This window comes from Sinorhizobium sp. RAC02, assembly GCF_001713395.1.
Taxonomy (GTDB): domain Bacteria; phylum Pseudomonadota; class Alphaproteobacteria; order Rhizobiales; family Rhizobiaceae; genus Shinella.
In genome coordinates this window covers 1140244-1370929 of sequence record NZ_CP016452.1, presented here as the reverse complement: position 1 = coordinate 1370929, position 230686 = coordinate 1140244, and the positions used below count along the sequence as shown (strand labels likewise).

The following is a 230686-nucleotide window of genomic DNA, read 5'->3' as shown; positions in this document are numbered from 1 at the left end:
CATGGCCGAAATCGAGGAACTGCGCGAACGCTACGGCTTCGACAAGCCGGCGCCGCTGAGGTACCTGCACTGGGTCGGCGGCATGCTGATCGGCGATTTCGGATATTCGTTCGAATACCGCCTGCCGGTTTCGGAAGTGGTCGGGGACCGATTGTGGCTAACGGTTCTCGTCTCCTTCGTCACAATCCTCTTCACTTGGCTTCTCGCCTTCCCGATCGGCATCTACTCGGCCACGCACCAATATAGCTGGGGTGACTACGGCCTGACGCTCGCCGGTTTGATCGGCATCGCCGTGCCGAACTTCATGCTGGCGCTCATCGTCATGTATTTCGCCAATATCTGGTTCGGGGTGTCGATCGGCGGGCTGATGGACCGCCAGTTCCTGGGTGCGCCGATGAGCTGGGAGAAGTTCCGCTCCATCCTTTCGCATATCTGGATTCCGGTCATCATCATCGGCACGGCAGGCACGGCCGGCATGGTACGGCGCCTGCGCGCCAACCTGCTCGATGAACTCAACAAACAATATGTCGTGACCGCGCGCTCCAAGGGCCTGCATCCGATGCGGGTTCTGACGAAGTACCCGCTCCGCATGTCCCTGAACTTCTTCATATCCGACATCGGCTCGATCCTGCCCTCCATCATTTCCGGCGCGGAGGTCACCGCCATCGTGCTGTCGTTGGAAACGACCGGCCCGATGCTGATCAAGGCACTCCAGACGCAGGACATGTATCTCGCCGGCTCCTTCCTGATGTTCCTGGCCTTCCTGACGGTCATCGGCGTGCTGGTCTCCGACATCGCACTCGCGATCCTCGATCCGCGCATCCGGCTCGGCGGAGGAAGCCGCAAGTGAAGACCTCGCTCCCTGAACCCGGCGCGCCCCTCGCCCATTTCGTCTCCGACGCGCCGTTCGATCCCTATGCCGCCGAGCGCAAGACGGAAGAGCTGCAGGCAGTCGCCCAGGCCTCGCAGTTCCAATTGATGTGGTGGCATTTCCGCCGGCACAAGATGGCGCTTGCCTCCGGCATCTTCCTGATCGTGGTCTACCTGATGATCACGATCAGCGAGTTCCTGGCGCCCTACAACCTGCACACCCGCAACATCGACTTCATCTATTCCCCGCCGCAGACGTTGCGCTTCATGCACGAGGGCGCGTTCGTCGGCCCCTTCGTCTACGGCCAGCGCATGACGCTGAACATGGACAATCTGAAGCGGGTCTATACGGACGATACGTCGGACGTGCAGAAACTGCGTTTCTTCTGCCGCGGCGATGCTTACAAATTCTGGGGCCTCTTCAAGTCGGATGTCCATCTCGTCTGCCCGGCGGAAGGCGGACAGTTCTTCTTCCTCGGCACCGATCGGCTGGGCCGGGACATGCTCTCGCGCATCCTTTATGGCGCCCGCATTTCGCTGACCATCGGCGCGCTCGGCGTGATGATGAGCTTCGTTCTCGGGATCGTGATCGGCGGGCTTGCCGGCTATCACGGCGGCTGGTTCGACCTCGTCGTGCAGCGCGTGATCGAGGTTCTGCAGTCCATTCCCAGCATTCCGCTGTGGATGGCGCTTGCCGCCATCATACCCGTCACCTGGAGCCCTATTTTCGTCTATATCGGCATTACGATCATCCTCGGCATGCTCGACTGGACCGGGCTGGCGCGCGCCGTACGCTCGAAACTTCTTGCCTTACGCGAGGAAGATTATGTATTGGCGGCGCAAGTCATGGGTGCTGGCAGCGCCCGCATCATTCGCCGCCATCTCATTCCCGGCTTCATGTCCCACCTGATCGCCAGCGCAACGCTGACCATTCCGGGCATGATCCTCGGGGAGACGGCATTGAGTTTCCTCGGGCTCGGCCTTCGCCCGCCCATCACCAGCTGGGGCATTCTTCTGACAGAGGCCCGCAGCATCAACATTATCGCCCTATACCCATGGCTGCTGTACCCGGTGGTACCTGTCGTATTAGTAATTCTTGCTTTCAACTTCCTTGGCGATGGACTACGCGATGCGGCTGACCCCTATAAGTGAAATTGGGATAACGAATGCAGAACAATCGCCGTTGCTTGAAGGCGAACTGGGTAGGAGTCTGGAGGCTTGCACCATGAGCCGCAGCTTCGAACACGCCCGCATCCTCATGTACAGCCACGACACGTTCGGCCTCGGCCATCTGCGCCGGTGTCGCACGATCGCCCATGCGCTGGTCGAGGAGTATCGCGGCCTCAATGTGCTGATCATCTCCGGCGCGACGATCGCCGGCGCCTTCGATTATCGCGCCCGCGTCGACTTCGTGAAGATCCCGAGCGTCATCAAGCTGCGCAATGGCGAGTACACCTCGCTGGAGCGCCACATCGACCTTGAAGATACTCTCAACATGCGCCGGTCGATCATTCGCCACACGGCGGAGACCTTCAATCCGGACATCTTCATCATCGACAAGGAGCCGATGGGGCTCAGCGGCGAAGTGGAAGAGACGCTCGCCTACCTCAAGAGCCGCGGCAAGCGTCTCATTCTCGGCCTGCGCGAAGTGATGGACGCACCGCACCTGCTCGAAGCCGAGTGGAAGCGCAAGGACGTCATGCACAAGATCGACAGGTTCTATGACGACATCTGGGTCTATGGTCCGCCGGACTTTTACGACCCCCTCGTCGGCCTCGACGTGCCCCAGGGAGTGCGCGACAAGCTGAACTTCGTCGGATTCCTGCAAAGGAACGCGCTTCAGATGGACCGCGCCCAGTATCAGCCGTCCGGTGATTACCTGCTGGTGACCACGGGTGGTGGCGGTGATGGGGCGGAGCTCGTGCAGGACGTCCTTCGGGCCTACCAGCAGGATGCCGAGCTGACCCATAAGGCCCTCATCGTCCTCGGCCCCTACATGCCACAGGAACAGCGCACCAAGCTCACGCAGGAAGCCTCGAAAATCCCCTATGTCGAGGTGATCGAGTTCGACACGCGCATGGAGGATCTGGTCGCCGGTGCCCGGGCCGTCGTGGCAATGGGGGGCTACAACACCTATTGCGAAATCCTCTCCTTCGACAAGCCGGCGCTGATCGTGCCCCGCGTACAGCCGCGCGAGGAGCAGCTGATACGCGCATCGCGCGCCGCCGAGCTTGGGCTGGTCGATATGCTGCTGCCGGATGAATCGAGCGACCCGGTGCGGCTTGCCGCTGCCCTGAAGGCCTTGCCGCAACGTCCGCCGCCGTCGAGCGGCAGCCCGGAACTGCGGCTCGAAGGCCTTCGCAACATCGCCCGTATCGTCGGCGACGAGCTTGCGGCGCGTGAACTCACGCCACCCGCCGCCTGATGAGAGGCGAAGCCGCGTTGTTGCAGCCGCGAAAAATCGTCGTGCTCCTGAAGGGTTATCCGCGCCTGTCGGAAACCTTCATAGCGCAGGAACTGCTTGGCCTTGAACGGGCCGGGCTCGACCTCGTCCTCGTTTCGCTCCGCCATCCGACCGATCGCAAGCGTCACCCCGTGCATGACGAGATCAAGGCGCCGGTGCACTATTTGCCGGAATACCTGCATGAGGAGCCGATCCGGGTTCTGCGCGGCCTTATCGCAAGTTTTCGTGCCCCCGGCTTCGGCGTGGCGTTTCGCCAGCTCCTGAAGGACCTGCGACGGGATTTCAGCCGGAACCGTTTTCGCCGCTTTGGCCAGGCCGCCGTACTCGTGCGAGAATGGCCACAGGATGCCGGCTGGCTACATGCGCACTTCATCCACACGCCGGCTTCCGTCGCCAGCTATGCGAGCCAGATGCTCAATATCCCCTGGACGGTCTCCGCCCATGCAAAAGATATCTGGACCTCCGAGGACTGGGAGCTTGCCGGCAAGCTTTCGACCGCCCACTGGGCCGTAACCTGCACGAAGAGCGGCCACGCGCATCTGCAAAACCTTGCGGCGCAGAACCGCGACCGGGTGCATCTCAGTTACCATGGCCTTGATCTCGACCGTTTTCCTCGCTTTGAGCACGCTCGGCCGCCGCGTGACGGTTCCGACGCTTCCGACTCCGTCACCATCATCAGCGTGGGGCGTGCCGTGCCGAAAAAAGGCTATGACGTACTGCTGCGGGCATTCGCCAAGCTCCCCGCAGATCTCCACTGGCGTTTCGTCCATGCCGGTGACGGTGGCGAGCGGCCGAAGCTGCAAAAGCTGGCGGCCGAACTTGGCATAGCGGACAGGATCACCTGGCTCGGGGCGGTCGACCAGAAGGATGTGCTTGAGGCTTACCGCAAGGCCGACATCTTTGCCCTCGCCTGCCGCATTACGGCCGACGGTGACCGGGACGGTCTGCCGAACGTACTGGTGGAAGCGGCAAGCCAGCGGCTGACCTGCGTCGCGTCGGATATTTCCGGCATCCCGGAACTGTTCGAGGATGAGGTCAACGGACTGCTGGTGCCCACTGAAGACGCCGCCGCCCTCGCCGGCGCACTCGAACGCGCTATTCGCGACCCGGCTCTGCGTGAACGGCTCGGCCAGGCGGCAGAAGCCAAGGTGCGCGGCAGCTTCGATCATCATGCCAGCATCTCGCAATTGAAGGCGCTTTTTGACGCCGGAGCACGGGAGGCCGCATGACCGCCCATGCCGCGGCGAACGACGCTGGCAGGGCGCCGCGTGTCTTCTTCTATGTCCAGCACCTACTCGGCATCGGGCATCTGGCACGCGCCAGCCGTATCGCGCGTGCGCTCGGGGAAAACGGTTTCGAGGTCACACTCGTCACCGGCGGCATGCCCGTCGATGGCTTTCCCGGTCCCGGCATCAACCACGTCGCCTTGCCCTCCATCGCGGTTGGTGACGGCGGCTTTGCAGCGCTTGTGGATGCGAATGGAAACGTCGTCGATGAAGCCTTCAAGGCCGATCGGCGCGACAGGCTTCTCACCGCCTACCATGCGTGCCAGCCGGACGTCGTCATTCTGGAGGCCTTTCCCTTCGGCCGCCGGCAGGTGCGTTTCGAGCTTCTGCCGCTGATCGACGCGATCGAAAAGAGCGAGCCGCGGCCGCTGCTCATGACATCGTTGCGCGACATTCTCCAGGAGCGCGCCAAGCCGGGGCGCGACGAGGAAACCATCGACCTCGTCGTCCGCCATTTCGACCGTGTCCTTGTTCACGGCGATCCCGCCTTCGTGCGGCTTGAAGATACCTTTCCGCTGGCAAACCAGATTGCCGATCGCGTCCTCTATACCGGCCTTGTCGGTGCCGCACCGGCCGACCCGCCGGCTAAACGCTACGATATCGTCGTCTCCGCCGGTGGTGGTGCAGTCGGCGCAGGGCTGGTCGAGGCAGCACTCCAGGCGTCCCGGCGCCTTGGCGATATCGGGCGCTGGCTGATCATTACCGGTCCCAACATGCCGCAGGCCGATTTCGAACGCTTCGCGGCGCAATCGGCTGAAAATGTCGAGCTTGTGCGCTTCAGGACCGATTTCCGCAGCCTGCTGACGACCGCCCGGTTGTCGATATCGCAGGCCGGCTACAATACCGTCTGCGATATTCTACAAGCCGGCTGCGCCTCGGTGCTCGTGCCCTTCGCATCGGGCGGCGAGACGGAGCAGACGGCCCGCGCGCAGCGGCTGGAACGACTCGGCCAGGCGGTCGTCGTGATGGAGGAGGCGCTTTCTGCGGAAACGATGGCCAGCGCAATTTCCCGCGCACTATCGGCTGAAGCAGAGAAAAATGTGCCTGTTTTGCAACTAGATGGCGCCAATCGCACGGCCGAGATGCTGAGGGACCTACTAAAGTAGCCCGCGGCTTCCTAGTTCTTGCGGTATTGCCCCTGTCTTATAATCTTCACATAGGACAGCGACCTTTCTCGCGCATAGAAGTCGTCGATGGAAAAAAGTCTCGCCCGGTATATTTGGGACCATACAAGGCCGCAGCAGCTCTGGATTCTGCTGATCGTCGGCCTGTCCATGATTCCCTATTACCTCGCGTTCGACCTGCCCAAACAGATCGTCAACGGGCCGATCCAGGGAAGCGGCTTCGAAAAGCCGGGCGATACGCAGATCTTCATGCCGATCAGCTTCGACCTGCCGTTCTGGGGGCATGTCGAGCTTTATTCTGGCCTGCCGCTGGAGCGCATGCCGTCGCTCCTCGCGCTCAGCCTGATGTTCCTCGTGCTGGTAATCATCAACGGGCTGTTCAAGTATTTTATCAACACCTACAAAGGTCGCCTCGGTGAGCGGCTCCTGCGGCGCATCCGGTATCAACTCGTTGACCGCATCCTCCGGTTCCCGCCAAAATACTTCAAGCACGTCAAGGCCGGCGAAGTCTCCTCGATGATCAAGGACGAGGTGGAGCCGCTCGGCGGCTTCACGGCGGACGCCTTCGTGCAGCCCGCCCTGCTCGGCGGCCAGGCACTGACCGCGTTGATCTTCATTTTCATCCAGCATTTCTGGCTGGGTTTCATCGCGTTTGCCATGGCGATGGTCCAGGTCGGCATCATCCCGCGCATGCGCCGGCGCCTGATCGAGCTTGGTCGCGAGCGGCAGATCACCGCCCGCCAGCTCGCCGGTCGTGTCGCCGAGATCGTCGATGGCATCGACACGATCCACGCCTACGACACCTCGAACTATGAACGCGCCGATATCGCCGAGCGCCTCGGGCGCATCTTCCGCATTCGCTACGACATCTACCAGTGGAAGTTCCTGGTCAAATTCCTGAACAATTTCCTCGCCCAGCTCACACCGTTCCTCTTCTATTGTATCGGTGGCTACCTCACGATCGTCGGCAAGCTCGACGTCGGCCAGCTCGTGGCCGTCATTAATGCCTACAAGGAGCTGCCAGGCCCGTTGAAGGAGCTGATCGACTGGGAACTCGTGCGCCAGGACGTGCAGGTGAAATATGAGCAGGTCGTCGAACAGTTTGAATCCGACCAACTGATCGATCCGGAAATCCAGGCCATAAACAGCGCGAGCGCGGCGGCGTTGCTCGGCCCGCTCTGCACCACCAACCTGCTGATCGACGATGATATTGGCGGCCGGGTGCTCGAGCATGTGACGGTAAAGATTCAACCCGGTGAAACGGTCGCCATCATCGGCGCCGCCGCCAGCGGCGGCGACCGGCTTGCCGAGGCGCTTGCCCGCGTCACCTGGCCTGCCGGCGGCAAGGTGACGGCCGGCGACGACGACCTCTTCGCCCTACCGGAATCCATAACCGGTCGACGGATTTCCTATGCCTCGCCCGAGGCCTACTTCTTCCACGGGAGCCTCAAGGACAACCTGCTCTACGGCCTCAAGCACGCCCCCATCGAACCGGTGAGCTACAAGGGCCCTGCCGCCGACAAGCGCAAATGGGACATCACCGAAGCACGCCGTTCCGGCAACCCGGATTTCGACCTCAACAGCAACTGGATCGATGTGAGCACACTCCACGCCCACGGCGAGGACGGGCTCTTCGGCGCCATGGTGGCGGTGCTGGACGTGGTCGAGCTTTCCGACGACGTGTTGCAGCTTGCGCTTCATTCCTCGCTCGGGGACGATCACGATCCGGAGCTCGCCGCCCAGATCGTCGAGATGCGCCGTGACCTGCGTGAGGAGTTGAACCGCCGCGATCTCAACAATCTCGTCGTGCCCTTCGAAGACAATGAATACAACACCGAGGCGCCGGTCGCTGAAAACCTGTTCTTCGGCATGATGCCTGATCCGAAGGCCTCCACCAAGGCAATCGTCAAGACGGCCTACTTCCGCAACATCATGCGCGAAAGCGGCCTTGGTCAGGCGCTCTTCGAGATGGGCAAGGGAATCGCCGAAAGCACGGTGGAACTCTTCAAGGACCTGCCGCCCGACCACCCGTTCTTCGAACAGCTCACTTTCATGCGGCCGGAAGAGATTCCGACTTATCAACATCTTCTGCAAAAACTGCGGCATCATGCCGCACCGAGTGAAGAAGAAAGGATCGCGCTCATCCGCCTCAGCTTCTTCTATATCGAGCCGCGACACCGCTTCGGTGTGCTCGACGAAAAGCTGATGCGCAAGATCGTCGAGGTGCGCCACCAGTTCCACGCGAACCTGCCGTCGGAACTTCTCGGGTATATTGAACGTTACAATCCGAATGCCTATCTGACATCAGGAACGCTGGTGGACAATATAGTGTTCGGCAAGCTCAATCATCGCTTCAGCGATGCCATTTCGAAGCTCAGGGAGATTGGTGGCGAGTTGCTGGCCAATCGACCGGAGCTATACCGGGCGTTGATGGCGTTGGGGCTTGAGTCGAATATCGGTGCCGGCGGGCGAAGAATGAACAACCTGCAACGCCTGAAGCTCGGCCTTGCCCGCGCCCTTATCCGCCGGTCGGACTATTACATCTTCAACCGCGCGTTTTCAGGCGTGGACCACCACCTCCAGGAGCATATCGTGGAGGCGGCCCTTGCGTTCCTGGCCAAGAGCGGTGATAATCCGGCTGTAGTCTGGGTTTTATCAAATACCCCGCTTGCAAGACACTTTAAAAGGGTGCTTGCTTTTGATGGCGGAAGTTTGGTGGAAGACGGCACCTACGAGACGATCGTCGAAAGCGGTACGGTATATAAGCAGTTGATAGCATGACTGGTGTGACGTGATCAGATAGCCGAAATCGAGGCGGTTGACTGTTATGATCTTGAACGACGAAGTACAGATGTTACGACGTGTTCCGCTCTTCTCAGGGATCGATGCGGGCAAGCTGAAATTGCTTGCCTTCGCCTCGAACCGGGTCAGCTACCGTGAAGGCCAAGAACTCTTCCACGAAGGCGATGAGGGCGATGCAGCCTATGTCGTGCTTTCCGGCGTCGTGGACATATACAGGGCTAGCCCTGCTGGCGAACAGAAGATCGCCTCCGAAGGCTGTTGCTCGGTCGTCGGCGAAATCGCCATTCTCTGCGGTACGCCACGCAATGCCACCGTCAAGGCATCCACTGCGGTCGAAGCCCTTCGTATCAGCAAGGATTGCTTCCTGAAGGTTCTGTCGACTTGCCCGCACAGCATGGCCGAAACCATGCGCGTGGTTGGTCAACGTCTTGCAATGGCCCATTAAGGCCATTCCTTCAGCTTTTCCGACGGACTTTCCGTCATCCTGCCAGCCTCGGGTGTGCGCGCACTCGAGGCTTTTTGCATTTGTTTCCTGCGCTCCAATCGGCGAAGCACCGTGCAGCGACGCAGAATCATTTGCTGGCAAAATGCGGCAAAAACAAGGGAATAAGGCCGTCCTTCCGTTCAACCAGAATCAGGAATTCATCACAGGCCTGTGATGACCGTCGCAAACGACGGGAGACGCGGGGTGAGCTGCGGCCATGCCAACGCATTTAAATGTGCGGCGCCAACGGTCTCGAGCTAGCGCTCCGTCGCCTCGCGCAGCGGGGGCGCAAGAGGATGGTTTTCGGCTGAATCGCCTGATTCTGCGCTGAGCGCAGCCCGTTTCGTCCCCGCTCCGCCGGCCCGCCTCATACTGGGCATCCATCCGCACAGGAGCCCGACCGTGAGCGAACAGACCGACCTCCTCAAACTCCCCTACATCATGCCGGCGCAGGCGCAGAAACACGTCACCCACAACGAGGCCCTGAGCATCCTCGATGCGGTGCTCCACATTCGCGTGAGCGGCGTCGGCAGCAATACGCCGCCCGGTGCGCCGGTGGAGGGTGAACGTCACGTGGTCGGCAGCGCGCCGACGGGCGCCTTCATCTCTCATACGAACAAGATCGCCGCCTTTCAGGATGGCGTCTGGGTGTTTTTTCCACCGCAGCCGGGCTGGACGCTGTGGGATGCCACCGGCGAGGCGATCCATGTTTTTCACGACAGCACATGGATCAAGGCAGCGCCGACACCGGAGCGACTCACTCTGCTTGGCATCGAGACGGATGCCGATACCGTCAATCGCCTCGCCGTTGCCGCGGCCGCAAGCCTGTTTACCCATGCCGGTGCGGGTCACCAGATCAAGGTCAACAAGGCGGCAGCCGCAAACACGGCCTCCATGCTGTTTCAGACCAACTGGTCCGGCCGGGCGGAAATGGGCCTCGCCGGCAATGACGATTTCTCGGTAAAGGTCTCCGCCGACGGCAGCACCTGGAAAACTCCGCTCTATCTGAAGGCATCCGATGGCTTTGCCGGCATCAATACCACGGACATTCGCTACCTCTTGACCGTCGGCCAGCCCGGCGCGACGGACAGCCTTCTCAACTACGACAAGACGATCGGTGTGGCCGGTGCGGGAGCTGCCTACTTCCGAGGGCAAGACACGACGAACAATGTCCGCTTCGTAATGGGCACCTTTACGAACAATGTGATGCTGGCGTCGAAGAGCAACCATCCGCTGGTCTTCAAGGTCAATGACACGGTCGAATCCTTCCGCATCGCGACGACCGGCCAGATCGGCATCGGCATCACCGCACCAAACGCATCCGCATTGGTCGACATGGCCAGCACGACCCGCGGCTTCCTGCCGCCCCGCATGACGACGACGCAACGCAACGCGATTGCCTCGCCGGCAGAAGGACTGGTCGTCTACAACATGACCCTGCACCAGCTCCAGTTCTGGAATGGCACGGCCTGGATGAGCATCGCAGGGGTCTGACGTTCGGCACGCTTGCGGGCACCGATTTCTTACGAAGCAAAGGACTTTAAGATCGGACACGGCCCGGTCTTGCCGACCGCGCATTCCGAAACCAGCGTTTGAAGCGAAGCCCGGGCCCTCTCAAGCTCTTTCATCCGGGCATCCAGTTCGGTAAGGCGCTTGTTCGCCATGTCGCGCACGGCGGCGCGGTTTTCGCCGGAATCGAGGGTCAGTAGCTGGCGGATTTCTTCCAGCGTGAAACCGGCCGTCTGGGCTTGCCGGATGAAGCGGAGGCGGCTGACATCCGACTCACCATAGTGACGGATGCCGTCCAGGCGCTTCGGCGTCGAAAGCAGGCCGCGACGCTGGTAAAACCGCACCGTCTCGACGCCGACATTGGCGGCCGCCGCAAGTTTTCCGATCGTGAGGTCTTGAGGGTGTTGACTCCGTACCATGGTACGGAACTTATAGTCCTGCCAATGATTTCACAAGACAGGAGACGTGAGATGTTGGACAGGATCAATCCGGATGCAGACCGCAAGGCCATCCTCTACCGCATGGTGATGCCAGGCCACACCTGCCCCTATGGCCTCAAGGCGAAGGATCTTCTGCGCCGCTCGGGCTATGTGGTCGACGACCGTCACCTGACGACGCGCGAGGAGACCGACGCCTTCAAGGCCAAGCATGAGGTGGCGACCACGCCGCAGGTCTTTATCAACGGCGAACGTATCGGCGGCTATGACGACCTGCGCCGCTTTCTCGGGAAACCCGTCGCCGACCCGAAGGCGACCAGCTATCGGCCGGTGATCGTGCTCTTCACGCTGACGGCGTTGATGGCCATGGCGGTGAGTTTCGCGGTGAGCGGCACGCCCTTCACGCTGAAGGCGGCGGAGTGGTTCATCGCCTTCTCGATGGTCGTGCTTGCCATGCTGAAGCTACAGAATGTCGAGAGCTTCGCGACCATGTTCCTGAACTACGACCTGCTCGCGAAACGCTGGGTGCCCTACAGCTACATCTACCCCTATGCCGAGGGCCTGGCCGGGGTACTGATGGTGGCCGGCGCCCTCAATTGGCTGTCGATCCCGACCGCCCTCTTTATCGGCACCATCGGGGCCGTCTCGGTGTTCAAAGCGGTCTATATCGACCGGCGCGAGTTGAAATGCGCCTGCGTGGGCGGATCCAGTAACGTCCCCCTCGGCTTCATCTCGCTGACCGAAAACCTGATGATGATCGCCATGGCGATCTGGATGGCTGCGGCAGCGCTGGGATACACGGCACCCCACGCAATGTAGCCTACCAGGCCGCGCGCGGCCCCAAAATGCCGCGCGCCGCCTGCTGCATTGCGGTTTTCCATCAAAACGCGAAACGCGCTCCACCCGGCAAACCCATTTCTTGACCTTTTTTTCATGGTCGTCGCGTAAGCAAGTCTGGGCGGCTGTGGCTCGCCGGAGAACCGCAATGGGGACAGGGTCCGAGTAGGTCGCGATGCCGAGCGTACGTTCATTTGAGGTCGGGGATGTCGATGCGGTCGCGGATCTCTTCCAGCGGCTTCTGCGCAAGAGCGCGCAGCCGGCGGGCGACGACCTGAAAACCTATCTGCGCGCGCTGTTCCTGGATTTTACCGATCGCGACCCCGACATACGCTCACGCGTCCATATGCGCGATGACGGCAGCGTTTCCGGCTTTCTCGGTGTCCTGCCGGTGCGCATGGAATTCGAGGGCCGCGCCGTGCGGGCTGCGAACTGCGGCACCTTCGCTTGCGACGATCGCGAGAGCGACCCCTTTGCCGGTGCGCGCCTGCTGCGCGACGTACTCTCCGGGCCGCAGGATTTTTCCTTTACCGAAACGTCGAACGATGTTTCGACCGACATGTGGCGCAGCATGCGCGCCACCGTGCTCGGCCCCTACAGCCTCGAATGGCTGCGTGTCCTGCGACCGGCCGCCTTCGCGCTGGAAGCCGCGGCCGGCCGGATGTCCGCTCTCAGGCTGCTCTCGCCAGTGGCGAAAGCGGCTGACGCGCTGGTCAGGCGTCGCGGAAAATCCGCATGGATCTCCTATACGCCACTTGCCGGCAAGGCTGACGCATTCGCAGACGTTCCGGTCGACGACGAGGAGTTTGCGGCCCTCTGCCAGAGCTTCGTGACGCAATTTCCCCTCCATCCTGCCTGGGATCAGCCGACGCTGACGGCGATGCTGCAACACGCCAAGCGTAAGGCCCTGCATGGCGAGCGCGTCCAGCATGCCGTCAAATCCCGGTCCGGCAAGGCGATCGGCCTCTATCTCTATTACGGCAATCCCGGCGGCATCGGCCGCACGGTACAGATCCTGGCCGCACCCGGACAAGAATCGGTCGTCATCGACTGCCTGTTGCGCAATGCCCATGAACGTGGACTCGTCGCCATGCGCGGCCGCACGCAGCCGGTCCTGCTCAATGCCATGATCGGCAAGAAATGCAGCTTCCTGCACGCGTCCTCGACTGTCGTGCATTCCCGAAACCCTGATCTCCTCGCCGCCATGACGAACGGGCATGCCTTCCTCAACGGCCTTGCCGGCGAAGGCTGGACCCGCCTCATCGGCGACCGGTTCGGATAGGCTCATCATGTGCGGGATAGCGGGCTATCATGGGGGAAACATCGCGCCGGACCGGGCGGCTGAGTACCTTCGTCTTATGGTCGCGGCGCTGCGGCATCGCGGCCCGGACGGCGAAGGCATTCTGATCCGCGGCGATACCGGCCTTGCCCATACCCGCCTTTCTATCGTCGGCCTTGCCGACGGCGCCCAGCCGATGGCGACTGAGGACGATGCTCTCGCGGTCTCCTTCAACGGCGAAATCTTCAACTATGTCGAACTGCGCGACGACCTGAAGAGCCGTGGCCACCGGTTCCGCACGACCTCGGATACCGAGGTGCTGCTCGCCGCCTATCAGCGGAGGGGCCTCGATTGCCTTGAGGATTTCAACGGCGATTTCGCCTTTGCCATCCACGATGCGCAACAGCGGACTCTTGTGCTCGCCCGCGACCGCATGGGGGTGCGTCCGCTCTTCTACACCGAGCATGAGGGCGCGCTGTTTTTCGCCTCTGAGATCAAGGCGCTGCTGGCCCTGCCCGGCTTCGCCGCCGAAATCGACCCGCTGGCGCTCGACCAGGTCTTTACGCTCTGGTGCCCGATCCCGCCGAGAACGGCCTTCCGCGGCATCCACGAACTTCCGCCCGGCCATGTGATGACCCTGCGAGAGGGCCAGAGGACGATCCGCCCCTGGTGGCAGCTCTCTTTCCCGGATCGCGGCGACGCAGCACCGTCCGGCCCGCCGGAGGCGCAGGCAGAAGAGCTGCGAGCGCTCCTGACGGACGCAACCCGCATCCGCCTGCGCGCCGACGTCCCCGTTGGCGCCTATCTCTCCGGTGGCCTCGACTCTTCGCTGATCTCGGCGCTTGCAGCCCGCACCGTCACCCAGGGGCTCAGGACATTTTCACTGACGTTCCGCAGCGAAGAACACGATGAAAGCGCCTGGCAGCGCCAAATGGCCGCGACACTCGGCACCGCTTCAGACAGCGTCGAATGCTCCACCGCGGCAATCGCGGAGCACCTGCCAGATGTGATGCGCCATATCGAGCGCCCGATCCTGCGCACCGCGCCTGTCCCGCTTCACCTGCTCGCCGGGCGCGTGCGCGATCAGGGCATGAAGGTCGTCCTGACCGGTGAAGGCGCAGACGAGATTTTCGCCGGGTATGACCTGTTTCGCGAGGCTCGGGTCCGGCGCTTCTGCGGCCGGCAGCCGGACTCCAACCGGCGCCCGCGCCTCTTCCAGCGGCTTTACCCCTATCTGCCCGGCCTCAAGCAGCAGTCACCGGATTATCTCGCGCGTTTCTTTTCCTTCGGGTCCGAGGCGCTGGACGATCCGCTCTATTCGCACCGCCCGCGCTTCCGCTCGACATCGGCCGCCAAACTCTTCTTTTCCGCCGACCTCAAGCAGGCGATCGGCGACTACGATGCGGCGGCGGACCTGGCAGCCCAGTTGCCGGCCGATTTTGGCCGCTGGCATCCGCTGCATCAGGCGCAATATCTCGAAACGGCCTTTCTGCTGCCCGGCTACATCCTCTCCAGCCAGGGCGACAGGGTGATGATGGCGAATGCCGTGGAAGGGCGTTTTCCTTTCCTCGATCACCGCGTGGTTGGCTTTGCCGCGAGCCTCTCCCCGGAGACCAAGCTGCTCGGCCTGAAGGAAAAGCACATCCTCAAGCAAGCCGCCCGCGGTCTCGTGCCGGCCGAGATCATCGATCGGCCGAAACAGCCCTACCGCGCGCCTGATAGCGAGAGTTTTGCCGCGCCCAACGCGCCGGCCTATCTCGACGCCGTGCTGTCGCCGGCACGGCTCGCGCAAAGCGGATTGTTCAATGCTCCGGCAGTGGGCAAGTTGAAGGAAAAGGTCCTCAAGGGACACGTCACCGGATTTCGCGACAACGCGGCCTTCATCGGCGTGCTGTCGACCGAACTGCTGCGCGGTCTGGACGCTGCGCAATCATCACAAACCGCACCGAGGATCGGGATACACCAAGAATGACCGACGAAACCAGAACCGCCATCCGCGCCTTCGTGGTGGAGAATTTTCTTTTCGGAGACGACAGCCATCCGCTGCCGGCAGACCTGTCGCTGATCGACAATGACCTGATCGATTCGACGGGCATTCTCGAACTCGTCGGCTTCCTCGAAGAGCGTTTTGCCATTCGGGTGGCCGACGCCGATATCGTTCCGGCCAACCTCGATACGATCGACCGGATTGCCGGCTTCATCGCCCGCAAGCAGGCGGCCTGACGGCGGAAACGATCATGCGGATCGAGCGGTATCTTCAAGACAGCGCAGCCCGCGATGGCGCCAGGACGGCGATCGTCGCGGGGGAGACGCGGCTGAGCTACGCACGTTTTCTCGATCTCTCCACCCGCATGGCTGCGACACTCCGCGCGAACGGCATCGGTCCCGGCGACCGCGTCCTCATCCTGCTCGACAATGGCTGGCGGGCGGCTGTCGCGATTTTTGCCACGTGGATCGCTGGCGCAGCGATCTGCCCCGTCAATCCTGCCAGCAAAACTGCCCGCCTCGAGCAGATTGCACGGGATTGCCGTCCTGCAATGCTGATTGTCGAAGGACGGTTGGAGCCCATTGTTCAGGGAGTGCCGGAACTCACAGATATACCGCGCCTCGTCACAGGCGATGGGGGCAGTTTCGATACCGGGCTTGAAGCGGATCCGCTCGGCCCCGAAACACACCCGGACACGGACCTCGCCGCGCTGATATACACGTCGGGATCGACAGGCGAGCCCAAGGGCGTGATGCTTGCCCATGAGAACATGGACGCGGCCGCCCGGTCGATCACCAGCTATCTTGAAAACACCGCCTCCGACGTCATCCTCGTCGTGCTTCCCCTGTCCTTCGGCTACGGGCTCACCCAACTCGTGACCGCGATGCGCGTCGGCGCGACGCTGGTCATCGAAAAGTCGTTCGCCTTCCCGCAAGCAATCTTCGAGAAGATCCGCGACGAGCGCGTAACCGGCTTCCCGCTGGTGCCGACCATGGCGGCCATGATGCTGCAGGCCCGGGAACTCGACCCGTCTTATTTTGCCAACCTGCGCTACGTGACGAGCGCGGCCGCGCCGCTGCCGCTTGCCCATGTCGACGGACTGCGCGCCTTCCTGCCGCAGGCCCGCCTCTACATCATGTACGGCCAGACCGAATGCACCCGCGTCAGTTGGCTGCCGCCGGAAGAGCTCGACACCCGGCGCGGCTCCGTCGGCATCGCCATTCCGGGAACCCATGCCGAAGTCATCGACGAAGCGGGCGACCCGTTGCCCCCCGGGGCGGTTGGCGAACTCGTGATCAGCGGACCGCATGTCATGCGCGGTTACTGGCAAAACGAGGCGGCGACGCGCCAATCGTTGCGGTCGGATCCGCGCACCGGCGCCCTGCGGCTATACACCGGCGATCTTTTCACAGCGGATGCGGATGGCTATCTCACCTTCGTCGCCCGTCTGGACGACATCATCAAATCGCGCGGCGAGAAGGTCGCGCCGAAGGCCGTCGAGGACGTGCTCTGCCGCATGCCGGGCATAGCGGAAGCGCTCGTCGTCGGTGTGCCGCATGATGTGCTCGGGCAGGTCGTGAAAGCCGTCGTCGTCGCCACCGACCCCGCGCTGACCGAGCGGGATGTCATGCGCTTCTGTGCCCGAAACCTCGAAGACCACATGGTCCCGAAGCTCGTCGAGTTCCGGGACACTTTGCCCAAGACCGATTCCGGCAAGGCCATCCGTCGCCTCGCCGCCGCACCCGCCAACACCATAGGATCAACCGCATGACCACGCCGAAGACCCACACGCCAGCCTTCGCTCCGCTCGTGCTCGACGCTGCCGCGGAAGTAGAGCGTATCACTCGCTGGATGCGCGAGGAGCTGCGCACCGGCCTGCGCAAGCGTGGTCTGGTCCTCGGCATTTCCGGCGGCATCGATTCCAGCCTTTGCGCGGCGCTCGCCGTGGGGGCGCTCGGTGCGAAAAACGTGTTTGCCCTGTTCATGCCGGAGAATGATTCCGACCCGGAAAGCCTGCGTCTCGGGCGCAGCGTCGCGGAAACCTTTGGCATCGAGAGCGTCGTCGAGGATATCGGCCCGTCGCTCGCCGCCATGGGCTGCTATGAGCGCCGCGATGCCTTCATCCGCGAGGCCGTGCCGGAGTTCGGCACCGGCTGGGGGTCCAAAATCGTCTTCGATAATCCGATGACGACCGGTGGCTACAATATTTCCTCGCTCGTCGTGCGTGCGCCGGACGGTGCGATGCGCAAGGTGCGGCTGTCCGCGAACGCCTATCTTGGCATCGTCGCGGCGACGAACATGAAGCAGCGCACCCGCAAGCAGCTTGAATATTACCACGCCGACCGCCTGAACTTTGCCGTCATCGGCACCCCGAACCTACTGGAATACGACCAGGGTTTCTTCGTGAAGAACGGCGATGGCGCTGCCGACATCAAGCCGATCGCCCATCTCTACAAGTCGCAGGTTTACCAGCTCGCCGCCCATCTCGGCGTGCCGGCCGAAATCCTCTCCCGCCCGCCGACCACCGATACCTATTCGCTGCCGCAGACGCAGGAAGAATTCTATTTCGCACTGCCCTACGCCAAGATGGACATCTGCCTCTACGGACTGGAGCACGGGCTGCCAGCGGCAACGATTGCGGCCGCGACCGGGCTCAAGGATGGCGATGTCGAACTGGTCTGGGCCGATATCACGGCCAAGCGCAAGGTCGCCCGTTACCTGCATTGCCCGCCGCTCGTCATGGCTGGGAGGTCATAGTCGACCGGAGAGGTAAACCGTTTCACGGCTTACGGAAAAGCTCCATGAGGTCCACGGAATCCGTGGACTTCACGCCGAGTTCGAGGTGGTCCTGAATGTGCCGCAGGTGCAGCGTCATCATCCAGGCCGCCTTTTCTGCGTCGCGCGTGTGAAAGGCCCCGACGATCGCCGCATGGTCGTCGTCGCGACAGTTGCTGACGCCAGCACCGAAAAGGCCGATGATCAGCGAGGTGCGCGTCACCAGCTCCTTCATCGTGCGGATAAGGATGGCATTGCCGGCGACCTGCGCGAGCAGGGTGTGGAACTGGCCGGAAAGGCGGATCGCATCGTGCCTGTGGCGCTCCTTGTGCGCCACATATTCCATTTCCAGATGACGGGTCAGCGCCGTTATGTCCTCGTCCGAGGCGCGCTGGACGGCAAGGCGCGCGATGTTCGGCTCGAGCGCCAGGCGCGCCTCGAAGACCTCGCGGGCCTGCTCGGGCGTCGGTGACGCGACGAAAGCGCCACGGTTGGCGTGGAGTTCCACAACTTCGCGGCTGGCAAGCAACAGCAGGCTGCGGCGGATGCGCATGCGCCCCACCCCGAAGGCGTCGCACAGGGCCGACTCGGAAAGCTTCGTGCCCGGCGGCAATCTCTGCTCGATGACGGCATCGAAAATGCGCTCGACGATGTCGCTCTCGTCGACTTCGTCCGCCTCCACCACGTTACCTCGGCTCAAATCAACCACCGCATCTCCTCACATGCGCATTCTATTGCACTGCCTCTAAATATGTCTGATTTGGTTGACCAACAAGCGCATATTTCGTCGACGAAAATAACAATGCCTTGTTCACGAGCTATTGACAAGATTGTTAACAATGCATTCAATGCCCTGGCCAAGGCCGAACGTGCCGCCCTCGCGACCCGCTCGCCCATAGAAAATAGATCAATGGCCCAGAGGAAGAACATCATGCACAAGCGCACATTCCTGAAATTTTCCGCCCTCGCCGCAGCCACCGTGCTGTCCATGCCGCTTATGGCGTACGCACAGAACCCGACTCTTAAAGTCGGCTTCGTCGGCGTCACCTCCGGTCCGGCTGCGTCCTGGGGCGTCTCGAACCAGCGTTCGATGGAAGCCCGTGCGGCCTGGCTGAACGAGCTGGGCGGCGTCAAGATCGGCGACAAGACCTACACGATCGAGATCGTACCCTTCGACGACCAGAAGGACCCCAAGCGGGCCATCGCCGGCATGGAGAAGATGTCGCAGGACGGCGTGCACTACGTCGTCGGCCCGAACGTCGATGACGGTGCTGCCGCCGTGCGCCCGGTCGCCGAGCAGAACGGCATCATGTATTTCCCCTATGCTTTCCCGAAGGAACTCTTCACCGCGCCGGCATCGAACGCGATCCTCGGCATGGTTGCGAACTATCAGTCGGGTCCTGCCATCTACAAGTACCTGAAGGAAACCAAGGGCGTGAAGAAGGTGGCCTTCGTTGCGGCCAACGAATCCGACCCGCTGAGCCAGCGTGAATCCGGCATTGCCGCCGCCGAGGCGCTGGGACTGGAAGTCGTCTCCGGAAACGTGACCTACCAGGTGGACACGACCGACTTCACCCCGGTTCTGCTGCCCGTCATCCAGGCTTCGCCCGACCTGCTCGTGCTCTCCGGCGTCTCGCCGGCCAGTGCTCCGCAGCTCATCCGCTCGGCGCGTGAACTCGGCTATACCGGCCTCATCTCGACGGAAACCGGGCAGGATGCGAGCGTTCTGCAGGAAGGTGCCGGCGAACTCGCGGATGGCTTCATCTCCGTCGGTGGCGCGTCCACGCCGGAGCTTGCCAGCGACACGATGACGGAATTCGTCACGCGCTACACGAAGATGTTCGGCGAATACAATGACGAGTCGAACACCAAGGTCTATGCGCTCGAATACATCCTCGAAACACTGAAGGCGAACCCCGCCGCCATCGACAATGTCGATGAATTCAAGAAGACGATGGACACGTTCGAGGCCGCCAACCCCTTCATGAAGGGCGATGCCAAGCTGAAATATGTCGGCATGACCTCTTTCGGCCAGAAGCGTCAGATCTCCGTCCCGCTCGTCGTGAACGAGTACAAGGGGGGTAAGTTCGAGACGCTGTTCGTCGGCCAGGTCGACTGATCCGAGCCTAGGCACCCTGGGGCAATTCCAGGAAAAGTGTGAAGCGGTTTTCCGTCTGGGATTGCGCGGCCACTTAAGAAAACGGGATCCGGACCGCACGCGCAGTCCGGCCGGATTCCTCTTTGCCTGAACCTTCCATTGGAGGCTCACGATGGAACAGATAATCGCCAACGGTCTCTACCTCGGCGCGCAATATGCGTTGATCGCCCTCGGGCTGACGCTGATTTTCTCGCTGATGAACGTGCTGAACTTCGCCCATGGGCAGATGTATGTCTTCGGCGGCTTCGTCACCTATACGGTCGTCGTCCAGCTCGGCCTGCCCTTCATCGTCGGCCTCTTCGCCTCGGCGGTGGTCCTCGCGATCATGGGCGCGGCCATCGAAAAATTCCTCTTCGCGCCGGTCGTGCGCCGCTCGAAACGCGATGAATCGACCATGCTGCTTGCTGCGGGCGTCGCCTTCTTCCTCGATGCCGTCATCCTGCTGTTCTTCGGTGAAAAGCAGCGCGGCGTGCCGAAGATCGTCAACGGCGTGTTCAACTGGGACATGCGGATCATCATGCCCTATGACCGCATTCTGATCGGCGTTCTCGCCATCCTGTTGATCGTCGCCTTCATCGGCTTTATGAACTACTCCCGGACCGGCCGTGCCATGCGTGCGCTCGCCCAGGACAAGATGGCCGCCCAGCTGATGGGCGTGAACGTCTCCCGCTACTCGATGATCGGCTTCGCGCTCGGCGCGATGCTTGCCGGACTCGTCGGCGGCCTCCTCGTCACCATTACCGGCGTCAATCTCGGCATGGGTGGCCCGACCTCGGTCAAGGCCTTCCTGATGATCATGATCGGTGGTGCTGGCGTGATTTCCGGGGCGATTGCCGGCGGGTTCATCCTCGGCATGATGGAGAGTGTCGGCCTGACCGTGCTCTCGGCCTATGGCGACATCACCTACCTCGTCATCTTCGCCACGTTGATGGTGTTCCTCGCCGTCCGCCCGCAGGGGCTGATGGGCAAGCCGTGGGGTTGAGATCATGACCACTTCAAGAATCCTCGGCTTTGCGGCCTTCCTCCTCACCGTCTTCGTGCTCGTACCGATCTTCATCAGTCTGACCGGGCGCTGGGATTTCTTCTACACGCTGACCTCGGTCGCACTGCTCTCCGTTGGAGCAGCCGGCGTCTGGCTCACCTTCTATATCGGCCGCATCAATATCGGCCAGGGCGCCTATGCGCTGATCGGCGGCTATGTCTCGGCCATCCTCGTCACCCAGGCGAACGTCTCGTTCTGGCTGACGCTGCCGCTGGCAGGCCTGTTCTGCGCCTTCATCTCCGTCCTGATCGGCTTTCCGATCCTTCGTCTCCGTGGCGTCTATTTCGCCATGGTGACGCTGGTATTGACTGAGGTGGCACGCCTCACTGCCCTTGCCTTACCGATCACCAACGGGGCGAAGGGCATTACCTCCATCCCGCTGCCGGGTGAATTGTCGATCTTCGGCCTGACCATCATCCCGGCCCTGGGATCGCTCAGCAATCCGCGCTTCGGCTTCTACATCATGGCCGCGCTGCTGATGGTGATCACCTACCTGGTGCTCTGGCGCATCGTGAATTCGCGGCTCGGGCATCTCTGCCGCAGCCTCCAGCAGAACGAGGAGCTTTCGGCCTCGATCGGTGTCAATACCGTCTACCTCCGGCTGCTCGCCTATGCGATTTCCTCGTTCTTCGGCGGCATCGCGGGCGCCATGTTCGCCTCCATCGCGCAGTCAATCTATCCGTCCTCCTTCGTGGTCGCAGACAGCGTGAACTTCATGCTCTACTGCTTCCTTGGCGGGCTCGGCTACGTCTTCGGCCCGATGCTCGGCACGCTCCTGCTCTATTTCGGCTGGGATCTGCTGTCGATCGCCCGGGAATATCAGCTCCTCATCTACTCCGGCATCATGATCCTGCTCATGCTGGTCCTGCCGAACGGTGTCCTGAGCCTTCTCGACAAGAAGGAGAGTCGCGCATGACCCCTATCCTGCAAATCAAGAACATCACCAAACGCTACGGCGGCCTGACGGCGGTGAACGACGTCTCCTTCGATGTCAAACAGGGCGAGATCCTTTCGGTGATCGGCCCGAACGGCGCCGGCAAGTCGACGCTGTTCAAGCTGATCTCCTCCTTCGTTCCGGCAACGAGCGGGGAAGTGCTCTTCAACGGCGAGCGCATCTCCAGCCTCGCTCCGCACAAGGTGGCCCGCATGGGCGTCGTGCGGACCTTTCAGGAAACGACGATCTTCCGCTCCATGACGGTGCGTGAAAACATCATCGTCTCCCATCACCTGCGCTCCAAGGCGAGCCTCTTCGGCTTCTTCCTCGGCAGCAAGCAGGCTAAGGAGGACGAGGCGGCATTCGCGGCCTCTGCCGACGACATCGTCGATTTCCTCGGGCTGCAGGCGATCCGCAACGAACTCGCCTCCAACCTGCCGCAGGGGCATCTGCGCGCGCTGGGCATGGCCATCGGCCTTGCCACCGATCCCAAGGTCATCCTGCTCGACGAGCCCTTCGCCGGCATGAACCACGACGAGACGATGAAGATGGTGGGCCTTGTCCGCCGCCTTCGCGACGAGCGCGGCGTCACCGTGCTGCTCGTGGAACACGACATGCCCGCGGTGATGAAGATCAGCGACCGCATCGTGTGCATCAACTTCGGCCAAAAACTCGCCGAAGGCACACCCCAGGAAATCCGCGAGAACGAGAAGGTCATCGAAGCCTATCTCGGCTCCGAAGATGCTGCGATCGGGATGTAAGCCATGACAAAAATATTGAGCGTCGAAAATGTCGAGCTGTACTACGATCACATCTATGCGCTGAAAGGTGTCTCGATCGATGTGGCGGAAGGCGAAACCGTCGCGCTGATCGGCGCGAACGGCGCGGGCAAGTCCTCCATCCTCAGGGCGATCACCGGGCTTCGGCCCATCAAGTCCGGCCAGATCCACTATGAGGGCCAGCGGCTCGACGGCACATCCGCCGCCGACGTCGTGCGCAAGGGCATCTCCATGGTGCCGGAGGGACGGCGCGCCTTCCCGCTGATGTCGGTGAAGGACAATCTCCTGATGGGGGCCTTCACCCGAACCGACAAGGCGGAGATCGAAAAGACGCTGGAAAGCGTGCTGACACGCTTTCCACGCCTGCGCGAGCGCTATCACCAGCAGGCAAACACCATGTCCGGCGGCGAACAGCAGATGATGGTGATCGGCCGTGCCCTCATGGCCCGCCCGAAGCTTCTGTTGCTGGACGAGCCTTCCCTCGGCATCGCGCCAAAGCTGGTGCAGGACATCGCACGTGCCATCGTCGCCATCAGCCGCGACGAGAAGGTTTCCATCCTCCTCGTCGAGCAGAACAGCCGCATGGCGCTCTCCATCTCCAACCGCGCTTATGCGCTTTCCACCGGGTCGATCGCGCTCTCAGGCAACTCGAAAGAGTTGATGAACGACGACCGCATCAAAGCTGCCTACCTCGGAGGCGAACTCTGACATGAAAATCCTCGTCATCAACCCCAACACCACCGCATCGATGACGGAACACATCGGCAAGGCGGCGCGCGCCGCCGCCTCTCCCGGAACCGAAATCACGGCCATCAACCCCGTGCATGGGCCGGTCTCCATCGAGGGCTTTTTCGACGAGGCGATGAGCCTCGCCGGACTGCTCGACACCATCCGCCGCAACCCGGATTGCGACGCCGTCGTCATCGCCTGTTTCGACGACACCGGCCTCGACGCCGCCCGCTGCCTCACCGACAAGCCGGTGATCGGCATCGGCGAGGCCGCCTATCACTTCGCTTCGATGATCTCGAACAAGTTCTCGGTGGTTACCACGCTTGCGCGCTCGGTTCCGGCACTGGAACACAATCTTGCTCGCTACGGTCTCGATACCCGCTGCGCCCGCGTGCGTTCCTCGGAAGTAGCCGTGCTGGAACTGGAACAGCCGGGCTCCAACGCCCGCCAGAAGATCAGCGGCGAAATCGGCCTTGCCATCAGCGAGGACCGCGCCGAGGCAATCGTGCTCGGCTGCGCCGGAATGGCAAGCCTCGCCGCAGACCTTTCCGCAGAACACGGCCTGCCCGTGCTCGACGGCGTCTCCTGTGCGGTAAAACTTGCGGAAGCCATGGCCGGCCTCAGCATCCGCACCTCCCGTCTCGGCGGCTACGCCCCGCCACCGGCGAGCAAAATCGACGGCGCCTTCCGCTCCGCGAGTTAAGGTTCCGCACAGAAGCGCCAAGGAAAGCGGCCAGTGCCGGCGGGCATCTGGTCGCGTCGCTTCGGCTATCGCGTCAGAATAGCCGCCGTATCTGGCTTCCATGGTCAGCAAAACGGGCCGGACGATCACCAGCGCCGGCGCGCGTTTCGAATCTGGATTTATCGATTCGGCGTATCTCACCGATTCTGTTGCGAACAGCTTTCGGATCGTGATGCCCCACTCGGGCGGAGATCGGGTGCCCTGTAGCCCGCGGCACAGAAAACTCTGGAAAACCAGGGTTTCAAGGCCGCCCACTATACTCTCCGCACCCGAAACTTCAGCTTCAGGCAAGCCCCCTTTCGTATCGATGTATTGCCGGATTGTGGAGACATCCGGCCTGTGCGCTGCGCGCGGCTGCCAAATGGAGCCGGATTTTGCGGGAGGCACTGCGATCTTTCATTAGGGATTTGCCATATGACGTCTGTCGTTTCCTCCTTGAGCATCAGCCAGATCAAGCAGCTTTCCACGGCGGCGATTGCAGACTGGACGACGAAAGATGTCGCCGCGCTTTCCACCGGCCAGCTCGCTGCCTTCTCCTCCAAGCAGGTCGCCGCACTCGAAGTCGAGGATATCGAGACCCTCAGTACGAAGCAGTTGAGCGCCATTTCGCAGCACGCCGTCATCGGCCTGTCGCTCGACCAGCTCGGCGCCCTCGACAAGTTCGCCATCGAAAGCCTCACCCAGAACCAGATCGGTGGCCTCACGGCCGGGCAGATCGGTGCTCTGAATGAGGAGCAGGTCGAGGCGCTCACCTCGTCCCAGGTCATGGTTTTGAGCGCCGCCCAGCTTGCCGCCATCTCTCCCGACGAACTGGCGACGTTTTCGACCGCGGATATGGCCGCGATCAGCTACAAGGCCGTACAGACCCTGAGCACGGCGGCCATCAGGGCGCTGTCACCCGACCAGATCGGGGCGCTGAACAGCCTCGCCATTGCCGGTTTCACGCTGCCGCAAGCCACCTCGCTGACGCCCGAGCAGATTGTCGGCATGACGACGGCGCAGGTCGCAATGCTCAAGCCGGCCCAGATCGCCGCGCTCAGCACGGACGCCATCGCCGCCTTCACCACGACGCAAATTCCCGCACTCAGCACCAGCGCGATCACCGGCCTGACGGCGACCCAGATCAGCGCGATGAGCAGCGACCAGATCGAGGCGCTGTCGCCCAACCAGATCAAGGTTGTCACGGCGCAGCAGCTCGCGGCTATGGGAGCCGACGATATCGCCACCTTCTCGACGGGCGACATGGCCGCGATCAGTGGCAAGGCCTTGCCGGGTCTCGGGACCGCGGCAATCGCCGCACTTTCGGCCGACCAGATCACCGCCCTCAGCCCGAAGACCATCGCCGCACTGACGACCGCCCAGATCACGGCCTTCGGTCCGGGACAGATCGAGGGGCTGACGACCGCGCAGATCCGCGCGATGACCGCAGCACAGTTCGCCGTCATGGATTCGCGCGACATTGCAGCATTTTCCGAGGAAAATATCGCCGCCATCACCGCCAAGGCGCTCAAGGGCTTTGGCACCGGCGCGATGGCAGCGCTTTTGCCCGATCAGATCGAGGCGCTGAACACCAGCCAGATCAATGCGCTCGAACCATGGCAGATCGCCGCCCTCGGTACGGCCGGCATCAGCGCCCTGTCGACCCAGCAGGTCACCGCCCTGAGCAGCGCCGCTGTTGCAGGCCTGACAACGGCCCAGATCGGCGCCATGAGCATGGATCAGGTCGAGGCGTTCTCGCCTTCGCAGGTCAAGGTGCTGAGTGGCGCGCAACTCGCCGTCCTCGACGGCGACACCATCTCGACATTCTCCACGCTGGATATCGCCGCGCTCAGCGCCAGCGCTGTCGCCGGCCTCAGCACCAGCGCTATTGCCGGGCTCACGCCCGCCCAGATCACGGCACTCAATGCCAGGGCAATTCCAGGCCTGACGGCCAGCCAGGTCAGCGTTCTCAATGCCGATCAGGTCGAGGCCTTCACGATCACGCAGATCAAGGCGTTCAGCGAAACCCAGGTTGCAGCCTTCGATCGCTATGCATTCGAAGCCTTTTCCGGCGACGAGATTGCCGCAATTCCGGTCAACGCCATTTCGGGCCTGAACTCCGCGGCCATTGCCGCTTTCACCACCGAGCAGATCGCGGCCCTGACACCCAGCCAGATCGGCGTGCTCAAGCCCTGGCATATCGCCGCCCTCAGCGTCGAGCAGGTCGAGGCGCTGACGCCGGCGCAGATCCGCTACATGACCATCTCCCAGCTTTCGGCCATCGAACCGGACAGCCTTGCCACCTTCTCCACCGCGGATATTGCAGCACTCAGCAACCGGGCGGTAGCAGGCCTTAGCACGAGCGCCATCGCAGCGCTGTCCGCCGACCAGGTCGCCGCATTCAGCACCGCCGCCATTGCCAGCCTCACCATCACGCAGATGGCCGTTTTCGATGCCGACCAGATCGAAGCGTTCACGCCGTTGCAGATTCGCGTCATGAGCGCAGCCCAGATTTCGTCGCTGGACGAGCAGGGCCTCGCCGCACTGACGCCGACACAGATCGCCGCGATCGACGGCAAGGCCCTAGGGGCTCTCGGCACCGCAGCTATCGCCGCACTGTCCACCGACCAGATCGCGGCCCTCAGCACCGGCGCCATTGCGAGCCTCACGACCAAGCAGTTCGCCGCGCTCGACGCAGACCAGATCGAAGCGCTGACGCCTGCGCAGGTGAAGGTCTTGAGTTCCGCTCAGCTCGGCGCGATCGGCGTGGCGGGCCTTGCCACCTTCTCCACCGCAGATATCGCAGCCATCAGCCACAAGGCCATTCCCGGCCTGAGCAGCGATGCCTTCGCATCCCTGAAGAGCGGGCAGATCGCCGCACTCTCGGCGCTGCAGATCGGCGCCCTCCAGTCCAAGCAGCTGGCCAGCATGGACCCGGACTTCTTCGCCTCGCTCACCACCGACCAGATCGCCGCCCTCAGCAGCAGTGCGATCGCCGGGCTGACGATCGACCAGATCGATGCGTTGAGCACGGCGCAGATCAAGGCGCTGACACCGGCTCAGGTCAAGGCTCTCAGCTCGACGCAACTTGCGACGCTCGACGCAAACGACATCGCCACCTTCTCGACCGAGGATATCGCCGCCATCACCAACAAGGCCATTGCCGGCCTCGACGAGGCGGCTGTGTCGCGGCTGTCCACTGCGCAAGCGGCTGCGCTCAGCCGTAATGCACTCGCCGGCATGACCGCCGCCCAGATCGAAGCCCTGTCGACCGCGCAGATAGCCGCCTTGACGACCAGTCAGGTCGGGGCGCTCACGGCCACTCAGGTTGCAGCACTCGAGCCGGGCGACATTGCAGCGCTCTCCTCGGCCCAGATCGCCGCCCTCACCAACAAGGCCATCGTCGGGCTTGGCCTCGAAACCGTGACGTCGCTGTCATCGGCGCAGCTCGCCGCAATCAGCAGCACCGCGCTTTCCGGCTTCACGACCGCACAGATCGAGGCGTTGAGCTCCGCGCAGGTCAGCCAGCTTTCCACCGCCCAGCTGAAGGCCCTCACGCCGACGCAGATCGCGGCGCTGGAAGACGATATCCAGGCCCTTTCCACCGCTCAGATTGCCAGCCTCAGTTCTACCACCATTTCAGGTCTCACTACCAGCCAGGTCCGGGCCCTCTCCGCCGACCAGATTTCCGCCTTCACGACGGCCCAGCTCGGGGCGCTGGGTTCCAGTCAGGTCGCGGCTCTCAGCGAAAGTGACCTCGCGTCGTTCTCGACCACGCAGATCGCCGCCCTCAGCGCATCCGGCATTTCCGGCTTGACCGACGACCAGATCGAAGCGCTTGGCCTCAACCAGATCGGTGCCCTCACCAGCCGGCAGATGTCGGCCCTCACCTCGGCGCAGATCGAAGCCTTCGGAACGGACAAGATCGCCGCGCTTTCCATTGCGCAGATCGCGGCACTCAACGCAGCCAGCATCGCCGGCCTTACGTCGCAGCAGTTGGCAGTGCTCAGCACCAGCCAGGTGGAAGCGCTCACCAGCACCCAGGTCGGCTCTCTCACCTCCGAGCAGCTGCATGAACTGGGCACGGACGACATAGCGACCTTCTCCACGAAGGATATCGCGATGATTAGCGCAAGCGCGATCGCCGGCCTTTCGACGGCGACCATCGCCTCGCTCTCGACCGCCCAGATCGGGGCCCTCAGCGGATCCGCGATCGCCGCCATGACAGCCCGGCAATTGCAGGCCTTGAGCACCGCGCAGGCCGAAGCCCTGACCTCCAACCAGGTCGCCGCCCTCGACTCGGCGCAGCTTGCAGCGCTCAGCCCGGAGGACATCGCGACCTTCTCCACAAAGGACCTCGCGGCTATTACTTCCGACGCGATCGGCGGCCTGTCCACCGGCTCTGTCGCCGCGCTCTCGGCAGCGCAGATCGCCGCCCTCAGCACCGGCGGCATCAGCGGGCTCACCACCAGGCAAATCGCAGCCCTCGGCACCGCACAGGCCGAAGCGCTCACCAGCAGCCAGATCGCCGCCCTCAACTCCGAACAGCTGGCAGCCTTCGGCGCTGATGACATCGCGACATTCTCGACCAGGGAAATCGCCTCCATCAATGCCGGCGCGATTACAGGCCTCTCCACAGCGGCCATCGCCTCGCTCTCCAGCACACAGGTGGCAGCGCTGAGCACATCCGCGATCGGCGCGCTCGAGACGAAGCAGATCAAGGCCCTCAGCAGCGACCAGCTCGACGCGCTGACGCCGGCGCAGGTCCGTGCGCTCGATGCCCGGCAGATTGCCATCCTCGGACCGTCCTACATCGCCTCGCTTACGACCGCGCAGATTGCTGCCCTTAGCACGGCCGCTATTTCCGGCCTGACGACGGACCAGATCATAGCCCTCAGCACCGCGCAGGCCGAAGCCCTCACCAGCAGCCAGGTCGCCGCTCTCAGCTCCCGGCAGGTCGCGGCGCTCAATTCGGACCAGCTCGACACCTTCTCGGTTTCGGACATGGGCGCGATCAGCGCCAGCGCCATGGCCGGCCTGTCCACCGCCACGCTCGCCTCGCTTACCACGAGCCAGATCGCAGCGATTGGCCCGGCCGGTCTTTCCGGCATGACGAGCAGCCAGATCGCGGCGCTCACCACGGATCAGGTCTCAGCCCTGACGACGGCGCAGATCGCAGCGCTCGGATCGCGGCAGATCGCGGCGCTCGGGACGGAGGACATTGCAGCGCTCTCGCCGAACCAGATCGCCGCGATGAGCGCGACTGGCGTCGCCGGCCTCTCATCCAGTCAGATCGCCGCCCTCTCGCTGTCGCAGGCCGAAGCGCTGACCAGCACGCAGGTCGCGGCCCTGAATTCGTCGCAGATTTCCGCCTTCAGCGTCGCCAATCTGGAAACCTTCACCGCCCGTGAAATGGGCGCCATCACGTCGGGCGCCGTCGCCGGTCTTTCGACGGCGACCATCGCCTCGCTCACCACGGCGCAGATTGCCGCGATCAATGTCGCCGGCCTGACGAGCGCGCAGGTGAATGCCCTGAGCACCACACAGCTGGAAGCACTGACGACGGCCCAGCTTGCCGCCTTCGGCTCCACACAGGTCGGCGCGCTCAGCACGGCCGACATCGCAGCCCTCTCGCTCGCTCAGATTGCGGCCCTGGGTTCGGGGGCCATTGCGTCCCTCAGCACCGACCAGATCGCGGCACTCAGCCCCGACCAGGCGGAAGCCCTGACCAGCACACAGGTCGGTGCCCTGGGTTCACGGCAGATCGCAGCCTTTGGCGTGGATGATCTCGAACGGTTCTCGATCGCCGACCTCGCTGCGATCAGTTCCCGCGGCATCGCGGGCCTGTCGGCAGCGACGATCGCCACGTTGACGACGGCGCAGATTGCGGCGCTCAGTGCCGAAGGCGTATCGGGGCTTTCCAGCGATCAGATCGCGGCGCTCAATGCCGATCAGGTCGAGGCGCTGACCAGTACCCAGATCGGATCAATGAGTGCCAAGCAGTTGGCGGCGCTGACGGCGGAAGATTTCGCACGCTTCTCGCTGCCCGAACTCTCGGCAATCAGTTCACTTGCGATCTCCGGCCTTTCCGTCTCGGTTATTGCCGGACTTTCGGCCGACCAGATCGCGGCACTCAGCAGCAGCGGCGTCGCAGGCCTCACGACAGCGCAGGTTTCGGCCCTGAGCTCGCAGCAGGTCGCGGCACTCTCCACCGCCCAGATCAGTGCGCTTAGCTCGCGACAGGTTTCGGCCCTGGATGCGCAGGACGTCGCCGCCCTCACGCCCCAGCAGATCGCGGCCCTGAGCGCGAGCGCCGTCGCCGGCCTCACCAGCAGCCAGGTCTCGGGCCTCAATCTCGAGCAGGTCGAGGCTCTCTCGGCCGCACAGATCGGCGCCCTGAGCTCCTCCGCGCTTGCCGGTTTGTCGACGCAGGCTCTCGATACGTTCACGTTCGAAAAACTGGCAGCGATCAGCTCCAGCGCCATCCGCGGCCTGCCGGCAAGCTATCTTGCGACCCTGTCGGAAGCCGAAATCGGCGCGCTCGGCACCGGCGGCATCGCAGGCCTGAGCAGCAACCAGGTTGCAGCCCTCACCGTCGAGCAGCTGGAAGCCTTCAGCACCGAGCAGATCGCCGCGCTCAGCCCGTCCGGCATCTCGGGATTGACGGCCGCGCATATGGCGACCATTTCGATCGAGGAACTCGGCGCCATCAGCTCCTCGGCCATCAAGGGGCTTTCATCGACGGCCATCGGCACGCTCTCGTCCGACGCGATCGCCGCGCTGTCGACGGGCCAGGTCGCATCTCTCACCTACGGCCAGATGGCAGCCCTTGGCTCATCGCAAATCGCAGCGCTCTCGCCAACGCAGGTTGGCGCGCTCACGGCAACCCAGGCTGCGGCGCTCGGCCCCGACGACCTCGCAAGCTTCTCGGTGGAGGATCTCATCTCGCTGACATCGAGCGCGATCTCCGGCCTCAGCACGGCAGCTCTTGCAGGCCTCAGCCCCGAGCAGGCGCAGGCCTTTACGCCCGGCCAGCTCGCCTCCATGACATCGTCGCAGGTCAATGCATTGCCCGGCGCGGGCGGCGCATCCGCCATGGCCTATATGGGAGATGATGACCTTTCGGATCTCCTCTCCTCGCTGACGGTGTAATCCGAACAGATAATCCCGCCGGAGCAATACCGGCGGGGCTTTACCGTTAAATTTATGCCTTAGCGATTGCCGACAAGCATCCGATAACGCAGCTGATCTATGACGACGGCGAGCACGAGCAGGCTGCCGAGCAGGACCATCTGCATGTAGGAGCCGATCTGCATGATGTTCATGCCGTTCTGCACCAGCACGATGAAGAAGGCGCCGAGCACCACACTTTCCACCCGCCCGATACCGCCACGCAGGGACACGCCGGCGATGACGCAGGCGGCGATCGATTCCAGCGCGATGGTGCCGCCAAGGTTGGTCTCGCCGCTTTCGACGCGGGCCGTCAGCAGGATGCCGGCGAGCGAAGCGAGCAGCGCGCAGACGACATAGGCGGTGAACAGCGTGCGACGCGTGTTGATGCCGGAGAGATGTGCGGCCTTGATATTGCCGCCGACGGCATAGATTTGCGCGCCGGTGCGGGTGCCGTTCATCAGGATCCACATGGCGGCGATCGCCAACAGTGCCACGAGCACCGGCACGGGCACGCCGACGATGCGGCCGAAGCCGAAGAACTCGCCGAACTCGTAGGGCAGGCCCGAGACCGGTACGCCGCCGGTGATGAACAGCGCGATGCCGGCGCCGACCGACTGCACGCCGAGCGTCATGATGAAGGGCGAGACGCTGAAGCCGGCAATACCGATGCTGTTCAGCGTGCCGATCAGCAGCGCCGAGCCGAAACCCGCAGCAAGGCCGAGCGCGATGACCAGCCAGACCGCATCCGGGAACATGCCGGAAGCCGCGACCATCGCCGTCGCGGAAACTACGGAGGTCAGCGCGATCGCCGTGCCGACGGACAGGTCGAAACCGCCGGTGATCAGCACCAGCATCTGCCCGAGCGAAACCAAGATCAGGTAGACCGACTGGCGCGCGACATTCGTCAGGTTCTGCACCGACAGAAACTGCGTCGAGGCGAGCGTGAAGATGATGAGGGCCGCGACGAGGAAGAACGGCAGGACGCCGGCGCGCACGAAGACGGTGCGCAGGAAGGCGAGGATCGGCGAGCCGGCCGAAGCCTGTGTCTCCGTCACCGGTTGGGCGCTGGTGTTCATGCGTCTGGCCTTTCATGGGAGAAGAAGGAGGCGAGGATGGTCTCCTCGTTGATGGCGTCGCCTTCGAGCTCCGCCGAGATGCGGCCGGCCGAAAAGACGACGAGGCGATGGGCGAGGTTCATGGCTTCGGGCAGATCGGACGAAATGACCACGACGGCTTTGCCGGCTTCCGCCAGTTCCTTGATCAGCCGGTAGAGCGCCGCACGCGTGCCCATGTCGACGCCGACGGTGGGCTCATCGAAGATGTAGAGGTCGTAGTCGCGGCCGAAACCCTTGCCGAACAGCGCCTTCTGCTGGTTGCCGCCAGATAGCGTCGAGATGGCGCGGCCCATATAGTTTTCGGGAATGTCGACGCGCCGGGCGATGCCGTTGGTGATGCTGCGCAATTTTGCCGGCGACAGCGCGCCGAGGAAACCGGACGCCTCGTCACGCTCAAGCGCGCCGAGGTCGATGTTGCGGCGCGTCGTTGCCGAGAGCATCAGCCCTTCGGATTTGCGGTCCGGCGGCAGGTAGAAGACGCCGTCGCCGACGAAGCGACGGGTCGGCGCGTGCGTCACGTCCCTGCCCTTCAGCGTCACGGACCCGGCCTTGATCGGCAGCAGCCCGAGGGCGGCCCGCCAGGTGCGCGACTTGCCGCTGCCGACCAGGCCGGCAACGCCGAGCACCTCGCCTGCCCTGACATCGATGTCCACGCCACCAACGCCCCAGGCCTTCAGGCCGCGGATCGACAGCAGCACATCGCCATCCGGCTTACGGGCGATCGTCGGATAGATTTCGTCGATGGCGCGACCCGTCATCATCTCGACCAAAGCCTTGGGAGAGAGCGCATCGACGCCGACCGTGCCGATCAGCTTGCCGTCGCGCAGCACCGTGATGCGGTCGGCGATCTGCGAGAATTCCTGGATGCGGTGGGAGATATAGACGATGCCGACACCACGGGCCTTGGCCTCGCGCACGATGCGGAACAGCGTGTCCGTCTCGCGTTCGGTCAAGGAGGCGGTCGGCTCGTCGAGAATGAGAATGCGGGCCTCGGAATGGATCGCCTTGGCGATCTCCGTCATCTGCTGCTCGGCGCGCGAGAGGCTGACGACGGAGCGGCGCACGTCGATCGGGAAGCCGAGATCGGTAAAGAGCTTTTCGGCACCGCGGCGCATGGCGCCCTTGTCGGTGAAGGGGCCGCGCTTGGGCTCGCTGCCGAGATAGATGTTTTCCGCCACGCTCATCGTCGGCACGAGCGAGAATTCCTGGAAGACGGCGGCAACGCCGCTCTTCTTGGCGTCGCCCACCGAGGCAAAGGACACCGTGTCGCCATTGAGCACCAGCGTGCCCGCAGTCTGCGGATAGACGCCGGACAGGATGGAGATCAGCGTCGACTTGCCTGCACCGTTCTCGCCGAACAGCACATGCACCTCGCCTGGCATCAGCGTGAAGGACACGCCGTCCAGCGCCTTCACTCCCGGAAATGTCTTGGTAATGCCCGTCATCTCGACGAGCGGCATCGCGGAACCGGTCACCCTCGTCCCTCCTCAATGGCGGCCCCGGCGCGTGCCGGGACCGCATGCGGTCGTCTTGGGTTCTTTAGTTCACGCTGAAGACCGGCTTGTAGCCGTCCGGCGGCAGGATATTGGTCTGCGGCACGCTCTCGACATTCGACGGATCGACGACGAAGATTTTCGGGCCGACATGCTTGGTGAGTTCCTTGCCTTCCAGCGCACGCACCGCCTGGTCGATGGCGATACGGCCCTGGATGACCATGGAATCGGCAGGGGCCGCGAGGATGAAGCCGCGCTTGATGCCCTCGTAGACGCCGGGCGTCATGTAGAAGGCGAGAAGCTCGACCTGGCCCTTGAGGCCGCGTTCGCGGATAAGACCCTGAGCCGCTTCCGCCGTCACCGCCGTGCCGGCGATGTAGCGCACGTCGGGCTCGGCCTGCAGCACGTCTTCGACGAGCTTCAGCTGGGCTTCCTTGCCGGTATCGCCGAATTTCGGCTCCAGCACCGTCACGGCGGAGCCGGCAACGGCTTCCATGAAGCCCTTGTGCGCGGCCTCCACCCAGCCCGCACCGGCCGGGCCCGGGAACCAGCCGACCTTGACCGGATCGCTGCCCGCCGGATGCTTCTTGGCGAGGTAGGCGCCGGTCTCGTGGCCCATCGTGTAGAAGGAGACGAGCGACTTGGCTGTCAGGTCCGGCGAGGAAATGCCGTTGATCACGTCGATGACCGGAATGCCCTTCTTGGTGACTTCCGAGACGAGGTTGTTGAGGCCATCAAACGAAATGGCGCCGATCACCACGGCCTGCGCACCGCCAGCGACGCAATCCTCGATCTGGCTGATCTGCTTGGCGAGTTCAGTGTAGCCGCCGGCATCGACGAGGTTCATCTTGACGCCGAGGTCCTTCGCCTGTTCGGCGACGCCGTAGTCGACGCCGAGCCAATAGGCATCCTTCATGTGCGGGAAGGAAACGCAGATGTTCCAGGGCTTTTCCGCCTTGGCGAGCGGTTCGTATTTCACGTCGACCGGCTTGCCATCCGCGGCAAAGGGCGGTTCGATCGCCTGGGCGTCATAGGGGTACCAGGTCTCGGCCGTCGCCGCGCCGTTGAGCGCGAAGGCGAGCGCCGTCGTGGCGAGTGCAGTTCTGACGAGCGTGTTCATTATCGTTCCCTCTCTTGTTTTGATGCAATCGTTTGGCTGTCAGTTGAAGGTCCCGCGCAGCCTCCCGAGCAGTGCGGCGCGGTCCTTGCGGGCGGCGAGTGCTTCTTCCATCGTCACCTTGACGAAGCGGGTGGGCGTATGCGGCTGGAGCTGGCCGATCAGGTCCATGTCGGCGGAGATGACCGTGCCGACCATGAAGTAGCCGCCGCCGGAGACGGCATCCCGGTGCAGGATGATCGGTTCAGTGCCGCCCGGAACCTGTATCGAGCCATAGGGGTAGCAGCTGTCGACGATGTTTGACGGATCGGAGCCGGCACCGAAGGGCTGTTCGCGCTCGACGAAATCGAGCTTGCGGCCGCCCTTGAAGCGGTAGCCCATGCGGTCCGCCTCGTTCGCCACCTTCCATTCGTCTGCGAAGAAGTTTTCCTGCGATTCCTCGGTGACGCGGTGCCAGTAGAGGCCGGGCAGCACGCGCAGTTCCGCCGGCATGCCGGGCTTGCGGCGCAGCTCCTCGACAACCGTCTTGCCCTCGTTGGCTAGGCTTCCCTTGCCGACCGGCAGTTCATCACCGGCCGCGATCGGCCGGCCCTTGAAGCCGCCGAGTGCGCCGATCGGATAGGTCGAGCGGCTGCCGAGCGCTTCCGGCACATCGATGCCGCCGGAAACGGCGATGCAGATGCGGGCGCCGGACTTCAGGAAATCGAAGGTCAGCGTCTGGCCGGCCTTGACCTTGAAGGCGGTCCAGCCGGGTTGGCCGACGCCATCGACCTTCGCCGGCATCTCGGCGCCGGTAACGGCGACGAGGGCGTCCTCGGTGAATTCCAGCTTCGGGCCGATGAAGACAGCTTCGAGGCCGGCGGCACCCTCGTCATTGCCGACGAGCAGGTTTGCCGCGCGCATCGCATAGCGGTCCATCGCGCCGCCGACAGGGATGCCGAGGTGGAAATAGCCGGGGCGACCGAGATCCTGGACGGTGGTCGCGAGACCGTGGTGGAGAACCTTAATGGCCATAGAGCATGCCCTCCAGCTTGGCGTTTGTGCCGTCGATATCCTTCTGGAATTCCCGGAGGTCAAAGCTCACCTCGCGGATCGGGGGCGCGAAGCGGCCCTTGTCGACATCCTCGACCGCCTGGTCATAGGCATCGCGGTCGATCGGCTTGAACTTCACGATGTCGCCGGGGCGGAAGAACACCATGAAATCGCGCAGATAGCTGGTCGTCTGGGTTGGGTCGAAGATCGGCATCGGCGTGATGCCGAACATCTGGTAGCCGCCGGCACCGCGCACCGAATAGATGCAGCCGAAGCAGCCGCCGTGGCCGACCGTGAGCTTGGGCGTGTCCGTGCGTGGGCGCAGGTATTTCGGAACCTGGATCTGCCGCTGGCGCTCGACCATCTGGTACATGAAGGGCAGGCCGGCGACGAAGCCGACCATCGAGACGAACCAGGGCGAGCCGGAATGGGCGCCGACGAAATCGTCGACCGAGCCGTAATCGTTGATGCGGGCGGCATAATCGAGATCGGTGCCCGTCGGGTCCTGATGGCGCTCGCGAAACCGCATCAGCGTCTCGTGCGTCCAGGGGTCGTTGTAGAAGACGGGGATCTCGACGATGCGGGTCTTCAGCACCGGCTCGGCCTTGGCGGCCGCGCCCTCGATCGACTTCACTTCCTTCAGGATGTCGTCGGGATGGATGATATCCGGGTTGAACTTGATCTGGAACGAGGCATTGGCCGGGCAGATTTCCGTGACACCCTTGATGCCGCTTTCACGCACGCCCTTTGCCATGGAGAGGCTCTTGAAGAAGGCTTCGAGCGACATGTCCTCGCTGCATTCGACGAAGAGGTGCTCGTCGCCCCCGAATGTGTATCTGATGCTCATCAGGCAACCTCCGCAGTCGCGCCGGCTTTCGCGGCGAATTCGGTTTCAAGCCATGTTTCGAGGAAGCGCGTGTCGAAGGCACCGCGCCGCACGCTGTCGTCTTGAGCGAGTGCCAGGTGCAGCGGCACCGTCGTCTTGATACCCTCGATCGTCAGGCCTTCCAGCGCACCTCTCAGTCGTTCGAGGCACGCATCGCGGGTCCGACCCCAGACGATCAGCTTGCCGACGAGCGAGTCATAGAACGGCGGGATCGTGTAGCCTTCGTAGAGCATCGTATCGAAACGGATGCCCTCGCCCTCCGGCACGACGAGCCGGGTGATGGTGCCCGGCGCCGGCAGAAAGCCCTTGGCCGGGTCTTCGGCGTTGATACGGCACTCGATGGCGTGGCCTTCGGCCTGCACATCCTCCTGGCGGATCGACAGCGGCGCGCCGCCGGCAACGCGGATCATTTCCTCGACGAGGTCGATGCCGGTGATCATCTCGGTGACGGGATGCTCAACCTGGATGCGGGTGTTCACCTCGATGAAGTAGAACTCCTTCGTCACCTCGTCGTAGAGATATTCCACCGTGCCGGCGCCGCGGTAGCCGACCTCGCGGGCAAGCGCCACGGCGCTGTCGCAAAGCCGGGTGCGCACATCGGTGGGCAGCAGGAAGGACGGCGCCTCTTCCCAGACCTTCTGGCGGCGGCGCTGCAACGAGCATTCCCGCTCGAAACAATGGATGAAGTTCTGGCCGTCGCCGAGGATCTGCACCTCGACATGGCGCGCCTTGGTGATGACTTTTTCTAGATAGAGGCCGCCATCGCCGAACGAAGCCAATGCTTCGGCAGAAGCCTGCGGGAAATGGCGCTCCAGATCGGCGAGGTCGGCGGCGATGCGGATACCGCGACCGCCGCCGCCTGCTGCCGCCTTGATCATGATCGGAAAGCCGGTCTTCGCCGCCACGGCCCGGGCTTCCTCGATCGTTGCAAGGCGTCCTGCGCTGCCCGGCACGGTCGGAACACCGGCCTTGGCAGCAACCTCGCGCGCCGCGACCTTGTCGCCGAGCAGGCGGATCGCGTCACCCTTCGGACCGATGAAGATCAGGCCGGCCGCTTCCACCGCATCGGCGAAATCTGCGTTTTCCGACAGGAAGCCGTAGCCCGGATGCACGGCATCGACGCCGGCCGCCTTGGCGGCATTCACAACCGCTTCGATGTTGAGATAGGATTTCTTCGGTGCGGGCGAGCCGATATCGACGGCTTCATCGGCGAGCTTCACCGCCAGCATGTCGGCATCCGCGGCGCTATGGACCTGCACGGTGCGGATGCCCAGCGCCTTCGCCGCCTTGATGATGCGCACCGCGATCTCGCCGCGGTTAGCAACGAGGAGCGAGCGGATCGTCATGCCTCCACCTCGGCAATGACCTGGCCGGCCATGACCGGCTCTTCGTTCTCGACGAGGAAGGTGATGTTCTTGCCTTCGACGCCGGCCGGCACTTCCTGAAACGTCTTCATGACCTCGATGAGCCCGATCGCATCGCCGCTCGCCACACTGTCGCCATCCGCCTTGAAGGGCGGCACATCCGGCGAGGATGACCGGTAGAAGGTGCCCGGCAGGGGCGATCTGATCTCGATCTTGCTCATGTCTCTCTCCGCTTGAATGGTCGAGCCTTCCGCTTTTCTCCAAGCGGCGGAAGGGCCCTGTCTGTCTATTTTCGGGTCACTCGCCCTAGGGGCCGACGGCGCCGGAAACCGGCGTTATGCGAATCCCTTCGGCAACCAGTGCCTCGCGCATCTGGCGCACGATATCGAGCGCGCCGAGCGTGTCGGAATGGAAGCAGATGGATTCGAAGTCGATTTCGATGTCGTTGCCCTTGACGGTGCGGACCTTGCCTTCCTTGCAGGCGCGCACGACCTTGCGGGCAATGGCGGCCGGATCCGGCCGGCCAGCGTCGCGGGTAAACACGATAGAGCCGCTGTCGTCGTAGTCACGGTCGGCGTAGAATTCACGCACGGTCGGCTGCCCGGCTTCGATTGCCGCGCGCCACGTCGCGGAGCCGCCCATGCAGAAGATGTACGCATTCGGCTCGACGGTGCGCATGTACTGCACGAACATCTGCGACAATTCCGGATTGACCGCCATTTCCATGTAGAGCGCGCCGTGCGGCTTCACATGCTGGAGGCGTGCGCTGTGCCTGTGGGCGAATTCGCGGATCGCACCGACCTGGTAGACGATGTCGTTGACTAGTTCCTTCGCGGTGCCGGCGATCTTGCGACGGCCAAAACCCTGAAGATCGTTGTAGCCGGGATGTGCACCGATGCCGACACCGTGCTGGGCGGCAAGACGCACCGTCTGGTCCACCAGGTTCGGATCGCCGGCATGGAAGCCCGCGGCGATATTGGCCGAGCTGATCAGCGGCATGAGGGATGCATCTTCGGTATCGCCGACGTGCCAACGACCGAACGCCTCACCCATATCGCAGTTGATGTCGACTACCTCGCGCAATGTCTCTTCCTCACATGCATTTTCTCGACAAGAGAACGCTAGGATGTTTATCCTCTTTTGAAAAATTCTATTTTCTCATATATGAATTCTGAAAATCAGAACGCCTTGCCCGTTTTTGTTGCGCCGCAAAAATCAGGAAAAACAGATGGATAAGTGGAATCTGCACGGAATTGGACGGCTTGATGCCCAATTCGATATTGGCCATTCTGATTTTTTGATACCTCTTCGCGGGAAACCAGATAGAGGACGACAGCCATGACGATCAGTCTGCGGCAGATCCGCTACTTTATCGCGACCGCCGAACTCGGGCAGATATCGCAGGCCGCCGTCGATCTTTCCATTTCGCAGTCAGCGGTAACGACCGCGATCAAGGAGTTGGAACGCACGGTGGGCGTCAGCCTCTTCCTGCGCACGCCGCACGGCATGGACCTGACGTCTGCCGGACGGCAGTTCCTGTCACATGCCTACGAGATCCTGAAGAAGGTCGACGAGGCGACGCATCTCAACGTCGTCAGCAGCGAGATCGAGGGCACGCTGACCGTCGCCGCCACCTATACCGTCATCGGCTACTTCCTGCCGCTCCACATCGAGCGGCTGCGCCGGCATTTCCCGCAACTCGAGATCCAGCTTTTCGAACTGAACCGCGAGTCTATCGAGGAAGGGCTCCTGAGCAACCGCTACGACATGTCCGTGCTGCTCACCTCCAACATCCTCAACCCGGCCCTCATCACGGAAAAGGTGCTGAGTTCGACGCGCCGCCTCTGGCTGCCGGCGCAGCATCATCTTCTGCAGGCGGAAACGGTCGGCCTCAAGGAAATCGCCGAGGAACCCTACATCATGCTGACGGTGGACGAAGCAGCGCATTCGGCGCTCAAATACTGGAGCGCCTCGCCCTACCAGCCACGCGTCATTTTGCGGACCTCGTCGGTCGAGGCGACCCGCTCGCTCGTCGCAAACGGCCAGGGCGTGGCGATCCTCTCCGACATGGTGCATCGGCCCTGGTCGCTCGAAGGCCGGCGCATCGAGACCATGAACATCAGCGATCCCGTCCCGGCCATGGATGTCGGCCTCGCCTGGCGACGTAACATGGAACTAACGCCACCCATGCTCGCCTTCCGCTCCTACTTCCAGCAGGCCTTCCACCTGCCGGGCCGATGAGCGGCATCACTAATTTTTTAGTCATACTAAAATTCGTTTGACATCGGCGATCGCCCGCGCACTATTGAAGTAATACTAAAAATTCGGGTGGCGATGGTGGTGAGTGTAGAAGGGTCTGACGCGGGCTCTGCTGTTGGAGAGCGCCTGCGCGAGCGCCGACGCGAGCTCAAGATGACATTGCAGCAGGTCGCGGATGCGGCCGGGTTTTCAGTCGGCTTCATCTCGCAGATCGAGCGCGGCATCACCGTGCCGTCGCTGACCTCGCTCGTTGCGGTCAGCCGCGCCCTCAAGGCCGATGTCGGCTCCTTCTTCCAGTTGCCCAAGGTCGACGCACCGATCACACGACACGAGGGGCGCCTCGTCTATGCGCTCGGCGGTACTCCCGATAGCGCCGTCAGTTACGAGCGCCTTTCCGCATCCTTCCCGGGCAACATCCTGCGCTCGACCCTCATCCACGAGCCACCGGGCTTCCGCAGCGAACCGATGTCGCACGAGGGCGAGGAGATCTACTTCGTGGTGAAAGGTGCGCTGACAATCGAGATCGATGGCGAACGCACCATTCTGGAGGCGGGCGATTCCGCGCATTTTCCCTCGACGCTGACGCACGTCACCTGGAACCATACGAGCGAACTGGCAACGGTCTTCCACACCTGCACGATGGACGTTTTCGGCGACGGCGAACCATCCGCCGAGACCTCGCCAAGCCTCGTCGTCAAGCGCACCGCCGTCGAGCGCAGCGCGTCGAAGCCAAGCAAGACCCGTAAGCCCACAGGCTAGCACACGGTGCCGCCGGTCCGTTCGCCCAGGCGCTGTCGGACCGGCCTGCAGCGACCATCCCCTTACCGCCATCTCAATGAGGACATGATCATGAACGAACAGACCGCCACGCGCCTAAAGGCGTTACGTCAAAGCATGACCGACACCGGCACCGGCCTCGTCGCCGTCGCGCCGGGCTCGCACATGGATTGGGTGCTGGGTTTCCACCCGCACCCCGATGAGCGTCCCTGCCTACTGCTGATCGGCCCGGAAAAGGAAGCCTTCCTGATGCCGGGACTGAATGCTGAGGGCAGCCGCGAATTCACCGACATCGCCTTCCACACCTGGGCGGACGATGCAGGCCCGGTTGAAGCCTTGCATACAGCACTCGCCGCGATCGGCGCGGAAGCCCCGGGCCTTGTCGCCCTCGACGAGACGATGCGTGCCGACTTTGCCCTGCTGCTTCTCGACGCCCTGCCCGCAGACACGCGCCGCGACTTCACGCCCGCCACGCTGGGCGGCCTGCGCATGCGCAAGGACGGCGCGGAATATGCCAAGCTGAAAATGAATGCCGGCATTGCCGACCGGGCCATGCAGGCGGCATTTTCCGCCGTCAAACCGGGCATGACCGAGAAGGACCTCGCTGCCGAGATCCGTGCGCACTTTTCTTCGGAAGGCGCCTCACCGCAGTTTTGGATCGTCGGCGCCGGCGGCAACGGCGCCTTCCCGCACCATTCGGCAAGCGACCGGGTGATCCAAGAGGGTGACGCCGTGGTCATCGACATCGGCGGTCGCAAGCAGGGCTTTCCCTCCGACATTACCCGCATGGCGGTGATCGGCCTGCCGCCGGAAGGTTATGGCGAAATCCACACCATCGTCGAGAAGGCCGTGCAGGCAGCGCTGAAGGCCGCGCGGCCCGGTGTCCCGGCGCGTGACGTCGATGCCGCCGCCCGCAAGGTGATCACGGACGCCGGCTACGGCGAATACTTCGTGCACCGCACCGGCCACGGCATGGGCATCGACGGTCATGAGCCGCCCTACATCACCGCGACCTCCGACACCGTGCTCGAGGAAGGTATGGTCTTCTCGATCGAGCCCGGCATCTACCTGCCCGGCCGCTTCGGCATTCGCCTGGAAGACATCGTGATCCTGCGCGAGAGCGGTCCGGAAATTCTCTCTTCGCTGCCGCGCTCGGTGCATGTCGTTCAGGTCTGAACGATTGGATGAAACGGGGCGGCACCATGCGTGCCGCCCTCTCATTTTCCGTGCAGAACGGACAGCGCTTTTGCGTGCAGCTCCGAATTCGCCGCTGCGATGATGCCGCCGCCACCTTCCGCCGCGCCGCCATCCCAATCCGTCACCATGCCGCCTGCCTGCTCGATGATCGGGATGAGGGCGACGATGTCATACGGTTGCAGACCAGCTTCCACCACGAGGTCGATCTGGCCGGCGGCGAGCATGCAATAGGCATAACAATCCGTGCCATAGCGCGAAAGACGGACCTGCCGCTCCAAGTGGTCGAAAGCGGCTCGCCGTTCCGGCTCGAAGATCGCCGGCGTCGTGGTGCAGAGCGTCGCCTCGGACAGGTCTGTTGTCGCGCGCGTTGAAAGCTGCGCTTTGCCGTGCGGACCTTCGTAGTGCGTGCCCTCGCCCGTCGCATAAAACAATTCGCCGATGAAGGGCTGTGCCATCATGCCGGCAATGGCATCGCCGTCCTGCGTCAAGCCGACAAGCGTGCCCCAGAGCGGAATGCCCGAAATAAAGGAACGCGTGCCGTCGATCGGATCGACGACCCAGACATGGCGCGCATCGACGCCTTCAGCACCGAACTCTTCGCCGAGAATGCCATGATCGGGAAAATCTGTCCGGATCAGCGCCCGGATCGCCTTTTCGGTCTCGCGGTCCGCCTCGGTGACGGGATCGAAGCCGCTGGCGAGCTTGTTGGTGACAAGGCCCGGCAAGCGGAAACGTGGAAGCGCTTCACGCGTGGCAACGGTTGCAATCCGGCGCATGAAATCGGGTGAAATCAGCACGGCATCTCCTCCCAATCCCCTAAACCGCCTTCAGCCATTCAGGCCAGCGCGGATCGTTCATCACGAACCGAGCCCGCATGTGCTTCCAGAAACCGTATTTGAAGAAATCGAAATCGAGGCGGGAAACCTCATTCTGCACCATGGCCCAGGTCGACCATTTCAGATCGACGAGTGCCTTGAACAGCGAAACCCGCGCGAGCACGGCCCGGTCGGCGCGGCCGTAATATTCCTCGATCAACTCCGCCTCGACCTCCGGCGAAAAGCACATCTCGCTGAACCAGAGGGCAAGTTCGGCGGCGCGGTCGTTGGTCGAAGCATATTCGAAATCGACCAGCATGACCCGGCGGTCGGCATGGAGCAGGAAATTGCCGGCCAGCGTATCGTTCATGCAAGGCGCCAGGTCGAGGCCGGAGGCTTCCAGAGCAGCCCGCGCTTCGCGGTAACGGGCGTTAAGCCAGCCGAAATCCATCGGGAACTCGCCGCCCAGCGTCAACACCTGCTGGAAATGCTCGTCGATCATGTCGAAGGTGGTCTTGCGCTGGGAGAGCGGCGCGCTGTCGTTGAACGCCTTCAGGGCGCGCAGACCATTGAAGCGGACGACAGGGTCGAGAAAGTCGGCATTGGTGGAGGTTCGCAGCCCGTCGACGAATTCGCTGACCTCGATTCCGGTTTCCGGAAAGAAGTCGACGATGCGGGCGCCGACACCCGCGGCATGCGCCTTGCGACCTGCCTCGTTGGCGGTCCGGCGATCGATAAACATCTCCGTACCCTCGCCGGGGATCTTCACGAAGAAGCTGTGCGACGCGCCGCTGACATGGACACGCCAGTTCGGATTGCTGATGCCGCCGGGCACGGGTTCGTAGAAAATCTCCCGTCCTTGCCAGTCCGTCACGACAGCGATGGCCCGCTCGATCGCCTCCTCTCCCAGAGATGCGCCTTCACCCAACCTGCGCCTCATCGCCCCCTCCATCAAACTTTCCTCAGCCACGTCTCGAAGTGCGGCCCCTCGACGACGGTCCGCGCCCGCAAGAGCCGCCACTCGGCATATTTGAAGAACTCGACATGCTTGCGCGGCGAGCGGGCGGCGCTGATGAAGCCCCAGAGCGCCCACATCAGATCGTCTGCCGCACCATAGAGGCGCGCCCGCGCAAGCATCTGCGCATCCGGCCTGCCTGTTGCGATCTCGATCGCCAGTAAAGCCTCGCCATCGAAGGGCAGCAGTTCGGCGAGCACCGTACCGAGATCGTGGGCTGGGTCCGCCTGGCGCGCCCACTCGAAATCGACGAGCCGGACCGTATTGCCGGGTCCCACCATGACATTGGACGATGCGCCGTCGGCATGGCAGGCGACTGTATCGACACCCGCAGCGGTAATGGCCGCAGCAATTTGCGCGGCAGCCGCCGTGACGGTGAGAACCGGTGCGGGCAGGATCACGTCCGGTGCATCGGCCAGCTGGCGATAGTCTGCGACAAGGTTGAAAACGCTGCGTGTTTCGGAAAGCGGCACGGCTTTATGGAAGGCCCGCTTCGCCAAAAGCAGGTTTTCCAAAACCGACGGGCGGCGCAGGACATCGGCATGACCCCATGCCCATTCTTCGCCAAGCGCTTCGAATACCAGGATTCCATTGGCAGGGTCGGCATGGAGAAGGCGTGGCGCGATGCCGAGTTCGCCCGCCTTGCTGCTTGCCTCCACCGCATGTTCCGGCGTGATGAACACAGCCATGTCGTCGTGCCGGCGTTTCACGAAGACCGGGTCTGACCCTTTTCCGGTGGCAAAGCAGCACTGGTTCTCGACGGCCCGGTGAATGGGCGACACGACGCCGCCGATTGCGGGCGAGAGCACCGCATCAGGCAAACCGACCGCCGCGAGTGCAGCGCGCATTGCGTCGTCAACCTGCATGGAAACCTCCTTGCACGAGGCGCCGGAGCACCGCCGTCAGCACCGTGTGGCCGGCCTGCACATCCTCCGGATGCGTGAACTCGTCCGGGTGGTGCGCGACGCCGTCGACGCTTGGAATGAAGATCAGCGCCGAGGGAATGCCGCTGTTTTGCAGCGCGACGGCATCGTGCCCGGCAACAGAGCGCATGGCCAACGGCTCGAAACCACAGGACCGCGCCGTCTCGTCGACGATGGCCATGAGTTGGTTGTCCATGTCCGCGGGGGGCCTCAGCGCGTCGGCCGCGATCTCCAGCCGTGTGCCTGTACCGGAGGCAGCGGCTCTGAAGGCTACAAGTGCCGCCTCTCCCGCCCTGTCCAGTTCCGCCACGTCAAGGCCGCGCAACTCGAACCAGACGGTCGCCCGTTCGACCACGACATTGGGCGAGTTCGGCTCGACGACGAGGCGCGCGGCGGAGCGATGAAGATGCGGGTGGTTTGCCGCAATGACGGCCTCAAAGGCGGCGATCCCCTGCGCGGCGGCCAGAAGCGCATCGCGTCGGTCGGCCATCGGCGTCGGGCCGGTATGGGCGGCACGGCCGATCCAGGTGACCGTCATCTTGCGGGCGGCCCAGGTGCCCTCGATCACGCCAATCCGGCGGCCAGCTTCCGCAAGCGTGCGCCCTTGCTCGACATGCAGTTCGACATAGGCTTCGGGGCGTGGCGGAATGCGTCCCGTCCCCTCATACACGCCGATCGCGGCGAGCGCGTCGCGAAGCGAAATCCCGGCGCCATCCGTGAGTGCGAGAGCATCACCAAGCGGCAAGGCGCCTGAGAAGACGCTGCTGCCCGTCAGGCTCGGCTGGTAGCGCGCGCCCTCTTCGTTCGTCCAGTTGACGACCGCAAGATTGCGGGTCGGTCGGGCGCGGCCGGCCCGCACTTCGGCATTGAGATCGAGCGCGGCACAGCCAGCGGCGAGCACGCCGAGCGTGCCGTCGAAGCGGCCACCGCGCGGCTGGGTGTCAAGATGCGAGCCGCCGAAGATCCAGGGGGAACCTTCACCGGCCCAGTCGAAACAGGCAAACTGGTTGCCGATGGCGTCCTGCGCCATGCGGGCACCGCCTTGCGCCATCCATTCGGAGAAAAGGGCACGCGCCGCGCCATCCTCTGCGCTGGCCACAAGCCGCGTCACACCCTCGCCGGGCCGTGCGCCGATGGCGGATATCCGGTCGAAAATCGCCGTCAGGTCGGCACCGTGCACCATCACCGCGCTATCCATGGATAATCTCCAGCTCTTCCGCGCGTAAAGCACCGGCGATATCTTCCGGCGGAGGGCGCTCGGTCACGAGCGTGTGCACGCGGCCGAAAGGTGCGGTGATGACATTGCCGACCTTGCCGCTCTTGGAATGATCCGCGAGCATCACGCTTCGCGACGTCTGCTTCAGCAGCACCTGGCGGATGCGGGCCTCGTCCTCTTCGAAATCCATGAAGCCGTAGTCGGCATTGACCGCCGCTGCCCCCATGAAAACCATGTCGAAGTGGAACTGCTGGATGTAGGCGATGGTGTCGTAGCCGACGAGATCCTGCTCCACCGGGCGAAGGTGCCCCGGCGTCATCAGCACCTGCACGCCAAAATGCTCGCAGGCGGCCTGCGCGATACGCAGCGAATTGGTGTAGAGCCGGAGCTTCTTGAAGCCGATGAGTCGGCGGGCGAGTGCCAGTGTCGTCGTGCCCGTATCCAGGAAGATGACGCAATCGTCGCTGATGATATCGCGCGCGAGGCCGGCGACTGCGTCCTTTTCCAGCGCATGCAGCTTGATGCGTTCGGTGATCGGTGTATCGGCCGTACGGCCCGCCGGGATGGCGCCGCCATGCACGCGCCGGACGGCGCCTTCGGCTTCCAGATCCTTCAGGTCGCGCCGGATCGTTTCGCCCGACACGCCGAACTCCGCTGAAAGCTCGAGCACGCTGACACGCTGGTCGCGGTCGAGCCGTTCCAGGATGACCTCCTTGCGGACTTCACTCGACATCGGCGGTCTCCTCCTCATGCAGCGCCGTGTGCCGGTGCAGGCAGGCGGCGTAGTTGCCACCGGCAAGTGCGACCAGCGGCGGATCGGTCTTCTGGCAGTCGTTCTCCGCGCGCGGGCAGCGCGAGCGGAACGAACAGCCGAGCGGCAGGTCGATCGGGCTCGGCGGCTCGCCATCGAGGAGATAGCGCGGACGCGGGAAACGGTTGTCCTCCAGCGTCGGCATGGCACTCAAAAGCGCCCGCGTATAGGGGTGGTGCGGGTGTTCGAACAGGGTGGTGTTGTCGGCAAGTTCCACGATACGTCCGAGATACATGACCGCGATACGGTGGCACATCCGGCGCACGAGCGCGAGATCGTGCGAGATGAACACATAGGAAAATCCGTGCGTCGCCTGAAGCCGCGTGAAGAGGTCCAGCAATTCGGCCTGCTCCACCTGGTCGAGTGCCGACAGGGTCTCGTCGAGGATGAGGAGACGCGGTTTCAGGACCAGTGCCCGGGCAATGTTGATGCGCTGGCGCTGGCCGGCACTGAGGCCGACCGGCAGCCGTTCGGCAAGGTCTGCGTCGAGCCCCACTTCCGCCATCGCCTCCAGCGCCAACCGTCCGGCTTCGACCCGGTCGATCCCGTGGATTAGCAGCGGTTCCTCGATCATGCGCCGGAGCGGCATGCCGGCCGGCAGCGAGCCGTAGGGATCCTGCAGGAGGAGCTGGAACGACTTGCGCATCTCCGTCAGCGATCGGGCGGAGAGATGCGACAGGTCCTTGCCGAGGAAGGCGATGCGGCCGCCATCGGGTTGCTCCAGCCAGGCCAGAAGCCGTGTCAGCGTGGACTTGCCGCACCCGCTTTCGCCGACGATTCCGAAATTCTCGCCAGCCTTCACCGTAAAGGAGACGTCGCGCACCGCCTTCACTTCGTTGTAGGCGTTGAAGGAGCCGCGCCGACGCACGAGATAGGTGCGGAGGACGTTATCCACCGTCAGCACCGGTTCACCTTCGGTAGCGACCGGCGCCGTCACATTCTTCCAGATCGGCGGGATGCGGGAGAGCAGGGTCTGCGTGTAGGATTGCTGCGGGTTGGTGGCAAGCTCCGCCGTCCGGCCCTCTTCGACGATACGGCCGCGCTGCATGACCAGCGTGCGTTCCGCGATCTGCGCCACCACCGGCAGCGATGAGGAGATGAACAGGAAGGCCGTGTCGAGGCTTTGCCGGAGACCGTCGATCAGACGGATGATCTGTGCTGCAACCGTCACGTCGAGCGGCTGCGTGATATTGTCGGCGATGACGAGCGACGGATCGGAGACGAGCGCATCGACGATCATTACCCGCTGCATCATGCCGCCGGAGAACTGGAACGGCGCCTCGTGAAAGCGGGCGCTTGGCGATGGAATACGGACACGGCCGAGCAGGTCGAGCACCTTCTCCCGCGCCTCCGCCCGTCCGATCCTCGGCTGCACACAACGCAGCTTTTCGACAATCTGGCTGCCGATCGGCAGGCGCGGATCGAGCGAACCCATCGGGTTTGCGCCAATGAAGCCGATGCGGTTGCCGCGCACCGAAGCGAGACCGCGCGGGTTGAGGGTGAGGATATCCCTGCCCTCGAAGACGACCTTGCCGCCGGCAATGTCGAGCGGCGAGGCAATCGCCCGCACCAGTGCGCGGGCGAGCACCGACTTGCCGGAGCCTGCCTCGCCGACGAGGCCGAGCACCTCGCCGCGTGCCAGCGAAAAACTCACATCGTCGACGATCCGGCGCTTGCGGTCTTCCCGTTGCAGATCGACGCTGAGGTTGGAGACGGCGAGAATGGGGTCAGTCATCACGCCTCTCCTCTCAGGACTGCATTGCGGGCACGCTCCAGCGCCGAGCCCATCAGGTTGAGGCAGGTGAGCGAGACCAGCATGAAGAGGCCCGGCATGGTGGCGATCCACCAGGCATTGAGCAGGTATTTTCGCGCATCGGCGATGACATTGCCGAAGGTCGGCGTCGGCGGCTGCACGCCGAGGCCGAGGAAGCCGAGGATGGATTCGAAGATCATCATGCGGGCGATATCCAGCACTGCGACGAAGGCGATCGGCGGCAGCACGACGGGAGCGACGAAGAGCAGCATGATCCGGAGATCCGATGCACCAAGCACCCGTTCGCCGAGCACGTAGCCGCGATTGCGCTCGCCAAGCGCCACGGAGCGCGCGACGCGGGCATAGAGCGGCCAGCCGGAGAGGCCGAGCACGAGGATGATCGCCGGCACCGTCGGGCGGGAGACGCCGAGAATGGTGATGGCGAGGATGATCATCGGTATCGACAGCTGCGCATCGGTCAGCCTCATGATGACGGCATCGACCCAACCGCCGCGGAAGCCGGCATAGAGGCCAAGACTACACCCGACAACGAACATCAGGACGACCGTGGTGATGCCGATCATCAGCGAGTAACGCAGGCCGACCAGACAGCGCAGCAGAACATCACGGCCGAGCTGGTCCGTGCCGAGCAGATAGGGCCATTTCCAGCCTTCTGCGGGAAACGGCGGCAGCAGCTTGGAACTGTATGCGATCTTGATCGGGTCGATCGAGCTTAGGAGCGGCAGGAAGATCGCCAGCACGACGAGCAGGCCGAAGCCGATGAACCCGATGCGGAAATCCGTACGCGCGGACGCGATCTGGAGCATGCGCCGGGTCGGGGTGACGCCGCGTTTTTCGGCAGGACGCGGGGCGGCGCTCTCTTGGACGATATCGGCCACGTCAGTACTCCAGTCTCGGATCGATGGTCATCGCGATCAGGTCGACAAGCACGTTGATCATCACGAACATCACGGAAATGAAGATCGCGATTCCCTGGATCAGCGGGAAGTCGCGTTGCAGCACGGCGTTGATCGTCAGCAGGCCGAGGCCCGGATAGTCGAAGATGAATTCGATGACGAGAACCCCGCCCAGCAGCATGCCGAGCTGCACGCCGAGCAGGTTGATCAGCGGGATCGCCGAATTGCCGAGCGCATGGTGGAAGATCGTGCGGCTGCGGCTCAAGCCCCGGATCGGCGCCAGCTGGATGAAATCCTCCCGCATCACCTGCGCCACCGAGACGGTGAGCGTGCGCAGGATAAACGGCACGATCTCCACCGCCAGCACGATCGCCGGCAGGATGGTGTAGCTGAAGCCGCGATAGCCGATTGCCGGCAGCAGTTTCAGCTTCACCGACAGGAACAGCGTCAGGACGATGCCGAGCCAGAAATTTGGCGTCGACACGCAGATGGAGCCAATCGCCAGCGCCAGCTTGTCCGGCCAGCGCCCCGGATAGAGCCCGCCCAAAGTGCCGAGCGGCACGGCCACAAGCAAGGCAAGCGCCAGTGCGACGGCCGCAAGCTGAAGTGTCATCGGCAGCGTGCCGAGGATGAGATCCATCACCTTGGCGCGCTCCTCGCGGGTGGCATCGTCAAAGGACGCACCGCCAAGGCTGGCGCCACTCTTCGGCCGGACGAAGGACGTGCCGAGATCGCCGGTCACGATGTCGCCGAGATAGGACACGAACTGCAGCGGAATCGGCCGGTCGAGGCCGAGCTCCTTCGCCTTCATTGCCACCACCTCGTCGGGCGCCATGCCGCCGACGATGAGGCGCGCGGGATCGCCCGGCACCACGCGCAGCAGCGTGAAGATGATGAAGGTCACAAGCAGAATGATGAGGGCTCCCTGCAGGAGCCGTCTCAACAGGAACGACAGGATGAACATGCGGCTTCCCTTGACACTGATCGGTATGGAGGCGGCCGCCTTCGATGGCGGCCGCCGCTTGCCATCAGGAAAGCGTCGACTTCGCCGCGTCCATCATGCCGTTCGGGTAGAAATACATCCCGTCCAGCCCATCGCGCATGGCGTGGATGAACACCGAGGTGAACAGCGACAGCGCGGGCACCTTGTCGGCCAGCATCGGCATGACCTCGTTCTGGATCACCGCCTTGCGTGCCGCCGGGTCGAGCGTGTTGCGCTCCTTGTCGAGCACCGCATCCAGATCCTTGTCGTCGATGCCGCAGATCCGCTTCGAACTCGAATGGAAGTGCGTGCGCAGCACGAGGTCCGGTTCCGGCGAGCCGGTCGACCAGCCGCAGTCGATCATGTGGCCCGGCCCGCCGCCCGGACGGTCGTAGAGCCGCTCGTTCCAGGCCGCGACCTCCATGACGTTGAGCTTCACGGGGAAACCCTGTTCCTGGAGCATCGCCGTGATGACCTCGCCATATTCCTTGGTTTTGGGATAGAAGCCGACCGAGGTAATATATTCGAGTTCCGGCAGGCCCTCGCCCTTCGGGAAGCCTGCCTCGGCCAGAAGCCGCTGGCTTTCCTCCGGATTGTACTCAGGGTAGTTCGGCGTATCGACATAGCCGAACTTCACCGGCGAGATCCAGGCCTTGGAGGCATGGCCCGAGACGCCGAGGATGTCGAGCAGGACGGCCCGGTCGATGGCGTGGGCCGCCGCCTTACGCACGCGCGGATCGTTGAAGGGTGGCTTTGAGCAGCGGAACCAGAGATACTTGTTCTCGACGGACACCGCCTTGTTCAACTTGAACCCGCCGGTTTCCTCGATGGTCTGAACCTGCTCTGCCTCAAGGCGTTCGATGAGGTCCGCCTCGCCGTTCAGCAGGGCCAGCGTGCGGGTGGTCGCGTCACCCACGAAGCTGAAATTGATGCCCGGAAGGGTCGGTTTGCCGAGATAGAAGCCGTCGAAGGCTTCAAGCACGGTCGTGTTGCCCTCCTGGCGGGCGAACTTGAAGGCGCCGGTGCCGTTCGGGCGCGACGAGAGCGTCTTAGGGTCAGCGACGTCCTTCGCCGACATGATCGGCAGGAAGGCCGAGAGGAACCAGAAGAGGCTCGCCGGATAACCACCCTTCTCGGTCTTGATGCGGGCGACATGGTCGCTCACCACCTCGACCTCGCAGATGCCGGGATACCAGGCCGCCGGCCGGTCGGGCTGGCTCGCATATTCGTAGGTCGCCTTGACGTCTTCGGCCGTGAACGGCTTGCCGTCATGGAAGGTCACGCCTTCACGCAGCGTGAATTCCAGCGTGTGCTCGTCGATGAGCTTCATTTCCGTCGCCAGTTCCATCACCAGCTCGTCCGGCTTGTCCGGCCGCATCGGCGCGCGGGTGAGGTAGCCGAACACGAAGCTCTCCAGATTGATCTGGGCGAGCGTTGTGTGGGAGGATGGGTCCCAGTTACCGGTCAGGTTTTCCGCCGACATGAAGTTGAGGACCTTGCCCTCGGCAGCATGCGCCGGATTGACGAAAAAGGCGGTGTTGAGCACGGGCAGGCCGACGGCAACGCCAGCGAGCGCCGAGCTCTTTAGAAATGCTCTCCTGTTGAATTCCATGTCGATATCTCCGCAGTTGGGTTGCTGGGTGTTCCCCGCCCCGCTTTGTCGCCAGCACTGACAAGCGGAGGTATTTTTTCTTTGAAAACATGATCTTCGGCCTGCTGGCAGAACGCCATGACAAGCGCATCGGCATGACGGCGGCCAACCACTTGCAGGCCGACAGGAAGGCCGTTCACCGTCAGGCCGCAGGGCAGCGAGGCGGCCGGGTTGCCGGACAGGTTGAAGGGATAGGTAAAGGGCGTCCAGCCGGTCCAGGCGAGCACCTCGGACGGTGACGCGAACCCTTCGGGCGCTTCGCGATCGGCCGCGAACGGTTCGACAGGAAGGGTTGGAAGCAGCAGGAGGTCGATCTCCTCGAACAGCGCATGAACGCTGCCGGCAAACTCCGCCCGCGCCTTCATGGCCAAAAGATAATCGGCAAGATCATACTGCGCGGACGCCTCGATGAGGCCGCGGAAGCCGCTGCCGAAATTGGCCTTGTCGGACTGCGCGCCATAGGCGACACCGCGACCGGCGACCCAGAGTGTTTCGAAAATCCGGATCGGATCATCCCAGTCCGGAGTGACGGGGCGGATGTCGAGCCGCAGTTCCTGCCCGATCGTCTCCACCGCCTCGCGCACGACCCGGTCGATTTCGGGCGCAACATCAAAGCCGAACAGGCTCGGCGCGAAGCCGATGCGCAGTCGCCCGGGCAATTCGGCGTCGACGTAACGGACACCATCGTCGGGCAGGGCCAGATGGTCGCGTGGGTCCGGCCCCTTGGCAATGTCGAACAGCAGCGCGCTGTCCTTGGCCGAAAGGCTCATCGGACCCGCATGGGACAGCATTTCCGTCGCGCTCCACGGCCAGGCCGGCACGCGCCCCAGCGAGCCCTTCATGGCGAAGACGCCACAGAAGGCCGCCGGGATGCGCACGGACCCGCCGCCATCGGACCCCAAGGTGAAGGGGACCATGCGGGCGGCGAGCGCCGCACCGGAGCCCGAACTCGAGCCGCCACTCGTCAGTTCGGGGTTCCAGGGATTGCGGGTCGGACCATAGAACTCGGAGTGACCGGAACCGGACCAGCCCATCTCCGTGGTGGTCGTCTTGCCGATCATGATCGATCCGGCGTCGATCATCCGCTGGACGATCGGCGCCGTCGCCTTGGGAGCGAAATTTTTATACGCGGCCGAACCGCGCTGGCAGACATGGTCCGCGACGAAGAAAAGATCCTTCACGCCCATCGGAATGCCGTGCAGCGGACCACGGAAACGGCCCTCTGCGGCCTCCCGGTCGCAGGCCCGCGCCTCTTCCAATGCCTCTTCGGCAAAAACTTGGCTGAAGGCGTTGACGATCGGGTTCAGTCGCTCGATGCGCGACAGACATTCACGGACCAGAGCCTAGGACGAGAGGCTGCCTGATGCGATTGCCGACCTGAGTGCAAGAACCGAAAAATCCACGACCTTCATCTCCACTTATGTGGATTTATGTTGATTTTGTGGAAGTTGTCAATATGCCCAAATCAGCATAATTTTCGGCATCAAACTCGCGCAAAAGCTGCGGTCGCGGGCACGAAGAGCGTACAGCACCGCCCGTTCCGTGACGAAAACGTCGGATATCCCATGGATGTTCTGTTGGTTTTGTGGAAATCGCCCAAATCGGGGGCCTGGTCGTCACTAGCGTCCGGCTTGAATTCCCCGGCGCCCCGTCTATCCTGTCATCATGCAATTGAATCTCACCTTCGAGCAACTCCAGCGCTGGAGCAGCGGCATCACCGCTGCGGTGAGTGCCACATTGCCCGAAGAGATTTCGGCCCATTTCACGGCCGGCGCGCGCGATCTCACCGCGTCCGACCAGGTCTATATCGGCCTCTACCTGCGCGATAGCGCCTCGATCACCATCTACGAGCGCGACCCCGACGACTGGAACCGGAATTACGACACGCGCAAATACCGGCAGGACCCGTTCTTCCGCCTCTTTGCCGGCTCGCGGCAGGATTTCCTGTTGCCGCTGTCCGCGCTCGACAAGGGCGACTTCCACACCAGCGCCTATTACCGGGACTTCTATGAGCCCTCCGGCAGCTTCGACGAAATCACCGGCGTTTTCAATTTCGATCGCAACGCCGCCGGTTTTGTGACCTATCTGCGCCGCCGCGGCGCCCGCCCCTTCGGCGTGGAGGAACTGGCCATGGCGGAGGCGACCGCCGATGCGACCCGCCGCGTTCTGGAACGGCTCTGGCGGCAATGGCGACCGCCGGGCGAGACACCGCTGTCGCTTGCTGACCTCAGCGGGCGTGAGCGTCAGATCGCCCTCCTGCTGATCGATGGCGGCTGCGCAAAGGCCATTTCGCGCACCCTGTCCATCTCGCCTGGGACCGTGCGCAACCATATTAAAAGCGTCTACCGCAAGCTCGGCATCCACTCACAGGTCGAACTGATGGCCGCCGCCCGCGGCGGCGACCTGTCTTTGCCCTCACTGGCCTGAGACGATACGCGTCCACATGCGGTTCTGCAGGCGCAGGAGCTTCGCGTCGTTCGATTCCACGACGAAGAGCTTGGCCTTGACCTCATCCGACGGAAAGGCACCGGGATCCTTCGCCACCGTCTGGTCCATCAGCGGCAGCGATTCCGGGATCGGATTGGCATAAGACACATAGCTGGAGTTGGCAGCCGCGATGTCCGGCCGCATGTTGAAGTCGATCCAGGCCAGCGCGTTTTCCGGATGCGGCGCATCTTTCGGCACGGCCATCGTGTCGAAATTGATCAACGTGCCTTCCTTCGGAATGGCATAGGCGACCTCCAGCTTCTTCTCGCTTTCGGCCGCGCGGGCCTTGGCCTGCAGAATATCGCCCGACCAGCCGAGCACCACGCAGATGTCGCCATTGGCGAGGTCGTTGATATAGCGCGAGGAGTGGAAGTAGCGGATGTGCGGGCGCACCTTCAGAAGCAGTTCCTCCACTTTGGCGATGTCATCCGGGCTGGTGGAATGCGGATCGATGCCGAGATAGTTCATCGCCATCGGGATGTTTTCCGCCGGCGCATCGATCATCGCCACGCCGCAATCGGCAAATTTTTCGACAATGGCCGGATCGAAGACCATGGCGAAGCTATCGACCGGAGCATCCGCCATGCGCTGCTTCACCGCGGCGACATTGTAGCCGATGCCGTCGGTGACGGCCATGTAGGGCACGGCATGGAGATTGTCCGGGTCGGCCCCGGAAATCAGCGACAACGCCTGCGGATCGAGCTTACCGGCATTGCCGAGCTTCGTCTTGTCGAGCGGCAGGAAGACGCCGGCCTTCACCTGGTTCTTCAGGAACGGATACGCCGAGGGATAGACGACGTCGTAACCCGAGCCGCCGGTCAGCATCTTGGTTTCCAGCACCTCGTTGCCGTCATAGACGTCGTAGATGACGCGAATGCCGGTTTCCTTCTCGAATTTTTCGGCCGTATCCGGCGCGATGTAATCCGACCAGTTGTAGACGTTGACGACCTTTTCTTCCTGCGCCCGGGCACCGCCCATGGTGGCGAGCAAGGCGAGGACCGAGATAAGTGTGGTTTTGCGCATGGTCCCCTCCCTCAGGCTTTCGTCTGGCCGGCATAGACCGGAAGCGTGATGCAGGCGACATTGCCGCCGCCGAGCAGAATTTCGCGGGAATTCTCGATGCCGGTGACGCGGTGCTGCGGGAAGAGTTCGGCGAGCTTGGCCTTGGCGGCGAGATCCAATGCCTCATCATCGAACTGCGGCACAACGACGGCGGAATTGCCGGGATAGTAGTTGATATAGGTGGCAGCGATGCGGTTGCCGGCCGGGCGCGCCCAGGTGGAATCGACCTGATCGACGCTTTCCGCCTCCTCCGCCGTCATCTCAATCGGGCGGGGATGGGTGATGCGGTGCACTTCAAGCGACCGGCCACGCGCATCACGCGCCGAGCGCAAGGCATCTTCCACCTCGCGGACGATCTCGTATTGCGGGTCGTCGCGGTCCTCCGTCCAACTCATCGCCACTACGCCCGGCCGCACGAAGCAGCAGACGTCGTCGACATGGCCGTCCGTCTCGTCGAAGCAGAAGCCGCGCGGCAGCCAGATGACATGCTCCAGCCCGAGATAATCGCAAAGCTGCTGCTCTACCGCCGCCTTGCCAAGATGGCCGTTGCGGTTGCGGTTCAAGAGGCACTGTTCCGTGGTGATCAGCGTGCCCTCGCCATCGCATTGCAGGCCGCCGCCTTCGGCGATCAGCGGCGAGCGGTAGCGGTCCATGCGCTCGGTTTCCAGCACCTTGCGGGCGGCGAGATCGTCGAGGTTCCAGGGTGCGTAGAGGCCGCCGTCATGGCCGCCATAGGCGTTGAAGGTCCAGTCCACGCCACGCACGTCACCGCGGTCATTGATAACGAAGTTCGGGCCACTATCACGCAGCCAGGAATCGTCGGTCGACATTTCGACGAGGCGAACGCTCTCCGGCAGCATGGCACGCGCATTCAGCCATTGGCGGCGCGAGACGGCGATGGTCACCGGCTCGCTCTCGGCAATCGCCGCCGCCACGCGTGCGAAAAGTTTTTGCGCGGGCTTGGCGCCGAGCCGCCAGGTATCCGGCCGCTCCGGCCAGATCAGCCAGCAGCCGGCCTTCGGCTCGAATTCCCCAGGCGCACGAAAACCGTCCGCCTTGGGGGTGCTTGAAAGGGTGCGTACCATGTTTTCTCCAATCAAAAATCTGATTGGATTAGGCAAGCGCACCCCGTCCGGGTCAATGTCCCTGTTGGGATAGGCGGCGGGAGCCGGTCAGCCCTCGAACACCATCAGCGTATCACCGGCCTGAAGATACTCGCCCTCTTTCACGCGCAGGCGCAGCCGACCTGCCTTTGGCGCAAGAACCTGCGTTTCCATCTTCATCGCCTCCATCACCGCGACCAGCTCGCCTTCGGCAACGGTCGCGCCATCGGCGATCTTGAAGGCCTGCAACGTGCCGGAAACGGGGGCGGCGATGCCATCCTCGGCCGGTTTGCCGCCGACGACAGGTGCCACGCCCTGCCCGGCCGCACCAAGGCCGGCAAGCAGCAGGCTCGGCAGCGCAAGCGAAACACGCTTGCCGTCGATCTCGAGATGGGTGCGGATCAGCGTGGGATCGCTCGCCGGCTCGGGGCGAGCCATGGCATCCGGCATGGCTGCGAAATCGGTTTCGATCCAGCGGGTGTGCACCTTGAAGCCGTCGGTTCCGATGAAGTCTTCGGTGTCGATGGCCGCGCGGTGGAACGGCAGGACCGTCGCCACGCCCTCGATGCGGAATTCCTTCAGCGCCCGGCGGGCACGGCGAAGCGCTTCCTCGCGCGTCGCGCCGGTGACAACCAGCTTGGCCATCAGCGAATCGAAGACGCCCGGAATGCTGGAGCCGCTGACGACGCCACTGTCGACGCGCACGCCCGGGCCGGACGGCGGATCGAAGACGGTGATCGTACCCGGCGTCGGCAGGAAGCCGCGGCCCGGATCCTCCGCGTTGATGCGGAATTCGATGGAATGGCCGCGCGGAGCCGGCGTTTCAAGCAGATGCAGCCGCTGGCCTTCGGCAATGCGGAACTGCTCGATGACGAGGTCGATGCCCGTGGTCTCTTCCGTGACGGGGTGCTCGACCTGAAGGCGCGTGTTCACTTCAAGGAAGGAAATCGTGCCGTCGACGCCCAGAAGGAACTCCACCGTACCAGCACCGGAATAGCCGGCGGCGGCGCAGATCGCCTTGGCGGCGGCATGGATTCTTTCGCGCTGCTCCGGCGAGAGGAAGGGGGCTGGGGCCTCCTCGATTAGTTTCTGGTTACGGCGCTGTGCCGAGCAATCACGGGTGCCGAGCACCAGCACATTGCCGTGTTTGTCGGCGATGACCTGCGCCTCGATATGGCGCGGACGATCGAGAAAACGTTCGAGGAAACATTCGCCACGGCCGAAGGCGACGGTCGCCTCGCGCACCGCGGATTCATAGAGATCGGCGACCTCCTCCATCTTCCAGGCGACCTTGATACCGCGGCCGCCGCCGCCATGGGCTGCCTTGATGGCCACTGGCAGGCCGTGCTGTTCCGCAAAGGCGATTACCTCGGCGGCGGACGACACCGGGCCATCGCTGCCGGCGACGAGCGGCGCCCCGACACTCTGCGCAATGCGCCGGGCCTCGACCTTGTCGCCGAGCGCCTCGATCACCTTCGGATCAGGCCCGATCCAGATCAGCCCGGCCTCCTGCACCGCCTTGGCGAACCGGGCGTTTTCCGACAGAAAGCCGTAACCGGGGTGAACGGCATCGGCGCCGGAACGTTTTGCAATCGCGATCAGCTTTTCGATATCGAGATAGGTTTCCGCCGGACGCACCCCATCGAGGCCATAGGCCTCGTCGGCGAGGCGCACGAAGAGTGCGTCCGCATCCGGGTCGGCATAGACGGCGACCGACTGGAGGCCGTGATCACGGCAGGCGCGCACGATGCGCACGGCGATTTCGCCACGATTGGCAATCAGCACTTTCTTCATGGCATTCCTCCTATCGGGTCGCGGCGATGTCGGCGAAGGGGCCGATCGGGCGGAAACGAATCTTTGCGTTGATGGGAACCTGGCCGGCGAGATCGAGGTGATACTCGGCGACCGCGCCGATGACCGGATAACCCCCGGTCAGTGGATGGTCGGCGAGGAAGAGGACGGGTTGACCGCTGTGCGGCACCTGGATTGCGCCCGTCGCCGTGCCTTCGCTCGGCAATTCCGCGCTGTCCTTGCGCTCCAGCGGCACGTCGCCGGCAAGGCGGATGCCGACGCGGCTCGATTGCGGCGTGACCTGCCAGAGCTGGCTGGTCAGTGTCTCGATACCCTTTTCAGTGAACCAATCGGTGCGCGGGCCGAGCACGACGTCCAGCGTCACCACGTCTGCCGCTGACGGCGGATCGAAGGCAGGGACTTCATCGGTTGAGACGCTCGTCAGTCCAACCTTGTCGTTCTTCAGGACGAGCACGGCCCCGGTTGTTACGGGTTCGGGGCCGACGACCGCCAGCGTATCCGTGGCCGCGCTGCCGAGAACCGGCGCGACAGCGAAACCGCCACGAACGGAAAGGTAGGCGCGCATGCCCTTTTTTGGATGACCGACGGTCACGACGTCGCCGGGCTCGAGGGGAATCGGCTGATAGGCCTGGAAGTCCTGACTGCGGCCAGCGGTATCGCGCACCGTGACGGGACAGGGCGCACCGGCGAGGCCGATCACGGCACGAACGTTGCTCTCGAAGGAAAAGCCGCCAAGGGTGAGTTCGAGCCCCGGCGTGTTGGCCGGATTGCCGACGATGCGGTTTGCGGCGAGGAAGGCACCGCGATCCAGCGCGCCGGAGGCGGAAACCCCCTGCCCGGTCTGGCCGAAGCGGCCGAGATCCTGAAAGACGGCCGGCATTGGTGCTGCAAGCACCTTGAACTGCGGAGCTTCTGCCGCAACGCTGCGGTCCGCACGCGGAGCCGGCTCGGGGATGCTGACGGTCTTGCCGGATGTCGCCATGTCGAAGAAGCGCACGCGATAGCCGGGCTGGAACAGCGCGCCGGGATCACGGTCGATGTCCCACATCTTGACCGGCGTGGTGCCGATGATCTGCCAGCCCCCCGGACTTGCCTGCGGATAGACACCGCTGAAGGCACCGGCGATCGCCACGGAACCAGCCGGAATGCGGGTGCGCGGGCTCTTGCGGCGCGGCACCGTGAGCGCCGCATCACCGCCGACGAGATAGCCGAAACCCGGCGCGAAACCGCAGAAGGCCACCGTGAATTCACTTTCGGTGTGGCGGCGGATGACCTCTTCAACGCTGAGGCCGGTCAATTCCGCGACGTCGTTCAAATCCTCGCCGTCGTAGCGCACCGGGATTTCGACCAGATTCTCCGACGGCGCGATTTTCGCCGAAAGGTCGCGGGTGCTGATGCGGGCCGCAAGCTCGGCGGATGAAACCGTTTCCGGACGGAAGCGGATCATCAGCGTGCGCGCCGCGGGCACCATCTCTTCGACGCCGTCGATGGGCTCGGCCTGCAACGAGGCGAAGAGAGCGAGCGTCTCGTCGAGATCGGCAAGCTCGACAAGGATGGTGGTCAGGCTGACGGGAAGAAAGCGCATCGAACCCTCACACGTGGTAGGCGGAATCGGGGATATCCGTGATAAACATGTAGCCGGGGGCATGGGTGATGGCGAAGGGCACGCCGGAAGCCATCACAGCCGCCTGCGGAGTGACGCCGCACGCCCAGAACACAGGCACTTCGCCGGGTTCAATCCGCACCGCGTCGCCGAAATCCGGCTTTGCGAGATCGGAAATGCCGATTTCCTCCGGCGCGCCGACATGCACCGGCGAACCATGCACGGCCGGGAAGCGGGCGGAAATGGTCGCGGCGTCGGCGACGCGTGAAGCCGGGATCGGCCGCATGGAGACCACCATGTTGCCCTTCAGCCGCCCGGCCGGGCGGCAGGCCTTGTTGGTCAGGTACATCGGCACGTTGCTCTTGTCCGTCATGTGACGGATCTCGATACCGGCATCCACCATCGGCGTCTCGAAGGTGAAGGAGCAGCCGATCAGGAAGGCGACGAGGTCGTCTCGCTCCGCCCAGGCCGCGGTCGCGTCCGGCGTCTCCTCGGCGAGCTTGCCATCCCGCCAGATGCGGTAGAGCGGCAGGTCGGTGCGCAGGTCTGCGCCGGGCGCGAGCAATGTCGTCGGCGAGCCCGGATCGGAGACGTCCAGCACCGGGCACGGTTTCGGATTGCGCTGCGCGTAGAGCAGGAAATCGAAGGCCCAGTCGCGCGGCAGCACGATCATGTTGGCCTGCGTGAAGCCCGGCGCAATGCCGGATGTCGGCTTGACAAGTCCGCCGCGATAGGTCGCCCGCGCATCGCGGGCGGGCGTGGCGTCGGTGTGGTCGAGGAACGCGGTCGGGATCATCGTGGCCCCTCAATCCTTGTCGGCGAAGGAGCGGATGGCGATGCCTTCCGCCTCGAAGCGACGGCGGATTTCCTGCGCGATCGAAACTGCGCCGGGGCTGTCGCCATGCACGCAGATCGATTGTGCCTCGACCCGGATCGTGCTGCCGTCGATGGCTTCCAGTGTGCCCTCACGGGCAAGCTGCACCATGCGATCGGCGATTTTTGCCTCGTCGTGCAACACGGCACCGGCTTCTCGACGGGAAACGAGTTCGCCCTTCGGCGTATAGGCGCGGTCGGCAAAGGCTTCGGCGACGACAGCAAGGCCCGATTTGCGCGCAAGATCGAGGATCGGCGCGTTGGCAAGACCCATCAGGATCAGCGACGGATCGACAGCCTTGATGCCGTCGATCACCGCCTGGCCCTGCTTGGCGTCGTAGGCGATGCGGTTGTAGAGCGCCCCGTGCGGCTTGACGTAGCGCACGGTCGTCCCCGCCGCGGCGGCAACGCCCTTGATGGCGCCGATCTGGTAGATCACATCGGCTATCAGCTCTTCGGCGGTAGCGTCCAGGTCGCGGCGGCCGAAGCCGACGCGGTCCGGGTAGGAGACATGGGCACCGATGACGACGCCGTTCGCTGCGGCCGCCTTCACCGTGCGGTAGATGCCGGCCGGGTCGCCGGCGTGGAAGCCGCAGGCGATGTTGGCGGAGGAGACGACGGCGAGCATCGCCGCGTCATCGCCCATTCGCCAGGCACCGTAGCTTTCGCCGAGATCGCTGTTGAGATCGATCGCTACCATGGTTTCCCTCCCCTTATGCGCCGAGCAGGCTGAAGATCGCGCCGGCCGACTTGTAGCCCATATACCATGTCAGCACGCAGGTCAGGACACCGAGGATCAGCAGCCAGCGCGGATAGTGGTAACCGTTCATCAGGTCGGGCCGCGCCCATGCGGCATACATGAAGATCGAGAATCCGATCGGCAGCACCAGACCGTTCAGGCCGCCAACGAAGACCAGCATGGCGGCCGGCGGCGTGGTGATGATCAGGTAGCAGACGAGCGAGAAGGCAATGAAGGCAACGGTGGAAAGGTTGCGCTGGCGCTCCGTCATGTCCGGCTTGAAGGCCGTGAGGAAGGAGACAGACGTATAGGCGGCACCGATGATGCTGGTCATCGCCGAGGCGAGGAAGACCGCACCGAACAGGCGGAAACCGATATTGCCGGAGGCCGCGTGGAAAGCCTGGCCTGCCGGATTGGCGGCCTGGCCGGAAAGGTCGATCACCACGCCGCTTGCAACGACGCCGAGGATTGCAAGGAAGAGGATGTAGCGCAGCACGCCGGTGATCGCGATGCCGCTGAAGGCCGCACGGTTGACCGCGCCGATGTTCTCGACCCCGACCGTGCCCTTGTCGAGCAGACGATGGGCGCCGGCATAGGTGATGTAGCCACCGACTGTGCCGCCGACGATGGTAGTGATGGTGGCGAAATCGATGGTGTCGGGCAGGAGGCTCTGGCGGAAGGCTTCGGCAACCGGCGGGCTGGAAACGATCGCTGCATAGACGATCAGCGCCAGCTTGATGAAGGCGGCGACGAAGACGACGCGGTCCATGGCGATGCCGGCGCGGCGCGACAGGAAGATGCCGATGGCCGCTAGTGCGCCGATGGCGCCGCCGATCTTCGGATCAAGATCGATCATGGCGTTGAAGCCGAGGCCGGCGCCGCCGATATTGCCGATGTTGAAGAACAGGCCGCCGATGATGACCAGCACGGCGAGGACATAGCCGGAGCCCGGGATGGCCGCATTGGCAATGGCCGGGGCGCGCATGCGCGTCACCGTGACGATGCGCCAGATATTGGCCTGCACGACGAAGTCGATCAGGATCGAAATGAGGATGGCGAAGGCGAAGGCCGCGCCGAGTTTGACGGTGAACGTTGCCGTCTGCGTGATGAAGCCCGGCCCGACGGCCGACATCGACATCAGGAACATGGCCGAAAGCAGTGCGCGACGCTGCGTAATCTTGCTCTGCGCCGCGGTGCCGGTCTGGCTGGCCGCAAGCTCGTTCTGCTGCATGGGTTTCTCCCAGGTCTGCCACCGCCCCTCGCGAATGGCTCGATAGCTTAATCATGCGCTGCTACACAAAAATGTCAATATTGTTCAACAATTTTGTCATATCGTTCCTTATTTCTGCCGTTTTACCAATCACATAGCCCGGGATTGGCGACAATTTTCAGCCCCACCGCCCCCGCATTCGTGCTAAGAGCAGGCACATTATGAGGGTAAATCCGGTGTGAAACCGGGTTCGGGGAGAACGGAATGACGGATGACGGAGAGGGCCTGCCCCTTGCGGACCGGTTGGCGCGGCGCATTCGTACGCTGTTGATTTCGGGGGAGCTCGCTCCCGGCCAGCGACTGTCGGAGGCGGCGTTCAGCGAGCGTTTCGATGTCTCGCGCAACTCGCTGCGCGAGGCCTTTCGCCTGCTCACCAAGGATGGCCTGCTGCGCCACGAGGCCAATCGCGGCGTCTTCGTCGCCGTGCCCAGCATGGCCTCGATCATCGACATCTATCGCGTGCGGCGCATGCTGGAATGCGGCGCTCTCCGCCAGGCCTGGCACCAGCATCCGGCAATCAAGGTGATGCGGGAGGCCGTCAACCGAGGCCAGCGCCAGCGCGAGCAGGGCGACTGGATCGGCGTCGGTAGCGCCAACATGATGTTCCACACCGCGATCATCGACCTGTCGGACAGCGTGCGGCTCAACGAGTTCTACGAGCGGGTTTCAGCGGAGCTGCGTCTCTGCTTCGGACTGCTCAACGATCCGGAGCACCTGCACTCCCCCTTCGTCGACATGAACGGCGCCATCGTGACGCTGCTCGAACAGGACAAGCCGAATGAGGCGGCTGCGCAGATGGAGATCTATCTGAATCTTGCCGAACGCACGATGTTGAAGGCACTGGAGCGGGCGTCGGATCAGACGTAACGCCTGTCACCCTGCTGAAACAGTTCGGTTTCCGCTACGCAACATCGGCACGGGGGAGCGGCACGACAACCGCCTCATCCGCCTCAAAAGGCATGGGATGGCCGATGAAGTAGCCCTGCGCATAATCGACGCCAATGACGCGCAGCGCCTTGCGAATCTCCACAGTCTCGACGAATTCGGCAATCGTTTTGCGGCCGGCGAGATGCGAGATCTGGTTGATCATCTCGACCGTCATCCAGTCCGCCTTGTCGGTCAGCATGTCGCGCACGAAGCTGCCGTCGATCTTCACATAGTCCACCGGCAGGCGCTTCATATAAGTGAGAGACGACATGCCGACACCGAAATCATCGAGCGCGAAGCGGCAGCCCATGGCGCGCATCGCGTTCATGAAGGCGATGGCCTCGTCAAGATTTTCGATGGCGCTGGTCTCGGTGATCTCGAAGCAGAGCACGTCGGCCCGGACGTGGCTGCGGCGCAGCGCCTCGCGCAGGAACGGCAGGAACGTCTCGTCCTTCAGCGTCAGGCCGCTGAGATTGATGGAATAGGTGCCGGAAACCGCGCCCTTGCGCCGGCCGATGATGTCGAGCGCATGGCTGACGACCCAGCGGTCGATCGACGGCATGAGACCGAACCGTTCAGCGGCAGGAATGAAGGCGCCGGGCGACAACAGCTTGCCGTCTTCTTCAAGCCGGAGCAGGATTTCGCAATGGTCCTGCCGCTCCTTGCCCGTGTCGAGGGCAGCAATCGGCTGGGAGAAGAGCAAGAAGCGGTCTTCCTCCAGCGCACGGTGCAGGCGCTGCACCCAGTTGAGATTGGCCGCGAACTGGGTCTGCGCCGCGTCGGTCGTCTCATAGACATGGACGCGGTTGCGGCCCTTCTCCTTGGCCATGTAGCAGGCAATATCGGCGGCGCGGAGCGCCTCCTGCAACGTATAGGTGTGATCTCCGAGATGGACCACGCCGACACTGGCGCTGATCGCATAGCGGTGCCCGTTCCAGACGAAATCGATCGCCTCGGTGATTTCGCGCAGGCGCATGGCAATGCGCAAGGCATCTTCCGGCGCGCAGTGCGGCAGCACGATGCCGAACTCGTCGCCCCCGAGCCGGGCAAGCAGGTCGGTGCCGCGGATTGCCTTGCCCAGGTCACGAGACACCCGCCGCAGCAATTCGTCGCCCGCGGCGTGCCCGCCATGGTCGTTCACCGCCTTGAACTGGTCAAGGTCGATGAACATCAGCGCATGGCGTTTGCTTGACCCTTCCAGCGCGCGGCCGAGGCTTTCCTCGAACAGCCGGCGGTTTGGCAGGCCGGTGAGATCGTCATGATGGGCGCTGTGGGACAGTCGCGCCTCGATGTCGCGCCGGTGGATGAGAAAGCTGTTCAGCCGCCAGACCGTCAGCAGGATGAACACCAGCGCCATCGCCAGGTTGCTGACAAACAGCACAGTCTGTACCTGGCGCGTGCCTTCGCCGAGACGGTCCGAAAAACGCTTGGTGAGCGGCGTGACGAGGACGTTGATCTCATCGAGTTGCCGCACGATGTCGCGCCGGTCGGCCTCACTGATATGGCTAGAGGTGTCGATCGCCTCGCCGATCGGCAGAAGCTGCATCAACGCGCCTTCTGCCGTGCGCCAGTCATCGATGCAATCCGCCATCACCGGCAGCCAGCGAAAGTAGCGGAACAGCCAGATCACATTCGGAATATCGTCCGGATGGTTGCCACCTTTGAGGAAACCGGCGAAAGCCGCCTTGGTATCCGGCGGATCGGCCTCCAGCGCCAGGCGTGCCTCACGGTCGCCGATCGGGATCGCAATCGCTTGATTGAAGCGAGTGACAAACGTGCGATTGCCGGATTCGGCATAACGGTTGAGGTAATAGAGCGCATCATGCTGGCCCTTCGACCAGAGGCTTTCCCCGGTCACAAAGGCGCGAAGCGATGAGGTGACCTGCAGGCTGAAGGTGGCGAGCGCCGTCTGGAGAAGAACGATCAGGACGAAGGGCCAGGCGACAGCGATCAGGCGAAGCCGCGTCTTTGGTATCTGCTTCATCACAGATACCGCATACGGCTGACCAGCGATCGAAACAGTCTGGCCTCTCTGTGGTGCCCCTCACCGAAGGTAGTCGCTCGCGTCCTGTCCAAGGGCCGTACCTGCCTTGCAATTCATTCCCCGCGATGGCAGCCGTGGCGTCGGCAGCCGTTCCATCGCTTGCAAAGTGGATTGGACCACAAGAGAGTGATCAAAATACTAATACAACCAGAAGATTGCATTCTATCGGACGTTTTCCGTTGGCCGCGTTGGAAAAACCTCACCCGTTTCGGAGCAGGTCTCCGGCGGAGCGCCACGAACAACCGGATTGCGCCGCTGTCGCTTCGAAGATCATCTCCATCAGATTCCAGGCCGCGCCGTCATGCACGAGGTGATGCGTCAGCAGGCCGATCGGCCCGTCATGCAACTGCGAGACACGAATGAGATCGGCGATCACCGCCTCGGTCGGCCGCCCACCACGCGTGCCGCGCCAATCGATGATGTCGACATGCGTATTCAGCACTTTCAGCGGCGCGGGCTTCTCCGGGCCAAAGACCGACAGAACCTCGAAGCCGAGGCCGGGCAGGCCGGCGACAACGGCAGGGGCAATGCGGTTCCACGGCGGCACGAGCATCGGCACAAAACGCCCAGCGTGCAGGGTGATCAAGGTTTCCAAACCTGCGCCGAGTTCCGCCAGAACCTGATCCTCGGGCCGGTGAGCGCCAAGTTCCTGGTTTTTTTCGCCGGAAGATGCATGGTTCTTGTGTGCCCAGCCATGGACAGCAACAGAAGCGTGACTTTCGCCCGCCAGCCGGCCCGACAAAGCTTCACCCGTGAGGGATGGAATGACGGCGAGCAGCACCGGCACCGAATGTGTGGCCGTCAAAGCGAGCAGATGGTTAAGCGCTGCGGTTGGTTCGATTGCATCATCGTCGCGCAGCCAGAGGCTGAGCGGCTTGCCAATATCCGCGCGCCGCGCAATCTCGTCCTGCAAAGAGCGGGTGGCTGCCGTCGTCATAGCTTGCACTCTCCAATATGTCGTCGAAGGATGGTGTCGAGCGTTCTGGTCGCAGCAGAGAGGGAGTGATCGTTCCGGACGCGGTTGCGCGCATCGTCCGCCATGCGTCGGCGCTTCTCTTCGTTACCGAGAAGGTCTTTGATGGCAGCGCCGTACGCCGCGTGATCACCGGGTGTCGTCAGCAGGCCGCTGACGCCGTTCTCCACGACTTCGGGAACGCCGGCCGTTGCCCAGGCCACGACGGGAAGGCCGGCGGCCTGGGCTTCGAGATAGGCAAGCCCATAGGCTTCGCCACATCCCGGCCAGACATAGAGTGCACCCTTCGCGAGGATTTTTGCTACATCGACGGGCTCTTTCTGCCCAAGCCATTCGATGCGGTCCCCGGCAAAATCCGCAAAGAGCGCCACGACGTCGTCGCGTGCCGGCCCATCCCCGACAACCGACAGCGTCCAGGGGATATCAGTGATCTGCCGCAGGCTTGCGGCGAGTGCACGGTAACTCTCCATCTTGTCGCCCGGTCGCATCATGGCGACAGTGACGAGACGAAAAGGCTCAGGCTCCGCCCCTTTTCCGGTAAAGATTTCGTCATCGATGAAGGGTTTCAACGTGGCTATCGCCGCTTCCGGCGCCACGGCGCGAATCCCTTCCATATCCCGGGCGGTCAGGCCGATGTTGACGGTGGCGCCGCGTATCGCGTCCAGCACCTTCGCCTGCATGTCGCGCCAGATGCCGATGTTCCGGCGATGCGAATAGGACGCCTCGACCGTGACGTAAGGCAGGCCGAAAATCTTGCAGAGCGCTGGCCCGATCAGATCTGGCGCCTTGTAGTAGAGGTGGTAGCAGAACCAGAGATCCGGCACGCCGTCTTCCCGCCAACGGGCCGAAAGCTGAGCGATCTCCGTCTTCGCCCGGTCCTGGAGGGCCGCATAACCCGCCTCGTCCGCGCTGTCGCCCAGGAGCGCGCGAAGTTCCGACGCGAGCTCAACATCATGACCGGCACGGCGCAGGCAGGCGATGATCTGCCGCGCCATCAGGCGATCCCCCGATGGAACGGAGTGTTCCGGCGATTTCAGCGGCGCATAGAATGCAATCTTCATGAATGCCGACGGCCTTGTTTTCGCATTCGTCGACAGAGCGACACCGGCGCCCGCACAGCTGGCGCCACGGAGCCAGAACGCAGCGTCACCCATATTTTGCGAGGCTTGACAGGCGGGGTAAACTCTCCCATCTGAACTCGCCGACCCTGTATATGAGCCCGGAGCACGGATGCCAACTGCCTTGCATGCTTATGAAACGCTGCTCGCACGTATCCAGTCGCGTGAGGCGCATATCGGCGTTATCGGCCTCGGTTATGTCGGATTGCCGCTCGCCATCACGGTCGCGCGTGCAGGGTTCAGCGTGACCGGCTTCGACATCGATCCCCACAAGATCGTCGCGATCGATGCCGGGCGCAGCTATATCGAAGCGGTTCCGAGCGACATTCTCGCCGAAGAACACCGCGCTGGCCGATTCGGCGCGACCTCCGATTTCGGCAGGCTTGCCGACTGCGACGTCATCGCCATCTGCGTGCCGACGCCGCTGACCCATCATCGCGATCCCGACATGAGCTTCGTCGAGAAGACCTGCCGGGACATCGTCCGCACGTTGCGGCGCGGCCAGCTCGTGGTGCTGGAATCGACCACCTATCCCGGCACGACCGACGGCCTCGTGCGTCGCACGCTGGAGGCCGCAGGCCTGAAATCGGGCGAAGACTTCTTCCTCGGTTTCTCGCCGGAGCGGGAAGACCCCGGCAACCGGGAATTCCAGACCTCGACGATACCGAAGGTCGTCGCCGGCGATGGCGCCGAGGCGCAGACCCTCGTGGCCGCCTTCTACGGCGCGGTCGTCAAGACTATAGTGCCCGTCTCGTCCACCGCCACCGCCGAAGCCGTGAAGCTGACGGAAAACGTCTTCCGCGCCGTCAATATCGCGTTGGTGAACGAACTGAAGGTGATCTACGAGGCCATGGGCATCGACATCTGGGAGGTGATCGACGCCGCCAGTTCGAAGCCCTTCGGCTACATGCCGTTCTATCCCGGCCCCGGCCTTGGCGGGCATTGCATTCCGATCGACCCCTTCTACCTGACCTGGGCCTCGCGCGCCTACGAGCTGCCGACCCGCTTCATCGAGCTTGCCGGCGAGATCAATTCTGCCATGCCCCGCCATGTGATCGGCAAGCTTGCCGAAGCGCTCGACAGGCGCCTGGGCAAGGCGCTGAGCCGCTCGAAAGTGCTGATCATCGGCCTCGCCTACAAGAAGAACGTTCCGGATATCCGCGAAAGCCCGTCGCTCAAGCTGATCGAACTGATCGAGGAACGCGGCGGGTCGGTCGATTACTACGACCCCTATGTGCCCGAGATACCGCCGACGCGCGAATATGGCGCCTTCAAGGGACGGCCATCGATCGTCTGGAGCGAGGACACGGTCCGGGCGTTCGATGCCGTGCTCATCGCCACCGATCATGACAGCGTCGACTACGCGGCGCTTGCCGCATGGAGCGACCTCATCATCGACACCCGCAACGTCTTCGCACGCCGCAATATCGCCGGCGACGCGATCATCAAGGCATAGCCATGAGCCGTCTGGAAAGCTTCATCCGCCGCATGTCGGCGCAGCGCGACGTGATCAACCATGTCAGCGAAACGCTTCCGCTTCCCACCGAAGGGGGCATTCTGGAGATCGGGCTCGGCAATGGCCGCACGTTCGATCACCTACGTGAAAAATTCCCGGGCCGGCGGATCATCGCGTTCGACCGGGCGCTCGGGGCGCATTCGTCTTCCATGCCGGAGCCGGGCGACCTGATCCTCGGCGAGATCGCACAAACCGCCGAAGCCTATGCCGACGGTACCGCAGCGCTCGTCCATGCCGATATCGGCACGGGCTACGACGAGAAGGACGCGATCACCCTGACCTGGCTGCCGGATATCGTCAGCCGGGCGCTTGCAACAGGCGGCATCGCCATCAGCGGCCTGCCGCTCGACCACGCGTCGCTGGAGCCGTTGCCGCTGCCTGCGACCGTCGACAACCGCCGCTACTTCCTCTACCGCAGAAGGCCCTGACGGCCATGCCGGCTGTCGCCGTCATCGCGGACGCTCACTTCCACGATATCGAAGGCGATTACGATTTCGCCGGGATTTCGCTGAATGGCCGCAAGCTGACGGTCCGGACGTGGGCGGATACCGCCGGCTCGACACGGGTGTTCAACGAGAGTTTCGCGGCGCTCATGGCAGCCCTGGACCGGGTCGTCGCCAAGGGTATCCGCCATGTCGTGCTGCTCGGCGACTATACCGACGACGGACAGCGCGAAACCACGGCAAGCCTCGCCCGCCTGCTCGAACACTACCGCGCCCGGCACGGGCTTTCCTTCTATGCAACGCCCGGCAACCACGACGTCTTCGGACCACTCGGCAAACACCGAGACACCCGCTACGTCGATGCATCCGGCGGCACCACGCTAGTCACGAGCGATGCCGAAAAAGCGGCAAGCGATCCCGGCCAGCCGGTCGTTACACCGAAAATGTACTGCGACGGCGTGCCCGCCGGCCTCATATCCATGCGGGATTTCGGCTATTTCCACCAGCCAGGCTATCTGCACTGGGAAACGCCATTTGGCGAAAGCGACGACCCGGATCTTCGCCAGCACGACCTTGTCTCCGCCGACGGGCAGACCGTGCGCCGGTTGATGGACGCTTCCTATCTGGTCGAGCCGGAGGACGGTCTCTGGCTGCTGCTGATTGACGCCAATGTCTTTGAACCGCGTAACGGCAAGCGCGACATCGCCCGCAAGAAGGCATTCCTCGACAGTTCCGATGCCGGCTGGAACGCGCTGTTGCGCGTCAAACCCTACCTTATCGATTGGATAGCCGACGTCGCACGGCGCGCGAAAGAGCAAGGCAAGCAACTGCTCGCCTTCTCGCATTATCCGGCGATCGATCCCTTCGAGGATGACACGGGAAGCGAAAGGACACTGTTCGGCGAGACGAACGTCGCCAAGCGCACGCCCCATCGACAGGTCGCGGAGACGCTGGCGAAGGCGGGCATCGAGCTACATTTCAGTGGCCATCTGCATGTCGAAGCCCGCTCCGAGCTTGATATCGAAGGCCGCAGGCTCACCAACATCGCCGTGCCCTCGCTCGTCGCCTTCCCGGCAGGCTTCGTTGTCGTCGAAACGGGAGGCAAAACCCCGGTGGTCGAGAGCGTGTCGCTCTCCGGCGACCCCCTCGGTGCCGACCTGGTTGCGCTCTATCGCGCGGAGCACTACCAAATGGGTGCGGAGCCAGATTCTGTCTTAGAAGCTGGCACTTATGGTGATTTCCTCTATCGACACATGCACTCCCTGACCGCTCAGCGTTACCTGCCAAAAGAGTGGCCGCCGGAAATGGCAGCGCGCGTGCGCGGCATGACGCTCTGGGATCTTTGCCAGTTGATGGCAGGCGGCATGGCACATGCCGTCGAGGAACACGCATCGACATTCGGCGCCGATACTACCCGGTTGCGGGGTTGCCCGATGCTGGACCTCGTCGTCGATTGGTATTGCCTGCGCCAATCCCCGGCACAGGCGCCGGGCTATATTCCCGCCGAAAGGCTGGACAGCTACCGGTTCCTTGCGCAAACCTACGGCGACGTGCACGCCCATGCCCCGCAGGAACCGAAAGGTTTCTTCGCGATCTTCCTCGGGGTTCTGGGGCGCAGCCTGGAGCGCTCCTCACGGGAGCCCTAAAACTGAGAAGACCGTCTTCGGTCTCGTCGCTCACCGCCTGTGCGGGTCCTTTCATCGAAACAGGGTCGTACTCGACAGCATGCCTGTCTAGATTCGGTGCCCCTGCGTGCGGTGGAGAGGGTTTCGGCGATGAAAGCTGTGTTTGGTGCGATGATCGTTCTGATGGCGGCTTGCTTCACTCCTGTGGGAGCGCAGGACAGCTTGAGCGGCAACACGCCGATAGAAACGATCGAGAATCTCAACCGAGCGATCCGGCTCGACCCCACCAACCCCATTTCCTACAACAAGCGCGGCATGGCTCACCTGTTTGCAGGGCGCCCCGAACAGGCGGCGGCCGATTTTGCCACCGTCATCGAGATGCTTCCCAACAATGCGGTCGCCTACCAGAACCGCGCCCGGGCCTATCTCGAAGCCGGTGACTTCGGCCGATCCATCGCCGACTTCGACGAGTCCCTGAAACTCGATCCTACATGGGCGGAGAGCTACCAGGGGCGCGGAGTGGCCCACACGAAGTCCGGCGCACTCGACAAGGGCATCGCCGATTTCAACGAGGCGATAAGGCGCAAACCCACCGCCAGCTCCTACACGTCGCGCGGCACTGCCTATGCGATGAAAAAGCAGTTCGACCGGGCGATCGTCGATTTCGACGAAGCTCTGCGCCTCGAGCCGCAGCGCGCCGAGAGCATTCAGAGCCGGGGTTCGGCATGGATATACAAAGGAGAGATCGATCGTGGCATCGCCGACTTCGACAAAGCGATTGAGCTCGATGGCAGGCAGGCGTCCTGGTACAATCTGCGGGGTTCCGCCTATGTCGCAAAAGGTGATTTTGTGCGCGCTGCAGAGGATTTCAGGCGCGCGGTCGAACGGGACCCCGACAATGCGGAGTACCAGCGCAACCTCGGCGTCAGCCACGCCGAACAGGATGACAACAGGCCGGCACTTGCCTATTTGGACAAGGCCCTCGCCCTCAATCCGGGCGATGACGTGGCCCTCTCCTCCCGCGGCTTCGTCCGCTATCGCCTCGGCGACTTCGACGGCGCCTTTGTCGACCTGGACAAGGCCGTCGCGCTCAATCCGAACCATGCCGACCACTACAACAACCGTGGGGAAATCTATCGCCGAGACGGCAAGCTAGAGAAGGCACTGGCAGATTTCGACCGTGCCCTCCAACTCGATCCGCGGCAAAGAAGTGCCCAGCAAAATCGGGCCATCGTTTTCCTCGACAGGAAGCAATACGATCAGGCAATTGCCGATTTCGACACGGTCATCGCGCTGAAGCTCGACAATGAGGAAACCTATTATGGCCGTGCCGTCGCCTTGCGGGAAACAGGGCGGGCCGACAAGGCGGTGGCCGATCTGGAGCATGTGCTCGGACGCAATCCCAACTTCTACAAGGCACGGGACCTGCTGCGGGAAATCAAGAGCGAGACGCCGCAATAGACGGTTCGGCCTGTGATTTGTACCGGTGACAATTCGCCCCCTCCCTGCCGAGATGAACGTCGGGCATTGTCTGGCAAAGAATTCAGCTGTAGCTCCCGAAGATAAGAGCCGGACAGCCGGGAGGATACAACGTGACTCTGTCAAACAATCTTATGCGCCGGCTTGCCGAGCCGGGCCTGTTCGAACGTATCGCTGATGCCGCCTGGCTGGGCAGGCCTACAAATCGGGAAACCTTCGAGGTCTTCAATCCCGCGACGGGCGAAATCCTGGCCGAACTCCCGGACATGGGCGTGGACGAAACCCGCGCGGCGATCGAGCGGGCATCCGAAGCGCAGACGGAATGGGCCGCGCAGACCGCCCGCGAACGCTCGGATACGCTGTGGCGCTGGCACCAGCTGATCGTGCGCCACACCGACGATCTCGCCACCATCCTGACCGCCGAAATGGGAAAGCCGCTTGCCGAGGCGAAATCAGAAGTCTCGCACGCCGCCGCCTATCTGCAATGGTATGCCGAGGAAGCCAACCGGATCTACGGCGAAACCATACCGGCGCCGTCGCGGGATCGCCGCATGCTGGTCATCAAGCAGCCGATCGGCGTTGTCGGTGCGATCACGCCATGGAATTTTCCGGCCTCGATGGTGGCGCGCAAGATCTCGCCGGCGCTCGCTGCCGGTTGCACGGTCGTGCTGAAGCCCGCCGAACAGACGCCGCTGGTGGCGGGTGCGATGTTCGCACTTGCTGAAAAAGCGGGTTTTCCGTCCGGCGTGGTCAATCTCATCTATGCGTCCGATGGCGATGTCGTCGGACGGGAACTCTGCTCGCACCCAAAGGTTCGCAAGATCAGCTTCACCGGCTCGACGGAAGTGGGGCGGCTCCTCATGCGCCAGTGCTCCGATCAGGTGAAGAAGCTCAGCCTGGAACTCGGCGGCAACGCGCCCTTCATCGTTTTCGACGACGCTGATGTGGACGCCGCGGTAGATGGCGCCATACAGGCCAAGTTCCGCAATGCCGGGCAGACCTGCGTCTCCGCCAACCGACTCTATGTTCAGTCCGGCGTCCATGACGAGTTCGCGCGGAAATTCACCGAACGCGTCGAGACGCTTTCCGTCGGCGACGGTTTCGATCCGGGCGTCGCGATCGGCCCGCTGATCGACACGCGCGCCCGCGCCAAGATCGAGGCGCATGTCGCCGACGCGGTCGAAAAGGGTGGAAGCATCCGCTGCGGTGGCCGGCGGATCGACGGCGTGGGTACCTTTTACGCGCCGACCGTGCTGACCGGCATATCTCACACCATGCGCGTGGCCCAGGAGGAAACCTTCGGCCCGCTGGCGCCGATCATCCGCTTTGACGATGCCGACCAGGTGGTGCGCGAAGCGAACGACACGATCTACGGCCTCGCCGCCTATTTCTATGCATCGAACCTCAGCCGGGTCTGGCGGGTGGCGGAAGCCTTGGAATACGGAATGGTCGGGATCAATACGGGCCGCATGTCTTCCGAAGCAGCACCGTTCGGCGGCATGAAACAATCCGGTATCGGCCGCGAAGGCTCGCGCCACGGGCTGGAGGACTATCTCGAAATGAAATATCTCTGCATGGGCGGTATTTAAGCAGTGCTTTCGACACGCCGCCATGCACTTTTTCGGAATTTGACGCCTGCCGCGAGGTTGCGGTAGGCGTCAGTCGGTTTTCGGCACGTGCTCGGGCTTGCCCTTGCGTTTCGTCGATGCCAATTCCTCCAACTGGTTTTCGGACATGGATTTTTCCATGCTCTTTGAAGCCCCCTTCAACTCGCTCTTCTTCATGTCGCCGCGTTTTGCCGCCAGAGCGGCCCCGGCGGCCTTTTGTTGCGCTTTTGATTTTGCCGGCATGACCGAAACCTCCTGTTGAGACCGGGCGTCACGCTTTCCTTTGAGGAGCGTTTTTCACCGCAGCCAGATTGCAACATCGCCGGAAGCGTGATCGCGGTCATCCTTCAAACCGAGCGTTTCGCGGACGAACGTCTGCGCCGCGGCATGGGCTGCCTCCCGGCTCGGATAGGTATCCGGCAAGATGTATTCCTTGCCGGCGCAGCACAGGAGCGCCCGGCAGCTCAAGACATCGAAATGCAACTGGACATCCGAATGGTTTTCCATTTTTTCCTCCTTTCAAGGCAAAACGATAAATTGCGACGACGGACGGAAGTTCCCTGTCTGCCGCGATTTGTCCGCTATCCGATTTCCAGATCGGCACAGAGCGGCAGGTGATCCGAGGCCCGGCGGGCAAGCGGGCTGTCGTGGACGAAGGCTCTGTGCACGCGGATCCCCTCACCGACAAACATGTGATCGATCCGCAGGAGCGGCAGGCGCGAGGGAAATGTCGGCCGCGGCCTGCCACCCGCCTCGACCTGCACGTCACGCAGCCGGCGCGCCACCATCCGATACGAGGCCGAGCGCGCTATGGCATTGAGGTCCCCGGCAAGCAGGACGCGCGACCCCTCCGGCATCGGAGCGCCGAGCCAGCCCGGACCGATCAGAGCTTCTGTCTGCCGCACGCGCTCCGCGCCGAGGAGACCGAGATGGGTGACGAAAATCTGGAGCTTTATCGCCTCGACCGGCACTTCGACCCAGAGCGCGCCGCGCGGTTCTCCGCGCGACGGCAGGCCGTCCGCCTTGACGAGACGTGTCGGAAGCGCCGTCAGGAGCGCATCACCATAGCGCTCCTCCTCGAGATGAAGTGCGGGGTGAAAATGCGACATCATTTGCAGATGCGAAGCAATCGTCTGTGCCTGGTCGATGCCACCGCTGCGGGCGCGCGCCACGTCGACCTCCTGGAGCGCAACGATGTCCGCTTCGCATTCCGCAATCACCGCAGCGATCCGCGCCGGGTCGAGCTTGCGGTCGGTGCCAAAGCAGCTGTGCACATTGTAGGTCGCGATCCTGAGCCGCCTGCCCATGCCTTTCCTTTCAATTGTTTGTCGCCGTCGGAACACGGAAAGGCTTGTTTTCGTTCCCGCTCCACCGAGTGAGGAAAGACAGACCGAATGAATCGCACCCACCTGCTCCACGCGCTTGTCGCCTGCGCCGTTCTCGTCGCCGGCTATCTGGTCTACCGGGCTTTGAACCAGTACTCCTGGCAGGATATCCAGGCTTCAATCGCCGCCATCCCGCGAACGAACATGGTTTTCGCGCTTGCCTTCGCGGCCTGTTCCTATTTTTGCCTGACGCTCTTCGATTTTCTCGGTTTGCGTTACGTCGGCAAACCGCTTGCCTATCCACGCGCGGCGCTCGCCTCCTTCACAAGCCTGTCGATCGGGCACAATGTTGGCGTTGCGGCCCTCAGCAGCGGCGCCGTGCGCTACCGCTTCTATGCACGCTGGGGCTTGAATGCCGAAGAGATCGCCAAGCTGATCGTCTTCTGCGGCGTTACGGTCGGTCTCGGCCTGATCACACTTGCCGGGCTCTGCCTTCTCGTGCTCCCCGGTACGGCCGGCAAGGTTGCCGGGCTGGGAACGACGGCGTCCATCGCGCTCGGCTTCTGCTGCCTTGCGGTGTGCGCCGCTTACCTCCTGCTGGCCGTCTTCGTGCGCGGCGAATTGAAGGTGAAAAGCTGGCACTTTGCCTTGCCGAAACCGCATCTTGCCGCCCTGCAAATCTGTGTCGGCACAGTCAACTTTGCCTTCGTCGCGGCCTGCCTGCATCAGCTTCTTGATGGCGCGGCAAGCTACATGGAAACCACCGCCGCCTATGTCGTCGGCAATCTCACGGCACTTGTGAGCCATGTGCCGGGCGGGATCGGCGTCTTGGAGGCAGCGATTTCCTTCCTGCTCGGGAGTTCCGCCTCGATCGGCGCGTTGATCGCTTTCCGTGTCGTCTATTTCTTCATCCCGCTGCCGTTAGGGCTCGTCTCGCTACTGGCGAGCGAAGCCTTGCTCGGATCGAAGGACGAAGCCGGCCTGCGTGACAATCCAAGCTGACGCCGCGCGAAGGTGTGCGCCGATCGCAGCCATGCAGAAAGAGGCCACCAGGGTGCTACCGGGTCAACAAGCCCCGTTCCGAAAACCGGTTCGATGGCACCCCGGCCCTCAGCCTGCAGAAATGGCCTCAGGCCACGCTCCCGCGTATTGAACGCGTCGATTGCCCCTACAAGAGAGCCTTTCGCACGGACAGCTGCCCCGAATGCGGCAGGCTCCACATCCAGATGTTCCGCCGCGAACCGGTCGCGCAAGGCAACGATGCTCGCGCGTTCCGCATCCGTCCGCGCCTCGATTGCCACGTCAAGCTCCGTATCAAGCCCTTCGCTACGCTGGTTGAGATTGGACGAACCGACGCGCAGGAACACATCGTCGACCACGATGGTTTTGGAATGGATGATGATCTCCTGTTCTGTCCCATCCGGTTTAGGCACGACGGGATAGAAAGCACGCAGGCGACCATGCTTGTCGCATTGGCTGAGCCGTCGGATGAAGCGGTCGCGGTTGGCGCCGAGCACGAGGCGCTCGATCGTGCCGTGGGAACTCAACGTCGAGATCACGACGACCTCCGGACCGACAGGGTCGGCAAGCTTTTCGCACAGCAGGTCGCAAATCGTCTTCGAGGCAAAATACTGGCTTTCGATATAGATGTGCTCGCGCGCCGCCGAGAGCGCGGCAAGGGTGAGGTCCATCGCCTCTCGCGCAGCCGGACGCCCGCGAATTCCCGGCTCGGTTCGGGCAAAGGCGACGCTGGTATTGATCATGTCGGCGGAGAGATCATCAAGGCTCGCGGCACTCTGGCCCGTGCAAACCGGAACCGCCTCGTCGGTGGCGTGTGACCATCGCCGGCGTGCGAGTTCGCCCACCAGCCGCGCCGCGTCCCCATCCATCACCACCTGCATGTCGTGCACGGGCTCGTAGCGCTCGCCCGAAGGCATGGTGCGGCGCGGGTCATCGACGCTGTGGTCGCTGGTGTCCCAGCGTTTCGCCGTCAGGTCGATGCCGCCGACAAAGGCGACACGGTCGTCGACCACGACAAACTTCTGGTGGTGAGAGCCACGGATCGGATGGCGGCTGTCGAAAGCGAGCCTGATGCGGGGATGGGAAGACCAGCGCCGCTTGCGGAACATTTTCAGCGATTTGCCGGAATAGACCGGCCCCATCGCCCAAACGAGGACACGAATGGTCAGATCAGGGCGCTCCTCGACGAGCCTCAGCAGGAAGGCGCCGAGCGTCGGCGACCGTGGTTCTCCCGGGCGAACCGGAATGTCCGGATTGAAATCCCAGCCAACAATCCAGATTTCGTTGCGTGCCTGCTCCAAAACACGTTCCAGCGCCTGGAAATACGCCTCGCCATCAACGAGAACACCGAGCCGGTCGGCTGTTGCCACCTGCCAGGCATTCTGTCCCGGCTGGATGATGGGAGAGCGCGGATTTGCCTCGACATGGAGCGGATATTCTTCATTTCGCACGATCTGCCGCCTTGTCTGCTAAGATCAACCAATTCGCGCAGAAATTCTCAGAAGGGTGTTTGGTTCCGGTGATCACCCGCTGATGACGAAGGTTTTCTACAGCCGCCAGGCACCGGCGATCGTCACATGTATCGTTTCGTCGATGTGCGGCCGATGGCGACTGAAGGCGCGCAGGATCTGGCCGTCGCCGAGTTCGAGGGTGAGGCTGTATCGCTCACCCTCGTAGAGCGAGGCGCGAACGCGCGTCGCAATCCCCTCTCCCGACGGCTGGACATCCTCCGGCCGAACGAGGACGTCGGCCATCGGTCTATCGGAGGGCGATGGTACGGCGAGGCTCTCATGCAGCATCTGCGACGGAATCCTCCGAGGTGCCCTATCCGGCAGGGCAAGCGACAGAATGGCGCCGCGACCAATGAGACCGCCGACAAGCCGGCCCTCCGGCCGGGCATAGATTTCCTCTGGCGGCGCCACTTGCAGGAGTTTTCCCTGCGACATGACGGCAATATCCGTTGCAAGCGCCATGGCTTCGCTCTGATCGTGCGTGACATAGACCATCGTGGCGCCGGAGCGCCGGTGGAATTCACGAAAGGTCTCTTCCATTTCCTGCCGCAGATGCCGGTCGAGATTGGCGAGCGGCTCGTCGAGCAGCACCACGTCCGGCTGGGTGACAAGGCAGCGGGCGAGCGCCACCCGTTGCCGCTGCCCGCCGGACAGGTCCGCCGGACGCCGGTCGGCGTAGTCTGCAAGCCGGACGGTATCGAGCGCCTCGCCTATTCGCGTGTGGTGGATTTCCTTCGATACGCCGCGCACCTTCAGCGGATAGCCGACATTCTCGGCGACGGTCATGTGCGGCCAGAGCGCATAGGACTGGAACACCATGGCCATGTTGCGCCGCTCCGGCGGCAGGGACTTTTCGGAATCGGCAAGCAGCCGCTCGCCGAGATAGATCGCCCCGTCGCTCGGCGCCTCGAAGCCGGCGATCATGCGCAGCACTGTGGTCTTGCCGCAGCCGGAGGGACCGAGCAGCGCCAGAAAACCGCCCTCGCGGACATCCAGCGACAAGCCACTCACTACTGGGCGACCCGTGCCGAAATCCTTGCTGACATTGTTGAGGATCAGCTTCGCCATGGCACCACCCCTCTCGGCAGGTATTTTGCCATCAGTTCGAGCAGCAGCATCATGAGGACGACCAGGACCACCACGAGCACCGACAGTGCCGAGGCGAGATCGGAACTGCCGCTGTCATCGAGATTGTAGATGACGACGCCCAGCGTCTGCGTACCCGCAGACCAGAGCAGAGCCGATACCGTCAGCTCGTTACAGGCGATAAGGAAGACGAGAATGACCGACGCGCCGGCCGCCGGTGCCACGAGCGGCAGGAGAATATCCATGAGGCGTCGGAAGAAACCGGCGCCGGCCAGCCGCGCCGCTTCCTCCAGTCCCGGATCGAGCTGTCGATAGGCGCTGACGACCGGTTTGAGGCTGACGGCGAAGAAGCTCGCGAAATAGGCAAGGAGGATGATCCAGATCGTGCCGTAGAGCGTGACGTTGAACACCGGCAGCGGCGCGGCAAAGACCAGGATGAAGGCGACCGCGACGATGATACCGGGCAGCGCATAGGGAATCTCGATCAGGCTGGCGACAAGGCGCGCAGCGGCATCGCGCCGACGGGTTAGCACATAGCCGGCGAGCACCGACAGGCCGAGCAAACCACCCGCAGTGACCGCGGCGAGGAAAACCGAATTGGCAAAGGCGGTGCGCGTCACGACCTGCCGTAGCAGAACCTCCTCGAAGGCATGGAACGACAGGGTCTCCAAGGTCAGCGGCACGCCGAAGGCCGGGACCAGCGCGCCGGCAACGAGGGCGAGAAAGGGGGCGACGAGCATGAAGAAAAGTGCGACCACAAGCAGGGGTATCAGGACGAATTTCCACCGCCCGATCTGGAAAGAGGTCGCCGCACCGGAGTGGCCGAGAATGCGGTAGTCGCGGCCGCCGAGCGCCCGCTCCTGCACGGCAAGCCCCGCCACGGCAATCAGCCCGATGACACCGGAAAGTACGGCCACTTCCCCGAAGGTCTGATCCGTAAAGGCGGCGAACTTGGTGAAGATCAGCGTGGCCAGCGTGTAGATCGAGGCCGGTATGCCGAGGATCGCGGGAATGCCGAAATTGCCGATGCACGAAACGAAGGCGACCGCTGCGCCCGCGATCATGCCCGGTAACGCCAGTGGCAGCACGATATCGCGGAAGGTGCGCAAGGCCGATGCACCGGAGAGGCGCGCCGCCTCGATACCATCGCGCGGAATGATCAACAGCCCGGCTCTCAGCGCGAGATAGACGAGCGGCGCGTGCTGCACGCCATAGAGCAGCGCAATGCCACCGACCGAATAGAGCGGCTGCGGCGAGCCGAGAGGTGGCGCGATGTGCAAGGCCTTGAGCAGCGGGCTGGACGGACCGGACATCTGTACCCAGGCAAGTGCCGTCACCTGGGGCGGGATCATCATCGGCAGCACGAACAGAAAGCTGAATGGTCCCCTGGCCGGCACGTCCGTGAGCGTCAGCACGAAGGCGAAGAACGCGCCGATCACCAGCGAGATGGCGGTTCCGAGAAAGGCGGTGACCAGCGTGTAATAGGTGGCCGACCAGAGGGTGCGATCGGTGAGCACGGCAAACGCACCACCGCCCGCAAAGGCGGCGATACCCGTCACGGCGAGCCGCGTAAGGGGCAGCACGCTAAGGACGAGGACCACGCTGACGATAAGCGGAAACAGCCAGGCCGGCTGGCTGTTTCCCGGACGAACATATCCGTGCATGAAAGGCCGTAGCCGAGCCTCAGTTCGAGCCGAAGTGATCGGAGAAAGCCTTCAGGTCCGCATCGGTGCTCTTGAGTGCGGTTGCGGCATCGAGCGGCAGCACGCGGATGGTCTCGCGTGCCGGGAAGCCTTCCGGCATGGCAATGCCGTTACGAGCCGGGATGTAACCGAGCTTCACAAAACCTTCCTGGCCCTCGACCGACAGGACATAATCGACGAATTTCTTGGCAGCCTCGGCGTTCTTGGACGAAGCGAGGATGCCGACCGGCTCGGTGACGGCAGAGACGCCTTCGGCCGGGAAGACGAACTCGACCGGCGCGCCCTTGGCCTTCTCGCGGATCGGCATGTAGTCGACCACCATGCCATAGGCCTTTTCGCCCGAGGCGACGGCCTTCAGCACGGCGCCGTTGCCACCGGCAGCCGTCGTGCCGTTTTCGGCGAGTGCCTTGTAGTAGGCCCAGCCGAGGCTCTCGACGCCCGTGAGCGTCTGCGCATGAATGAGGGCGGCACCCGAGGTGAGCGGGCTCGGCATGGTCACGAGGCCCTTGGCATCGGCCTTTACCAGGTCCTGCCAGCTTGCGGGCTTCATGCCGGCGGCGGTGTTGTAGACGATGCCGGTGGTGATCAGCTTGGTCGAATAGTAGTGGCCGTCCTTGTCGTAAAGGCTGGCGTCATAATTGGCGGCTTCCGGCGAGGCGTAGGCGAGCAGCTTGCCATCCTGCTTCAGGCGCTCGAGCGTGACGGTGTCGGCGATCAGCAGCACGTCGGCAACCGGATTGCCGGCAGCGATCTCGGCCTGAAGCTTGGCCATGATCTTCGGCGTTCCGTCGCGGACCCAATCCACCTTGATGTCCGGATTGGCGGCCATGAAGCCGTCGACAGTCGCCTGCGCGTCTTCGTTGGGCTGGCTGGTGTAAAGGACGAGGTTTTCGGCAAAGGCCGGAAGTGCGACGAGGCTGGCGGTGAACAGAGCAGCGGCAGAAACGAGCGTTTTCATGGGAGCATCCTTCGGAAACAGAACCGCTCCCTATCCCTGCCACTTGACACCCGTGTGACATCCGCCTGTACGGCGGCCGTGAGAGAGCGCCGAAGTAGTTGTTTCAGGATGCGGCCGTCCGATGCTCGCCGGCGGTTGCGACGGCAAGGGTGGCGAGCGCCGAGCGGACGGCCGAAGGCGACGATGCTCTTGAAAGCGCACAGGTGGCGGGATTGAGAGAACCGACCCGGATCGATTGTCCCCCGCGCGCATTGGCAAGGGCAAACATCGTCTCATCCGTCAGGTCGTCACCGATCGCGATCGGCAACCTTCCTGCGAAACCCGGCTCCTCCAGATAGGAAGCGACGGCTTCGCCCTTGTCCGCGCGGGCGGGGCGGATTTCGAAAACCATCTTGCCCGGCTGAAGCACCCAGTCCGGCCCGGCCTCCTCCGCGACATTCTGCATGAGGTGTTCAAGCGCCGTATTGTAGGCGGGCGCCAGCCTGTAATGCGCGGCAACAGCCGCGCCCTTGTCCTCGATCAGTACCCCCTCCATCCAGGCGGTCTGCTCGACGAGGCGCTGCTTCAAACCCTCGAAGGATGGCGTCGCAGACACCATGCCCGTCTTGCCGTCGGCGCTTCGAAATTCCGCGCCGTGCAGCCCGGCGATCGGAAAGCGGAACGGCGCAAACAGCCTGTCGGCGTAAGGAAGGCTGCGCCCCGTGACGAGCGCAAGAGCCCCGCCCAGCCGGGCAGAAACCGCATTGAGGTCGTGCGGCAACGATAGGGGAACCTGAATGTCATCCGGCCGCGCTGCCAGATCGAGCAGCGTCCCGTCGATATCGAGAAAAAGCGCCCAGCGGTCCGGTTCGTCGGTGAGACGTCGGATCAGATGACGGATTGCGGCATCCGACGGCCGCAACTTTTCCTGCTCGCTCATCGACCAGCAAGTAGATCGCTGTCTCCAGTCGGCAAGCCCCGACAGGAACAACTTTTTATCCGCTGCATTGTGCTCTCGCATTTCTCGCACGGGCAAGGAGCCGGCATGGCCAAGCAGAAAATGAAGCCGAAACCGACGCAGGACAATGACCCGCCCGTCACCCACGGCGCCGACGACCTGCCCACCGTGAACGTGGCAAGCTACAATCTGGAACTGCGCAACAAGGACGGTTTTATCGGCGACCGCGCCAACAAATCCGCCTTTCGCGATATCATTCAGGGCTGGAGAAAGCGCGTTCGTGAAGGTGGTGCCGATCCACTGGGCGCGGTTCTGACCGACGAGCTTTCCAAGAAGGAAATCGACAAGCTGCTTGAGGAGCAAGGGACCGAAGCGGCGACCCTCGTGCGTGCCGCAATCGATGATTTCGCACAGGAACTGGCCACCATCCTCATGCGCTACCTCAAGGAGGAAACGTGGCAGGAAACGCGCAGGATCGTCGTCGGTGGTGGTTTTAGCGACAGCAAGGCCGGTGCATTGGCAATCGCGCGCGCCGGGCTGCAGCTCAAGGCGGAAGGCCTGAAGGTCGAACTGGTCGCAATCTCCCACCACCCCAACGAGGCCGGACTGGTTGGTGCGGTCCACCTCATTCCCGGCTGGATGCTCAAGGGGCATGACGCGATCCTCGCCGTCGATATCGGCGGAACCAATATCCGTGCCGGCGTCGTCAAGCTCAACCTCGACGACAAGCCGGACTTCTCCCGTGCCAAGGTGTGGAATTCCCGGCTGTGGCGCCATGCCGACGACGAGCCCCGGCGCACCGCGACCATCGAACATCTCGTCAGGATGATCGAGAGCCTCATCGCCAAGGCCGAGAAGGCGAAGCTCGCGCTCGCCCCGGTGATCGGCATTGGCTGTCCCGGTATCATCGCAGCCGACGGATCCATCGCGCGGGGCGGACAGAACCTTCCCGGAGGAAACTGGGAAAGCACGCACTTCAACCTGCCGGAAGCGCTTCGCAAGGCAATCCCGCGGATTATGGATCAGCCGACCTTTGTCATCATGCACAACGATGCCGTCGTGCAGGGATTGTCGGAGGCCCCGCGCATGGCCGACGTGGCGGGCTGGGCCGCCGTGACGATCGGGACGGGGTTGGGCAATGCGAGCTACATCAACAAGCCGAGCGGCTAGAGAATGCCGGTCGCCCTGCCGACGCGGCTTTGCGTGGCACGCACCGTCAGGGCGATCCTCTCGGCGACGAAAACGGCATGCTCGGTCACCTGGGGCAGGCCCATCAGTTCCCCGAATGTCCCGCGCGCCAGCGGGCCTGCAACGTAGAGCGTTTCCGCGATGCCGCCATCCGCCCGGATGACGCGGCTGTTTTCGTCGACCGCAATTCCAAGGCCTACCGGGTCAGCTTGCAAGAGGCCGGCCGTGGCAAGCTGCGCGACAAGCGGCTGGCTCGACAGGATGGATCGATGGTCCGGCCCGGTCGTCACGATCACCGCGTCGTAGCGGCTTTCAAAGGTTCCCCGCCCGTGGCGCTGCCGGAATGTCACGGAGATTTCGTCGTTCTCCACCGCGCGAGTGACCTCGCGGACCGACGCAGCGTGAAAGGCGAGCGTGGCCGCGGCGAGACGCCGGTCGATTGCGCCTTCGACCTGCGGTGCGATGCGGAACCGGTGCACGTCCCAATAGGGACGCAGGAAGCGCACGACGCGTCGGCGTTCGATTGTCGGCAGCGCGCGCCAGATGTCACCACCCTGCGCCCGCAGCCGGTCGAACACCGCATGCCAGGTCACACCCACGACTTGAGCCTCCGCGAGGGTGCTGCGGACACGCCGGAGAAGGGCGTGTGCAGAGCGGACCGGTGGAACGACGAATTCGCCGAACGGATCCTGCGGGGCGAGGTTGTGCCCGCGCGAACGCAGACCGCGACGGGAGACGGCTGTGATCGGCCCCTGATGTTCGACCGCATCGAGCGCTGCGATGACATCGGCGGCGGTGAGGCCAGCGCCCAGCACGAGGACGCGATCCTGTTGCCGGATTTTTGACAATGCGCCGGCCACAGTGGCGTCCGCTATGTAGCGGGGATGTCCGGCCAGCACCCGATCGAGGGCCGCTGGAGCTGTCGGGCTCGGATGGGTTGTCGCTAGAACCATCAGGTCGGCCGTGAGCCGGGACCCATCATCGGCGTCGATATGCCAGCCTCCGCTCCAGGCCGGGGTCGCGGCCTCCGCCCGGATTCGGCGATGCTCGATCCTTCCTGCGGCGATGAACGGCTGGAGCTGTGCAGAAACGTACTGGCCGAAGGTCGACCGGCGGGCGAAGACATGGCCATCCGCGATGGTTGCCTGCGGGTCGTCCGCGAGCGCTCCGGTTTCCAGGAGCCAGCGCTGAAAATGCTCGTCATCGCCCGGCACGAGCGTCATGCGGGCGGCAGGCACGTTTATGCGGTGGACCGGATCATCCGTGCCGTAGGCGAGGCCCGCACCAAGCGTCGCCCTTGGTTCATAGACGATGATCCGCGCCGCGCCGGCAGTAAGGCTTCCGGCCAGGTGATAGGCGAGCGCCGCGCCGGTAAAACCGCCGCCGATAATTGCCACGACCGGACGATCCGCGCGGTTACCCGACGTCGTCAAACCCAGCGGCGACGTCATCTCGTCCGTGATGGCGGTCACCGCCTCATTCCTTCCGGCTGGCATGTCATGCGCCGACGGATTTCAGGGTCGGCACCGCCTCGGCCTCGCGGCGCTTCACCGCCTCGATATCGCGATACCCATCGGCAGGATGGGTCTTGGGCAGGTACGCCCCCTCGCCAAACAGTTTTTCGCGCAACGTGCCCGGCTTGTAGGCGGTGGGGTAAGCGCCGCGCTTTTGTAGTTCCGGCACGATATAAGCGACGACATCCTCGAAACTGTCGGGTGTCACGGCATAGGCGAGGTTGAAACCGTCGACATCCGTATCCGCAACCCACTCCTGAAGGATATCGGCGATGCGTTCCGGTGAACCGACGAAGACCGGTCCCATGCCACCGATGCCCCCAAACTGGGCGAGTTCGTCGATCGTCCAGGACTTGTCGCCGCCGGCGATGTGCTCGACGAAGGAATGGATGGCATTGGTCTCGATCTTTTCGACGATGTCGGTCGGGGCATACTGCCCGAAGTCGATGCCGCTCCAGCCGGACATGAAGGTGAGCGAGCCATCATAGGAGACGTAGCTCTTGTAGTCCTCGAATTTCTTCTGCGCCTTTTCCTCGGTCTCGTCGGTGATGACGGTGACGAGGGTATAGATGAAGACCTTCTTTGGATCACGCCCGGCCGCGGCGATGCGCTGGCGGATTTCGGCGACATAGGCCTTCAGGACGGATTTCGTGGGCGCGGCGACGAAGATGCACTCGGCATGGGCGGCCGCAAAAGCCTTACCCGGACCCGAGGCGCCGGCCTGGTACAGCACGGGCGTGCGCTGCGGCGACGGCTCGGTGAGTCCGTAGCCGGGCACCTCGAAGAACTTGCCCTTGTGGGCGATCTCGTGGACCTTCTCCGGATGAGTGAAGATGCGTTTGTCGCCGTCCCGCACCACCGCACCCTCTTCCCAGGAGCCTTCCAGCAGCTTGTAGAGCACCTCGACATATTCGGCGGCGACCTCATAGCGGTTGTCGTGCCCGCGAAGACCGCCCTGCCCGACATTCTTGGCCCCGCTTTCCAGGTAGGAGGTGACGATGTTCCAGCCGACGCGGCCTTTGGAGTGATGATCGGCCGTCGCGAGGCGCCGGGCGAAGGTGTAGGGGTGCTCGAACGAGGTGGACGCGGTGATGCCGATGCCGAGATGCTCGGTGGCAAGCGCGATGGGCGCCGCCAGTTGCAGCGGATCGTTTACCGGCAACTGCGCTGCCTGATGGATCGCATGGTAGTTCGAGCCCTTGTAGACATCGTAGTAGCCGACGACATCGGCGATGAAGATACCGTCGAAGACGCCGCGCTCCAATGTACGCGCGAGATCCTGCCAGTAGTCCAGATCCTTGTATTTCCAGGATTTGTCGCGCGGATGTGCCCAGAGGCCCGGCGACTGATGGCCCACGCAGTTCATGTCGAAGGCATTGAAACGGATATGGCGCGCCATGATGGTCTCCAGCGTCTTGAGGATGCCGTGCGGCGTCCTGTCCCGGCGGAGAATAGCGTCTTGGGCGGTCAAATACAGGAATTCTATCTTTTATATGTATTAATTTTGGAAATGGCATTTCTGTTTGCCGGATAGAGGCAAGCGGTTCTGCCGCGGATGCGGAAGCGTAAGAACCAAGATCAAATGCGGCCCTCCGTCGCCTCTATTTCATGAGCAAAAAAGGGCCGCAACCCCGAAGGATTGCCGCCAGGTGACCACCCCCACCACGAGGGTTGGATTTCAGAGCGCGCCGTTGCGCGGCGGAATGACGCCGTTGAGGTGATAGTTCCCGACCACGTGGTACTTCCAGCGCACCGGATCGTGCAGCGTATGGGTGCGGGCGTTTCGCCAGTGCCGTTCGAGATTGAGGCCGCGCTTCGTGGCCGAGGTGCCTGCGAGTTCGAAGAGCACGTTGGTGGCGTCGATCGCAAGCTCCGTCGTCAACACCTTGGCGGCGGCAACCGCGAGCGTCGCCGCCACGGAATTTTCCTGACTGAGACTGATCTGCGCCTGGTCAACCCTGCGCCCGGCTCGCTCCAGCGTCGCCTCGGCGGCCTCGATGCGGATGGCAAGCTCGCCGATGCGGGATATGGTCAGCGGATCGTCCGCCGCACGCTCGACGCCGCTGTCGGTCCACGGCCGCGCCCGGTCGCGTACATAGCCGAGGGTTTCCTTCAACGCGGCGCGTGCAATGCCGAGATCGACCCCCGCATGGATGATCTGCCCGACGGAGCCGATCGTACCGGGACGCTCGAACCCCTTGTGGTGCTGGACCACGGCATCGGCCGGGACGTAGACATCGGTCAGGATCGTCGTTCCGCTGCCCGTCGTGCGCTGGCCGAAACCATCCCAGTCGTCGACGATCTCAATGCCTTCCGCCTCGCGCGGCACGAAGGACATGGTCAGCCGCTCCTCGCCATCGAGCGCGAAGATCACCACCCAATGGGCAAAGAGCACACCGGTCGAATAGAATTTCCGGCCGTTGATGCGAAAGCCCGCGCCATCCGGCGTGATGCGGGTGTTGTAGTCGCCAACCGTCTTCGTTCCGACCTCCGAAAGCGCGTTGCCAAAGCGGTCGCCGGCAAGTGCCCGCCCGAAATAGAACCGCTTCTGCACCTCACTGCCATCGTGGCGCAGGGCTTCAAGGATATAGAAATGGTTCTGCGGGATCTGGCCGATCGAACTGTCGGCTTCAGACAGGATCGCTGTAACCTCCGCCAGCACCGCATTCGATACATCGATGCCGCCATACTCAGAGGGAACGGTGATGGCGAGCAACCCGGAGGCCGACAGGCGGTCGAGCTCTTCATAGGGAAGCGCGCGCTCGTAGTCTCGCCGGCTTGCACCGCCAATGAAATCCTCGGCGAGTTCGCGCGCTACGGCGAGGGCCTCTTCCTCGCTCGCGATGCGGCGGGCTGTCTCTGGTAGCTGGACGAGCGTCGTGACACTGCTCATGGTCGTTCCTTTCGGGAGAGGGATCAGGCCTTGGCCGGCTTTTCCAGAAGATGCAGCAGGTCGGGATGGTGTTTCGCCGCGACATCAGGATGGGAGCGCAGGCGGCTCTTCAGGTGATTGATGCCGACCTCCCGGAAGATCGGGTTGAGCGGATCGACCGTCACGCCGCGCTCACCGCGCTTCAACGTCTCCGGCAGCGGAATGACCGGGATCGTCGCGTCGTAGCGGGCGCCGAGGAAGAAGGCGACGGAGAACCGCTCCGTGCCGGCGGGCGGCGTCACGACGTCATGGACGTCCGCCCGGACAAAGCCGTTCGTCGCCAATTCCAGAAGCTCCCCGCTGTTGATGATGAAGGTGCCGGGCACCGGCGGCGCCTCGATCCACACACCCTCTTCCGTGCGGATACGCAGGCCCGGCGTGGTGTCCTGCAGGAGCACGGTGACGAAGCCACCGTCCTTGTGTGCGCCGACCCCCTGATCGCTACCGGCGGCCTCGCGACCGGGATAGCGGATGATCTTCAGGAGTTGCGAGGGCGAGGGTTCGTAGATTTCGGAGAAGGCGTTTTCCGGCTGGCCGAGCGCAAGCGCTATAGCCTTCAGCACATCGATGCCGATGCGGGTGACTTCCGCCTGGTAGCGAAGAAGCAGCGGCTTCAGTTCCGGCAGGGCGTCGGGCCATTGGTTGGGGCCATAAAGCCGGTTCCACGGCGTATCCGCTCCGGCGTCGACGGGCGCGCCTTCCGTGTTGATATCGAGCTGCTCGCGCCAGTCCTGCTCACCGCGGGTGCGCTCGTAACCGGCACGATTGTAGCCGCGGAAATGCGACGACTTCACCATCTCGATCGACAGCTTGTCCGCTTCCGGCAGTGCAAAGAAGCGCTTCGAGGCCGAAAGCACATCATCGATCAGGCTTTGCGGCACGCCGTGACCGGTGAGATAGAAGAAGCCGTGGTCGTGCAGGACGCGGGTCAGTTCCCTGACGAAACCCGCGCGCTCCGCGGCGTCGCCGTAAAAGCGCGAGAAGTCGATTGTCGGAAGGTGGGCGGGCTTGGCGTGAATGGTCATGTCATGCTCCTCGAAAAATTGGTTTGGACGCGCGTCTTGTCATTCCGCCGCCCGCATTAGGCGCTCGATCGAAAGTCAGCGCCGTGATTCCGCTTCGACTACGGTCATCCTCGCCGGACACGTAATTACGTGATTGCCTTCGCCATAGGCGGTCATGTAGAGGCGCCGCCCATGCGGCACGCGAACCACGAGGCCGAAAGAAATCCTCGTGGCTCGCCGACGTGACGGTGCGGCAAGGTTGAAGTCTTGGATATCACCACCGTCCGCGATCCATGCCTCCAGTGCGTCGGCGGCCACCCCAGGCATTCTCGATCTGCGTCATTCGTATCGTACTCATCGCTGTCGTGATTGGACAAAGGTCCGTCACGCTTGGAATTGACGGCGAGAGTAGCGTTTGGCCGGGACGAATACAGGAATTCTATCTTTTTTATGGATTATAAAATGGAATGGCGTTTCTTTTTGTACGAGACCCGTGTGCGGCTCTCCTCTTAACGAAAAACCCCGACGCGAGGAGGGAGCGCCGGGGTTAATCGCCGATCGGAGTCTGGCCGGCTTTCAGGCCAGCGCGATCGCGCGCTCCAGATCGGCGATCAGGTCGTCAGGATGTTCCAGGCCGATGGAAAGCCGCACGTAGCCGGGTGTGACACCCGTCGCCAGCTGGTCTTCCAGTGAGAGCTGCGAATGCGTCGTCGTCGAGGGGTGGATCGCCAGCGACCGGGCATCGCCGATATTGGCGAGGTGGTAGAAGAGCTGGAGAGAGTCAATGAACCGGCGCCCCGCCTCGCGCCCACCCTTCAGCTCGAAGCCGACCAGCGCGCCAAAGTAGCCGGGCTTGAAGTATGTTTCCGCCCGTGCCTTCGCGCTTCCCTCTTGGTATTTCGGGAAGATCACCCGTTCGACCTTCGCATGGCCCTTCAGGTATTCGGCAACCTTCACCGCGTTCTCATTGTGCTGGCGCAGGCGCAGCGGCAATGTCTCGAGGCCCTGGATGAACTGGAAAGCGTTCTGCGGGCTGATCGCCGCACCGAGGTCGCGCAGCAACACAGCCCGGGCGCGCAGGATGTAGGGATGGAAGGCGATCGTGGCGGCCTTCTCGATCCAGGTCTTGCCCTGGTAGCTCGGGTCTGGTTCGTTGAGGTTCGGCTGGCGTTCGGCATGCTCCGCCCAGGGGAACGTGCCGCTATCGACGATGGCGCCGCCGATCGAGGTGCCGTGGCCGCCGATATATTTCGTCGTCGAATAGACCACGATCGCTGCGCCGTGCTCCAGCGGGCGAATGATCAGGGGCGCCGCCGTATTGTCGACGATCAGCGGAATGCCGTGGCGCCGGCCGATGGCGGCGACTTCGGCGATCGGGAAGACCTCCAGCTTCGGGTTCGGCAGGGATTCCGCGTAATAGGCGCGGGTGCGCTCGTCCGTCGCCTTCTCGAAGGCTTCCGGATCCGATGCGTCGACGAAGCGGGTTTCGATGCCGAAGCTTTTCAGTGTGGCAGCAAAGAGCGCCCAGGTTCCGCCATAGAGGCCAGCGGCGCTGACGATGTTGTCGCCGGTGCGCGCCACGTTGAGGATCGCGAAGGCGGACGCCGCCTGGCCGGAGGCGAGTGCCAAGGCTGCCGCGCCGCCCTCGAGTTCCGCAAGGCGCTGCTCGAAGGCATCCTGCGTCGGGTTCGAAACGCGGGTGTAGAGATGCCCCGCGGCTTCGAGCGCGAAGAGCTTGTCGGCGCCGTCGGTACCGGGCAGCTGGAAGGAGCTCGTCTGGTAGATCGGCACGGCCACTGCGCCGCTTGTCGGATCGAAGCGGAAGCTTCCGCCGTGCAACGCGATCGTTTCCGGATGCCGGCTCTTGAACGTGGCGGTGCCGGCCGGCGGCTGCACGATGTCCTGCTCGGCAATCTCGGGGGATTGGTGGATCGTCATGGCACTTCTCCTTGAGTGATGCGCCTTCAGGCGCGCGAGGGACGGGCGGACAGAAGGACACCCGCGACGAGGACGGTCGCAGCAGCCCAAAAAGCCTCCGGCGCGTACCAGCGGATGCCGTAGAGATGGTCGTTGGTGCAGAGCGCCTGGGCGAGCGTGCAGAGATCGGTTGCACCGGCGATGCAGGTGACAGCCTGGCCGACGGTCAGGTAGTCGTTTTCGACGACCTTGCTGAAGATCAGCCACCACCAGCCGAGCGCGGCGAGTGCGAAGGCGCCGCCGGCGATAGCGACCACCGGATAGCTGGTGCGGCCGCTAGACGTCATGGGAGATACCGAGCTTTTCGAGCAGCGACGTGCGCAATGCGATGAGGTTAGCATCGTCCCGCCGCCGCGGATGAGGTTGGTCGACACGCAGCTCCGCGACGATCGAGGCCGGCCGATCCGAGAGAACGATCACGCGATCGGCGAGGAGGAGCGCTTCCTCGACGTCGTGCGTGACGAGCAATGCCGTGAAGCCGGCGGTCTTCCAGAGATTGAGAAGCTCCTTTTGCATGCGCAGGCGCGTCAGCGAATCGAGCTTGCCGAAAGGCTCGTCGAGCAGCAGCAGTTTCGGATCGTTGACGAGCGCACGCGCCAGCGCTGCGCGCTGTGCCATGCCGCCCGACAGCTGATGCGGGTAGAAATCGGCAAAGCCTTCCAGCTTCACCAGCTTCAACACCTCGTCGATGCGGTACTCGCGCTCGCGGATAAGCCCCCGCGCCTCGAGGCCGATCGCGACATTGGCCCGCACGGTGCGCCACGGAAACAGCGTCGCATCCTGGAAGACGAGGATGCGGTCCGGGTTCGGTCCCAGGATCGGCTGGCCATCCTCGCTCACGTTTCCGACCGTCGGCGCCTCCAGGCCGGCGGCAAGACGCAGCAGCGTAGACTTGCCGCAACCCGAGGGACCGAGCAGGGCGACAAGCTCGCCGGGCTCGACGGTGAAACTGACGTTGTCGAGGACCCGAAGTGCCTTACCGTCGAGTTCGTAGCGATGGGACACTCCCTCGACGTCGAGAGCGATACTGTTGGCGGAACTGGCTTCTGCGAAGGCGACGGACATCTAGAGAATCCCCTTCTGCCAGCCGAGCAGCCGATCCCGCGCGATAAAGAGCAAGCGAACGAGGCCGGCGCAGATCAGTGCAATGATGATGAGGGCGGCGTAGACATTGGCGTAGGCCGAGTAGGCCGTGTTGAACTGCAGGTACCAGCCAAGGCCGAATTTTGCGCCGAGCATTTCAGCCACGACGAGAACGGCGAAGGAGTAGTAGAGGCCCATGAAGATGCCGACGAAGACGTTCGGCAGTGCTGCCGGAATCGCGACCTTGAAGATCAGGAAGCGGTTGTCGGCCCCGAGCGTGCGGGCGACATCGTAGAAGGACCGGTTCACCTGGCTGACGCCGGCGGCGGTGAGAATTGCGACCGGGATGCCGGAGGCGAGCGCCACGAGGAAGATCGAGGCGTGGAAGGTCGAGGGGAAGATGAAGAAGGTGCAGGGAATCCAGGCACTCGCCGGCACGGGGCCGATGAGTTTCAGAAGCGGCATGCCCCAATAGGCGAAGCGTTTCGACCAGCCGAGCGCCACGCCACCAGCAAAGCCGACAAGGATGCCCGAGAAGAAACCGAGCCCCCACAGCCGGCCGGTATAGGCGATGCAGATCAGCAGCCGATCCCAATCCGTCACGTAGACGTGCAGCAAACCCTGCGGCGGCGAAAAGAAAGGTTTTGGCAGCCAGCCGAGCTTTGCCGTCAACACTTCCCAGACGGCAAACCAGAGGCCGAGCACGATGAACCAGGGTCCGTAGTGCACGAGTGTGCGGCCGGCGCTGCCGAGGCGATGGACGGTGACCGAAAGCACCAGAAAGATGAGCGCGCCGACGAGCGTGACGGCGGCAAACAGCCCCGTCGCCCCCCAGCTGATGACATCGGGCAGCCCGTAGGTCAGTGCCGACGCAAGAAACCAGGTCGCGGCTGCGAGCAGTCCGTTTCGCCAAATCCCCGCCAGGGGCAGGGTGACGGATCGCCGCCCTGCCCCGCCGAATGTTTCGTCTACCGCAGCGCTCATCGGATCACGCGAAGATGTCGATGGTGATGCGGTTGGCGATCTCTTCCGGATCGGTGGCGGCGTCGATGACGCCGGTCAGCTTGAGGTCTTCGTAGCCGATCCTCACTTCCTTCAGGAGTTCCTTGCCGAACCAATGGTCGTGATAGGTAAAGGCGGAGAGGACTTCCGTCAGGTCCTCGAGCGGCAGGCCGGGCTTCAGAGTGTCGAAATACCACTTCGCCACCTCGTCCGGATGCTTGGACGTATATTGGTGGATTTCGAGGTTGGCGGAGGCCACGCGCTTGATGGCGTCCTTGTTGGCCTCGTAATAGTCGCCGTTGACGCCGAGCACGCAGCAGACGCGGTCCTTGAACGTGCCCGTCTGCGTATCGGCGACGCGGCGGAAGCCGTGCTGCTTTTCATAGGAATAGGCCCAGGGATCCATATGGGCGACGGCATCCGCCTCGCCCTTCAGCATGCCTTCGGCCACAAGATCGAAGGGGAAGACTTTCCAGGTGACGTCGGTCTCCGGGTTGAGGCCGGCCTTGGCAAGCGCGACGGAGAAGGCGACGCGTGACGGCGACATGACATCGAAGGTGCCGATCGTCTTGCCCTTCAGATCCGTCAGCGTCTTGATGTCGGAGTCCGGCTTGACGAGCACGCTCTGGCAACCGCCATGCGAGCCCGCAAAGAGCCGCACGTCAAAACCCTGCTCGATCGGCTTCAGCCAATCGTAGAGGAGCCCCGGACCGGCTTCCGCCTTGCGGGTGGCGAGTGCCTGGATGAGCGTCTGGCCGCTCGCGCCCTGATAGAAGAGTTCAACGTCGAGCCCGTGTTTGGCATAGATGCCCTTTGAAAGGCCGAAGCCGACGGGAGAATGACAGGCGGCCACTTCGGTCCATTCCAGCTTGATCGGAATGAGATTGCCGGCAATGGCATAGCGCGTCGAACGCGCACCGATAACACCGGCGGTCGCGGCCACAGCCGTTACGCCCGCCGCCTTGATCAGGCTGCGGCGCGAGAGGCCCTTGGAGAAAATGGTTTCGGATTGCTGGCCCATCGGATGTCCCCTCGATGCGTTGATGGGACTAGCCTAACAAAAATCATATTAGTTTATAGAATTTATAGATTATTTCTTTTCGACCGCGGAGAATATTCTTTCATCGGAAGGCTGTCGCTTGGATCGGCGTCCTCACGCCAGCAGCCCGACCTTCTCTTCTCACCAAGGGGCGCCTATTCAGATGCGGGAAATCCCGCGCGTTGACCCGCCAAAGCTGTTGAACGATACTGCCGCGAAAAGGAGACTCCATGATTACAGGCTCTCAGTGCCGGGCAGCGCGCGCACTCGTCGAATGCAGTCGGGAGCGTCTTGCAGTCGCCTCGGGCGTCGACATCTCGACGATCGAGAGCTTTGAGCGCAAGCTCGGGAAGCCTGACGACGAAAGCATCGCGGCACTCCGCGCTTCCCTGGAGGCTGCCGGCGCCGCTTTCCTGCCGGATGGAGATCGTGGCGGGATCGGCGTGCGACTGAAGTTCAACCGCTCCGAAACCCGGCGTATCCAGACAATGGAAGGTGAAGGCGGCATCGTAGCACACGACGACGTTCCATAAGCCCCATCCACCTCACCCGATTTCAAGTCATCCTCCGAAGTATTTGAACACCCGCTAGCGGCCAAACCCGATTGACCTTGAGGCGCAACGCGCGCGCCTCGCCGCCGCCCCGTTCGGACGCTTCTTGAAAGCACGGTTCAGACACGGCCCGTCTCCTGTGTGAGATGAGCCTTACGAGCGGGCCATCTGAAAATCAGCAGATCGAAACGCACGGCCAGTGAGAAGCAATTTGCTTCGGAACCGGGCAAATTTGGATGTCGGTTTCTTAAATACACTAATTTTATAGATAATATAAACAGACCTTCAGCGCTTCGGGTAATTCACCCACGCGGCGGAAGTCTAGTTCTTTTGAAAATGGGGACATTTCAATATGATAGCGCAAAAGACCCTTCGGCGGGCCGTCAAATCGGCGGTCGCTGCCGCCTTTCTCGCCACCACCATGCTTTCGGGTATCGCCCATGCCGGCCCGATACTCGACAAGATCAACCAGCGCGGCGCGATCAAGGTCGGCGTCGGCACGACGCCCGGCTTCTTCGCGCCTGACAGCAACGGCAAGTGGCAGGGTTTCTTCATCGATTTCGGCCGCGCCCTGTCGATTGCCGTGTTCGGCACGCCGGACAAGGTGGAGTTCACCTCCTCTTCGCCGCAGCAACGCCTTCCCGCCCTCCAGAGCGGCGAGTTCGACATCCTGCTTTCGGGCGTGACGGTTACCACCACCCGCGCCTTCAAGCTCGGCTTCCATTTCGGTCCGACGGTCTTCTATGACGGCCAGGGCATTCTGGTGCGCAAGGATCTCGGCGTGACGAAGGCCGCCGATCTTGACGGCGCGACCATCGGCGCCCAGAGCGGCACGACGGGAGAACTCAACGTTGCCGACTTCTTCCGCAAGACGGGCAAGACATTCACGCCCGTCACCATCGAGGATACCGGACAGTTCATCGATGCGCTGGAATCGGGCCGCGTCGACGCGATTACGCAGGATTCTTCCGACCTCGTCGGCAAGCGCACGCAGCTGAAGAAGCCGGACGACTACGTTCTCCTCCCCGAGCGCCTGTCCAAGGAGCCGCTCGCACCGGCCATTGCCGGCGGTGACGATCGTTGGCTGGAACTGGTGAACTGGACCGTGAACGCCACGATCCAGGCCGAGGAATGGGGTATTACCTCGGCGAATGTCGACCAGTTCCTGGAATCGGAAGATCCGGCCATCCAGCGCTTCCTCGGCGTCGATCCGTCCTTCGGCACGGAACTCGGCCTTGATCCGAAATGGGCCTACAACATCATCAAGACCGTCGGCAATTACGGCGAGATCTTCGACCGCAACCTGAAGCCACTTGGTTGGGAACGCGGCTATAACAGCCTGTGGACCGATGGCGGCCTGCTCTACTCTCCGCCGTTCCGTTGATGTCGGACAGACGCGTGTTTCGAACCGTCGTGCCGGGCCCTTCGAGGCCCGGCATTGTCGAGAAAGTCCGCGGTTGGTGGGGCGGCTGGCCGCTCGGCCAGCTCGCCTTTCTTGTCGTGATCGCCGCGCTTGGCGCCTTGTTCGTCCATAACGTGTTCGATACGATGGCGCGGATCGGTATCCTGCCCGGCTTCGGCTTCCTGTCGAGTTCCGCCAATTTCGAGATCGGCGAAAGCGCCATTTCATTTCGCGCGGGCGATACGTATCTGCGGGCGATCCTTTCGGGTCTTCTCAACACGCTGAAGGTCTCGTTGCTCGGCTGCCTGCTTGCGACGATCCTCGGCGTTGCCATCGGCATCGCCGGCCTCTCGCGCAATCTTTTGCTCTCCGGCCTTGTGCGCTGGTTCATTGAGATCACCCGCAACACGCCGCTGCTGCTCCAGCTTTTCTTCTGGATGTCGCTGGCAAAGGCTCTGCCCGCACCGCGCCAGGCCTCCGCCCTCTTCGGGACCGTCTTTTTCACCAACCGCGGCGTCTACATCCCCTCGCTCTCGCTGGAGGGCGGCCCCTTCGGCCTCGCCGCCACGCTCGCATCCACCGCAATTCTCGGCGTGGCACTTCTCCTCATCCTGCGTCTCTTCCGGCATCTAACGCGCCGCACGGGCACGGTGGCGATAACATTGGCTTTTGCCGCAACCTTTGCCGCTCTCTTCCTGTCCGGCGCGCGGCCCGTTGCGGAGCTACCCGCGCTTTCCGGCTTCAACATCCGCGGCGGGCTCAATCTTTCGCCGGAATTCGCAGCGCTCCTTACCGGTCTCGTCATAAAATTCTCCGCCCTCATCGCCGAGATCGTGCGGGCGGGCATCCAGTCGGTGGGTGGCGGCCAATGGGAAGCCGCACGCGCGCTCGGACTGCATGAAGGCCAGATCATCCGTCTCGTCGTGCTGCCGCAAGCGCTGCGCGTCATCACGCCGCTGACGACATCGAGTTATCTCGATCTCACCAAGGATTCGAGCCTTGCCGTCGCCATCGGATTTCCCGATCTCGTCAGCATCATCAACACAACAGCCAACACGACCGGCCAATCCATGGAAGCCCTGATCATCCTGATCGGCACTTTCCTTGCGATCAACCTTTCCCTCTCCGCCTTGATGAATGCCTATAATACCCGCGTTGCGCTCCGGGGAAGCACACGATGACCGCCGCCGCCCGCACCTTTGCAACGCTGCGCACCGGCCTGTTCGGCACACGCACCAACACGCTCATCACCGCGGCAACGTTGCTGCTGCTGTCGCAGATCCTGCCACCTCTCTTTCGGTGGGCGGTGCTCGACGCCACATTTACCGGCAATGCGGAGGCCTGCACGCGGGCCGGCGCCTGCTGGGCCTTTGTCGCGGCCAAGCTGCGCTTCATTCTTTTCGCGTTTTACCCGCCGGACCTGCAATGGCGGCCGGCGCTCGTTATCCTGCTGCTTGCCGCGATCCTGACGGCAAGTGCCTTGCCGCGTCTCTGGGGCCGGCCGCTGCTTTTCGCCTGGCCGCTGACGATTCTTGCCTGTTGGCTGCTGATGCAGGGCGCCTTTACCAGCACGCCCATCCCCTCGAACCAATGGGGCGGCCTGCCGGTGACGCTTTTCGTCTGGGCCGTCTGCTTTGCTGCCGCCACGCCGATTGCGGTTCTGCTGGCGCTCGCCCGCCGCTCGACGCTCGGAGGCCTTCGCACTTTCTCCGTCCTCTATATCGAGCTGATGCGAGGCACGCCGATGGTTGGCATCCTCTATGTCGCCATGCTGATCCTGCCGATGGCGCTGCCGGATGGGCTATCCTTCGACAAGATGCTGCGCGCCATGCTGATGGTCACGCTGTTCTGGGCGGCCTATATCGCAGAAGTCATTCGCGCCGGTCTGCAGGCCCTGCCCTCGGGGCAAACCGAAGCGGCAACCGCCCTTGGCCTCGGCTACTGGCGCACGCAGCACCTCATTATCCTGCCGCAGGCCTTTCGCATCGTCATCCCAGCATTGGTCAATCTTGCCATCGGCTTTCTGCTGGCAACCTCCCTGCTCGCCGTCATCGGCATCTTCGATCTCCTGAACGCTGCCCGTGCCTCCGCCGCCGATCCGAAATGGCTCGGCTTCTACAACGAGGCCTACATCGTGGTGGCCGTCGTCTATTTCGCTATCTGCTTTGGCGCATCGCGCTATAGCCGGTGGCTCGAGCGGCGGCTTGCCGCAGGCCGGCGCCTGTAGCTTAAGGCGACCCTTGCCGGGCGATGAATAATCCCAAGGCGGCGCCGAACAGGGAATAGAATTTCTTACAGAAACTATAGAAATAATTATTCTGCACTGAACCGCACATGCACCCGGCATGCGCGACCCTTTCAGACGACCGGCAGGACCCTATTCATGAGCAAGACCGACCAGCCCCCCGATTTCCTGTGGTTCATCCCGAGTTCCGGCGATGGCGCCTATCTCGGCTCGGACGAATTGAGCCGCCCGCCGGATCCGGGTTATTTTCGCGAGATCGCGGTTGCCGTCGATCGCCTCGGTTATTCGGGCGTGCTCATCCCGGTCGGTGCAGCCTGCGAAGAATCCTTCGTGCTCGCTGCCGATCTAGCCGCCCGTACGGAGAAGCTGAAATTTCTGGTCGCAATCCGCCCCGGTACGGCGACGCCGGCCTACTACGCGCGCCTAGCCTCCACCCTCGATCGCGTATCGAACGGACGGCTGCTGCTGAACATCGTGGTGGGCGGCAGCGCGAAGGAACTGGCCGGCGACGGCATTTTCCTGCCGCACGACGAACGCTACGACCACGCCGCCGAATTCTTCCACGTCTTCAACGAACTGATCGAAACCGGCCGATCGACGCTGGACGGCAAGTACATCAAGGCCATCGATGCACGCCTCGGCCTGCCGCCGGTGCAGCAGCCGCGCCCGCCGATCTATTTCGGCGGTTCGTCGGATGCCGCGATCGATTTTGCCGGCGGCCTCGTCGACAAGTACCTGACCTGGGGCGAGCCACCGGCACAGGTGGCGGAAAAGATCGCCCATGCCCGCAAGGCCGCCGCTGCGAAGGGTCGCGAAGCGACCTTCGGCATCCGCCTGCATTTCATCGTGCGCGAGACGGACGATGAAGCCTGGGATGCCGCTGACCGGCTGATCTCGAAACTTTCCGACGAAGCCGTCGCCTCCGCGCAGGAGGTTTTGACCAAGAACTCGGACTCGGTCGGCCAGGCCCGCATGGTGGCCCTGCACAACGGCCGACGCGACAAGCTGGAAGTGTCGCCGAACCTCTGGGCCGGCATCGGCCTGGTGCGCTCGGGCGCTGGCACTGCGTTGGTTGGCTCGCCAAAGACTGTCGCCGCCCGGCTTCGCGAGTATCAGGCTCTCGGCATCGACACTGTCATCGCCTCCGGCTATCCGCATGTCGAGGAGGCCTACCGCGTCTCCGAACTGCTGTTCCCGGAACTCGGCTTGCCCGGCCCGCGCAACCAGTTGCGTTCGACCTTCGGCGACCACCAGGTTTTTGGCGGGGGCGGCCACGGCGGCAACGTCAAGCTGACGTCGGCCTCATAGCGCCAGTCGAGGGGCCGAGGGATATAGTCCTCGCGCGCCAGAGTTCATACTGAACGCCGCGCCGACAGGTTCGCGCGGCGTTCAGCGGAAAGAAGCGTGCAGGCCGACCGTTTTCCGCCTCCGGGGCCGGTAAACAGCCGTAGGAACATCAACGGCTAGTCCTACGCCGTCTTGCCCTTTCCTTCCACTGCGTCTCTCACCCATTCCTCCAATGCATTTCGTATCGCCCGCTCCGCCGTATCCTGGCGCGTGAACCCCCACCATGTATGGGCGCCCTGCCAGACGCTCGCCATTTGCCAGCCAAGGCGCCGGCCCTCCTCCGGGTCCCGCGACAGGCGCCGGCCGAGGGCCTCTGCAAGCCGGTGCCCCCAAGCTGCACCACGGGCGCGCAGTGTCGGGTTGCGAATGTCTTCCCGGAGCAGCAGCAGGCCGTCGGTGACGTCGCGTTCCGCGCTGTCCGGCGGCATGAGGCGCAGGAGAAGGGCAATCGCGCCGTCCGGCGTCGGCGCCGCTTGAGCATCGGCAGACGCCGTCTCCGCGTCAAGACAGTCCCAGGCCCGCAACATTATGGCTTGCACCAATGCATCCCGGTCGCCGTAGCGCTGCACCAAGGTGGCGGCTGACAGGCCAGCGGCTTGAGCGGCCCGGGCGAATGTCAGCCCGGCAGGCCCGGCCTCCATCAGGGCGTCGAGAAGCGCGTCGAGAACCTGCGCATCGGGGATTGTCTTGCGTCTTGCCATAGCTATATATAAATGTACGTTCGTTTATTTATTATTCAAGGAGGCTTCCATGGCCCGCATCCTAGGATATATCGCCACCAGTCTCGATGGCTATATTGCCACCGCGGACGACAATCTCGATTGGCTGTTTAAATATGACGGCATGGATCTCGGCGAGCACGACTACCGCACCTTCATCAAACGCATCCGCACGATCGTCATGGGACGCGGGACCTACGACTTCGTTGCAGATGAGCCGTCCCCCTGGGCCTATGGCGACCAGCGGGTCATCGTCGTCACTTCGCAGCCGATCGATGAGCCCAAGGGGCCGCTCGAGGTGCGCAACGACGTCGACACATTGATCGCAGAGCTTCGCGCACTGGACGACGGCGACGTCTGGATGGTGGGCGGCGGCCAGTTGCAGATGGCCTTCATCGAGCGCGGCGCGCTAGACGAGATCGAAATCTATGTCATTCCGGAGATGCTGGGCAATGGGCGCCGCCTCTTCCCGCCAACCGGATTTCGCACCAACCCGACACTCATTAGCGCGCAAACGCTGGATCAGGGCTGTGTGCGGCTCCACTACCGTTTCTAGAGCTTGGACGTTTGCCGAGACAGCATGGAGGCCATCGGGAAAGATAGCCTCGACCTCCTCACGCGCCGCATCGGATCACGGAAATCATCCGCCCCGCGTTGTACCTTGAAGAAAACGCGACCCATATGCAGTGAACCCGGGGTCAATAATCGACCAACAACTGCGGATCGTCCTCCGTTCCGAAGCGGGGCTGAACCCCAAGCATTGCGCCGCTGCGCCGGATGATCTCGCGAACGACGGGACCGGCCGTATAGGCGGCCAGACGCCCACCGTTCTCGCCCGTCAGCGGCGCATCGACGATGGAGAGCACGACGTAACGCGGCTTGTCCATGGGAAAGCCGGCGAGGAAGGCGTTGAAATTGATGTTCGTCGCATAGCGGCCATTGATCACCTTGTCGGCCGTGCCGGTCTTTCCACCGACGCGAAAACCTGGGACCTGCGCGCTGCGGCCAGAGCCGTTCAGGCCGTTCCAGGTGAAGAGATAGCGCATGTCCGCGCTGGTTTTTTCAGCGAGAACCTGCACGGCGCCGCCGCTCGCCTCTTCCAGGCTTCGCGGCATAAAGGTAGGAGAAACCAAGCTTCCGCCATTGAGCAGGGCGGCAGCGGCGACAGCGGTTTGCAGCGGTGTCGTGGCGGCACCATGACCGTAGGAGATCGTCGCCGAGTTGATCTTCCGCCAGGTTCTCGGCTGTGTCGGCGTCGCAACCCCGGGCATCTCCGTATCCATCTTGGTGAGAAGCCCGAGCTTCGTCAAAAACGCCTGATGGCCTTCGATCCCGACCATGTCGGCAATAGTCGCGGTTCCGATATTGGAGGAATACTGAAACACTTCCGGGATCGACAGGGGCCGCCTCTTTCCCCGGAAATCCTTGATGGTGAAACCACCCATGCGAATGGGGCTCGACGCGTCGATTACCGAGTTGAGGTTGATGCTTCCGGCGTCGAGCCCCATGGCCAGCGTGAACGCCTTGAACGTCGATCCCATCTCGAATGTCGCATTGCTCATCCGGTTGAACCAACCCTTCTCGTATTCCTTGTCGACGCTGCCGTCAGGAAGCTGGCGAGAGGGTTCGTTCGGGTCGTAATCCGGCACCGATGCCATGGCGAGAACCTCGCCGGTCGCGACGTCCAGGACCACGGCGCCCGCGGCTTCCGCCTTGTAGTCGGTCATCGCCTTTGCGACGACGTCGCGCACGATTGCCTGGACGCGCAGGTCGATCGATAGACGCACGGGCTCAAGCGCCATCCCGCTCGTCAAGCCGGCCTCGCGCAGAGCAATAAGGCCCTGCTGATCGAGGTAGCGCTCCATGCCGGCGAGGCCCATATTGTCGATATTGACGTGGCCGACGATGTGCGAGGCTATGGCACCGCCCGGATAGAAGCGGCGCTTCTCCGGCCGGAAGCCAAGCCCCGGAATGCCGAGCGCCATGATATCCGCCTGCTGGCGCGGGGTCAGGTGACGCCGCAGCCACTGGAAGGCCGAGCCGGAGCGGAGCCTCCTGTTCGTCTCGTTCCAGTCAAGGTTCGGAATGACGGTCGCCAGCTTCTCGATTGCCTCGTCCGGGTCAACGATCCTGCGCGGCTCGGCATAGAGCGACACCATATTGAGATCGGTTGCCAGCATCAGGCCGTTGCGGTCGAGAATGTCCGGACGGGAGGCCATGGCGCTGAGATCGCTGCGCAACGATGCCGTCGCGGTGACGTCGTCAAGGCCGTACTGGATGAGGCGCCCACCGACTGCCAGGAAGGCGACGGCAAAAATCGCGATCAGGATACCGATCCGCTGCCGTGCGTCCTGCCGCCGGCGCCCGCTGCCGACGAAGGCGCCGTTTTTGCTTTGCACGGCAAAGTGCGCACGGCTTCTCAGCCGGATGACGAACGAGATCATTCCGAACAAACCCATGGATGACGGGGTGGCGATCGGGCATCTGTCTGTACCCGTACGCTGGAGCCTGCATTCGATGGGGCGGGAAGCCAATGGTTAAGTTGGCACGTGAGCAATTTGAGTTAAATCGATGTTAATATACAATTACAATTGTCTTGAGGCTGTGAGAGGAAAATTAACATCTTCCTCTCCGGCCTCTGCAACCGATGCTCAAATACGCGGCGACGCCAGGAACGCGAGCTTGGCGGGGATGGAAAGCGCATCCGTGACGAGCTTCACGCGTTCGGGCGTGTAGAAATGCTCTTCGTGCAGAATGTTCATCGTGCCCATGAAGTCATCGGCGATGAAGATCGGCAAGTTGACGACCGAGCCGCAGCCGAGCGACCAGATCTGCACATGGTCCGGGAAGACCGTGGCAATGTCGGCGATCGTATTGGCGACGAAGGGCTGGCGCTCGACATGGATGGCATCGAACCAGCGGGTGCGGTTGATCGGCTTGCTGCCGGACACAGGATAGCTCTCCGGGTCCGACGAATAGGAGCGGCTGGAGATTTCTTCGGCCATGTTCGCTTCCATGACGGTGAAGAGTTTTACGCCCACCACCGCCTGGGTGAGCTTTTCCAGCGCGGCATAGGCAGCGCCCGGCCCCTTCTCGGTGGCGATGGCGTGATCGAACGCGGCGAGCGCGGCGGTGTGGTCGGTCGTCATGGCAATTTTCCTGGACTCTATGGATTATGCGCTCTCCAGCGCATGGCCTTTGTTGGCGGCGAGCAGCTCGCGTGAATAGGGATCGACAAGCGTCCCCGTCTTGAGCTGCACGACATCCGCGACCTCGACGATGCGCCCGCCCCGCATGACCGCAAGGCGGTCGCAGAGGAACGAGACTACGGGCAGGTTGTGCGTCACCAGGAGATAGGTGAGCCCCTGCTCCCGGCGCAGGCGCTTGAGGAGGTTGAGGATTTCGGCCTGGACGGAGACATCGAGCGCCGATGTCGGCTCGTCCAGCAGAAGGATGCGCGGCTCCAGCATGAGCGCACGGGCAATCGCCACGCGCTGGCGCTGGCCGCCGGAAAGCTGGTGCGGGAAGCGGAACCGGAAGCGCCGGTCGAGGCCGACCGCCGCCATGATCTCATCCACCCGCTTGCCCTGGTTGCCGATACCGTGAATGTCCAGCGGTTCGGACAGGGTCGTATCGATGGTCTTGCGCGGGTGCAGCGAACCGTAGGGGTCCTGGAACACCATCTGGCACATTTTCGAGAAGCCGCGGTCGATGCCATGGCCGCGCGGCTTGCCGTCGACCACGATCTCACCCTTCCACTCGGGCGCAAGGCCGGCAATGGCCTTCAGCACCGTGGATTTGCCGGAGCCGCTTTCGCCGACGAGGGCAAAACTCTCGCCGGCAGCGATATCGAGGGTCACGTCATGCGTGATCTGCACATGACCGTAGGAAATGTCGAGATTCTTGAGCGATATGGCGGTCATGCGGTGGCCCATGCGCTACGGTCGAGCACGGGAAGCTCGTCGCGGTTTTCATCGATGCGCGGCATGGCGGCAAGCAGCCCGCGCGTATAGGGGTGCTTGGCTTGTCCCAGTTCCGCGGCCTTGCACTCCTCCACCACCTCGCCGCGATACATCACCAGGATGCGGTCGCAATAGGACGAGACGAGATTGAGGTCGTGGCTGATCAGGATCAGGCCCATGCCCTTGCCGACGATCTGCTCGTTGATGATGTCGAGCACCTGCGCCTGCACAGAGACGTCGAGCGCCGAGGTCGGTTCGTCGGCGATGAGAAGGTCGGGCTCGGGGATCAGCATCATGGCGATCATGACGCGCTGACCCATGCCGCCCGACACTTCATGCGGATAGAGCTTTGCGACGCGCTCGGGATCGTTGATGCGCACCGATTCCAACATGGCAAACACACGGGCGCGGATTTCGTTACGCGGCAGCTTCTTATGAGTTAGCAGCGCCTCGGCGATCTGCTCGCCGATGGTCATGACCGGATTGAGCGAGAATTTCGGGTCCTGCATGACCATGGAAATGCGGGCGCCGCGGATGGCGCGCATCTGCCGCTCGCTTCTCGCGGTAAGCTCGATGCCATCGAAGGACAGCCGGTCCGCCGTAACCTTGCCGGGTGCGCGTACCAGCTTCAGGATCGAACGTCCCGTCATCGACTTGCCCGAGCCGCTTTCGCCGACGATGCCGAGCCGTTCGCGGCCGAGCGTGAAGGAAATGCCGCGCACCACCTCCACCGGTCCCCTTGGTGTCGGGAAGCTGACGCGCAGGTTTTTCACATCGAGGAGCGCGCTCATTGCTTTTCTCCCTGCTTGGGATCGAGCACGTCGCGCAGGCCATCGCCGAGGAAGCAGAAGCCGAGGCTGACGAGGATGATGGCAAAGCCCGGCATAGTGGCGACCCACCACTGGTCGACGATGAATGTGCGGCCACGCGAGATCATCGCGCCCCATTCCGGCAGCGGCGGCTGCGCGCCGAGCCCGATGAAGCCGAGACCGGCAGCCGTGAGGATGATGCCCGCCATATCGAGCGTGACACGGATGATCATCGACGAGGTGCAGAGCGGCAGGATATGCCGTCCGATCACCCGCGTCGCCGACGCGCCCTGGAGCTGGACGGCCGCGATGAACTCCGAATTGCGGAAAGTCAGCGTTTCGGCGCGAGCGATGCGCGCATAACTCGGCCAAGCGGCGATCGCGATGGCGATAATGGCGTTCTGGATGCCCGGGCCGAGGGCCGCGACGAAGGCAAGCGCCAGGATGAGCTTCGGCATCGACAGGAAGATGTCGGTGATGCCCATCAGGATGCGGTCGGTCCAGCCGCCGAAATAGCCGGCGACCGCCCCCACAACCAGCCCGACGGGCGCGGCGATGACCGCGACGAGCAGCACGATGATCAGCGTGATGCGCGAACCGAACACGACGCGCGACCAGATATCGCGGCCGAGTTCGTCCGTGCCCATCCAGTGCGCGGCACTCGGCGGCAGCAGGCGCTGCGACAGGTTCTGCGCGATCGGATCGGCCGTGGCGATCAGTGGCGCGGCAAGCGCCGTGACGACGAGCAATGCGACGATGATCGCGCCGACGACGGCGAGCGGGTTACGCGCGAGCGCCAGGACAATGCGGTAGCTGCGGCCGAGCCGCGCCTGCATGCGCGAGGCGGGAGAATCGTCAAGCAGCCAATCGGTGACGTTTGCCATGGGGCTCTCCTATCGTGCGCGGGGATCGAGGATGCGGTAGCTGAGGTCGGACAGCTTATTGATGCCGACGAAGACCGCGCCGATGACGAGGGTGGAGCCCAGCACGGCATTCATATCCGCATTGAGGAGGGCAACGGTGAGGTAGTTACCGATGCCCGGCCAGGAGAAGATCGTCTCGATCATCACCGAACCCTCGAGCAGGCCGGCATAGGACAGGCCGATGACGGTGATCAGCGGCACGCGAATCGGCTTGAAGGCATGACGCCAGAGCACGATACGCTCCGGCACGCCCTTGACGCGGGCGGTGGTGACGAATTCCTGGTTCAGCTGGTCGAGCATGAAGGAGCGCGTCATGCGGCCGATATAGGCAAGGCTGAAGAAGCCGAGCACGGCGGCGGGCAGAATGATGTGCGACACCGCACTGCGGAACACCTCCATGTCGCCAGCGATGAGGCTGTCCACCAGAAGCAGCCCGGTGACGGTCGGCACCATGCCATCGAGATAGATCTCGACGCGGCCGGGGCCGCTGACCCAGCCGAAATGCGCATAAAACACCGCAAGCCCGACGAGGCCGAGCCAGAAGGCCGGCACCGAATAGCCGAGCAGGCCGACGACGCGGATCACCTGGTCGATGAGCGAGCCTTGCCGGCTTGCCGCCATGACGCCCATCGGAACGCCGAGCAGCACGCCGATGATGATGCCAAGCGTTGCCATTTCGAGCGTTGCCGGGAAGACGCGGGCGAGATCGGACGCGACGGGGTTGTTGGTCGAAACCGACTTGCCGAGATCGCCGGACAGCACCTTGCCGACATAGGAGACGAACTGCATCGGCAGCGGCCTGTCCAGCCCCATCTCCACCTTCGCCTGCTCATAGACGGCCTGCGGCGCACGATCGCCGACGACGGCCAGCACCGGATCGATCGGCACGACGCGGCCGATGAAGAAGGTGATCGCCAGAAGCCCGAGGAAGGTGAAGGCGACGGTGGCGGCAAAGCCGCCGAGGCCGCGAAGAAACGGCAATACCCGGCCGGGACCGGGGGATGATGGGGGCCTGGACGTCCTGTCCAATGCCGCAACGGCCTGCTGGTCCAAACTCACGTACCGAACGCCCCTCTTTTCGTGCCGCCGATAATCGCCCGGCGGAAGATTTCGCTTGCGACCATACATAAAATTTTGGTTATATCAAAAAAATTATTGTGGAGGCGCGAAATGGCCGCTGAGGCTCTGAAGCAGGAAACGGACGGCACGCCCAAAGTCGGCGCCCTCATCCGCGCCCGCCGCCGCCAGTTGAAGATGACGCTCCAGCAGCTTGGCGACGCCTCCGGCATATCGGTCGGTTATCTGAGCCAGGTCGAACGTGATCACTTCACGCCCTCGCTCGGCACGCTGGCACAGATCAGCCGCGCGCTGGAGGTCGGCATCGAATTCTTCATTGCGGCACCGAGCGCCGAGGATGCGCTGACCCGCAACGGCGAGCGTCAACGCTTCTCCGTCGACGGTTCCTCCATCGTCTACGAGCGTATCGGCGCAGAGTTTCCCGGCAGCGTGCTCTCGTCCTTCATCCTCACCATTCCACCGGGCTACCACTCCGAGGTGGTGAGCCACGAAGGTGAGGAAATCCTGTTCATGCTCGACGGCATGATCACCCAGCGGGTGGACGATGTCGAGATGACGATCTCGGCGGGTGACAGCCTGCATTTCCGCGGCAACCGCCCGCATGCCTGGTGGAACGACAGCGGCAAGCCCGCGAAGATGCTCTGGACCGGGACGCTCTTCATGTTCCGCTCCCGCGAAATCACCCCGCTGCCGAATCTCGGCGGTGGCAAGACCGTGCAGCCCGCTGCGCGCACCAAAACTTCCAGCAAGAAAGGGAACAAGACATGAATTTCTTCCGGGCAGCCCTGCTCGCAACCGCCCTCGCCCTGCCGATGGCATCGACGGCGAGCCTCGCCGCCACGCCCGCCGACGTGCTCGTCGTGGCACAGAACATCGACGACATCGTCGCGATCGACCCCGCGCAGGCCTACGAATTCTCGTCCGGCGAATATGTCACGCAGGTCTATGACCGCCTCGTGCAGTATGACGCCGAGGATCCGACGAAGCTCACCGGTGGTGTCGCGTCCGAATGGGTGGCCGATGATGCGGCCAAGACCATCACCTTCACGCTGCGCGACGGCGTAAAGTTCCACTCCGGCAATCCGCTGCGCCCCGAGGACGTCATCTATACGTTCAAGCGCGTCATCGCGCTCAACAAGGCGCCGGCCTTCATTCTCACCCAGCTCGGCTGGACCCCGGAAAACATCGAGAAGATGGTCACCGCCGACGGCGCCAACAAGGTGGTCGTGAAGTATGAGGGCGACTTCTCCTCCGCCTTCGTGCTGAACGTGCTCGCCGCCCGCCCCGGCTCGGTGATCGATGCCGAGACCGTCAAGGCCAACGAGGTTGACGGCGATTTCGGCAATGCCTGGCTCAACGCCAACTCGGCCGGCACCGGCCCGTTCAAGCTGCGCACCTACCGCGCCGGCGAAATGCTGGCGCTTGAAGCCAACCCGGACTACTTCAAAGGCGCGCCCATCCTGCGCCAGGTCATTATCCGCCACGTCGCAGAGGCGGCGACCCAGCAGCTCATGCTGAAGTCGGGTGATATCGACATGGCCAAGAACCTGACGCCCGACCAGGTGGGTGGTCTCGGCGATGGCGTGAAGGTCGAAACCTATCCGCAGGCCGCCGTGCACTTCCTGTCCCTGAACCAGAAGACGCAGTCTCTGACACCGCCGGCCGTGTGGGAAGCCGCGCGCTACCTCGTCGACTACGAGGGCATGACCGGCTCCTTCCTGAAGGGCCAGATGGAAACGCACCAGGCCTTCTGGCCGAAGGGTTTCCCGGGCTCGTTCGACGAAAACCCCTACAGCTTCGATCCGGAAAAGGCCAAGAAGATCCTCGCCGATGCCGGCATCACGACGCCGATCAACGTGACGCTGGATGTCATCAACTCCACGCCCTTCACCGACATGGCGCAGTCACTGCAGGCCTCCTTCGGCCAGGCCGGCATCAACTTCGAGATCCTGCCCGGCACCGGCAGCCAGGTGATCACCAAGTACCGTGCCCGCACCCATGAGGCGATGCTGCTCTATTGGGGCCCGGACTTCATGGACCCGCATTCCAACGCCAAGGCCTTCGCCTATAACGAGGACAATGCGGACGACAAGTACCAGTCGACCACCACCTGGCGGAATGCCTGGGCGGTTCCGGAAGAGCTGAACAAGGAAACGAAGGCGGCGCTGGCCGAAGCCGACCCGGCCAAGCGTGACGCGATGTATGTCGACCTTCAGAAGAAGGTGCAGGCCAATTCGCCGATCGTCGTGATGTTCCAGGCCCAAAAGCAGCTGGCGATGAGCCCGTCCGTCGAAGGCTATGTCAACGGCGCCAATTCCGACTTCGTCTATTACCGTCTGGTGAAGAAGGCACAGTAAACAAAGGTGGTGGCGGCTGAAGGGTCGCCACCACACCTCTCTGTCGCCGCGGAGAACGCTCTCGCGATTCTCGCATAAGGCGAGAGAACCATAGCAAAACACGCCCCTTCAGTGTACATTCCCCGCTATCTCGCGTTTGCTCGGGAGGGTGTCATGCGATCAATGCACTTACTTGCCGGATGCCTCTTGGCTGCCGTGTCGGCAGGCCCGGCATTCACGGCCGATGTCAAAGCTGAACATTGGCCTGCCGAGGGAAAGATCATCGGCAAAAAGGACAAGAAAGCGGAAGACGTCAGTGGATTTTCCTGTTCGACGACCGCCGGCTTTCCCCGAACCTGCCTTATCATCGACGACAATATTCAAGCCGCGCAGATCATCACCCTGGAGGATGGCAAGCTGCTCGCGGGAGCCATGGTCCCGCTGATCAGCAACACTTTCGACGGCAAGGCGCTCGAACTCGATGGCGAAGGTGTCGCCTTTGCGGATGGCGCCTTTTACGTCATCGGCTCGCACGGCCACCCCCGCGACAAGGACCATGAACTCGACCCGACGAACGATGCGGAGCGCATCGCGGCACACATTGCGGCAGCGAGCCAGATCGCGAAAGTGACGATCAACACGGGCGGCAAGGCGACGGTCGAGACGACTTTATCCCTGGCGAAAGCCGTCCAGGGCCAGCCAGACCTCGGGGACTTGGCCGGCAAGAGGCTCGATGAAAACGGCGTGACGATCGAAGGCATCGCGATCAAGGACGGCCAACTTTTCGCAGGCTTTCGTGGGCCTTTGCTTCCCGGCGGCCACGCTGCCGTGCTTGCGGTCTCGCTGGAGGGGTTGGCGACGGGCGGCGACCTGAAAAGCAAAGTGTTCAAACTGCCCCTCGGCGAGGGCATCGGCATTCGAGACCTGGCACGGGATGGCGACCGCATCCTGGTGCTCGCCGGCCCCGGCCCGGACACCGCAGGGGCCTACACGATCTTTTCCTGGGATGGCGCGGGCGAGACAGTCGCGTCCCTTGTCTCCTTGACGGACATTCCAGACGCTGGCGACACTCGCAAGGCGGAAGTCATCCTGCCCCTGGCCGACAAGAAATTCCTGATCCTGTTCGACGGCGAAAAGGAAGGTAGCGCCCTTGCGATAACGCTGCCCTAGCAACGAGGCGCGAAACCCGCCGGCTCAAAGTGGCAGCTCGGTCGTATATTTCACGCTTTTCAGCGCGAAATGCGATGAGGAATTGGCGACCGCCTCATGGGTCAGGATCGCCTGCATCAGCAATTGTTCGTAGTCCTTCACATCCCGAACGACGACGCGGATGAGGTAGTCCCATTCGCCGGACATCGAATAACATTCCAGCACTTCCTCATGCCGCTGCACGAAACGCTCGAAGTCGCGCCGGGCGATGGGGTCATGCGATTTCATGCGGACCTGGCAGAAGACGTTGAGGCCACGCCCGATGCGGTCGGGATCAAGCAGGCGAACAGTTGGACCAAGGATACCCGCCTCTTCCAGCGCCTTGATCCGCCGCCAGCAAGAGGCGCTGGAGGCTCCCACCTCCTCGGCCAAAGCCGCATGGCTGATGTCGCCGCGCTGTTGCAGAACCTTCAGGATTTTTCTGTCGATCGCGTCGATCTGAATTGCATTCATCGGATTTTCCGGAAATCTGATACAGACATTTCATTTGTATCGTAAAAGCCGACCCGTTTGAAACGCTTTTTCGGCGACAGCGTTCTAGACTTTCCATCCATGCACATGCGGGAGGAAACCATGGCGCAGGCTGCTTTCAAACCCATCATCCGGAACGCACCAGACGCTTCCGTCGATTGGCGGCGCGTCGCCTATCTCATGCACCTGTCCCGCGCGCTCGACGAGATGGAAGAAACCCGCCTCGTGCCGGAGAAGAAGGTGCTCTACCAGTTCTCCGCCCGCGGCCACGACATGGCGCAGATCCTGCTCGGCAGCCTCCTGACCGACCGGCACGACGCGACCTGCGGCTACTATCGCTCCCGCCCGCTGCTGCTGTCACTTGGCGTCGACCCCACCGATGCGCTCGGCTCGGCGATGGGCCGCGCCGGCGGCTATTCCGACGGACGCGACATCGGCGTCGTCTTCAACTATCCGAACCTTGAGGGTGCATCCGCGCTGCCGATGTGCGGCGGGGTCGGCACGCAGTATACGCCGACGGCCGGCTGGGCGCAGGCGGTGAAATATTATGCCGGCGTGCTGGGCAAGACCGACTATGCCGAAAGCATTGCCGTCGTGCTCGGCGGCGACGGCTCGGTCGCCTCGAACGGCTTCTGGTCGGCGCTGACCATCGCCACGACCCAGAGCCTGCCGATGCTGTTCTATATCGAGGACAACGGCTACGGCATCTCCGTGCCCTCGACCGTCCAGACGCCGGGTGGCAACATCGCCGCCAACCTTTCCGGTTGGAAGAACCTGACGATCTTCGAGGGCGACGGCACCGACCCCGCCGCCACCGCCCGCCTGACAAGCGAGGCGGTGGAGCACGTCCGCCACAGTCGCGCGCCCGTGCTTCTGCGCCTTACCGTACCGCGCCTGCAAGGCCACAGTTTTCAGGATACGCAGGCTTACAAGAGCGAGGAAACGGTGCGCGGCGAGTGGGCGCGCGATCCCCTGCCGCGTCTCAAGGATTACATCGTGCCGGCCGTGCTCAGTGAAGCGGAATGGGACGCTGCGAATGAAGAGGCCAGGCAGGCCGCTGAATCAGCTCGCATTGCCGCGGAGGCACGCCCGGTGGCCGTGCCGGAAACGGTGACGCGGCATGTCTTCTTCGAGGGCGACGAGCAGGTAATGGGCGGGCAGTCCCGCCACGGCTACATGGCACCCGAGATGACGGAGACCGCAGAGACGACCGGCCAGCGCATCAACATGGTGACCGCCATCCGCCGCACGCTGGACCACGAGCTTTCGGTCAACGAGCGCGTCGTGCTGTTCGGCGAGGATATCGGGCCGAAGGGCGGGGTGCATGCCGTGACCCTCGGGCTCCAGGAAAAGTTCGGCCGCGAGCGGGTGTTCGACACCTCGCTGTCCGAAGAGGGCATCGTCGGCCGCGCGGTCGGCATGGCGCTGGCGGGGCTGATGCCCGTGCCGGAAATCCAGTTCCGCAAATATGCCGAACCCGCGACCGAGCAGATCAACGACTGCGGCACGATCCGCTGGCGCACCAACAATCGCTTTGCAGCCCCCATGGTGCTGCGCATGCCGGGCGGCTACTTCAAATGCGGCGATCCCTGGCACAGCCAGACGAACGAGGTCGCCTTCGTGCACCAACCCGGCTGGAAGGTCGCGGTACCCTCCAACGCCGCCGATGCTGTCGGGCTGCTGCGCACCAGCCTGCGCGGCAACGATCCGGTGATCTTCTTCGAGCACCGCGCCATGCTGGACCATGCCTGGGCGCGGCGCCCCTATCCCGGCGATGCCTATGCTCTGCCCTTCGGCAAGGCCCAGTTCACGCGGCGCGGCGACCGGATCACGCTCGTCACCTGGGGCGCCATGGTGCATCGCTGCGAAGAGGCGGCCGATGGCCTTTCCGCCGATGTCATCGACCTGCGCACGCTGATGCCCTGGGACAAGGAGGCCGTGCTGTCCTCCGTACGACGCACGCGGCGCTGCCTCATCGTGCACGAGGATCTCGGCACCGCCGGCTTCGGCGCGGAAATTTCGGCCGTTGTCGCCGACGAAGCCTTCATGGATCTCGACGCACCCGTCTCTCGCCTCACCATGCCGGACATACCAAGCCCGCATAACCCCGTGCTGCTCGACTGGGCGGTGCCCTCCGTCGGCCGGATCCGGGCCAAGCTCGAAGCGCTGCTGGAGTTCTGAGCATGGCAGACCTGATCGACGTTCTCGCCCCTGAAGAACAGGAAGGCACAAAAGCGGTCGTACGCAACTGGCTGAAGGCGATTGGCGAGCCGGTGGCGCTCGATGAGCCGTTAGTGGAACTGGAGACCGACAAGGTCACCCAGGAGATCCCCGCCCCCCTCACCGGCATCCTGCATGAAATCCTCATGCAGAGCGGCGAAAACGCCGAACCCGGCGCCGTGCTCGGCCGGATCAGGCGGGAGGGCGCTTCGATTGCGGCTGTGGACGCGCCTGCCGCAGCGACGGCAGCACAACCCGCACATGTCGACCAAGCCATTCACTATTCCCCGGCGGTTCGGCGCGCGATCGAGGATTACGGCATCGATCCCGCGACGGTGACGGGCACCGGCAAGGGCGGACGTCTCACGCGCGGCGACATGGATGCCTCCCACGAAGCGGCCCTTGCTCGCAGCCCCGTGCCCACAACGCCACCCGCAAAGGCACCCTCCCCGCCCTCGACCCGGACGGACAAGCCGTCGAGCGATCGGCGCGCGCGCTCCGTTCCCCATTCGCCGATGCGGCTCGCCATTGCCGAACACATGCAGATGTCCGTCTCGACGGCGCCGCATGTCACCGCGGTGTTCGAAGCCGATTTCAGCACGGTGATCCGCCATCGCGACAGGAGCAAGGCCGCCTCCGGCATAGCGCTGTCTTACACCGCCTATATCGTCGCGGCCTGTGTGTCCGCCATGAAGGCGGTGCCCGAGGTAAACAGCCGCTGGCACAGCGATCGCCTGGAAATCTTCGAGGATGTGAACATCGGCATCGGCACGGCGCTTGGCAATGACGGCATCGTCGTGCCGGTCATCCGCGATGCACAGAACCTTTCGCTTGCCGGCATTGCCGCACGTTTGCAGGACCTCACCGCCCGCGCCCGCGCGAACGCGCTGACGCCCGCCGACATGCGCGGCGGCACCTTCACCATCTCCAACCACGGCGTGTCCGGGTCGCTCGTCGCCACGCCGATCATCATCAACCAGCCGCAATCGGCGATCCTCGGCGTCGGCAAGCTGGAAAAGCGGGTCGTGGTACGTGAGGTGGACGGCATCGACACGATCCAGATCCGGCCGATGGCCTATGTTTCGCTCACCATCGACCACCGTGCGCTCGATGGGCACCAGACCAATGCCTGGCTCACCCGCTTCGTTGAGACGCTCGAAAGCTGGCCGCAATGAGCGCTTCGCACGACTATGATCTCCTGATCATCGGCGGCGGCCCCGGCGGCTATTCCTGCGCCATCCGCGCCGCTCAGCTCGGTCTGAAGACGGCCTGCGTCGAAGAGCGTCCGACACTCGGCGGCACCTGCCTCAATGTCGGCTGCATCCCCTCGAAGACGTTGCTGCACGCGACCCATCTGCTCGAAACCGCCCGCGATGGCCACATGGCCGGTTTCGGCATCCGTACCGGTCCCGTCTCCATCGACCTTGTGACACTGATGGAGCGCAAGGACGCGACGGTTACCTCGCTCACCAAGGGCATCGATAGCCTGTTCCGCAAGAATGGCGTGGCCCGCCTCACCGGTCGCGCGCGTCTCGCTGGGCAGGGCCGCGTCGATATCGCTGGAAAGACGGTCAGCGCCGCATCCCTTGTCATCGCCACCGGCTCCCTGCCCGCGACGCTGGCCGGCGTGCTGGTGGACAATGCCGCCGGCATCATCGTCGACTCGACGGGCGCCCTGTCCTTGCCGCACGTACCGGAGCGGCTTGCCGTCATCGGCGGCGGCGTTATCGGCCTCGAGCTTGGCTCGGTCTGGGGTCGTCTCGGCGCGAAGGTGACGATCGTCGAATATGCCGACCGCATCCTTCCGGGCATGGATGACGATATCCGCGCAACGATGACGAAGCTGCTCACAAAACAAGGGCTAACGATCCTGAGTTCGTCATCCGTCTCAGCCGCCAGGGTGGATGATGACGGGGTGCACCTGCCCCTGACGGTTGCGAATGGAAAAACCTCGGAACTGGCAGCGGATGTCGTGCTCGTTGCCACCGGACGCCGGCCGAACACACACGATCTCGGACTGAAAGAGGCTGGCATCGCACCGGACGACGGTGGTTTCATCCCAGTCGATGGGCGCGGGCGGACGAGCGCGAACGGCATCTATGCTCTCGGTGATGTAACGCGCGGCCCCATGCTGGCCCATCGCGCGCAGGATGAGGGCATCGCCATTGCCGAGCGGCTCGCCGGCAAGCCCGGCATGGTCAACCACGACCTTATTCCGGCGGTTGTCTACACCAATCCAGAGGTCGCCGCCGTCGGCAGGACCGAACAGGCCCTCAGGGCGGATGGTGTACCCTATCGCGCCTCGATGTTTCCCATGCTCGCCAACAGCCGGGCGAAGGCCAATGGCAGCACCGAAGGGTTCGTCAAGCTGCTGTGCCACGCGGGGTCGGGCATGGTGCTCGGCGCGCATATCGTCGGTGACATGGCGGGCACGATGATCGCGCAGATCACGCAGGCCATGGAGTTCGGCGCAACCGCGGAGGACATCGCCTATACCTGCCACGCACATCCCACCCATAGCGAAGCAATCAAGGAAGCCGCGCTTGGCCTCAGCGGTAGCGCCATTCACATCTGATGCTGGGGCCAGATCCTGCTTTCCGCCTTTTCAGGCGGGCAAGCGCCTCGATTTGAGCATGCCGCCCGCACCGCGCAGAAGCGGCCGTTCGATCAGGTAGTAACCGCAGAGCCCCGCCAGCGTGCCGGCAGCGAACGAGGCCACCAAAACAAGCCACGATGCAAGGCCGAGCATCATGCCGACCTTCGCCACCACCGAGATGGCGAAGGTGTGCCAGAGATAGATCGAATAGGACGCGTCGCCGAGGACAGCCGGGATCTTTGACCGCGGCACGCCGCGCTGCGTCTCAAGCGCTGCAGTGCCGTAGACGAGCGCACAGGCGAGCGGCCCACAGATCCATTCATCGAAAGGCAATCTCAGAATGCCGATCGCCGCAAATCCGGCGAGTGCCCCGACGATCAGGACCAGCGAAGCGAATGCGTTTGGAACCCGACCTGCGAGCCAGAGCCGCCCCACCAACATGCCGGCGACGAACTCCAGGATGATCGGCCGCGTATAGGTGACGAACAGGGGATTGCTGCTCTCCGCCGCAAATCCGATGGCAACGAGGCCGACGAATACGACCACCATCGCGGGAAGCAGGAGGCGCCGAGGCAGGGCGAGGCAGGCGGCGAAGACGACGTAGAAGAACATTTCGTAGTTGAGCGTCCAGCCCTGCACGAGCACCGGCCAGAGACCGCCGCTGCTCGGCGAGGGCAGTGGAATGAAGAAAAACGATGCAAGGACATGGCCGGCCGTCAGCACCAGATTGGGAAACAGGCCGGCAAGCCCGCCCGCCACCATGAGGGCGGTCGCCAGCCAGTAGATCGGCACGATGCGGCGGATGCGGTCGATCAGGAAACGCCCGGGTGAGACGGGACGCCGCTCCACGATGACCCACATGATGAAGCCGCTGATGACGAAGAAGACATCGACGCCGGCCGCGCCGATGGCAAAGGCGTAGCCGCTGCGTTCCGCCGCATGGAAAAGCACGACCGCAAGCGCGGCGAAAGCCCGCAGATACTGGATGCCGTAAAGCGTGCTGCGTTGCCCCGCCGGCCGCTCCACGCCCGTCATGTCAGCGCCGCCCCGGACTGGCGAAGCAGGGGCCGCCTGTCTTCCACGGCAACGTTCCGCTGCGTATCGGCAAGTTTCCCGGCTGCGAAATAGAGCAGGAAGGAACCCACGTGATAGGGGTTCAGAATGTCGATTTCGACGAAGGTGCGCACCACAAGCAATGCTGCCACGGTGCAGAGCACCAGCGCCTCCAGATCATGCGCCGCTGAAAGCAGGCGACGCAGGTGCCCGGCAAACGTCACGATCAACACCATGGAGAGCAGCAGGCAGCCGATCAGCCCCGTCTCGACCGTGGCGGCGATGAAGGTGTTGTGGAAGTGGAACCCGGACCGCGTGCCGATGAAGAAGGCGGCCCAAAGCCGCTCGGCCTCGGCAAAACCCTGCACCCAGAACGCCTGGTAGCCGATGCCGACAAGGGGCGCCTCGCCTGCTGCCTCGATGCCCTGCTGCCAGAGATAGGTGCGGCCGGTCAGGGTCGCGTCCTTGCCGAAGGCGCCGAGCAGCATTTCATAGCCACCGCCATAAGCCCCGGCGATGAGCGTGAGAACGGTTGCGATCGCAAGGCCGAAAAACAGCATCTTTCGGTGGGCCGGCGCCAGCAATTCGAGCCCGCGCAGGGCCAGGCACAGGCCGGCAATGGCAATCGTCGTCAACACCGAGGTCGCCGATTGCGAGGCCTTGAGGCAATAAAGGGCAATCACGATGCAGCCGACGGCGGCGAACCGCCAGAGGCCGCGCTCAGCACCGAGAAACAGCGCCGCAAAGGCGAAGAGCACGGCGAGCGAGGCATAGAAACCGAGCTGGTTTTTCGAGGCGAAAGCGCCGACGAAGCTGTAGGTGCCATCCAGCGGATCAAGGTGATAGACGCCGAAGACAAGCGAATAGAACAGGACGAGGCCGGTCCCGATCAGCCCTCCGCGCACGAGAGTACGCGTGTCGACGACCCGCATGGCGATCAGCGCGCAGGCGACATGGGAAAGGTACTGCACGCCGGCGCGGGCGGTGGCACCGGGCGCTTGCGACCAGAAGACGGACAGGCAGGCGAAAATGGCGAAGGCGAAGATCCAGAGGTAACGCGTGTAGTTGCCGAGCACGCGCCGGTAATCGACGACGACCAGCGGCAACCACAGCGCATAGTAGGCGAGGATCGATATCTGGCCGAAGCGGAAGGAATAGGCGAAGACGAAAAAGGACAGCGCGACGGCAACCGCGGCATAGGCCTCGTTACCGACAGGTCCGATCAGGCGTGTCTTCGCTATCCGCATGCCCGCCTCACTGGGTTCCGACAGCGACATCCACCTTCACGATGTCACCCGGCAGGACCGGTGTCGTTTCGGTGGCGCGGATCTGCTCGGTCTTGCCCTCGGCCGTGCGCAGGATGGAATAGGCAATGTTGGCGGCCGAAAGCCCGCCCCTGAGGGATGCGGCGTCGGCCGACTGCATCAACGCCTCGGACATCAGGTCCCGGCTCGTGCCGAGCTTCAGGGTGAGTGTATCGAGTTCCTGCTCGGTATTCTGCAACTCCTGCGCCAGCTGCGAATCCCAATCGTTCTGCAGGTTGGTCTCGTCCTGCGTCGCCTTGTTGATGTCCTGTTTGGCCTTCAGCGAGGCGGTATCGATGTCGAGCAAGGCAGCCTGGAGGTCGGCGGTGCGCTGCTCCAGCGCCAGGCGGCGGGAACTGATGGCGAGCCCCTTCTCGGCAAGCGTATCCACCTTCGTCAAGTCGCCCTGCACGAGTTCAAGCTGGCGGGTCTGCGTTTCCGATTTCTTGCCGAGCGCCTCGATTTCGTTGGTGAGCAGCGACTTGAGGTCGGCAAGCGCGGTCAATTGCACCCGCAGCCGCCTTTCCCGCGAGGTCTTCAGCGCCTTTTCGCTTTCCAGGATGGCACCGGCCTCCTGCGACGTGGCGAGCTCCTTCGGCATTTCGATGCCCTCGGTTCCGCTCATTTCGGCCGCGACGCGCGCCCGGCGGATCAAGAGACGATTGCGCTCGGCGAGGTAGACGGCCGCCTCTCCTTCGGAACGCAGGAAGTCGCGGGCGAACCGCTGGCCGGCATCCGCGCGCCGCAGGCCGCCGCCGAAGCTGACGGCCTTGAGCACGGTGAGGCCCGGCGAATAGGGATAGGCGCCCGGCGTCTGCACCTCGCCGGCAAGATAGACCGGTCGGTATTCGGCAATCTCCACCGAAGCGGATGGCCGGTCGCGCAGGCCGAAGAGGATCTGCATCTTCTTGCCGATCTCCTCGGCAAGTTCGCCGGATGTGCGGCCATCGGCCGGCAGTTGCCCGATGAACGGCAATGAGACGGAGCCATCGGCCCCGACGCTGTAGTCGCCGCTGACCGCACTCCAGTCGCGGATGGCACCTTCGGCCGTCTGCCATTCCGCAACGCGGATCCGCAGCTTGTCCATTACCCCCAGCCGGTACTCGGCTGCGGAGACGGGCTGGGCCGAAAGCGCCAACAGCAGGCAAAGCCCGCCAAGCACCGCCGTGCGAAAAGCAGCCGCGGCGGAAGCCGCGTGCGAAATCATCTTCATGGAAACCTCTGTCTCTGGTCTCCCGCAGCCACGAGGGCATGCGGGAGAGAGCTTCGGATCAATAGCTGCCGCGTGACATGCAAACGGCAGGAATGGTGCGGGCAACGATGACGAGGTCGGCGGCAAGCGACCAGTTGCGCACATAATGCGTGTCGAATTCGATTCGCGCCGAATAGGACACGTCGTTGCGGCCGCTCACCTGCCACAGGCCCGTGAGGCCTGGACGGGTCTGAAGGTAGTAGACCGCCGAGGCCTCATAGAGCTCCAGCTCGTCCTCGACGACCGGACGCGGGCCGACGATGCTCATCTCGCCTCGAAGGATGTTGATGAGCTGAGGCAGCTCATCGAGGCTGAGCTTGCGCAGGACGGTGCCGACGACGGTCACACGCGGATCGTCCTGCAGCTTGCGCGTCATGCGCCATTCCTCATGGGCGGCGGGGTTCTGCTCGAAATACTGCTGCAGAACGGTGTCGCCGTTTTCCGCCATGGTCCGGAACTTCAGGCACCGGAACATCGATCCGTTGTATCCGATGCGACGGTGTCCGTAGAAGACACTGCCGCCGTCGGAATATTTCACAAGCGCCATGATCAGCACGAAGATCGGGCTGAGCACGACTAGGGCAGCAAGCGCCACCAGAATATCAAAGCTCCGTTTCGATATTCCCCCTATCGGTGGAGCGCCGGTTATGGCCGAACTAAAAAACGGCGAACTGGCCGATCGACTCGCGGACTTCATAGAGATGGCTCCATTTCAATTTGCGATTTGGTCGGGTCCCCCCGGACGTGTTCAGACATCCAATGCGGAGTGTATGGTCACAGTTTGTTTTTTGAAGCGTTATCTGTCGATTAAAAAACAGGCAGAGCGTATTTAAGAGGATCTTGATATCCTAATTTAAAGGTTAAACTAAAGGAGGCCACTCATCATTCTCAGACAGGCAAAGCATAAACTGAGAACAAATGGCTCATTTCAAGGGGTTTAAGCTTCGTATCAATTCTTTTGACGCGCGCACTCCGCCCAGTAAAACACGAAAAGTAAGAAACTTCACATATCGGCTTCACATTCGGCAACTTGTATACACCACAAAGGCGCAAATTTTTGCGATGCAATATTATATTGCGGCGCACATTTTTCCGCGACATGTCGCTGGCTTTGTAACAAAAGTTGATCGCGCACCGAGGAGCGCGCAACCCATCGGGTGCGCCCCTCATCGACAAACTCGCGCCATCGGCGTAGCCAGCGTCCAGCGCGCAAAAATCATGTCGGAATCTGGGCAGCAAGAAGGCGTGCGTTCCGCAACGGGCCGAATCTGCCTTAACGGAACCACAAGACAAATCGGGGAGAATTGGAACTGGCCCTGCCGCGGACTGGTTAACACCAGTGATTGCGAAGGCGGCAACTGGCCCCTATAGTTCGACCGAGCCTCAGAGGAGAAGGCGGAACCACCGATGAAACGTGCACCGGAAACGAAATGGCGGGACAGCACGGCCTACGCGCCGCGTTTTTTCCTGAGCATGGTGGTTGCGCTCGTCGCTTTCGCCATCGTGACCTATTTCGCGACGGGCTCGATCACGACGACGGCGATTCAGACGCTGATCTGCGCCGTTCTCATACAGGTCGGTTATTTCCTGATGACGCTCTTCCTGGTCTGGCGGACGGCCAAGCAGCGCAAGGCCGAAACGGACCAGGGCCTGCGCGGCAAACAGGAACTCGACGCCGCCAAGCCGAAGGTGCCCGTGTCGATCAACGAGCCCGGCCACTCCAAGTTCTGATCCGCACAATTTGCGGCGGGCCGTTTTTGTGCCCCCTTTGCCTTTCATGCTGCGTTGCAGCGTAGGCTTGCCCTGCGCCTCGACAGTTCAATGCGAGAGAGGAATGGATCGTGACCCAGCAGGAAAAGGTCTGCGTTATCATTGCCGCGAAGAATGCGCAGGAGACCATCGGGCGCGCTGTGCGCTCGGCTCTGGCAGAGCCGGAAGTGGCGGAGGTCGTGGTTGTGGATGACGGATCGGACGACCGCACCATGGCGGCGGCGGCCGAGGCTGACGATGGAAGCGGGCGGCTCGAGATCATCCGGTTTCGGGTAAACCGGGGACCGTCTGCGGCCCGCAATCACGCCATCGCCATCTCCCGCGCGCCGTTGATCAGCATCCTCGACGCCGACGACTTCTTCTTTCCCGGCCGCTTTCGCCAACTTCTCGCCTGCACGGACTGGGACTTCATCGCCGACAACATCGCCTTCATGGAGACGCCCGACCTCGCCCAGCAGCCGGCGCGCTTCGCCCCTCGCCCGCGCCAGCTCGACCTCAAGTCCTTCATTCTCGGCAACATCTCCCGCCGCGGCGCGCCGCGCGGCGAGCTGGGCTTTCTCAAGCCGGTGATGCGACGGGCGTTTCTCGATGCGCACGAACTGCGCTATCGCGAGGACATGCGTCTAGGCGAGGATTACGAACTCTATGTGCGCGCCCTCCTGAAGGGTGCGCGGTACACCGTTATCGAGAGCTGCGGCTATGGTGCCGTGGTGCGTGCCAATTCGCTCAGCGGACAGCACCGCACGAAGGACCTTGAAGCACTTCGCGACGCGGAACGCGCCATCCTTGCGACGGGCGACGTGCCCCCGGACGCCGTCGGCGTCATGCGCCGGCACTGCCGGCAGATCGGCGACCGGCATGCATTGCGCCATTTCCTCGACAGCCGGCGGGAACGCGGAGCCGGTGCTGCGCTGGCCTATGCCTTTGCGAACCCCGCTGCCGTGCCGGCGATTGCCGGCGGCATCCTGCGCGACAAGGTCGATGCCGCACGCCGCCGGCCACAACCGCCTGCACCGCAAGACCGCGGGCTGCGCTACCTTCTGCCCGCAAACTCGGCAGCACGTCGCGACTAGAGATAGTCGCGGCGCACGCTCTCCAGCACCTCATAAAGCCGTGCCTTGCGCTCGGACAGGCGCGCATCGGTGCTGAGCTGGGGGGCTGTCCGGCTTGCCTGCCAGAGAGCCAAAGTCGAGGGTGCCGCCAGCACCTGCTTGGCCGCTAGGCGCAAACCCGGCTTGTGCGCCGCCTGCGCGACGACAACGTCGCCCTCCTCGACCTTGTCAGGCTCCACGGCAACGGCTGCCGCCCCTTGCCTGTCATAGTCGACACCCCAGAAGCGCGCCCCCTTGATGATCGCTTCCGCTCGCGTCGAGATCGGGATGCGCCTTGGTTTGTGCTCGACGCCGACCGTCGACGCCCAGTCGCGCCATTTGAAGCTGTTGATGCTGTCGGATGTGCTGACCGCCACCCACGGCACGCGAAAGGCATCGGCAAGGATGGCGCCGTGCATGGATTCGGCGACGATCAACTCCGACTGCGCGATCTGGCGGATCACGTCTTTCGCCTCGCCACGCGGATCGATGTAGTGCAGGCCGGCCATGGCGCAGATGACCGGCCAAAGCCCGGCCACCGCTGATTCCCAATGAGGAACGAAAGACTGCTTGTAGCGCTTCGGCAGATTTGCGAATTCCGGCATGTCGGCGACGAGAACCGCCGGATCGATGACGCCCAGATCCGCCGGTACGCCCACCTTTTCCGCCGTCAACGGACCGCGAACGCAGCGAATATCCCAAAGGTTTCTGTCGCGCGTGTCCGGTAGGTTTCCGTAGCCGAAACCACTGCCGAGGACGAGCTTGCGCCCTTCTTCCGGCAGCAGCGCCCGGTTCAGGACCGTGCCGACGCCGACCAGAAGCACATCCGGATGCACCTCCCGGAAGCCGGGCAGCAGGAAGTCCCAGAGCCAGAGATTGAGGTCGTCACCGAAATTGCCATGTTCCGATTCCCAGTAATAGGGCTTCATGTCCCACTCCTTGCAATGGCGTTTCTCGAAAGGACGGGCCGCCAGTGGCCCGCCGCTGGGTCAACGGGAGAATTTGCCGACGGCGAGCCCGAAAGCGCTGGTGATGATGCGCGGGTCGCGCATCGCCCAGCGCGCCAGCATGTCGAACTGGGGAAGCTTGCGGCGCTTGACCAGCCGCGCCTGGCTCCACAGCGCCTGGCGCCGCGCCGTCTGTTTATAGGAGCGCAGCGATGCGGCCTCCACCGGCCGGCCGGCAAACCGTGATTCCAGCCGATCGAGCGCCACCCAGGTATTGAACTGCTGGTGCAGGAATTGCGGCGAATCGTTATCGACGCCGTGGAAGATGTTGAGGCCCTCGCCGCGCACCGCGCCGGCTTCACCGCTCAGCACCACGCGACGGGCGGCGAGCACGCAATCGCAGAAGAACAGCACATCCTCCGCGGCAAGCCGGAGGGCCGCGTCGAAACGCACCTTTTCGAACAAAGGCCGACTGATCACCATCGAGGAGAGGTGGAGAAAGCTCCAGTTCTTGAGCATGACCTGCGTCAGCCCGGGTATCTCGATGAGCAGCGGATCGTCGCTCAACCGCTCGACCGTTTCGGTCTTTTCGAGGTCGGCGACGCCGAAGTGATAGTAGAAGGCATCGCCGCCGGTAATTGAGGCGAAGTAGCAGTCGGCCTCGAACGCCGTCATCGCCGCATGGGCGACGGCGAGGTGATCGGGCGCCCACGCGTCGTCCGAATCAAGGAAGGCGACGAAGGCCGAATCAGCCGGCACGTGATCGAGCCCGGTGTTGCGCGCGCCACCCGGCCCGGCATTCTCCTGGCGGATGATGCGCAACCGCGCGCGCTCCGATTCCGAAAAAGTCACGATGTCGCCATCGGCCGGATACGGCGATTCATCGTCGACGACAATGACGTCGAAGTCGTTGAAACTTTGGGCAAACACCGATGCGAGTGCACGCGTCAGGATGCCCGGCTCCTTCTGATAGAAGGGGATGATAACTGTCAGCTTCGCCATCTTTTCGTCCCTGTGGTTTCTCTAGAAAGAGTTTCGCATGGTCTCCTCCCACCGGGGCGCGGCCGTTTCCGGCGCAGGCTTTTCGTCGTCGTCGAGGCTCCTTTTTCGATAGGAATCCGCCATGTCCCAGCAAGTGAACGCGACGTCGGTGACACGAAACGTCGGCTGGAGCGTCCTATCCAAGACAAGCACATTCGGGCTTAAATTTGTCACGGTGCCCATTCTGGCAAGGTTGCTGACGCCGGAAGAGTTCGGCGCGGTGGCCGTGGCGCTGGCCGTCGTGCAGTTCCTGGCGATGATCGGCGGGGCCGGTCTTGCCTCCGCCCTCATCCTCGAACCGAAGGAAGACGAGGAGACGATCCACTCGGTTTTCTGGGCCAATCTGGTGCTCGCCTGCCTGATGGCGGCAGGGCTCTACATCTGGGCGGAGCCGCTCGCCGAGTGGTTCGGCGCGGCCGATGCGGCCTATCTGCTGCATCTCATGTGCCTGCTCATTCCCTTGCAGCTCGCGGGCGACGTCGCCTATGCGCTCGTCGCGCGGCGCATGCAGTTCAGCAAGGATGCGCTGTGGAGCATGATCTCCGAATCGGTCGCGGCCATCGCGGCGGTCATCATGGCGCTTGCCGGCTTCGGCGTCTGGGCGCTGGTGACGCAGCTCTTCGTGTCAGGCGTCATCCGGCTTGCGGGCCTCTTCTTCGTCTCCCGCTATCTGCCGAGCCTGCGTTTCCGCCCGCGCGAGGTCGCTAGGCTCACGCGCTACAGCCTCGGTCTGATGGGCTCGGAAATCGCCAATTTCATCACCTTCCAGTCACCGATGGTCGTCATATCGCGTTTCCTTGGCCTTGCGGATGCCGGCGCCTATTCCGCCGCCAACCGCTTTTCCAGCATTCCCAACCAGGTGGTGCTGTCGGCCGTCATGGGCGTGCTTTTCCCAGCCTTCAGCGCCATGATGCATGACCGGGAGCGCCGGTCGCAGGCGCTGATGCTGAGCACACAGGTGACGACGCTGCTGCTCGCGCCCATGATGTTCGGCCTCTGGGCGCTGGCAAAGCCCTCCATGCTGCTGCTCTTCGGCGCGCAATGGGCCGCGGCGTGGCCGGTGCTCGGGCTGCTCGCGCTTTCCAAGGGCTTGCTGACGCCGTGCAGCACGTTCATCCCCTACCTCAAGGGCTCCGGCCATGGCGGCGCGCTGTTCTGGTGGGCGGTCGGCCGCGCCGTCGTCACAACCGCCGCGGTCGCCTATGGCGCCTACAACGGCACGCTGGTCGAGGCGATGGTGGCGCTCTGCATCGTCAATGCGCTGGTTCTCGTCGGCTATTCCTGGGTGGTGTTCCGCGCCGATGGCACGCCGTTCCTCTCCGGCTTCTACCCGTCGATCAGGCCGATGCTCACGGCCGCGCTGATGGCGATCGTGGTCCGTTACGCACTGGACCACTATCTGGCACTCCACGTTCACACGGTTCTGCAGGTCGGCCTCGGCATTCTGCTTGGCGGTGTGATCTATACGGCTTTGGTGGTGTTGACCGAACGCCCGCTGCTGCGAAAATTGATCGCCCTTGTTCGCCGCCCCAAGCCACAAACCGCGGCAAGCCTGCCGTAAGCTGCCCCAATTCGGTATCGTTCCGCCTCATTTGCCGTCTTGTTCGGCCGGAACGGTTAAGCAGAGCGAAAAAAAGTTAGGGCCGTATGCAGCCATAAATTGCGGGTAAATCAGTATATTCGCATAATCTGCAAAGTATTGCTGCCCTAGCGCTCGTTTGTCCTGCATCAGCCCCCGCCGGACTATTTTCAGCGACCATCGGCATGGCCGACCATGCTGCAATGCAACCAAGCGATCACGAAAATTTGCTGCACCGCCATATTTTCTGCCGTCCCATCACCCACACTGCTCTTCGTAGGCTCGAGTCTGCTCTTGTTTGAACGACCGTCCGGGGGGAACGGTCCACCAGAGGGGTGACCCACACCGTGGATATCGACGCGACCGTTTCAGCGCGCATCAATGTGATGCGCATCGTGCTGATCTCCGGGATCATCTTCGTGCACGTTCCCTATGACCCGGCGACCAGCCCATATCTCGGCCAGTTCGGCGGGCTCGACTGGATGCGCGTGTTCCTGGCCGACAGCCTCTTCCGGATCGGCGTGCCGTGCCTTAGCGCCATTTCCGGTTATCTGCTGTTCCAGCGCGGCTGGGGGGCGTTCGATTACGCCAAGACACTGCGCACGAAGGCCTCGACGATCCTTCTGCCGTTCCTGTTGTGGAACACGGCCTTCCTTGTCCTCGTCTATGCGGTCCAGTCGCAGGGCATCGGTTTCGGCTACCTGCCCGATGTCGTCAACGCCTCGCCGCGTGATCTGATGAACCTCACGCTCGCCATCGAAACCTGGCCTATCAACATCCCGCTCTATTTCCTGCGCGACCTGCTGCTTTGCCTGCTGCTGTCGCCGCTTATCGCTCTCGCCTTGCTGCGCTACCCGCGCACGGTGCTCGCCCTGATGCTCGCCTATGCGGTGTTGCCGGTACCGAACGGCATCTTCCTCAAGAAGGCAATCCTGTTCGGTTTCAGTTTCGGCGTCTGCGCCGCCCTGCACCGCGTCGACATCAAGCGCCTGGATCGGTTTGCAGCCCCTGTCGTGTTGGCCGTGCTCACCATGGCCGTCCTGTTGTCGCTGGCGCTCTATGCCTATGGCCCGGAGTTCCCGGTCTGGCTCGATGCGGCGCGCAGTCTCGCGGCGATCGCCGGCATCTTCGGCGCCTGGGCGCTGTCGGCGCTGCTCATTCGAACCAGCACGGGTCAGGCCCTGTCGCGGCTCGGCGGGCTCAGCTTCTGGATCTTCTGTGCCCACTATCCGCTGCTCATCCTGTTCTGGATGGTGTGGAACCGCCTCGGCATTCCCGATTATCCGCTGTTTTACGCGGCAAGCCCCGTGCTGGCGCTCGCCATCCTCGTTTCGACGCATGCGGCGGCACGGCGCTTTCTGCCCTCGCTGCACGCCATCCTCACCGGTCGCCGCATCGGCGGCCAGAAACGGCAATCGGCCGAACGATCCCAACATGCGCCGATGAAGCCCTCAGACACCCTCGCTCAAAGGAGGTGACGACAATGACGTCTCCCTCGAAAACGATCCTGTGGACCACAGCAATTCTTGCCGTGATGGCCACAGTCAGTCCCCTCGCCGCTCAGGAGGATGCAGACGGCACCTCCTTCGTCGAAGAGTTCGACCAGCTCGACAAGAAGCTCTGGTACGTCTCCGACGGCTGGAACAACGGCGCCCACCAGAACTGCACCTGGTCGGCCAAGCAGGTCGCGGTGCGTGACGGCAAGCTGGAACTCTCCTTCGATGCCGCGTCAGGCGGTGAGCGCCAATACGTCTGCGGTGAGGTGCAGACGCGCCAGCGCTACGGCTACGGCACCTATGAGGTGCGCATGAAGTCGGCCACTGGCTCCGGGCTCAACTCGGCCTTCTTCACCTATATCGGCCCTACCGACAAGAAACCGCATGACGAGATCGATTTCGAGGTTCTCGGCAAGGATACGTCACGCGTCCAGGTCAACCAGTACATCGCGGCCAAGGGCGGCAATGAAAAGCTGGTCGACGTGCCTGGCGGTGCCGACAGCGGGTTCAACGACTATGCCTTCGTCTGGGAAAAGGATCGCCTTCGCTACTACCTCAATGGCGCGCTGGTGCACGAGGTGACGGATCCGCAAAAACTCCCCACCAACGCCCAGAAGATTTTCCTCTCGCTCTGGGGCACCGACACGCTGTCCGACTGGATGGGACGCTTCGCCTTTGCCGGGCCGACAAAGCTTGAGGTCGAGCGCATTGCATTCACCGCCGAAGGCGAAGCCTGCCAGTTCGACGGCTCCGTCGCCTGCCTCATGAATTGAACCCGATCGGATCTGCCTGATGCTCCGTGTCCTGTATCTCGTCCATGACCTATCCGATCCGGCCGTGCGCCGGCGGGTGATGATGCTGCGCGCCGGTGGTGCCGAAATCAAGCTTGCCGGTTTCCGGCGCGGCGAAAACCGGCTTGCCGATATCGAGGGCATCGTCCCGCTGGAGCTTGGCGCAACCGAGGACGCCCGCTTTGCTCGACGCCTTCTGGCAGTGATTGGCGCGACGGCGACACTCGGGAGCCGGCTGCACACTGTCGCTCGACCCGACGTCATCATTGCTCGCAATCTCGAAATGCTGGTGCTTGCCAACAAGGCGGCGGCATATTTCGGCGGCGCGGTTCCGATCGTCTACGAATGCCTCGACGTCCACCGCCTGCTTCTGCGCAAGGATCTGGTTGGCCGTGCATTGCGCGCGGCGGAAAGCCGTTTCGGCCGAAACGCCAGCCTGCTCGTCACCAGTTCGCCAGCCTTTGTCGAACACTACTTCAAGCCACTCTCCGGCATTCGCGCACCTCTGCATCTGCTGGAGAACCAGGTCCTGGAGCTGGATGGCAGCGTGGACGAACTGCCGGCGCGGACGAAGCCGGAGAACGAGCCCTGGCGTATCGGCTGGTTCGGGGCGATCCGCTGCAGCAAATCCCTGGCACTGCTGTCGGATTTCACCCGGCGCATGGACGGGCGCTTCGAGGTCCTGTTGCGCGGCCGGCCGGCGCGCTCCGAGTTCGAGGATTTCGATGGCCTGGTCGCACGCGAACCCTTCATCCGCTTCGAGGGGCCTTACCGCAACCCGGAGGATCTTGCCGCGATCTATGCGGGGGTGGATTTCTCCTGGGCGATCGATTTCTTCGAGGAAGGCCAGAATTCCGCCTGGCTCCTGCCCAACCGGCTCTATGAAGGCTGCCGGCATGGCGCCCTGCCAATCGTTCTTGCGGGCACGGAAACCGCGCGGCTTGCCCTTCAGCGCGGGGTCGGCATTTCGCTTGCCGACGCGCGGCCCGAAACGCTGATCGAGCAGTTCACCGCCTTTGACGGCAAGGCTTACCGCGAACTCCACGCCAATCTCGTTGAGCTCGGGCCGCGGCCATGGATCATCGACCGGGCGGATTGCACGGCGTTTGTCCAACGCCTTGCAGCCCTTCGGCAACCGGGCGCCCAACCGGCTGTGCCGCACCCTCTCCCTTCCCTCGTCGCAACCAAGGTGGATGTCCATGACCGTTGACGCTGTAAAATCCGTGCGTTGCCTGATCGTGATTCCGTGCCTCAACGAGGCGTCCTATCTCGAGCCGCTGATCCAGCAGCTCGAGCCAACACTGAAGGAACTCACGGCCACGCTCGTGGTCGTGGATGGCGGCAGCACGGACGGAACGCGCGACATCGCCAAGCGCCTCGCGCAAAGCCTGCCGAACCTGCACGTGCTCGACAATCCGCGGCGCATCCAGGCCGCTGCCATCAACCTCGCCGTCGAAACCTTCGGCCTGGAGCACGACTATCTGATCCGCATTGACGCTCACGGCACCTATCCGCACGACTATTGCCGCGTGCTGGTCGAGGAGGCACTGGCGACCGAGGCTGATTCCGTCGTGGTCGCCATGCAGACCGTTGGTTTCGGCCTGTTCCAGAAGGCCACCGCCGTCGCGCAGAATTCCGTGCTCGGCAATGGCGGCGCCAAACATCGCGCCGGGGCAGAAAGCCACTGGGTGGATCATGGCCACCACGCGCTGATGCGCATTTCGGCCTTTCGCGCGGTCGGCGGCTATGACGAGAATTTCAACGCCAACGAAGACGCCGAATGCGACTACCGCCTCAACAAGGCCGGCTACCGCATCTGGATGACGGCGCGAACGAGCATGATCTACTATCCCCGCGCCAGCGCGCCGCTGCTGTTCAAGCAGTATTTCCGCTATGGCCGCGGGAGGGCCCGCAATTTCCTGAAACACCGCTCGCGCCCGAGCCTCCGGCAGATGATTCCGCTGATGGTTGCCCCGGTTGCCGTCGGCGCCTTTCTAGCGGCCATCACCTGGATTGCAGCAGTACCGTTCGTGCTGTGGGCGGCGGCCTGCCTCGGCTACGGCGCCTGGATGGCACTGGGGCAACGCAATCCCTATGGCCCGCTCGCCGCCGTCTCCGCGATGATCATGCATTTTGCCTGGTCGGCCGGTTTCTGGCGCGAGGTGCTGGATCTCCGACAGCGGAGGGTGGTGGCATGACCCCGCTTCGCGCCGACATCGCCGTCTGCACCTTCCGTCGCGAGGCACTTGACGACACCCTGGCATCGCTCGCCCGGCTGATCGTGCCCGAGGGTGTGCATCTGCGGATCATCGTTGCCGACAACGATGCCGAGCCCAGCGCCCGCGAGCGCGTGGACGCCGCCCAGACGGCGATGCCGGTGGAGCTGGTGTATGTGCATTGCCCGGCCGGTAACATCTCCATCGCTCGCAACGCCTGCCTGGATGCGGCGGATGCCGATTTCCTCGCCTTCGTCGATGACGACGAGACGGTGGAACCGCTCTGGCTCGACCGCCTGCTTGCCGAAGCAGAGACAAGCGGTGCCGATGTCGTTCTCGGTCCTGTCCAGGCGGTCTATGCACCGGAGGCACCCGGCTGGATGCGGCACGGCTACTTCCATTCCACCCATCCCGTCTGGGTGAAGGGCGAAATCCGCACCGGCTATACCTGCAACGTCCTGATGCGCCTCGCGGCCGCGTCGATTGCAGGGCGACGCTTTGATCTCGCACTCGGGCGAAGCGGCGGCGAGGACACGGCTTTCTTCGATCAGGTACATGCAGCCGGCGGGCGCATCGCCTTTGCCAAGGACGCCTGGGTGCGCGAACCCGTGCCGGCTTCCCGCGCGCGCTTTTCCTGGTTGGCGCAGCGGCGTCTGCGCATGGGCCAGACGCATGGCCGGATCCTGGCCGAACGACATGAAGGCGCTGCCCGCTGGGCGGCGGCGGTGCTCGCAACGACCAAATGCACCGCCTGCTTTGCCGCAGCGCTGGCGCTCGCTTTGCTGCCGGCACGACGCAATCGCTTTCTCCTGCGCGGCCTCCTTCATGCCGGCGCCATAGCCGGCCTGTTCGGCGCCCGCACCATCGAACCCTATGGAAAGCTGGAGGCGGTACGATGAACGGCACATCTCAGCCCGATGTCAGCGTGGTGATCGCCGCCTACAACGCAGCCGATACGATCCAGCGCGCGATCCTCAGTGCCGCGGCCCAGCGCGATGTGACGGTGGAGATCATTGTCGTCGACGATTGCTCGACGGACGAGACCCGCCACATCGTTTCCTCCATGGGCGAGGCCAATGTGCAGCTCGTCGCGCTCAAGCATAATCGCGGACCGGGCGGGGCGCGCAATGCCGGCTTTGCAATCGCCCGCGGCCGATGGATCGCGGTGCTCGATTCCGACGATACGATGCGACCCGAGCGTCTGCGCCGCCTGATCGACGTTGCGGAACACCAGGACGCGGCTGTGGCCGTCGACAATCTCGACGTGCTGCATCTCGATGGCCGTGTGGAGCGGATGTTCCCGCATGACCTGCTGGCCCGCACGCCGGTTCTGACCCTGTCGAACTTCATCGACTCCAACCGGATTTTCCGTAGCACGCACAATTTCGGCTATATGAAACCCGTCTTCCGGCGGGCATTTCTCGAAGGCAACACGCTCTCCTTCGACGAGGATCTGAGGATCGGCGAGGACTACCTGCTGCTCGCCTCCGCGCTTGCCGCCGGCGGCAAATGCGTCGTGGTGCCGGAAGCGGGCTACAGCTACCACATTCGCGAAGCCTCGATTTCGCGCGTGCTCCACCTCCATCATGTGGACGCGATGCTGGCTGGCGACCGGCGCTTCCTCGCGCGATTTGCGCTGAAGGGCACCGACACCGCCGCACAACGTCGGCGCACGCGCAACCTCGAAGAGACCCGCTCCTTCCTCGCCCTCATCCAGCATCTCAAGAATCGTTCGTTCGGGCCTGCCCTCAGGGTAGCGCTCGGCGATCCCGTCGCGCTCCGGCATCTCAGGATGCCGCTCGCCGCCCGATGGCGCCGCCTGATGGCCGCGTCGTCCCATCGCAAAACGGCCGCGCCCCGCGCGGCTCCCTCCCCATCGACAGCGCAAGATCTGCCGCTCAAGAACAAAGGATAATGCCATGGAGCGAACCAAGACTGTCCGCAAGGCCGTCATTCCCGTTGCCGGAAACGGCACACGCTTCCTGCCGGCCACCAAGGCCATGCCGAAGGAAATGCTGACCATCGTCGACCGCCCGGTTGTGCAATACGCCCTCGACGAGGCGCGCGAAGCCGGCATCGAGCATGTCGTCTTCGTCACCAGCCGCAACAAGCAGGTCATCGAGGACCATTTCGACGACACGCCGGAACTGATCTCCTCGCTGGAGAAATCCGGTAAGGACGACAAGGTCAGCGAACTCGGCCGGCTTCTGCCGACCGCCGGTTCGGTGAGCTTCACCCGCCAGCAGGCACCGCTTGGCCTCGGCCATGCCGTCTGGTGCGCGCGCGACGTGATCGGCGACGAGCCCTTCGCGCTTCTCCTGCCCGATATGATTTCCTTCGGCCCGCGTGGCTGCCTTGCCGGCCTCATGGACCTCTACGAGGAAGTCGGCGGCAATGTCGTCGGCGTCGAACAATGCGCCCCGGAGGACGCTTCCCAATATGGCATCGTCGGCAAGGGGAAAGCCGTGCGGCATGGTTTTGCCGTCACCCACATGGTGGAAAAACCGAAGGCAGGCGACGCGCCGTCCAACTTCTTCCTCAACGGCCGTTACATCCTGCAGCCGGAAGTCTTCGGTCATCTCGCCCATCAGAAGCGAGGCGCCGGCAACGAGATTCAGCTCACCGACAGCATGCTGAAACTCTCCGAAGCACAGGACTTCCACGCCCATGTCTACGAGGGACGAACCTATGACTGCGGCTCGAAGCACGGCTTCATCGAGGCCAATGTCGCCTTCGCGCTTGCCCGCCCAGACATCGGCGCCGCCGTCTACGAATCCCTTCGTGACATGGTGATGTCGCACGAGAGCCGGATTCGCGCGGCATAATTCCTGGTCCCGGGCCGGTGCGGCCCGGGACCACCGCCTGCGGGAGGACGAAAGCCCCCACCGAGCCGAAAGGCAGAACGGAGCCACATGCATCAACGCACCGTACCGCACAGCCGCGTTTTCCGCGGAGAACCGGACCCGTCCGATTCCTTCATCGACCTCAACCGCCTGCTCACGATCCTCGTGCGCCATACGCGGCTGATTGCGATGACGGTCGTCCTCGCGGTCGCGCTGGGCGTCTCCTACCTCGTCTTCGCGACGCCGATCTATACGTCGATGACGCAGGTGCTGCTCGACGAGAACCTGTCGCGTTATGCCGAGGAAACCGAGCCTTCGGCGCAGAGCAGCCAGCAGGCTGATATGCGCATATCGAGCGCCGTCGAAATCCTGAAATCCGGCCGCATGGCGCTGCGCGTGGTTGACGATCTCAAGCTTGGGGACAACGAGATCATCCTCAACCCGCCGCAATCCCCCATCGCGATCGCCAAGGGCTGGATGAAGTCGTTGACCTCGTTCGCCTCCACCGGTCCCGGGCCATCGGAGGCCGACCTGCTGAATGGCCGGCGCCAGAAGGCGGCGGCGATCCTGCAACAGTCGCTGAACGTCGAGCGCGTCGCCCGCAGCTCCGTCGTGGCGGTTTCCTTCCGCTCGTCCGATCCGCAGCTCGCCGCGGCGATCACCAAGAAATATGCCGACGCCTATCTCGAAGATCAGCTCAACGCCAATTTTGACGCCACCGAACAGGCGACGATCTGGCTGCAGGAGCGCCTGACCGACCTGCAGGGCCGCGCCCAGTCTGCCGCGCTCGAAGTGGAGCGCTACAAGAACGAGAATGGGCTGACCTCCGCCCGCGGTGAACTGATGTCGGAGCAGCAACTCTCTGACCTGAACAGCCAGCTTATCGTCGCGCAGGCAGATACTGCGAGCGCCTCGGCCCGCTACAACCAGTTCAAAGCGATCATCGAACAGGGCGCGGAAAAGGCCGTCGACAATGCGACGGTCCCGACACGCCAGACGGACAATTCGCTGATCCAGGATCTGCGTGGCCGCTACATTTCCGTCGTCAAGCGCGAGCAGGAAATCACCCAGAATTTTGGTGCGGACCACCCGCAGGCCGTGGCACTCCGCACCGACAAGGAAGACCTCACGCGGCAGATCTACCAGGAGCTCCAGCAACTGACGGCGAGCTACCGCAACGAATACGAGGTCGCCCGCTCCCGGGAGGATTCCTTGCGTGAGAGCATTGAAAAGGTCGCCGGCAACAATGCCGTGGCCAACCGATCGCTGGTGCACCTGCGCGAGCTGGAACAGAAGGCGACGGCGCTGAAGGTGCTGTCGGAATCCTATCTCAGCCGCTACGAACAGGCCTCACAGCAGCAATCCTTCCCGATCGCCAAGGCGCGCGTGATTTCCGATGCGGGCGTGCCGGTCTCGCCGTCGAGCCCCAGCAAGACGATGGTCATCGGCCTGTCACTGGTGCTCGGCCTGATGGCGGGCGCAGCACTCACCTTCGTGCAGGAAATGCGCGAGCGCTATTTCCGCGTCGAGGGCGATGTGCGCACCGTGCTGGGCCTGAAACCGCTCGGCTACCTGCCGTTGGTCGGCGGGCAGAAGAAGCGCAAACCGGCGATGATCGGCGCGAAGGCGATGAAGGCGGAACCGACCAATCCGGAGGAGGAGGACGTCATTCCGCTCGAGCGCATGACGCGCATCGTGCTGGATGCGCCGCGCTCGGCCTTCGCCGAGACGCTGCGCAATGCCAAACTTGCCAGCGACGTGATGCTGCAAGGCCAGGAAAGCCGGGTGATCGGCGTCGTGTCGTCGCTGCCCGGTGAGGGTAAATCCACCGTTGCGACCAATTTCGCCGCCCTGCTCGCCGCCAGCGGCAAGCGTACGCTGCTGATCGACGCGGACCTGCGCAAACCGAGCCTCAGCGCCATGCTGAAGCCGACGCCCGAGGTGGGCCTTGTCGAGGCTATCCTCGGGGACATCCCCTGGAACCAGGCGATCAAGATCGACCGCCAGACCAAGCTCGCCGTGCTGCCGATCGCGCTCCGCTCCGGCAGCGGCGCGCTGCACCATACCAACGAACTGGTCTCCTCCCCCGGCATGAAACGGCTCATCGCCGAGGTTCGCAAGGCCTTCGACTATGTGATCGTCGACCTCGCACCTCTCGGCCCTGTGGTCGATGCCAAGGCCTTCGAACCGCTTGCCGACGGCTTCGTCTTCGTCGTGGAATGGGGCAAGACCCCTTCGGCCCTGGTGCGCGACCTGCTCAACGCGGAAAACCGCATCGAGGCGAAGGTGCTGGGCGTCATCCTCAATAAGACCGACATGGCAGCGCTTCCCCGCTACAGCGACTTCGGGGCGGCGGAAAAATACCGGCAACTCTACGACCAGTACTACACAGAGTCGTTGCAGGATGCCCCGCGCCAGGTTTGATGCGGGGCAGCGACGGGATTATTCGATCAGGTCCAGATCGCGGCTGTGGCCCCAGAACATGCGCGGCGTCTCCAGCGCATAACGCAGGCCGAGCCGGTCGATCATCTTGTCCGCCTCACGCTGTGCTGCGTCGAGCACGGCATCCTGATCGACATGGACCGGCTGCCGATCCCGCAGCAAAACCTTGCCGCCGATGAGCACGGTGTGCACGTCGTTGCCATTGGCGAAATAGGTGACGCGGAATTCCGGCATGTGGGCCGGGTAGAGATGCGGGCGGCGCAGGTCGACGAGGATGATGTCGGCCTTCTTGCCCGGCTCCAGCGAGCCGATCTCCGTTTCGAGGCCAAGCACGCGCGCGGCGTCAATGGTGCACATTTCCAGCGCCTTGCCCGGCGGCAGCCAGCTCGGATCGTGGAAATGGGTGCGGTGGTAGTGCATGCATTGCTGCATGTGGCGGAACATGTCGGCCGAACGGTCCGGAGCGGTGGCGTCCGAGCCGATGACGACGGTGACGCCGGCATCAATCAACTCCGTCACCGGGCAGCGCGCCATAATAGCGGCGACGGCGCTTGGATTGTGCACGATGGTGGTGCCGGTCTCGGCACAGATCGCGATCTCTTCCTCGTCCAGGCCGGTGGCATGCGACAGCAGGGTGCGCGGGCCGAGAATGCCAACCTCGTGGGCGATGCGAACGCTGCCCTTGGTGTGGCCGTCCTGCGTGAAGACGAGGCCGCGTTCCTCGGCAAACTGCTTGACCAAGCGCGACTGGGCGACCGCCTCTTCCGCACCGGCGGCTTCATGATATCCCCGGTGCAGGGTCGGCGTGAGCAGGGCAACGTGCAACTGGCCATCATGGCTGCCATGCCAGCGATCGATGAGCGTCTTGCAGGTGGCAAACTGCTGCTCGAAGGAAACGGGTAATCGGTGCGCTTCTCACCGTCCCAGCGGGCATAGGCCAGCGGATGCGGCGGGCGCGTGGTGCCGACGGCCACCACCGAGCGCGTTCCGATGCCGAGCACGCCCTCCATATGTGCATCGCCATAGATCGGATCGTCGGTGCGCATGACGGAATCACCGCCGCCGAGCAGCGAGACACCTGTGGTGACGCCGAAACGCAGGCGCTCCAGCGCGGCAAGCTGCGCCTCCGCAAACCAGAACTCCGGCGTCGAGCCGACCGTATAGGCACCGCGGCAGGCCTGGTACCACGGATCGCTCTTGCCGCCGCCGAGTGTCTTGATCAACCCGTGGCCGGCATGGGCGTGGGCATCGACGAAGCCGGGCATGATCGCCATGCCGCGCGCATCGATGACCTCGCGGGCCGGATGCGCGGCCTCCACCTCCGCCGTCGGCCCGACGGCCACGATGCGGTCGCCGGTGATGGCGACCGCCCCATCGGCGATGATCCGGCGCTCCGGATCGATGGCAATGACGGTGCCGTTCTTGATGAGGATATCGGCCATGGCGGGTCTCCGGTCTGTCAGATCATTCCGCCGCGGCCTGCCGCGACAGGATGCGGTCGAGCGAGGGTGCGAGGCGCAGCAGTTCCTTGGTGTAGTCGTGCTTCGGCGCGGTGAACAGCGTCTCGGTGTCGGCCAGTTCGACGATCTCGCCCGACTTCATCACCGCGATGCGGTCGCACATCTGGCGGATCACCGCGAGGTCGTGGCTGATGAACAGCATGGATAGGCCGGCAAGGTCGCGCAGGTCTTTCAGCAGGTTGAGAAGCTGCGCCTGCACTGAAACGTCGAGCGCCGACGTCGGTTCGTCGCAGATCAGCAGCGACGGACGCGGCCCCAGGGCGCGGGCAATGGCGATGCGCTGGCGCTGGCCACCGGAGAAGGCGTGCGAGAAACGCGAACCCGCATCCGCCGGCAGGCCGACCGCTTCCAGCAACGTTTTCGCATCCAGCCGGGCCTCTTCGGCATTGGAGGCGAGCTTGTAGAACAGGATCGGCTCGGCGATGGCGGCATTGATGCGCAGACGCGGGTTGAGCGCGGAATACGGATCCTGGAACACCATCTGCAAGGATTTCCGCACCGACTTTTCGCGCTTGGCGCCGAGCGCCGTGCCCTGGAAGTCGATGGTGCCGGAGCTCTGGGTGACGAGGCCGGCGATGGTGTTGGCGACGGTGGTCTTGCCGCAGCCGGATTCGCCGACGAGACCGAAGATTTCGCCACGACGGACGTCGAAGGAGACGCCCTTCACCGCCTTGAAGACCGAGGCCTTTCGGCCCGGGATCAACGACCGCGCGCCATATTCGACGCAGAGGTCGGTGACGGAGAGCACCACGTCGTCGCGGCTTCCGGTTTCGGCCGTCGTGCTGTTACGGCGTACGCTCGCGCGGGCATCGAGCGTCACCTGCGTTTCCTCGCTCGGCACCGGCAGACGGTCGAGACGGGTTTCGATCGGCGGCACGGCGGCGATCAGCGTGCGGGCATAGGCGGCCTTCGGCGCCGTCAGAACCTCGCGGGCCAGGCCGCTTTCCACCACCGCACCGTTCTGCATGATGGTGACGCGGTCGGCGATTTCGGCGACGACGCCCATATTGTGGGTGACGAGGAGCACGCCGACGCCACGCTGATCTGCAAGGTCGCGAATGAGCTTGAGGATCTGCGCCTGTACCGAAACGTCGAGCGCCGTCGTCGGCTCGTCGGCAACGATGAGCTGCGGGCCACAGGCAAGGGCCGTGGCGATGACGACGCGCTGGCGCTGGCCGCCGGAAAGCTGGTGCGGATAGCTGCCGAGCCGGCGTTCGGGCTCGGGAATGCCGACAGCCTTCATCAACTCCAGCGCGCGGGCCTTCGCCTGCTTCTGGGAGAGTTTAAGATGGGCAAGCATGCCCTCGCAAAGCTGGCTTTCTATCGTGAACAGCGGATTGAGGCTGGTCATCGGGTCCTGGAAAATCGCGCCGACATCGCGGCCGGGCACGATGCCCTCGGTGCGGCCGGTGCGCAGATCGATCGGCTTGCCAGCGATCTCGATGGAGCCGGAGACAATTTTCCCCGGCGCCTGCAACAGGCCCATCAGCGCATTGCCGACGGTGGTTTTTCCCGCGCCGGATTCGCCGACGAGGGCGTGGATCTCGCCGGGGCGGATCAGGAGGTCGATGTCCTTGACGGCGACCAGCGTGTCGCCGTTGGCCAGCGGGTACTCGACGCGAAGCTTGCGGATGTCGAGGACAGGTGTCGTTGTGGCAATTGTCTCGTTGGGCATCTCAGCGGGCCATCAGTTTCGGGTTGAAGCGGTCGCGCAGATAATCGCCGATCACGTTGACGGCGAGCACGAGGATGACCAGGACGGCCGCCGGCATCACGGCGATCCACCAGAGACCGGAGAACAGGAACTGGTTGCCGATGCGGATCAGCGTGCCGAGCGAGGGATAGGTCGGCGGCATGCCGGCACCGAGGAAGGAGAGCGTCGCCTCCGTCAGGATCGCGCCGGCGAGGTTGATGGTGGCGATGACCATCACCGAACTCATGACATTCGGCAGGATGTGCCGGCCCATGATGCGGCCCGGCGGCAGGCCGATGACCTTGGCGGCACGCACATAATCACGCGCCACTTCCACCATGGTCGAGGCGCGCACCGTGCGGGCGTACTGCACCCATTCGTTGACGGCGATGGAGAAGATCAGCACGAGCGGCGCCCAGGTGAGCATCGTGTCCGCACTGAGCTGCGCGCGGGCAATACCGCTGATCAGCAGCGCCACAAGAATGGTCGGAAAGCTGACGAGCACGTCGGCGATGCGCATAACGATGCCATCGACAATGCCGCCGAAGAAGCCGGCGACAAGCCCCAGCACAACGCCGAGCGTCGCGGCGAAGAGCACGGCGCCGAGGCCGATCACGACGGAAATTCTAAGCCCGAACAGGATGACCGAAAGGAGGTCGCGGCCCTGGTTGTCCGTGCCGAGCAGAAAGCGTGGATCGCCGCCGTCCATGAAGGAGGGTGGGATTTCCATGTCGATCAACGAGTAGGAAGAAACGTCGCGCGGGTCAACTGGTGCTATCAGCGGGGCAAAGACGACGAGGATCAGCATGATGAAGACCACCAGGCCGGCGATCATCACGGAAACCGGCGGGAGCCGGCGCATCAGGGATTGCGTGGCCATTATCGTGTCCTCAGGCGGGGATCGATGAAGGTATAGAGAATGTCGACGACCATGTTGATCATGACGAACAGGAAGCCGACGAAGAGCAGGTAGGCGGCGAGCACCGGCACGTCGGGATAGCCGACGGCATTGGTGAAGAGCAGGCCCATGCCCGGCCACTGGAACACCGTTTCCGTGACGATGGCGAAGGCGATGAGCTGGCCGATCTGCAGACCCGTCACGGTGACCACCGGCATCAGCGCATTGCGCAGTGCCAGTCGCCCGTAAATGTAGGTGCGCGGCAGGCCGCGAGCGAAGGCGAAGCGGATGTAGTCAGACGATAGCACGTCGATCATCTCGGAGCGTACCAGCCGCATGATCAGCGTCAGCTGGAACAGCGCCAGTGTGATCGACGGCAGGATCAGCGATTTCAGCCCTGAAAGAGTGAGGAAGCCGGTCTGCCAGAAGCCGAGATCGACAAGATCACCGCGCCCGGACGACGGCAGCCAGCGCAGGTTCACTGCAAAGACGAGAATCAAGAGCAGGCCCGTGACGAAGGTAGGCATGGAAATGCCGATCAGCGTCGTTGCCTGGGTAAGCCGCGAAAGAAAGGAATTTGGCTTCAGCGCGCAGAGCACACCGAGCGGAATGCCGATCGCGAGCGCCAGGAACGTCGCGACGATCACCAGTTCCAGCGTGGCAGGAAGCCGGCTCATCAGCAGGCTCACCACCGGCTGCTGGTAGCGGAAGCTCGTGCCGAGATTGCCCGTCAGCACCTGACCGACGAAATCGAAAAACTGCGTCACGATCGGCTTGTCGAGGCCGAGCGCCAGGCGCAGCGCGTCTTTTTCCGCCTGGGTAGCACCCTCGCGCACCATCGAGGAGATGGGATCGCCCACGAAACGGAACATGATGAAGGCAATGGCCGTCACGGCAAGCATGACGAGGGCGGCCTGGAGGAGCCTTACCGAAAGAAGTCTGAGCATCGGAATAGTCCTTGGGAGGGAGCGCTCAAGCCCCGCGAGCAGCTCCGGCAAAAGCGCGAAAGCGGCTTTGCGTTCGGAATTGCATCAAAACAATGCGTAGAAGGAACGAGCCGTTTCGCTCCGTCTTCGGCCTGCGAAGAAACCGGCGACTCTTGCGGGACGATCCCGGCCTGCTTGCGCCTGCCGGGATCGTGTCCTGGGAGAAACCCGTTACTTCTTGACCTGCGCGAACCACGGGCGAACGTATTCGTCCGGGAACTGCGGGATATCGACCTTGTTGCTCATCGCCCAGGCGACCGGCTGCTGGTGCAGCGGAATGAACAGCGCCTCGTCATGGGTGATGCGGAAGGCTTCCTTCAGCATGTCGATGCGCTTTGTCTCGTCGAGCTCGACCGAAGCCGAACGAGTGAGCGCATCGATGCGTGGGTCGGACAGGCCATTCGGGTTCGAGCCGCCATAGGTGCCGTCATTCGTGGCAAGCAGTGCCTGGAGCACGCTATAGCCATCCATCGCCGGAAGCGAAGCCCAGCCGAGCATGTAGACGTCGAGTTCGCTATTATCCATGCGCGGGAAATAGGTCGTCTTGCTCTCGACGCTGAGATCGACCTGCACGCCGATCTTCGCCCACATGGAGGAGATCGCCAGGCAGATCTGCTCGTCAGCGATATAGCGGTCGTTCGAGCAGGAAAGGCCGGTCTTAAAACCATCCGGATAGCCGGCCTCGACAAGCAGCGCCTTCGCCTTGTCGACGTCGTATTCCGGAGCCACATCGATGGCGTCATCATGGCCCGTAACAGCCGGGGCGACCAGCATGGAGGCAACGCGCGACTTGCCGCGCATCAGCCGCTTCTGGATCGTGTTGAGGTCGATGGCCTGCCAGAGCGCCTGGCGCACCTTGACGTTGAGCATCGGGTTCGCCACGCCGGGCGCCGCATGCAATTCCTTGTTGAAGTTCAGTGCCAGCATGATGGTGCGCAGCGACGGGTTTTCGACGACCTTCAGCCCCTCGGTGGAGGCGATGCGATCGACGTCCTGAAGCGGAACCGGAACGACCATGTCAACTTCGCCGGACAACAACGCCGCAATGCGGGTGGCGTCGGAGGCGATCGGACGGAATTCGATTTCCGTCAGGTTATGCTGCGGCTTGTCCCACCAGTCCTTGTTCACCTCAAAGATCGAGCGCGAATCGGGCTCGTAGCTCTTCAGCTTGAAGGCGCCGGTGCCGTTCGCGTGGCTGCTGGCATAGGTGACGACGCCGGTGGCGGTGTTGCCCGGCTTCAGCGCGTCATGCTCTTCCATCCACGGCTTGCTCATGATGTAGATCGCGGCGAGGTCGTTGAGGAGCAGCGGATAGGGACCGCGCAGGATGAGGTCGACCGTGTGGTCGTCCACCTTCTCGACGCCGGTGACGGCGGAGAGGTTTTCGCGGTTGCGCGAACCGGGGTCGATCTGACGCTGGATCGTCGCCACCACGTCGTCGGCATTGAAGGCCTGGCCTTCGTGGAATTTCACGCCCTCACGCAGCTTGAAGCGCCAACGCGTCGGCTCGATGACTTCCCAGGACGTGGCAAGCGCCGGCTCCAGCTTCAGTTCCTTGTTGCGGCGAACCAGCGGATCGAACACGACGTGCTGGACGCTCTGGGTGAAACTGTCGACGTGCGCATTCGGGTCGTAGGAGATGACGTCGCCGGATGCTGCCCAGCGCAGCGTTTCGGCAAAAGCGGGCGCGGAAAGCGGCGCCAGCATGGCAAGCCCCGCCAAAAGGGTCTTCACAGTGGTCTTCACGAAGAATTCTCCCGGGTAGGTATGCATGTTCCCAAAAATTGCATACGATTATTCTCAATATGACTGTACATAATATGCGGACAATATCAAGATACCAGAATTAGAATTTGCGCACACAATGCGCATAAGATGTATGCAATTCTAGCGGGAGAATGCCTATGAAAAAGGCCTTGCTGATCGAAAACGGTGCAATCGTCACCATGGATGCCGACCGGCGCATCCTCGACAAGGGCTATGTGCTGGTGGAGCACGGGCGCATCACCGCCGTCGGCGAAGGCGCGCCGATGGCCCCGGCGGACGCCGAACGTATCGATGCGAGCGGGATGGTGGTGATGCCGGGCCTTATCGACACGCACGCCCATGCCGGCCATATGCTGACCAAGGGGTTGGGCGGCGATTCCGAGGATTGGATGAACATCACCGGCCGCATCTATGCCGAGGCGACCGATCCGGAGTTCTGGGCGGCCGAGGCCGCTCTTTCCGCTGCCGAACGTATCAAGTGCGGCACGACCACCGCAGCCCTGCTCTTCGGTGGTGGGCCGGATATCATGCGGACCGAGGCGCCGGAAGCCGCCGAAGCGCACCTTGCCGCCATCGCCGAGATGGGCGTACGCGAAATACTCGCCGTCGGCCCCAATCGGCCGTCCGCTAAAAGTGTATACCGTGAACATCGAAACGGCTCATACAATGAGATCATCGTCGTTCCCGATGCGCAGCTGGCTGTCAGTGCCGCCCTGATCGACGCCTGGACAGACCGCGACGACCGGCTGCAACTGGCCGTCTCCCTCCCCGTCTTCAACGCGGAGGAACTGGAGGACACCGCTGTGCTCGACCTGTCGCGACGGGCACAGCGATTGGCCCGCGAGAAGAACGTGCTCCTGATACAGGACGGTCATCGTGACGGGTCGATCGCCGCCAACGATGCCAAACTCGACCTCTTCGATGCACGCTCGCTGCTCGCCCATTGCGTCGACCTCACCGATGCCGACCGCGCCGTGCTGAAGCGCACCGGCGCCAAGGTGGCGCACAATCCGAGCGCGCTGATGTCAGTCTTCGCCCGTTGCCCGGCGCCGGAAATGATGGCCGAAGGGATCACCGTCTCGCTCGGCACGGACGCCGCAGCACCCGACCGCTCCTTCGACATGTTCCGCAACATGTTCCAGGCGCACCGCTACCACGCCCGCCATTTTCGCGATGATGCCATCCTTCCACCGCTCCAGCTCCTCGAAATGGCGACGATCGACGGTGCCCGCGCGCTGTCGATGGAGGCGGAAATCGGTTCGCTGGAGCCCGGTAAACGTGCCGATATCCTGCTCGTCAACATGCGCCAGCCCCATCTCTGGCCGCCGACCAATCCGGTGCAGCGCCTTGCACGCTTTGCCAATGGCGCGGACGTGGACACGACCATCGTTGGTGGTCGCGTGCTGATGCGCGGTCGCAGGCTCACCGAGCACGACGAAGGCGCTATCCTCGACCGCGCGGAAAAGGCCTTCCGGCTGGCGATGCAGCGCGCCGGGCTGGCGGGAGAGGAGAATCGCCGATGACCGCCGATATCATCATCCGCAATGCGCGACCCATGGGCGGGGAACCGGTAGACCTCATCATCCGCAACGGCCGCTTCAGCGCCGGCGGTGCGCGGCCGGCGCGGGAATTCGACGCAACGGGGTACATCGCGCTGCCCGGCTTCGTGGAGGCGCACACCCATCTCGACAAGACGCTGATCGGCATGGACTGGTTCGAGAACCGCGTCGGCCCCAATCGCAGCGACCGCATTCTCGCCGATCGCAAGGCAAAGCGTGACCTCGGCATCGACGCGCGCCGCCAATCCGCCCGGCAGGCCCTGCAGACGCTGAAATACGGCGTCCTCCACATTCGCAGCCATGTCGACGTCGACACGGAAATCGGCATCGCCAATATTGAAGGCGTGCTTGAAACCCGCGAGGCGCTGCGCGACCTCGTCGATATACAGATCGTTGCCTTCCCGCAGAGCGGCATGCTGCCGCGCGCAGGCACGCTTGAACTGATGGATGCCGCCATGCGGGCCGGCGCCGACATCGTCGGCGGCATCGACCCCGCCACCATCGAGCGCGACCCCGTCCAGCATCTCGACGCCATTTTCGCGCTGGCGGAGCGTTACGGGAAACCCATCGACATCCATCTGCACGAGCTTGGAGAGCTCGGCGCCTTCTGCCTGGACCTCATCATCGAGCGCACCCGGGCGCTCTCGATGCAGGGCCGCGTGATGGTGAGCCACGCATATTGCCTCGGCATGCTGGATTCTACCCGGCAGCAGACGCTGATATCAGCACTTGCGGCGGAGCAGATCGCGGTGATGACGGTCGGTAGCCCCGCTGCCCCTGCCCTGCCGTTGCGCCTGATGCGACAAAGTGGCCTTGTGGCTTCTTCCGGCTCGGATGGCATCCAGGGCACATGGGAGCCTTGGGGCAATGGCGACATGCTGGAGCGGGCAAAATATCTGGCGCAACGCAACGGCATGACCAACGATGCGGATCTTGCTGAGACCGCGCGTATCTGCACCTTCGGCGGCGCGGAAGGCATCGGCCTTTCCGGTTACGGATTGTCCGAAGGGGATTTCGGCGATCTCGTGCTGGTGCCGGCACGCACGCTTGCCGAGGCCGTGGCGTTGACGCCCCAGGCGCGCACCGTCATCCGTCGCGGCCGCATCCTTGTCCGCGACGGCGTACCGGCCGCCGATCTGCCATCGATCGATTGACGTCGTGCGAAGGGGCGGCAGTGGTCGCCCCTTCGCAATCAGCCCATTGTGCAATCCGACTTTCAAAGCCGGATGATCAGCTTGACAGCGCGCTCGCCACGGCAGCCATCGAAAAACCGCCCAGCACCAGCGACGCCAGCTTGTAGGAATGCTGCCGCACGCCCAGCGGCAGGCACGCGCCGAAGACCACCCAGCCAAGACCGGCAAGCGTCGAGAGCCCGGCATAGACCGCAATCCAGAGCGACGTGTGGATGGGTGCCGCCGCGGGGATCAGCACCGTGCCAACCAGCATGGCCTTCGGATTGACCAGCGTTGTCAGGAAGACGCGAAGGAACGAATCGCGCGCCGACCGCGCATCACTCCTGAACGGCATACCCCAGAGCCGGACCGCGGAGTAGAGCAGCCAACTCGCCGCCAGCAACTTCATTGCGGCAAAGGCCAGGGCATTGCCCCGAACGGCATCCGCCACCGCAACGAACAGGGATATCGCCAGAATATATCCGATGGCTTCCGCAAGCGGCATGATCGCCGCCCGGCGCACGCCAAGCGATGCGCCACAGGTCGCAAGCACCGTGTTCGTCGGCCCCGGCGTTACCAGGATCAGAATGGAGGACAGGACGAAAGACAGGGTGATCATGAGCAGATCCGATAGAAGAGAACGGCGATATCCTTACTGCTGATAGGGTCGAACACCTTTGACGCATGTCAAGTGAGACCAGTTTGCGCATAGGCCACGGGACCATTCTCCGGTCAAGGCCGCTCCTTCAACGCCCGAGGGTACATCGATCTTGCCGGAGGCGGAAACCGCGTGCATCGAGAAATATCCGGTTGTTTCGCATCATGACGGACCGTGAAAGCGACGCCGTCTTTCGCCGAAAAAGCGCGCCATCCCAAGACATTACCGTCATCCATAGAGCTGCTTGATCTCATGTCGGTGCGGCACAAACCTTACAAATGACATTTGCATTTCAACGTTTGTCGATTCATCATGTTGACATATGTCGATTACGATGTGTATTTTGTAAACAAGGGATGGGGAGCATCCCTTGAATGCCGGGAGGAATGCATGCAGCCACTGTTGAAAGTGGAAGAACTGAAAAAGTCCTTCGGCGGCGTCGCAGCCCTTCGCGACGGCCGTTTTGCGCTGGAAGTCGGCTCGGTGCATGCACTTTGCGGCGGCAATGGCGCCGGCAAGTCCACGTTCCTCTCGATCCTCATGGGCATCCACAAACGCGACGGCGGCACGATCCTGCATCGCGGCAGGCCGGTCGAATTCAACAGCCCGGCCGAAGCCCTCGCCTCCGGTATCGCCATCATCGAGCAGGAACTGAGCCCGGTCCCGCACATGACGGTGGCGGAGAACATCTATCTCGGCCGCGAACCCTCAGCCCGCTTCGGCGGCATCGACTTCAAGACGATGAACCGCAACGCGCAGGCGCTGCTCGATCGTCTCGAGTTCAACATTTCCGCGACCCAATACATGATGAACCTCTCGGTCGCGCAGATGCAGCTCGTCGAGATCGCCAAGGCGCTGAGCCATGATGCGGACGTTATCTTCATGGATGAGCCGACCTCGGCGATCGGCGAGAAGGAGGCCCAGCACCTTTTCCAGGCGATCAAACGCCTGAAGGCAGATGGCAAGGGCATCGTCTACGTCTCGCACAGGCTGTCGGAAATCTTCCAGATCGCCGACAGCTACACGGTGTTCCGCGATGGCGGCTTCGTCGGCGACGGCAAGCTTGCCGATATCGACCGGCCCGGCCTCATCCGCATGATCGTCGGGCGCGAGCTTGGCGAGGAATACATCAAGACGAACACGCCGACGGCGATTGCGGGGCTCGAAGTCACCGGCCTATCCGCGCCCGGCAAGATCGAGGACATCTCCTTCACCGCCCACAAGGGCGAGATCTTCGGCATCTACGGCCTGATGGGCTCCGGCCGCACGGAAATCTTCAACTGCCTGTTCGGCATGGATCGCGCGTCTGCCGGCGACATCCGCCTCGACGGCCAGCCGGTCGCCATCCGCCAGCCATCCGACGCGATGGCCGAGGGCATGGCCTTCGTGACGGAAGATCGCAAGCTCACCGGCCTCAACCTGACGGACAGCGTTCGCAACAACATCTGCCTGGCCAGCCTGCCGGAGATGAGCCCGGCCTTCGTCATGCAGCGCCGGCGCGAACAGTCCTCCGCCGCGGACATGATCACGCGCTTCGGCATCAAGGCCGCACGCGACACGATGCCGGTCTCCGGCCTTTCCGGCGGCAACCAGCAGAAGGTCGTGCTGGGCAAATGGTTTTTGCGCGAACCCCGCGTCCTGCTGCTCGACGAGCCGACGCGCGGCGTCGATGTCGGCGCCAAGCGCGAGATTTACCGCATCATCTGCGACTTCGCCGCCGAAGGCGGCACGGTCGTGATGATCTCCTCCGAAATCGACGAAATCCTGGGCATGTCCGACCGCATCCTCGTCATGCGACAGGGCCGCTCCGCCGGTGTCTACAGCCGGAAGGACGCCGACGCCCAGTCGCTTGTGCACCTGTCGACCTGAATTGAAGACCCGACGACCGCCGCAAGCATCCAACCCGCATGGCAAGAGGTGACACCGTGTCCAGCTTAGAGAACAAGACCTCCAGCACCTGGCTGAACGCCGATCGCCGCCGGCTGATCCTGCAGGAATATGGCATCTTTCTCGCCTTCCTGCTGCTGGTCGCCGTTCTTGCCCTGTCGAACGAGTTCTTCCTGACGCCGGGCAACATCTCCAACGTGCTGCTCCAGACGTCGATCAACGGCGTTCTCGCGATCGGCATGACCTTCGTCATCCTGACCCGCGGCATCGACCTTTCGGTCGGCTCGGTCGTGGCGCTCGCCGGCATGGTCAGCGCCAGCTTCGTCACCAGCTCGGCCACGGCCGGCATTGCCGGCGCGCCCTACCCGATGGTCGTGGCGCTTGCGGTCGGCATCCTCGTCGGCGTCTGCTGCGGTGCGCTGGTCGGCTTCATCGTCTCGCGCTTCTCCGTGCCAGCCTTTGTCGCGACGCTCGGCATGTTGTCGGCGGCGCGCGGCGCGACACTCATCTATGGCGGCGGGCGGCCGGTCCCGGCGCTGACACCGGAATTCCGCTGGATCGGCACCGGTAACATCCTCGGCATTCCGATGCCGGTCATCCTGCTCGCTGTCGTCTTCCTGGTCTCCTGGTGGGTGCTGACCCGCACGCGCTTCGGCCGCTACATCTACGCCGTCGGCGGCAACCCGCATGCCGCCAAGACCTCCGGCCTCAACGTCACGCGCATCCGCTTCCTCGTTTATGTGATCTCGGGCGCACTCTCCGGCCTCGCCGGCATGATCCTCTCGGCGCGAACGGGCTCCGCCCTGCCACAGGCCGGCATCGCCTACGAACTCGACGCCATCGCAGCGGTCGTGATCGGTGGCACCAGCCTGTCGGGCGGCGTCGGCCGGGTAACCGGCACCCTCATCGGCGCCCTCATCATCGGCGTCATGAACAACGGCCTCGATCTGATGGGGATCCAATCCTACTACCAGCAGGTCCTCAAGGGCGCGCTCATCGTCGGCGCCGTGATGCTCGACCAGAAACGCAATCAGGGCGCCTGAGCCCCGAAATACGGGCGCCCCGCGCCCGTCGTCGAAACGGCTTGCCAAAAGGCAGCCTGAATTCTCAAAGGAGGAGAATGTCATGAAGAAACTGATGATCGCCCTTGCCTCTGCGACGGTGCTGCTCGCCTCGTCCGCCATGGCCCAGGAAAAGCTGAAGATCGGCGCGGCCCCCTATGGTCTGAATGCGGAATTCATGCAGATCTGGTCCGCCGCCCTCGAAGAACATCCGGCCGTGAAGAACGGCGAAGTCGAACTGACGGTCTTCGACGGCCGCTACGACGCGCTGGTCCAGCAGGAACAGTTCAACACGATGATCACCCAAAAATTCAACGCGATCATATTCGTGCCGATCGACATCGAAGCCGGCGCCACCGCCGTGCAGGCCGCCCATGACGCCGGCATTCCGGTCGTCGGCTCCAACACCCGCGTAAACTCCGACCTGCTCACCGCCTATGTCGGCTCCGACGATACGATCTCCGGCTACATGGAAGCCAAGACCGTGCTCGACAAGATCGGCTGCAAGGGCAACGTCGTCATCATCGAAGGCCCGATCGGCCAGTCGGCGCAGATCTCCCGCCTTGAAGGCAACAAGAAGGCGCTTGCCGAGTGCCCGGACGTCAAGGTTCTGGAACAGCAGACGGCCAACTGGTCGCGTGCCGAAGCCCAGACGCTGATGGAAAACTGGTTGACCTCGCATTCCGGCCAGATCAACGGCGTCATCGGCCAGAACGACGAGATGGCGCTCGGCGCGATCGAGGCGATCAAGGCCGCCGGCCTCAAGCCTGAAGACTTCGCCATCGCCGGTATCGATGGCATCACGGACGCACTCAGCGCCGTCAAGGAAGGCACGATGACCTCGATCCTGCAGGACGCCCGTGCCCAGGCGCAGGGTGCCCTCGACCTCGCGATCCTCCATGCTAAAAAGGGTGACTACAAGCCGCAGTCGGACATCTGGGCGCAGTATCCCGACATGGCGTTCAACGACGGCAAGGACAAGGAATACAATGTTCCGTGGACGCCGGTCACGACCGAAAATGTCGATAAGCTCCTGGAACTGCGCAAGTAACGAATGACATGCGGGGCGGCGACGCCGCCCCGTTCCACCCAATCGCTGAAAGCCAGACCGATGACCGATACCCCTCCGCATATCGACCTCAACTTCCCGCTCGACGGCAAGGTCGCGCTCGTCACCGGCGGCGCTTCCGGCATCGGCGCGGCCATCGCCGCTGCCTTTGCATCGAAGGGTGCGAAGATCGCCGTGCTCGACATCAATGCCGACATCGCCAAGGCGAAGGCGGATGAACTCGGTGGCTCGGCAAGGCCTTTCGTTTGCGACGTGGCGGATGCCGCGTCCGTGCAGAAAGCGGTCGATGACGTGGTCGCCGCCTTCGGCGGTATCGACATTGCGGTCAACAGCGCCGGCATCGTAGCACTTGCGCCGGCTGAAGACCTTACACTCATCCAGTGGGACAGGACGATCGACATCAACCTGAAGGGCAGCTTCCTCATCACGCAGGCTGTCGGCCGCAAGATGATTGCCGCCGGAAAAGGCGGCAAGATCGTCAATCTAGCCTCGCAGGCCGGTTCCGTCGCGATCGAAGAGCATGTCGCCTATTGCGCGTCCAAGTTCGGTGTCATCGGCATGTCCAAGACCTTTGCCGCCGAATGGGGCAAACACGGCATCACGGTCAACACCATTTCCCCCACCATCGTGCTGACGGAGCTCGGCAAGGCGGCCTGGGCCGGCGAAAAGGGTGAAAACGCCAAGAAGCGCATCCCGACCGGCCGTTTCGCCTTCCCGGAAGAGATCGCCGCCGCCGCGGTGTTCCTGGCCTCGCCGGGTGCCGACATGATCAACGGCGCCGATCTTCTGATCGACGGTGGTTACACCATTCTTTGAGCCCTGACCGGCTCGCGCAGTTTTGAGGAGTTACCATGCAGCGTTTCATCAACGATCCGGACCTGGTGGTCGAGGATACCGTCAAGGGGTTCGTGAAGGCGCATTCGGACATCGTGCGCGTCGCGGAAAACCCGCGCGTCATCGTCGCCAAGGATGCCCCCTTTGCCGGCAAGGTCGGCGTGGTGACCGGCGGCGGCTCCGGACACGAGCCGGCCTTCATCGGCTATACGGGCAAGAACATGCTCGATGCGGTCGCCGTCGGTGAACTCTTCTCTTCGCCGACAGCCAAGAGCTTCTACGATGCCATCCGCGAAGCCAACGGCGGCAAGGGCGTCGTTGTGCTCTACGGCAACTATGCCGGCGACAACATGAACGTGAAGATGGCGATGAAGCTCGCCGCCAAGGCCGGCATCGACGTGGCAACTGTTGTCGCCAACGACGACGTCTGCTCCGCCCCGCCCGAAGAGCGCGAGAAACGCCGTGGCGTTGCCGGTGAAATCTTCATGTGGAAGATGGGCGGCGCGAAGGCCGCGACCGGCGCCAGCCTCGAGGAGGTGCGCGCCACCGCCCAGAAGGCAATCGACAACTGCCGCTCGATCGGCGTCGGCCTCGGCCCCTGCACGCTGCCGGCCGTCGGCCATCCGAACTTCCAGATCGAGCCCGGCACGATGGAAGTCGGCATCGGCCACCATGGCGAACCGGGCGTTCGTGTCGAAGCACTGAAGACGGCAGACGAGGTCGCCAAGGACATGGTGAAGATCGTGCTCGACGATCATAACCTGCCGCAGGGCACCGAAGTCGCCGTGCTTGTCTCGGGCCTCGGCGCCACGCCGCTCAACGAACTCTACATCCTCAACGACACGATCGAGAGCGAGATTTCGGCCCGCGGCCTGAAGATCGTCAAGACCTGGATCGGCAACTACTTCACCTCGCTGGAAATGGTCGGCGCGACGCTCACCGTCATGGCGCTCGACGAAGACCTCAAGCCGCTGCTCGATGTCGAGACGCGGTGCACGATCATCCTGTAACCGGAGGACGACCCTATGCAGACTTTCGACAACGCATCCTCCGGCGCCATCGTTCTGTCGATGGCAGAGCGGATCGTCGAGAACCGCGCCTATCTCAGCGAGATCGACGGCAAGATCGGCGATGGCGATCACGGCGTGAACATGGCCAAGGGTTTTGCCATGGCGGCGGAACGGCTAAAGGGTAAAAACGCCCCGCTCGCCGAATCCCTCGATACGCTCGGCACCGTGCTGATGACGGAGATCGGCGGCTCGATGGGCCCGCTCTACGGCGTGATGTTCACCGAATTTGCCGAGACGATCGAGGGTGTCGAAAAGATCGACGCCGCGGCCTACAGCAAGATGCTGCATGCGGGCCTGGCCGGCATCCAGTCGATCGGCTCCGCCAAGGTCGGCGACAAGACGCTGATCGACACGCTCGTTCCGGCCGTCGAGGCGTTCGACAAGGCCACGGCCGAAGGCAAATCGTTCGGCGACGCGCTGGAAGCCCTGGTTGCCGCCGCCGAAGCCGGCCGCGACTCGACGATCGATCTGGTCGCAAAAATCGGCCGCGCCAGCCGCCTCGGCGAACGGTCGCTCGGCGTGCTGGATGCTGGAGCAACCTCCTGCGCCATCATTCTCAAGGAATTGTCCGACGGCGCGCGCGCGCGGCTGACCTGACATTCGTGACGCCCGGAATTTGCGCGTTCCTCCCAGGAAGCGCGGCCTTGTCCTTCGTGACGGGCCGCGCACCGCTTTTTTGATGAAGGCAGGTTGCAAACCGGTGGCATTGCTTTCATCTTCGCCGCCAGAAGGGGACCGGCGAAACTGATGGCAATCAAGACTTCCTCGCCGCGCAAAGGCGGCATCGGCCGGGCGAACGGGCCGGAAGGCGTGGATTCGATACCGCTGCGCTATGGCGACGACCCCTATGTCTGGGCCTGCTGGCTCTACTACGAAGACGGCATGACGCAGGGCGAGATCGCCGAGGCGATGGGTGTGTCGCGCGCCACCGTCAACAGCTACCTCGCCGACGCTCGCGAAAAAGGCATCGTCAACATCTCCATCGAGCCCGCGCGGCTTGCATCGCTCACCATCGCGCAGGAACTGAAGCGCCATTTCGGCCTGTCGGATTGCCTGGTCGTACCCAATGACGACAACACGCGGCCACTGATCGGCCGGCTGGGTGCGGCGGGCGCGCAGGCGCTTGCCAAGATGATCAAGTCCGGCGACACGCTCGCCGTCGCCTGGGGCCGCACGATCCTCTCGGTCGGCGAGCATCTGGAAGTGGGAGCCTTGCAGGACGTGACGGTCGTGCAGGCAACCGGCGGCACCACGGCAAGCTTCGCCTATACGCCGGAACTCACCACCGCCGCCGTCGCGCGGGCGATCTCGGCGCGCTGCGTCAACATCACGGCACCCGCCGTCGTCGCGTCTGCCGAAATGCAGCGCATGTTGCTTGCCGAGCCGCTGATCCGCGAGCAGTTCGACACGCTCGCGCGGGCCAACCGCATTGTCTTCGGCATATCGTCGCTCCGGCCAAACTCGACGATCCACACCAGCGGATTCTTCGAATCCGTGCCGCTGCAGCACTATCTCGCCAAGGGCGCGGCGGGTGTGCTGGCCGGACGTTTCATCGATGAGCGCGGCCGCCCGGTCGGTGGCCCCCTCGATGATCGCACGATCGGCATGTCGCTGGAGATGCTGCGCGGCATCGGCACCCGCGTCGCCGTCGCCGGCGGTTTCGACAAGGTGCCGGCACTGCTGGCGGCCCTGCGCGGCGGCTATGTCAACGTGCTGGTGACGGATGCGGCGACGGGCGCCGGCATCCTGCGCGCCGATGGTGTGACAAGCCTCGACAGCAAGCTTTCGCAACGGCAGAAAAGCGCGCCCATCGCCAATGCCTACCGCACGCATGTCAAGAAATTCCTCAACAATCCCAACGACGTGGTCGAGGAAATGCTCGACGGCCTGATTGCCGCGCACAAGCTCTATCTGCAACCCGTGACCGGATCGCGCCGCGCGCTCGTCGCACGCAACGGCCCCCGCCCCGGCAAGGTCGGCCTCGTCATCGGCGGCGGCACGGGACACGAGCCCTGTTTTGTCGGCTATGTCGGTAAGGGGCTCGCCGATGCCGTGGCCGTCGGCAACATCTTTTCCTCGCCTCCGCCCGACCCGATCGCCAAGTGTGCCGTCGCAGCCTCCGGTGGCGCCGGGGTGCTCTTCGTCTACGGCAACTATGCCGGCGACGTGATGAACTTCGAGATGGCAGCCGAACTGGTCGAGGAACAGGGCATTCCCGTCCGCACCGTCCTCACCACCGACGATATCGTTTCTTCGCCGATCGAAGACAAGGAAGGCCGGCGCGGCGTCGCCGGTAATTTCTTCGTCTTCAAGGTCGCGGGCGCCGCCTGTGATCGCGGCCTGACGCTCGACGAATGCGAGGCGATCACCCGCAAGGCCAACGACCGCACCTTCACGGTCGGCGTCGCGCTCGAATCCTGCTCCATGCCGCAGACACGGCGGCACAATTTCGAAATCGGCCCGGATGACATGGAACTCGGCATGGGCATCCACGGCGAGCCCGGCGTGTCGCGCGAGCGCCTGCGCACCGCCGACGAGATCGTCGATACGATCATGGACAACATCTTCAAGGAGATGAAGGCCGAGCCCGGCGACCGCGTGGCGGTGCTGGTCAATTCCTTCGGCGCAACGCCGCTAATGGAGCTCTACATCCTGTTCCGGCGCGTGGAGCAGCGGCTTACCGCCAAGAACATCACAATCGAGGCCAACTGGGTGGGGCACTACTGCACGTCGCTGGATATGGCAGGCGCCTCCATCTCGATCCTGCATCTCGACCGCCAACTGACCGATCTGCTGCACTATCCATGCCAGTCGGCGATCCTGACCATCAACGCACCTGAACCGGACGAGGCGGCTCGGAGCTGAGGCCGCGTGCGCCCAAGGGGAGGAAGACATGTCGGAAAATGCGGCACAGGCTCTCGCCAGGATGTTCGAGAGAATGTCCCAGGTGATCGAGACGGAAAAGGATCGCCTGTCCGAACTCGACGGCGCGATCGGCGATGGTGATCACGGCATCACCATGTCGATCGGCTTCAAGGCCGTGAACGCGGCGCTTGCGAAGCTGGACCTCGGCACAGCGAGCCTTTCAGAGGTGATGTCGACGGCGGCAACCGGCTTCCTTGACGCGGTCGGAGCATCGACGGGACCCCTCTATTCGACGGGCTTTCGCCGCGCCGCCCAGGTCCTTGCCGAGCGCTCCGAACTCGACCTCGTCGCCTGCCGGGATATGCTGGTCGCGATTTCCGAGGGCATTCGCGACCGCGGCAAGGCGCAGCGCGGCGACAAGACGATGCTCGACGTCTGGCTGCCCGCCGCAGAAGCCGCCACCACGGCGGTTGCCGAAGGCCGGTCGAAACAAGAATTCTGGGCCGCCGTTACGGCCGCAGCCGACAACGGAGCGGCCGCGACTGCCACGATGGTTGCCGCCAAGGGCCGCGCCGCCCGCCTGCGGGAACGCTCCCTCGGCCACCTCGACCCCGGCGCCGTCTCTGCAAAAGCGCTCGTGAGGGCAATCTCGGAGACAGTCTAGAGCGGGATTTTACGCGCCATTTGGCAGAGAAGTTTTCCGTGGGTCTGATCCCGTAGTTGCCCTTGAGCGATTGCGTTTTGGCAAAACGCGCCTTGTAATGAAGCGCGTCGTAATAAAGCCATTTCAGGATAAAGCCCTATGGATCCAACACATTTGTTCGAGCTCGTGATCGGCATGTTCGTGGCGATCATCGCGCTGCATTACGCAGCCCACCGGCTCGGGCTGCCGCCATCCGTGGCGCTGCTTGCGGGAGGCGCGCTGCTTGCCTTCATGCCGGGTCTGCCCGCCATTGAAGTCGATCCGGAGCTGGTGCTCGTCATCTTCCTGCCGCCGCTGCTGATGGACGGGGCCTGGTTCATTGCGCTCGGCCCCTTGCGCCGCCATATGATCGGCATCGCTTCGCTTGCCATTGGTGCGGTGTTTTTCACCTGCGCCGTCGTGGCTGTCGTCACGCATCTGCTGTTCCCGTCACTCCCCTGGGCGGCCTGCGCGGCATTGGGAGCGATCGTCTCGCCGCCCGATGCGGTGTCCGCCCGCGCCGTGCTGCAACGGGTAAAGCTGCCGCGTCGCCTGCAGATCCTGCTCGAGGGAGAAAGCCTATTCAATGATGCGAGTGGCCTGGTCCTCTTCCGCTTCGCCATTGCCGCCGGCGTCACCGGCATCTTCAGCACGGTCGATGCCATGGGCAGCTTTTTCGTTCTAGCGGTCGGCGGCGCACTCGTCGGCATCGCCATCGGCATGGCATGGGTTCTGCTGGTGCGCCGGCTTGGCGACGAATATCTGATCATCGCCGCCACGGCCCTGCTTTCCTGGGTGTCCTACCTGCTCGGCGAATTCATCCACGTTTCGGGCGTCATTGCCACCGTGACCACCGGCCTGATCGCCGGATGGCATCAGCACACCGCCTTTTCGGCCGCAACGCGCATGCGCGGCACCTCCTTCTGGACCGTACTCGTCTTCCTGATGGAGGCGGCGGTCTTCATCCTGATCGGCCTGTCGCTGCGCGGCGTCGTCGAACGCGGCGGCGGCTTTGGCGTGGTGATCGCCGATCTCGGATGGCCGATCCTGGTGATCCTGGTGGCCCTCACCCTCGCCCGCTTCGCCTGGGTGTTCGGGTCGGACCTCGTCATCAGGCTCTGCAATGCTCTGGGGATCAAGCGATACACGCCAGTCGGCGCCGGTGGCGCGACAGTGCTCAGTTGGGCCGGTGTTCGCGGCGTGGTCACGCTCGCGCTGGCGCTGAGCGTGCCGGAAAACTTTCCCGGCCGTGACTTCATTCTAGTGACGTCGTTCGCCGTCATTCTCGGCACCGTGCTGCTGCAAGGCACGACGCTGGGACGTGTGATCGCCTGGGCGCGGCTGAGTGAACCGGAGTCGGAAAAGGCCCGGCTCACCATGAGCCAGGCCGAAGCCGCCATGGCGCAGGCGCAATTCGTCATCGTGCAAAGCCGGGCTTACGACAGCGAAGGCAAGCTCATCCATCCGCAATTGCTGGACAAGTATCAGCGCAGGGCCGTGTCGATCGTCGATTATGCTGAGCGCACACAGCACTACACACCCATGCTGCACGCCCATTTCGACCTCGTTCTCGAAGCGGTCGCGACGGGGCGTCGCGAACTCATCCGGCTCCACCGCGCTGGCGAGATCGACGACGAGACGTTGCACGAACTGGAACGGGACCTCGACCTCGAAGAGCTGAGCGCTATTTCTGCCAAGGGGTGAAGCCATCTGTGACACGGCTGTAATACGCCTGTCATGCTGAGTTTCTATCGCAAGGGGGTAACGCACCGCTCAAGAGAGGCACCTCCATGCGTAAACTCATCCTCGCTCTGGCATCGGCAACGATGCTCGCCGGCGCCGCAAATGCCGCAACCGTTTATCCGCTGGATCGCGCGACGATCCTCGTCGGCTCGCCCTTCGACTTCAAGGTCGAGTTCGACACCGTGGTGAAGCCGGAAGACGTGAAGGTCACCGTCAACGGCCAGGACTACGAAACCGTCTTCGGCAAGAAGGCCGAATTTGTCGCGGAAGAAAAGGGCGCTGAGGACAAGGTTCTCGGTTCGGCCCTCCTCCTGCGTGGCCTGACGATCGCTGAAGCCGGCGCCTATAAGGTCGAGGTCTCGGCCGGCAGCGAAGCCAAGTCGGTCAACTGGGACGTCTACGCAACCGTTGCCGAGCCGAAGGCCAAGAACATCATCTTCCTGATCGCCGACGGCCTGTCCGTCGCCCACCGCACCGGTGCGCGCATCATGTCCAAGGGCATGACCGAGGGCAAGGCGAACGGCCGCCTCGCCATGGACGACATCCCGCCGGTCGCCTTCATCGGCACGTCGTCCACGCACTCGATCGCCACCGACAGCGCCAACACCATGTCGGCCTACATGACCGGTCACAAGTCGCGCGTCAACGCGCTCGGCGTCTACGCCGACCGCACGCCGGCAAGCCTCGACGACCCGAAGGTCGAGACCATTGCAGAAGCGCTCCGCCGCACCACGCAGAAGTCGATCGGCATCGTTTCCACCTCGGAACTCCAGGATGCGACGCCGGCTGCCCTCGTTTCCCACACCCGCAAGCGCGCCGACAAGGCGGAAATCGTCGGCATGCTGCTCGACGTCAAGCCGGATGTGCTTCTCGGCGGCGGTTCGGCCTACTTCCTCGGCAAGGACGTGCCGGGCTCCAAGCGCAAGGACGACAAGGACTATATCGCCGAGTTCAAGAACGCTGGCTATGCCCTGGCGATCGACAAGACGGAACTTGCCGCTGCTGCCGGCTCGAACCAGGACAAGCTGCTCGGCCTCTTCCACACCGGCAACCTGGACGTGACGCTCGACCGTGAATTCCTCAAGAAGGGCACCGTCGAAAAATTCCCGAACCAGCCCGGCCTCGTCGAAATGACCAAGGTCGCACTCGACAAGCTCTCGAAGAACCCGGAGGGCTTCTTCCTCATGGTCGAAGCTGCCTCGGTCGACAAGATGAGCCACCCGCTCGATTGGGACCGTGCGCTCGTCGAGACGATTGAGTTCGACAAGGCTATCGCCGTCGCCCGTGAATTTGCCGACAAGAACCCGGATACGCTGATCGTCGTCACCGGCGACCACACCCATGGCGTCGGCATCATCGGCACCGTCGATGACGAGAAGCCGGGCGACGAAATGCGCGCCAAGGTCGGCACCTATGACGATGCCGGCTTCCCGAACTATGAAGATGCGAATGGCGATGGTTATCCGGATCGTATCGACGTTTCGCGTCGCCTGTTCCTGGCGGCCAATAACGGTCCGGACCACTACGAGACCTTCCGTCCGAAGCTCGACGGCCCGTTCGTTCCGGCCGTGCAGAACGAGGCGAAGGAATATGTCGCCAACGAAGAGTACAAGGGCGTGCCCGGCGCCGTCTTCGTGCAGGGTAACATTCCGAAGGATGGCGATACCGGCGTTCACGCCGTCGACGACGTGGTGCTTCAGGCGATCGGCCCCGGCTCGGAAGGCTTCCGTGGCTACATGGAGCAGAGCGACGTGTACCGCGTGCTGGCCGATGCCTTCGCGCTCGGCGTAGCGAAGGACTGAGCTACCCATAACGGACAGGCGGCCCCGCGCCGCCTGTCCGCATTCTCGCCGATGAAGAAGGAAGCATGGCCATGACGGACGATTCCCGTATGTTTTTCGACAGGCGGCGGATGCTCTGCGCATTGGCTGCCCTGCCGATCCTGCCTCTTGCCCGCCCGGCCCTGGCTGGGGAGACACTCGGCTTCGGCGAGCTCTACAAGAGCTTTGGCGTGCTGGGGCTCGAATTCTCCGACAAGGTGAAGCGGCTGACAGGCCAGGAAATCACCATCAAGGGCTTCATGGCGCCGCCGCTGAAGGCGGAGGCGAACTTCTTCGTGCTCACCGAAATCCCGATGTCGCTCTGCCCCTTCTGCTCCTCGGATGCGGACTGGCCCGACAACATTCTCGTCGTCTATCTCGCCCGCAAGCAGACCTTCGTGCAGTTCAATGCGCCGATCGAGGCACAGGGCGTGCTCGAATACGGCTCATGGACCGATCCGGATACCGGTTTCGTCAGCCAATTGCGTCTTCGCGAAGCCGCGTTCGACACGGCCTGACGATGCTGGCTCTCGCTATTTCCGGTCTCACCATGCGCTTTCCCGGCCTCGACACGCCGGTGCTGTCCATCGACCAGCTTCACCTTCCCGCCGGCGGACGCCTCGCGATCACCGGCGCATCGGGTTCCGGCAAGAGCACGCTGATTAACGCGATGACCGGGCTCGATACCGTGACAAGCGGTTCAGTGTCCTGGGGCGGCACCGATATCACCGCCCTTGCCGCAGGCAAACGCGATGCGTTCCGCGCAGCCAATATCGGCCTCGTCATGCAGGACTTCCATCTGTTTCCCGGCCTTTCGGCTTTCGAGAACGTCGTCTTGCCGGTCCGCCTTTCCCGGCGCCTCAAGCCGGCCGAGCGCGAACGCGCGCTGCATCTCCTCGAAACAACGGGCATTGCCCGCCCTGACCAGGCCATCGAGACCCTGTCGCGCGGCGAGATGCAGCGCGTGACTGTGGCGCGCGCGCTGTTGTCGAAGCCCGGCGTGATCGTTGCCGACGAACCGACCGCCAGCCTCGACCGTCGTACTGGCAGCGAAGTGGCCGAGCTGATCGTCCGGCTCGCCCGCGATGAGGGGGCAACGCTTATCGTCGTCACCCACGATCCGGCGCTCATGGAGCGGCTCGACCGGCGCGTCGACCTCGATGGCGGATGCATCGTCGAAGACAGCAGCGAGGTGCTCGCGGCATGATACGCTTCATCCTTGCCGATCTTCGCCGCTTCAAGGGTGGAGCACTTGCCGTCATCGTGCTGATTGCGCTTTCCGTTGCGCTCAGCGTCACCGTCACCTTGCAGGAGCGCGCCGTCCGGCTTGGCAGCGCCCGCGCGGCGGAAAAATTCGACCTTGTCATCGGAGCAGCCGGCAGCGAAACACAACTCGCACTATCGGCCGTCTTCCTGCAACCCTCGCCGCTGCCGCTGATGTCCGGCAGCGTGCTGGCAAAACTCTCCGAGGACCCCCGCGTCGAATTCGCCGCCCCGGTCGGCTTCGGCGATTCCGCGGATGGCCATCCGGTCGTCGGCACGACGAGCAAGCTTGTTTCCGCGCTCTCGCCGACGCTCGCCGAGGGAACGATGTTCGCCCGTCTCGGCGAGGCGGTGATCGGCGCGGACGTGCGAAAGCCCGTCGGTGCTGAGATCAAGCCGATGCATGGCGGCGCTGACGAGGGTGGCCATACGCACACCGAGCTCATCTACACGGTGAGCGGCCGCATGGCCCCGACAGGCACCGCCTGGGACCGCGCCATCCTCGTGCCGATCCGCGCCGTCTGGCAACTGCACGGCATGGAGGGCGAGGCCGGGCACGATCATGACCACGCCGCCGGGGGGCTCGCGACGGTTGCTGCGGCCGAGCACGAGCACGCCGAAGAACAGGAGCACGAGGCGCATATCGATCCTGCCGCCGCGATTGACGAGCATTTCGACGCCGAGACGCCTGGCCTCCCCGCCGTTCTCGTCAAGCCGAAGACGGTCGCCGACGCCTATCGCCTGCGTCAGGAATATCGCGGCGAGACGACGCTCGCCGTCTTTCCGGCGGAGGTGCTGACGCGCCTCTACGCGACACTTGGCGATGCGCGCAGCCTGCTTCTGGCGATTGCCATCGGCACGCAGGTCATCGTCATCGCCGCCATCCTGCTCGTCACGATCATGCATATCGGCACGCGCCAGAAGCAAATCGGCGCATTGAGAGCTTTTGGCGCACCGGCGCGCGCGGTCGTCGCCATCGTCTGGGGCGAGCTGTTCCTGCTATTCCTCGCCGGCTTCGGGCTGGGCATCGTGCTCGGTTACGGCGCAGCACAACTCATCTCCGCCTCGCTCACCGCGACGACGGCCGTGCGTATGCCCGTGGAGTTCGCCCGCGAGGATATCTCGCTGGCTGTCTGGTTCGGCATTCTCGCCGTGCTGATATCGATCATACCGGCGCTTTCGGCGCTTCGCCTCAGCCCGGCGAGAGCGCTTCGCGCCTGAGCACCAGCCAGATCACAGCCATTTGGCGCGCTTGAAGCGCCAGTAGAGCGTACCGCAGAAGACGACGATGACGGCGAGCACGGCGAAATAGCCGTACTGTGTCTTCAGCTCCGGCATGTTCTCGAAATTCATGCCGTAGATGCCGGCAATCGCCGTCGGCACCGCAAGGATGGCCGCCCAGGAGGCGAGCTGGCGGGTAATCACGCCCTGGCGCTGCTGTTCGAGCAGGTTGCTCGCTTCGAAGACCGAGGTGATGACGTCCCGCAGGCCACCCACCATCTGCTCGATGCGGTGCATATGCTGGAGCGCATCGCGGAAATAGGGCTTGGCCTCGACATCGAGGCACGGCAGGTCGAGATGCACGAGCTTGCCGCAGAGGTCCAGCATGGCATCCAGCACGCGCTGGAACAGGATGACCTCGCGCCGCAGCCGGAAGATGCGTTTGATCTGGGCACGGTCGAGAAAGGAATCGAGCATCTTGCGTTCCATGTCGAGCACGGAATCCTCGATCGTGCGCACGATCGGCAGGTAGCCGTCGACGATGAAATCGAGAATGGCGTGCAGGATATAGTCCGTGCCGTGACGCATCGTATGCGGCGAGGTTTCCAGCCGGCCACGCAGTTCGCCATGGCCGCGTTCGGAACCATGGCGGACGGTGATGATGTAGCGCTCGCCGACGAAGATCGCCGTGCGGCCATAGGTGATGCCATCGCCGTCGAGCTTGGCGGTCTGGGCGAGCACGAAGATCTGGTCGTCATAGGCGCTGAGTTTTGGCGTCTGCAAGGGGTTCGCCGCGTCGCTGACGGACAGTTCATGCAGGTTGAAACGCGCCTTGAGGATGGCGAGTTCCTCCGCGGTCGGCTCATGCAGGCCGATCCAGATGAAATCCGTCTTTTCCGTCGGCATCGCCACGGATTCGAGCGGAACCTCCTGGAATCGTCGTCCGTCACGGTAGAGATAAGAGGCGACGACCGTCATGGAAAGTCCTTGCGGGAGACAGGCGAACTAGCGCCAGAAGCGTTTCGTATCGACCAAGGCGTCATGGGCATCCGCCGCCGCCTTGATCACATCCCGTCTACTGTCGATCGCATTGGAAGGGAAGGCTTTTCGAGCGTCGTCCGCCAGGCCGAGTCGTGCCAGAAGCTCCGGCATCGCGGCGGCGTCGTTAAGCGCGCCGAGCTGATCCTGCAAGGGTTCCAACGCGGCGAGGAACCGGCCATGGCGGCGCTTCTGGCGCTTGCGATCGAAGAGCGAACCAAAGAACTCCGCCGCGTATCGCAGCTTCTTGGCGTCCTTGCGCACTTCGTGACGGGCGTCGTCGTCGAGATCGACGAGGTCGCGGCCGCCCTTCTTGACCTTGCGGCGTAGCCGGTCGAGGGCTGAGGCTGCGAATTCGCTGACCGGCTGCTCGCGAATTTCCCGTGCAGACATGAGACCGTGCCAGGCGCCGCAGGCGAGCCAGTCGGCGAAGTCCAGCATCAAGGCGCGGGCGCGCGGCGATTCAAGGTCGGCGATCGCGGCCCGGAAGGCCGTCTCGCGCGTATCCGCAAGCACCTTCCGCAGCGCTTCGTCCTTGCAACGGCGGATCAGCACGTCGAGGTCACGCACCTCGCCGAGAGCGCCGGCCAGCCATTTCAGCTCGTCCTTCATGTGCCCGAAGGCATCATCTTCCAGTACGGCCTTGAACACCCAAAGCGCAGAACGCAGCCGGCGCAGCGCAACGCGCGCCTGGTGCACAGCTTCCTCGCCGCCGCCCTCAAACAGCATCTCGTTGAGGCGAAACGGCTTGAGACAGCCGTCAGCAATGATGCGGAAGGCGCCGGGAACGCTCATGTCGGGCGTCAGCGCGACCGGCTCGGCCTTGACGGCGCGGACAGCGGCACCGAGCAACCGATAACCTCGCTCCGCCTTGCTCAGCACGCCGAGCCGCAACGGCGCGACCCGGTCCAGCGTACGGGCATAGGAAAACAGCGCGGATGGCGGGCCTTCCACGAGTTCCAGCTCGATTTCGCAGACCGGCGTACGCCGCTCGCCAACAACGATATCGCCACGGTCGAGCGCTACCTCGATGCGCGCATCCTCCCAGGCCACCGACCAACGCCGCCGCTCGACGACCACCTCGAAAAGTGGTTCCAACGCTTCGGCGCGCCGGCCGAGAAAGGTCTTGAGTGGCGTCGTATCGTCGAGCACGGGCTTGTCGCCATCGACATTTTGCTCCCATTTCGGGCGCGCAAAAAGGCTGGCCGCGCTGGCGCCGACAGCCTTGACGATCTGGACGCGCCCCTGCGCATCGTCTCGAATTCTAAGGGAAAAGCCGGCAGCGCGCAGGTCCGCGTCCGGCGTGTCGAAATAGGTCGCACGCCGCTCGAGTATGAAGGGTTCGCTTGCGGCGAGGTCCGAGGCGAGAAAGTCCGCTGCTGCCTGCGGCGTAAGGTCGAGCTTCAGTTCGATTTCCTGTCCCAAACGCCGTTCTCCAGACTTACCGACACGCCAGAGCTACCGCACCGTTAGACAAGATCAACCCGGAAGCCACACAATACAAGAGGCGCCGCGGCGATAAAGCCGCGACGCCTCGTCGCAAATCCTATTCGGCCGGAACCGGGCTCATCCCGCCTTCGTCCATCTGCTGCTCGCGGGTTTCCTTGCGGTTGGTGGCGCGGGCGAGCACGCTCTGGCGATTGACCGACTTGCGCTCGGCATCGATGCGGCGGATGAGGATTTCCGCGCGCTCGATGGAGCCGAGCAGAGCGAGGATCGTACCGCGTTCGGCAGCACCCGCATTCGGGCCGAGTGACAGCGTGCGGGCACGCAGTTCCTCGACCTCCGGGTAGTTCGCGTGACCAGCCGGCATCTGCGGATCGGCAAGGCCATAGGTCGGCAGGATGGCGCGCAGCGACGCATCGAGCTTGTCGAGCGCGGTATCGACGATCGGCTGGGCCTGGCTGCCGAATTTCTCACGCTTCACACGGCGGGCGACCTGATGCATCGATTCCGTCAGTGCCGCGGTGAAGTCGGCCTCCTCGATCAGGCTGGCGATGAGGTCGAGCTGGTCGTAGGGCAGGTCTTCCTTCATCAGGTTGGCGGTATAGGCGCGGATGTCACGGCTGAGAATATCGGTCGCGAGATAGTGCTCGCCAGGGTCCGACGGCGCTTTCTTGTCGCCACGCGCGATGCCGAGGAACATGGCGCCGGCCTGGAGGTGGCGCTGGGTTTCCTGCTGGATCGCGGGAACGGCACGCGCGAAGTCGTTGGAGAGCTTGCCGTCGAGGAATCGCGGGGTCGAATAGTCCTCGATGTCTTCAGCATCCGTGCGGCCGACGCGCGACAGCACGCGCTCGAACACGCCGATGAAGGGGAAGAGCAACAGCGTGTTGAAGATGTTGAAGAAGGTCGAATAGAGACCCACGGCAACCGGCACCAGCGGGAACGTCTCCTTGCCATCGACCATCACGGCCACGGCCGGATCACCGCCGAACCACTGCATCGCCCATTCGAGGACGCCGATGGAGACGAAGAACAGCGGCACGGTGATGCACACGCCGATGATGTTGAAGGAGATATGGGCGTAGGCGGCACGTTTGGCATTCTTGGAAAGGTTGAGCGAGGCCATCCACGAGGTGATGGTCGTGCCGAGGTCGGCACCGAGCGAGAAGGCAACGGCCGTCGTCCAGTCGAGAATGCCGGCGGCGCCGAGGCCCATGACGATACCGATTGTCGCTGAGGACGAGTGGATCATCGCAGTGACACCGGCGGCGATCAGCACGCATTTGATCAGGTTGAAGTAGGAGTCAGCCTTCAGCGTCTGGAGCAATTCCATGACTTCCGGCAGGTTGCGCAGCGGACGCAGGCCGCCCGTCATGAGGTTGAGGCCGTAGAAGATCAGCGCGAAACCCATGCAGGCGAGCGCAATGTTGCGCACCTTCTCGCTCTTGGCGAAGCAATAGATGAGCGCGAAGATACCGCCAAGAATGAGGCCGAGCGGCCCGAGCGGCAAGGCGATGAGACCATTGCCGAGCGTCGTGCCGATATTGGCGCCCATGATGACGCTGATCGCTGGCCGGAGCCCGACGACACCGGCATTGACGAGACCGACCACCATGACGGTCATCGCCGTCGAGGACTGGATGACGCCCGTGATGAAGGTGCCGGCGAGCACGCCCTTGACCGGCGTGCCGGCGGCCTTCGCGAGAAACGCGCGCATCTTGTTGACGGAGAGGGCCTGGATGCCGTTGGCCATGAATTCGAGGCCGAGCATGAAAATGCCCAGGCCGCCGATGACCGGCACGAGGATGTCCTTGAAGATATTTATTTCCATGGGAAAACTCGTTTCTATTGGAGCAAATGCAGCGTTCTGGCGCCTAGTTGTTCGCGAAGCCCAGATTCGCGGTCCAGTACGCTTCGATCTTGCCGGCCAGCACCGGCGATACGGGGATGTAGCCAAGCGCACTCGCCTCATCGCCGCCACGGCTGAAGGCGACGCGGAAGAGATCGAGCACGCGGTTGATGCGCCCTTCTCCGCGGTCCTTCGGCACGACCGCATAGGTGACGACCGTCATCGGATAGGCCTTTTCACCCGCAGCTTCGGCGGCATCGGCGGCAGAACCCGTCGTGCCGTCCCAGGTGGCCGTCTCCAGGCCCGCCTGGAAGGCCTCCGGGCTTGGCCGGATGAAGGTGCCGGCCTGGTTTTGCAGCGAAGCAAAGGGCAGGCCGAGGCGCACGACCTGGCCATATTCGAGATAGGAAATACTGTTCTTCGTCGTGGTCGCCAGGCTCGCAAGCCCGCCGGTACCCTTCTCGCCCTTGCCGAGCGGCCACTCGATCAGCGTGCCGGCGCCGGGCTTTTGCGCCCATTCCGGGCTGCTTTTGGAGAGGAATCCCGTGAAGGCCAGGGTCGAGCCTGATCCGTCCTCACGATGCAAAACCTCGATTGCCGCATCCGGCAGGGCGAGATCCGGGTTCAACGCCTTGATGGAGGGGTCGGACCATTTGGTGACCTTGCCGAGATAGATATCGGCAATCACGGGGCCGGACAGGCGAAGCGCCCCGGCACCTATGCCATCGACATTGGCGACGACGACGATGCCACCCATGACGACGGGGAACTGGAGGAGGTCGCGCGCCTTCAGTTCATCGGCCGGCAGCGGGGCATCCGTTGCGGCAAAATCCGTCTCGATCTGACCGAGGCGCATCACGCCGGCGAGCGAGCCGACCGGCTCATAGTCGACGCGCCAGTCCGGCGACGTGAAGTCGCCGCCATCCGTGCGCATCGCCTCGTAATCATGCGACCAGAGCTGGATGATCGGCGCGGCAAAGGTCGATCCGGCACCAAGAATGGGCTCCGCATGGACGCTTGTGGTGGAAAAAATTACAGCGCCAAGCAACAGCGCAAACCTGCTCCACACATTGCGGGCAAGGGGTTGGAATGCATTCATCATGAATCTCCCCTCGTCAATGCGCACCTTCAGACAACGGGAAGCCGCCCCGACAGTCATCACCGACTGCCAGGCGCGAAAATGCGCATGACCATAAGACGTAAATTAGCAAACTGCGTTTTCAGCCATTCTTTACTATTAAGTTTGCTTGACGGGCACATGACAATATTGGCGGCATCGCCACAATCGCTCCGAGACGACTGTCATCTGCGTGAAATGTCGGCGTGCTCCAAACCACGCCACGCGCCACGTCCGATGGAGATCCCGATGAACGACGCATCCCAGCCGAAAACCCTCAGCAACCGAACGGCCATCGTCACCGGCTCGACCAGCGGGATTGGCCTTGCCATCGCCCGCCGTTTCGCCGCTGCGGGGGCGAACATCGTCATCAACGGGCTGGGTGATGCGGCCGCAATCGAGGCAGAGCGCGCCGGCATCGAGGCGGACTATGGCGTGCGCTGCCTGTATTCGCCGGCCAACATGCTTTCCGGCAGCGAAATCGGTGAGATGGTGAAGCTCGCGCTCGACACATTTGGAGGCTGCGACATCCTCGTCAACAATGCGGGCATCCAGCATGTCGCGCCGATCGAGGAATTTCCGGACGAGAAATGGCAGGCGATCGTCCAGATCAACCTCGTCGCCGCGTTCCATACCATCAAGGCTGCACTGCCGGCGATGAAAGAGCATGGCTTCGGCCGTATCATCAATGTCGCCTCTGCCCATGCGCTCGTCGCCTCGCCGTACAAATCCGCCTATGTGGCGGCCAAGCACGGCATTGCCGGCCTGACAAAAACCGTCGCGCTGGAAGCCGCCACCAATGGCGTCACGGTCAACGCCATTTGCCCCGGTTATGTTTGGACGCCGCTCGTCGAAAAACAGATCCCCGACACGATGGCCGCACGCGGGCTTACCAAGGAGCAGGTCATCCATGACGTGCTGCTCGAGGCACAGCCGACGAAGCAGTTCGTGACGGTCGAGCAGGTCGCCGGCCTCGCCCTCTACCTCGCCAGCGAGGAGGCGGCCTCGATGACCGGTGCGATCCTTTCGCTCGACGGCGGCTGGACGGCGCACTGATCGCCGCCCACCCTATTTTTCTCCTGTAGGAATCAATGACATGAAGGCCACCGACGTCCGCAACGCCTACGCCATGCCGCTGACGAACCCCGCCTATCCGCCGGGTCCCTATCGGTTCATCGATCGGGAATATGTCATCATCAGCTACCGGACGGATCCCGATGCACTGCGCGCCGTGGTGCCGGAGCCGCTGGAGATCATCGATCCCATCGTCAAATACGAGTTCATCAAGATGCCGGACTCCACCGGGTTTGGCGACTACACGGAATCCGGCCAGGTCATCCCGGTTCGCTTCGAGGGTGAAGAAGGCGTCTACGTGCACGCCATGTATCTCGACGACGACGCGCCCATCGCCGGCGGGCGGGAAATCTGGGGCTTTCCCAAGAAGCTCGCTTTTCCCAAGCTCGTACACGAGGGCGAGGTGATCGTCGGTACGTTGCACTACGGCTCCGTGCTCTGCGCCAGCGCCACCATGGGCTACAAGCACCGTACGCTCGACGTCGCCGAGGTTGCCCACTCGCTTGCCAAGCCGAATTTCCTCGTCAAGATCATCCCGCATGTCGACGCGACACCTCGCATCTGCGAACTGGTGCGCTATCATCTCGAGGACATCGCGGTGAAGGGCGCCTGGACGGGACCGGCCGACCTGCAGCTCTTCCGCCACGTCATCGCCGACGTCGCCCGCCTGCCCGTGCTGGAGGTTGTCTCGGCGGTGCATTTCGTCGCCGACCTCACATTGGGGCTTGGCGAGGTGGTGCACGACTACATGGGCGAACTAGGTTGAAGGACGAGATCATGGACAAGCAGGTCAGATTGCAGCCGAAGCGCAAATCCGAAACGCCTGATATCGCCGATGTCGTCGGCGGCTATCCGGCGGTGGGCCTTGTCTTTCAGGGCGGTGGCGCGCTCGGCGCCTATCAGGCCGGCGTCTTTCAGGCGCTCGACGAAGCCGGTATCGAGGCGAACTGGCTGTCCGGCGTCTCGATCGGCGCGGTGAATGCCGCGATCATCGCTGGCAACACCAAGGGCAACCGGCTCGATCGGCTGCGCGACTTCTGGGAGACGATCTCCGCCCGCAAGATCTGGCACTTTACGCCGGAAGGCGATGTCTTCCGCAAGATGCGCAACCAGGCCAGCGCCATGATGACGATGACATCGGGCCTACCCGGTTTCTTTTCCCCCCACCAGATCAATCCCTGGTTCCAGCCGCCGGGTGCCTCCACGGCGACCAGCTTCTACGATGCATCCGAACTGAAAACCACGTTGAACCGCCTGATCGACTGGGACGTCCTGAACGACCGCCGCCAGCGGCTCAGCGTCGGTGCCGTCAATGTGCAGACCGGCAACTACCGCTATTTCGACAGTCATATCGAGGTGCTCGGCCCGGAGCATGTCATGGCGTCCGGCGCACTGCCGCCCGCCTTCCCCGCCGTGCTGATCGAGAACGAATATTACTGGGACGGCGGCATCGTCTCCAACACGCCGCTGCAATACCTGCTCGAGCAGGAGGATGTGCGCGATACGCTGGTCTTCCAGGTCGACCTTTTCAGCGCGCGCGGCATCCTGCCCCGCGACATGGCGGATGTGCTCGCCCGGCATAAGGACATCCTCTATTCCAGCCGCACCCGCAACAACACGGACACGTTCCGCCGCATCCACAACCTACGCCTGAAGCTGCACCAGGCGCTGCTGCGTGTGCCCCAGGAAGCCTTGACGGACGACGACCGGGCCTTCCTCGCCGCGATGGAGGACGTGCCGCAGATCAACATCGTCCACCTTATCTACCAACAGAAGATCTACGAGAGCGACGCCAAGGACTACGAGTTCTCCGGCACCTCGATGCGCGAGCATTGGGATTCCGGCTACGAGGACACCCGCAAGACCCTGAAGCACCCCCGCTGGCTGGAAAAACCACCGGAATCCATCGGAATGACCGTCCATGACGTGCATCGAGATGATCCAAGATAAATCAGCAATAGAAATCCTGAATAAAAGAGAACTATAAAGAATAGTTTGTCACGAACTTAAATTTATACGGTCATCACCGCATTACAAATCCATGATCTTATTAAAATGCCAACTCTTAAACAGGAGAGAGAACATGGATGCCAATCGCGAAATCGAAAAAGACTATTCGCTGACGGAATTTATTGCTGAACTCCGCCGTCTGGCAGACACGCTGGAATCGAACGAGCGCTTCTCGATCCAGATCGACGAAGAAGACGTCCAGGTCCCCGAGCACGCCATCGCTTCGATCGCCTACGAGATCGAAGACGGGCGCGCCGAAATCGAGTTCCAGCTGACCTGGGAAGCCGGTGAAGCCGAAGGCGACGTCGAGAATGACAAGGACGAAGACGAGAGCGAAGAAGCCGCAGCCTAAAACCGGTCGAGCTTCACACGACAGTATTGAAGACTGCCGAACCCTGTGGCGACACCGCCGCAGGGTTTTTCCTTCAGATCGGCCATAGACACAGGCGCGATTGTGGGGCCTTGCCCTGGAAGAGCGTTCATATATGTGGGCGGCCGGCGGGTTTCTACCGATCAGGCGCTCGCCCCATTGGCAGCCGCTAGCGCCTCCTGGCGCCGGCGATGGGCTTCGGCGACAGCCGCATCGGCATCGCTATGGTGCCCGCCGACCTGAACGGTCGGTGACGCGAACTGGATACCATTCGCTTTGAAGTCCAGCTTGATGCGGTTCATAATCTCGCGGCGGATCATGAACTGCTCGCCCGGCTTTGTGGTGAAGCCGACGCGCACGATAATAGCGTATTCGCCGAACTCCCCCACGCCTTTCATCTTCAGCGGCTCCAGCAGGCTTTCCTTGTACTCGGGCTTCTCGGCGATATCCGTCCCGATGCGCTTGATGACCTTGCGCAGTTTCTCAAGGTCGGTGTCATAGGGAACGGAGATGTTGAATTTGGTCACCGACCAGTCGCGGCTCATGTTCTGCACCGCGCCGAGCTCACCGAAGGGCACGGTGGTGAGCGGTCCGCGGTGATGGCGCAGCTTGACCGAACGCAGCGAGAAGCTCTCGACCACGCCCTTGTATTTGCCGGTCTCGATATATTCGCCGATGCGGAAGGCGTCATCCCACAGATAGAAGATGCCCGAGATCAGGTCCTTGACGATGGTCTGGGCGCCGAAGCCGATGGCGACGCCCGCCACGCCGGCACCGGCGATCAGCGGGCCGATATCGACGCCGAGGCTGGTCAAAGCCATCATGACGGCCACGATGGCGAGGGTTATCGAAAGCATGTTGCGCAGGATCGGCAGCAGCGTACGGATGCGGGCGTTGCGGCTACGCTCCTCATCGCTCACGCGGCGACCAACCGGCTCGTTGGCCATGCGTGCGGAAATGTCGGACTTGACGAACTGCCAGAGGATGTCGGCGACCAGAAGAACGGCAATCGCCTGGGTGACGGCATGGGCGACGCGGCTGACCACCGTATCGCCGGACCCCATCATCATGCCGGCGGCATCGACACCCGCGACAGACGCGACCCACCAGGCGGAGAGGATAATCACGAGCGCGCGCGCCCCTCGTTCACCGATGACGAAGCCCATGCTGGTCGGGCGCATGGTCTCGCTTCCGCCATGCAGGCGGGCGACGACCGCCGTCGTCAGCCGCAGGGCGGGTGGCAACAGGAGGGCGACCACGCCGCCCCAGAACAACAGGCGCAGCCCCGCTATCCACACGACCAGGAGCAGGATGAAAGCCACTGTCGCCAGCCAGGACCAGATCTTGCGGGCGGTTTCGCTGTGGTCGGCTCGATACGGTCGGCGCCAGAACGCATCGACGGCGATGACGAAGAGGGCCAGATCGAAGGCGAAGATGACGAGCAGCAACGCGCCCTGCGAGAAGCCGAACAGCCGCATGAGTTCCACCACCGTCCAGCCGGCGATGAAGACACGCAAGCCCCGCTGGAAACGGGAGAACCAGTAACGGACGCGCTCCGGCGTCACGCGCGGCTGCACACTGACGTCGCCATCCGGCTCGGGCATCGCGGCCTGTACTGAAGCGGTTTCTTCAGACACGACCGGCGCAGCTTTGCTTTCGGAAGCAACGGCCAGTTCGGGCGGCGGCATCTCGACTGCCGGCGCGATCTCCGCTGAGACAGGCGGCACCTCTGGCGAGGTCTCGGTCACCGGCAGCGCATGCCCAACCGGTTGTTCGAGCAGCCAGACGATATAAGCCCCGAGAAGACCGGAAAATCGTATGACAATGGCCGCTATGGCCAGAATGAGCGCGGTGCGCGCCAAAAGCGGCGGCCAGGCAACGAGGGCAAGCGGCAGCAAGGCGCCGAGCGCAAAACAGATGGCCTGGCCACAGGCATGAAGGCCGATTGGCACCACGCCGACCGGGTCGGCCATCGGTCCCGCCGCCTGACGGCGCCAGTGGCGGGCCGACAGGCGGTTGAACAACCGCTCCGCGCCGATGGCAAGCAAGGGCACGAGAAGCAGCAGCAGGAAGAAACGCAACGGGCCGCGCTGGGTGACTTCGGCCTCAAGCCTGGTCATGGCCGTCTGTGCGCCAGGCCCGAACTCCATGCCGCCTTGCATGGCGGTGTCGATCCTTTCCTGGATCAGGCCGAGCTTTTCCGCAACATAGCCCGACTGCATATCAGCTTCGGCGCCAGCGACCGGCGTCTGGTCGGTCTTGCTTTCGTTCGCCTTGGTTTCCCCTGCCTGGGCACTGTTGAGCCAGGCAGCGACATCAGGATCGGCAAGCAGCCGCGAAATCTCGCGCAGCTTGTCGGCCGGTGGTGTCCCGACCTCCTGCGCTTGTGCAGGAAAGGCAAAGCCGATGAGAAGCAGGATGATCGCAATGCAAGCGGCCTTGCAATGCAGGATGGTGCGGACTGTCGTCATGGCTTTCGAAACCTCCCCACCTGCAACCTGCGAAGCCGGGCGGAAGATGGTCCGACGACTTCATGAACGTGTCATGGATATGCGACGTCGATGTTACGTTGGCGCAGGGGGTTTTGTTTCAGCTCTTTTGGGTAGAATTCTAAAAGCCATCACGCCTCCCCTGCGCGACCGCCATCCAATTATTTCATCATGTTGACTGGCCGCGCAAGCCCGCATTGTGCCGATGGTAAGCGAATGAAACTGCCTGCCATCGGCATGCTGGCCTGACCCGCCTACAGCGTGCCCATGCCGCCATCGATCATGATCTCGCTGCCGACGGTGTAGGCCGCCTCGTCGGATGCGAGGAAGACCACGGTCTTGGCGATTTCGGACGGCGTGCCGAACCGGCCGGCCGGAACGAGACCCTTGATGTTTTCGGCGACGGTCTTCAAGTCCGTCTCGCTGAAGCCGAGTTTGCCGTAGAGCGGCGTCGAGACAGGTCCCGGCGAGACCGCATTGACGCGGATGCCGCGGCTGATCAATTCGCCCGACAGCGTGCGGATGAGCGATTGCAGCGCCGCCTTCGAGGCCCCGTAGACGCTGGAGTTGGGCATGCCGATATGGGCATTGACCGAGGTATTCAACACGATCGACGCGGGGTTGGCGAGGATCGGCAGAAGTGCCTGGATCAGGAAATACGGGCCTTTGACATTAATGTCGAAGACGCGGTCGAAGCCCGCCTCATCCCAGGCATCGAGCGGCTTCAACAGGGCAATGCCGGCGTTGACGAAGAGGATGTCGAGGCCACCGAAGGCCTCCTCGATGGCTGTCGCCACCTGTTTCTGGCCGATGACATCGGCGGCATCGGACTTGATGACCAGCACGCCGTCGCCGAGTTCCTTGCGCGCGGCCTCCAATGTCTCCGGATTGGTGCCGGTGACGGCGACACGCGCGCCTTCAGCGAGAAACTGACGCGCCGTCTCCAGGCCGATGCCGCTGGTGCCGCCGGTGATGAGTGCGCGTTTGCCTTTGAGCCTGTCCATGGTGGTGTTCCTTGTCGTTGGGGTTGGGTTGTTGAAGCGGACTATGGCGCAGGCCGAACGTTCGCACTACAATGCAGAATGAGAACCTATCTTCCGGAAAAGCCGAACAATGAAACTCGACGGCATAACAAGTTTTGTGGCGGTTGCCGAAGCGGGCTCCATCAGCGAGGCGGCGCGGACATTACGGCTGTCGAAGTCGGTGGTGAGCGAGCGGCTGGTTGAACTGGAGCGCAGCCTCGGCGCGACGCTGCTCCACCGAACGACCCGCCGCATGTCGGTGACGGAGGACGGCGCCGCCTTTCTCGAACGCGCCAGGCGGATCCTGCGCGAAGTGGCGGAAGCGGCGACGGATCTTGCCGAGCGGCGCGGGACCCTCGCTGGCCCGATGCGCATTTCCGCACCCGTCACCTTCGGCCGGCTGCATCTGGGGCCGGCACTGTATCCATTCCTTGCCGCCAATCCCAAGATCGAGATGTCGCTCGATGTCGACGACCGCCGTGTCGATATCGCCTCCGGCGTCTATGACGGGGTGGTGCGCCACGGGGTGATCGAGGACTCCCGGCTGATGGTGTGGCGCCTCGCGCCCAGCCGCCGCATGCTCGTAGCCTCGAACGATTACCTCGCCCGTCACGGCATGCCGGCCACGACAGACGAGCTCGACGCGCACAAAGGCATTTTCTACACGAACAGGGGTATTGCGGACTGGCGCTTCGCTACCCCCACCGGGGTCGAGATCATTCGCGCACATGTGGGACTTCGGGTCAACAACGGCGAAATGCTGAGGGATGCGGCGATTGCCGGCCTTGGCATCGCCCTGCTCCCTCTCTTCATCGCCGGGCCGGATATTCGGGCAGGAAACCTGACGGTGGTCGATGTTGGCGTCCGCCCCACGCCGGAATTCATCTACCTCGCCCATCCGGAAGGCCGCCGGCCACCCGCCAAGTTGCGCGCCCTGGCGGACCACCTCAAGGCGGCCTTCGGCGACCCACCCTATTGGGAAGAGGGGATCGTCTGACGCTCGCGTCAACACATGCAAAAAAACCCACCCGCGAATGACGCGGGTGGGTTCTTCTTTCAAGAACCTGCCGTTTCCCGAAGGAAAGGATTTTCGCCTCAGAATTCCTCCCAGTCGTTCTTCGCGGCAAGGGCCGCGTTGCCGTTGAAGGCGGAGGCGACCTTGCGGCCAAGGGCGCGGGCGGGAGAGGCGTAGGCGGCATCCGCGGGACGGGCAGACCGGACCGAACCGGCCTGGGGCGATGTGGCACCCTCTACACGGAACTGGCTGACGAGTTCCCGCAGGCGGACCGCCTCGTTGGCAAGCGTGTTGGAGGCTGCGTTCGACTGCTCCACCATTGCGGCATTCTGCTGTGTCGTCTGGTCCATGGCGTTGACCGCAATGTTGACTTCGGCCAGCCCGACGGACTGTTCCTTCGCCGAGGTCGCGATCGATTCCATATGCGCATTGATCTCGACGATGAAGGCGCTGATGGTCTTCAGCGCCGTACCGGCATCCCGCACAAGCCTCACGCCGTTCCCGACTTCGGTAGAGGAATTGTGGATCAGCCCCTTGATCTCCTTGGCCGCCTGGGCGGAGCGCTGGGCAAGCTCGCGCACTTCCTGTGCAACGACGGCAAAGCCCTTGCCGGCATCGCCCGCACGCGCGGCTTCCACGCCGGCATTCAGCGCGAGAAGATTGGTCTGGAAGGCGATTTCGTCGATGACGCCGATGATGTTGGAAATCTGCTGCGAGCTTTCCTCGATCTTGCGCATCGCTTCTTCCGCGTGGGAAACCACCTCGGCGGATTCGGCGGCCGAATGGTTCGCGCGGCTTGCGACATTCTTCGCCTCCTCGGTACGCTTCGATGAATTCGCCACGTTGACGGTGATTTCATCGAGCGCTGCCGCCGTTTCCTCCAGCGAGGCCGCCTGCTGCTCGGTACGTTTGGAAAGATCGTCCGTACCGCTGGCAATCTCGCGCGTGCCGCTGTCGAGCGTCGCGATGGAGCCGGAAATCTCCCCAAGTGTCGTGCCGAGCTGGCCGACTGACCGGTTGAAATCGTGCCTCAGCGCCTCGAAATCCTGCGCGAAGGCCTCGTTGAGCTGGAAGGCAAGATCGCCGCCTGCCAGGCGCTTCAGGCCAGCGGCAAGACCGGAGGTCGCAACACGCAGCCGCTCGGCCGCATCGGCCTCGGCCTTTTCCTGCACGGTGATGCGTTCGGCTTCCGCCCGCTTGCGGCTCTCTTCGGCTTCCTGTTCCAGCCGCCGATTGGCAATGGCGCCCTGGCGGAAGACCTCAAGCGCCTTGCCCATGTCGCCGATTTCGTCGTCGTTCTTCGCAAGGCCGATTTGCGTGTCGAGCTCCCCGTTTGCGACCAGTCCCATCGACTTGCGCAGCGTATCCATCCCGCCAATGATGCGCTTGAAGGTGACGATGCCGACGATGGCGAGCATCAGCACAAGCGCGGACATGGCGATGGTGATGAGGGTCCAGTAGAACGAGGCGCGCACGTTCGCCTCGTCGACGGCGCCCTGGGTGCGCTGCTCCAGCTTCACGAAGAAGCTGTCGACAGGCTTCATGATCTGCGCCTTGAAGGCGTGGTAGTCGGGCGAATTCAACATCGCCGTTGCCTTCGCCTTGGCCTCGGGGCCGAGCGTAGCGATATTGTCCACGAGGGCCATCGCCTCGGTCTCGATCTTGACCAGTGCATCGGAACGCTTGCTGGCTTCGTCCAGCAGGGCGAATTCCTCATCGGTGAAGCCGGCCTGTTTCATCAGGTCGTGCATGGAAACGGCAGCATCGTCAGGGCGGGGCTTGGCTTCGCCACCTGCAACGAAATCCCAGTAGATCCGGTGATAATCCTGCGGGCGCGGGCGCGTTCCGTTGCGGATCTCGATGACGGCGTTGTACTGGTCCTTGAACGACGGATCACCCGTCTCGGCATAGGTTCGCACAAGGCGGGTCAGATCGTCGGAAGACTGACGGAAGCCGTCGGCCAGCAGATAGGATTTGTATTTCTGGTCATAGGCGCTGGTGACGTCGCCGGCCGCGCCGGCATAACCCCACAGGCTGCCGACAAGCCCCGCGATCGCGACGCCCGTTGCCGATGCGAGGACGATGAACTGCGTCTTGATTCTCATGATGGACATTTCCTGGCGTGGACATGCCTCTTCTGCCGCGCCGAACTCATTTCTGACGTCATGAAGTCATGCCGCACATGAGTGCAATATCCGACCGCATCGCCGGAATACTATGAACAGGTACTTTAAATTGGTTATGGAATCGCTAATCCCGCCATCATCGGCGATTTTTACTGCACGCTCCAACCATGATTCCGGAAAATCTCAATATTCCTGCTAATTTTCAACCGTAAGTACTTTGCCATCAAGAAATTATGCAAAGACGAGCATAAGTTTCGTAAATATACCCACGGTTTACTACCATCGCGAAAATGCTCTTTTTTGTTGCTTGTCCGTTGGTCTTTTCTGTAGCCGGAGCCACACCAACAGTGACAACGCTTACCTGAACGTCACATCCGAAGGTGATCAACCGCTGCTCTTACCCGTGCGACGTCGTCGGGCTGCAAGGGCAGGACGGGTCGTGGCGGGTCGACCCGGCAGAGGTCGAGGAGTTCCGCGATGGCATACATCACGCGGAAACTGCCGAATTCCTTGAACAGGCTCCAGAGCGGCTGGAACGCCCGGTCGAGCCGCTCGGCTTCCGCCCCGTCGCCGGCCATAGCCGCCTGCGTGAGCGCCAGCGCTTCGGCCGGCAGGAGGCCGGCGACAACACTGTACCAGGCATCGCCACCCGAAAGCAGCGAGCCCGCCGCACCCCAATCGCCGCTGTAGCCAATGGCGAAATCCGCCGGCAGCCGCGCGCGCAGCCGGACGAGCTCGCCACGAAAATCGCCATCGGCCGACAACGGCATCTTGATGGCGGCGATGTTCGGCACCTCGGCAAGCCGCACGATCAGATCGTCGCTGAAGACGAAACGCGTGGTGCCGGGATTGTTGTAGATGCAGAGCGGCAGGCCGCCCGCCGTCGCGACGGCGGACATGTGCTGGAAAACTTCTTCTTCCGTAAGCGGCGTATAGGACATGGGCGCCAGCAGTAGCCCGTCCGCGCCGGCCTTGCTGGCGTCGTGCGCCAGAATCTCGGCTTCGTCCGTGCGCAACGCGCCGACGCCGACGATGAGCGGAACCCGGCCGCCGACGCTCTCCACCGCGGCGGCCACCGCGCGACGTCGCTCCTCCCGCGAGAGAAAGGCATACCCGCCCGTACTGCCTAGAAGGCCGATAGAATGGACGCCAGCCACAACGATGCGTTCGAGCAGGCGGGCAAGCGTTGCCGTATCGACGCGTCCTGCGGTGTCCGTCGGAGTGATGGAAAAGGCCGAAAGGCCGCTGAAAAGAGTCATTGTGTGGGTCTCCTGCCGCAAATCATATAGCCCGCCGGCGATCTTGAAGGCGATCGACCACATTGTCACCGCGACAAGTCCTCAAACACACACCAACCCGCGGGATGGGCAAAGACGAACCGCAACGTCGTCGTCCGAACCTTGTGTTTCACCGGGCGATCGGACTACCATTGCCGCAAATCACAACGCGGACAGACGCGATCGCAGCGACGAATGGCCGGACCCGATTCAGACGTGCAGGACGATACGACACCACCCGACACGCCGTCTCCGCGCATGCTTTCGTGGGCGCGCAATTCGGCGATCTACCGCCTCGGACGCAGCATGCATACGGAAAAGCAGCTGTTCGACGCCATTTCGCGCAAGGCGCGCGAGAAGTTCGAAGACATTACCGATGCCCAGGTCAAGGTGCTCGCCGACTCGGCGGTGAAATTCGGTTACGACATCAGCGCCCTCGATGACCGCACCTATGCCGAGACCAGCAGCCGTTCCGGAATGCGCAGCGGCAAATCCCGGCGCGCGGTGTCGCAGAAGCTGTCACAAAAGGGCGTTGCGAAGGATACGGCAGCCGCGGCCGTCGCCGAGATCGACGATTTTTATGCAGCGATCGTCCTTGCGCGCAAGCGCGCTTTCGGACCTTTTCGCAAAGTGCCCCTGGATGACAAACGGAAAGCCAAGGAGCTTTCCGCCTTCGCCAGGGCGGGGTTCGGTTTCGACATCGGAAAAACCATCCTGTCGATGCCGATCGAGGAGGCCGAAGAAGCCCTGGACGCGGGCCGTCACTTCTGACGGTAAGGAAGGCTCAGGTCGCAGCGGTAAAAGCGTCCATCAGGATATAGGTCCCCTTCTCCCGCTGGTGGGCGTCAATCTGAGGGACAAGGCGGCGGAAGTGCTCCGTCGCGCAGTGAATATCCAGCGCTGCACGGTCAGGCCAGGTTTCGATGAAGATGAAGTGGCCCGGGTCCTTCTGGTCCGTAAAAAGCTCATAGCCAATGCACAGCGGCTCCCGACGGGTGAGCTCCACAAGCTCGCGATAGAGAGGTGCCACAATGCCGATAGCCTCGGCTCGAATGAAATCCTGTGCGATGACCTTGAGCATTGCGCTGCCTTCCAATTCTCGAAATTCCCGACGAAAATGCGGCTTTCACCCGATTTTCGCGCCGCCGCAAAATAGGAGATTGTGCGAGAGCCGCAATGACCACCCGACAGCCGGCACGAACTGCGATGCCAGCGCCACTGCGGCATTGGCGCTCCTGAGCCTGACGACCCGCGTCACCTCCTCGCCGTCCCGGCAGACAACCGTACCGGCCCCGCAGGGCGTCGATTTAAGCCTGGCTGCCAATCTGATAGACGCCACTGGAAAACGCACCGGGAGCCCATTGCGCGAAAGGATATCTCGAACGATCTGAAGCACGCGGCCCTTGGGAACAGGCTGCCCAGTGCGAAACGTTGTCCCCCGGCAGATTGCCTGGACCGACGTAGTTTATCCCAAACGCTCCGCCGAGAAATTGCCTCAGGACATCGCCAGAGACGTGTCCGTGACGTCGATCTTCACGCGTTCGTTGGGGGGGAGGTTAGTGGAACGACGACGCCGAGCATGCACAAACCCTACCCGATCTCCGCTCTGTCACCCTCGGGGCTGACGCGGAGCGACCCGGCAAACCCGGCATGGTCGCGGTCACGGCCGTCTTGTCGAACGCCCTCATTGATTGCGGCCCTACCCGAATCGAGCTCACCGTTCTGCAAGCGTGCTGCTCATTGGTGCTGAAGGGCTGCATCTCGACGGACGGCAAATGCGGCAGCGAAACAACGTATTCGTCGAGCCGCTGTGGCGGTCAATCAATAGAAGGAGGTCTATACCTCTACTTCGACAAAACCGCGTCCGAGGATCGGGCGGGCAGCGACCGCTATCTAACCCTTTACAGGACCCGAATAACCGAAGCCCTCACTCATTTCTTGACCGGCAAGCGTCAGCTCGGGCCTACTTTAACGCAACACCACCAATCCTGCCGGCAGCGGAAACGAGGCGGAATTTCACCTCCGAACGTCCGAAACTGCTCAAACATGCCGAGCCACCTTTCATTTCCTGTCGAAACTGCATCGCACGGCGTACGTTATACATAAAAGCAACACAATATAGCCAGGCAAGCACCTGTATACTCACTCACCGACCCGTCGCTCTGAAGCACGAAATCGGTGATGTTCCGGCAACCTTGAAAATCAAGACGCTACCCAAATCCGATGGCAAGAGTGTACGGGTCTCGGCGAACCCTCAAACGCAGATGACGTTACAATGCGTAACGGGTTTCCGGACTTCGGGGCGTATCGATTTCGATCTGCGATTCACTTGCCGACGGTTGTCCTTCGTTCACGGCAAGGAATCACATCTCGGGAATTTGGAGCCCCTGCATCAGGAAAGCTACAACACGCTTTAGATGCAGTCGCGATGGCCTGCACCATCTTCAGTCCATCAGACCGCGCAAGCACATTTCATGGTCCGCAATGATTTTACAATCCTAAACCGGCGACTGGCAATCCAAGGCGCGTTGCGAAAAGCAACGAGCGTATGACGCGGGATTTGCACAGTTACCCTATTTAATCTTTGAGACGGACGCCCTCAATAATTTGCCAATATACATAACATCTTCCTGCACCGTGGCTGTCTTGAGCGCCAAATTCCCGTCTTTGTTGGGTGCGCCAATCGTCAAGGTGACGTGCGCACCCAAAGTATGCGGCTTCACGAAAAGTATCTTCTCAGAATCGAGCAATATTGGACGGTTGTCCTCTGTCGTCAATTGAAGCCATGCCATCTAGTGCGTCTCCCGTTTTCTCTTTCTCGACAGATCATGGTTCATGCCAGATAGAGGTTCAGTGTCGGATCGATTGGTGTCTTATAGCGTTAGAAAAATTGGCTGTAAAAGAACCTCCTACCAAGAGCGAAACACATGTGAGAATAGAAACGCATAAGCAGCTTCCAGCCGGAGCATATGGCGTAAAGAATTAACAGCTATACCCACCAGAGTCTTGGTGAGATCGAGGATTGACGCGGAGCGGAGGATCATGATTCAAGTTATGGGTTGATCATCTTGTATCGGCAAGCGCCAAAGGGTGAACATGAATCCGCTTTGTCTGGGGAAACCAACGGCCCCTCGACGCAACGGGAGTGACAATCGTCAGTTCATTGGGGCGCTTTTGTGGCCTGCCCGAGCCGGTCCGCTCCCTCTGGCGCAATGGCGTCAGAGGTTCGCCGAGGCTGATCATGCCAACTCTTCCGACTGCACTTCGACGGGGATCCTCTTGCCGTTTCGTGTGTCGAACTCGAAGAAGGTTAGGGTCGCGGCGCGGAAGGCGCCAATCGCCATAATAGCCGCCACCGGCACGCCCTCCTTCATCGCGAAATTCGAAATGTCATTGAAGGCCTCTTCGCCCGTGTCGAGAGCAAGGATGACGCAGCGTCCGCCGGTGTCTCCTGCCAGAAGTTTATGCCTCATCACCTGCCCCGCTCTATTTGAAGGGAACGGGTCAATGGCCGTTTCTATTCGGAACGCTCAGGAGTGCAGGTATAGAAGCCCCATCCTCGTACCGCACGAATCCATGCTGCGAAGAGCTACGGCGGGGCTTTACATGCAAGTCACTCGCCTATCATCCACCAAGCTCCGTCGCCACCAGTTGGGCGATGCCGCCGAGGGTAAAATTCGCCAGCCTGTCTGCCAGTGTCTCGTTGCTGACATTTGCGCGGTCGAGGGGGCTCAACACCTCCGTCAGGCGTTTCTCGGCAATCAGCAGCATGAAGCAGGGCGCCATGATCGACAGGGCGGCCTGGGCGACGAGCGGGTGATCCGGTGCCACGCCCATGGTCTGGGAAAGGACGCCGAAAATCAGGGCCTTCTTCGGCTCCAGTTCCTCACGGCGAAGCTTTTCGAAATGGGGCGTCGGCGCGATCAGTTCACGCACGATCACCTTGGCCGGCCATGACGCGCTGCTTTCAGAGCGAACCACGCTGACGAGAAGGCCGATCAGCCGGCGCAGCCTGTCCTTCGGGTCCTGGTCGGCGGAAACCACCCGGGCGAGAACCTGATAGTTGACGAGCCGGCGATGCGCCTCGGCCAGCACCTCCTCATAGAGCGGTTCGATCCCGCCGAAATGGTAGTTGACGGCGGCGGCATTCGCGCCCGCGCGATGAGCAATCTCCTTCGCCGTCGCGCGGTCAAAGCCCGATTCTGCAAAGACCGCCCCTGCCGCCTCGAGCAGGCTTACCCGAGTCGCGGCGCCGTCAGGCCGCCCGCCAACCGTCGACGACCGCCTTGAACCTTTCGCCATTCCTGCTCCTCGTTGACCGAATTCAAATTTAGATTTAAAATTACGATTTGACAACCCGCTTGGTCGCTCCTGACCGGCTTCTACGGGCGCATTTCAGGGATCAACAGAATGAAACGCCTCTTCATTATTGCCCTCCTTCTGGCGATCCTCGCCGCTGGCGCCTGGTGGTATCGGCAGCGCACACAAGCACCGGCCGAACTTGCCCTTTACGGAAACATCGACTTCCGGCAGGTAACCCTTGCCTTCAACGGCAACGGACCGGTGACCGAGGTGCTTGTCGAAGAGGGCGCGCAGGTGAAAAAAGGCCAGGTCATCGCCCGGCTGGACACCAGCCGCATCGTACCGCAGATCGACCAGGCGGTGGCCCAGGTGGATGCCCAGCAAGCGAGCCTGACACGCTTGAAGAACGGCACCCGGCCGGAGGAAATCGCCCAGGCGCGCGCCAATCTCGTGGCTGCGGAGGCGGAGGCCGCCAATGCACGCCTGCAATTCGAGCGACAAAGTGCGCTCGTCCCCCGCGCCGCCGCCAGCCAGCAAACGCTCGACAATGCCCGGTCGGCGGCGGCGGTGGCTGACGCCAAGGTCGTTGCTACGCGCAAGGCGCTGGATCTTCTCGTCGCCGGAACGCGGATCGAGGAAATCCAGCAGGCTGATGCTCAATTGCGCGCCGCCGAGGCGCAAGCGGCCTTTCTGCGGGCGCAGCTTGCCGATACCGACCTCCGGGCGCCGGTCGATGCCGTCGTCCGTTCCCGCCTGATCGAGCCTGGCGAGATGGCATCGCCGACGCGCGCCGCATTTTCGCTCGTAACCATCAGCCCGAAATGGGTGCGCGCCTATGTTTCGGAAACCCAACTCGGGCAAATCCGCCCCGGGATGAGGGCAGAGATTAGCGTCGATTCTATGCCCGGCCGCGCGATTGCGGGCTGGATCGGCTTCATCTCGTCGGTCGCGGAGTTCACGCCGAAGACGGTGCAGACCGAGGAATTGCGCACCAGCCTCGTCTTCGAAGTCCGCGTCTTCGTCGAAGACCCTGACAACGTGCTGCGCCTCGGCATGCCGGCCACCGTTCGGCCGCGTCTCGACGAGACGCCCCAGAAAAACGGTGGATGAGACCATGGACGAGCGGCCGCTCTGCCTTATCGCGAGGGATGTGCACAAGACCTTCCGCCGGAATAGCGGCGAACCGGTCGAAGCGCTTGCCGGCATTTCGCTGGCCGTGCGCAAGGGTGCCCTGACCGCCCTTGTCGGCCCGGACGGAGCCGGCAAGACGACCCTTCTCCGCCTGGCGAGCGGACTGGTCGCCCCGGATTCCGGCAGCCTGGAGGTCGTCGGGCTTGATGTAAGCACCGTGCCGCAGGCCGTTCAGGACCGTATCGGCTACATGCCGCAGCGTTTCGGCCTCTATGAAGACCTGAGCGTGCAGGAAAACCTCGACCTCTATGCCGACCTGCACGGTGTCACCGGCGCGCAACGCGCGGAAGTCTACCCGCGCCTGTTCGAAATGACGCAGCTAGGGCGGTTCAGGGAGCGGCCAGCCGGGAAACTTTCCGGCGGCATGAAGCAGAAGCTCGGCCTTGCCTGTACGCTGGTGCGCGCGCCCGAACTGCTGCTGCTCGATGAGCCGACGGTCGGCGTCGACCCGCTGTCGCGGCGCGAATTGTGGGACATCGTCTTCAAGCTGATCCGCGAGGACGGCCTGTCGGTTGTCGTCGCCACCTCCTATCTCGACGAAGCGGAACGCTGCGATCATGCAGTGCTGATGCATGCGGGCAAGATACTCGCCGAAGGGCCGCCGGCGGAGATCACCGCCAAGGCGGAAAGCTGCTGCTTCCTCGTCAACGGACCGCAAGGCCTACCCGCCCGCTCCCTGCAAGCCCGCCTGTTTGCGCTGCCCGGCGTCGTGGATGCCGTGCCGGAGGCCGGTCGGGTCCGGGTGGTGCGCCGGCCCGGCCAGCAGGACGCCGCCCTGCAGATCGAGGGGCTTTCGCTCGACATGGAGCCGGTCGAGCCCCGCTTCGAGGATGCCTTCATGATGCTCTTCGACAGCGTCGCGGGAGAACGGGACCGTGTCAGCCACACGGCGATTGCCGCAGGTGGCAGCGGCCCGGTTGACGAAGCGGTCGTCGAAGTGCGTGACCTCGTGCGAATGTTCGGCGATTTCACGGCCGTCGATCATGTCAGTTTCAGCGTCCGCCGCGGCGAGGTCTACGGGCTTCTCGGGCCCAATGGTGCTGGCAAGAGCACGACCTTTCGCATGCTCTGTGGCCTGCTGCCGGCGACCGGCGGCACGCTGAAGGTGGCGGGCGCCGACCTGCTGCGGGCGGGCGCGAAGGCCCGCGAGCGGCTCGGCTATGTCGCCCAAAAATTCTCGCTCTACGGCCAGCTGACGGTCGACGAGAATCTGGAATTCTTCGCCAGCGCCTATGGCCTGCGCGGCAGCGGCAAGAAAGACAGAATCCGCGCGCTGAAGAACGAATTCGCGCTGGAAAGCCTCTCCGATCTGCCGAGCGGCCAGCTTCCCGGCGGCTTCAAGCAGCGCCTCGCCCTAGCCGCCGCCCTCCTGCATGAACCGGATATCCTTTTCCTCGACGAGGCGACGAGCGGCGCCGACCCCATCGCCCGACGGCAGTTCTGGGGCCGGATCACCGCGCTTTCGGAACAGGGCGTCACCGTCATCGTGACGACCCATTTCATGGAAGAGGCGGAATATTGCGACCGGATCATCATCCTCGATGCCGGCCGGAACCTTGCGGAGGGAACACCTCTCGAAATCCGCGAGCGGGTGGCGACATCGGATGACGCCGCGCCGTCCATGGAGGAGGCCTTCATCACAATCGTCGAGCGGGAGCGGCTGAAGCGAACGGAGAAGGCCGCATGACCAGACGTTCCGATCAGTCCGGCGGTCTTGCCGCATCGCTGCGCCGAACACGCGCCCTGATCCGCAAGGAAACGCGGCAGCTCCTGCGCGACATCAGCAGCATCGCGATCGGCATCGTCATGCCCGTCACGCTGCTCGTCCTGTTCGGCTACGGCATCAACCTGGACGTCAAGAACGTGCCCGTCGCGATCCTGATGGAGGACAGTTCCGTCGAGGCGCGCGGCGTCGCCGCCGCCTTCGAACTCTCGCCGTATTTTTCCACGCGAACCGTCCACACCATGAACGAGGCCGAAAGGATGCTGATGGCCGCGGACGTGCGCGCCATTGTCCGCATCCCCTCAGATTTCGCCCGCGGCATCGACCTCGGCGCGGCAGAGGTTCAGTTGATCATCAACGGCGCCGATGCCAATACCGCGCGCATCTCCCTCGGTTATGCGCAAGGGGCCGTCGGCATCTGGGCGGCAAAGGAAGCCGCGCGCACTGGCGGCATCGTGAGCGGTGGCATCGTCATCGAGCCTCGCCTCTGGTTCAACGAAGCCAATGACAGCAGCTACTTTCTCGTGCCCGGTCTGATCGTTCTTGTGATGACCCTGATCGGCGCCCTGCTGACGGCGCTGGTGATGGCGCGCGAATGGGAACGCGGCACGTTCGAGGCGCTGTTCGTGACGCCGGTCCGCTCAATCGAAATTCTTCTCGGCAAGACCGTGCCCTATTTCCTACTCGGCCTGATCGGGCTCGTGCTCTGCGTCGTCGGCAGCAAGCTGCTGTTCGGCGTGCCGCTGCGCGGGTCGCTCGTCATCCTTACCGTTGTGTCGATGCTCTACCTGCTCGTCGCCCTCGGCCTTGGCCTCGTCATCTCTTCGGCGGCCAAGAGCCAGTTCGTCGCAAGCCAGGTGACGGTGCTGCTCACCTTCCTGCCGGCGATGATGCTGTCCGGGTTCATGTACGACCCGCGCAGCATGCCCTTTGCCGTCCAGGTGATCACCTATGTGTTTCCGGCACGCTACTTCGTGACGCTGCTGCAGTCGCTTTTCCTTTCGGGCAACAACTGGAGCGTCATCCTTCCCAATGCCGCCGTTCTTGCCGGAATGGCAATCGCGCTCCTGACACTTGCCGCACGTCTCACGCGCAAGAGGATCGCCTAGATGCTGGCCTCTTTTCTTCGTATCCTGACCCTCATCCGCAAGGAGCTTCTCGTCATCCTGAAGGATCCGAAAAGCCGCGCCAGCCTCGTCGTGCCGCCGATCCTGCAATGCCTGATCTTCGGCTACGCGGCCACCTACGACCTTAACAGCGTGCCCTATGTCCTGGTGGACCAGGATCGCAGCACCGCGTCGATCGCCCTTGTCGCCAAGCTCGAAGGCTCGGGCCTTTTCCAGCGACAGGGCACGTTCACACAGACGGCGCAGGCCGCACCGCTGCTCGATGCCGGGCGCGCCATGGTGATCGTGGTGATCGGACCCCGCTTCGAACGCGACCTCGAAGCGGGTGCGGCGGCCCCCGTTCAGGTGATTGCCGATGGCCGGAATTCAAACACCAGCGGCATCGCCCAGGGGTATGCAAGCACGATCATCGGCGATTTTGCGGCCGCGCGGCAGGCGGAAACGGGTGCCAAAAGTGCGGGCGTCAAGGCATCGACGCGCGCCTGGTTCAATCCGCAACTCGAAACCCGCTGGAGCATGGTCCCGTCACTCATCGGTACCATCACCATGATGATGACGATGATGCTGACTGCGATGTCCGTGGCGCGCGAACGGGAGGAAGGCACGTTCGATCAGCTTCTCGTCGCCCCCTTCACACCGACCGAGATCATGATCGGCAAGGCCGTGCCCTCGATGATCGTCGGCATCACCCAGGCCTCGGCGATCCTGCTGGTTGCGCTCTTCTGGTTCCAGATCCCCTTCGCGGGATCCCTCTTCACACTCTATGTCGGCCTGGCCCTCTTCCTCGCCGCCGCCATCGGCTTCGGTCTCTTCCTCTCGTCGCTTGCGGGAAACATGCAACAGGCGATGATCCTGTGCTTCGTCTTTCTCATGCCATTCATGCTGCTGTCGGGCCTCGTCTCGCCAACCGACAACATGCCCGCCGCCCTGCAATACCTGACGATGATCAATCCGCTGACCTACGCCATCCGCATCACCCGCACGGTCTACCTCGAAGGCGGCCAGTTCGCCGAACTCCTGCCCGACATGCTGGCGCTCATCGCCATCGCGGCCGTGACGATGCCGATCTCCGCATGGATGTTCAAGCACCGGCTGAACTAGCCGGCCCGGCTTGCGCGTCAAGTTGAATGCAAACGGGGACCGCCGGCGGCGGTCCCCGTCTGAAATGCAAAACGGCCAATTTCCGCGATCAGCCCTGCGACGGTTTCCAATCGCCCGAGGGGATGCTGTTGATCATCCAAGGCACGCCGAACTTGTCGACGAGGGAGCCGAAGCCGGGGGACCAGAACGTTTCCGCAAACGGCATGACCTGCTTGCCGCCTTCGGAAAGCTGGTCGAACCAGCGCCTGCCTTCGGCCTTGTCGGTCGTATGCAGGGTGACGTCGAAGCCGTTCTTGGGCTTGTCGACATTCGGCGCCCAGGCGACATCCATGTCGGCCCCCATCAGCGCCTGATCGCCGACATCCAGCCAGCAATGCATCAGCCAGTCCTTGTATTTCGCATCGCTGATCGGCATGTCCGGCGGGGCGTCGCCATAGGGCATGGCTGCGGTAATCTTGCCGCCCAGCACCTTGGCATAGAATTCGAATGCTTCGCGGCACTGGCCCTGGAAACTCAGGCTTGTCACGATCTTCATGGTTGGCTCCTCGTTGTTGTTCTCCCTCCGCGGGCCTACAGTCCGCGAATGAATTGATATCAACGTAAATTGCGGTCCAAGTCAACCTGCGGCGACCATCACTGATGGCCTGCCCACTTCCAGGCGCACGGGCAGAATGGAAATGCTTGCGGCGTCGGCCCCTTCTGCATTAGGGATCACCCCTCATTGCCAGCTATCTTGCTTTGCACCATATTGCCGCTGGCGCGAACCCGAGGACACCGCACCGAATGACATCGCTGGACGCCGACGGCAAAATCCATTCGCGCAAATTCCTTGTCCTGCTTCTCGGTTCTATCGGCGTTGTCTATGGCGACATCGGCACGAGCCCGCTCTACGCCTTCCGCGAAGCGTTGCGGCCGTTCGTCGCCGACGGCGTTGTCCGCGAGGACGTCGTCATCGGCCTCATTTCCCTGATGGTCTGGACGCTGACCATCATCGTGACCTTCAAATATGTGCTGTTCCTGCTGCGTGCCGACAATGACGGCGAAGGCGGAACGCTGTCGTTGCTCGCGCTGCTCATGAAAAAATCTGGCAGCTACCTGCCGGTGCTGTTCTTTGCTGGCGTCATCGGCGCCGCGCTCTTCATCGGCGATGCGATGATCACGCCGGCACTCTCCGTCATGTCGGCGCTGGAGGGGCTGAAGCTCGTGACGCCAGCCTTCGCCGACTACGTGCTGCCCATGTCGGCGGCGATCATGGTGGGCCTCTTCCTCGTGCAATCGAAGGGCACGGCCGCGGTTTCCAATTTCTTCGGGCCGGTCACCGTCGTCTGGTTCCTCGCCATGGCCTGGGGCGGCCTCATCCATATCGGTGACAACCTGACGATCCTTCAGGCGCTCAACCCATTGAATGCGCTGTGGTTCATCACCCATGCCGGCGCCGTCGGCCTAATCGTGCTCGGCGCTGTCTTCCTCACCGTCACCGGCGCCGAGGCACTCTATGCCGACCTCGGCCATTTCGGTCGGCGGCCCATCCAATGGGCCTGGTTCATCCTGGTCTTCCCGGCACTCACGCTCAACTATCTCGGACAGGGCGCCCTCGTCCTCACCAATCCCGAGGCCGTCGAGAACCCGTTCTACCTGCTCTATCCCGACTGGGCCCTGTTGCCGATCGTCATCCTCGCCACCATGGCGACCATAATCGCCAGCCAGGCGGTCATCACCGGTGCCTTCTCGCTGGCACGCCAGGCGGTGCATCTCGGCTTCCTGCCGCGCCTGATGATTAAGTTCACCTCGGAAACCAATACCGGCCAGATCTACGTGCCGGCGGTGAACGGCGTGCTGTTCGTCGGGGTGATCGTGCTCATCTTTTCCTTCGGGGATTCGGAATCGCTGGCAACCGCCTATGGTATCTCGGTGACGGGCGCGATGGTGGTGACGACCCTGATGGCGCACCAGTTCCTGCGCCAGATCTGGGGCTACTCCACCCTCACCGCCACCCTGCTCCTGCTGCCGCTTCTTCTGGTCGAGGCTGTGTTCCTGGCCGCGAACCTTCTGAAGGTCCATGATGGCGGCTGGGTACCGGTCGCCTTGGCGATCGCCATCATGCTGATCATGTGGACCTGGACGAAGGGCACCAAATATCTCAAGACCAAGACCGCGCAAAGCGATATTCCGCTGACGGATTTCATCGCGGCGCTGGAGAAGAAGTCCAAACACGCCCCGGCCATCGTGCCCGGCACGGCCGTGTTCCTGACCAGCGTGCCGGATCGCACGCCGGCGGTGCTTCTGCACAACATCAAGCACAACCACGTCCTGCACGAGCGAAACGTCATCCTGACGGTGTGGACGCAGGACAAGCCCTACGTGCCGGAAGAAGAACGCATCGAGATGCAGAAGCTCAGCGACCGCTTCCTGCGCATCGACCTGACCTTCGGCTTCATGGATGAACCGAACGTCACCAAGGCGCTCAGCATCTGCCGCAAGAAAGGCTTCAAGTTCGAGATCATGCAGACCTCGTTCTATCTCGGCCGGCGCGTCCTCGTGCGCTCGCCGACCGTTGGCCTGCCGGTCTGGCAGGAGCGCCTCTATATCGCGCTCGCCAATTTCGGCATCGATCCGTCCGATTACTTCAAGCTGCCCGCCAACCGGGTGGTTGAGCTCGGCGAGCAGGTCGCCATCTGATTTTTTCAGAGGCACCGCGGCTCACCGGGCGAGGCGGAACTCGACGGACGCGCCGCGGCGCTGGCAACGGACCGCCCGGCGGTCCCGGTTGCTCTCTTCCAGGGCATAATGCATGGCGGCGTCTTCATTGGCGAAGAGGCCGCCGACACGACCGAGACGGTCCTCGACGACCCACCAGCCGTGATGATCGCGCCCGACCGTGAAGCGGGGCGGTTCGGTTATCGCGGCAGGACGGTGCGGGCGACGGTGTCGGGCAGGACTACGCATGGATGTTTCTTTCGGAAGGAATAGCGCAGTCTGCGCTCAAAGTTGCGGGAGAAAATGCTGGACGGCGGCTGCGGCGGCCAGGATCAGGCCAACGCGCAGCAGAAGCGCCGGTATCGGCAACGGCGGCTGTGGCTGCCGCATGGTGGCGGTGACCGCCAGCGTCTTATGGGTTTTCTTCTTGCGTGCCATGTCACTTGCCCTCAGCTTGCCCTGGCAAGCTGCGCGGCGCTTTCCGGCAAGCCGGCAAGCGCACGGCGCACGGTCGCGCCGGCCCCGAGCGTGGTCGGCACCAGCGGGAGCCGCACCGCCTCGGACAGGCCGAGGACGGGCATGAGCCCGTGCTTAATGGCAGCCGGATCCGGCGTATCGCCGAGCGCCATGAAGAGGGGCGCAAGACGATCCTTGAGGTCGAGGGCGAGATCGACATTGCGCGTGCGCAACGCCTGGTGCATCGCGCTCGTCAGGCGCGGCGCGAGATTTGCCGCAGTGGAAAACGTTCCGCTACCGCCAAGCACGTTGAAGGCGAAGGCCGTCGTATCGTGTGCGGAGTACAACACCAGTCGCTCGCGCAGCCGCCGGTCGATCACGGCGAGGCGCGCCATGTCGCCCGATGCGTCGATGAAGCCGTGGATGCCGGGAACATCGCTGAGCGCCCAGAGGGTTTCGGCCGTGACATCCGAGCGGGTCGTTGCCGGGTCGGCCATGACGAGGATCGGCAGCGCGGTCGCTTCCGCCACGGCGCGCATATGGGCGATGATGCCCTTCTGCGTCGGCTTGCTGTAATAGGGCGTGGTGACGATCAACGCATCCGCCCCCTCCTCTTCCGCATCGAGGGCAAGCGCTATGGTCGCCTCGGTCGAATAGGTACCGACGGAAGCAAGAACCGGCACGGAGAGACGGGCGGCCTTAACCACGGCGGCGAGCGCGGCACGGCGCTCCTCCCGGCTCAGCGAAGACGCTTCACCAGGCCTGCCGCAGGCGGCAAGGCCGGACACGCCGCTGGCGATCTGCCAGTTGACGAGAGAGGCAAGCCCCTCGTGGTCCACCCCATCGCCGCGGAAGGGCGTGACGAGGTCTGTGATGAGGCCCTGAACGGGATTGCGGCGTCGAAAGTCTGGCATGATATCTTTTCCTTTCAATGTTTGACCGGACCGGCGCGATCCAGCGCCACCAGCGCGGCCATGACGGCAGCCACCCGGTCGATATGAACCGCAACGGCGCGGGGAATGGCGCCGTCCGAGCAGATGCGCGCGATCCAGGTGCCGTCGAGGCACACCAATTGGTCGAGGTGACAGGTCGGGCGCGCGGCATCGACCAGCAGCCGGCTTGCGGCCACGAGGTCATCGCGCTCCATCAATGTGCGGAAGCGATGCCGGAACTCGGCATCGTCGCGCGCCTCAGCCAGGGATGGCAGGGTGCGCAGGATTTCCCACAGGTGATGCTCGCGCAGGCGGTGGGCGGCGGCGATACGCTCGGCAAGCACCTCGGCAGCCGGCAGGTCCGCCTCTGCCCGATGACCGCGCATTACCGTTTCGGACGATGCGGCCCTAGGCATGGAGAACCCCGAGCAGAATCGCGGCAACAAGCAGCATCGTTGCGAGGATGGCTCCCGCGGCGAGCGGCATGGGTTCGTCCCGCTCCTTCCCATGGCTCGCCTGATCGTGCAGGCGCACGCGATGATGAAGGAAGATCATCCGCGTCGAAAGCGGTGGAAGATGATGGTCCGAAAAATCTCTCCGCATGATGGCACCTCTGCTGATGGATCGCCGTGACCCCACCCGGAAGGGCATCGGTCACGACCATCTGAAGCTAGGCGTCCGCGGATATTTTCTCGATTGGAAGGCGGGGACGGAAAAATAGGAATTGCATAAACGACGCCCTGCCGCCGTCACGGCTATGTGAGAAGCACGAAAATTTCATCGGCAGTGCGCGCGGCGCGAATGGCCGCGACGGTGTGATCATGGCGCAATTGCCGCGCGATACAGGAGAGAATGTTGAGGTTCTGCCCATACCCTGCGGCAGGCGAGAGAAGCAGCACGACAATGTCGACCGGAATATCGTCGACCGCCTCGAAATCGATCGGCCGGGCAAGCCGGGCGACGATGGCAAGGCTCCTCGGCAACCCTTCGATGAGCGCATGCGGGATGGCGATCCCCCGCCCTATACCGGTCGAACCGAGGTTTTCGCGGGCAAGCAAGGCCTTGGCGATGACGCCGGCCTCGATCCCGGTCTGCCGCGCGGACATGTCGGCCAGCTGCCGCAGAAGCTGATGCTTCGAAACGGGCGGCAGGTCGACGGCGATGTTTTCCAGCGCCAGGTGGTCGCTGAGCTGCATGATGAACTCCATGAATGCGATAATCAGCTCGCGTCGACGAGCCTGTAGCCGACACCGGTCTCGGTGAGGATGTATTGCGGCTGGTCTGGTGTGCGCTCGATCTTCTGCCGGAGCTGGCGGACATAGACGCGCAGATACTGTACGTCGGTCAGACCGTCCCAGACATGTTCGAGCAGGAAACGATGGGTTAGCACCTTGCCGGCATGCTGCACGAGAATGCGCAGAATATCATATTCCTTCGGCGAGAGTTTCACCTCCTCACCCGCAACCTTGACGATGCGCTTGACGAGGTCCACCGAGAGATCGCCCGTCTGGAAGATGGGTTTCTCCCCCTGCGTTTGCAGCCGGTGACGCAGCGCCACGCGGATGCGCGCGACCAGCTCGTTCATGCCGAAGGGCTTGGTGATGTAGTCATCCGCGCCAAGCTCCAGCGCTTTCACGATGCCGGCCTCGTCGGTGCGGCTCGACAGGATGACGACGGGTAGGTCGAGCCCCTCCGCGCGCCACCTGGCCAGCAGGTCATGCCCCGGCATGTCCGGCAGGCCGAGGTCGAGCACGATCAGATCCGGTTTTTCCGATTTGACCAGTTCGATCGCCACCTTGGCGTTCATCGCCTCGATGATGGCATAGTCCTGCGTGGAGAGCCCGACGCGCAGCAGCTTGCGGATCGGTGGCTCGTCATCGACGATCAGGATGCGGACGGCGGTATTGGTCATTCGTTTCCTCCCAGGACGGGCATTTCGGCCGACACCGGCATGCGGATGGTAAAGACGGCGCCGGCACGGTCAGTGCGGTTGGCAGCGGTGATCGTGCCGCCCATCGCCTCGACGAAACCGCGGCAGATCGAAAGCCCGAGCCCCGTGCCGGCGCGCACGTGATCACCTTTGCGCACGCGGTAGAAGCTGTCGAAGATGCGCTCGATATCGTCGGGCGGAATGCCGAGGCCTTCGTCGACGACAGACAGCAGAAGGGCATTGCCGTCCTGCCGGCCGCGGACTTCGATCAGCGTGTCTTCCGGCGCATATTTGGCGGCGTTGTCGATAAGATTGAAGAGCACCTGCTCGAAAAGCACGGGGTCGACCCGCAGCATCGGCAGGGTTTCCGGAATGTGCACCTCGACCTTGTGATGGGACACGATCTTGCCGGCGCGCGAAAGCGCCGTGCCGACGATGTCGCCGGCAAAATGCCAGGCGTAATTCGGTTCCATGGCGCCGGCACCGAGGCGGGTCATGTCGAGCAGGTTGGCGATGAAGCGGTTGAGACGCTCGGATTCGTCGATCACCGTCGATAGCAGCTCGCGCCGCGCGTCCTCGTCGAGTTGCGCACCAAGCCCCTTCAGCGTGTCGGCAGAGCCCATGATGGCGGCAAGCGGCGTCTTGAGGTCGTGCGAGATGGAAGTCAGCAAGGCTGAGCGCAGCCGATCCGTCTCGACCGCAAGCCTGGCCTTGTCGACGTCGGAAACGAGCTGCACGCGCTCGATCGCCAGTGCCGCCTGGTCCGACAGGGCATCGAACAGGCGCTGTTGTTCGGGCGTCAGGATCGGTCCCTGCTTGTCATTGTCGAGGCCGATGACGCCAACCGCATCGCGGCCGGTGCGCAGGGGAAGATAGAGCCGCTTGGCGCCCGGCAGCGTATCGGCGCCGCGGCCGGCCGGCCGATTGTGCTCCCAGGCCCATTTTGCCGCGGCGATATCGGCATCGACCAGCGTATCGTCCGGTGGGTAGCCGGCCTTGACCGCCACCGAACTGCCCTCCGGCAGCAAGATGACGACCCGCACCTTGAGCATCGAGGCAATCTGAAAGGCGGTCGCCCAGAGCACATCGTCGAGCGTGCCGGTGCCGGCAAGCTTTTTGGAGAAGAGATAGAGGTCTTCCGTCGTGCGGGCCCTCTGCCGGGCGGCCGCGGCCTGGCGCTGCACCGCGGCCGTCAGGTTCGAGGCGACAACCGCGACACCGAGATAGAAGAACAGCGCGACAATGCTTTCCGGGTCGCGGACCGTGAAATTGTAGCGCGGTTCGAGGAAGAAGAAGTTGAAGGAGAGCGCACCGAGCAGCGAGGCGAAGAGACCGGCCCCAAGCCCGCCCTGCACGGAGGCCGCGAGCACCGCCATGAGGAAGACGAGCGCGAGGTTCTGCACGTCGAGCGTCTGATCTAGCGCGATGCCGGCAAGAATGGCGAGCAGGATGAAAATGACGCTCAACAGATAGGGTTTGATGCGAAAGGGTTTTGGCGCCTGGGCGGCCTTCACGCCACGCGTCGGCTGCCCTTCCTTGTCATCTCCGGAAATGACGTGGACGCTGATATTGCCGGCATAGCGGATCAGATCATGGGTGACCGAGCCCTGCCAGAGCTGCCGCCAGCGCGATCCGCTCGGGCGGCCGACGACGATATGTGTGAAGTTGTTGGTATTGGCATAGGCGATGATGTCGCGTGACAGCGAAAGCGCCGGCAATGTCACGGTTTCGGCGCCAAGTTGTTCGGCAAGCCGCATATTGGCGGCGAGCCGGTCCTTGTCCTCCTCCGGCAGGCTGACCGCCTGCGGCGTGTCGAGATGCAGCACCGCCCAAGGCGCACGCAACCGGTCGGCCTGGCGTCGAGCGTAACGCACGAGGCTGGCGCCATTGCTGCCATGGCCGAGGCAGACCAGCAGGCGCTCGCCGGCCGCCCACGGCCCCGAAATGGCATGGGCCTGCATGTGGTTGAGCAGCTGCTCGTCGACGCGCTGGGCGGTACGGCGCAGCGCCAGTTCACGCAGCGCCGTCAGGTTGCCCGGTGAAAAATAGTTCTCGACCGCCCGCTTGGCCGTTTTCGGCACGTAGACCTTACCGTCCGCCAGCCGCTTGATTAGGTCTTCCGGCGTGATGTCGATGATCTCGATGTCGTCGGCCCGGTCGACGATGGAGTCCGGCACCGTTTCACGCACGCGTATGCGGGTGATCTGCGCCACCACGTCGTTGAGGCTTTCCACATGCTGGATGTTGAGCGTCGAATAGACGTCGATGCCGCGCGAAAGCAGCTCCTGCACGTCGAGATAACGCTTGGGATGACGGCTGCCGACGGCATTGGTATGGGCGAGTTCGTCGACGAGGACGAGCGCCGGCCGGCGTTCGAGGATCGCATCGAGATCCATTTCCTCAAGTGTCTGGCCGCGATAGTCGATCGTCCGGCGGGCGATGACCTCGAAGCCGTCGACGAGCGCTTCCGTCTCCTTGCGGCCGTGTGTCTCGACGACACCGATGACGACATCGACGCCGTCGGCCTGCCGCGCGCGGCCGGACATCAGCATCTCATAAGTCTTGCCGACGCCCGGCGCTGCACCGAGGAAGATTTTCAGGCGCCCGCGCGTCTCCCGCTGCGCGTGCTCCAGCAGAGCGTCCGGCGACGGCCTGTTCTCAATCTCGCGACGGTCATCCGGCATGAATATCCACCCAATTCCTCCGACCGGCCGAAAGGCCGGTCGGAGACGCCCATTTCAGTTTACGAACGGGCCTCGTCAAGCGCCATATTGAGGCGCAGCACATTCACCACAGGTTCGCCGAGGAAACCAAGCTCACGGCCCTCGATCTGCCGGTCGACGAGCGCACGCACTGCGGCCTCGTCCATCGCCCTCGCCTTGGCGACGCGCGGCACCTGGAAATAGGCTGCATCCGGCGAGATATGCGGGTCGAGACCACTGCCCGAGGCCGTGACGAGGTCGATCGGCACTTCAGCGCCCGGGTTCGTCGCCTTCGCCGCCTCGTAGTCCGTCTTTACCCGGTCGATCAGCTTCTGGCTGGTCGGGCCGAGGTTGGAACCGGAGGAGCCGGCGGCGTTGTAGCCGTCGCCCGCCGCCGAGGGACGGCCGTGGAAGTACTGCTCACCGGTGAAGGCCTGGCCGATGAGTGTCGAACCGACGACCTGGCCATTCTTCTCGATCAGACTGCCATTCGCCTGACCGGGGAAGACGGCCTGCGCGATGCCGGTCATCGCGGCGGGGTACAGAAGGCCGGTGATTGCCGTGGTGGCCACGATCATGACGATGGCCGGACGGAGTTGCTTGAACATGGTTTTGCTCCTTAGACGAGGCCGAGGGCCGTAATGGCCATGTCGATCGCCTTGATGCCGATGAAGGGCACGACGATACCGCCGAGGCCGTAGATCAAGAGGTTGCGGGAGAGCAGCGCACCGGCGCCGACGGCGCGGTACTTGACGCCCTTCAGCGACAGCGGGATCAGCGCGATGATGATCAGCGCGTTGAAGATGATCGCAGACAGGATCGCCGACTGCGGGTTCGTCAGGCCCATGATGTTCAGCACGCCGAGTTGCGGATAGAAGGCGAGGAACATGGCCGGAATGATCGCGAAATACTTCGCGATGTCGTTGGCGATGGAGAAGGTCGTGAGCGCGCCGCGGGTCATCAGGAGCTGCTTGCCGATCTCGACGATCTCGATGAGCTTGGTCGGGTCGCTGTCGAGATCGACCATGTTGCCGGCCTCGCGGGCGGCGACCGTGCCGGTGTTCATGGCGACGCCGACATCCGCCTGGGCAAGTGCCGGCGCATCGTTGGTACCGTCGCCGCACATGGCGACCAGCTTGCCCTTGGCCTGTTCCTCGCGGATGAGCTGAAGCTTGTTTTCCGGTGTCGCCTGGGCGAGGAAGTCGTCGACGCCTGCTTCCGCAGCGATTGCCGCCGCCGTCATCGGGTTGTCGCCGGTGATCATCACGGTGCGGATACCCATGCGGCGCAGTTCCGCAAAGCGTTCGCGAATGCCGCCCTTGACGATATCCTTCAGCTGGATGACGCCGAGCAGCTTGCCGTCGCGCGCAACTGCAAGCGGCGTACCGCCGGCCTTGGCGATCTCGTCGGCAGAAGCCTGGAGCTCTCGCAACACGTCCGACTGCGCAACGCTGGCAGCGGAGGCGAGCACCGCATCGACCGCGCCCTTGCGAATCTGCGAGCCTTCAAGATCGACGCCACTCATGCGGGTCTGCGCGGTGAAGGGCACGAAGGACGCCTTGAGGCTCGCCATGTCGCGGCCACGGATGTCGTACTTCTCCTTGGCGAGCACGACGATCGAGCGGCCTTCCGGCGTCTCGTCGGCAAGCGAGGCGAGCTGGGCAGCGTCGGCAAGTTCCTGCTCGGTGACACCACGCACCGGCTTGAAGGCCGTCGCCTGGCGGTTGCCGAGCGTGATCGTGCCTGTCTTGTCGAGCAGCAGCGTATCGACGTCGCCGGCCGCCTCCACCGCACGGCCAGACATGGCCAGCACGTTGAAGCGCACGAGGCGGTCCATGCCCGCAATGCCGATGGCCGAAAGCAGCGCACCGATGGTCGTCGGGATCAGCGTCACGAACAGTGCGACGAGAACGATGACCGGGATCGAGCCGCCGGCATAGGAGGCGAAGCTCGGAATGGTGGCGGTCGCAAGCACGAAGATCAGCGTCATGCCGGCAAGCAGAATGTTGAGAGCGATTTCGTTCGGCGTCTTCTGGCGTTCCGCACCTTCGACGAGCGAGATCATGCGGTCGAGGAAGGTAGAGCCGGCAGCAGCCGTGATGCGCACCCGGATCCAGTCGGACAGGACCTGCGTGCCACCGGTGACGGCCGAGCGGTCGCCGCCGGATTCACGGATGACGGGCGCGGATTCACCGGTGATCGCCGCTTCGTTGACCGAGGCTACGCCTTCGATAACCTCACCGTCGGACGGGATGATGTCGCCCGCCTCGACGAGCACGACGTCGCCGACCTTTAGGCTGGTGCCCGGCACCATCTTGTAGTCGGTGGTGCTGCCAGTGGCGAGCAGCTTGGCCTGGGTTTCGCTGCGCGCCTTGCGCAGTGAATCGGCCTGGGCCTTGCCACGGCCTTCGGCGACGCCTTCGGCGAAGTTGGCGAAGAGCACGGTGAACCAGAGCCAGAGGTTGATCTGGAAGGAGAAGCCGAGATCACCGCCACCGGTAACAACGTCGCGCAGGAAGAGGACGGTGGTGAGGACCGAGACGGTCGCCACGACGAACATGACCGGATTGCGGGCAAGCGTGCGCGGATTGAGCTTGGTGAACGCAGCGCCGATCGCCGGGATGAGAATGCGAGAATCCAGGACGCTCGCGGATTTTGCCTGGCTCATAAGAGACTCCAGCTTTGAAACAAAATGCGGAACCGGTGGCCGGTCAACCGCGAAGGAATTCGATGATGCAGGCGATGGCGAAGAGGGCGCCCAACATCGCCAGAATGGCATTGGACGCACACCATCGGCTGCTTTCTCCACCCCGGCGAACCGGGGTGGAGACGGAAGGTCTTGTCACGCGACGCATCATGGCCGCTCCTCAGAAGGTCTGCCCGGCCAGCATGGCCAGGTGTTCGACGACCGGGCCAAGCGCCAGCGCCGGGAAGAAGGTGAGACCGCCGACGATGAGGATCGTGCCGACGAGCAGGCCGACGAAGAGCGGGCCGTCCGTCGGGAAGGTGCCGGCCGAGGCAGGAACCGTCTTCTTGGCGATCAGCGAACCAGCAATCGCCAGTGCGGGAACGATGACCAGGAAGCGCCCCATCAGCATGCCGAGGCCGAGCGTGACATTGTACCAGGGCGTGTTGCCCGTCAGGCCGCCGAAGGCCGAGCCGTTGTTGGCCGCAGCCGACGTATAGGCGTAGAGGATCTCGGAGAAGCCGTGTGGGCCGGCCGTACCGATCGATGCGACCGCCGAGGGCATGACGCTCGAGATGGCCGTGAAGACCAGCATGGCGAGCGGCAGGCAGAGGATGGCGAGCACGGCCATCTTCATCTCCTTCGCCTCGATCTTCTTGCCGAGGTATTCCGGCGTGCGTCCGACCATCAGGCCTGCCACGAAGACAGCGACGATGATGAAGAGGACGATACCGTAGAAGCCTGCGCCGACGCCGCCGACAATGACCTCGCCGAGCTGCATGTTGATGAGCGGGATGAGGCCGCCGAGCGCCGTGAAGCTGCCATGCATGGCATTGACCGCGCCGCACGAGGCTGCCGTCGTGACCACTGCGAAGAGCGAGGACATGACGATGCCGAAGCGGGCTTCCTTGCCCTCCATGTTCCCGCCCTGCAGGCCGAAGGCATGCATCAGCGAGTTGCCGGAGGCTTCCGCCCAGTAGGTAACGGCGACACCGGCGACGAACAGCACGCCCATGGCGGCGAGGATCGCCCAGCCCTGGCGCTGGTTGCCAACCATGCGACCGAAGACATTGGTGAAGGCCGCGCCGATCGCGAAGATCGAGACCATCTGGATCATGTTCGAGATGGCGTCGGGGTTCTCGAAGGGATGGGCCGAGTTGGCGTTAAAGAAGCCGCCGCCATTCGTGCCGAGCATCTTGATGGCGAGCTGCGAGGCGACCGGGCCGACCGCGATGGTCTGCTGCGCACCTTCCAGTGTCGTCGCCGTCACATAGGGGCCGAAGGTCTGCGGCACGCCGAGCGCGACATAGGCGAGCGTCAGCACGATGCAGATCGGCAGCAAGATGTAGAGCGTGGCGCGGGTCATATCGACCCAGAAGTTGCCGAGCGCCTTACCCGAGGCGCGCGAGAACGCGCGGATCAGGGCGACGGCAATCGCCATGCCGGTGGCGGCAGAAACGAAGTTCTGCACCGTCAGCCCGGCCATCTGCGTCAGATAGGACATGGTGCTTTCACCGCCATAGTTCTGCCAGTTGGTATTGGCGACGAAGCTGATGGCGGTGTTGAACGACAGTTCCGGCCCGACCGCGGTCATACCGGCAGGATTGAGCGGCAGCATGCCCTGCATGCGCTGCAATCCATAAAGCAGCAGCAGGCCGGCAAGGTTGAATGCGAGCATGGCGAAGGCGTAGCTCGTCCAGCGCTGCTCTTCGCGATCGCTGGTGCCGGCCAGGGCGTATAGCCCCCGTTCGATCGGAACGAGGACGGGAGAAAGAAATGTACGTTCCCCGGCAAAAACGCGCGTCATATAGGCGCCGAGCGGTTTGACGAGGGCAAGGACGATCCCGCAGAAGAGCAGGATCTGTAGCCATCCGTTGAGGGTCATGGGAGGAAACTTTCAATACCCGGCAGCTTCATCAGAAGCGTTCTGGCCGAATGAGAGCGTAGGTCAGGTAAATGGTGAGAAAGACGGTGACGGCACCGCTAAAGACATAGTCGAACAACATCGTATGCTCTCCTCACAGCCTGTCGCAGGCTTGCGTGTAGGCAAAGCAGAGGGCGAAGAAGACGACCGCTGTGCCGATAAGAATGACGTCGATCATCATTCGGACTCCTTTGGTTTGGGCGGAGCGAGACAAGCCAAAAGGCGCCGTCCGGACGGGCGACACCGAGAAAGCTTTCTAGCGTGGAGAGCATCCTTCGATCTCTCACGCTCTGATATGTGGCCAAACCGGATAGGCATTCGAGAGCAACCGGGCGGCGAAAAAATAGGAATCCTATAGGAATTTTGGCGGACGCCGCTCGAAGACAGGGCGAAGGCTACGGCCGGCGGACCGTGTAAAACCAACTATCAAGACCTGTCCGCAACAGGCCAGATCTTATGAAAGCGGTTCTATCTCGCCATCGAGACTTCTGGACAAATCGTGCATATCGTCGAACGCAACGACGTTCAGGGCCAAGGAACGCCCGCGCACATCGATCGTACGCTGGCTTGCTGCCGACAGATCGAGGCCCGCGCGGCGGGCAGCCCGTTCGGATGCGACCAGATAGGCGTCGAGTTCCTTCGCTGCCCCCTCCAGTCTGCTTGCAATATTGACCGTATCGCCAATCGCCGTGATGCCGATTGCCGATCCGTAGCCGATGGCGCCCACGACGGCGGGGCCAACATGGATGCCGATTGCCAGCCGGAGGGGAGCCCTCAGTTCCTCGGCAAGCTCCTGATTGAGTTCACGGATGCCCTCGCCGATTGCAACGGCCGCGGCAAACGCCCCACGGCAGGGATCAAGCGCACTGGGTGTGACACCGAACAGCGCCATGACCCCGTCGCCGACGAATTTGTCCAGCTTGCCCCCTTCCGCCTCGACGGCGCGCCCAACCACGGCAAAATAGCGGTTGAGCAGGAAGACGACGTCAAAGGGCAGGCGCGCCTCGACGAGTTTGGTGAAGCCGCGGATATCGCAGAACAGGACCACGACCTCCTGCTCCCTGCCCGGCGCGACACTCAGGCGCGGCACCACCTCGGCAGCAGTGACCGCGGTCGACAACAGCGGAATGACCGTGAGATCGCTCATCGCGCGCAATTGGCAGGCCAGTCTGACATCCTTGCCGGCATTGATCCTCGCCAGCGTCTTCTGCTCGGTCTCCGTTGGCGGCGACAGGCGGTGCAAGCCCTCGATGACACGGACACGGCACGTCGAGCAGCGCCCCTTGCCGCCGCATGTGGAGTTATGGGGTATGCCGTGCCGGCGGCTCGCTTCGAGGACGCTGAAGCCACGCGGCACCCGGACGGTGTGTCCCGCGCCATAGCGGATTTCCACCATGTTCCGGCGCAGGCGCAGATAGCGAAGGAGACGAAAGGCGAAGAGGCCGCCGACCAGCGCCACCAAAACCGAATAGACGATCGTGCGCGCGGTGTCGGCAAACGCGGTGCTCGCACTCTCGGGCGGCATAGCCGTTACCGAGGGATCAAGGCCGCCTTTCGTAGCCAGTCTAGCGATCGTCTGGCCGGCATCGACAAATCCAAGCAATGCCAGGGACGGAAGCAGTACCGCGACGGCAAGGAAGACCGGCTGGTGCCGCGCGAACCAGGATCGCTGCCGCAGCCAGAAATACAGCCCGAGACAGCCGTGCGCCCAGGCGACGACGAGCACGAAGGACTGCTTCACGCCACCGACAGGAGACACGACCCATAGATTGTAGATGACGCGGGCATACTGGTCCCTGACGCCGGTGGTTTCATGAAGCACCCTGGTGCCGAAGACATGATCGACCAGCAGGAACGGCAGCAACAACCCGAAGGCAATCTGGGCAAACTCGCCAAGGGGCATGCGCCACGCCCGGCGCGAATAGATGGCCCGGAGAGCCAGCGCAAAATGAACGAGAAAAGCGCCATACAGCGCAACGGTGCCCGGTGTGCTTCGCCAGATCGTAAGAAAAACGCCTCGCCCGGTTTCCATGGCGTCGAGAGAGACGAGCCCAAGCGCGTGGTTTGCAAGATGGGTCGCAACGAAGGAAAAGAGCACAAGCCCCGACGCCAACCGAACCTGCCGCGTCGAAAAGGAAGGACTGGTGATGTTCGGCCTCCTGCAGTCGCGCTTCTCATCGCGCGGCCCCATCTTACAGGATCGGAATCGCGGTACGCCACCGGATAAACATGATTTGACCGGGCAGCGTCAATCCGTGGCCCCTTCCAGGGCAATCGACCCACGAAGTCGTGAACCGTTCGGGATTGGCGATCCCGAACGGTTCCGCTCAGGTTTACTTTGTGGTGTAGCCGCCGTTGACTAAAATGGTCTGGCCGGTCATCCACCAGCCCTCCGAAACGAGGAAGCGGATATAGGGCACAATGTCCTCGATATCGGTAAGGCCGGTCTTTGAGAAACCCGACAGCGCGGCCGCTGTCTTGTGATAGGCGACCGCATCGGCCCCTTCGGCGGGATAGAAGAAGGGCGTATCCATCGGGCCTGGGCCGATCGCCGTCACCGAGATGCCGCGCTCGCCGAACTCCTTGGATGCCGCGCGCGTAAAGTGTTCGACCGGCGCCTTGGTGCCGGCATAGCTGGAATAGAACGGCGTGTAGGCGCCGAGCAGCGATGTGACGAGCGTGCAGATCTTGCCGTTGTCGTTCAGCGCCTTGCCGGCCTCCTTGAGGAAGAAGAAGGCGGACTTCGCGTTGACGGCGCTCATCTCGTCATATTCGGCCTCGGAAATGTCGACGATCGGCTTCTTCAGCACCTTACCGACGGTGTTTATCGCGATGTCCGGACGACCGAGCGCGGTCACGACATCGGCAAACAGCCTTTCGACGGCACCGGCGGTCGTCAGATCGGCCTGGAAAGCGACCGCCTCGGCACCCGCCGCCTTGACCGCGGCAACCGTGACGTCTGCATCCGCCTTCGTGGCGGGGCTGTTGTAGTGGATGGCAACGGCCTTGGCGCCATGGGCGGCGAAGTCGCGGGCGATCAGGCCGCCGAGGTTTTTTGCACCACCGGCGATGATGACGGTCTTACCCTTGATGGAATGGTCGGTCATGGTGTGGTTCTCCTTGAGCAATGCTTTGGCCGGGCATGGTGCCCGCCTGACGCCGGAGCAAACTTATCGACTGGAATGTTGCAATAAAGCCGGACAGTCTGACATCATATGTCAGGATCAACGAACAATGGCGGGGCCGCTTGGATCGCATCGACCTCTTTCGCATCTTCACCCGCGTCGTCGAAAGCGCGAGCTTCACCCGGGCGGCGGATACGCTCGGCCTTCCGCGCTCATCGGTCTCGGCGGCGATAGCGACCCTGGAGGGCAGGCTTGGCGCCCGCCTGCTGCACCGCACGACGCGACGCGTTTCCCCCACCCAGGATGGTTTGGCCTTCTACCAGCGCTGCCTGCACCTCGTCGCCGCCGTCGAGGAAGCGGAAGGACTGTTCGGCGACAACAGCGCCGCACCCGCCGGTCGGCTGCGTATCGACGTGCCGGGGCGGATTGGACGGCTCATCATCGCGCCTGCGCTGCCGGATTTCCTCGACCGGTTCCCGGCAATTGACATCGATCTCGGCGTGACGGACCGGGCGATCAACCTGGTGGAGGATAGCGTTGATTGCGTGCTGCGCGTCGGCCCGTTGACCGATTCCGGGCTGATTGCCCGTTCGATCGGGCATCTGCCGCTGATCAATGTCGCCAGCACCGGCTACATTGCCCGGCACGGCGCACCGCAAACACCCGACGATCTCGGCACGCATTGGGCGGTCAACTACGCCTCGCCGTCCACCGGCCGGGTCGAGCCTTGGGAATGGCTGGAGGACGGCGTGCTGCGCACCCTGCCGATGCGTGGACGCGTCACCGCCAACAGCGCCGAAGCCTATATCGCCTGCTGCCTCGCCGGCCTCGGCCTGATCCAAATCCCCGCCTACGACGTTCGCCAGCATCTCGACGCGGGCGACCTCGTCGAGGTCATGCCGCAGCACCGCGCCGAACCGCTGCCGATGACGCTGCTCTACCCGCACCGCCAGCATCTTTCCCGCCGCCTGCTGGTCTTTGCCGATTGGCTGGAGCATGTGCTGAGACAAGCCGTACTGCCCCAACCATCAAGCGTCCCCTGACGACCGGCGCGCGTCACCGGCGAAACGAAATTGCCTTCGCTTCCCCCTGCTGTATCTCTATCGTCCCGAAAACCACCCATCGACTAAGGACTGATTCGAAAATGGACGTCGTCTTCTCTCCAGAGCTCTCGGTTTGCGGGATCGAGGAACTGCCGGGCCAGCAAGCCCGGAACGTGACCCACGTGCTGTCGATTATCGACCCGGAATACCCGGAGCTAGACGTGTTCCAGACCTATGGCCAGCACCATCGGACCACGTTGCGCTTTCACGACATCATTGCCGCGGCGCCGGAACGGACCATGCCGCATCCCGACCATGTCGAAGCGATCCTGCAATTCGGCGCGGACTTCCACGGGCGACAGAGGGCGAGCCATCTGCTCGTGCATTGCCATATGGGCATATCGCGCTCGACTGCCGCCATGCTGACGCTGATGGCACAAGCCAATCCGGACGAACCGGGCGAAGCGTTGTTCACCCGTCTTGTCGGCATTCGTCCGCAGGCCTGGCCGAACTCGCAGATGGTGAGCTTTGCCGACGAACAGCTCGGCCGCAAGGGTGATCTCACAGCAGCCCTCGGCCGCCATTACGGCCGCCAAATCCGGAATCGTCCCCAGTTCACCGAATGGATGACGACGTTGGGCCGCAAGGCCGAACTCGACATGGCAATCTTCGACAACGCCTAGAGCTTTGCTTTTACGCAATTCCGGACGCAAAATCGGTACCCACTTTTGCTGGAATTGCTCTAGTTCTCGAACAGCACGAACGCGGCCCAGACCAGCGGATCCCTTGCCGTCGGGATCCGCCCTTCGATGGCATCGCGCCGCGTGCTGCGCAACGCGGCTGCATAGGTCTGGCCGGCCTTCAGGTGTTCGTAGAAGCGCACCATGAAATCAGCCGTCCCGTCGTCGGCAACGGGCCAGAGCGTCAGCAGAGAGCGCTTTGCACCGGCAAGGCCCGCCGCGGTCGGCAGACCTCGCACGCCGCCCACGAAGGCCTCGTCGCCACGGCCTGTCTCACAGGCGGACAGCACCAGCAGGTCGAGGCCGGAAAGGTCCCAACCCATCAGTTCGAAGGCATAGAGCCGCCCGTCCTTCTCGTCGCGACGCATGGCACGACTATCGCCGGATTGCGCCAGGATGACCTCGCTCTGCCAGAGCGTGTCGACATTGCTGGCGCCGCCGTTCTTCGGGCTGCCATAGGCCCCGTGCGTGGCCAGATGGGCAATGGCGGCTCCCGTCATGCGCTCGCGGAGCGCTGTTTCGCCGACATCCGTTCCCGTGAGGGTTTCGATCTTCAGGCCGGGGCGGGACAGGACCTTGCCGATGGCTTCCACCTCGCGCAGGGTGCCCGGCAAGGGCATGGCACCGCCCTCCTCTCCCCTGGCATAGTCGATGCCACCGGCCAACACGACCCGGCCCTCTGCTGGCAGCGCCCGATCGTCGACAGCGCGGTAGAGCGCTTCCGGCTCCGTCAGGAGCCGCAGCGTGAAGCGCTCTTCGAGCAATTTGCCGTCGGCATCCTCCAGCAGCGAAAAGGGCAAGGCGAACAATCGCCCGTCCGGCACGATGAAGAGCGTCTTCGCACTTGATATTTCCTTTTCGAGCGGCGCGACCAACCGGTCGTGCAGGCTTGAGAAGGCACGTTTGCTCGCGTCTATGCGCAATCCTCTGTTGTCATCTCCACTGCGCTCACGCGTCTGGAGGGCCGCGACAATCTCCTCGTCGTTCGACAACAGTTTTCGCGGATCACCGAGCGCTTTCAGCACCGGTGCCGCGCCTTTGCGCCAGACGATGGCGTAGAGCCTGGTATCCGCGATCGGATCTGCGCCCTCTCTGTCCGCCCGCCATTTGAGGGTCGTGAAATACTGGACGAGCGCCTGGTCTTGCCCAAGCAGATCCGCCGGTGTCGGCAGCGCCTGGTTCAGCACCGTTTCGCGATCGAGATGATAGCGCGCAACGATCCGGTCGTTGAGCTGCCGCTCCAGCGTCTTGGTCTCCGCCAGGTATTCGTAGGCGAGGTCCTGTTCGACATCCGCCGCGAACGTCTCGCGGGCGATGCGCGAAAGGCGCGAGATGCGGTCGAGCAGGCGGGCGGTTTCACCATCCGACGAGTCGATCGTGCGGGCGAGTTTCAGGATATTGTCGGCATCGGCGGTCGCCAGCGACGGCCAGCGCCGCGTCGCATCGGCAAAGGCCGGGACGGCCGCGGGGTTGTACTCGGCAAAGCGCGCATAGTCATAGAGCATGCCATCGGCCATGGCGCGCACCGCTTCGCCGACCTCTCGCCCGCCGGCGACCGAGACCTGGAGATGGACCCAGCCGAGCATGTCGCGGTCGATGCCGGCGAACTCCTGCGCGGCGGTCGCCTTGTCCGTCGCGGCTTTGGCATTCGCGATGGCAATGCGCCCGGCAAAGGCGAGCGGATGGGCCATGCCCATTTCACCGCCGGCAATGCTGTAGGCCTGCTGCAGATGTTTGATCTGGCGCTCCGTATCGCCTTTCAGTCCAAAATGACCGGCAAGCAGATCGGCCGCTTTCATGCTCAATATGGCCGGGTAGTTGGAATCGGTGATGAGCGCATCCATGCGGCTGATGGCCGCCGCATCCAGCGGCGCAGCACCCGACAGGAGATCGGTATAGGCAAGCCAGGCCTCCATACCGGCAATCGTCACGGGATCGCCGAGCGCCTTGGAGATGTCGAGGCAGAGAGCGAAATAGCGCCGTGCTTCGCCATAGTTGCCAAGATCGAGATAGTTCTGCGCGGTGTTGTTGGCGCTCACCAGCGTGTTGAAGTGATTCTGCCCGTAGTGGCGGGTTCGATTTTCCAGCACCTTGAGATCGTATTCCAATGCGCGCGACGGCGAACCGAGACCGCGCAGCATGTCGGCCAGGTTGTTGGCGATGCGCCATGTAACGGTGTCGTCGTCACCGAGCGACTTCTGGGCGATCTCGTAATTGCGCCGTTCGAGGTCGATCGCGGTGCCGTATTGCCCGACATCCGACAGGGCCGTCGCCAGCTTGTCCGTGGCGTGGATCAGTTCAGGGGATTCGTGGCCGTAGAAACGGGCGAAGAGATTGGTCGCCATCGAATAGAGCGGCACGAAATGCTGCTGGGGATCCGGCACCGCCGTGCGGAACTCCGCATAGGCGAGATAGAAATCGGCCAGTTCCTTCGCATCGGCCCGGATCGCCCGCGTCTGTTCGGCCTCGTGGAAGAAGGCGGCCGCCTCGTCGTTGAGGCCGCTTGCGTGGAGGCTGCGGGCGATCTGCGTGTAGTGCCGCAGCGTCACACCATGCAGTTCGGTCTTCTGCGATGCGGCGAGCGCTGCCCGGATCTTCTTCAGGCCATCCTCCAGACGGCCGTTTTCGAGCAGGCTGTAGGCTGTGCGCACCCGGCCGTCGATATCCTGCTCGCTGTTTTTGCCATGCGCCTTGCGGATCCGCTCTTCATAGAGCTCCCCGAGCGCGTCCTGCCGGTCCTTATCGCCAAGCTTGCCCTTGGCATTCATCAACAATTCGAGCAGCAGGTTGGCCCGCGTCTCCTCGACCGGATCGAGGGTCGCCAGCAACTCCTGCATTCGGGGGTAATATTCCGCGTCGACGCCCGCGGCATCCCCCGCGCGCATGGCATAATCGGCGGCTGAAACGGCGTAGCTGGCGGCAAGCCAGGCCTCGCCTTGCGCCTTGAACCGCACGCTCGCCTCCTGCGCCTTGCGGCGGGCGCCGTCCGTGTCGCCCTGTTCAGCGAGCGCCTTCATCTCCACCGCAATCGCGTCCGATTGCCGGATGGCCTCCTGCGTCGGCGCCTGGGCAAAACCCGGTGCGGTCAGGAAAACGAAAAGAATTAGGGAAACAGCGAGGCGATGAAAGCGAGGAAACAAAGACATAAAGGCACTTCTCGAGGCTTTGAAAGGATCTATCGACGCGCCCGATCGAGAAGCGCCACTGCTAGAGCTTCGACGGTTGAAATAAGACCCTTATTCAAAAATCAAGACCAGAGGTGCCGGCACGGCGACGCCGTGACGCGGAGCCGGTTAATCCGTTTCCCTTTCCATGGCCTGCTTCTCCAACCAGGACCAGACGCCCCGCACGTCGCCATCCTTGAGCCGCTCCGCGCTGGAAAGCGCGTACCAGGCGCGGCCCGAATCGACTGTCTCGACGAAGGGCTGGACCAGGATACCGGCAGCAAGAGCGTCTCCAGCCAGGAACAGGCTCGCCAGCGCGATACCCTGCCCCGACTCCGCAGCCGCGAGGGCAATGTCGCTGTCGCTGAAATTCGTTCCCTTCCAGACCTTGCCGGCTTCAATCCCGACATGGTCCAGCCAGTCAGCCCAACCGATCGGACCCTCCTCATGGATCAACGGCGCCTGCAGCAGGTCGGACGGCTGGGTCAGCCCCGCTGCAAGCCCCGGTTCGGCAACGGGCGACAGGCGGTCACGGGCGATCAGAAGGTTTTCGCAGCCGGGCGGCGGCTCGTGGGCGTGGATGAGGGCGATGTCCACTTCCATCGTCTCGAAATCGACAGTCGCGCCGCTGGTGTCCAGCCAGGGTTCGCAGGTCGGCGCTGCCGCTCTCAACGCCGGCAGACGCGGCAGGAGCCAGCGCCGGGCAAAATCCTGCGGTGCATAGATGACGACGCTGCCGGGCTTGCGATAGGGTTCGAGGCGCCGGTAGCCCTCCTCCATCATGTCAAGGCAGCGCCGCACCGTGCGGTGATAGTCGCGCCCGGCATCCGTGAGCCGCACCTCCCGGCCGATGCGCAGGAACAGCGGCTGTCCGATCTGGCCTTCGAGCAGTCGCATCTGGTGGCTGATGGCCGACTGGGTGAGGCCCACTTCTTCCGCCGCTCGGCTGAAACTTTCAAGGCGGGCAGCAGCCTCGAACCCCTTCAGGAACTGGGTCGGCGGAATGTGCCGAAACTTCACCATTCATGAATTCCATTCATTTCAAGCAGGAATGCTTCTCGTTTGTAGGCCGCATTCGTTCGGCGAATAATGAGCGCAGCAAATGAACAGGAGTCAAGAATGGATACGAAAGTATCGCCGCAACCACAGGTGAAGCTGCGCCGGCCGGGTGAATTCGAACCGCATGCCAAGACCTGGATGGCGTGGCCGCACCGCAAGGATCTCTATGGCGAGCGCCTGCCGGCCATGCAGCGGGCTTATGCCGACGTCGCCCATGCGATTGCTGGCTTCGAGCCCGTCAGCATGGTGGCGCATCCCGAGCACGCCGACGACGCCCGTGCCTATCTCGGTGACGGTATCGAGGTGGTCGCGATGCCGATCGACGATTGCTGGATTCGCGATTCCGGCCCGACCTTTATGAAGCGGGACGATGGCGGTCTTGCCGGCGTTTCCTGGCGCTTCAATGCCTGGGGCGGCAAACACAAGCCTTTCGACGCCGACGATGCTTTGGCCGGCCGCGTGCTGGCGCATGAAGGGGCGGAGATCGCGCAATCGTTCATTCATTGCGAAGGCGGTTCGCTGGCCTGCGATGGCGATGGCACGCTCATCGCCACGGAAACGAGCCTGCTTCATCCCAACCGCAATCCGGGCCTTTCGAAAGCGTGGGTGGAGCAGGAACTCCTGCGCATGCTCGGCCTTGAAAAGGTCGTCTGGCTGCCGGGCGATCCGCTGGACCTGGAGACGGACGGTCATGTCGACGGCATGTGCTGCTTCGTGCGCCCGGGCGTCGTGATGTTCGAATACAATCCCGATCCGACTGATCTGCACGGACGCATTCTCGCCGACAATCTCGCCGCCCTGCGCAGCCAGACGGATGCGCGCGGCCGCAGCTTCGAGGTCATTCCCATACCGGAAGCCTACGATGTTGAGGCGACCAGCGAGATTTTTGCACGCTCCTATATCAATTTTGCGCTGACCAATGGCGGCGTGGTGATGCCGACGTTCGGCTGCCCTTCCGGCGAGGAGGCCAAGGCAGCCGTTTCCGTCGCCTTCCCGGACCGCCGGATCGTCACCGTCGATGTCGGCGCCGTCGTGCCCGCCGGTGGCGCGATCCACTGCATCACGCAGGAACAGCCCCTGTGACCGGACAATACACTGCCCTGTCACGCCGTAGCTTTGTTCTGGCAACCGCAGGACTGGCATTGATGCCAGCTGCGCGCAGCCGTGCCGAAGAGGAGAATATCGGGATGATAGCCGTTCCCGCCGAAGCCGAACCACACGAGAAAACATGGATGGCCTGGCCGTCGACACCAAGCCTCTATGGCGGCCCCGGCGCCTACTTCGAAAGTGTTCAGGAAACGCTCGGCCGGCTTGCCGCGGCGATCGCGGAAAACGAGCCCGTTTCCATGGCCGCCCCGGCGGACCAGCATGGTTTGGCTGCCCGCCTCTGCGGACCGAAGGTCCAGCTGGTCGATATCCCGACTGACGACATGTGGGCGCGCGACAGCGGCCCTGTCTTCGTTCGCAAGGCAGATGGCGGCGTCGCCGCCGTCGATTTCGGCTTCAACGGCTGGGGCAACAAGCAGGCTCATGCGCGCGACGGCAAGCTTGCCGCACGGATTGCGGCGCTGGCGGGCGTCGACCGTCACGATGCGGACCTCTGTGGCGAAGGCGGCGGTATCGAATATGACGGCGACGGCACGCTTCTCCTCACCGAAAGCTGCTGGGTGAACGACAATCGCAATCCCGGCATGACGCGCGCCGACATCGAGCAGCGCCTGAAGGCCGCCCTCGGTGTCGAAACCGTCATCTGGGTTCCGGGCGTGCGCGGACTCGATATCACGGACGGGCATATAGACGGCTCGCTGCGCTTCGTGGCGCCGGGTCTCATCGTGGCCAGCAGCTATCCCGGCGACACGTCGGAATGGGCGCACGCCCATGACGAGGCGCTTGCCATCCTGGCGAAAGCGCATGACGCCCGCGGCCGTACCTTCGAGGTCGCTTCCATTCCCTCGGCGACCGAGGGGCGTTCGACGAGCGAGGACTTTTTGAGCAGCTACGCAAACTATTATGTCGGCAACGGCGCGCTCTACACGCCGCAATTCGGCGACAGGAAAGCGGATGCGCTGGCGAAGCATGTTCTCGGCCGGCTGCATCCCGGCCGCCGCATCGTCCAGATCGACGCCGACCGCATCTACGAAAACGGCGGCGGCATCCACTGTGTCACGCAGCAGCAACCCCGATGACCCGCCATCAGAAACGGAGAACGACGATGAAACGCTGGCTGGCACTTGCGACGGCATGCCTTTTCGCCACCTCGGTCGAGGCCGAAGAGAAGGTTCTCTACCTCTATTCCTGGGAGTCTTATTTCAGCGCCCAATCGATTGCTGAATTCGAGAAGGAGACGGGCATCAAGGTTTCCTACGACCTGTTCGATTCCAACGACATGGTCGAGACCAAGATGCTGACGGGCAAATCCGGTTACGACCTCGTGACCGTCAACCTTTCCCCCCACCTGCTGCGCCAGCTTCCGGTCGGGGTCTGGGCGCCGCTGGATCGCACCCGTCTTTCCAACCTCGGCAATCTCGATCCCACCGTTCTGACCCGCGGCGAAAGCGTCGATGCCGGAAATGCCCACAATGTACCCTGGATGTGGGGCACGACCGGGGTCGGCTACAATGTCGAGAAGGTGACGGCAATCATGCCCGACGCGCCGGTCGATTCGCTACGGATGGTCTTCGATCCGCAAATCGTCGAAAAATTCGCCTCCTGCGGCGTTGGCATGCTTGATGATGCCGAGCAGGTGCTGGGCCTAGCGCTCATCTATCTCGGGCTCAACCCGGACACGACCGACAAGGCCGAACTCGAAAAGGCGGTGGAGGTCGTCACCAAGGTCCGGCCCTATGTGCGCAAGTTTCATAGCTCCAGTTATGTCAACGATCTCGCCGACGGCAGCCTTTGCCTCGCCATCGGCTTTTCCGGCGACATGCTGATCGCCAGCAGCCGCGCCAAGGAAGCCGGCAAGCCGTTCACCGTTACCTATCGCCTGTCGAAGGAGGGCAACCTGGTCTGGACCGACGTGCTCGCCATACCGGCCGACGCATCCCACCCGCAAGCCGCCCACGCCTTCATCGACTTCTTCATGCGTCCCGAGATCGCGGCCGCGGCCGCGACGGAGACCGGCTTCTCGACAGCGAACAAGGCGGCACTCGCCCTGCTCGACGAAAAGCTGCGGGAAAATCCCAACCTCTATCCTTCCGATGAGGCGCAGAAGCGCCTGCACCTGCCGAAAGCGCTGAGCCAGAAAGCCCTGAAAATGTGGTCGCAAGCCTGGGATCGCGCGAAAGGATTGCGATAGCCCTCAGGGGCGTCGCGTTCGCTTCACTTCACCTTCGAGCCAGCCGCATAAAAAGCCGCCTTCTGTCTGACAATGTCGGGAGGCGGCTGTCGCAGTTTGTCAAAACCATCCCTATCTGAAGGGTGCCCGGCCATGCGGGCACGATAGAACTGTGCAGAGATACAGCGCACCGCCTCGTGCCGGGTGACGCTGCGCTCTCAAATTGGATATGCTCCTTCAGAACAAGGATATTTTGCATGACTGAGAGATCCCCCGCCGATAACTTTCCCGCCGGGTATGAACCGCCGAAAGTCTGGACATGGGAAAAGGGCAATGGCGGCGCCTTCGCCAATATCAACCGCCCCATAGCCGGCCCGACCCATGACAAGGCCTTGCCGGTCGGGAAACATCCGCTGCAGCTCTATTCGCTTGCCACGCCGAACGGCGTGAAGGTGACGATCCTGTTGGAGGAGCTTCTGGCGGCGGGACACACGGGCGCCGAATACGACGCCTGGCCGGTCCGCATCGGGGACGGCGACCAGTTCGGTTCCGGCTTCGTCGATGTCAACCCGAACTCCAAGATTCCGGCGCTGTTCGATCACGCGCCGAAGGGTGGCGGGGCACCGGTCCGCATCTTCGAATCGGCCTCCATCCTGCTCTATCTCGCTGAAAAATTTGGCGCCTTCCTGCCGGACGACCTGCGCGCCCGGACCGAGACCTTCAACTGGCTGTTCTGGCAGATGGGCTCGGCACCCTTCCTCGGCGGCGGTTTCGGCCACTTCTACGCCTATGCGCCGATCCACATCCAATACGCCATAGATCGCTACGCGATGGAGGTGAAGCGCCAGCTCGACGTGCTCGACAGGCATCTGGCCGAAAACCAGTTCATGGCGGGTACTGCCTATACCATCGCCGACATGGCGATCTGGCCCTGGTATGGTGGCCTTGCGCAACACAAGCAATATGGCGACGCCGGCACCTTCCTCGATGTCGACAGCTACAAGAACGTCCAGCGCTGGACGGCCGAAATCGCCGCCCGCCCGGCCGTCAAGCGCGGCCGCATGGTCAACCGGCTGAACGGCGATCCATCCGAACAGCTGCACGAGCGGCACGATGCCTCCGACTTCGAGACGAAGACGCAGGACAAGATCGGCCAGGAAACGGCATAGGAGCATCCCATGGCAACCCTGCCCGACATGATCAAGCACCGCGGCTTTCCATCCGGCATGCCGGGCACGGGCGTGCAGTTCACCATCCGCCGCGCCAATCCACGCGGGGTGACGCCGATCAAGGCATTGCCTCGTCGTGGCCGTCCCGGCACCGCCGAACACCGCATCGACGCCGCCTTCCTGCATGCCCTCTGGCACCATTTCGGCCCGGAACCCTTCGAGCGCGGCAATCTCGACGCCGCCCGCCTCAGTTTGCTTTTCGGCCGCGAGGTCTTGTCGGTGGAGAAGGAGTTCGACCCGATGTCCTATGAGGCGATGCTGGTCATCGACGAACGGGTCGCCCGCAAGAGCTTCCCTGAATCGTTCGAGGACGTGTTCGAAGTATAGGCAGGCGCCCTGCGATCCCAGATTGTGAGATGGACGGTGCGCGGCCGATAGACGCGCACCGTCAAGCATCAAAGCAGGCCGGCGGCGGTCATCAGTTCCACGACCTTCTTGTTGTCGAGCGTTGAGGCTTCGACCTTTGGCGCATCGAGATCCTTGAGCGGAACGAGCTTGGGGTTGGCCTCACCCGCAATCGCATATTCGAAAGAATCGCCATCGCGCAGGATGGACTGGCCGGACTTGCCGGTGATCCATTTCAGGAAGGCCTGCGCCTCCTTCTGGTGTTTGCTGGTCTTCAGGATGCCGCCGCCGGAGATGCTGACGAAGGCGCCCGGGTCCTGGTTCTTGAAATAGTGCAGCGCCACGTTGCTGCTGTTTTCGCCGGTCTTCGCCTGATCACCGAACCAATAATAGTGATAGATCACCGCCCCTTCGATTTCACCGGCATTGACCGCCTTCATGGCAACGCTGTTGCCTCTGTAGGGCGTCGCGTTCTCCTTCATCGCCGTGAGCCAGGCGGACGTTGCCTCCTCGCCCTTGAGCTGCAGCAATGCCCCCACAATCGCCTGAAAATCCGCGCCTGCGGGTGACGCGCCCCAACGGCCCTTCCAGGCCGAAGCGGCAAGGTCGAGCATGGACTTGGGCAGCGTCTCTTCGGTGAGCTTCGTCTTGTCATAGGCAAAAACCGTTGATCGTGCGGCGATGCCGGTCCACATGCCATCTGCCGGGCGATACTCCGCCGGCACCTGATCGAGTGTTTCCTTGTCGACCGGTGCAAAGCGTCCTTCCGTATCGAGCAACGCCATGGCCGGCGAATTTTCCGTCAGGAACACGTCGGCAGGCGTCAGGTCGCCTTCCTGGAGGATCAGGTTGGCGAATTCCATGTCGCTGCCCTTGCGGACCACCACCTTGATGCCCGTCTCCTTCGTGAAGGCCTCGATCCAGGCCTTTCCGAGCCCTTCGTGCTGGGCATTGTAGATGACGAGTTCATCCGCTTCCTGCGCGCGGACGCCTGAAGCCAGTGACGCCGCAGCAAAGAGCGACAGCGCTGCCGCTGTCATTCGGATCGACATGTTCATGGTGTTCTCCTGCTCGAAATTCCGGATGCCGACACAAAACTGGTCCGCAAGACTCTACTTATAGCGGGATTGCGATCGATACCAGAAGCGATGTGCAGCGCGCCAGTTGCCGCGTGACAAACCATTGCCTTTTACTCAAGAAATCCTTACGGCAGGGTCGGATGGCCGCGGAATGCTGCGACGGCCTCCACTTGTTCGCGTGGCATGAAGGCATGGGCCGTGTTGCAGGATAGCACAGCGGAAGCATTCACCGACGCCTGGCCGGCGCGCAGGCGCGTGGGCACATCGCTCCCACATGTGCCGGTGATCGTGTTTGCCGCGCTGGTGGCCCTGTTCAGCCTCGTGCCACTCGGCTTCATCGGCTGGGTGACCTATGATGTCGGCTGGGAAACGGTAAAGACGCTGGTCTTCCGCCCACGCGTCGGCGAGCTGATCCTCAGTACTCTCTATCTCGAAGTCCTGACAATTCCGCTGTCGATCGCGGTCGCCGTGGGGCTTGCCTGGTTGACCGAACGCACCGACATTCCGGGCGCGCGCCTCTGGGCGTGGCTGGCGATAACGCCGCTCGCCGTGCCGGCCTTCGTGCACAGCTATGCGTGGGTCAGTCTCGTGCCGGGCATGCGGGGTCTCTCCGGTGGCGTGTTCGTCGCGGTGCTCGCCTATTTTCCGTTTCTCTACCTGCCGGTGGCCGCGGCTCTCCGACGGCTGGATCCCGCGGTGGAGGATGCCGCCGCCTCGCTTGGCCATGCGCCCGTCGCTGTGTTCTTCCGCGTGATCCTGCCGCAACTGCGCCTTGCCATCTGCGGCGGCTCGCTGCTGATCGGCCTGCATCTCCTGTCGGAATACGGCCTGTTCGCTATGATCCGCTTCGACACGCTGGCCACGGCCATCGTCGATCAGTTCCAGTCCTCCTATAACAGCCCGGCCGCCAGCATGATCGGCGGCGTGCTGGTCGCCTGCTGCCTTTTCCTGCTTGGCCTCGAAGTGCTGCTGCGCGGCAACGAGCGTTACGCCCGCGTCGGGGCGGGTGCTGCGCGACCGGCCACCCGGCAGCGGCTCGGGCGTCTCGCTCTGCCGATCCTGCTCCTGCCTGCAGCGCTCGCGGTCCTGACCCTCGGCGTGCCGCTGCTGACGCTCGGGCGATGGCTTTGGCTCGGCGGCACCGCCATCTGGAACAACGAGGTCACAAGCGCGGTGGGACAAACCATGGTGCTGGCCCTCGCCGGCGGCATCCTCGCGACAATTGCCGCAGCGCCCATGGCCTGGCTGTCCGTGCGTGCACCCGGCCGGCTGCAACGCTTTCTCGAGGCCTGCCATTATTATGTCGGCTCGCTGCCGGGTGTCGTCGTGGCGCTCGCGCTGGTGTCGGTCACGGTGCGGTTTCTGCTGCCGCTCTACCAGACCTTCGCCCTGCTGCTCGCCGGCTATGTGCTGCTCTTCCTGCCGCGTGCCATGGTGGGCCTGCGCGCCAGCATCGCGCAGGCGCCGGTAGAACTGGAGCGCGCGGCCATGGCGCTCGGCCGCACGCCCGGCCAGGCGGTGCGCCAGATCACGCTCAGGCTCGCCGCGCCCGGGGCTGCAGCCAGCGTCGCCCTTGTCTCGCTCGGCATCACCAATGAGCTGACCGCTACACTGATGCTGGCACCGACCGGCGTCGATACGCTCGCCACCCGGTTCTGGGCGCTCACCAGCGAGATCGACTATGTCGCCGCCGCACCCCATGCGGTGATGATGGTCGTGTTGTCGCTACCGCTCACCCTCCTCCTCCATGCCCAATCGAAACGGACCGCCGGCCAATGACCCTGCTGCATCTCGAGACCATCAGTAAGCGGTACGGGTCGGTGGCCGCGCTGGATGACGTCAGCCTTTCCGTCGAACCCGGCAGCCGGACCGCCGTGGTCGGCCCCTCCGGCTCGGGCAAGTCGACGCTGCTGCGCATCATCGCCGGTTTCGAATTTCCCGACAGCGGCACTGTACGTTTCGACGGAAAGCGGCTCGCCGAGGGACCGGCGGGCGTGCCGGCACACAAGCGCGGCATCGGCATCGTCTCACAGGATGGCGCGCTGTTTCCGCATCTGAGCGTCGCCGAAAATGTCGCCTTCGGCTTCGAGCGCGGCGCGCCGGATCGGACGCGCCGCATCGCCGAACTGCTGGACATGGTCGAGCTCGACGACGCCATGGCGACGCGTCGACCGCACCAGCTATCCGGCGGGCAGCAACAGCGCGTGGCGCTGGCCCGGGCGCTCGGCCGGCGGCCGCGCCTCATGCTGCTCGACGAGCCCTTCTCCGCCCTCGACACGGGCCTGCGCGAGACCATGCGCAAGGCAGTCGTGCGCGTTCTCCAGACGGCCGGCATCACCGCCATCCTCGTCACCCACGACCAGGCGGAAGCGCTCTCCTTCGCCGATCAGGTCGCCGTGCTGCGGGAGGGGCGCCTAGTCCAGGCCGGTTCGCCCCAGACGCTCTACCAGCATCCGCGCGACCGGGACACCGCGCGGTTTCTCGGCGACGCCGTGCTGCTGCCGGCAACGGTTACCAACGGTTTCGCGGACTGTGCCCTGGGGCGCGTGGCGGTCGAAGGCGGCCACGCGGGCAAGGCGGAAATCATGCTGCGACCGGAACAGATCAGTATCGTCGTTGACGGCACCGCGCCACAGGACGGCGGACGCGTGGTCGATGTCCAGTTCGGCGGCGCCGTCTGCACCGTCGCCGTCGCCCTTGCCGATGTCGCGTTGCCGCCAATCCTTATCAAGACGTCGAGCATAGCCCTGCCTACGCTCGGCGCCCTCGTGCGCCTCGGCGTGACGGGCAAGGCCCACGTTTTCTCATAGTCGGAATGGAGCGCTGGCTAAGCCGCAGGTCGAGCGATGAAACCGTTCAGCCCGACGCACACCGGACGGTAATCCGGGTCAGGCACTGCAGTGCGCCTTTAAACGTTGACCTAGGCAACACGGGTGCCGGCGACCGGCCCGCCGGCAAGCGCCACCATATTTCTACCCTTGCGCTTTGCTTCGTAGAGCGCGCTGTCGGCATCCCGCAGAAGCCCCTCGAGCGTCACCTCGGACGGCGCCGCGAAGGCTACCCCCAGACTGACGGTCACGCAGCCTTCTTCGAGCCCACGATGGCGCATGGCCAGGTTTTCGATCGCCACCCGGATGCGCTCCGCCGTTGCAAGCGCCGTCAGGGGTTCCCGGATGGGCGAAAGCACGAGCATCTCTTCGCCGCCGAAGCGGAACACGAAGGATGCCTCATCCGCCGTGTCGCGGATGCACTGCGAGATGGTGCGAAGGCAGGCATCGCCTTCGATATGGCCATGGACGTCGTTGAACCGCTTGAAATGGTCGATGTCGAGCAGGATGGCGGCGACCCCCGATTGGTGATTGCTGCTCCACAGCCGCTCGCAAATCCGCGCAAGCGAGCGCCGGTTCAGCAGTCCCGTCAGTTCATCGCGTTCGGAATTGTATTCGAGCTGCCCGTAGAGCAGGCTGGCCCGCAGTTGGTTGAGAAAATTCTGCCGGTCCGTCTGCTCCAGGAAATAGGCACTTACCGCCAGGAAGATCGAGAGCGTCACATAAAAGGTGACGATGCCGGAATAGGTAACGGCATCGAAGGCGCCGGTCAGCTGCGTGGTGGTGAAATGCGAGGCGCACATCAACACAAGCCCTGCCAGCACGGCGGGAAACCGTGGCCGCAATGCGATGACGAAGAACAGGAAGGCGGCGGAATTGCCGTTCTGGTAGACGAAAAGGTAGGGGCTTGAGCTCTGCGTGGCGACGGCCATGGGCAAGGTGACGCCCAACACGGCGATCGCAATGGAGAGAATGTCGTAAAGAAGCGCATCCGGCCAGCGGCGAACGGCAAGGATGCATCCGATCACGAAGGGCGTGAACACCAGGAAACGAACGATGACCAGCTCGCTGAAGACGTCCGCCATCATGGTGCGATCGCCGAAATAGACCAGGTCGTAGATCAGGGTGCCGATCACACCCCAGATCGCTGCCAACCGCACCCGTTCCGCCGCATAGTCCTTGCGAAACGCGGCCTCGATATCCGGGGCGAAGCGCAGAAGGCGAAAACCCCGCGCTATCTGGCGCTCCACCTGGTCCAGCGTCACGACGCCCATCCGAAATCCCCGCATGCAAGATTGCCTGACGTTAGGGCAGAAAGCTGAACAACGACCTAAAGCTGCGACGCGTTGGCCGGCACTCTGTGCCGTAGCGTGACATATTTCCGCATCGAAGCAAGCGCGGGCCGCGGAAGATTGTATGAAAACCCGGCACGAACTTCTTGGCAAAACCGACCAGAATTGCGCCGGGCCGCCAGCCAAACGACGCGCGGGGGGCGGCGTCGCCTAGCCGATGACTGCCCTCTCGTACCGGGACACACCGAGGCTATAGGGTAACGCGCGCTAGCTCAGCCCCATCGCGTCTTTCATTCGATAATATGGGAAGACATAGCGTGCTGCCCTTGTCTTTATCGACCAGAGCGGCACGTCGTGGCGCTGGTCGTAGATGTTGACCGGAATACTGTCGAGATCACGTTTTCCCGCCATGAACTCCCCCACGACCCGCCCGAGATTCTGGGCCAGATTGACCCCGCGCGTCGAAAAGCCGCCGACGGAAAAGACGTTGCGGCCAAGCCGCAGGATATGCGGCAGATAGCTCTCCGTCACCGCGCAATAGCCCTCCCAATAGCTTTCCAGTTCGATGTCCCGATCCGTCAGCCTGGGGAAGAGCAGCTTCATGCGCGCGCGGGCATGCTCCTGCCCATAAGCAATCTTGTTGCCGAAATCGAAGACGGCGCCACCCGAAATCAGGCGCCCCTCCGCATCGAGACGGCCGAAGCCGCCGGACTTGCGCAGGTCCGTGAAGCAAAGCTGGCTTTTCAGGATTTCGCCGCGCAACTCCTCGCGCAGCGGCTTCGTCGCGACATGATAGAGGTAAACGGGAATAACCGTCTTTTGAATCGCCGGCAGAAAATCGCCCGTATAGGCATTGGTGGCGAAAACGGCAGATTTGGCGGAAACGCGATTTGCCCCGCAGCGGACGACGACACCCTGCCCCGTCTCCTCAAAGCCATCGACCGGACTGTTCTCGAAGATACGCATGCCGCTCTGCTCCGCGGCACGCGCCAAACCCACGGCGAGGCTGTATGGATTGACGGTCCCGCCCTCGGCGTTGGACCAGCCGCCGAGATAGCCCCGTGCACCGAGAAGGTCGGCGACATCAGCGGCGGAATGCCATTCCACCTTGGCGCCGAGCGCTTTCCACTCATCATGGACCTTGCGCACCTTCAGCATCGAGGTATCGGAATGTGCCGGCTGCATCCAGCCGTTCTGCACTGCCGAGCACTTGATCTGGAACGCCTCTATCTGTCGGAAGACGGCATCCGCCCCCTGAAGCACCAGGTCGGCGAGCGCGCGGCCTTTGCGAGGACCGATGGCGGCTTCGACGACGGAGGGTGTCATCCCACCCGGGAAATGGGGCACGTTGTAGCCGCCATTGCGACCGGCGGCCCCGTTTCCAACGCGCCCGGCCTCGACCACAACAACGTTCAAACCATTTCGCGCCGCGTGGATCGCCGTATTGAGACCAGAATAGCCGCCACCAACAACGACGAGGTCGGCAGTCTCCTCGCCGGCGAGGCGGGGATAGTCGCGAACGGTTTCCTGCAGGGTTTTCGTCCAGACGACGCCTTGCATGGTTGGATCGATCGGGCTTGCCATAGACATGATCAGGGACTTTCGATGAGGTGTTGGGAAAGTGTTTGCGAAACGCGTCGACGCTCACGGCTCTGGGCTGGCGTGTAGTTCTCGGTCGCACATGGCCATGGACATGGGCTCATGGCAGTTGCGCCGGCAGGTCGCTGTCCGGAACCGTCTCCACCTTTCGCGCCTTGCGGTGGGAGATGAACAGGCCGGCAACGGCGATAATCGCCGATCCGACGATCATGTTGGGACCCGGAATGTCGCCGAAGAACAAAAATCCGAACAGCATTCCCCACAGCAGAAGAGTGTATTGGAACGGCGCCAGGATCGATACCGGCGCAAGCTTCAGCGAACGCGTGACGACGAGATGGGCAAATGCGCCGATCACGCCCAGAAGAAGCATGGATGCACCTTCGGCCATGGTGAAGGGTCGCCAGTCGAAAACAGAAGCAGCGCCGGCGAGAATGAAGGTCGCAAGACCCTGGTAGATGCCGAGGGTCGCATCTCCTGTCCGCGCAAGGGAGCGATTGAGCACCAGTGTGAGTGCGTAGGCAAGTCCGCCGATGAGCGCAAACCAGGCCGGCGTCGAGAACGCCGATGTCGAAGGATCGAGCGCGACCACGACGCCGATGAAGCCGAGCAGAACCGCGCTCCAGCGCCGCCAGCCGGCCCGCTCGCCGAGCAGGAAATGCGACGCCACGGTCATGTAGATAGGCCCGGCCATATAGAACGTCATGACGTCGGCGAGGGGCAGATAGACGACGGCGGCGTAAAACAACGCCGTATCCAGCGTGATGAGAAGGGCGCGCAATATCTGCACGAGCGGTCGATGCACGTTGCGGAAGGGATGTTCGCCCTGCTGGCGGGCCAGCGGCACGAGAACGGCAAAGGCACCGATTGCACGGATGGTCAGCACCTGCCCGACGCCGAAGCTTGCGACCAGGAACTTGGCCACCACGTCATTCAGCGCGAAGAGAAAATAGCCAATAATGACGAGGCCAATTCCCACGGTGAGGGCATGCCGGTTGTCGGGATGAATGAGATTTCGAAGCATGCCGGACGCTCGCAAGGAGGCCAAGAAAGGGAGCGACCGCCGGCAAGTCCGGCGGCCGCTATTTTATCAGGCGCCGCAGCCGATGACAGCCGTCGCGGAGATTTCGACCTTAACGTTCGGGACCGGGAACTGGACGACGAGCGCTGCATTCGTCGGCAGGATCTCGCCGAAGATTTCCTTCAGCGTCGGGCCGATGGCGGCAAAGACTTCGGCGGAGGTGACATAGGTCGTGATCTGCACGACGTCCTTCAGCGAGGCGCCGGCCTTTTCCAGCCAGGGCTCGATATTGCCGATGACCTGGCGAAGCTGTTCGACCGGGTCGGGGCTGCATTCACCCGTCTCGAAATTGATGCCGACGGTGCCCGACACATAGACGGTGTCGCCGACCTTCACGCACCGGGAATAGCCAAAGGCTTTCTCGAAGGAGGATCCGGAAGAGATGTTGATACGCTTCGTCATTGTCACAGCCTTTCGTGTCTGAACGGAAAAAGGGATGGTTTGAGAAACACGTCACCAGGTGAAGCCGTTGGCGATCCAGCCGCCATCCACCGGCAGCACGGCGCCGTGAACCATCGCGGCCCCCGGCGAGGACAGGAACACGGCGGCGGCGGCGATTTCCTCCGGTTCGGCGATACGGCCAAGCGGCGTGCGGTTGCGCACGCCCGTCATGTTGTAGAGGCCGTTGTCGATGAGGTTCTGCACCATCGGCGTGCGTACGCCTGTGGGGGCCAGAGCATTGACGCGAATGCCGAGCGGTCCCCACTCTGTCGCGAGCGACTGCATCATGTTGTGAACCGCGCCCTTCGAGGCGCAATAGGCGGTGCGCTTCGGCGCGCCGACGGAGCCGTAGACGGAGCCGATGAAGACGATGCTGCCGCCGCCATTCTCGCTCATGTGGCGCGCCGCGCTCTGGGCCGGCAGGAAGCTGCCAAGCACATTCACGTTCATCATACGCATGAATGCCTCGGGCGCCACATCGAGCGCAGGCTCGACCGTCACGATGCCGGCTGCGGTAACGAGGGTGTCGAGCCCGCCAAAAGTCTCGATCGTCAGGGCGACCGCGGCGTCAACCTCCGCCTGGTTGGTGACATCGCCTTCGATGGCCAGAACATCCGGGCCGAGCTTTTCCTTGGCTTCGGCCACGCCGGCACGGTCGAAGATGCAGACCTTGTCGCCCCTGGCAATGAAGTGTTCCGCCGTTGCAAAGCCAATGCCCTGCGCGCCGCCCGTAATGAGGCTGATCATGTCTATGTCCTTCCAGATTTATGTCAGTTCGGTTTGCCGAGTTCGATGCTGCGGTCGCGGGCGGCGCGCGTGGCCTCGGCCACGAGCCGCGCGGTGCGATCATCGTTCATGAAGACGTCCAATGCGGCGGCGGTCGTGCCGCCGGGGCTTGTGACCTGCCGGCGCAAGGTCGCAGGATCGACATCCGCCTCTATGGCAAGCCGGCCGGCACCGCGGACGGTCTGTTTTGCGAGCAGGGAAGCGATTGCTGCGGGAAGGCCGAGCGCCACGCCGGCCTCCGTCAAGGCTTCGATGAAGTGGAAGACATAGGCTGGACCGGAGCCGGAAATGGCCGTGACGGCGTCCATCTGCGCTTCGTCATCGATCCAGGCCACCACGCCCGACGTGGCAAGCAGCGTGGAAACGAGGTGCTTCGCATCGTCCGAAACACCATCACGCGCGTAGAGAACCAGCATGCCGTCGCCAATCGCGGCCGGCGTGTTGGGCATGCAGCGTATGATTGCCGCCCCGGCGGGAAGGACGTCGGCCATAGAAGCAGTCGTGACGCCTGCCGCAACCGAAACAAAGGTCGCGCCGCGTTCGGCGAAGCCGCTGCACCCTTGCAAAACCGGCTGGACAAGGTTCGGCTTGACGGCAACGAATACGAGAACGGGCGCAAGGCCTTCCGGCAGATCGGCAATATCGGAAACAGTATTGGCACCGGCCTTGGCTGCACGTTTGCGAAGCTCGTCCGTAGGCTCCACAACATGAACGATGAGTGAGGGATCCTCCCTCAACCATCCGCGCAGCATGGCAAAGCCCATGTTCCCGCAACCGATAAGAAGAAGCGTGTGCGACATGACGTTTCCTCTCAGACGCTCTTGATCAGCGCAGTGACGATGTCGAGGGTAAGATCCGGCGCTTCCAGTTGCGGAACGTGCCCGACATCGGCGAGCAGGTGCAGCCCGACATGGCCGGGCGCCCGCAAGGCGTCTTTCCAATCGAGTACCCTGTCCTTGCGGCCCCAGACGATCCGCGCCGGGCATTCCAGTCGTTGCAGGGCGGCGGAAAGGTCGAAACCCTGCGTGCCGTCGGCAAACAGCGTTTCGCCCATATGGCTCTGCGCGGCGCGCAGACCGGCGTCCTTGCGCGCCGCAAAGGCAGCGTTGACGAAGGCCGGGTCAATGAGGCGTGGATCGTAAACCATCACCTTCAGCCAACTCTCGAGGCTTTCGGGCCGGGAAGCCCGGGCGATCCCGCCGATGAAGTCGCCGTTGATCTTTGGCCCCAACCCACCGGGTGCAAGGAGTGCCAGCGAGGCGATTTTTCGGGGGCGTGTATCCGCCAGCGCAAGCGCCAGCGCACCGCCGAGCGAGTGCCCGATCACATGCACGCTATCGAGATCGAGAGCGTCGAAAGCCTCGCGCACTTCACGCACGAGATTGGCAAATGTGCCGACCTGACGTTTCGGCGAAGCACCGTGATTGGGCAGGTCGAGGCGATAGACGGGGTGGCTCTTGGCAAGATGCCGGTCGAGCGGATACCAGGACAGGGAATCGCTGGCAAAACCATGAATAAGGAAAACCGGCGCGCCACTCGTGGTACCACTGCGGTGAACTTTGAGTGGGCCACTCTCGTCGGCGGGCAGGGTGGCCGGCGAGATTGCCGTAACAACCGGCAAAGCGCGGGATGCCGCAGTAATATCGCGCAGCTTGATGCGGCCCGACGCGCTGCTTGATCTGACGGTCCGCAGGTCGACGCCCGCTTCCCGGGCAGCCAGGCGCGCAGCAGGGCTTGCCACGATCCGTGACCCGGCGGATACGATCTGCGTCATCTCTGCGACAGACGCGACCTGGACAGCCGGCAATGCCGGCGGATTGCCGGCATCGGCAGCCTGTGTTTCATCACCGTCATAGCTCACATCCGACAGGTCCTTGCCGATCAGGCATAGAACCGCTGCCGCCGGCACTTCGCTCTCCGCTTCGGCGAAGATGGCGCTGATGACACCATCGCAGGGCGCCTCGACGTCAACCGCGGCTTTTGCCGTCTCGATGGTGAGCAGAACGTCGCCCTCGGCAACGGTGTCACCCTTTGCCACGCGCCATTCGACGATCACCAACGTTTCCATATATTCGCCGGCGATGGCGCCTGCTGTTATCGGCGTTGCCATATTTCTCTCCCGGCCCTAAGCGAGCGCCTTTTTTGCCGCGGCGGCGATCTTCGCTGCATTTGGCAAAACGGCCATTTCCAACGGCTCGGAATAGGGGATCGCCATGTCAGGCATCGCCACACGCACGACCGGCGCATCCAGATCGTCGAAGCAATACTCCATGATCGTCGCGGATAGCTCGGACGCGTAACCACAGAACGTCCAGCCCTCATTGACGACGACGGCGTGGTTGGTCTTGGCGATGGACTGGCGGATGGCGTCGAGATCGAGCGGGCGAAGCGTGCGAAGATCGATCACCTCAGCCTCGATGCCTTCTTTTGCCAACAACTTTGCGGCATTCTCCGCTTCGATGACCATTTTCGACGAGGCGAAAATCGAGACGTGTTTACCCTCGACGACGGTCCGCGCCTTGCCGATCGGCACCAGCACGTCATCACCGTCCGGAACCTCGCCGCGCGTGTTGTAGAGTAACTTGTGCTCCAGAAAGACCACGGGCTGGCGATCGCGGATTGCCGACTTCAGGAGACCTTTCGCGTCCGCGGGTGTTGCCGGCGCCACGACCTTGATGCCGGGAATATGGCAGACCATGGCGTCCAGGCTCTTGGCATGCTGGGCGCCCGTGCCAACGCCGCCGCCGCCCTGTGTGCGAAGCACGAAGGGAATATCCACCTGGCCTTCCCAGAGATAGGTGAAGACCGAGGCCTGGTTGACCAGCGCATCAAGCGACAGCGGCAGGAAGTCGGCATACATGATTTCGAGAACGGGGCGCGTGCCGGACATTGCCGCGGTGACAGCCATGGCCGTCATCGCCTGTTCCGAGATCGGCGTGTCACGCACCCGGGCATCGCCGAATTCATCACGCAAGCCCTTGGAAACCTTGAAGACGCCGCCATAGCGGCCGATGTCCTCGCCGAACAGGAACACGCTCGGATCGCGCTGCATTTCCTCCCTGAGGGCGGCGTTCAACGCTTCTGCATAACGCATCAAGGTCATTACTTGGACTCCGAGTAGGCGGCCGAGGGGGCATGAATTTCGAAGGTGGGAAACGGGTCGGCAAGCGCAACCTCGAAGGCGCTTGCGACCTCCGCACGGGCCGCAGCCTCGATCGCCGACACTGTTTCGGCACCCACCAGGGCTGCGAGTTTTTCAGCCGAAAGCTTGATCGGGTCGCGCTCAAGCCAGGGCGCCATTTCCTCTTCGGACTGATAGCCGCCCATATCGGACGTGGAGAAGCCCTTGACCCGATAGGTTTTCGCCTCAATCAGGCTCGGCCCCTCGCCACGGCGTGCGCGCTCGGCGGCGGCGGCCACGGAACGGTAGACCGCCTCGGCATCGTTGCCATCGACGATTTCACCAGGCATCGCATAACCGGCAGCGCGAATGCTGAGATCGGCCACCGGCGACTGCACGTCCTGGCGCACCGTGAGACCGTATTGATTGTTCTCGAGAACAAAGATCACCGGCAGCTTCCAGAGCCCCGCCATGTTCATGGCCTCGTGGCAGATACCCGTCTGGGCAGCGCCATCGCCGAAGACCACCATCGCAACGCGATCCTGCTTGAGAATCTGGATGGAGAGCGCCATGCCTGTCGCAGCCGGAATGCCGGCGCCGACGATGGCGTTGCCGCCCAGCATGCCGGTCGTTACGTCGCCGAGCAGCATGTGCCCGCCCCGGCCCTTGCAGTAGCCGGTCTCGCGGCCGAAGATTTCGGCAACGATGCCGCGCGCCGTCAGCCCCTTGCCGACATAGACATGGTGTCCGCGGTGAGTGGTGCAGACATAGTCGTCGGAACGCAGCGCAACGCAGGCTGCAACACCGACCGCTTCCTGGCCATCGCAACGATGGATAGGCCCGCGCGTCTTGCCTTCCTTCGCGTAGGCACCAAGCACCTCCTCCAATTCGCGCGTCACCACCATCTTGTGGTGGATTTCCTTCAGCTCGTCCGTGGATGGCGCGTTTCTCATCGTAATCCTCGTCTTCAGATTTGTTATAACAAGTATCATATTCGAAACCGGGCGCAATTCGTTTTTTGCCACCTGTGGAGAAAATCCGCGGCAAAGGCCCGAGAAATCCAGTTAAATTCCGTAAAAACAACGCATTGTGAAATAACTTGCGCCAGGCGCCGATCCATCTGGACAAAAGCGAAAGGCGTCATATTATATAACAAATAACTTTTGATGCCCGGATCGCCCGGTCATCGCCAATCAGCACAAAAAGGGGAATTCATGTCTATCAAGCTGACACTTGCGGCCGCGCTCGCGGGTACCGTTCTTCTTTCCATCACCCCGGCCCACGCCGAGTACGGTGAAACACTCAAGAAGGTGAAGGAGCGCGGCGCGCTTTCCTGCACCGGGCACAACGGCTCCTACATGGGCCTCGCGGAAGTCGACGACAAAGGCAACTGGAAAGGGTTCGACATCGACCTCTGCCGCGCCGTAGCAACCGCCGTCTTCGGCGCCTGGGAAAATCACCTCGACGTCAAGCCCACAAGCTGGGCGCAACGCTGGCCGTCGCTCCAGTCCGGCGAACTGGATCTCGTCATCAAGTCCTCCGGCTGGACGTTCAGCCGCGACACCGAAATCCGCGCGCAGTTCGCGCAGCCCTACATGATGGCCGCGATCCACTACATGGTTCGCAAGGAACTGAACATCACCTCTGCCAAGGATCTGGATGGCGGTACGCTTTGCCTGCCAACCGGCACGACGATGGAGCGCTATGCTGTCGAGCATGAGGCCGAAAACGGCTACAAGCTCG

At 63.2% G+C, this 230686-nt stretch carries 200 protein-coding genes (2 of these 200 running past the window's edge); 93 read left to right on the top strand and 107 right to left on the bottom strand.

From position 1 onward, the window contains the following. From BSY16_RS27370 to BSY16_RS27335, 8 genes are all read left to right on the top strand, one after another. Window positions 1-850, top strand: partial view of an ABC transporter permease gene (locus BSY16_RS27370; protein ID WP_069062926.1) — the 3' portion only. 149 nt of this gene lie to the left of the window's left edge; only the last 850 of its 999 coding nucleotides appear in the window; the start codon falls outside the window, past its left edge; the stop codon is at window positions 848-850. Beyond that, window positions 847-2022 (top strand): ABC transporter permease, encoded by a 1176-nt coding sequence (locus BSY16_RS27365; RefSeq protein WP_069062925.1) that lies wholly within the window; start codon window positions 847-849, stop codon window positions 2020-2022. The genes BSY16_RS27370 and BSY16_RS27365 overlap by 4 nt, the downstream gene beginning before the upstream one ends. Before the next feature lie 73 nt (window positions 2023-2095). After that, window positions 2096-3295, top strand: coding sequence for a glycosyltransferase family protein (locus BSY16_RS27360; RefSeq protein ID WP_069062924.1), 1200 nt, complete (start codon window positions 2096-2098; stop codon window positions 3293-3295). After that, a complete protein-coding gene (locus BSY16_RS27355) occupies window positions 3295-4563 on the top strand; it encodes a glycosyltransferase family 4 protein (protein WP_502696018.1) in 1269 nt (422 codons plus the stop codon). Before BSY16_RS27360 ends, BSY16_RS27355 begins: the two co-directional genes overlap by 1 nt. Then, window positions 4560-5726 (top strand): glycosyltransferase family protein, encoded by a 1167-nt coding sequence (locus BSY16_RS27350; protein WP_069062923.1) that lies wholly within the window; start codon window positions 4560-4562, stop codon window positions 5724-5726. The genes BSY16_RS27355 and BSY16_RS27350 overlap by 4 nt, the downstream gene beginning before the upstream one ends. Before the next feature lie 87 nt (window positions 5727-5813). Continuing rightward, a complete protein-coding gene (locus tag BSY16_RS27345; RefSeq protein ID WP_069062922.1) occupies window positions 5814-8525 on the top strand; it encodes an ABC transporter transmembrane domain-containing protein in 2712 nt (903 codons plus the stop codon). 46 nt (window positions 8526-8571) lie between these two features. Next, complete coding sequence (locus BSY16_RS27340) at window positions 8572-8991, top strand: cyclic nucleotide-binding domain-containing protein (protein WP_069062921.1); 420 nt, start codon at window positions 8572-8574, stop codon at window positions 8989-8991. Between the two features lie 441 nt (window positions 8992-9432). Then, on the top strand, window positions 9433-10524 hold the full coding sequence (locus BSY16_RS27335) for a DUF2793 domain-containing protein (protein ID WP_069062920.1): 1092 nt from the start codon (window positions 9433-9435) through the stop codon (window positions 10522-10524). A gap of 29 nt (window positions 10525-10553) precedes the next feature. Here the strand turns inward: BSY16_RS27335 and BSY16_RS27330 are convergent, their stop codons facing one another. Beyond that, window positions 10554-10958, bottom strand: a complete 405-nt coding sequence (locus BSY16_RS27330) for a MerR family transcriptional regulator (RefSeq protein WP_069062919.1) — start codon at window positions 10956-10958, stop codon at window positions 10554-10556. A 51-nt stretch (window positions 10959-11009) separates the two neighbouring features. Between BSY16_RS27330 and BSY16_RS27325 the strand changes: the two genes are divergently transcribed. From BSY16_RS27325 to nadE, 6 genes are all read left to right on the top strand, one after another. Continuing rightward, window positions 11010-11795: a MauE/DoxX family redox-associated membrane protein gene (locus BSY16_RS27325; protein ID WP_069062918.1), complete on the top strand. Its 786-nt coding sequence runs from the start codon at window positions 11010-11012 to the stop codon at window positions 11793-11795. 193 nt (window positions 11796-11988) lie between these two features. After that, complete coding sequence (locus BSY16_RS27320) at window positions 11989-13095, top strand: hypothetical protein (RefSeq protein WP_069062917.1); 1107 nt, start codon at window positions 11989-11991, stop codon at window positions 13093-13095. A gap of 7 nt (window positions 13096-13102) precedes the next feature. Continuing rightward, window positions 13103-15064 (top strand): asparagine synthase (glutamine-hydrolyzing), encoded by a 1962-nt coding sequence (gene asnB / locus BSY16_RS27315; protein WP_069062916.1) that lies wholly within the window; start codon window positions 13103-13105, stop codon window positions 15062-15064. Then, window positions 15061-15315, top strand: coding sequence for an acyl carrier protein (locus BSY16_RS27310; RefSeq protein ID WP_069062915.1), 255 nt, complete (start codon window positions 15061-15063; stop codon window positions 15313-15315). Before asnB ends, BSY16_RS27310 begins: the two co-directional genes overlap by 4 nt. A 14-nt stretch (window positions 15316-15329) precedes the next feature. Beyond that, a complete protein-coding gene (locus BSY16_RS27305; protein ID WP_069062914.1) occupies window positions 15330-16850 on the top strand; it encodes a class I adenylate-forming enzyme family protein in 1521 nt (506 codons plus the stop codon). Then, window positions 16847-17836, top strand: a complete 990-nt coding sequence (gene nadE / locus BSY16_RS27300) for an NAD(+) synthase (protein ID WP_069062913.1) — start codon at window positions 16847-16849, stop codon at window positions 17834-17836. The genes BSY16_RS27305 and nadE overlap by 4 nt, the downstream gene beginning before the upstream one ends. A gap of 22 nt (window positions 17837-17858) precedes the next feature. Here the strand turns inward: nadE and BSY16_RS27295 are convergent, their stop codons facing one another. Then, entirely contained in the window at window positions 17859-18563 is a 705-nt protein-coding gene (locus tag BSY16_RS27295) for a GntR family transcriptional regulator (protein ID WP_069062912.1), read from the bottom strand. Between the two features lie 222 nt (window positions 18564-18785). On the opposite strand from BSY16_RS27295, the gene BSY16_RS27285 reads away from it, so the two are divergent. From BSY16_RS27285 to BSY16_RS27255, 7 genes are all read left to right on the top strand, one after another. Next, entirely contained in the window at window positions 18786-19973 is a 1188-nt protein-coding gene (locus tag BSY16_RS27285) for an ABC transporter substrate-binding protein (RefSeq protein WP_069062910.1), read from the top strand. A 151-nt stretch (window positions 19974-20124) separates the two neighbouring features. Continuing rightward, the gene (locus BSY16_RS27280) at window positions 20125-20994 is read left to right on the top strand and encodes a branched-chain amino acid ABC transporter permease (RefSeq protein WP_069062909.1); all 870 of its coding nucleotides are present in this window, start codon (window positions 20125-20127) and stop codon (window positions 20992-20994) included. A 4-nt stretch (window positions 20995-20998) separates the two neighbouring features. Next, window positions 20999-21970: a branched-chain amino acid ABC transporter permease gene (locus BSY16_RS27275; protein WP_069062908.1), complete on the top strand. Its 972-nt coding sequence runs from the start codon at window positions 20999-21001 to the stop codon at window positions 21968-21970. Continuing rightward, window positions 21967-22749 (top strand): ABC transporter ATP-binding protein, encoded by a 783-nt coding sequence (locus tag BSY16_RS27270; RefSeq protein WP_069062907.1) that lies wholly within the window; start codon window positions 21967-21969, stop codon window positions 22747-22749. The genes BSY16_RS27275 and BSY16_RS27270 overlap by 4 nt, the downstream gene beginning before the upstream one ends. 3 nt (window positions 22750-22752) lie before the next feature. Further along, on the top strand, window positions 22753-23475 hold the full coding sequence (locus BSY16_RS27265; RefSeq protein ID WP_069062906.1) for an ABC transporter ATP-binding protein: 723 nt from the start codon (window positions 22753-22755) through the stop codon (window positions 23473-23475). Between the two features lies 1 nt (window position 23476). After that, window positions 23477-24199 (top strand): aspartate/glutamate racemase family protein, encoded by a 723-nt coding sequence (locus tag BSY16_RS27260; RefSeq protein WP_069062905.1) that lies wholly within the window; start codon window positions 23477-23479, stop codon window positions 24197-24199. 453 nt (window positions 24200-24652) lie between these two features. Further along, on the top strand, window positions 24653-31369 hold the full coding sequence (locus tag BSY16_RS27255; RefSeq protein ID WP_069062904.1) for a beta strand repeat-containing protein: 6717 nt from the start codon (window positions 24653-24655) through the stop codon (window positions 31367-31369). 59 nt (window positions 31370-31428) lie between these two features. Here BSY16_RS27255 and BSY16_RS27250 read toward each other — a convergent pair whose 3' ends face one another. From BSY16_RS27250 to BSY16_RS32570, 9 genes are all read right to left on the bottom strand, one after another. Then, a complete protein-coding gene (locus BSY16_RS27250) occupies window positions 31429-32466 on the bottom strand; it encodes an ABC transporter permease (RefSeq protein ID WP_083243143.1) in 1038 nt (345 codons plus the stop codon). Further along, on the bottom strand, window positions 32463-33965 hold the full coding sequence (locus BSY16_RS27245; RefSeq protein WP_069063736.1) for a sugar ABC transporter ATP-binding protein: 1503 nt from the start codon (window positions 33963-33965) through the stop codon (window positions 32463-32465). The genes BSY16_RS27250 and BSY16_RS27245 overlap by 4 nt, the downstream gene beginning before the upstream one ends. A gap of 79 nt (window positions 33966-34044) precedes the next feature. Beyond that, a complete protein-coding gene (gene torT, locus BSY16_RS27240) occupies window positions 34045-35118 on the bottom strand; it encodes a TMAO reductase system periplasmic protein TorT (RefSeq protein WP_069062903.1) in 1074 nt (357 codons plus the stop codon). 39 nt (window positions 35119-35157) lie between these two features. Further along, entirely contained in the window at window positions 35158-36129 is a 972-nt protein-coding gene (locus tag BSY16_RS27235; RefSeq protein WP_069062902.1) for a 5-oxoprolinase subunit C family protein, read from the bottom strand. Further along, window positions 36119-36994 (bottom strand): 5-oxoprolinase subunit B family protein, encoded by an 876-nt coding sequence (locus BSY16_RS27230; protein WP_069062901.1) that lies wholly within the window; start codon window positions 36992-36994, stop codon window positions 36119-36121. The genes BSY16_RS27235 and BSY16_RS27230 overlap by 11 nt, the downstream gene beginning before the upstream one ends. Further along, the gene (locus BSY16_RS27225) at window positions 36994-38379 is read right to left on the bottom strand and encodes an acetyl-CoA carboxylase biotin carboxylase subunit (RefSeq protein ID WP_069062900.1); all 1386 of its coding nucleotides are present in this window, start codon (window positions 38377-38379) and stop codon (window positions 36994-36996) included. Before BSY16_RS27225 ends, BSY16_RS27230 begins: the two co-directional genes overlap by 1 nt. After that, the gene (locus BSY16_RS27220; RefSeq protein WP_069062899.1) at window positions 38376-38618 is read right to left on the bottom strand and encodes an acetyl-CoA carboxylase; all 243 of its coding nucleotides are present in this window, start codon (window positions 38616-38618) and stop codon (window positions 38376-38378) included. The genes BSY16_RS27225 and BSY16_RS27220 overlap by 4 nt, the downstream gene beginning before the upstream one ends. 85 nt (window positions 38619-38703) lie before the next feature. After that, on the bottom strand, window positions 38704-39480 hold the full coding sequence (locus tag BSY16_RS27215; protein WP_069062898.1) for a 5-oxoprolinase subunit PxpA: 777 nt from the start codon (window positions 39478-39480) through the stop codon (window positions 38704-38706). Between the two features lie 95 nt (window positions 39481-39575). Then, window positions 39576-39737: a hypothetical protein gene (locus BSY16_RS32570; protein ID WP_171902489.1), complete on the bottom strand. Its 162-nt coding sequence runs from the start codon at window positions 39735-39737 to the stop codon at window positions 39576-39578. On the opposite strand from BSY16_RS32570, the gene BSY16_RS27210 reads away from it, so the two are divergent. From BSY16_RS27210 to BSY16_RS27200, 3 genes are all read left to right on the top strand, one after another. Continuing rightward, entirely contained in the window at window positions 39736-40638 is a 903-nt protein-coding gene (locus BSY16_RS27210) for a LysR family transcriptional regulator (RefSeq protein ID WP_069062897.1), read from the top strand. The two genes, BSY16_RS32570 and BSY16_RS27210, sit on opposite strands and share 2 nt — an antisense overlap. A gap of 171 nt (window positions 40639-40809) precedes the next feature. Next, the gene (locus tag BSY16_RS27205; protein ID WP_286157270.1) at window positions 40810-41415 is read left to right on the top strand and encodes a helix-turn-helix domain-containing protein; all 606 of its coding nucleotides are present in this window, start codon (window positions 40810-40812) and stop codon (window positions 41413-41415) included. A gap of 90 nt (window positions 41416-41505) precedes the next feature. Next, window positions 41506-42609 (top strand): M24 family metallopeptidase, encoded by a 1104-nt coding sequence (locus BSY16_RS27200; protein ID WP_083243241.1) that lies wholly within the window; start codon window positions 41506-41508, stop codon window positions 42607-42609. Between the two features lie 41 nt (window positions 42610-42650). Here the strand turns inward: BSY16_RS27200 and hisN are convergent, their stop codons facing one another. The 10 genes from hisN to BSY16_RS27150 all read right to left on the bottom strand — a co-directional run bounded on the left by hisN (window position 42651) and on the right by BSY16_RS27150 (window position 54011). Beyond that, entirely contained in the window at window positions 42651-43427 is a 777-nt protein-coding gene (gene hisN, locus BSY16_RS27195) for a histidinol-phosphatase (RefSeq protein ID WP_069062896.1), read from the bottom strand. Between the two features lie 19 nt (window positions 43428-43446). Continuing rightward, window positions 43447-44385 (bottom strand): choline/ethanolamine kinase family protein, encoded by a 939-nt coding sequence (locus tag BSY16_RS27190; RefSeq protein WP_069063733.1) that lies wholly within the window; start codon window positions 44383-44385, stop codon window positions 43447-43449. A gap of 11 nt (window positions 44386-44396) precedes the next feature. After that, window positions 44397-45326 (bottom strand): phosphotransferase, encoded by a 930-nt coding sequence (locus BSY16_RS27185; RefSeq protein WP_069062895.1) that lies wholly within the window; start codon window positions 45324-45326, stop codon window positions 44397-44399. Continuing rightward, window positions 45316-46581 (bottom strand): Zn-dependent hydrolase, encoded by a 1266-nt coding sequence (locus tag BSY16_RS27180; RefSeq protein ID WP_083243141.1) that lies wholly within the window; start codon window positions 46579-46581, stop codon window positions 45316-45318. Before BSY16_RS27180 ends, BSY16_RS27185 begins: the two co-directional genes overlap by 11 nt. Beyond that, window positions 46574-47332 carry a DeoR/GlpR family DNA-binding transcription regulator gene (locus tag BSY16_RS27175; RefSeq protein WP_069062894.1) on the bottom strand — a complete coding sequence of 253 codons (759 nt, stop codon included), beginning with the start codon at window positions 47330-47332 and terminating at the stop codon, window positions 46574-46576. The genes BSY16_RS27180 and BSY16_RS27175 overlap by 8 nt, the downstream gene beginning before the upstream one ends. Beyond that, window positions 47322-49145, bottom strand: a complete 1824-nt coding sequence (locus BSY16_RS27170; protein ID WP_069062893.1) for a dipeptide ABC transporter ATP-binding protein — start codon at window positions 49143-49145, stop codon at window positions 47322-47324. Before BSY16_RS27170 ends, BSY16_RS27175 begins: the two co-directional genes overlap by 11 nt. Next, window positions 49145-50062 carry an ABC transporter permease gene (locus BSY16_RS27165; protein WP_493098550.1) on the bottom strand — a complete coding sequence of 306 codons (918 nt, stop codon included), beginning with the start codon at window positions 50060-50062 and terminating at the stop codon, window positions 49145-49147. Before BSY16_RS27165 ends, BSY16_RS27170 begins: the two co-directional genes overlap by 1 nt. Before the next feature lies 1 nt (window position 50063). After that, the gene (locus BSY16_RS27160) at window positions 50064-51044 is read right to left on the bottom strand and encodes an ABC transporter permease (protein WP_069062892.1); all 981 of its coding nucleotides are present in this window, start codon (window positions 51042-51044) and stop codon (window positions 50064-50066) included. A 64-nt stretch (window positions 51045-51108) separates the two neighbouring features. Continuing rightward, a complete protein-coding gene (locus BSY16_RS27155) occupies window positions 51109-52674 on the bottom strand; it encodes an ABC transporter substrate-binding protein (RefSeq protein WP_069062891.1) in 1566 nt (521 codons plus the stop codon). Then, window positions 52647-54011, bottom strand: a complete 1365-nt coding sequence (locus BSY16_RS27150; protein ID WP_286157358.1) for an amidase — start codon at window positions 54009-54011, stop codon at window positions 52647-52649. Before BSY16_RS27150 ends, BSY16_RS27155 begins: the two co-directional genes overlap by 28 nt. A 367-nt stretch (window positions 54012-54378) precedes the next feature. Between BSY16_RS27150 and BSY16_RS27145 the strand changes: the two genes are divergently transcribed. Next, entirely contained in the window at window positions 54379-55140 is a 762-nt protein-coding gene (locus tag BSY16_RS27145) for a LuxR C-terminal-related transcriptional regulator (RefSeq protein WP_069062889.1), read from the top strand. Here the strand turns inward: BSY16_RS27145 and BSY16_RS27140 are convergent. From BSY16_RS27140 to BSY16_RS27110, 7 genes are all read right to left on the bottom strand, one after another. After that, window positions 55129-56223, bottom strand: coding sequence for a polyamine ABC transporter substrate-binding protein (locus BSY16_RS27140; protein ID WP_069062888.1), 1095 nt, complete (start codon window positions 56221-56223; stop codon window positions 55129-55131). The two genes, BSY16_RS27145 and BSY16_RS27140, sit on opposite strands and share 12 nt — an antisense overlap. Before the next feature lie 11 nt (window positions 56224-56234). Then, complete coding sequence (gene aguA, locus BSY16_RS27135; RefSeq protein ID WP_069062887.1) at window positions 56235-57347, bottom strand: agmatine deiminase; 1113 nt, start codon at window positions 57345-57347, stop codon at window positions 56235-56237. 87 nt (window positions 57348-57434) lie between these two features. Next, the gene (locus tag BSY16_RS27130) at window positions 57435-59159 is read right to left on the bottom strand and encodes an acetyl/propionyl/methylcrotonyl-CoA carboxylase subunit alpha (protein WP_069062886.1); all 1725 of its coding nucleotides are present in this window, start codon (window positions 59157-59159) and stop codon (window positions 57435-57437) included. A 10-nt stretch (window positions 59160-59169) separates the two neighbouring features. Then, on the bottom strand, window positions 59170-60762 hold the full coding sequence (locus BSY16_RS27125) for a 5-oxoprolinase subunit B/C family protein (protein ID WP_069062885.1): 1593 nt from the start codon (window positions 60760-60762) through the stop codon (window positions 59170-59172). A 7-nt stretch (window positions 60763-60769) separates the two neighbouring features. Then, the gene (locus BSY16_RS27120; protein WP_069062884.1) at window positions 60770-61576 is read right to left on the bottom strand and encodes a putative hydro-lyase; all 807 of its coding nucleotides are present in this window, start codon (window positions 61574-61576) and stop codon (window positions 60770-60772) included. 9 nt (window positions 61577-61585) lie between these two features. After that, window positions 61586-62353 (bottom strand): LamB/YcsF family protein, encoded by a 768-nt coding sequence (locus BSY16_RS27115; RefSeq protein WP_069062883.1) that lies wholly within the window; start codon window positions 62351-62353, stop codon window positions 61586-61588. A 13-nt stretch (window positions 62354-62366) separates the two neighbouring features. After that, a complete protein-coding gene (locus BSY16_RS27110; protein WP_069062882.1) occupies window positions 62367-63623 on the bottom strand; it encodes an NRAMP family divalent metal transporter in 1257 nt (418 codons plus the stop codon). A 243-nt stretch (window positions 63624-63866) separates the two neighbouring features. On the opposite strand from BSY16_RS27110, the gene BSY16_RS27105 reads away from it, so the two are divergent. Beyond that, window positions 63867-64529 (top strand): GntR family transcriptional regulator, encoded by a 663-nt coding sequence (locus tag BSY16_RS27105; protein WP_069062881.1) that lies wholly within the window; start codon window positions 63867-63869, stop codon window positions 64527-64529. Window positions 64530-64563: 34 nt separating this feature from the next. Here BSY16_RS27105 and BSY16_RS27100 read toward each other — a convergent pair whose 3' ends face one another. The 3 genes from BSY16_RS27100 to BSY16_RS27090 all read right to left on the bottom strand — a co-directional run bounded on the left by BSY16_RS27100 (window position 64564) and on the right by BSY16_RS27090 (window position 68667). After that, the gene (locus BSY16_RS27100) at window positions 64564-66573 is read right to left on the bottom strand and encodes a putative bifunctional diguanylate cyclase/phosphodiesterase (protein ID WP_069062880.1); all 2010 of its coding nucleotides are present in this window, start codon (window positions 66571-66573) and stop codon (window positions 64564-64566) included. Between the two features lie 259 nt (window positions 66574-66832). Then, window positions 66833-67570, bottom strand: a complete 738-nt coding sequence (locus tag BSY16_RS27095) for a polysaccharide deacetylase family protein (RefSeq protein ID WP_069062879.1) — start codon at window positions 67568-67570, stop codon at window positions 66833-66835. Continuing rightward, on the bottom strand, window positions 67567-68667 hold the full coding sequence (locus tag BSY16_RS27090) for a glycosyltransferase family 4 protein (protein ID WP_069063730.1): 1101 nt from the start codon (window positions 68665-68667) through the stop codon (window positions 67567-67569). Before BSY16_RS27090 ends, BSY16_RS27095 begins: the two co-directional genes overlap by 4 nt. Window positions 68668-68836: 169 nt before the next feature. Here BSY16_RS27090 and BSY16_RS27085 point away from each other — a divergent pair, with 169 nt between their 5' ends. The 5 genes from BSY16_RS27085 (at window position 68837) to BSY16_RS27065 (ending at window position 75376) form a co-directional block, all read left to right on the top strand. Next, the gene (locus BSY16_RS27085; RefSeq protein ID WP_069062878.1) at window positions 68837-70180 is read left to right on the top strand and encodes a nucleotide sugar dehydrogenase; all 1344 of its coding nucleotides are present in this window, start codon (window positions 68837-68839) and stop codon (window positions 70178-70180) included. Between the two features lie 2 nt (window positions 70181-70182). Beyond that, window positions 70183-70668: a class I SAM-dependent methyltransferase gene (locus BSY16_RS27080; RefSeq protein ID WP_069062877.1), complete on the top strand. Its 486-nt coding sequence runs from the start codon at window positions 70183-70185 to the stop codon at window positions 70666-70668. A gap of 5 nt (window positions 70669-70673) precedes the next feature. Beyond that, the gene (locus BSY16_RS27075; RefSeq protein ID WP_069062876.1) at window positions 70674-72329 is read left to right on the top strand and encodes a metallophosphoesterase family protein; all 1656 of its coding nucleotides are present in this window, start codon (window positions 70674-70676) and stop codon (window positions 72327-72329) included. A 39-nt stretch (window positions 72330-72368) separates the two neighbouring features. Continuing rightward, a complete protein-coding gene (locus BSY16_RS27070) occupies window positions 72369-73769 on the top strand; it encodes a tetratricopeptide repeat protein (protein ID WP_150130159.1) in 1401 nt (466 codons plus the stop codon). Between the two features lie 152 nt (window positions 73770-73921). Then, a complete protein-coding gene (locus BSY16_RS27065) occupies window positions 73922-75376 on the top strand; it encodes an NAD-dependent succinate-semialdehyde dehydrogenase (RefSeq protein WP_069062874.1) in 1455 nt (484 codons plus the stop codon). A 69-nt stretch (window positions 75377-75445) separates the two neighbouring features. Here the strand turns inward: BSY16_RS27065 and BSY16_RS27060 are convergent, their stop codons facing one another. The 3 genes from BSY16_RS27060 to BSY16_RS27050 form a co-directional block, all read right to left on the bottom strand. Beyond that, on the bottom strand, window positions 75446-75637 hold the full coding sequence (locus BSY16_RS27060; RefSeq protein ID WP_069062873.1) for a DUF3008 family protein: 192 nt from the start codon (window positions 75635-75637) through the stop codon (window positions 75446-75448). 54 nt (window positions 75638-75691) lie between these two features. Continuing rightward, window positions 75692-75901: a hypothetical protein gene (locus tag BSY16_RS27055; RefSeq protein WP_069062872.1), complete on the bottom strand. Its 210-nt coding sequence runs from the start codon at window positions 75899-75901 to the stop codon at window positions 75692-75694. A 74-nt stretch (window positions 75902-75975) separates the two neighbouring features. Further along, window positions 75976-76701 (bottom strand): endonuclease/exonuclease/phosphatase family protein, encoded by a 726-nt coding sequence (locus BSY16_RS27050; protein WP_069062871.1) that lies wholly within the window; start codon window positions 76699-76701, stop codon window positions 75976-75978. Window positions 76702-76788: 87 nt separating this feature from the next. Between BSY16_RS27050 and BSY16_RS27045 the strand changes: the two genes are divergently transcribed. Next, entirely contained in the window at window positions 76789-77721 is a 933-nt protein-coding gene (locus BSY16_RS27045; protein ID WP_069062870.1) for a lysylphosphatidylglycerol synthase domain-containing protein, read from the top strand. On the opposite strand, the gene BSY16_RS27040 is transcribed toward BSY16_RS27045, so the two are convergent. From BSY16_RS27040 to otsB, 5 genes are all read right to left on the bottom strand, one after another. Continuing rightward, window positions 77619-79190, bottom strand: a complete 1572-nt coding sequence (locus tag BSY16_RS27040) for a phospholipase D-like domain-containing protein (RefSeq protein ID WP_069062869.1) — start codon at window positions 79188-79190, stop codon at window positions 77619-77621. The genes BSY16_RS27045 and BSY16_RS27040 overlap by 103 nt on opposite strands. A 96-nt stretch (window positions 79191-79286) precedes the next feature. Then, the gene (locus BSY16_RS27035; protein WP_069062868.1) at window positions 79287-80318 is read right to left on the bottom strand and encodes an ABC transporter ATP-binding protein; all 1032 of its coding nucleotides are present in this window, start codon (window positions 80316-80318) and stop codon (window positions 79287-79289) included. After that, window positions 80306-82000: an ABC transporter permease gene (locus tag BSY16_RS27030; RefSeq protein ID WP_069062867.1), complete on the bottom strand. Its 1695-nt coding sequence runs from the start codon at window positions 81998-82000 to the stop codon at window positions 80306-80308. The genes BSY16_RS27035 and BSY16_RS27030 overlap by 13 nt, the downstream gene beginning before the upstream one ends. A gap of 19 nt (window positions 82001-82019) precedes the next feature. Then, on the bottom strand, window positions 82020-82997 hold the full coding sequence (locus BSY16_RS27025; protein ID WP_069062866.1) for an ABC transporter substrate-binding protein: 978 nt from the start codon (window positions 82995-82997) through the stop codon (window positions 82020-82022). A gap of 103 nt (window positions 82998-83100) precedes the next feature. Then, the gene (gene otsB / locus BSY16_RS27020; RefSeq protein ID WP_069062865.1) at window positions 83101-83916 is read right to left on the bottom strand and encodes a trehalose-phosphatase; all 816 of its coding nucleotides are present in this window, start codon (window positions 83914-83916) and stop codon (window positions 83101-83103) included. 105 nt (window positions 83917-84021) lie between these two features. Between otsB and BSY16_RS27015 the strand changes: the two genes are divergently transcribed. Then, window positions 84022-85104, top strand: a complete 1083-nt coding sequence (locus tag BSY16_RS27015; RefSeq protein ID WP_069062864.1) for an ROK family protein — start codon at window positions 84022-84024, stop codon at window positions 85102-85104. Here BSY16_RS27015 and BSY16_RS27010 read toward each other — a convergent pair. The 9 genes from BSY16_RS27010 to BSY16_RS26970 form a co-directional block, all read right to left on the bottom strand. Beyond that, window positions 85101-86573 carry an FAD/NAD(P)-binding protein gene (locus BSY16_RS27010; RefSeq protein WP_069063729.1) on the bottom strand — a complete coding sequence of 491 codons (1473 nt, stop codon included), beginning with the start codon at window positions 86571-86573 and terminating at the stop codon, window positions 85101-85103. The two genes, BSY16_RS27015 and BSY16_RS27010, sit on opposite strands and share 4 nt — an antisense overlap. 46 nt (window positions 86574-86619) lie before the next feature. After that, entirely contained in the window at window positions 86620-88035 is a 1416-nt protein-coding gene (locus BSY16_RS27005; protein WP_069062863.1) for an LLM class flavin-dependent oxidoreductase, read from the bottom strand. A gap of 279 nt (window positions 88036-88314) precedes the next feature. Then, the gene (locus BSY16_RS27000; protein ID WP_069062862.1) at window positions 88315-89529 is read right to left on the bottom strand and encodes an SfnB family sulfur acquisition oxidoreductase; all 1215 of its coding nucleotides are present in this window, start codon (window positions 89527-89529) and stop codon (window positions 88315-88317) included. 23 nt (window positions 89530-89552) lie between these two features. Beyond that, window positions 89553-90593 (bottom strand): isopenicillin N synthase family dioxygenase, encoded by a 1041-nt coding sequence (locus BSY16_RS26995; RefSeq protein ID WP_069062861.1) that lies wholly within the window; start codon window positions 90591-90593, stop codon window positions 89553-89555. 555 nt (window positions 90594-91148) lie between these two features. Next, window positions 91149-92510: an O-acetylhomoserine aminocarboxypropyltransferase/cysteine synthase family protein gene (locus BSY16_RS26990; RefSeq protein WP_083243138.1), complete on the bottom strand. Its 1362-nt coding sequence runs from the start codon at window positions 92508-92510 to the stop codon at window positions 91149-91151. Between the two features lie 26 nt (window positions 92511-92536). Continuing rightward, the gene (locus tag BSY16_RS26985) at window positions 92537-92836 is read right to left on the bottom strand and encodes a hypothetical protein (RefSeq protein ID WP_069062860.1); all 300 of its coding nucleotides are present in this window, start codon (window positions 92834-92836) and stop codon (window positions 92537-92539) included. After that, a complete protein-coding gene (locus BSY16_RS26980; RefSeq protein WP_069062859.1) occupies window positions 92826-93614 on the bottom strand; it encodes an ABC transporter ATP-binding protein in 789 nt (262 codons plus the stop codon). Before BSY16_RS26980 ends, BSY16_RS26985 begins: the two co-directional genes overlap by 11 nt. Further along, the gene (locus BSY16_RS26975) at window positions 93615-94616 is read right to left on the bottom strand and encodes an ABC transporter permease (RefSeq protein ID WP_069062858.1); all 1002 of its coding nucleotides are present in this window, start codon (window positions 94614-94616) and stop codon (window positions 93615-93617) included. A gap of 4 nt (window positions 94617-94620) precedes the next feature. Continuing rightward, window positions 94621-95655 (bottom strand): ABC transporter substrate-binding protein, encoded by a 1035-nt coding sequence (locus tag BSY16_RS26970; protein WP_069062857.1) that lies wholly within the window; start codon window positions 95653-95655, stop codon window positions 94621-94623. A gap of 248 nt (window positions 95656-95903) precedes the next feature. On the opposite strand from BSY16_RS26970, the gene BSY16_RS26965 reads away from it, so the two are divergent. The 5 genes from BSY16_RS26965 to ssuD all read left to right on the top strand — a co-directional run bounded on the left by BSY16_RS26965 (window position 95904) and on the right by ssuD (window position 101179). Further along, window positions 95904-96206 (top strand): hypothetical protein, encoded by a 303-nt coding sequence (locus BSY16_RS26965; protein WP_069062856.1) that lies wholly within the window; start codon window positions 95904-95906, stop codon window positions 96204-96206. A 370-nt stretch (window positions 96207-96576) separates the two neighbouring features. Further along, window positions 96577-97608, top strand: coding sequence for an amino acid ABC transporter substrate-binding protein (locus BSY16_RS26960; protein WP_069062855.1), 1032 nt, complete (start codon window positions 96577-96579; stop codon window positions 97606-97608). A 14-nt stretch (window positions 97609-97622) separates the two neighbouring features. Beyond that, complete coding sequence (locus BSY16_RS26955) at window positions 97623-98807, top strand: amino acid ABC transporter permease (protein WP_286157268.1); 1185 nt, start codon at window positions 97623-97625, stop codon at window positions 98805-98807. Continuing rightward, window positions 98804-99853: an amino acid ABC transporter permease gene (locus tag BSY16_RS26950; RefSeq protein ID WP_069062853.1), complete on the top strand. Its 1050-nt coding sequence runs from the start codon at window positions 98804-98806 to the stop codon at window positions 99851-99853. The genes BSY16_RS26955 and BSY16_RS26950 overlap by 4 nt, the downstream gene beginning before the upstream one ends. Before the next feature lie 156 nt (window positions 99854-100009). After that, window positions 100010-101179, top strand: coding sequence for an FMNH2-dependent alkanesulfonate monooxygenase (gene ssuD / locus BSY16_RS26945; protein ID WP_069062852.1), 1170 nt, complete (start codon window positions 100010-100012; stop codon window positions 101177-101179). Window positions 101180-101340: 161 nt separating this feature from the next. Here ssuD and BSY16_RS26940 read toward each other — a convergent pair whose 3' ends face one another. Then, entirely contained in the window at window positions 101341-101919 is a 579-nt protein-coding gene (locus BSY16_RS26940; RefSeq protein WP_069062851.1) for a TetR/AcrR family transcriptional regulator, read from the bottom strand. Window positions 101920-101968: 49 nt separating this feature from the next. Between BSY16_RS26940 and BSY16_RS26935 the strand changes: the two genes are divergently transcribed. Then, on the top strand, window positions 101969-102493 hold the full coding sequence (locus BSY16_RS26935) for a dihydrofolate reductase family protein (protein ID WP_069062850.1): 525 nt from the start codon (window positions 101969-101971) through the stop codon (window positions 102491-102493). A 142-nt stretch (window positions 102494-102635) separates the two neighbouring features. Here the strand turns inward: BSY16_RS26935 and BSY16_RS26930 are convergent, their stop codons facing one another. The 6 genes from BSY16_RS26930 to BSY16_RS26905 all read right to left on the bottom strand — a co-directional run bounded on the left by BSY16_RS26930 (window position 102636) and on the right by BSY16_RS26905 (window position 108612). Continuing rightward, window positions 102636-104381: a peptidoglycan D,D-transpeptidase FtsI family protein gene (locus BSY16_RS26930; RefSeq protein WP_069063727.1), complete on the bottom strand. Its 1746-nt coding sequence runs from the start codon at window positions 104379-104381 to the stop codon at window positions 102636-102638. A gap of 207 nt (window positions 104382-104588) precedes the next feature. Beyond that, window positions 104589-105086: a hypothetical protein gene (locus BSY16_RS26925; protein ID WP_069062849.1), complete on the bottom strand. Its 498-nt coding sequence runs from the start codon at window positions 105084-105086 to the stop codon at window positions 104589-104591. Window positions 105087-105110: 24 nt separating this feature from the next. Next, the gene (locus tag BSY16_RS26920) at window positions 105111-105860 is read right to left on the bottom strand and encodes an ABC transporter ATP-binding protein (RefSeq protein ID WP_069063726.1); all 750 of its coding nucleotides are present in this window, start codon (window positions 105858-105860) and stop codon (window positions 105111-105113) included. Next, window positions 105857-106690: an ABC transporter ATP-binding protein gene (locus BSY16_RS26915; RefSeq protein WP_069062848.1), complete on the bottom strand. Its 834-nt coding sequence runs from the start codon at window positions 106688-106690 to the stop codon at window positions 105857-105859. The genes BSY16_RS26920 and BSY16_RS26915 overlap by 4 nt, the downstream gene beginning before the upstream one ends. Further along, complete coding sequence (locus BSY16_RS26910) at window positions 106687-107592, bottom strand: ABC transporter permease (RefSeq protein ID WP_069062847.1); 906 nt, start codon at window positions 107590-107592, stop codon at window positions 106687-106689. The genes BSY16_RS26915 and BSY16_RS26910 overlap by 4 nt, the downstream gene beginning before the upstream one ends. Window positions 107593-107601: 9 nt before the next feature. Continuing rightward, complete coding sequence (locus BSY16_RS26905; RefSeq protein ID WP_069062846.1) at window positions 107602-108612, bottom strand: ABC transporter permease; 1011 nt, start codon at window positions 108610-108612, stop codon at window positions 107602-107604. Between the two features lie 189 nt (window positions 108613-108801). On the opposite strand from BSY16_RS26905, the gene BSY16_RS26900 reads away from it, so the two are divergent. The 3 genes from BSY16_RS26900 to BSY16_RS26890 all read left to right on the top strand — a co-directional run bounded on the left by BSY16_RS26900 (window position 108802) and on the right by BSY16_RS26890 (window position 112214). Further along, window positions 108802-109476, top strand: coding sequence for a helix-turn-helix domain-containing protein (locus BSY16_RS26900; RefSeq protein WP_069062845.1), 675 nt, complete (start codon window positions 108802-108804; stop codon window positions 109474-109476). Continuing rightward, entirely contained in the window at window positions 109473-111065 is a 1593-nt protein-coding gene (locus BSY16_RS26895; RefSeq protein ID WP_069062844.1) for an ABC transporter substrate-binding protein, read from the top strand. The genes BSY16_RS26900 and BSY16_RS26895 overlap by 4 nt, the downstream gene beginning before the upstream one ends. A 153-nt stretch (window positions 111066-111218) precedes the next feature. Beyond that, window positions 111219-112214: a DUF3616 domain-containing protein gene (locus tag BSY16_RS26890; protein ID WP_083243136.1), complete on the top strand. Its 996-nt coding sequence runs from the start codon at window positions 111219-111221 to the stop codon at window positions 112212-112214. A gap of 24 nt (window positions 112215-112238) precedes the next feature. Here BSY16_RS26890 and BSY16_RS26885 read toward each other — a convergent pair whose 3' ends face one another. After that, entirely contained in the window at window positions 112239-112706 is a 468-nt protein-coding gene (locus BSY16_RS26885; protein ID WP_069062842.1) for an Lrp/AsnC family transcriptional regulator, read from the bottom strand. A 120-nt stretch (window positions 112707-112826) separates the two neighbouring features. Between BSY16_RS26885 and BSY16_RS26880 the strand changes: the two genes are divergently transcribed. The 3 genes from BSY16_RS26880 to lpdA are packed head-to-tail and all read left to right on the top strand — an operon-like array spanning window position 112827 to window position 117519. Next, window positions 112827-114905: an alpha-ketoacid dehydrogenase subunit alpha/beta gene (locus BSY16_RS26880; protein ID WP_069062841.1), complete on the top strand. Its 2079-nt coding sequence runs from the start codon at window positions 112827-112829 to the stop codon at window positions 114903-114905. Between the two features lie 2 nt (window positions 114906-114907). Beyond that, complete coding sequence (locus BSY16_RS26875) at window positions 114908-116119, top strand: dihydrolipoamide acetyltransferase family protein (RefSeq protein WP_069062840.1); 1212 nt, start codon at window positions 114908-114910, stop codon at window positions 116117-116119. Continuing rightward, the gene (gene lpdA / locus BSY16_RS26870; protein ID WP_069062839.1) at window positions 116116-117519 is read left to right on the top strand and encodes a dihydrolipoyl dehydrogenase; all 1404 of its coding nucleotides are present in this window, start codon (window positions 116116-116118) and stop codon (window positions 117517-117519) included. The genes BSY16_RS26875 and lpdA overlap by 4 nt, the downstream gene beginning before the upstream one ends. 30 nt (window positions 117520-117549) lie before the next feature. Here the strand turns inward: lpdA and BSY16_RS26865 are convergent, their stop codons facing one another. From BSY16_RS26865 to BSY16_RS26850, 4 genes are all read right to left on the bottom strand, one after another. Then, entirely contained in the window at window positions 117550-118575 is a 1026-nt protein-coding gene (locus BSY16_RS26865; RefSeq protein ID WP_069062838.1) for an acyltransferase family protein, read from the bottom strand. Beyond that, window positions 118572-119840 carry an O-antigen ligase family protein gene (locus tag BSY16_RS26860; RefSeq protein ID WP_069063725.1) on the bottom strand — a complete coding sequence of 423 codons (1269 nt, stop codon included), beginning with the start codon at window positions 119838-119840 and terminating at the stop codon, window positions 118572-118574. Before BSY16_RS26860 ends, BSY16_RS26865 begins: the two co-directional genes overlap by 4 nt. A 7-nt stretch (window positions 119841-119847) precedes the next feature. Further along, a complete protein-coding gene (locus BSY16_RS26855; RefSeq protein WP_286157357.1) occupies window positions 119848-121104 on the bottom strand; it encodes a polysaccharide biosynthesis/export family protein in 1257 nt (418 codons plus the stop codon). A gap of 64 nt (window positions 121105-121168) precedes the next feature. Continuing rightward, window positions 121169-121846, bottom strand: coding sequence for a sugar transferase (locus BSY16_RS26850; RefSeq protein WP_069062836.1), 678 nt, complete (start codon window positions 121844-121846; stop codon window positions 121169-121171). 710 nt (window positions 121847-122556) lie between these two features. Here BSY16_RS26850 and BSY16_RS26845 point away from each other — a divergent pair. Further along, window positions 122557-122880, top strand: coding sequence for an exopolysaccharide production repressor protein (locus BSY16_RS26845; RefSeq protein ID WP_069062835.1), 324 nt, complete (start codon window positions 122557-122559; stop codon window positions 122878-122880). Between the two features lie 110 nt (window positions 122881-122990). Further along, entirely contained in the window at window positions 122991-123992 is a 1002-nt protein-coding gene (locus BSY16_RS26840) for a glycosyltransferase family 2 protein (RefSeq protein WP_083243135.1), read from the top strand. Here BSY16_RS26840 and BSY16_RS26835 read toward each other — a convergent pair. Together BSY16_RS26835 and BSY16_RS26830 are read right to left on the bottom strand one after the other, a co-directional pair. Then, complete coding sequence (locus BSY16_RS26835) at window positions 123989-124939, bottom strand: polysaccharide pyruvyl transferase family protein (RefSeq protein WP_069062833.1); 951 nt, start codon at window positions 124937-124939, stop codon at window positions 123989-123991. The two genes, BSY16_RS26840 and BSY16_RS26835, sit on opposite strands and share 4 nt — an antisense overlap. A gap of 60 nt (window positions 124940-124999) precedes the next feature. Then, entirely contained in the window at window positions 125000-125959 is a 960-nt protein-coding gene (locus BSY16_RS26830; protein ID WP_069062832.1) for a glycosyltransferase family 2 protein, read from the bottom strand. Between the two features lie 121 nt (window positions 125960-126080). On the opposite strand from BSY16_RS26830, the gene BSY16_RS26825 reads away from it, so the two are divergent. The 9 genes from BSY16_RS26825 (at window position 126081) to BSY16_RS26785 (ending at window position 137347) form a co-directional block, all read left to right on the top strand. After that, window positions 126081-127559, top strand: coding sequence for a lipopolysaccharide biosynthesis protein (locus BSY16_RS26825; RefSeq protein WP_069062831.1), 1479 nt, complete (start codon window positions 126081-126083; stop codon window positions 127557-127559). Between the two features lie 404 nt (window positions 127560-127963). Beyond that, window positions 127964-129055 carry an acyltransferase family protein gene (locus BSY16_RS26820; protein WP_083243238.1) on the top strand — a complete coding sequence of 364 codons (1092 nt, stop codon included), beginning with the start codon at window positions 127964-127966 and terminating at the stop codon, window positions 129053-129055. A 56-nt stretch (window positions 129056-129111) separates the two neighbouring features. After that, window positions 129112-129846: an endo-1,3-1,4-beta-glycanase ExoK gene (gene exoK, locus BSY16_RS26815; RefSeq protein ID WP_286157356.1), complete on the top strand. Its 735-nt coding sequence runs from the start codon at window positions 129112-129114 to the stop codon at window positions 129844-129846. 19 nt (window positions 129847-129865) lie between these two features. Then, window positions 129866-131074, top strand: a complete 1209-nt coding sequence (locus BSY16_RS26810) for a glycosyltransferase family protein (protein ID WP_150130157.1) — start codon at window positions 129866-129868, stop codon at window positions 131072-131074. Further along, window positions 131064-132062, top strand: coding sequence for a glycosyltransferase family 2 protein (locus BSY16_RS26805; RefSeq protein WP_069063724.1), 999 nt, complete (start codon window positions 131064-131066; stop codon window positions 132060-132062). Before BSY16_RS26810 ends, BSY16_RS26805 begins: the two co-directional genes overlap by 11 nt. Next, entirely contained in the window at window positions 132059-132979 is a 921-nt protein-coding gene (locus tag BSY16_RS26800) for a glycosyltransferase family 2 protein (RefSeq protein WP_069062827.1), read from the top strand. The genes BSY16_RS26805 and BSY16_RS26800 overlap by 4 nt, the downstream gene beginning before the upstream one ends. Beyond that, entirely contained in the window at window positions 132976-133995 is a 1020-nt protein-coding gene (locus tag BSY16_RS26795; RefSeq protein WP_069062826.1) for a glycosyltransferase family 2 protein, read from the top strand. Before BSY16_RS26800 ends, BSY16_RS26795 begins: the two co-directional genes overlap by 4 nt. A gap of 4 nt (window positions 133996-133999) precedes the next feature. Further along, on the top strand, window positions 134000-134905 hold the full coding sequence (locus BSY16_RS26790; RefSeq protein WP_069062825.1) for a UTP--glucose-1-phosphate uridylyltransferase: 906 nt from the start codon (window positions 134000-134002) through the stop codon (window positions 134903-134905). Between the two features lie 87 nt (window positions 134906-134992). Further along, window positions 134993-137347: a polysaccharide biosynthesis tyrosine autokinase gene (locus tag BSY16_RS26785; RefSeq protein WP_069062824.1), complete on the top strand. Its 2355-nt coding sequence runs from the start codon at window positions 134993-134995 to the stop codon at window positions 137345-137347. Between the two features lie 18 nt (window positions 137348-137365). Here BSY16_RS26785 and BSY16_RS33185 read toward each other — a convergent pair whose 3' ends face one another. From BSY16_RS33185 to BSY16_RS26760, 6 genes are all read right to left on the bottom strand, one after another. After that, entirely contained in the window at window positions 137366-137995 is a 630-nt protein-coding gene (locus BSY16_RS33185) for an amidohydrolase family protein (RefSeq protein ID WP_353652405.1), read from the bottom strand. Then, entirely contained in the window at window positions 137881-138807 is a 927-nt protein-coding gene (locus tag BSY16_RS33180; protein ID WP_353652408.1) for an amidohydrolase family protein, read from the bottom strand. The genes BSY16_RS33185 and BSY16_RS33180 overlap by 115 nt, the downstream gene beginning before the upstream one ends. A 22-nt stretch (window positions 138808-138829) precedes the next feature. Further along, complete coding sequence (locus tag BSY16_RS26775) at window positions 138830-140560, bottom strand: dipeptide ABC transporter ATP-binding protein (protein WP_069062823.1); 1731 nt, start codon at window positions 140558-140560, stop codon at window positions 138830-138832. 1 nt (window position 140561) lies between these two features. Continuing rightward, window positions 140562-141458, bottom strand: a complete 897-nt coding sequence (locus BSY16_RS26770; RefSeq protein WP_069062822.1) for an ABC transporter permease — start codon at window positions 141456-141458, stop codon at window positions 140562-140564. Continuing rightward, window positions 141458-142423, bottom strand: a complete 966-nt coding sequence (locus BSY16_RS26765) for an ABC transporter permease (protein WP_069062821.1) — start codon at window positions 142421-142423, stop codon at window positions 141458-141460. The genes BSY16_RS26770 and BSY16_RS26765 overlap by 1 nt, the downstream gene beginning before the upstream one ends. A gap of 210 nt (window positions 142424-142633) precedes the next feature. Beyond that, window positions 142634-144208: an ABC transporter substrate-binding protein gene (locus tag BSY16_RS26760; protein WP_083243237.1), complete on the bottom strand. Its 1575-nt coding sequence runs from the start codon at window positions 144206-144208 to the stop codon at window positions 142634-142636. Window positions 144209-144366: 158 nt separating this feature from the next. Between BSY16_RS26760 and BSY16_RS26755 the strand changes: the two genes are divergently transcribed. After that, on the top strand, window positions 144367-145752 hold the full coding sequence (locus BSY16_RS26755) for an amidohydrolase family protein (RefSeq protein WP_069062819.1): 1386 nt from the start codon (window positions 144367-144369) through the stop codon (window positions 145750-145752). Beyond that, the gene (locus tag BSY16_RS26750; protein ID WP_069062818.1) at window positions 145749-146942 is read left to right on the top strand and encodes an amidohydrolase; all 1194 of its coding nucleotides are present in this window, start codon (window positions 145749-145751) and stop codon (window positions 146940-146942) included. Before BSY16_RS26755 ends, BSY16_RS26750 begins: the two co-directional genes overlap by 4 nt. 76 nt (window positions 146943-147018) lie before the next feature. On the opposite strand, the gene BSY16_RS26745 is transcribed toward BSY16_RS26750, so the two are convergent. After that, window positions 147019-147579, bottom strand: a complete 561-nt coding sequence (locus BSY16_RS26745) for a LysE family translocator (RefSeq protein WP_069062817.1) — start codon at window positions 147577-147579, stop codon at window positions 147019-147021. A 429-nt stretch (window positions 147580-148008) separates the two neighbouring features. On the opposite strand from BSY16_RS26745, the gene BSY16_RS26740 reads away from it, so the two are divergent. The 13 genes from BSY16_RS26740 (at window position 148009) to BSY16_RS26680 (ending at window position 163133) form a co-directional block, all read left to right on the top strand. After that, on the top strand, window positions 148009-149487 hold the full coding sequence (locus BSY16_RS26740) for a sugar ABC transporter ATP-binding protein (protein WP_069062816.1): 1479 nt from the start codon (window positions 148009-148011) through the stop codon (window positions 149485-149487). A gap of 56 nt (window positions 149488-149543) precedes the next feature. Next, the gene (locus tag BSY16_RS26735) at window positions 149544-150548 is read left to right on the top strand and encodes an ABC transporter permease (RefSeq protein ID WP_069063723.1); all 1005 of its coding nucleotides are present in this window, start codon (window positions 149544-149546) and stop codon (window positions 150546-150548) included. An 82-nt stretch (window positions 150549-150630) separates the two neighbouring features. After that, window positions 150631-151617, top strand: a complete 987-nt coding sequence (locus BSY16_RS26730) for a substrate-binding domain-containing protein (RefSeq protein WP_069062815.1) — start codon at window positions 150631-150633, stop codon at window positions 151615-151617. A 60-nt stretch (window positions 151618-151677) separates the two neighbouring features. After that, window positions 151678-152451 (top strand): SDR family oxidoreductase, encoded by a 774-nt coding sequence (locus BSY16_RS26725; RefSeq protein ID WP_069062814.1) that lies wholly within the window; start codon window positions 151678-151680, stop codon window positions 152449-152451. Window positions 152452-152486: 35 nt separating this feature from the next. After that, the gene (locus tag BSY16_RS26720) at window positions 152487-153479 is read left to right on the top strand and encodes a dihydroxyacetone kinase subunit DhaK (protein WP_069062813.1); all 993 of its coding nucleotides are present in this window, start codon (window positions 152487-152489) and stop codon (window positions 153477-153479) included. Between the two features lie 15 nt (window positions 153480-153494). Next, a complete protein-coding gene (gene dhaL, locus BSY16_RS26715; protein ID WP_069062812.1) occupies window positions 153495-154136 on the top strand; it encodes a dihydroxyacetone kinase subunit DhaL in 642 nt (213 codons plus the stop codon). Window positions 154137-154286: 150 nt separating this feature from the next. Beyond that, window positions 154287-156404: a bifunctional sugar-binding transcriptional regulator/dihydroxyacetone kinase subunit DhaK gene (locus BSY16_RS31760; protein WP_083243236.1), complete on the top strand. Its 2118-nt coding sequence runs from the start codon at window positions 154287-154289 to the stop codon at window positions 156402-156404. A gap of 28 nt (window positions 156405-156432) precedes the next feature. Next, the gene (gene dhaL / locus BSY16_RS26705; RefSeq protein WP_069062811.1) at window positions 156433-157068 is read left to right on the top strand and encodes a dihydroxyacetone kinase subunit DhaL; all 636 of its coding nucleotides are present in this window, start codon (window positions 156433-156435) and stop codon (window positions 157066-157068) included. Window positions 157069-157206: 138 nt separating this feature from the next. Further along, window positions 157207-158790: a Na+/H+ antiporter gene (locus tag BSY16_RS26700; RefSeq protein ID WP_069062810.1), complete on the top strand. Its 1584-nt coding sequence runs from the start codon at window positions 157207-157209 to the stop codon at window positions 158788-158790. Window positions 158791-158876: 86 nt separating this feature from the next. Beyond that, a complete protein-coding gene (locus tag BSY16_RS26695; RefSeq protein ID WP_069062809.1) occupies window positions 158877-160631 on the top strand; it encodes an alkaline phosphatase in 1755 nt (584 codons plus the stop codon). 71 nt (window positions 160632-160702) lie between these two features. Next, window positions 160703-161167: a hypothetical protein gene (locus BSY16_RS26690; RefSeq protein ID WP_069063721.1), complete on the top strand. Its 465-nt coding sequence runs from the start codon at window positions 160703-160705 to the stop codon at window positions 161165-161167. Window positions 161168-161169: 2 nt separating this feature from the next. Further along, entirely contained in the window at window positions 161170-161856 is a 687-nt protein-coding gene (locus tag BSY16_RS26685; RefSeq protein ID WP_069062808.1) for an ABC transporter ATP-binding protein, read from the top strand. Then, entirely contained in the window at window positions 161853-163133 is a 1281-nt protein-coding gene (locus BSY16_RS26680; protein ID WP_069062807.1) for an ABC transporter permease, read from the top strand. Before BSY16_RS26685 ends, BSY16_RS26680 begins: the two co-directional genes overlap by 4 nt. A gap of 12 nt (window positions 163134-163145) precedes the next feature. Here BSY16_RS26680 and BSY16_RS26675 read toward each other — a convergent pair whose 3' ends face one another. From BSY16_RS26675 to pstS, 4 genes are all read right to left on the bottom strand, one after another. Further along, window positions 163146-164111: a magnesium and cobalt transport protein CorA gene (locus BSY16_RS26675; RefSeq protein ID WP_069062806.1), complete on the bottom strand. Its 966-nt coding sequence runs from the start codon at window positions 164109-164111 to the stop codon at window positions 163146-163148. A 27-nt stretch (window positions 164112-164138) separates the two neighbouring features. Next, window positions 164139-165596, bottom strand: a complete 1458-nt coding sequence (locus BSY16_RS26670; protein WP_069062805.1) for a CYTH and CHAD domain-containing protein — start codon at window positions 165594-165596, stop codon at window positions 164139-164141. A 121-nt stretch (window positions 165597-165717) separates the two neighbouring features. After that, on the bottom strand, window positions 165718-167448 hold the full coding sequence (locus BSY16_RS26665) for a Na/Pi cotransporter family protein (RefSeq protein ID WP_069062804.1): 1731 nt from the start codon (window positions 167446-167448) through the stop codon (window positions 165718-165720). 43 nt (window positions 167449-167491) lie between these two features. Next, entirely contained in the window at window positions 167492-168568 is a 1077-nt protein-coding gene (gene pstS, locus BSY16_RS26660) for a phosphate ABC transporter substrate-binding protein PstS (protein ID WP_069062803.1), read from the bottom strand. Window positions 168569-168832: 264 nt separating this feature from the next. On the opposite strand from pstS, the gene BSY16_RS26655 reads away from it, so the two are divergent. From BSY16_RS26655 to BSY16_RS26640, 4 genes are all read left to right on the top strand, one after another. Beyond that, on the top strand, window positions 168833-169639 hold the full coding sequence (locus BSY16_RS26655) for a 3-hydroxybutyrate dehydrogenase (protein ID WP_069062802.1): 807 nt from the start codon (window positions 168833-168835) through the stop codon (window positions 169637-169639). Between the two features lie 40 nt (window positions 169640-169679). Further along, window positions 169680-170423, top strand: coding sequence for an acetoacetate decarboxylase (locus BSY16_RS26650; RefSeq protein ID WP_069062801.1), 744 nt, complete (start codon window positions 169680-169682; stop codon window positions 170421-170423). An 11-nt stretch (window positions 170424-170434) separates the two neighbouring features. Beyond that, a complete protein-coding gene (locus tag BSY16_RS26645; protein ID WP_069063720.1) occupies window positions 170435-171607 on the top strand; it encodes a patatin-like phospholipase family protein in 1173 nt (390 codons plus the stop codon). Window positions 171608-171740: 133 nt separating this feature from the next. After that, window positions 171741-172019 carry an amphi-Trp domain-containing protein gene (locus tag BSY16_RS26640; RefSeq protein WP_069062800.1) on the top strand — a complete coding sequence of 93 codons (279 nt, stop codon included), beginning with the start codon at window positions 171741-171743 and terminating at the stop codon, window positions 172017-172019. A 161-nt stretch (window positions 172020-172180) separates the two neighbouring features. On the opposite strand, the gene BSY16_RS26635 is transcribed toward BSY16_RS26640, so the two are convergent. Together BSY16_RS26635 and BSY16_RS26630 are read right to left on the bottom strand one after the other, a co-directional pair. Further along, on the bottom strand, window positions 172181-174508 hold the full coding sequence (locus BSY16_RS26635) for a mechanosensitive ion channel family protein (RefSeq protein WP_069062799.1): 2328 nt from the start codon (window positions 174506-174508) through the stop codon (window positions 172181-172183). A gap of 272 nt (window positions 174509-174780) precedes the next feature. Continuing rightward, a complete protein-coding gene (locus BSY16_RS26630; protein WP_069062798.1) occupies window positions 174781-175530 on the bottom strand; it encodes an SDR family oxidoreductase in 750 nt (249 codons plus the stop codon). Window positions 175531-175639: 109 nt separating this feature from the next. On the opposite strand from BSY16_RS26630, the gene BSY16_RS26625 reads away from it, so the two are divergent. After that, window positions 175640-176545, top strand: coding sequence for a LysR family transcriptional regulator (locus BSY16_RS26625; protein ID WP_069062797.1), 906 nt, complete (start codon window positions 175640-175642; stop codon window positions 176543-176545). Window positions 176546-176643: 98 nt separating this feature from the next. On the opposite strand, the gene BSY16_RS26620 is transcribed toward BSY16_RS26625, so the two are convergent. Both BSY16_RS26620 and BSY16_RS26615 read right to left on the bottom strand, forming a co-directional pair. Beyond that, window positions 176644-178668 carry a methyl-accepting chemotaxis protein gene (locus tag BSY16_RS26620; protein ID WP_286157266.1) on the bottom strand — a complete coding sequence of 675 codons (2025 nt, stop codon included), beginning with the start codon at window positions 178666-178668 and terminating at the stop codon, window positions 176644-176646. A gap of 389 nt (window positions 178669-179057) precedes the next feature. Next, entirely contained in the window at window positions 179058-179948 is an 891-nt protein-coding gene (locus BSY16_RS26615) for a dihydrodipicolinate synthase family protein (protein WP_069063719.1), read from the bottom strand. A gap of 234 nt (window positions 179949-180182) precedes the next feature. Here BSY16_RS26615 and recX point away from each other — a divergent pair, with 234 nt between their 5' ends. After that, entirely contained in the window at window positions 180183-180737 is a 555-nt protein-coding gene (gene recX, locus BSY16_RS26610; protein WP_069063718.1) for a recombination regulator RecX, read from the top strand. Window positions 180738-180750: 13 nt separating this feature from the next. On the opposite strand, the gene BSY16_RS26605 is transcribed toward recX, so the two are convergent. From BSY16_RS26605 to BSY16_RS26590, 4 genes are all read right to left on the bottom strand, one after another. Next, the gene (locus BSY16_RS26605) at window positions 180751-181047 is read right to left on the bottom strand and encodes a putative quinol monooxygenase (RefSeq protein WP_069062795.1); all 297 of its coding nucleotides are present in this window, start codon (window positions 181045-181047) and stop codon (window positions 180751-180753) included. 1492 nt (window positions 181048-182539) lie between these two features. Beyond that, window positions 182540-182758 (bottom strand): hypothetical protein, encoded by a 219-nt coding sequence (locus tag BSY16_RS26600; protein WP_069062794.1) that lies wholly within the window; start codon window positions 182756-182758, stop codon window positions 182540-182542. Between the two features lie 447 nt (window positions 182759-183205). Further along, on the bottom strand, window positions 183206-183439 hold the full coding sequence (locus BSY16_RS26595; protein ID WP_069062793.1) for a PCC domain-containing protein: 234 nt from the start codon (window positions 183437-183439) through the stop codon (window positions 183206-183208). Between the two features lie 151 nt (window positions 183440-183590). Further along, a complete protein-coding gene (locus BSY16_RS26590; protein WP_069062792.1) occupies window positions 183591-184268 on the bottom strand; it encodes a CerR family C-terminal domain-containing protein in 678 nt (225 codons plus the stop codon). A 108-nt stretch (window positions 184269-184376) separates the two neighbouring features. Here BSY16_RS26590 and BSY16_RS26585 point away from each other — a divergent pair, with 108 nt between their 5' ends. Genes BSY16_RS26585 through BSY16_RS26570 form a run of 4 tightly spaced genes read left to right on the top strand, consistent with a single transcriptional unit; the run spans window position 184377 to window position 189410 of the window. Next, window positions 184377-185378: an HlyD family secretion protein gene (locus BSY16_RS26585; RefSeq protein WP_150130156.1), complete on the top strand. Its 1002-nt coding sequence runs from the start codon at window positions 184377-184379 to the stop codon at window positions 185376-185378. A gap of 4 nt (window positions 185379-185382) precedes the next feature. Next, window positions 185383-187146 carry an ATP-binding cassette domain-containing protein gene (locus BSY16_RS26580; RefSeq protein ID WP_069062790.1) on the top strand — a complete coding sequence of 588 codons (1764 nt, stop codon included), beginning with the start codon at window positions 185383-185385 and terminating at the stop codon, window positions 187144-187146. Beyond that, on the top strand, window positions 187143-188291 hold the full coding sequence (locus BSY16_RS26575) for an ABC transporter permease (RefSeq protein WP_069062789.1): 1149 nt from the start codon (window positions 187143-187145) through the stop codon (window positions 188289-188291). Before BSY16_RS26580 ends, BSY16_RS26575 begins: the two co-directional genes overlap by 4 nt. Beyond that, entirely contained in the window at window positions 188292-189410 is a 1119-nt protein-coding gene (locus BSY16_RS26570; protein ID WP_069062788.1) for an ABC transporter permease, read from the top strand. It begins immediately after the preceding gene. Between the two features lie 88 nt (window positions 189411-189498). On the opposite strand, the gene BSY16_RS26565 is transcribed toward BSY16_RS26570, so the two are convergent. Further along, complete coding sequence (locus BSY16_RS26565) at window positions 189499-189945, bottom strand: VOC family protein (RefSeq protein WP_069062787.1); 447 nt, start codon at window positions 189943-189945, stop codon at window positions 189499-189501. A gap of 248 nt (window positions 189946-190193) precedes the next feature. On the opposite strand from BSY16_RS26565, the gene BSY16_RS26560 reads away from it, so the two are divergent. Next, window positions 190194-192089 carry a potassium transporter Kup gene (locus tag BSY16_RS26560; protein WP_069062786.1) on the top strand — a complete coding sequence of 632 codons (1896 nt, stop codon included), beginning with the start codon at window positions 190194-190196 and terminating at the stop codon, window positions 192087-192089. A 21-nt stretch (window positions 192090-192110) separates the two neighbouring features. On the opposite strand, the gene BSY16_RS31755 is transcribed toward BSY16_RS26560, so the two are convergent. The 4 genes from BSY16_RS31755 to BSY16_RS26545 are packed head-to-tail and all read right to left on the bottom strand — an operon-like array spanning window position 192111 to window position 193911. After that, entirely contained in the window at window positions 192111-192356 is a 246-nt protein-coding gene (locus BSY16_RS31755) for a hypothetical protein (RefSeq protein WP_083243134.1), read from the bottom strand. A gap of 36 nt (window positions 192357-192392) precedes the next feature. Further along, entirely contained in the window at window positions 192393-192545 is a 153-nt protein-coding gene (locus BSY16_RS32565; protein WP_171902488.1) for a hypothetical protein, read from the bottom strand. An 11-nt stretch (window positions 192546-192556) separates the two neighbouring features. Next, window positions 192557-193477, bottom strand: coding sequence for a dihydrodipicolinate synthase family protein (locus BSY16_RS26550; RefSeq protein ID WP_069062784.1), 921 nt, complete (start codon window positions 193475-193477; stop codon window positions 192557-192559). Window positions 193478-193491: 14 nt separating this feature from the next. Continuing rightward, a complete protein-coding gene (locus BSY16_RS26545) occupies window positions 193492-193911 on the bottom strand; it encodes a hypothetical protein (RefSeq protein ID WP_150130155.1) in 420 nt (139 codons plus the stop codon). Between BSY16_RS26545 and BSY16_RS32185 the strand changes: the two genes are divergently transcribed. After that, complete coding sequence (locus BSY16_RS32185) at window positions 193910-194128, top strand: hypothetical protein (RefSeq protein WP_150130154.1); 219 nt, start codon at window positions 193910-193912, stop codon at window positions 194126-194128. The genes BSY16_RS26545 and BSY16_RS32185 overlap by 2 nt on opposite strands. Before the next feature lie 122 nt (window positions 194129-194250). Here BSY16_RS32185 and BSY16_RS26535 read toward each other — a convergent pair whose 3' ends face one another. The 9 genes from BSY16_RS26535 to BSY16_RS26495 form a co-directional block, all read right to left on the bottom strand. Beyond that, a complete protein-coding gene (locus tag BSY16_RS26535) occupies window positions 194251-194691 on the bottom strand; it encodes a PTS sugar transporter subunit IIA (protein ID WP_069063717.1) in 441 nt (146 codons plus the stop codon). Between the two features lie 23 nt (window positions 194692-194714). Beyond that, window positions 194715-195407 carry a response regulator transcription factor gene (locus tag BSY16_RS26530; RefSeq protein ID WP_069062781.1) on the bottom strand — a complete coding sequence of 231 codons (693 nt, stop codon included), beginning with the start codon at window positions 195405-195407 and terminating at the stop codon, window positions 194715-194717. Beyond that, complete coding sequence (locus tag BSY16_RS26525; protein WP_069062780.1) at window positions 195404-198109, bottom strand: DUF4118 domain-containing protein; 2706 nt, start codon at window positions 198107-198109, stop codon at window positions 195404-195406. The genes BSY16_RS26530 and BSY16_RS26525 overlap by 4 nt, the downstream gene beginning before the upstream one ends. Window positions 198110-198168: 59 nt before the next feature. Next, window positions 198169-198735, bottom strand: coding sequence for a potassium-transporting ATPase subunit KdpC (kdpC, locus tag BSY16_RS26520; RefSeq protein ID WP_069062779.1), 567 nt, complete (start codon window positions 198733-198735; stop codon window positions 198169-198171). Between the two features lie 11 nt (window positions 198736-198746). After that, window positions 198747-200795, bottom strand: coding sequence for a potassium-transporting ATPase subunit KdpB (gene kdpB / locus BSY16_RS26515; protein WP_069062778.1), 2049 nt, complete (start codon window positions 200793-200795; stop codon window positions 198747-198749). Window positions 200796-200994: 199 nt separating this feature from the next. Then, on the bottom strand, window positions 200995-202698 hold the full coding sequence (gene kdpA, locus BSY16_RS26510) for a potassium-transporting ATPase subunit KdpA (RefSeq protein WP_069062777.1): 1704 nt from the start codon (window positions 202696-202698) through the stop codon (window positions 200995-200997). A 31-nt stretch (window positions 202699-202729) separates the two neighbouring features. Further along, window positions 202730-202819 (bottom strand): K(+)-transporting ATPase subunit F, encoded by a 90-nt coding sequence (gene kdpF / locus BSY16_RS26505; RefSeq protein WP_069062776.1) that lies wholly within the window; start codon window positions 202817-202819, stop codon window positions 202730-202732. Between the two features lie 372 nt (window positions 202820-203191). Then, window positions 203192-204928: an adenylate/guanylate cyclase domain-containing protein gene (locus tag BSY16_RS26500; RefSeq protein ID WP_069062775.1), complete on the bottom strand. Its 1737-nt coding sequence runs from the start codon at window positions 204926-204928 to the stop codon at window positions 203192-203194. Between the two features lie 142 nt (window positions 204929-205070). After that, a complete protein-coding gene (locus BSY16_RS26495; protein ID WP_069062774.1) occupies window positions 205071-205844 on the bottom strand; it encodes an SDR family oxidoreductase in 774 nt (257 codons plus the stop codon). Window positions 205845-205984: 140 nt separating this feature from the next. Here BSY16_RS26495 and BSY16_RS26490 point away from each other — a divergent pair, with 140 nt between their 5' ends. Together BSY16_RS26490 and BSY16_RS26485 are read left to right on the top strand one after the other, a co-directional pair. Beyond that, the gene (locus tag BSY16_RS26490; RefSeq protein ID WP_069062773.1) at window positions 205985-206905 is read left to right on the top strand and encodes a LysR family transcriptional regulator; all 921 of its coding nucleotides are present in this window, start codon (window positions 205985-205987) and stop codon (window positions 206903-206905) included. Window positions 206906-207006: 101 nt separating this feature from the next. Next, on the top strand, window positions 207007-207588 hold the full coding sequence (locus tag BSY16_RS26485) for a tyrosine phosphatase family protein (RefSeq protein WP_069062772.1): 582 nt from the start codon (window positions 207007-207009) through the stop codon (window positions 207586-207588). A 59-nt stretch (window positions 207589-207647) separates the two neighbouring features. Here the strand turns inward: BSY16_RS26485 and BSY16_RS26480 are convergent, their stop codons facing one another. Together BSY16_RS26480 and BSY16_RS26475 are read right to left on the bottom strand one after the other, a co-directional pair. Beyond that, entirely contained in the window at window positions 207648-210791 is a 3144-nt protein-coding gene (locus tag BSY16_RS26480; RefSeq protein WP_069062771.1) for a CHAT domain-containing protein, read from the bottom strand. A gap of 147 nt (window positions 210792-210938) precedes the next feature. Beyond that, window positions 210939-211832 (bottom strand): LysR substrate-binding domain-containing protein, encoded by an 894-nt coding sequence (locus BSY16_RS26475; RefSeq protein WP_069062770.1) that lies wholly within the window; start codon window positions 211830-211832, stop codon window positions 210939-210941. Window positions 211833-211928: 96 nt separating this feature from the next. On the opposite strand from BSY16_RS26475, the gene BSY16_RS26470 reads away from it, so the two are divergent. The 5 genes from BSY16_RS26470 to BSY16_RS26450 all read left to right on the top strand — a co-directional run bounded on the left by BSY16_RS26470 (window position 211929) and on the right by BSY16_RS26450 (window position 216701). Then, window positions 211929-212951 carry an agmatine deiminase family protein gene (locus BSY16_RS26470; protein WP_069062769.1) on the top strand — a complete coding sequence of 341 codons (1023 nt, stop codon included), beginning with the start codon at window positions 211929-211931 and terminating at the stop codon, window positions 212949-212951. A gap of 104 nt (window positions 212952-213055) precedes the next feature. Then, on the top strand, window positions 213056-214054 hold the full coding sequence (locus tag BSY16_RS26465; protein WP_171902487.1) for an agmatine deiminase family protein: 999 nt from the start codon (window positions 213056-213058) through the stop codon (window positions 214052-214054). A 26-nt stretch (window positions 214055-214080) separates the two neighbouring features. After that, complete coding sequence (locus tag BSY16_RS26460) at window positions 214081-215166, top strand: extracellular solute-binding protein (RefSeq protein ID WP_069062767.1); 1086 nt, start codon at window positions 214081-214083, stop codon at window positions 215164-215166. A gap of 236 nt (window positions 215167-215402) precedes the next feature. Beyond that, a complete protein-coding gene (yghU, locus tag BSY16_RS26455; protein WP_069062766.1) occupies window positions 215403-216314 on the top strand; it encodes a glutathione-dependent disulfide-bond oxidoreductase in 912 nt (303 codons plus the stop codon). A gap of 9 nt (window positions 216315-216323) precedes the next feature. Next, window positions 216324-216701 (top strand): hypothetical protein, encoded by a 378-nt coding sequence (locus tag BSY16_RS26450; protein ID WP_069062765.1) that lies wholly within the window; start codon window positions 216324-216326, stop codon window positions 216699-216701. Window positions 216702-216769: 68 nt separating this feature from the next. On the opposite strand, the gene BSY16_RS26445 is transcribed toward BSY16_RS26450, so the two are convergent. Beyond that, the gene (locus tag BSY16_RS26445; protein WP_069062764.1) at window positions 216770-217777 is read right to left on the bottom strand and encodes an iron ABC transporter substrate-binding protein; all 1008 of its coding nucleotides are present in this window, start codon (window positions 217775-217777) and stop codon (window positions 216770-216772) included. Window positions 217778-217981: 204 nt separating this feature from the next. Here BSY16_RS26445 and BSY16_RS26440 point away from each other — a divergent pair, with 204 nt between their 5' ends. Continuing rightward, window positions 217982-219577 (top strand): ABC transporter permease, encoded by a 1596-nt coding sequence (locus BSY16_RS26440; protein WP_083243131.1) that lies wholly within the window; start codon window positions 217982-217984, stop codon window positions 219575-219577. Continuing rightward, window positions 219574-220608 carry an ABC transporter ATP-binding protein gene (locus tag BSY16_RS26435; RefSeq protein ID WP_069062763.1) on the top strand — a complete coding sequence of 345 codons (1035 nt, stop codon included), beginning with the start codon at window positions 219574-219576 and terminating at the stop codon, window positions 220606-220608. The genes BSY16_RS26440 and BSY16_RS26435 overlap by 4 nt, the downstream gene beginning before the upstream one ends. Before the next feature lie 110 nt (window positions 220609-220718). Here the strand turns inward: BSY16_RS26435 and BSY16_RS26430 are convergent, their stop codons facing one another. The 9 genes from BSY16_RS26430 to BSY16_RS26390 all read right to left on the bottom strand — a co-directional run bounded on the left by BSY16_RS26430 (window position 220719) and on the right by BSY16_RS26390 (window position 229896). Continuing rightward, window positions 220719-221915: a GGDEF domain-containing protein gene (locus BSY16_RS26430; RefSeq protein WP_286157265.1), complete on the bottom strand. Its 1197-nt coding sequence runs from the start codon at window positions 221913-221915 to the stop codon at window positions 220719-220721. A gap of 270 nt (window positions 221916-222185) precedes the next feature. Continuing rightward, window positions 222186-223508 carry an NAD(P)/FAD-dependent oxidoreductase gene (locus BSY16_RS26425; protein ID WP_083243130.1) on the bottom strand — a complete coding sequence of 441 codons (1323 nt, stop codon included), beginning with the start codon at window positions 223506-223508 and terminating at the stop codon, window positions 222186-222188. A 109-nt stretch (window positions 223509-223617) separates the two neighbouring features. After that, window positions 223618-224538 (bottom strand): DMT family transporter, encoded by a 921-nt coding sequence (locus BSY16_RS26420; protein WP_069062760.1) that lies wholly within the window; start codon window positions 224536-224538, stop codon window positions 223618-223620. A gap of 66 nt (window positions 224539-224604) precedes the next feature. Further along, window positions 224605-224997 carry a Rid family hydrolase gene (locus BSY16_RS26415; protein WP_069062759.1) on the bottom strand — a complete coding sequence of 131 codons (393 nt, stop codon included), beginning with the start codon at window positions 224995-224997 and terminating at the stop codon, window positions 224605-224607. A 51-nt stretch (window positions 224998-225048) separates the two neighbouring features. After that, window positions 225049-225783: an SDR family NAD(P)-dependent oxidoreductase gene (locus tag BSY16_RS26410; RefSeq protein ID WP_069062758.1), complete on the bottom strand. Its 735-nt coding sequence runs from the start codon at window positions 225781-225783 to the stop codon at window positions 225049-225051. Window positions 225784-225806: 23 nt separating this feature from the next. Beyond that, the gene (gene proC / locus BSY16_RS26405) at window positions 225807-226622 is read right to left on the bottom strand and encodes a pyrroline-5-carboxylate reductase (RefSeq protein WP_069062757.1); all 816 of its coding nucleotides are present in this window, start codon (window positions 226620-226622) and stop codon (window positions 225807-225809) included. A gap of 11 nt (window positions 226623-226633) precedes the next feature. Beyond that, window positions 226634-227932: an acetoin dehydrogenase dihydrolipoyllysine-residue acetyltransferase subunit gene (locus BSY16_RS26400; protein WP_069062756.1), complete on the bottom strand. Its 1299-nt coding sequence runs from the start codon at window positions 227930-227932 to the stop codon at window positions 226634-226636. Between the two features lie 15 nt (window positions 227933-227947). Next, a complete protein-coding gene (locus BSY16_RS26395) occupies window positions 227948-228925 on the bottom strand; it encodes an alpha-ketoacid dehydrogenase subunit beta (RefSeq protein WP_069062755.1) in 978 nt (325 codons plus the stop codon). Next, window positions 228925-229896, bottom strand: a complete 972-nt coding sequence (locus BSY16_RS26390; RefSeq protein WP_069062754.1) for a thiamine pyrophosphate-dependent dehydrogenase E1 component subunit alpha — start codon at window positions 229894-229896, stop codon at window positions 228925-228927. The genes BSY16_RS26395 and BSY16_RS26390 overlap by 1 nt, the downstream gene beginning before the upstream one ends. Before the next feature lie 261 nt (window positions 229897-230157). On the opposite strand from BSY16_RS26390, the gene BSY16_RS26385 reads away from it, so the two are divergent. Then, on the top strand, window positions 230158-230686 hold the 5' portion of the coding sequence (locus BSY16_RS26385) for a transporter substrate-binding domain-containing protein (protein WP_069062753.1). 512 nt of this gene lie beyond the right edge of the window; the window shows 529 of its 1041 coding nt (coding positions 1-529); it begins with the start codon at window positions 230158-230160; the stop codon falls past the right edge of the window.

Bases quoted from the DNA above. Each gene is read 5' to 3' on its own strand.
- nadE (WP_069062913.1), top strand. From the start codon at position 16,847: ATGACCACGCCGAAGACCCACACGCCAGCCTTCGCTCCGCTCGTGCTC.
- BSY16_RS27325 (WP_069062918.1), top strand. From the start codon at position 11,010: ATGTTGGACAGGATCAATCCGGATGCAGACCGCAAGGCCATCCTCTAC.
- BSY16_RS26895 (WP_069062844.1), top strand. From the start codon at position 109,473: ATGAATTTCTTCCGGGCAGCCCTGCTCGCAACCGCCCTCGCCCTGCCG.
- BSY16_RS26465 (WP_171902487.1), top strand. From the start codon at position 213,056: ATGATAGCCGTTCCCGCCGAAGCCGAACCACACGAGAAAACATGGATG.
- BSY16_RS26920 (WP_069063726.1), bottom strand. From the start codon at position 105,860: ATGACCGCCATATCGCTCAAGAATCTCGACATTTCCTACGGTCATGTG.
- BSY16_RS26475 (WP_069062770.1), bottom strand. From the start codon at position 211,832: ATGGTGAAGTTTCGGCACATTCCGCCGACCCAGTTCCTGAAGGGGTTC.
- BSY16_RS26430 (WP_286157265.1), bottom strand. From the start codon at position 221,915: ATGCGGGGATTTCGGATGGGCGTCGTGACGCTGGACCAGGTGGAGCGC.
- BSY16_RS27130 (WP_069062886.1), bottom strand. From the start codon at position 59,159: ATGAAGAAAGTGCTGATTGCCAATCGTGGCGAAATCGCCGTGCGCATC.
- BSY16_RS27140 (WP_069062888.1), bottom strand. From the start codon at position 56,223: ATGCGCAAAACCACACTTATCTCGGTCCTCGCCTTGCTCGCCACCATG.
- BSY16_RS27145 (WP_069062889.1), top strand. From the start codon at position 54,379: ATGCAATTGAATCTCACCTTCGAGCAACTCCAGCGCTGGAGCAGCGGC.
- BSY16_RS26820 (WP_083243238.1), top strand. From the start codon at position 127,964: ATGCGCATCGTGCTGATCTCCGGGATCATCTTCGTGCACGTTCCCTAT.
- BSY16_RS26595 (WP_069062793.1), bottom strand. From the start codon at position 183,439: ATGAGGCATAAACTTCTGGCAGGAGACACCGGCGGACGCTGCGTCATC.
- BSY16_RS26970 (WP_069062857.1), bottom strand. From the start codon at position 95,655: ATGGGCCAGCAATCCGAAACCATTTTCTCCAAGGGCCTCTCGCGCCGC.
- BSY16_RS26650 (WP_069062801.1), top strand. From the start codon at position 169,680: ATGAAGGCCACCGACGTCCGCAACGCCTACGCCATGCCGCTGACGAAC.
- kdpC (WP_069062779.1), bottom strand. From the start codon at position 198,735: ATGTTCAAGCAACTCCGTCCGGCCATCGTCATGATCGTGGCCACCACG.
- BSY16_RS26535 (WP_069063717.1), bottom strand. From the start codon at position 194,691: ATGCAGCTCAGCGACCACCTGGCGCTGGAAAACATCGCCGTCGACCTG.
- BSY16_RS26410 (WP_069062758.1), bottom strand. From the start codon at position 225,783: ATGATCAGCCTCATTACGGGCGGCGCGCAGGGCATTGGCTTTGCAACG.
- BSY16_RS27115 (WP_069062883.1), bottom strand. From the start codon at position 62,353: ATGGTAGCGATCGATCTCAACAGCGATCTCGGCGAAAGCTACGGTGCC.
- BSY16_RS26485 (WP_069062772.1), top strand. From the start codon at position 207,007: ATGGACGTCGTCTTCTCTCCAGAGCTCTCGGTTTGCGGGATCGAGGAA.
- BSY16_RS27100 (WP_069062880.1), bottom strand. From the start codon at position 66,573: ATGAAGCAGATACCAAAGACGCGGCTTCGCCTGATCGCTGTCGCCTGG.
- BSY16_RS27030 (WP_069062867.1), bottom strand. From the start codon at position 82,000: ATGCACGGATATGTTCGTCCGGGAAACAGCCAGCCGGCCTGGCTGTTT.
- ssuD (WP_069062852.1), top strand. From the start codon at position 100,010: ATGAGCAAGACCGACCAGCCCCCCGATTTCCTGTGGTTCATCCCGAGT.
- BSY16_RS27245 (WP_069063736.1), bottom strand. From the start codon at position 33,965: ATGCCGCTCGTCGAGATGACGGGCATTACCAAGACATTTCCGGGAGTG.
- BSY16_RS26390 (WP_069062754.1), bottom strand. From the start codon at position 229,896: ATGAGAAACGCGCCATCCACGGACGAGCTGAAGGAAATCCACCACAAG.
- BSY16_RS27200 (WP_083243241.1), top strand. From the start codon at position 41,506: ATGAACGAACAGACCGCCACGCGCCTAAAGGCGTTACGTCAAAGCATG.
- BSY16_RS27285 (WP_069062910.1), top strand. From the start codon at position 18,786: ATGCACAAGCGCACATTCCTGAAATTTTCCGCCCTCGCCGCAGCCACC.
- BSY16_RS27265 (WP_069062906.1), top strand. From the start codon at position 22,753: ATGACAAAAATATTGAGCGTCGAAAATGTCGAGCTGTACTACGATCAC.
- BSY16_RS26570 (WP_069062788.1), top strand. From the start codon at position 188,292: ATGCTGGCCTCTTTTCTTCGTATCCTGACCCTCATCCGCAAGGAGCTT.
- BSY16_RS26640 (WP_069062800.1), top strand. From the start codon at position 171,741: ATGGATGCCAATCGCGAAATCGAAAAAGACTATTCGCTGACGGAATTT.
- BSY16_RS27090 (WP_069063730.1), bottom strand. From the start codon at position 68,667: ATGAAGATTGCATTCTATGCGCCGCTGAAATCGCCGGAACACTCCGTT.
- BSY16_RS27175 (WP_069062894.1), bottom strand. From the start codon at position 47,332: ATGTCGAGTGAAGTCCGCAAGGAGGTCATCCTGGAACGGCTCGACCGC.
- BSY16_RS27355 (WP_502696018.1), top strand. From the start codon at position 3,295: ATGAGAGGCGAAGCCGCGTTGTTGCAGCCGCGAAAAATCGTCGTGCTC.
- BSY16_RS27000 (WP_069062862.1), bottom strand. From the start codon at position 89,529: ATGAGCAGTGTCACGACGCTCGTCCAGCTACCAGAGACAGCCCGCCGC.
- BSY16_RS26830 (WP_069062832.1), bottom strand. From the start codon at position 125,959: ATGGCGAAGCTGACAGTTATCATCCCCTTCTATCAGAAGGAGCCGGGC.
- BSY16_RS26495 (WP_069062774.1), bottom strand. From the start codon at position 205,844: ATGACCGACCATTCCATCAAGGGTAAGACCGTCATCATCGCCGGTGGT.
- BSY16_RS26770 (WP_069062822.1), bottom strand. From the start codon at position 141,458: ATGGCCACGCAATCCCTGATGCGCCGGCTCCCGCCGGTTTCCGTGATG.
- BSY16_RS26635 (WP_069062799.1), bottom strand. From the start codon at position 174,508: ATGACGACAGTCCGCACCATCCTGCATTGCAAGGCCGCTTGCATTGCG.
- BSY16_RS27230 (WP_069062901.1), bottom strand. From the start codon at position 36,994: ATGAGCATCAGATACACATTCGGGGGCGACGAGCACCTCTTCGTCGAA.
- BSY16_RS26500 (WP_069062775.1), bottom strand. From the start codon at position 204,928: ATGGGGCCGCGCGATGAGAAGCGCGACTGCAGGAGGCCGAACATCACC.
- BSY16_RS26740 (WP_069062816.1), top strand. From the start codon at position 148,009: ATGCAGCCACTGTTGAAAGTGGAAGAACTGAAAAAGTCCTTCGGCGGC.
- BSY16_RS27105 (WP_069062881.1), top strand. From the start codon at position 63,867: ATGACGGATGACGGAGAGGGCCTGCCCCTTGCGGACCGGTTGGCGCGG.
- BSY16_RS26605 (WP_069062795.1), bottom strand. From the start codon at position 181,047: ATGCTCAAGGTCATCGCACAGGATTTCATTCGAGCCGAGGCTATCGGC.
- BSY16_RS26445 (WP_069062764.1), bottom strand. From the start codon at position 217,777: ATGAACATGTCGATCCGAATGACAGCGGCAGCGCTGTCGCTCTTTGCT.
- otsB (WP_069062865.1), bottom strand. From the start codon at position 83,916: ATGAGCGAGCAGGAAAAGTTGCGGCCGTCGGATGCCGCAATCCGTCAT.
- dhaL (WP_069062812.1), top strand. From the start codon at position 153,495: ATGCAGACTTTCGACAACGCATCCTCCGGCGCCATCGTTCTGTCGATG.
- BSY16_RS26980 (WP_069062859.1), bottom strand. From the start codon at position 93,614: ATGTCCGTCGCCTTCGCAGAAGCCAGTTCCGCCAACAGTATCGCTCTC.
- BSY16_RS26560 (WP_069062786.1), top strand. From the start codon at position 190,194: ATGACATCGCTGGACGCCGACGGCAAAATCCATTCGCGCAAATTCCTT.
- proC (WP_069062757.1), bottom strand. From the start codon at position 226,622: ATGTCGCACACGCTTCTTCTTATCGGTTGCGGGAACATGGGCTTTGCC.
- BSY16_RS27045 (WP_069062870.1), top strand. From the start codon at position 76,789: ATGAATCGCACCCACCTGCTCCACGCGCTTGTCGCCTGCGCCGTTCTC.
- BSY16_RS26935 (WP_069062850.1), top strand. From the start codon at position 101,969: ATGGCCCGCATCCTAGGATATATCGCCACCAGTCTCGATGGCTATATT.
- BSY16_RS27180 (WP_083243141.1), bottom strand. From the start codon at position 46,581: ATGGATAGCGCGGTGATGGTGCACGGTGCCGACCTGACGGCGATTTTC.
- BSY16_RS32185 (WP_150130154.1), top strand. From the start codon at position 193,910: ATGGAGAACCCCGAGCAGAATCGCGGCAACAAGCAGCATCGTTGCGAG.
- BSY16_RS26450 (WP_069062765.1), top strand. From the start codon at position 216,324: ATGGCAACCCTGCCCGACATGATCAAGCACCGCGGCTTTCCATCCGGC.
- BSY16_RS27310 (WP_069062915.1), top strand. From the start codon at position 15,061: ATGACCGACGAAACCAGAACCGCCATCCGCGCCTTCGTGGTGGAGAAT.
- BSY16_RS26680 (WP_069062807.1), top strand. From the start codon at position 161,853: ATGATACGCTTCATCCTTGCCGATCTTCGCCGCTTCAAGGGTGGAGCA.
- BSY16_RS26800 (WP_069062827.1), top strand. From the start codon at position 132,059: ATGACCCCGCTTCGCGCCGACATCGCCGTCTGCACCTTCCGTCGCGAG.
- BSY16_RS27250 (WP_083243143.1), bottom strand. From the start codon at position 32,466: ATGAACACCAGCGCCCAACCGGTGACGGAGACACAGGCTTCGGCCGGC.
- BSY16_RS26695 (WP_069062809.1), top strand. From the start codon at position 158,877: ATGCGTAAACTCATCCTCGCTCTGGCATCGGCAACGATGCTCGCCGGC.
- BSY16_RS26435 (WP_069062763.1), top strand. From the start codon at position 219,574: ATGACCCTGCTGCATCTCGAGACCATCAGTAAGCGGTACGGGTCGGTG.
- BSY16_RS26875 (WP_069062840.1), top strand. From the start codon at position 114,908: ATGGCAGACCTGATCGACGTTCTCGCCCCTGAAGAACAGGAAGGCACA.
- BSY16_RS27210 (WP_069062897.1), top strand. From the start codon at position 39,736: ATGACGATCAGTCTGCGGCAGATCCGCTACTTTATCGCGACCGCCGAA.
- BSY16_RS27125 (WP_069062885.1), bottom strand. From the start codon at position 60,762: ATGCGCTTTCTTCCCGTCAGCCTGACCACCATCCTTGTCGAGCTTGCC.
- BSY16_RS27155 (WP_069062891.1), bottom strand. From the start codon at position 52,674: ATGGAATTCAACAGGAGAGCATTTCTAAAGAGCTCGGCGCTCGCTGGC.
- BSY16_RS31755 (WP_083243134.1), bottom strand. From the start codon at position 192,356: ATGCGTAGTCCTGCCCGACACCGTCGCCCGCACCGTCCTGCCGCGATA.
- BSY16_RS26995 (WP_069062861.1), bottom strand. From the start codon at position 90,593: ATGACCATTCACGCCAAGCCCGCCCACCTTCCGACAATCGACTTCTCG.
- BSY16_RS26750 (WP_069062818.1), top strand. From the start codon at position 145,749: ATGACCGCCGATATCATCATCCGCAATGCGCGACCCATGGGCGGGGAA.
- BSY16_RS26835 (WP_069062833.1), bottom strand. From the start codon at position 124,939: ATGAAGCCCTATTACTGGGAATCGGAACATGGCAATTTCGGTGACGAC.
- kdpF (WP_069062776.1), bottom strand. From the start codon at position 202,819: ATGTTGTTCGACTATGTCTTTAGCGGTGCCGTCACCGTCTTTCTCACC.
- BSY16_RS26985 (WP_069062860.1), bottom strand. From the start codon at position 92,836: ATGACGTCTAGCGGCCGCACCAGCTATCCGGTGGTCGCTATCGCCGGC.
- BSY16_RS26960 (WP_069062855.1), top strand. From the start codon at position 96,577: ATGATAGCGCAAAAGACCCTTCGGCGGGCCGTCAAATCGGCGGTCGCT.
- BSY16_RS26745 (WP_069062817.1), bottom strand. From the start codon at position 147,579: ATGATCACCCTGTCTTTCGTCCTGTCCTCCATTCTGATCCTGGTAACG.
- BSY16_RS26625 (WP_069062797.1), top strand. From the start codon at position 175,640: ATGAAACTCGACGGCATAACAAGTTTTGTGGCGGTTGCCGAAGCGGGC.
- torT (WP_069062903.1), bottom strand. From the start codon at position 35,118: ATGAACACGCTCGTCAGAACTGCACTCGCCACGACGGCGCTCGCCTTC.
- BSY16_RS26845 (WP_069062835.1), top strand. From the start codon at position 122,557: ATGAAACGTGCACCGGAAACGAAATGGCGGGACAGCACGGCCTACGCG.
- BSY16_RS26690 (WP_069063721.1), top strand. From the start codon at position 160,703: ATGACGGACGATTCCCGTATGTTTTTCGACAGGCGGCGGATGCTCTGC.
- BSY16_RS27260 (WP_069062905.1), top strand. From the start codon at position 23,477: ATGAAAATCCTCGTCATCAACCCCAACACCACCGCATCGATGACGGAA.
- BSY16_RS27050 (WP_069062871.1), bottom strand. From the start codon at position 76,701: ATGGGCAGGCGGCTCAGGATCGCGACCTACAATGTGCACAGCTGCTTT.
- BSY16_RS26665 (WP_069062804.1), bottom strand. From the start codon at position 167,448: ATGGAAATAAATATCTTCAAGGACATCCTCGTGCCGGTCATCGGCGGC.
- BSY16_RS27220 (WP_069062899.1), bottom strand. From the start codon at position 38,618: ATGAGCAAGATCGAGATCAGATCGCCCCTGCCGGGCACCTTCTACCGG.
- BSY16_RS27160 (WP_069062892.1), bottom strand. From the start codon at position 51,044: ATGTTCATCCTGTCGTTCCTGTTGAGACGGCTCCTGCAGGGAGCCCTC.
- BSY16_RS26790 (WP_069062825.1), top strand. From the start codon at position 134,000: ATGGAGCGAACCAAGACTGTCCGCAAGGCCGTCATTCCCGTTGCCGGA.
- BSY16_RS26460 (WP_069062767.1), top strand. From the start codon at position 214,081: ATGAAACGCTGGCTGGCACTTGCGACGGCATGCCTTTTCGCCACCTCG.
- BSY16_RS27205 (WP_286157270.1), top strand. From the start codon at position 40,810: ATGACATTGCAGCAGGTCGCGGATGCGGCCGGGTTTTCAGTCGGCTTC.
- dhaL (WP_069062811.1), top strand. From the start codon at position 156,433: ATGTCGGAAAATGCGGCACAGGCTCTCGCCAGGATGTTCGAGAGAATG.
- BSY16_RS26575 (WP_069062789.1), top strand. From the start codon at position 187,143: ATGACCAGACGTTCCGATCAGTCCGGCGGTCTTGCCGCATCGCTGCGC.
- BSY16_RS26880 (WP_069062841.1), top strand. From the start codon at position 112,827: ATGGCGCAGGCTGCTTTCAAACCCATCATCCGGAACGCACCAGACGCT.
- BSY16_RS27010 (WP_069063729.1), bottom strand. From the start codon at position 86,573: ATGACGTCGCCGCTGGGTTTGACGACGTCGGGTAACCGCGCGGATCGT.
- BSY16_RS26795 (WP_069062826.1), top strand. From the start codon at position 132,976: ATGAACGGCACATCTCAGCCCGATGTCAGCGTGGTGATCGCCGCCTAC.
- BSY16_RS27065 (WP_069062874.1), top strand. From the start codon at position 73,922: ATGCGCCGGCTTGCCGAGCCGGGCCTGTTCGAACGTATCGCTGATGCC.
- BSY16_RS26530 (WP_069062781.1), bottom strand. From the start codon at position 195,407: ATGACCAATACCGCCGTCCGCATCCTGATCGTCGATGACGAGCCACCG.
- asnB (WP_069062916.1), top strand. From the start codon at position 13,103: ATGTGCGGGATAGCGGGCTATCATGGGGGAAACATCGCGCCGGACCGG.
- BSY16_RS26805 (WP_069063724.1), top strand. From the start codon at position 131,064: ATGACCGTTGACGCTGTAAAATCCGTGCGTTGCCTGATCGTGATTCCG.
- BSY16_RS27095 (WP_069062879.1), bottom strand. From the start codon at position 67,570: ATGACGACGGCAGCCACCCGCTCTTTGCAGGACGAGATTGCGCGGCGC.
- BSY16_RS27360 (WP_069062924.1), top strand. From the start codon at position 2,096: ATGAGCCGCAGCTTCGAACACGCCCGCATCCTCATGTACAGCCACGAC.
- BSY16_RS26900 (WP_069062845.1), top strand. From the start codon at position 108,802: ATGGCCGCTGAGGCTCTGAAGCAGGAAACGGACGGCACGCCCAAAGTC.
- BSY16_RS27025 (WP_069062866.1), bottom strand. From the start codon at position 82,997: ATGAAAACGCTCGTTTCTGCCGCTGCTCTGTTCACCGCCAGCCTCGTC.
- BSY16_RS26925 (WP_069062849.1), bottom strand. From the start codon at position 105,086: ATGACGACCGACCACACCGCCGCGCTCGCCGCGTTCGATCACGCCATC.
- BSY16_RS27170 (WP_069062893.1), bottom strand. From the start codon at position 49,145: ATGACTGACCCCATTCTCGCCGTCTCCAACCTCAGCGTCGATCTGCAA.
- BSY16_RS26395 (WP_069062755.1), bottom strand. From the start codon at position 228,925: ATGACCTTGATGCGTTATGCAGAAGCGTTGAACGCCGCCCTCAGGGAG.
- BSY16_RS26590 (WP_069062792.1), bottom strand. From the start codon at position 184,268: ATGGCGAAAGGTTCAAGGCGGTCGTCGACGGTTGGCGGGCGGCCTGAC.
- BSY16_RS26755 (WP_069062819.1), top strand. From the start codon at position 144,367: ATGAAAAAGGCCTTGCTGATCGAAAACGGTGCAATCGTCACCATGGAT.
- BSY16_RS27005 (WP_069062863.1), bottom strand. From the start codon at position 88,035: ATGGCGCGCCATATCCGTTTCAATGCCTTCGACATGAACTGCGTGGGC.
- BSY16_RS27080 (WP_069062877.1), top strand. From the start codon at position 70,183: ATGAGCCGTCTGGAAAGCTTCATCCGCCGCATGTCGGCGCAGCGCGAC.
- BSY16_RS27120 (WP_069062884.1), bottom strand. From the start codon at position 61,576: ATGATCCCGACCGCGTTCCTCGACCACACCGACGCCACGCCCGCCCGC.
- BSY16_RS26615 (WP_069063719.1), bottom strand. From the start codon at position 179,948: ATGACTCTTTTCAGCGGCCTTTCGGCCTTTTCCATCACTCCGACGGAC.
- BSY16_RS26950 (WP_069062853.1), top strand. From the start codon at position 98,804: ATGACCGCCGCCGCCCGCACCTTTGCAACGCTGCGCACCGGCCTGTTC.
- BSY16_RS26420 (WP_069062760.1), bottom strand. From the start codon at position 224,538: ATGCTTCGAAATCTCATTCATCCCGACAACCGGCATGCCCTCACCGTG.
- BSY16_RS27055 (WP_069062872.1), bottom strand. From the start codon at position 75,901: ATGGAAAACCATTCGGATGTCCAGTTGCATTTCGATGTCTTGAGCTGC.
- BSY16_RS26855 (WP_286157357.1), bottom strand. From the start codon at position 121,104: ATGATTTCGCACGCGGCTTCCGCCGCGGCTGCTTTTCGCACGGCGGTG.
- BSY16_RS26525 (WP_069062780.1), bottom strand. From the start codon at position 198,109: ATGCCGGATGACCGTCGCGAGATTGAGAACAGGCCGTCGCCGGACGCT.
- BSY16_RS26775 (WP_069062823.1), bottom strand. From the start codon at position 140,560: ATGCCCAACGAGACAATTGCCACAACGACACCTGTCCTCGACATCCGC.
- BSY16_RS27110 (WP_069062882.1), bottom strand. From the start codon at position 63,623: ATGCAGCAGAACGAGCTTGCGGCCAGCCAGACCGGCACCGCGGCGCAG.
- BSY16_RS26585 (WP_150130156.1), top strand. From the start codon at position 184,377: ATGAAACGCCTCTTCATTATTGCCCTCCTTCTGGCGATCCTCGCCGCT.
- BSY16_RS26785 (WP_069062824.1), top strand. From the start codon at position 134,993: ATGCATCAACGCACCGTACCGCACAGCCGCGTTTTCCGCGGAGAACCG.
- aguA (WP_069062887.1), bottom strand. From the start codon at position 57,347: ATGGTACGCACCCTTTCAAGCACCCCCAAGGCGGACGGTTTTCGTGCG.
- BSY16_RS27035 (WP_069062868.1), bottom strand. From the start codon at position 80,318: ATGGCGAAGCTGATCCTCAACAATGTCAGCAAGGATTTCGGCACGGGT.
- BSY16_RS27270 (WP_069062907.1), top strand. From the start codon at position 21,967: ATGACCCCTATCCTGCAAATCAAGAACATCACCAAACGCTACGGCGGC.
- BSY16_RS27320 (WP_069062917.1), top strand. From the start codon at position 11,989: ATGCCGAGCGTACGTTCATTTGAGGTCGGGGATGTCGATGCGGTCGCG.
- BSY16_RS26865 (WP_069062838.1), bottom strand. From the start codon at position 118,575: ATGACGGGCGTGGAGCGGCCGGCGGGGCAACGCAGCACGCTTTACGGC.
- BSY16_RS26965 (WP_069062856.1), top strand. From the start codon at position 95,904: ATGATTACAGGCTCTCAGTGCCGGGCAGCGCGCGCACTCGTCGAATGC.
- kdpB (WP_069062778.1), bottom strand. From the start codon at position 200,795: ATGAGCCAGGCAAAATCCGCGAGCGTCCTGGATTCTCGCATTCTCATC.
- BSY16_RS26975 (WP_069062858.1), bottom strand. From the start codon at position 94,616: ATGAGCGCTGCGGTAGACGAAACATTCGGCGGGGCAGGGCGGCGATCC.
- BSY16_RS26825 (WP_069062831.1), top strand. From the start codon at position 126,081: ATGTCCCAGCAAGTGAACGCGACGTCGGTGACACGAAACGTCGGCTGG.
- BSY16_RS26810 (WP_150130157.1), top strand. From the start codon at position 129,866: ATGCTCCGTGTCCTGTATCTCGTCCATGACCTATCCGATCCGGCCGTG.
- BSY16_RS27235 (WP_069062902.1), bottom strand. From the start codon at position 36,129: ATGGCCATTAAGGTTCTCCACCACGGTCTCGCGACCACCGTCCAGGAT.
- BSY16_RS26850 (WP_069062836.1), bottom strand. From the start codon at position 121,846: ATGAAGTCCGCGAGTCGATCGGCCAGTTCGCCGTTTTTTAGTTCGGCC.
- BSY16_RS27280 (WP_069062909.1), top strand. From the start codon at position 20,125: ATGGAACAGATAATCGCCAACGGTCTCTACCTCGGCGCGCAATATGCG.
- BSY16_RS26480 (WP_069062771.1), bottom strand. From the start codon at position 210,791: ATGTCTTTGTTTCCTCGCTTTCATCGCCTCGCTGTTTCCCTAATTCTT.
- BSY16_RS26565 (WP_069062787.1), bottom strand. From the start codon at position 189,945: ATGAAGATCGTGACAAGCCTGAGTTTCCAGGGCCAGTGCCGCGAAGCA.
- BSY16_RS26440 (WP_083243131.1), top strand. From the start codon at position 217,982: ATGAAGGCATGGGCCGTGTTGCAGGATAGCACAGCGGAAGCATTCACC.
- BSY16_RS27085 (WP_069062878.1), top strand. From the start codon at position 68,837: ATGCCAACTGCCTTGCATGCTTATGAAACGCTGCTCGCACGTATCCAG.
- BSY16_RS27350 (WP_069062923.1), top strand. From the start codon at position 4,560: ATGACCGCCCATGCCGCGGCGAACGACGCTGGCAGGGCGCCGCGTGTC.
- BSY16_RS27255 (WP_069062904.1), top strand. From the start codon at position 24,653: ATGACGTCTGTCGTTTCCTCCTTGAGCATCAGCCAGATCAAGCAGCTT.
- BSY16_RS26915 (WP_069062848.1), bottom strand. From the start codon at position 106,690: ATGAGCGCGCTCCTCGATGTGAAAAACCTGCGCGTCAGCTTCCCGACA.
- BSY16_RS27015 (WP_069062864.1), top strand. From the start codon at position 84,022: ATGGCCAAGCAGAAAATGAAGCCGAAACCGACGCAGGACAATGACCCG.
- BSY16_RS27345 (WP_069062922.1), top strand. From the start codon at position 5,814: ATGGAAAAAAGTCTCGCCCGGTATATTTGGGACCATACAAGGCCGCAG.
- BSY16_RS26910 (WP_069062847.1), bottom strand. From the start codon at position 107,592: ATGGCAAACGTCACCGATTGGCTGCTTGACGATTCTCCCGCCTCGCGC.
- BSY16_RS26940 (WP_069062851.1), bottom strand. From the start codon at position 101,919: ATGGCAAGACGCAAGACAATCCCCGATGCGCAGGTTCTCGACGCGCTT.
- BSY16_RS26675 (WP_069062806.1), bottom strand. From the start codon at position 164,111: ATGACGGTCGTCGCCTCTTATCTCTACCGTGACGGACGACGATTCCAG.
- BSY16_RS26425 (WP_083243130.1), bottom strand. From the start codon at position 223,508: ATGTCTATGGCAAGCCCGATCGATCCAACCATGCAAGGCGTCGTCTGG.
- BSY16_RS26765 (WP_069062821.1), bottom strand. From the start codon at position 142,423: ATGCTCAGACTTCTTTCGGTAAGGCTCCTCCAGGCCGCCCTCGTCATG.
- BSY16_RS26720 (WP_069062813.1), top strand. From the start codon at position 152,487: ATGCAGCGTTTCATCAACGATCCGGACCTGGTGGTCGAGGATACCGTC.
- BSY16_RS26470 (WP_069062769.1), top strand. From the start codon at position 211,929: ATGGATACGAAAGTATCGCCGCAACCACAGGTGAAGCTGCGCCGGCCG.
- BSY16_RS26700 (WP_069062810.1), top strand. From the start codon at position 157,207: ATGGATCCAACACATTTGTTCGAGCTCGTGATCGGCATGTTCGTGGCG.
- BSY16_RS26885 (WP_069062842.1), bottom strand. From the start codon at position 112,706: ATGAATGCAATTCAGATCGACGCGATCGACAGAAAAATCCTGAAGGTT.
- pstS (WP_069062803.1), bottom strand. From the start codon at position 168,568: ATGATGAATGCATTCCAACCCCTTGCCCGCAATGTGTGGAGCAGGTTT.
- lpdA (WP_069062839.1), top strand. From the start codon at position 116,116: ATGAGCGCTTCGCACGACTATGATCTCCTGATCATCGGCGGCGGCCCC.
- BSY16_RS27060 (WP_069062873.1), bottom strand. From the start codon at position 75,637: ATGCCGGCAAAATCAAAAGCGCAACAAAAGGCCGCCGGGGCCGCTCTG.
- BSY16_RS31760 (WP_083243236.1), top strand. From the start codon at position 154,287: ATGGCAATCAAGACTTCCTCGCCGCGCAAAGGCGGCATCGGCCGGGCG.
- BSY16_RS32565 (WP_171902488.1), bottom strand. From the start codon at position 192,545: ATGGCACGCAAGAAGAAAACCCATAAGACGCTGGCGGTCACCGCCACC.
- BSY16_RS26860 (WP_069063725.1), bottom strand. From the start codon at position 119,840: ATGCGGATAGCGAAGACACGCCTGATCGGACCTGTCGGTAACGAGGCC.
- BSY16_RS27340 (WP_069062921.1), top strand. From the start codon at position 8,572: ATGATCTTGAACGACGAAGTACAGATGTTACGACGTGTTCCGCTCTTC.
- BSY16_RS26685 (WP_069062808.1), top strand. From the start codon at position 161,170: ATGCTGGCTCTCGCTATTTCCGGTCTCACCATGCGCTTTCCCGGCCTC.
- yghU (WP_069062766.1), top strand. From the start codon at position 215,403: ATGACTGAGAGATCCCCCGCCGATAACTTTCCCGCCGGGTATGAACCG.
- BSY16_RS26620 (WP_286157266.1), bottom strand. From the start codon at position 178,668: ATGAGAATCAAGACGCAGTTCATCGTCCTCGCATCGGCAACGGGCGTC.
- BSY16_RS27075 (WP_069062876.1), top strand. From the start codon at position 70,674: ATGCCGGCTGTCGCCGTCATCGCGGACGCTCACTTCCACGATATCGAA.
- BSY16_RS26725 (WP_069062814.1), top strand. From the start codon at position 151,678: ATGACCGATACCCCTCCGCATATCGACCTCAACTTCCCGCTCGACGGC.
- BSY16_RS26545 (WP_150130155.1), bottom strand. From the start codon at position 193,911: ATGCCTAGGGCCGCATCGTCCGAAACGGTAATGCGCGGTCATCGGGCA.
- BSY16_RS26645 (WP_069063720.1), top strand. From the start codon at position 170,435: ATGGACAAGCAGGTCAGATTGCAGCCGAAGCGCAAATCCGAAACGCCT.
- exoK (WP_286157356.1), top strand. From the start codon at position 129,112: ATGGCCACAGTCAGTCCCCTCGCCGCTCAGGAGGATGCAGACGGCACC.
- BSY16_RS26400 (WP_069062756.1), bottom strand. From the start codon at position 227,932: ATGGCAACGCCGATAACAGCAGGCGCCATCGCCGGCGAATATATGGAA.
- BSY16_RS33180 (WP_353652408.1), bottom strand. From the start codon at position 138,807: ATGGCCGATATCCTCATCAAGAACGGCACCGTCATTGCCATCGATCCG.
- BSY16_RS26550 (WP_069062784.1), bottom strand. From the start codon at position 193,477: ATGCCAGACTTTCGACGCCGCAATCCCGTTCAGGGCCTCATCACAGAC.
- BSY16_RS26930 (WP_069063727.1), bottom strand. From the start codon at position 104,381: ATGATCTCGTTCGTCATCCGGCTGAGAAGCCGTGCGCACTTTGCCGTG.
- BSY16_RS26890 (WP_083243136.1), top strand. From the start codon at position 111,219: ATGCGATCAATGCACTTACTTGCCGGATGCCTCTTGGCTGCCGTGTCG.
- BSY16_RS26990 (WP_083243138.1), bottom strand. From the start codon at position 92,510: ATGACGATCCACCAATCCCCCGAGATTGCCGAGCAGGACATCGTGCAG.
- BSY16_RS26655 (WP_069062802.1), top strand. From the start codon at position 168,833: ATGAACGACGCATCCCAGCCGAAAACCCTCAGCAACCGAACGGCCATC.
- BSY16_RS26600 (WP_069062794.1), bottom strand. From the start codon at position 182,758: ATGGCATGGCTTCAATTGACGACAGAGGACAACCGTCCAATATTGCTC.
- BSY16_RS27225 (WP_069062900.1), bottom strand. From the start codon at position 38,379: ATGACGATCCGCTCGCTCCTCGTTGCTAACCGCGGCGAGATCGCGGTG.
- BSY16_RS27275 (WP_069062908.1), top strand. From the start codon at position 20,999: ATGACCACTTCAAGAATCCTCGGCTTTGCGGCCTTCCTCCTCACCGTC.
- BSY16_RS27305 (WP_069062914.1), top strand. From the start codon at position 15,330: ATGCGGATCGAGCGGTATCTTCAAGACAGCGCAGCCCGCGATGGCGCC.
- BSY16_RS27190 (WP_069063733.1), bottom strand. From the start codon at position 44,385: ATGAGGCGCAGGTTGGGTGAAGGCGCATCTCTGGGAGAGGAGGCGATC.
- BSY16_RS32570 (WP_171902489.1), bottom strand. From the start codon at position 39,737: ATGGCTGTCGTCCTCTATCTGGTTTCCCGCGAAGAGGTATCAAAAAAT.
- kdpA (WP_069062777.1), bottom strand. From the start codon at position 202,698: ATGACCCTCAACGGATGGCTACAGATCCTGCTCTTCTGCGGGATCGTC.
- BSY16_RS27185 (WP_069062895.1), bottom strand. From the start codon at position 45,326: ATGCAGGTTGACGACGCAATGCGCGCTGCACTCGCGGCGGTCGGTTTG.
- BSY16_RS26415 (WP_069062759.1), bottom strand. From the start codon at position 224,997: ATGACGAAGCGTATCAACATCTCTTCCGGATCCTCCTTCGAGAAAGCC.
- BSY16_RS26730 (WP_069062815.1), top strand. From the start codon at position 150,631: ATGAAGAAACTGATGATCGCCCTTGCCTCTGCGACGGTGCTGCTCGCC.
- BSY16_RS26630 (WP_069062798.1), bottom strand. From the start codon at position 175,530: ATGGACAGGCTCAAAGGCAAACGCGCACTCATCACCGGCGGCACCAGC.
- BSY16_RS27330 (WP_069062919.1), bottom strand. From the start codon at position 10,958: ATGGTACGGAGTCAACACCCTCAAGACCTCACGATCGGAAAACTTGCG.
- BSY16_RS26580 (WP_069062790.1), top strand. From the start codon at position 185,383: ATGGACGAGCGGCCGCTCTGCCTTATCGCGAGGGATGTGCACAAGACC.